The sequence below is a fragment of the Labrys sp. E2SS-1L genome (assembly GCF_057073705.1).
This window is the reverse complement of sequence record NZ_CP172712.1, coordinates 3,448,389-3,673,550: the sequence shown is the minus strand read 5'-3', so window position 1 is coordinate 3,673,550 and position 225,162 is coordinate 3,448,389. Positions and strand designations below refer to the sequence as shown.

Below are 225,162 nucleotides of genomic sequence, written 5' to 3'. Positions count from 1 at the left end.
GGGAGCAAACTAGCGAGACAAAAATGAACGGTTTCTGAAAAATGATAGTATCAGTCACGGCATGATGAGCGCTGTGGAATGATGGTTAATGGGTGCGTCGACTGCAAGCCCTAGCCCTGCCGGGCTGCATGTCAGCGATGGCCGTCACGCCAGCGAGGCTGTCATGCCACAACCCTCCCCTGCCGGCGGAGATAGACGATCTGGGCCGTCAGGCCGACGATGAGCAGGACGAGAAGGCTGCCCTGAGCCCCGAGGAGGAGTGGCGACTTCAAGTCGGTGACGAGGGGATGGCCGTCCGGCACACGGCGCAGGGTCTCGGTGACCGTCGGCACCATCAGCAGGAAGACGGTCAGGCTCAGGCAGATCGTCTCGATGAAGCGCTTGGTGCGTTCCAGCCCCGGAAGCCGCCCAACGCCATAGCCTGCGACCAGCAACATGATGGTCGCCGCACCGATGACATAGCTCACCGGCTGATGCGCAACGAGAAATGCCGTTGCGGCACCGATGACCATCGAGATGAAATAGATGATGCCGGATGTCGAGCCAGGTACAATCCGCCCGTGGCGAATAAGCATATAAAGAGCCAGCGGAATGGCGGGCAAGCTGCCGAGTGTATGCACCCAGCCGATCGGAGAGATTCCAAACATCTCAGTCTCCTATTTTTCTTCCAACTAGAAGGTAGTTGAGCAGGCAAACTCAACACACACCTTCAAAGTTGAGCCGGACCGATCGAGGGGGAGCCCTCAGCCGATTTTCCGATCTTTACGGGGATGAAAAATGCCTCATTCCGTCCGCTAAGTGAGGCACTCACTATCTACCTTCTGGTAGGGTGGCTGTCAAGTCACTCGCCTGATGGACCGGGCATCGTCCCACGGCCCCTAGGAGCGCTTGATCTGCTCGATCAGGTCGGTGCGACGCGACGGGCTGGCAAAGCCGAGAAGAAGCGTGGAAGCGCCAATCCGGAAAGCGCTATCAAGATCCTCATCTTGAAGTTCGCCCGCGATCCAGAACGAGACGCAACCCCGGAAATTGAAGGCAAGCTGGTCTGCCAGCACGGCCTGGGCAAGCGCCTTCGTCTCGACGGTCATGCCAGCGAAATCCCCCAATGCCAGCAACCAGAGTTCCCGCGAGTTCTGCCGCACCGGACCGGGCTCGGAATTGGCAACGCCGAGCGATCCCACCACCGCCTTGTGGACGTCCGGCTTCTCCAGCAGGAGCGCGACGCTGATCCGTCCCATTGCCAACACATGGTCGATCGCGTCACCGGCGGGGGCCTCGTCGCCGAATTGCGTCGCCATCCGCTGGATCAGGCGGGCCGAAAGCGCCTGCATGATCGCATTTTTGCTGCCGAAATGATTGAACGGCGTTGCGAACCCTACGCCCGCCTCGGCCGCCAGCGCCCGCATCGAGAAATCCGCTGTCTCGCCTTTTTCAAGCAAGCGCTCGGCGGCGTCGAGTACGACCTCCCGGGCAAGCTGCCTGTTCCTTTCCCTGAGGGGCTGTCGCTCCGTTCCGGCCATGACCGCTTCAACTCCCTGTTTCGAGCATCACTTGAAAAGCTATATCACGATATATAATTAAGTTCACGATATAATATGGCGAGCCAGATGGCGCGCTGCAAAAGGAGCTCCCATGAGCAACAACAAGACCTTTCTCATTACGGGTGTCAGTTCGGGGCTGGGCAAAGCCTTTGCCGAAGGCGCGCTTGCAGCCGGGCACCAGGTGATCGGCACGGTCCGCAATGCGGAGGCGGCACAGGCATTCATGGTGCTTGCACCGGGCCGTGCGCATGCCATGCTGCTCGATGTGACGAATTTTGATGCCGTTCCGAAGGCCGTTGCCCAAGCGCAGGACGAGGTTGGTCCCATCGACGTCCTCGTCAACAATGCCGGCTACGGCCATGAGGGTATCCTGGAGGAATCGTCGCTGGACGAGATGCGTCGCCAGTTCGACGCCAATGTGTTCGGCGCGGTCGCGATGATCAAGGCGGTGTTGCCGGGCATGCGGGCGCGGCGTTCCGGCCATATCGTCAACGTCACCTCCATGGGAGGCTTCATCACCATGCCGGGCATCAGCTATTACTGCGGCAGCAAGTTCGCCCTCGAAGGCATCTCCGAAGCACTCGGCAAGGAAGTGAAGCCTCTTGGCATCCATGTGACGGCGTTGGCGCCGGGCCAGTTCCGCACCGACTGGGCCGGGCGCTCGATGGTTCGCTCCGAGCGCAGTCTTGCCGCCTATGATGCGGTCATGGACCCGATCCGCGCCGCCCGGCAGGCAAAAAGCGGCAATCAGCCGGGTGATCCCGCCAAGGCCGCACAGGCGCTGCTCAAACTCGTCTCGGCCGAGAACCCGCCAGTCCGGCTCTATCTCGGGGTCGATGCGCTCAAGCTCGTCCGCGACAAGATCGATGCGATGAAGGCGGAAATGGTGGCTTGGGAAGAAGTCTCCCGTTCGACCGACTTCATCGAGTGAGCCTGATCGGAGAGGCCGTTGCTGCGCTGACGGGACGAAGATTCCTACCCGGCGCCGCTTGGCTTCCCTGTCCTGTTCGCTATCGGGGGCGGTGAAACTGCCTGGATCCGCAGGCGTCCTGTCGGTGTTCGGCGAATGCCGCTCCTTCCACTCTGATATAGGGCGCCGCCCCCTCTTGCTTCAAGATGTCGGTCATCGCGTAGAAAACGGGCCCCGACCGTGATTTCGTGAGGTGGCAGATGTATTCGTCCGGACATGACGTGGTCATCGCTGGAGGTGGCCCGACCGGGTTGATGCTGGCGGGTGAACTGGCCCTGGCGGGTGTCGACGTCGCCATCGTCGAACGGCGCTTGAATTCAGGACGTCGAGGGTTCGCGCGCAAGCGGGTTGCATCCGCGATCGATCGAGGTGCTGGACCAGCGCGGCATCGCCGATCGCTTTGTCGCACAGGGCGAAAAGCATCGGGTCGTGCCGTTTGCCGGAACGGTTCTGGACGCCAGCGACCGTGCAACCCGCCACAACTACACGCTCGCGCTGTGGCAGGCCAAGATCGAGCGCCTTCTCGCCGATTGGGTTTCCGAATTGGCGGTGCCGGTCTATCGGGGCTGTGAGGTGACGGGCTTCACGCAGGACGACACCGGTGTAAATATCGGATTGGACGATGGCCGGACGATGCGGGCGCAATATCTTGCCGGCTGCGACGGCGGTCGCAGCCTTGTCCGTAAGACGGCGGGGATCGAATTCCCCGGATGGGATCCCGACATCAGCTATCTGATTTTCGAAGCCGACATGGCGGACGAACCGCCCATCGGCATGCGCCATGGCGCAAGAGGTGTCTATGCCCTTGGCCGGTTGGAGGACGGCAAGCGCGTCCGCGGCGTCGTGACGGAGCAGCGTCTCGAACCAGGCAGCAAACCCACGGTGGACGAACTCCGCGGGACGCTTGCCGCCGCCTATGGGTCGGATTTCGGCATCAACGACGTCACTTGGCTGTCGAGGTTCACCGACGCTGCCCGACAGGCGGCTTCCTATCGGCAGGGACGCGTGCTGCTCGCCGGTGACGCCGCCCATGTGCATTCTCCGGTCGGCGGACAGGGCCTCAATGTCGGCCTGCAGGATGCCGTCAATCTGGGATGGAAGCTGGCACAGGTGGTCAAGGGCATCTCACCGGACGACCTGCTCGACACCTATCATGCCGAACGGCATCCGGTGGGAGCAGCCCTGTTGAAACACACCCTCGCGCTCACGGCTCTCAATCGCGGCGATGAACGAACGAAGGCCTTGCGCGAGATGATGGCGCCGGTGATGCAAATGGATGCTCCACGCATCTGGTATGGCGCCATGATGTCCGGCCTCGACATTCACTACGACCTCGGTGAGGGGCATCCGCTGCTCGGCCGCCGCATGCCCGATCTCGACCTGGTCGGCGCCAAAGGGCCAGTTCGAGTTTTCGATCTCCTGCGCGATGCCCGGCCCGTGCTGCTTGATCTCGGAGTGCCCGGCAGCCTCGACATTCCGGGATGGGCGGATCGCATCGCGCTGGTCGAGGCGAGATTCGAAGGGATATGCGAGCTTCCCGTGATCGGCCCGGTCTCATCGCCAATCGCCGTGTTGATCCGGCCCGACGGCCACGTCGCCTGGGTCGGGAATGGAGACGCACGGGGCCTCGAGGCTGCCCTCGGAACCTGGTTCGGGAAACCAGCGACGCGATAGGATTTGGGCGAGGCGATTGGATACGGATGATGAAATTCATTCAGCATCCATTCATATTACGTAACGGAATGTCAGTGTCGTCAAATCCGACTGGAGATTTTCAATGAAAAAGCTTCTTCTTGCTGCCCTGATTGCCGTCGGCGCGTTGTCTGCCAGCGTTGCACCGTCATCCGCCCTTGCTCCGGTTCATCTGGGCACTCCCGCCGCAACGCAGGCCGAGCAGGTCGGCTGGCATGGCTGGGGGAAGCATGGCTGGCGCCGGCACCACGACAATGGCCTGCATCGGGGCTGGAGGCGCGGTCGCCATGAAGGCTGGCGCCGGCATGGCGGACGGCACGGGCATGACGGCTGGCGCAGGCATGGTGGCCGGCATCACCGTTGGTGATCGTCTGCGCGCGGCAGCAATGTCGCCAATCAAGTCACCCGACAAAAAAGCCCGACGCTTCATGCGCCGGGCGAGTTCTATTGGGGTACTATCGTCAGCCGACCTCTCCTCATCGTCGTGGCCGTTGACTGGCGCGAGTGTGTCGACGGCCTGTGACTTCGGCGTGATTCCAGAGGTCCTCTGTTCTATCGTACCGCCCTGTAAAAGGTCGTCGCACCGAGGCTGGCGCTCCGGTCGGTGACCTCGCTCACGGCCTGTCCCTGCAGCAACCAGATCAGCCCCATCACGTCATAACGTACAAGCGGTGCCGTCGGGTGCAGACCGAAGAGGTCATCGGCGCTCCAGCCGAGTTCGGCCACTTGGTCACCCCAATCGGTCAGGAACTCGATCGCGTCATGTTTGGCCTGCTGCCAGCGTTTGGCGTCGCCAATCGGATTGGTTTTCTGGAGCTTGGCCAATTCCTCGGCAAAGGGGCCCACATAGGTTTGGGCGATGGCGAGCGCTGCAGGCATGTTCGAACTCCGTCTTGAGATAGACGGATTCACGCCCCGAACGGTGTAGATTCGGTTGCCTGATCCTTCCTGCCGAGAACCGGTGCTCGCTTTTCGACGCGATGTCTTAGCCTGGCGCGAAGCCGGGCCAATAATGCCCGTCGGGAGTCGGGCGTTTGCCGAAGATGGCCTGGCCGACGCGAACCACGTCGGCCCCCTCCTCGATCGCGGCTTCGAAATCGCCGGACATGCCCATGGAGAGCTCTGTCAAGGCCGCATTGCGTTTTACCGCTCGATCACGCAGGGCCCGCAGCAAGCGAAAGCAGGGGCGCACGCGGGCCATGTCGTCGCTGAACAGCGCCAATGTCATCAGCCCGCGGGGGCGCAAGCGCGCGAAGCCCTCGAGCCGGTCGACGAAATCGAGCATGGCATCGGGATGCAGGCCGAACTTGCTCTCCTCGCCCGAGGTATTGACCTGGACGTAGACGTCGAGGAAGCGATCCTCGATGGCGAGGCGCCTGTCCAGCATCTCGGCGACGCGCAGGCTGTCGAGGGCGTGAAACTCGCGGGCAAAACGGGCGAGATATTTCACCTTGTTGGTCTGCAGATGCCCCACGATGCTCCAGGCGATCGGCAGGTCGGCGAGGTCGTCGCGCTTGCTCTGCGCCTCCTGGATCTTGTTCTCGCCGAAGTCGCGGATACCGGCGGCGAAGGCGAGCCGCAGCACGGGAGCCGGCACGGTCTTGGTGATGGGAAGAAGGCGCACCGCGGCCGGCTGCCGGCCCGCGCGCAGGCTGGCCGCCTCGATCCTGCGTTCGACCTCGGTGAGATTGGCAGCGAAACTTGCCCTTGGATCGGGGCCGAAGCGGGCAATGTCGGTCTCGCCGAGAGCGGCCGCATCGGCGTGAAGTTCGTTCATTTCAAGCATCCAGTCTCGTATCGCGCCGCCGTATCAAAGCGGATCGAGGGGAATGAGTGAGGCGATCCGGCGATCGGCCGGATCGGGGCTGTCGGCGAGCGCGCGCGCCACGCCGTCCCGATCGGCAGCCGGCCGGTTCTGGCTCAGCTTGCGCTTGCCTTCCAGGCGACGGATTGCCAGCCGCACCCCGACGATGCCGCGCAGTTGTGCCTGGACGAATGCCGGCGGCGCATCGGCAACCTGCCAGGGCGTGGCCATCGCCCCCTCGCGCAGATTGGTGAGGCGGGTGACGGCCTCGAGCAGGCGCACGGGATCTTCGAAAAATTCCACCGGCCCATAGGCGTGGACGGCTTCGTAGTTCCAGGTCGGCACGACCTTGTGATGTTCGCGCTTGGCGGCATACCAACTGGGCGAGACATAGGCGTCGGCGCCCATGAAGATGGCCATGGCGTCGCCGATCGGCTCGGCCTGCCATTGCGGATTGGCCCGGGCAAGATGACCATAGAGCGTGCCATGCTCTCCTTCGTCCGGGTCGAAGAGCAGTGGCAGGGGCGTGCCGATCGGGCCGTTGGCGGTTGCGGTCACCAGGGTGCTCAGGCGCGTATCCCGCATCAGCCGAAGCAGGATGGCCGGATCGTCTTCGCGGAAGGCGGGCGGTATGTACATCGTAGGGGACTCGTGAAAATTCGGCTCGTGAAAACTCGACTTGGTTTCCAGTCAAGATAGGAGCAAACTGGCTTAACAAGAACGTCCAGTTCGGGTGATTTTGGCTAGACCAGTTGTCATGACGCAAGATCGACAGGTCCGGGGTCCGGGAGCCAGGCAGATCTATGACGTGCTGCGGGCTCAGATCCTGGCGGGAACCTATGGGGATGCGGGTGCCCTGCCCTCTTCGCGCGCCTTGGCATCCGAACTCGGCGTAGCCCGCGCGACCGTCACCTCGGCCTATGAGCAGTTGTCGGCAGAAGGTTTCATTCGCAGCCGCCAGGGCGCCAGGCCGAAAGTAGCCGCCCTTCTCGACCGCACACCGCCGTCATCGCCGGCGTTGACGAGCTCTGCGCCCCCGCCGCTGTCGAGCTATGGCGCGCGCCTCGCCCAGCAACCGGCCTCTCCTCCGTCAGCAGCGCGGCCTGCCGTCGATTTCCGTTATGGCGACCTTGCCGCGTCGGACTTTCCCACGCCGATCTGGCGACGCGCCATATTGGGGGCGCTGGCGCAAAGGCCGGATCGCCTTTCCTATGGCCATCCGGCCGGCTCGCTCCGATTGCGGCGGGCCCTGCAGGGTTATCTCTGGCGGGCGCGTGCGCTGCGTTGCGAGGCCGAGCAGATCATCATCGTCAACGGATCCCAGCAGGGGTTGGATCTGTGCAGCCGCCTCCTGCTCGATCCCGGTGATGGTGCGATCGTGGAAGATCCCTGCTATCGGATGGCTCGGGACATTTTCGCCGCGGCCGGTGCCAGGGTCATGCCAATTCCGGCCGATCAGGACGGACTGGACACCTCGCGGCTCGACAACGCCGCGGCACGGCTCGCCTATGTCACGCCCTCGCATCAGTTTCCGCTCGGCAGCGTGCTGTCGATCGCCAGGCGTCACCGCTTGCTCGCCTGGGCCCAGGAGCGCGACGCCTATCTGATCGAGGACGATTACGACAGCGAGTATCGCTACGACATCAATCCGGTGCCGCCGCTTCATGGCCTGGGCCACGGCCGGAACGTCCTCTATCTCGGCACGGTTTCGAAGACCATGTCCCCAACCCTGCGCATCGGCTATCTGATGGTCCCTTCCGGCCTCGCTGCCATTTTCACGCACGCCAAGCAGATCATGGATAGGCACAGCCCGGCCTTGGAGCAGGAAGCCCTCGCCACTCTCCTGGAGACCGGGGCCTATGAACGCCATATCCGGCGCATTCGCCGGCGCATGGCCGAACGCCGCGATACCCTGCTCGAAGGGCTGCGGCAGTGTTTCGGCGACAGGCTTGCCGTCGAGGGAGCCAAGGCGGGCCTTCACATCATCGCATGGTTCCGCCATATTCCGGCGGCCCTGGAGGGGGAACTGATCCGGAAAGCCGGCCAGGTCGGGCTCGGTCTCCACCCCCTGACGCCACTCTATGCCGCGGGCAGCGCGACGAGGCCGGATCAAGCCGGCCTGGTGATGGGCTATGGCAGCCTGGATGTGCGCCAGATCAGGAGGGGCGTCGAATTGCTGGCCAATTGCGTGGCAGAGGTCGAAAGCGGCAACTGAAGCCGTCCTGGCATCGCTTTCTTTTCCGACGCGCATGGAGCAGCGGCCACCTGCAAGGAATATTGAAGGAAGAGATTGGGATGGCGCAGAACATTTACGACCGTCAGGAATTTTTCGACGGATACAGCCAATTGCCTCGCTCGGTCCACGGCCTGTCGGGAGCGCCGGAATGGCCGGACATTCGAGCCCTGATCCCCGATCTCGCCGGCGAGCGCGTGGTCGATCTCGGCTGCGGATTCGGCTGGTTCAGCCGATGGGCCCTCGATCACGGGGCGGCGAGCACGCTTGGCTTCGACCTCTCCGAGAAAATGCTCGCGCGAGCCCGGGAGATGACGGCGAGTTCCAGGGCTGAATACCGGATTGCCGACCTCGAAACCCTCGAACTGCCGGCGGCCGATTTCGATTTCGCCTATAGCTCGCTGGCTTTCCACTATGTCGTGGATTTCGGCCGCCTGGCCAAAACTATCTATGACAGCTTGCGGCCAGGTTCCGGCTTCGTCTTTTCCATCGAACACCCGATCTACATGGCTCCGAGCCATCCGGGCTGGCAGCACGATGAGGAGGGCCGGAGGATCTGGCCGCTCGATCGCTATTCCGTGGAGGGCGAGCGCACCACCGACTGGCTGGCCAAGGGCGTCGTCAAATATCATCGCACCCTCGGGACGACGCTGAATACCCTGATCGACGTCGGCTTCGCGATCAGGCGCGTCGTGGAATGGAGCCCGACGGAAGAACAGGTGGCACAGCACTCCGCGCTTGCGGAAGAGCGCGATCGGCCGATGATGGTGATCATATCCGCTGGGCGCTGAGCCGGTACCGGAGAAAACATCAGCACTTTTCCGGAGCTTTCTCGACCTCTTCACGAGCGGCTCACGCCTCGATGCTATCACGCGGTTGCAAAAAGCGACGAACCGAAAGCCAAGGAGCAGGTGAGATGACCCAACAGTCCCAGTCCAGAACGACATCCGGCCGCGGCCGCCTTTTCGACAGCATCCTGGAGACGGTGGGCGACACACCCGTCATCAAGATCAACAACATCGCCCCTGATCATGCCACGATCTACGTCAAGGCGGAGTTCTTCAACCCGGCCGCTTCGGTGAAGGACAGGCTGGCGCTGAGCATCATCGAGCATGGCGAACGCACCGGCGCGCTCAAGCCGGGCATGACCGTGGTCGAGGCGACCAGCGGCAATACCGGCATCGGCCTTGCCATGGTGTGTGCGCAGAAAGGCTATCCGCTGGTCGTCACCATGGCGGACAGCTTCTCGATCGAACGCCGCAAGCTCATGCGCATGCTCGGCGCCAAGGTGGTGCTGACGCCACGTGCCCAGAAGGGCTTCGGCATGTATCGCAAGGCGGTGGAACTGGCCGAGGCCAATGGCTGGTTCCTGGCCCATCAGTTCGAGACCGAGGCCAATGCCGCCATCCATGAGGCGACCACGGCACGCGAGATCATCAACGATTTCGCCGGCAAGCGGCTCGACGTCTTCGTCACCGGCTATGGCACCGGCGGCACCGCCGTTGGCGTCGGGCGCGTGCTGCGCCGGGAACGCCCCGATACCCGTATCGTGCTGTGCGAACCCGCCAATGCCCAATTGGTCGGCAGCGGCCAGAAGCAGGAACGCGATGCCGATGGTTCGCCGACCGTTGGCCATCCTGCATTCGAGCCGCATCCGATCCAGGGCTGGACGCCGGACTTCATCCCCAAGGTGCTGCAGGAAGGGATCGACAACAAGCTCTATGACGAGCTCGTTCCGATCGCCGGTGCCGAAGGCGTGAAATGGGCCAAGGCCCTGGCCCAGAAGGAAGGCATCTTTGTCGGCATTTCCGCCGGCGCCACCTTTGCCGTCGCCCGCCAGATCGCCGAGAAGGCGCCCGCCGGCTCCGTCATCCTCTGCATGCTGCCCGATACCGGCGAGCGCTATATGACGACACCCTTGTTCGATGGCATCGAGGCGGAAATGGATGCCGAGGAGATCGCGCTTTCGAAGTCGACGCCGGGCTATCAGTTCCCGGAATGATCCCTGGGATCGCAGGCGTCTCGCCTGCATCTCCCTCCCCCACAAGTGCGACGTTTCCAGGATGCAGGCGAGACGCCTGCGGGCCAGGAAACGTCCTCCGGTTTCAGTCGTGTTCAGCCCAGCACCGACTTCACGGCCTTGGCCGCCGCCGACACCACGACGTCGGCCTCCTCGCGCGTGAGGCAGAGCGGCGGCGCAAAGCCCATGATGTCGCCCTGCGGCATGGCGCGGCCGATCACGCCGTTCTCCAGCATGGCAGCGACCACGCGGGGGCCGACCTTCTCGGACACGTCGAAGAAGACGCGGTCGTCGCGATCCCTGACCAATTCGACGGCCGCCATCAACCCCTCACCCCGGATCTCGCCGACATGGGCATGCGCGCCAAGCGCGTCGGTGAGAGCCTGCTTGAAATAGGCGCCGACGCTGCCGGCATTGGCGACCAGGTCGAGCTCGTCGACGAGTTCGAGATTGGCGACGCCCGCCGCAGCGCAGAGCGGGTGGGAAGAATAGGTCCAGCCATGGCCGATCGGGCCGAACTCGTCCGAGCCCTTTTCGAGGATGCGCCAGACTTTCTCCGAGACGATCACGCCGGAAAGAGGTGCATAGGCCGACGTCAGCCCCTTGGCGATGGTGATCAGGTCCGGCTTGATGCCGTAATGATCCGAGCCGAACATCGAGCCGAGCCGGCCGAAGCCGGTGATGACCTCGTCGGCGATCAGGAGGATGTCGTATTTGGTGAGGACGGCCTGGATCTTCTCCCAATAGGTGCGCGGTGGCGGCACGATGCCGCCGGTGCCGAGCACGGGTTCGCCGATGAAAGCGGCAATCGTATCCGGCCCCTCGGCGAGGATCAGTTCCTCGAGCTTGGCGGCGCAATGATCGGCGAATTGCTCCTCGCTCTGCGAACGGTCCTCCCGGCGGAAATAATACGGCGCTTCCGTGTGCAGGATCGGCGGCTTGGGCAGGTCGAACAGATTGTGGAAGGCGGCAAGGCCTGTCAGGCTGCCCGACATCAAACCCGAGCCGTGATAACCGCGCCAGCGCGAGATGATCTTCTTCTTCTCGGGGCGGCCCAGTACATTGTTGATGTACCAGACCAGCTTGATGTTGGTCTCGTTGGCATCCGAGCCCGACAGGCCGAAGAAGACCCGGCTCATGCCTTTGGGGGCCCGGTCGATGATCATCTTGGCCAGGGTGATCGAGGGTTGGGAGCCATGGCCGACATAGGCATGGTAATAGGGCAGTTGCGCCGCCTGCTCGGCGATCGCCTCGGCGATCTTGGTGCGGCCGTAGCCGACATTGACGCAATAAAGGCCGGCAAAGGCGTCGAGGCTGCTCTTGCCGTTGCGATCGGTGATGTAGACCCCCTCGGCACCGGTGATGATGCGGTTCGGCGTTTCGCCGCGGGCATGCTGGGCCATATGAGTCGAGGGATGGAAGAAGTGATCGCGATCCCAGGCGGTGAGTTCATTGTCGGAAACGGCGCGGTCGAGCATGTCGGCTCCTTTCAGGCGAGGTCGAGACAGGTATATTTGAGATCGGTGAAAGCTTCGAGGCCATGGCGTGAGCCTTCGCGCCCCATGCCGGACTGCTTGACGCCGCCGAAGGGGATGGGCGCACCCGTCAGTTTCACGCGGTTGACGGCCACCATGCCGTATTCCAGCACGCGGCTGAGGCGCAGGGCTCGGCCGGCATTTTCGGTAACGACATAGGCGACGAGGCCGTACTCCGTGGCATTGGCGCGCGCCACCACTTCGTCCTCGTCGTCGAAGGGCGTGATGCTGGCAACCGGCGCAAAGACCTCTTCGCGCATGATCAGGGCGTCATCGGGGACGTCGGCGAGGACGGTCGGTGACACGAAGAGTGATCCGGCCTCAATGTCGCCACCCGTCAACTTGCGAGCACCTCGCTGCAAGGCATCGGCAATGCGCTCTTTGGTGCGGGCGACGGCCCGTTCATGCATGAGCGGACCTATGTCAGTTTCCTCTTCGAGGCCATGCCCGAGCTTGAGCGCGGCGACGCGGTGGCTGAACGCCTCGCAGAAGGCCGGATAGAGCGAGCGCTGCACGAAGATGCGATTGGCCGCCAGGCAATCCTGGCCGGAGGTCGCGAATTTCGCATCGACGGCAATTTTGACTGCACGATCCAGATCGGCGTCACCGAAGACGATGAGAGGCGCATTGCCGCCGAGTTCCATCACCAGGCGCTTGACGCTGGGCGCACATTGCGCCGCGATCAGGCGCCCGATTTCGGTCGAGCCTGTGAAGCTGACCACCCGCACGCGGGTATCCTCGCATAGGCGCCTGGCGATCGGAGCTGCCTCGCCGGTGACGACGTTGAAGACGCCTGCGGGCAAGCCGGCCCGTTCGGCGAGCTCGGCGAGCGCCAGTGCGGAGAGCGGCGTATAGGAGGAGGGATGGAGCACGACCGTGCAGCCGGCCGCCAAGGCCGCCGCGGCCTTGCGCGTTACCATGGCCGAGGGAAAGTTCCAGGGCGTCATGAGGGCCGCCACGCCGAGCGGCTCGCGGGAAACCTGCATATGCGCCCCGGGAAGGTGGCTGGTCACGCTCTCGGCATTCACGCGCTTGGCTTCTTCCGCATACCATTCGACAAAGGAAGCGCCATAGTCGATCTCGCCGCGGCTTTCGGCCAGGGGCTTGCCCTGCTCCAGCGTCATCAGCAAAGCCAGGTCCTCACGGGCGGCGAGGATGAGCTGGTGCCAAGCGCGCAGGCGGGCGGCGCGTTCCTGAGGTGGCAAGGCCTTCCAGGCCGGGAAGGCTCGGGCGGCGGCATCAACAGCCCTGCCCGTCTCTTCAGGCCTCAAGCTGGCGATATGGGCAAGAATGGCACCCGACCCGGGATCCTTCAGCTCGAAGCTCGCGGCTTGCCGTCCCCCGACCCAGCGGCCGTCGATATAGGCGAGTTCCCTGAGTAGTCGTCGGTCGTTCAGCCGGCCGAGCGCAGGATGGCCGATTTGTTTCAGAGCGGTGGCGATCATCGAAGAAACTCCGGTGGCGTCATGTCTGCAAGGCTAGCCCGAGCCGCCGTGAGAATGTCTCGCTTCGCCCCCTTCCTCACCGTCAAAGCCTCGGTATTTGCTGGGCCGCACCGATAGATTATCGGCCGTTTCTTTCGACTATGGCCTTTACCCTCCCCTGGAGGGGTGGATCGACGCGAAGCGTCGGGGTGGGGTGTCCCTCTCGCAACAATTAGGGCCGCTCACATTCCAGAAGTCGGTGTATTTTCACCCCACCCCGGCCTTGCAGGCCGACCCTCCCCCTGCAGGGGAGGGTGAAGGACTGACGCCGCTCAAATTTGGGGCCTATCATCCTGAGACGCCGCTCACAGCACCGACTGCAGGAACTCGCGCGTCCGCGCCTGTTCGGGATTGGAAAAGATGCGCTCGGGCTCGCCCTGCTCGACGATGCGTCCCTTGTCGAAGAAGCAGACACGGTCGGAGACTTCGCGCGCAAAGCGCATTTCATGGGTCACCAGCAGCATGGTGAGATCGTGCTCGCTGGCCAGCGAACGGATCACGCCGAGGACCTCGCCGACGAGCTGCGGATCGAGGGCCGATGTCGGCTCGTCGAACAGCAGGACGCGGGGGCGCATGGCAAGGGCCCGGGCGATGGCCACGCGTTGCTGCTGGCCACCGGAAAGCTGGCTGGGGAAATGATCCTTCTTGTCCGCCATGCCGACCATGCCGAGCAGATCGAGGGCCCGGCACTCCGCTTCCTCCCGCTTCAGGCCGAGCACGGCGATGGGCGCTTCCACCACATTGCGCAGCACGGTCATATGCGGGAACAGGTTGAAGCTCTGGAACACCATGCCGACCTGCGTGCGGATCTGGCGCAGATGCCGCTCGCTGGCCTTGAAGGGGCCGTGGCCGCCGGGCTCGTGATAGCCGATGCCGCCGAGCTCCAGCGTGCCGTCCTGAAAGGGTTCTAGCGTCATCAGGATGCGCAGCACCGTGGTCTTGCCCGATCCCGAGGGGCCGATCAGCGAAACCTTCTCCCCCGGCGCGACGGTGAAGTCGAAATCCTGCAGAACTGTCAGCGTGCCGAAGCGCTTGCTGACATTGGAAAAGCGGATGATGTCGGATTGGGCGTTTGCGGTCATCGCATCGGTATCCCTGCTTTCGGCAAGGCCCTTTCCAGCCGATGGACGCCGGCGGAACAGACCAGGGTAAGGATGAGGAAGAGGATGCCGACCATGCTCAGCGGCACCAGATATTCGAAGGTATTCTCGCCGATCATGTTGGCGAGGCCGAGCATTTCCAGCACGGTCACCACCGAGAGCACCGGCGTTTCCTTCAGCATGGCAATCAGGTAGTTGCCCATGGTGGGCAGGATGCGCGGCACCATCTGCGGGATGATCACGTTCCGGTAGAGCTGCCAGCGCGACATGTTGAGCGCGGTGGCGGCCTCCCATTGGCCCCGCGGCACTGCTTCGATGCCGCCGCGGTAGACCTCCGAGGTATAGGCCGAATATTGCAGGCCGAGCGCTATAGCGCCCGTCAGAAAGGCCGGCAAGGCAATGCCGTAGTCGGGCAGGACGTAATAGAGGAAGAAGAGCTGCACCAGGAGGGGCGTATCGCGCAGGAACTCGACGACGAAGGCGGTCCCCCAGCTCACCACGGCAAAGCGGCTGCGCCGCATCAGGGCGAAGACGAGGCCGAGGACAAGGGCGATGGCAAAACCTGCGGCAGCGGCCTGCAGCGTCACGGTGAGGCCGATGAGCAGGATCGGCAGGATCGACTGCGCATAGGTCAGCGGCGTCGAGGGATCCCATTCGAAACCGTACATCATGAGTGCACCGCCTTCGGAAAGGCGCCGCCGCGGCGCACCAGGCGTTCCAGGAAGCGCATGGCAACCATGATCACCAGCGACATCAGGAAGTAGCCGACGAGAGTGAGGGTGTAGATCGTCGTGCTGTCCTGGGTCAGGTTGCGCAGGGTCTGGGCGCGGAAGGTCATGTCCGCGATCGAGATGAAGGACACCAGTGACGAGAGCTTCAAGGTCTCGATGGCGAGATTGCCGAAGGCCGGCATCATCTCGACGATGGCCTGGGGCAGCGTGATGTGCAGCAATTTGTGCACCGGACCGAAATTCAGGGCCCGCGCTGCCTCATGTTGCTGTTGCGGCACCGATTTGAGGCCGGCCCGCACGATTTCCGAGCCATAGGCGCCGACATGCATCGAGAGCACGAGAATGCCCGTGGACACCGGGGAGAAGGAAAAACCGACGAGAGGCAGGGCGTAATAGAACCAGAACAACTGCACCAAGAGCGAGGTGCCGCGGAACAGCTCGGTATAGCAAAGCGCGATGATGGACAGGATGCGGCCGCCCTCGACCCTGACGATCCCGGCCAGGAAGGCCAGGAAGGCGCCGATCGCCAGCGAGGCCAGGGTAATCTCGGCGGTAATCAGCGCACCCCGGCCCAGGGCAGGCAGATAGGAGATCCAGTGCATGAGGCTCCCTCGTCGGTTTTGTAGGCCCGGACTCAGGGGCCTTGCCATTGCCTCCACGGGCCAGCGTGCGCGCGAAGGCTCAGCTCTCAAGATAGAGCACGAGAATCCTTCCCCGACTTCGGGGAAGGTGGACCGGCAAAGCCGGGCCGGATGGGGGTGGGTGGTGCGGCCTTACGGGTCTATGGCCCTCTCAGTGCCACTCTCCCCCTTCCGTCGCTGCTGTGCAGCGACACCTTCCCCGAAACCGGGGAAGGATTACGCACCTCATTTGGCGATCGTTCTACGTGTATTGGCGAACTCTCGGAGATGGGCTGGACGGTTCAGTCGTCATTTACCCGCGCAGAGATCCGCGACCTTCTTCTCGGCCGCGGCCTTGATGCTGGCCTCGCTCAGCCCGTAATTGGTGAGGATCGCCTTGTATTCGTCGCTCTTGCGGAACTCCACGAGCGCGGCGTTGTAGGCCTCGCGCAGGTCCTTGTCCTCCGGGCGGAAGGCAAAGCCGCCATAGTTGCGCACCGGCTTGCCGTTGACCACCGGGTCGGTGAAGGGCTTGACCTGTTCCACCTCCGTCTGCCCCTTGGCGAGGCTGGCGACCGTCAGCTCGGTGGCCGCATAGGCATCGGCCCGGCTCTTCACGGTGGCGATGGCGTCGGCATTGGCCTGGATGAAGACGACCTGGCTGTCCTTGACCCCGACGGCACGAAGGAAGTCGATATTGTTGGCGCCCGACACCACCGCGACCTTCAGCGAGGGATCCTTGGCGATGTCGGCATAGGTGGTCAGCTTCTTGGGATTGCCGGCCTTGACCAGCAGGCCTTCGCCATAGCTGGAATTGGGTTCGGTGAAGGCGACCTGCTTGCAGCGATCGGGAGAGATGTTCTGCTCGGCCGCCACGAAATCATAGCGCCGCGCCTTGAGGCCGGGGATCAAGGTGCCGAAGGGCGCGACCGTCCAGGCGATCTCGCTGACTCCCATCTTCTTGAGAACGGCGATGGCCACTTCCGGACCGATGCCGGCCGCCGTGCCGTCTTCCTTGGTGAAACCGTAGGGAACCTCGTTGGCCGTAACGGCGCGGACGAAGCCGTTGCTCTTAACCTCCTCGAGGGTGGTAGCCTGAACGCTGGCCACGCTCATGGCGAGAGCCAATCCGGCAAGGCCGGCAAGTCGGGGCAGTTTCATCATCTCATTCTCCTGTCTGGTGTGATTGCCTGCCTGGTTGTGTCCGGCAGATCTGTTGTCGATTGTCAGGCGTGGTCCTCGATGGTTGCGATCACCGAGAGGCAGTCACCGGCCTTGATCAGGCCGGGGAAATGGCGAGCCGCGAGCAGGCCATCCAGTGCGGCCCGATGTTCATAGGGCGACGCCCCGGTGCGGCCGATTGGATATATACGGGCGATAAGTTCGTTCCTGGCGATGGGCTCGCCGAGATCCTTGAGGAACTCGACCAGTCCCTCTTCCGGGCTGAAGCCGAAACAATCCGACGAGGGCATGTCGAGCCAGCGTGTCTCGCCGATCTCGGGCTGCCCGGCCAGGATGCCGGCATGTTTGAGGAGATTGGCGACCCCGCGCTTGGCGATGCCGGCCGAGCGCGCCGTCGCGGTGCCGCCGCCGCCAAGCTCGGTGGTGACGAAGACCTTGCCTGCCGCCTCGGCAATGGTGTCGAACATGCCGACGGCGTCGATCTCGATCATGCGCATCGACCAGGGCGCCGAGAAGGCCGCCACGGCGGCAAAGCAGCGATCTTCCTGTGTCTTGTCAGGCAGTTCATGGGCCGCGGCATAGGGAAGGAAATCGAGCGTCCGCCCGCCCGAATGAAAGTCGAGCACGATGTCGGCCAGCGGCAGCAGGCCGCGCGTGACATAGTCGGCGATCTTCTCGGTGACGCTGCCGTCGGGGCGCCCGGGAAAGCTGCGGTTGAGATTGCCCTTGTCGATCGGCGAGGTGCGCCGGGCGGCCCGAAAGGCGGGATAATTCAGGGCGGGCACGATAATGACGCGCCCGCTCACCGCCTCCGCCCGCAGCGTGCGGGCGAGGTCGAACAGGGCGATCGGCCCTTCATATTCGTCGCCGTGATTGGCACCGGTCAACAGAGCCGTCGGCCCCTCGCCCTGCTTCACCACGGTGACGGGGATCATCACCGATCCCCAGGCGGAGTCATCCCGGCTCCAGGGCAGGCGCAGATGGCCGTGCTGAATGCCGTCAGCGTCGAAATCGACGCTGGCGCTGATCGGCGACGGGCGCGGGTTCGGAGCGGCGTTCATGCTTTCACGAAGAGTTGGCGCGGCACATTGGCGAGGCAGTCCACGCCGTTTTCGGTGATCAGGATGCTCTCGGTGATCTCCAGGCCCATGTTTTCAAGCCAGAGGCCTGTCATGAAATGGAAGGTCATGCCGGGACGCAATTCGGTGCGATCGCCCGGCCGCAGGCTCATGGTGCGCTCGCCCCAGTCCGGCGGATAGCTCAGGCCGATCGGATAGCCGGTGCGGTTGTCCTTGACGATGCCGTACTTCTTCAGCACGGCGAAGAAGGCGTTGGCGATGTCCTCGCAGGTGTTGCCGGGCCTGGCCGCCGCGAGGCCGGCCTCCATTCCCTCCACTGTGGCCTTCTCGGCGTCGACGAAGGCTTGGGTCGGCTTGCCGAGGAAGACGGTGCGCGACAGGGGACAATGATAGCGCCTGTAACAGCCGGCGATCTCGAAGAACGTGCCCTCCCCGGTTTTCATCGGCAGGTCGTTCCAGGTCAGATGCGGGGCGGAGGCCTCCTCGCCCGACGGCAGCAACGGCACGATGGCGGCATAGTCGCCACCAAAGCCGTCGACGCCCCGAATGGCGGCATCGTAGATCTCGGCGACGAGATCGCTCTTGCGCATGCCGGGCTCGACCTTGTCGAGGATGCGCCGGTGCATCGCCTCGACGATGCGGCCTGCCTTGCGCATATAGTCGATCTCGGTCGGGCTCTTGATCGCCCGCTGCCAGTTGACCAGCGACAGGCAGTCCTTGAAGCGGGCATTGGGCAGATGCCGGACCAGCGAGGCATAGGCCGCAGCGCTGAACCAGTAATTGTCCATCTCGACGCCGATCGTGCCCTTGGCCCAGCCGTGCTGCTCGATGATGCCCGAGAGGTAATCCATCGGATGGCGTTCGGTAGATTGCACATAGTGATCGGGGTAGCCGACGATGTTGTCGTGAGCGAGCCAGGCGGTGCGCTTGGCACCGTTGGCATCCTGTCCCCGGCCGAACCAGACCGGTTCTCCCTCGCCCGCGACGAGAACGCATTGATGGACATAGAAGGACCAGCCATCATAGCCGGTGAGCCAGTGCATGTTCGAGGGGTCGGTGACGACGAGCAGATCGATGCCCGCCTTGGCCATGGCGGCTCGCGTCTTGGCCAGGCGCTCGGCATATTCCTCGCGGCTGAAATTGAGCGTGGGCGCAATCATTGCGTCACTTTCCCTTGATTGTCTCGAAAGTCTGGCCCGCCCCGGTGGCGGCGGCCCGGCGAAAAGCGAGCGTGGCGATGGCGGTATCCTGCACGCCGGTGCCGGTCAGGTCGCAAAGGGTGATGTCGGCATCGCTCCGGCGCCCCTCGGCCTTGCCGGCGATCACCTGTCCCAGTTCGGCAAACACCGCATCGGCCGCTGCGGTTCCCGCCTTGATGGCGTGGGCGAGTTCGCCGAGCCGCCTTGTCTGGGCAAGGCTGTCGGCGACATAGACCGTCTTGCCGAACACGGCTGGATCCACTTCGTTCTTGTGCTCGGAATCCGAGCCCATTGCCGTGACATGCTGCCCGGGTGCCAGCCATTCGGCTTTGAGAACCGGGCGTTCGGCCGGCGTGGTGGTGACGATGATGTCGGCCCCGGCGCAGGCCGCCTCGACGCTGGCGGCCGGCGCGACCGGAATGCCCAGGCGTTGCGACAGGTCCTCTGCCGTCGTCACGGCCTTGGCGGCATCGCGAGCCCAGAGCCGGGCCCGGTCGATCGGGCGGACCAAGCGCAAGGCCTCGAGCTGCAGACGGGCCTGTTCGCCGCCGCCGATGATGGCAGCGATGCGTGCATCGGCCCTGGCTAGGTGGCGGGCGGCGACGGCGCCCGCTGCGGCGGTGCGGATCTGCGTGAGATAGCCATTGTCGAGCAGCAGGGCTTCGACCAGGCCCGTCCGGCTGCTCAGCAGCACCATCAGGCCGTTGAGGCTGGGCAGGCCGAGCTTGGGATTGTCGAAGAAGCCCGGGCTGATCTTGATGGCGAAGCCCTCGACACCGGGAATATAGGCGGTCTTGACGTCCACCTCGCCGCGATGCTCGGGAATGTCGAGCCGGAGGATCGGCGGCATGGCCACCGCTTCGGTTGCGAGGGCCAGGAAGGCTTGCTCGACACAATCGACGGCATCGGCGTCGAGCGCCACGCAACGGCGCAATTCGGCTTCTGTCAGCACGATCATGCCGCCACTCCCTCTTCCACGATGCGGCGATGCAGCTCCGGATCGATGTTGCGGCCGGACACCACGATCGCCGTCGGTCCCGACGGCCTGAGCTTGCCGGCCAGCAAGGCGGCGATGCCGACGCCTGCGGCGCCTTCGACGATTTCGTCCTCGGCGCTGAAGGCATGCCGGATCCCGGCCGCCACTTCCTCCTCGCTCAGCAGGATGACCTCGTCGAGGAAGTCGCGGCACAGGGCGAAGCTGTAGCGATTGGCGAGGCCGATACCGCCGCCGAGCGAATCTGCCAGCGTCGGCAATTCCTCGACCTCGACCGGCTTGCCGGCCAACAGGCTGGCATGCATGGCAGCGCCCCGGGCCATCGAGATGCCGACGACCTTGGCCTGGGGGCGGAGCGCCTTGACGGCTGCTGCGATCCCGCCTGCCAGTCCGCCGCCGGAGAGTGGCACCAGCACGAGTTCGACGTCCGGCAGGTCGGCGATGATTTCGAGCCCGATCGTTCCCTGCCCGGCGATCACGGCTGGATGGTCGAAAGGCGGGATTTCGGCAAGGCCTCCCTCGGCCACCAGCCGGTCGACCTCGTCCTGCGCGTCATCCTGGGAGCAGCCGACGATGCGCACCTCGGCGCCGAGCGCGCGGACGGCCTCGACCTTGTTTGCCGGAACCAGTTGCGACATGCAGACCACCGCCCGGATGCCACGAGCCTTGGCGGCATGGGCGACCGCGCGGCCGTGGTTCCCCGTCGAGGCGGTGACGACCCCCGCGGCGCCCCCTTGGGCCGATGCGTCCAGAGACAGAACGGCATTGGTGGCGCCGCGCAGCTTGAACGAGCCGGTGGTCTGTTGCGTCTCCAGCTTGAGATGAACCGGCGAACCATCCCGCGACAGGGAGAGCGCTGGACGCAGCGGCGTTCGGACCACGTGCCCCGCGATCCGCGCATGGGCGGCCCTGATCTCGTCGATGGTGACCGCGACCGGCATCGAACCCATCCCTCCTGGCTTGGGAGGGATGGTGTTACGATACAAAAATCATGTCAATTATTATATTGTAATGATACAGGGCGCGGTCATGCGATGAGACGGGCGTCGAACACCGGCGGCAACTGCTCGAAGGTGGCGCGCACCGATGCGAGCGTCTCCGCCAGGGCGGCATGCGACAGCCGTCCGCCGAGGCAGATGCGGATTCCCCCCGGGCGGACTTCTCCGGCTACGAAGGGATCGGAGGGCGTCACCGCGATGGCGCGCTGGGCAAGTGCGCGCACCAGCCCCTCCTCCGTCCAGCGTGGCGGCACTTTCAGCCAGGCGCAGAGCGACAGGGGATGGCTGGAGGCGACGATTTCGCCGAGCACCTGCGCGACGATGGCCTGGCGGGCGCGCGCTTCCTGGCGCTGCAGGTCGACGAGGGCCTGCGCCGTGCCGTCCTCGATCCACAGCGAGGCGATCTCCGCCGGCAGGTTGGTGGCGCTCCAGCTCGTGACCCGCATGATGCTGCCGACGCGGATCGAATAGGCCGGCGGCACCACGAGGTAGCCGACGCGCAAACCCGTCATCACCGACTTGGTCATCGAGGTGGCGAAGAATCCGAGTTCGGGCAGCATCTGGGCGATCGAAGGCAAAGGCTCGTCGAGCAGGGGTTTGTAGACCTCGTCCTCGATCACGAAGATGCCATACCGGGCAGCGATGTCGGCAATCTCCCGCCGGCGTTCGGCGCCGGCGACGTGGCTGGTCGGGTTTCCGAGCGAGGGAATGAGGACGAGCGCCTTGACGCCCCCGGCCGCACAGGCGGCTTCAAACGCTTCGGGCAGGATGCCTTGCGTGTCCGTCGGCAAGCCGCGCAGGGTAAAGCCCAGCAACGAGGCCAGGCCGATGATGCCGTGATCCGTCAGGTTCTCGGTCAACACCAGGTCGCCGGGATGGACCACCGAGGCCACGGCCAGGAAGAGGCCATGGGCTGCGCCATTGGTGATCAGGACGCGCTCGGCCTCCGCCTCAACGCCGAGCCCGCGCAGCCAGGATCTGGCGGCCGTCCGGTGCCGGTCGAGGCCGGCGATCGGGCGGCAAGGGCGCATGAAGGCGCTGTTGTCGCCGTCGCCCAGGCGCGCCATCGCCTGCCGCGAGGCGCGCTCATGCGCTTCGGTATAGACGGCGCGGATGATGGACAGGTCGGCCGTCTGGCCGGGGGAGCGGTCGAGCATGAAACGCTCGGCGCGCTCGGTCACCCGGTCGCGCACGAAGGTGCCCCGCCCGACTTCGCCGCGCAGGAACCCCCGCCTTTCCGCTTCCTTGTAGCTGATGCTGACCGTCTGCACCGAAACCTTGAGGGCGTGGGCGAGGTCGCGATGGGTCGGCATGCGCGTGCCGGGCTTCAGGATCTCGGCCTCGACATCGGCGATGATCAGGTCGGTCAGGAGCTTGTGCTTGGTCACGCCCTTGCGGCGCGGTAGGACTGGCCGCCATTCTGTCGCCGCCGCGAGAGGCGCCCGCGATTCGACAAATCGCCCGAAACGATCAGAATTGGAGAGTGGCATGTAATTGTCCTGATACAATACCGAAGCCTATCCGTATTATACCAATCCATTCGTCGGCGCCATGTTGAAACTCGACAAGATCGATTTGAAGATCCTCGCTGCCCTGCAGCGCGATGGCCGCATCACCAAGCTGAACCTCGCCACCGAGGCCGGCCTGTCGGCCGCTGCATGCTGGGAGCGGCTGCGCCGCCTGGAAAAGGCCGGTGCGATCGCCCGCTATGGCGCCGTTATCGACGCCGCCCGCTTGGGGCGCTTTGCCACGGTCCTGGTGGAGATCACCCTCAAGAGTCACCGCCAGGCGGATTTCCAGCGCTTCGAAGCCGCCATCATGCGTGAGCCGGCCATCGTTGCCTGCGACGCGGTGGGAGGCGGCATCGATTATCTGCTGCGCGTGGTGACCACCGACATCGATTCCTATCAGCGCTTGATCGACGGCCTGCTCGAGGCCGAGATCGGCATCGACCGCTATTTCACCTATATCGTCACCAAGACCATCAAGCAGACCGGGTTCCCACTCGAAATCATCGAGGCCTCCGTCTCCTGAGTTGTCGCCGACAGGATTGAAACCCCATGACCGCCCTGCCCACCTTTCTGGATTTTCCCATCCGCCTTGCCGGCGACAGTAAGCCTCGCATGGTGATCTTCGGAGCCGGTCATGGCAGCACCTATCCCGCCAAGGACAGCAGCCCCTACGCCCTGGCACCGAATGCCATCCGTGTCGCCAGCCAGGAGGATGCCGGCCTGGTCGAACATTGGGATTTCGACCTCGGCGGTCCGATCTTCGACGGCAGGCCTGCTTCCTGCATCGACATCGGCGACATCGAGACCGTCATGCGTGACAATGCCGGGAATCGGCATGGGATCGAGGCGAAGACGCGCGAGATCCTGGCGGCGGGCGCCGTCCCCCTCCTGCTCGGCGGCGATGATTCCATCCCCATTCCCTTCCTTGCCGGCTTTGCCGATCATGGCCCCGTCTGGATCCTGCAGATCGATGCCCATATCGACTGGCGCGACGAACTGCATGGCGAGCGCCAGGGCTATTCCAGCCCGATGCGCCGCGCGAGCGAAATGGCGCATGTGGCCGGCATCGTGCAGGTCGGCATGCGGGGCGTCGGTAGCGCGCGCCTGGCGGAAATCGAGGCGGCCCGAACCTATGGCAGCCATCTGGTGACTGCCCGCGAGATTCACGCCGGGGGTATCGAGGTGGCGCTTCGGCACATTCCTGCCGGAGCGCAGGTCGTCGTCACCCTCGATTGCGATGGCCTCGACCCCGGCGTCCTGCCCGGCGTGGCGGCCCGCACGCCGGGCGGCCTCAGCTATATCCAGGTGATCGACCTGATCGCGGGCCTCGGCAAGCGGGCGAGGATCGCGGGCTTCGATCTTGTCGAACTCTATCCGCCCGCCGATGAAAGCGGCCTTTCGGCGCTGACAGCCGCACGGCTTCTCGTCAATGTGATCGGTACCATCGCTCGTCAGGTTTGAAAGCTGCTTTTGTCTGGTAGCATGAGGGCCTGACCAGGTTTCATCCGCCGTCGAGAGGAAATCCCATGCGCCTCGTCCGCCTCATCCTGCCTTTGCTCGCGCTTTTCGCTGTCACGCCCGCCTTTGCCAAGATGGTGGTCAAGCCGGTCGACTGGACCTTGGACGGCACGACCTTCAAGAGCCTGCTGATCTATGACGATGCCGCCAAGGCAAAGCGCCCCGGCCTGGTCATGGTGCCCAACTGGTATGGCGTGGGCGACACCGCCGTCGAAAAGGCCAAGAAGATCGCCGGCAAGGATTACGTCATCCTGCTCACCGACATGTATGGCGAGGGTGTTCGCCCCAAGAACGACGATGAGGCCAAGGCCGCCATCGGGCCGCTCTATGGCAATCGCGCCCTGATGCGCAAGCGCATCGACAAGGCCTTCGAGCAGTTGAAGGTCAACACCGCCAACGCGCCGATCGACCAGTCCCGGCTGGCGGCGATCGGGTTCTGCTTCGGCGGCAGTGCCGTGCTCGATCTCGCGCGCAGCGGTGCCGATGCCAAGGCCGTGATCTCCTTCCATGGCGGCCTCGGCACCGACGATCCGGCCCTGGCCAAGTCGATCAAGGCACGCGTACTCGCCATCAACGGGGCCGACGATACCGCCACCATCCCGGACGTGCCCAAATTCACCGAGGAGATGCGCGGCAGTCCGGCTGATTGGCAATTCGTCGAGATCGGTCACGCCGTGCATTGCTTCACGGAAACCGAGGCCACCGGCAAGACCGGCAATTGCCGCTATGATGCCAAGGCCGCGGCGAGATCCTATGCGATGATGCGCTCCTGGCTGGCCGAGAGCTTTGCCAAGAATTGAAGTAAACCGGCGGCGGTCAGCTTTCAGGCTCGATCACTTCGGGCGTTTGGCATTGTTTGGCTGTCGTTCCTCCGCACATCGTTGAGGCGTAATTTGGCAAGATTTTAAGCGGTGCGCGCATCTTTAAGAGATAATTTTTATACCAGCATAAGAACCGGCCTTCCCGACATCGTTTCTTGCCAGCAAAGGAGCGGTGTTCAGGAGAAGACCATGACCGAGACTGAGAACAGGGCGGCCGGAAAATTCGACGCCGGCAGGGCCGCCGAATATGCGGTCCAGAGCCGTATCGCTCTGGCGGGCTATGACGCCTGCCACGAACTCGCCGCCTGCCTGCTCGCCGCCGACCTCGGCCCGGGCCGCGCCGCGCGGATTCTCGTGGCGGGAGCGGGCGGTACCGCCCAGGAAATCCTCTCGGCGGCCCGCCTCGAGCCGCTTTGGCACTTTTCCGCCGTGGATCCATCCGCCCCCATGCTCGAACTCGCCATGGCGGCGGTTGGCGAAGCAGGCCTGGCGGCACGAACGACGCCCGTGCTGGGCGAGGTTGCGGATCTGCCGGAAGAGCCGATCTACGATGCCGCGACCTTGATCGGCGTGTTGCATCACCTGCCCGGCCTCCCCGCCAAGCAGGCCGTTCTCGCGGCATTGGCAGCCCGCCTCAAGGCTGGGGCGCCGCTCATCCTGGCCGGCAACCGGCATGCCTATGCCAGCAAGCCGCTCTTTCTCGCCGCCTGGGGCGAGCGCTGGCGCATGCAGGGCGCTTCGTCCAACGAGATCGCTGCAAAGCTCGGCAAGATCCGGCAGGGCGCCGATCCGCCCGCTTCCGACCAGGAGGTCGCTCGATTGTTGACCCAGGCCGGTTTCGAGGAGCCGACCTTGTTCTTCTCGAGCCTGTTCTGGGGCGGCTGGATCACGCATCGACGCGCCTGAGGCGACGCCTGGGGAGCAAGCCCACCTTCTTCCGAAGCCGTGGCGGCGGAGCATTGTGAGGAGCATCCCGCGTGATCTTCATTCGGTCGCATTCTTCTGTAGATTCGGCGGTCAATCTGCGGAAATTGCCGGAGTCGACCATGAAGATCCTCGCCATCGCCGCAGGCGCACTGCTCCTGCTGACCGGTACCGCTTTTGCCGACGGGCTTGCTCCTCCCAAGCAGAACAAATTCGCGCCGCCGCCCCTGGATTCCAAGAAAGCATCCGGTCCCCACGACTGGACGGGGTTCTATGTCGGCGGCCACGCCGGCCTGTCCCAGGGGCAGTCGAAATGGAGCACGGACGGTGCCAGCCGGTCGTCTTCGGACCTCGGCTCCACCTTCGGGGCGCATGCGGGCTATAATTACCAGTTCAACCGCGGGGTCGTATTCGGAGGCGAAACCGACGTTTCTCGCTGAACGGCTGTTCGGAACGTAAACCGGGTCTGGTTGCCGCGACGACGATGCCGAGGCAGACCAGGCCGAGACCCGCCGCAAAGTTCCAGCCCAGCCTTTCTCCGAGAAACACCTCCCCGGCCAGGCTGGCTGTGATCGGATTGACGGCCACTGCGATCGCCACCAGCGTCGGCGTGGTATGGGTGACCGCGAAAGACCACAGGAAGAAGACCAGCGCGCTGCCGATGATGCCGAGATAGGCGGCAGCCAACCAGGCTTCCGGCGCAAGCCCGCGCACATTCGCCAATCCTCCGCCGATCGCCGCCACCGAAACGAGGCAAAGCGCCCCGATTCCCATCGCCGTCAGAGTGAAGCGAACCGGCCCTGACCGGGCGACAAAAGGCCGGGACCAGATCGTGTAGAGTGCCATCACCAGAGCCGCCCCGAGCATCAGGAGGTCTCCGCGCCAGGCGCCCGGCGGTGCCGTGGAGAGGCCCGAGAGCAGCGCCAGCGCCACACCGGTCATGGTGACCAGCACGCCCAGGACCTTGCGTCCCGTCATGGTCTCGGCGCGCAAGGCCGAGGCCGCCAGCATGGTCAGCACCGGCAGGGCCGAAAGCGCAATGGCGCCACGTGCCGCCGTGGTGAAATAGAGCGCGGCATTGAACAGGATCGGAAACAGCCCGAAGAACAGAACGCCCAGCCCAGCCACGCCCGGCCAGTCGCGGCGCGTCGGCCAGGCTTCGCGGCGCAGGCACGCCACCGGCAGCAGGAACACGAAGCCAAGGCCGAAGCGCAATGCGCCCAACGTGATCGGGTCGATCGCCTTCGAGAGCGAGCGTGTGGCGACCACGGCAGTGCCTCCGATACCGCTCGAAAGGACAGCCGCCAGAACACCCCACATCGCCCCTGCCCCATCTCGATCGTCGCCGGAACAGGCTAGCGGAGGCTGGGTTCTGGAGGGAATTGCATTTTGTTGATGAACGCTATCACGATGCGTGATGAACGATTGGCAGCAGCGGCTTGATCCAGGGTTCGATCCAAGTGAATTGGGTGAGTCAGCCGCCGCCCGCCCGTTCGACACTCAGTACCGAATGATTTCCTTCCGGCAGGCTTCCGTAAAACCATACAAGAGATCGGATTCTCGAAGAGAGTTGGCGTCGAAGTGAGAAAAGTCCACTTTTTCCGACGAATATCTCTTGACGATCAGTTGCAGGACCTCTTCGGCCCTCGCGATGACCTCATCTCCCGAAAACAGTTTCATTCGATTTTTAATGGAATAGAGCTTAACCAATTTCGCTGTGTCGGTTAAATTGCTTTCCATGGCGTCACCGTATACTTTCGATGCCTCGTCAATGAATTCTCCGAATATTCTTTCGCGCCGTGACATTTCATTGGATAGACGCTGAACCCTTTGCTGATAGCTCTGATTGAGCCAAGTGGTGGCAAAGGAGGCGAACGCTCCGATGCTCGATCCGGCAAGAGCCGCCAAAGCCGATAAATATGCTCCGTCCATGGCTTTCCTTTCCAGAAATTCAGCCGTCTCGACGAGTTTATCCCGAGTTCCGAACGAATTATCAAGGCGGCTTCCTTACCCTATGGAAGGTGGAATGAGGAAATCCCAGCTGTCAGGGGCACAAGGAGGCCTCCTCTGCTCATTGCCGTCGTGCAGGCGTAGAGGCCCGGCGGAACGGATCTTTGAGACACGACCTCCCACGCACTGCCGGCAAAAGGGGCCATGCACCTCGATAGGCAGAGGGTGCTCATAAGGAAATTGCATTTCAGCCAGGAACATCATCATGATGTGTGATGACATTGCCGATGCTCGATCCTGATCTCCTGCGAGCCTTCCTGGCCGTGGCCGATCACCGCTCCTTCACGCGCGCGGCCAATCGGCTCAATCGTACCCAGTCGGCCGTGAGCATGCAGATCAGGCGCCTGGAAATGCGGGTGGCAGCCGAGTTGTTCCGCCGCAACACCACCACGGTCGAGCTGACCCTGGCCGGCGAAAGCCTGGTCACCTATGCACGGCGTATCCTCGCCTTGAACGAGGAGGCGGTCGGCAAGCTTCGCGAGCATCGGCTGGAGGGCCGTGTGCGCCTTGGCGTGATGGATGATTACGGGAGCCACGTTCTGCCCGCCGTGCTGGCACGTTTTCTCGCGCTCTATCCCCGCATTCACGTCGAGATGGAAACCGGCCTGACCGGCCCCATGCTCAGCCGTATCGGCGAAAGCTATGAGCTTGTCATCGCCATGCATGGCGAGGGTTGCGAGAGCGGGGAATTGCTGCGGTTCGAACGACCGGTATGGGCAGGCAGTGCGGAGCACCGGGCCTGGCTGCTCGATCCTCTCCCCGTGGCGCTCTATCCGCCGGGCTGCCTTTTCCGCAAATGGGCGATCGAGGCCCTCGACGCTGCGGAGCGGCCATGGCGACTGGCCTTCGTGTCGCATAATCTGGCGACGGTGGAAGCCATTGCGACCCAGGGGCTGGCGGTCACGGTGGTGAAATCGAGTTTCCTGCCGCGCAGCTTGCGTGGCCTGTCCCCGAGGGACAGGTTGCCAGCCTTGCCCGGCGCCGAGATCCGGCTTCACGTCGCTCCGGATCCAACGCGGGCGGGCATCATGCTGGCAGATCACCTGCGTGAAGCCTTCGCTGCGATGCCGGATGAACCGGCGATCAACCTCTAGGCTCCTTGAGATTTTACGCTGCGCGGGCCGCCGAGGCACGCAGGCCCGACAGTGGCGCATCATAGTCGATGTCGGGACCGAGAGGCACGATGCGGCTCGGATTGATCCAGGGATGGCTGGCATAATAATGCCCCTTGATATGATCCATGGCGATGGTCGGCCGGATCAGCGGATGCTGATGAAGCATCCGCGTATAGTCCCAAAGCGCCGGGTAGCCGGCGATCATGCGCCGATTGCATTTGAAGTGGCCATGATAGACCGGGTCGAAGCGCAGCAATGTCGTGAACAGCCGGATGTCGGCCTCCGTCATGCGCCCGCCCAGCAGGAAGGCCTGGCCTTCGAGCCGATGCTCGAGCCAATCCAGGGTCTCGAAAACACCCCGTGCGGCCTCCTCATAGGCGGCCTGCGTGGTGGCGAAGCCTGCCTTGTAGACACCGTTGTTCAAGCTCTCATAGATGCGTTCGTTGAGGGCGTCGATCTCGGTGCGGAGCTCGCCCGGATAGAAGTCGCCCGCCCTCGCCCCGATGCCATCGAAGGCCGAATTGAACATGCGGATGATCTCGGCGGATTCGTTGGAAACGATGCGCCGGGTCTGCTTGTCCCACAGGACGGGCACGGTGACGCGCGTGGTGGCCCGGGGATCGCCCAGTGTATAGAGTTGGTGAAGCCTGGTTGCGCCGTTCACGCTGTCTGGCACCACGCCCGGTCCGGGCTCGAAGGTCCAGCCCTCTTCTCCCATCAGCCAGTTGACGATGGAGATGTCGATCAATGTCTCCAGCCCCTTCAAGCTGCGCATGATCAGGGTGCGATGCGCCCAGGGACAGGCCAGCGAGACATAGAGGTGATAGCGTCCGGCCTCGGGCTTGAAAGGCGTGTCCGCCTGGTAGGAGATCCAGTTGCGATAGACGGAGGGCGGGCGCCTCAGCCGGCCGTCGGCCGTCAGCTTTGCCGAGGTGGTACGATGCCATTGCCCGTCGATCAACTCGCCCATGATACAGCCTCGCGCTTGTCCAATCCGCCCCTGGCAATGAGCAGGCGGCGCCGGTGGAGACAATGCTGGCACGGGGCGACCCAGCTGAATAGTCGAGTTCCGTAGAACCTATCTATCGATGAAATCGATAAGAGGGATCCCGCAAGCTGGCCTGAAGCGGCATCTGGCAAACATGATCGCGGGCGATCTCGCATTACCGGCACGCCAATATCGTCGGCCTTCGCCAGTTCCGTTCGGGTTGCAGGAGGCGATCCTCGACCTCGCTTCCCAACGACCGGCGCAGCTTGTTATTCGATCCGAGAAGCGCCGCCGGGGCGCCCCTCAGGCACGGTATCGCCAAGGCGTTCCTATTTGCGTGAAACCAGTGCGGCCGTCACGCCCAGGCCGATGAAGGACAGGCCGGCGAACCAGCGCTGGAAGCGCAGGAAGCGGCGGCTGCGGCGCAGGAAATCCCCGGCGGTGCCCGCCGCCACCGCGAACATGGCATCGCTTAGCATGCCGAGCCCCATGAAGGTGAAGCCGAGCACCAGGATCTGCCAGTGCAGGGCGCCGCGCGCCGGATCGACGAATTGCGGCAGGAACGCCAGGAAGAAGATCGCCGTCTTCGGGTTGAACAGGTTGACGATGAAGCCTTCCTGAAAGAGCCGGTGCAGCGGCTTGCTCGACTTGGCCGAGATCTCCGGCGGCAGGTCCGGCGCCATCAGCGTGCGGACGCCGATCCAGATCAGATAGGCCGCGCCCAGATATTTGACCACGGAAAAGGCCAGGGTCGAGGAGACGATCAAGGCCGAAAGCCCAACCGCGGCAGCGACGATATGGACGATGGTGCCCAGATGAATGCCGAGGACGGAAACCAGGCCTGCGACCTTGCCGCGTTCGACCGAGCGCGCCACGATGAACAGCACCGCCGGTCCAGGTGTCAGCAGCAGCGTGACCGATGCGAGAACGAACAGTCCCCAGAGTGTCGGATCAGGCATGGATCGCTCCTCGTCATTTTTCGCCGCGGAGCAAGCCACAAGGCCGGGGCCAAGGCAAGAACCGTATCGAAGTTGCTCTCTCGGCGAGCGTTCTTCCCCTTGTCGAAGGCGTGTTATGCTGGAATATTGCCACCGACTCGCCAGACCTTGTCGTGCCGGCAATGCCTGACGCTGGGGCTCCCCGATGAAGCTGTCCGCCTGCACCGCTCTCCTCCTCCTGCCGCTGCTGGGCACCTCCGTCCTGGCAGAGGAATTCGCACTGCCGGATCTGACGGTGGAGCAACCCCGACACAAGAAACCGGCGCCTGTGGCCGCCAAGGCGCCCGCTTTGGGAAATCCCGCCTCACAATGGGCTCCGGATGCCCAGGACAAGGCATCCAAGGCCTTCACGGCTCGCCCGGATATTTGCGATGGCTGCGAGCTCAAGCTCAACGCGCGCCAAGTCACTCGGGAAGATCGGCTTCGACGTCCGTTTGAGACGTTCGAGTGAGAGGTATTCCAGTGAGAGGCCCCTTGCCGGTTGGCCGGAGGCGGCATGGCGCGTGAGCTCTGGCTGATCCGCCATGGCGAAAGCACGGCCAATGCCGGCGCTGCGAGCAAGGACGCCTCATCGGCTCCGCTTACCGAAACCGGCTGGCTGCAGGCCCGTGAAGTGGCGGCCAGGTTCGAACGTGCCCCGGAATTGATCGTGGTGTCACCCTATCTGCGCGCGCGCCAGACGGCCGCGCCGACGGCGGAACGTTTCGCGGCGGTGCCGATCGAAACCTGGCCTGTGCAGGAGTTCACCTATCTGTCGCCCGTTCGCTGCGCGAACACCACGATGGAGCAGCGCCGCCCGCTGGTGGACGCCTATTGGCGCCTCGCCGATCCCGAGCGGGTCGACGGCCCGGGCGCCGAATCCTTCGCCCGGATGCTGGAGCGTGTCAGGGCCACGGCCCGCCATATCGAAGCGCTCGGGCTCGATCGCATCGCCATTTTCACGCATGGCCACATCATGCAGGCCTGGCGCCTGCTGGCCGAACATCCCGACGCGAGCGACAGGACGGACATGAAACGCTATTTCAGGGCCTTCCTGGGCCTGCCCATCGAGAATGGCGAATGGATGTCCGCGGACGCCTATGCCCGCGTGGCACGGAGCTAGAAGCTCGATCCGGTTCGGTTGCTTTATCGACTGGATATGCCTGAAATTGCCAAGGCGCGCTCGTCATTGCACGGCGCGCCTTGGACAGGACGATCAGGCCGTCGCGGTGACCTGGATCTCGACCAGCAGTTCCGGCGTGGCCAGGCGGGCTTCCACAGTGGCGCGGACAGGCAGGTTGTTCATGTCGACCCACTCGTCCCAGACGGCATTCATCTGGCCGAAATGAGCGATGTCGCGCAGCCAGATGCTGGCCGTGAGCAGGTTTGCCTTGGAACTGCCGGCCTCGGCCAGCAGGGCATCGATCTGCGCCAGGATGTCGGCGGTCTGTGCCCTGGTGTCGCCGCTGGTGTCGGCAGCAGTGATGCCGGCGGTGGTGACGATGCCGTTGGCGACGACCGCCTTGCAGAAACGCGCGCCGGGATGGAGACGCTTGACCATGGGAGTGTCCTTCCTTGAAAAGTCGGGGCCCTCCTCTACAGCATCGAATCCGATTCAGGAATCGCATCCGCCGCGGAAACACTTCCCTGCGATCTTGAGGGATGAACTGGCCGAACGCCTCGCTGTTTCCTACATCTCCTGTTAAGGCCGCTTGTTGCCAAATATTGGCCTGTTCATCCGCATGAGGCGTTCACGATGTCCCTCACCCCTTCCCTCAGCCGCGCCGCCCGCGCTCTCCTGGATTTCGAAATTGCCGATCTGGTGAAACGGTCCGGTGTGCCGAAAGTCATCATCGCCGAGTTTGAAAAGGGCGGACGGGTACCGCAGAGGCAGGACCTGGCGGCCATGCGCCTTGCCTTTGAAGAAGCGGGCATCCAGTTCCTCGACGACGATGGCAGCGGGCCGGGCCTGCGCCTGCGCCGCGGGGCGCGCCAATCCGGCCTTCGGCCGGAGGAACTCACTTCCGAAAACGACGATTGAGCCATTGATCGCCAACTCGGCGCAAAGGCCGGGCTGAGACGGCAGGGCGATAGGTCTGTTCCCGAGTCACGTGCGGAACAGACGGCCATGTGGAGGCATGACAGAAGGAGAGCAAGCAAGGTCGCAGGTTCGGCGGCCGTCAGGAAATCGCTTCACCGAAATCGCCGCCCCCCGATGACTGGGACATTTCGATTGAGACACATTGCTTTGACGTCTTCCTCCTCCGCCCCGCCCGTCGATATCCGCCGCGCCGTCATGGCGATCATTGAAATGGATGGCGAGGATGCGCTGGCGCAATTGCGCCGACACTTCCCCAATGCCACGATCTTCCTGCTGACGGCCCAGCCGGGCGGTGTGGACGGCAAGCTGGTTTCGGCCGAGCAGGTGGTCTCGGCACTCGAGACCTGGGCTGGCCCGGACCAGACCCTGCACCTGAACCCGGTGCTCACCCCACGCCAGCAGGACATCCTGGACCTGATCGTCCAGGGCAAGTCGAACAAGGAGATCGCCCGGGCGCTGGCCATCTCCCCCTTCACGGTGCGCAACCATGTCTCGCTGCTGCTGCGCGTCCTCAATGTTGCCTCGCGAGAGGAGGCTGCGAGCAAGGCCGCCGAAGGTACGGCCTTGCGCCAGTGACCGCAGGAGCAAATAGCGCCTCGGTCGATGCGCTATTTGCCCTGGGGCGCTATCACTGCGGCTTGGCGGCTTCGGGCAATGGTTCCATGCCCGGCAACATATAGCCCGAGGTCACACTTCCCGTGAGTTCGCCGCCCCGGCATTCGAGGGTGGTGTCTTCATAGCTGAAAGTCGTCTCGATGACGCCCTTTTGGCGGTCGGTGACGCGGAACTGGTTGCCGACACGAGCCTGGTAGCGTGCGTTTTGCTCCCCGACACGCACGATGCCGTCGCCGTCGACCAGTTTCTGGCGCGTACGGTTTTCGCCATCGGCAACCGCTCCCTCGGCCACTCCCGCCATATCGGCCCTCTGAACGGCCTTCAAATGCTCGAGGCAGGTCTCGAAGTCAGCGAAATGCTGGGCCGGAACCGGACGCGGCGGCAATTGTCCGCTCGCAAGGACGGAAGTGGCCGACAATCCGCCTGCAAGACCCGCAAGCAGGATGGCACCGATCCGTCTGAGTTGGCAGTGAAGAGAAGCCATGGGTTCATTCTCGGGCTTTGATCGCATCGGCGGGAGTATGCCGATGGGTGGATGGAAGCAACCACTCTTGCCGCTCGTTCTTTCGCTTGGCGATTTCCCAGGAAACAACGAACTGGCCGAACTCCGCCAGACCAGAGAAAACGGGTCGCGATCGGACCATGTGCGGACAACAAGAACCTCCCAAACGAATTGGAGGTTCAAGACATGAAGTCTACACTCGAAAACAAGGTTGCGATCATCACTGGTGCCAGCTCGGGTATCGGCGAAGCGGCGGCACGCCTGTTTGCCGCCGAAGGTTCCGCCGTCATCCTGTCGGGTCGCCGTCGTGATGCTCTCGACAAGGTCGCGGCCGAAATCGCGGCTGCCGGCGGAAAAGCTGTTGCGGTGCCCGGCAACATCCAGGACGAGGACCACCAGATCGCCCTGGTCGAGGCCGCCCAGCAGCGTTTCGGCGGGCTCGACATCGCTTTCAACAACGCCGGCACCACCGGCGATATGGCACCGCTGACTGAAATCTCCCTGGAAAGCTGGCGCGATACGCTCGAGGTCAACCTGACCAGCGCCTTCCTCGCAGCCCGGCATCAGATTCCCGCCATGCTGAGGCGCGGTGGCGGTGCCCTGGTGTTCACCTCGACCTTTGTCGGCCATACCGTCGGCTTTCCCGGCATGGCCGCCTATGCCGCCAGCAAGGTCGGCCTGGTCGGCCTCACCCAGGTGATCGCCGCCGAATATAGCGCCAAGGGCATTCGGGCCAATGCGCTGTTGCCTGGCGGCACCGATACGCCAATGGGACGGAGCGTCTCCAACACGCCGGAAGCGCGCGCCTTCGTCGAAGGGTTGCACGCCCTCAAGCGCCTGGCCACCCCCGAGGAGATCGCCCGTTCCGCGCTCTATCTGGTCTCGGACCTGTCGAGTTTCGTGACGGGAACGGCCCTGCTGGCCGACGGCGGTGTCTCGATTACCAGGACGTAGCACGACGGTTGCGGTTGCAGGAGGGAGCGCAGGATATGCGGCGTATCAGCCTCTGGCCGACATTTTATCGGACTGCAAGTGCCTGGCTTTCGAGATGTCAGTCGGAGGCTGATACTCCCATCCTTCGAGAGGACGTTCTAACGCTGCAGTGACGCCAGCCCGATGTCTTGGCCAAATCACTGCCGCGGTGTCAGCCGCCTTCAATGAAAGCACGCCGCCGCACGATCTCGGCCGCGAGGAAATCGAGGAACGCCCGGATGCGCGGGGCATCGCGCAGATCGGGATGGGTAAGCAGCCAGAGGTCCGCCCCGAACTCCGGATTGACCGGTCCAATACGCCGCAGCCCCGGCCGGGTTCCGGCGATGAAACAGGGCAGATGACCAATGCCGATGCCCGCCTCGACGGCTTCCGAGAGGCCGAGCACGGAGTTGACGCGATAGACGATACGCTCCGGCGCGATGTGAGACTTGACGTAGCGCACCGCCTTGAGCGTGGCGAGATTGTCGCCGAGCGCCACCCAGCGCCGGCGATGCAGTGTCTCCAGATCCGGCAGGCCGGGCTCGGGGAAATCCTCCACCCTGCCATAGAGCGCCCAGCCGATGCGGGCGACGCGTCGGCCGACCAGTGTGTCCGGCGGTGCGTCGGAGGCACGGATGGCGATATCGGCGTCCCGCTTGGACAAATTCAACGCGGCATTCGACAGGATCATATCGAGCCGCATGCCCGGATAGGCTTCTGTGAACCGGGCGAGCAGCGGCGTCAGCAATTCGACGAGCAAGGTGTCGTTGGTGGTTATGCGCAGTTCGCCGGCAAGGTCGAGTTCGCTGCCGGCAAGCCTGCGCAGGACCGAGACGATGTCCTCGTCGACGCGGTCGGCCAGCCCCGCCACTTCCTCGCCCGCCGAAGTCAGCGTGTAGCCCGTACGGTGTTTCTCGAACAGGGTGACGCCCAGCGTCTGTTCGATCTGGCGCAATCGCCGGAAGGCCGTCGAATGGTCGATGCCGATGCGCGCGGCTGCTGCCGGCAGATTCCTCGTATCGGCGATCGCCTTCACCAGACGCAAATCGTCCCAGGCCAAATTCGGAAAACCGTCCCCCACCACAAATTCCCTGGCGACACCTTCAACCCATTTCCCAGCTATATTACGTTTCGCTTCGACAATTCAATAGCGCTGCGCCCAACCATTTCATTGCGCCAGCGCAATGGCAATTCCCACCCTATCGGACCTATCTCATTGGCGAGGGAACCGGCGTTCCCAACCGAAAGGAGTTTCGCCATGAGCGGTAAAGGCATCCATCACGTCACGGCCATTGCAGGCCCCGCCCAGCGCAATCTCGATTTCTACACCCGCATACTTGGCCTTCGCCTGGTCAAGAAGACCGTGAATTTCGACGATCCCGGCACCTATCATCTCTATTATGGCGACGAAGCCGGCCATCCGGGCAGCATCCTGACCTTCTTTCCCTGGGAGCATGTCGCGCCAGGCCGTATCGGCCTCGGCGAGACGCAGGAAACCGTGTTTCGGGTGCCGGAAGGCTCGATCGACTACTGGATGCGGCGCTTCGTCGAGAACGGCGTTGCCCATCAGCCGCTGACCCGTCGCTTTGGCGAGCCGCTGCTGTCCTTCCAGGACCCGGACGGCATGCGCCTTGCGCTCGCCGCCGTGCCCGGCATCGAGAACGAAGCTGGATGGAATGGTGCCGGCATACCCGCCGATGCCGCCATCCGCGGGTTCCACGGTGTCAACCTCCTGCTGGCGCAGGCAGCTCCGACCGGCGCCATCCTCACCGATGTCTTCGGCTTCAGCGAGGTCGGGCGCGAGGGCAGCCTGGTGCGATATCGCGTGCCAGACGGTGGAGCCGGCAGCATCGTCGATATCAATGAGGCAGGCGGTTACCTGCCCGCCCGCCTCGGTGGCGGCTCGGTGCATCACATCGCCTTTCGCGCAGCCGATGATGCCGAGGAGGCTGCAATGGTGCGCAAGCTTGCCCAGAACCACCGCATCCGCACCACGGAGCAGAAGGACCGGAACTATTTCCGCTCGGTCTATTTCCGGGAACCCGGCCATGTCCTGTTCGAGATCGCGACCGATGTCCCCGGCTTTGCCGTGGACGAGCCGGCGTCGACGCTCGGCGAAGCCCTGAAACTGCCTTCCTTCCTCGAAGCCCGTCGTTCGGCCCTGGAAGCCACCCTGCCACGCCTCGAGCCAAGCGCGACCTAAAGCACTTTTCCCGCGACGCCCTGTCTCGGTAGGGCAGGAGCGTCGCACATCCCCATCACCCTCGATCGAGGAGGCAATCGCCATGACCACGACAACCCAATTGTCGCATATCCACCGCTTCGTTCCGGGACTGGACACGAAGCGCCCGCCTCTCCTGCTGCTGCACGGCACCGGCGGCGACGAGAACGATCTCATCGGCCTGGGCGAACTGGTCGCGCCCGGCAGCGCCCTCATCTCCCCGCGCGGCAAGGTATTGGAAGCCGGCATGCCCCGGTTTTTCCGGCGCCTGAGCGAAGGCGTGTTCGATGAAGAGGATCTGCGCCGGCGGGCAGCCGAGCTGGCTGGCTTCATTGCGGAGGCGCGTGAGGCTTACGGCCTCGGGGCGCCGGTCGCATTGGGCTTTTCCAATGGTGCCAATATCGCCGCGGCGCTCTTGCTGCTGCACCCGCAGGCCCTGGCCGGGGCGGCGCTGCTCCGACCGATGACGCCCTTGCGGTCGGCTCCGCCGGCGAATTTGGCGGGCAAGCCGGTGCTGATGCTTTCCGGTGCGGCCGATCCGATCGTGCCGGCGGCCGATGCCGGCACGCTGGCCGCTCTTCTGAGGGAACGCGGTGCGGCCGTGCGCCACGAGACCCTACCCACCGGCCATGGCCTGACGCAGGCCGATGTCCAGCAGGCCAAGGCCTGGCTCGCCGGCTTGTAGTGGCTTGGTAGAGACCGTTTTCCGGAGGCGTGGTCATTCGCGCCTCCGGAAGAGCCTCTTCTGTCCGGCCGCTCAATCATGGACCGGATACGGCCCTTCCGAAAAATCCCTGTCGTGATAGCCCTTGCTGCCGACCTCGCTGGCGAGCGGGCTGCGGAAGTCCCGGCCCTCGCGCAGGCAGTCGAGCATGTGCCGGAAATCGCAGCGCGGATGCCAGCCGAGCTCCGCCCGTGCCCGGGCATTGACATAGATGCGATCCACCTGCGGAAACAGTGTCCACCCCCTGGCAGCATAGAGCTCGGCGCAATCGGGAAACAGGCGATGCACGAGCCCCGGCGCATCCGCCCGCAGCGCCGCACAATCCTCCGGCCCGAAAGGCGTCGTCGCCGAGACGATGTAGCGGCCGAAGCCCAGCGAGGGCGCCCTCTCCGCCGCCGCCAGATGGGCATCGACCACATCCTGGATGTCGCAGCGCCGGTTGAGCAATTCGTTGGCCTGGGCGTTGTCGGTGCCGTAACGCTGCCTCATCTGAGCATCGTCATCGGCTTCCGGGAAGAAGCGCGAGGTGCGCAGTACGATGACGGGCAGGCGATGACGTCGGGCAAAGAGCTCGCACAGCGTCTCCGCCGCGACCTTGCTGGCGCCATAGATGTTCTTGGGGATCGGGATAACGTCCTCGGTGATCCAGGCCGCCGGTTCGCCCGCTGCCGGCGTCAGGGCCGAGCCGAAGGTGCTGGTCGTGCTGGTGAAGACGAAGGATTCGACGCTGGCGGCTGAGGCAGCCTCGAGCAGCGCGAGCGTTCCCTGGACATTGACGCCGAGAAAATCCTGATAGGCATGGGTCGCCACATGCGGCTTGTGCAGCGTGGCCGCGTGGAGAACCGAGCGCACACCCGGCAGGAGGCGCTGAACAAAATCGCGATCGCCGATCGAACCCACGGCATCGGTGAAGGGTGAGGCCTTGATGTCGAGCCCGATGGCGGGCCGGCCCGCCATGCGCAAGGTACGCATCAGGGCCTCGCCCAGATGTCCGGCACTGCCCGTTACCAGGATCGTCATCGTGGCCACCCGCCCTTAACAATTCGGCCTTACGACTAGTGATCGCAGGCTGTCCCGGCCATGCATAAAATATGCAGGGGCGTATCAGCCGATGGTGGTGACCAGCCGTCCGGCCCTGCCATCGGCCAGCGTCACCCGCTCCCATAGCACCAGGCTCGGCTCGATCGGCAGGACGGGGTCGTGATTGGCTCCTGTCTCCAGCGTCAGCGAAGAAAGGCAGCCTTCATGCCAGCCGCGGGCCGCGAGCCCCTCCTCCGCCGCCAGGATGTCATCGGAGGCATAGCGGAGCAGCGACCTGCCGAGCAGTTCGGTCAAATCGGCGTGCCATTCGCCCTGCCGCGGCAGGGAAGCCGCCAGCAGGCGATGACTATGGTCGCAGATCAGGTGAACCTTGGCGCCGGAGGAGGCCACCAGGCGTTTCAAGGCGGCATCTTCGGCCGGCGTCGGGGATACCGCCAGCAGATCCAGGGCGGCCAGCCAGCGCTCCTGCCCCAATGGCGCGCTCCCTCTTTCCCAACGCGAAATGCTGGCCTGGTCGACACCCAGCAATTCGGCGAGGTGGCTCTGCTTGATACCCTTGAGCAGGCGAAGCCGGCGCAGGGCACGCCCCTGCTCGATCGCATTCATCGCTGCAATTTCTCCTTCAGCCCGGCAATGATGAAGCCCAGTCCCCGTTCGAAGGCCGTGTCGGGACCCTCCCGATCGAACGTTTCCATGGCCTCGGCCAGCAAAGGCGACGTCGCTGCCGGAGGAGGCAGGTTAGCGCGCTCGGTCCTGTCCGCCTGCGCCGCCTGCTGCTCCATCACCGAGCCGACCACGAAATAGCTGATGGTCATCAGCGCATAGGTGGTGTCGGCCGGGGTGAACCCGGCCTCGGTCAGGCAGCGCAACTGCGCCTCTGCGTTTGCGGTTTCCGCTCCGTTGGGCCTGGTACCCGCATGGATGCGCGCACCGTCGCGATAGGAAAGCAAGGCTTGCCTGAAACTGCGGGCGTTACCGGTGATGAAGGAACACCAATCATCTTCGGGCCGCGGCACCGCATGCGTATGCCGTTCGGCGAGCATGGCATGAGCCAGGGCATCGAGCAGCGCCCGCTTGTTCTTGAAATGCCAATAGAGCGCCGGCTGCTGCACGCCGAGATGGTCGGCCAGCCTGCGGGTGGTCAGGCCATCGACACCGACCTCGTTCAGGAGATCGAGGGCAGCTCGGATGACCTTCTCGCGCTGTAGTTTCGCCATGGCGTCCTTCCATGCACCATCTCAGGAGATTCCATCTCCCGCACGGCGATGCAGTCATGATACCTACCCCATCGGTCCCGATTCAGTAAGCCGGCGCGCAAATTCGGCCTTGACTATTTATCAATGATAAGTTTGATGGCGTCACTTATCACTGATAAATTTTAACCCGGACCGATTGTCTGTTTCCATGACAAGCAAATTCGCCTTGCCCCTCATACTGGGCGTCGGGGCCCTGGATGCCATCGGCATCGGCCTGGTCATGCCGGTCTTGCCCGAGCTCTTGCGCACTCTCGTCCATACCGATGCGGTAGCCGGACATTATGGTGTGCTGCTGGCGATCTATGCCCTGATGCAGTTCCTGTGCTCGCCCGCCCTCGGGGCCCTGTCGGACCGTTTCGGCCGCCGCCCGGTGCTGCTTGCTTCGCTGGCGGGCGCGACCATCGACTACGCCATCATGGCGACGGCACCCGTCCTGTGGGTGCTCTATGTCGGCCGCGCCGTTGCGGGCATCACCGGCGCGACGGCGGCCGTGGCTGGCGCTGCGATCGCCGACATCACGCCGGAAGATCGGCGTGCACGGCGCTTCGGCCTGATGAGCGCGTTCTTCGGCCTCGGCCTGGTGGGCGGCCCGGCTCTCGGCGGCCTGCTCGGGGGCTTTTCCCCGCATGCCCCCTTCCTGATGGCGGCCATCCTGAACGGCCTGAACGGCCTGCTTGCTCTGTTGTTTCTGCCTGAAACCCATCGAGGCGAGCGTCGGCCCCTCTCCCGGACTGCCTTCAATCCGATCGCCTCCTTCCGTTGGGTGCATGGCTTGCCGGTGGTGATGGCCCTGATGGCGGTGTTCTTCGTCATGCAACTGGTCGGCCAGGTGCCTGGGTCGATCTGGGTCCTGTTCGATGAAAGCCGCTTCCATTGGGATACGAGCACGGTGGGGCTGTCCCTGGCCGCCTTCGGCATTCTCCACGCCATCGCCCAGGGGTTCGTGACCGGCCCATTGGCCCAGCGGCTCGGCGAAAATCGCGCCGTCATTCTCGGCATGTCCGCCGACGCGCTCGGCTATGTGCTGCTGGCCTTCGCCTCGCAAAGCTGGATGGCTTTCGCCATCATGATCCCCCTGGCGGCAGGGGGCATCGGCGCCCCCGCCCTGCAGGCGATGTTGTCGCGGGAGGTTGGCGAGAACCATCAAGGCCAGTTGCAGGGATCGCTGTCTGCCCTTACCAGCCTGACGTCCATCATCGGCCCCTTGCTCTTCACCGCGATCTACGTCGCCTCCCTGGCGTCCTGGAGCGGCTGGGCCTGGCTGGTGGGTGCCCTGCTCTATCTGCTGTGTCCCCCGTTCCTGAAACGATCGACTCAGGCCAAGGCTTGAGCAATCGAGTTCGTGCGGGCGGCGCGATGCGGCCTTGCCGCGCTCTCGGAATCCTGCGGCGTTTCGCTGCCGGCGGCATATTCCGCTTGGTTCCCGCGAGGCCTGAATTCTATTGTCAGACGAACCGATTCGATCCAGGACAAGGCGTGCATCAAGGTAAGAGCATCACGCCATAACCGTTTGTTTTTAAATGTCTTTGCGATTTCCGATAGATTCGTCAAATCGCAGAGCGTTATGGCGGAGCGACCATGCATCTATCCATGTGGACCTATCCCTGGGACATCCAGGACCAGGGGCTGGCTGGCACCGTCGCGGATCTGAGGGAGCGCGCCGGGCTCAATACGATCTCGCTGGCGACATCCTATCACGCCGGCCGCTTCCTGCAGCCACGCAGCCCTGTTGGAAAAGCCTACTTCCCCGAGGACGGCACGGTCTATTTCAGGCCGGATGAACGGCTCTGGCAGGACAAGGAAATCCGGCCGCTGATGGCGCAAAACCTCGCCGAGCGCGGCGACATGCTGGCAGCCCTGGTCGAGCAGCGCGCCCTTGGCGGTCCACGCGTCTCCTGCTGGACGGTGTGCCTGCACAATACCAGGCTTGGCATGCTCCATCCCGGCCATGTCACGCGCAATGCCTTCGGCAACCCCAATTACTACAATCTCTGCCCGTCGAGTCCGGCTGCGCGCGACTATGTGGTGACCTTGGTCGAGGACGTCACGCGCAACTACAAGCCGGACATGCTGGAGCTCGAAAGCCCGAACTTCATGGGGTTTGCGCATGAATACCACCATGAGAAGGACGGCGTCGGCCTGAATGCAGAGGATGACTTCCTGCTGTCGCTGTGCTTTTGCGAGCATTGCCTGGCAAGGGCCTCTCGCGACGGCGTCGACGGGCGAGCGGCGCGCGAGATCGTGCGGCGCTTCATCGCCGACCTCTGTGAACGCGAAATCCCGGAGCGGCAATTTCCCGATTTTCCGGCTGCCGGCATCGATGCCTTCAGGGCCTGGCCCGATCTCCACGCCTTCCTGACTTGGCGCAGCGAACCGGTGACCAGCCTGATCCGCGAGATCCGGCAAAAGGCCGATCCTGCCACCAAGATCGTGCTGATCGACCTCAAGGATGGCTGGCTCGGCGGCGTGGACCATGCCGCCGTGGGCGGGATATGCGATGGCCTCATTCTGTGCTGCTACGACATGACGCCCGCCGAGATCGGCGAAGTGCTCGCCGCCGGCCGCAGGGCCCTGCCTCCCGGCAAGTTCCTGGGGGCCGGTTTCCGGGTGTTCTATCCGGAAAACCGCGGTGCCGCCGACCTGGTCGCGCGGGTTGAGGCGGCCGTAGCCGCCGGTGCAGAAGGCATCAATTTCTACAATTACGGCCTGATACCGGCGAAAAGGCTCGATTGGGTTCGCGCTGCCGTCACTGCCATCGCGTCGAAAGACGGCACGACTTAGAGCACCTTGCCCGGCCGCTCGCCCGTCTGGCGGCCCTCGGCAACCACGGTCCCCCCATTCACCCAGACATGGGAAATGCCGGTCGGCAATTGCGTCGAGTTCTCGAAGGTCGCCCGGTCGGTGATGGCGTCCTCGAACAGCACGAGATCGGCGGCGAGCCCCGGGCGGACCAGGCCGCGATCGGCGAGCTGGAAGCGCTGCGCGGCCACGGAGGTCATGCGGCGCACGGCATCCTCCAGGCTGAACCAGTCCTTGTCGCGCCGGAGCGGCCCGGCAATGCGCGGGAAGGTGCCGAAGGCGCGCGGATGCGGCTTGGAACCCGGGCGCGGCAGGCCATCGGAGCCCGCCATGTAGAGGCGATGGCAGCAGGCGGCATGCAGATCGTCTTCGTCGAGCTGGAACAGGATGATGCCGGTCTGGCCGTCGTCCTCCTCGATGAAGCGCAGCATCAGGTCGAAAGGCGTGACGCCGAGCTCACCCGCCGCTTTCTCCATGTCGAGGCCTTCCAGATGTTTGAGCTCGGCGCTGCCGACGGCGGATAGGCGGACATTGCCCCAGCCGATCAGCGATACCTTGCTCTGGCCATGAAAAGCCGGGCCGCCATGTTCGACCCATTCGCGGAGGGTGGCGAGCTTTTCGGGATCGGCGAGCCGGGCCTTGAGGCCGTCGAGCCCGCCATCCATGGCGGCGGGCGGCAGCAATTGCAGGAGCCAGGTGCTGCCGGCCGGATAGGGATACATGTCGAAGCTGATGTCGATGCCCTCGCAGCGCATGCCTTCCAGCAGTTCGATCGCCGCGGGGATCTGGCCCCAGTTCGGCCGTCCGGCCGATTGCAGATGCGACAGCAGGCCCGCCGAACCGGAATGCCTGAGAATGCCGCCGAACTCGCGGATGGCGTCCATCAGGCCAGCCTCGTAGGAACGGACATGGGCTGCGAGCACCTTGCCGCGGCTGCGCACGGTGTCCCCCAGCGCGAAGAGTTCGTCCTCTTCGGCAAAGGCGCTCGGCGGATAGACGAGACCGAGCGACAGGCCTGCGGCGCCCTGGTCGAGCTGGGTGGCGAGCAGGGCACACATCGCCTCGATCTCAGCCGGGCTTGCCGGGCGGCGCTCATGTCCCATCACTGCAAGGCGTAGCGCGGCATGGCCGACGAGCGACACCAGGTTGAGCGCGATACCCTCCCCGGTCAGTGCCCGGCGATAGCCGTCGAGGTCGGCGAAGATCTCGCTGTCCAGGGTCTCGCCGAGCAGGCCGGAGAAATGCAGCCGCAGGTTCTCGCGCGAAGCCGGCACGGCCGGGTAGAGCGAGAAGGAACAATTGCCGACCACGATGCTGGTGACGCCCTGCAGCGCCTTTTCGGGCCGGTTCCGCTCGCGCAGGAAGATGAGGTCGTCATGGCAATGGGCGTCGATGAAACCGGGTGCGAGATAGCGCTCGGCCGCATCGACGATCGTGGCGTCGTCATCAGCCTTGAGGTCCTGGCCGATGCGGGCAATGGCGCCGCCCGAAACCAGCACGTCGCCGCGATACCAGGGGGCTCCCGTGCCGTCGATGATGCGCGCGCCCCGGATGAGTGTATCGGCCATGACGCCTGGTCCTTTCTGGAGCAAGGAGCGTTGGGAAGAAACGCTACCTTGCCTATGCCCTTTGCCTCGACGTGTTTACGCCTCTTGGCGATTCCGCCAAATCGCAAAACGCTTCAATCCTCGATCGGTTCGGCCACCTGCATCAGGCAGTCACCGGCCTGGCTGTCGCAATGCAGCCGATGTGAAATCACGATGCCGCCCTCGGCGAAGCGGAGGGCTTCCTCGGGCTGTTCCAGGCGTTCGAGATCGTGATACCAGCCGGCAAGGTCGCCGGCCGCAACCCGAGCCCCGAGCTCGACGGCCGGCTCGAACCAGCCGCGGTGCGTGGCATAGATGCCCTGGCTATGGCGCGAAAGCGACAGCAGCTGCAAGCCAGGCTTGGCGGTGACATCGCCACCCAGCAAGGGACGGTCGATGATGCCGAGCGCCAGCATCAGATTGTCGATCGCTCGTGCCGTGAACGCCATGCTGGCCGGCGTCACCGTGCCGCCGCCGCCGAATTCGCCGCTGAGGCCGATGATGCCCGCCCGCATGGCGGCGCCCATGGATGTCGGCGAGCGCGAACCATTATCCGCGATGAAGGCATGGCTGGGCGCCATCGCCCTGAGCAGGGCCTTGGCGCGGGTGGAGCGCTCCTCGTCCGGCTGGCGCTCGATCAGGGCGCAGTGGAGATGCGCCATGGAGGTGCCGCCGGAATGAATGTCGAGCAGCACCTCGTGGCGCGGGAACAGTTCATGCTCGAGGAAATGGGCGAGCCGGGCGGTCGGCGTTCCCACGGGATCGCCGGGAAAGGCCCGGTTGAGATTGCCGCCGTCGAAGGGCGAGCACCGCCTGGCCGCCATCACCGCCGGAAGATTGGCCGCCGGCAGGACGGTGACGCTGCCGCGCATCGCCGCCGGATCGAGACGGCGCATGAGGCGCGCCAACTGCAGTTCGCCCTCATATTCATCGCCATGATTGCCGGCCATCAGGAGGAGGCTCGGCCCCGGCCCGTTCCGAACCCGCAGGATCGGTATCCTGATCTGGTAATAGGGCGAACGATCGACGGAATAGGGAATGCTGAGATAGCCGCTCTGGCGGCCATCGGCGTCGAAATCGAGGGGATGGGCGAGGCCGCTATGCATGGCGGAGTGCTTTCTACAGGGCCGCGATGGCCGTCATCTCGACCCGCAGGTCCGGATCGGCGAGCCGGGCCTCGACGCAGGCGCGCGCCGGCGGATTGGCCGGGTCGATCCAGGCATCATAGACGCCGTTCATGGCGTCGAAGTCGACGATGGCCGGCAGGAAGACATTGACGGCCAGAAGGCGCGAGCGGTCCGTGCCGGCTTCCTTGAGCAGGGCCTCGATCTTGGAAAGCACGTCCAGCGTCTGGGCTTCTATGCCGGCCTTGCGGTCATCTGCGACCTGGCCGGCAATATGGACGAGACCGGCATAGCTGACGGCCTGGCTCATGCGCGAGCCCTTCTGATATCGCATGATCATTTTATCATAATCCTTTGTAAGATCGTAAAAATATGAACCCTTCGAGGTTCTAGCCGAAGGAGGTGGCGAAAGCGCCGATCACCGTGCCATCGACATCGAGTCCATAGACCAGGGCATGCCGGTCGAGGCAGGTGCAGGGATGCGACAGGCCGAACTCGATGACATCGCCGATGCGCAGATCCCCACCGCCGGTCGTGACGAAGGCATGCTGGTCGTTGAGCCGGGCAACTGCCGCCGCATCGAGGGCGCCGATACGGCGTCCCTCGCGATAGAGCGCCAATGGACGAGGCAGCCCCTGGTCGATGGCGACGTCGCGCAGGCCCATGCCGCAGATCGCCAGGTCAGGCTCGGGGCGTGACAGAACCTCAGCCCATACGCGCAGAACCGGCTTGAAGCCCCTGGAAGCGCTGATGGTTTCTCCCGAGAGTTCAAAGCCGGATCGGCCATCCAGGGCGGCGAGGCCGCGCTCATAGACGCCGTGATCGTGAAAGAAGATCGCGCCGCTGCGCAGGACCAGCGTCGTGGCGGCATCTCCCTTATAGGCCAGCCCGAGGCCCGCGATGACCCGGTCGAAGAACACCGAGCCGCCGGCCGTCAGGATCAGCGGCCGTTCCGTTCCTACACGATTCCGGACGAGGTGGTGGGTCTCGACCGTCAGGGCCATCAATTCGTCGATGCGGCGGATGCTTTCCTCCGGATCCGCCGTCGCCGCGGCGCCTTCATAGGCACCGATGCCGCTCAGTCTGATGCCTGCATTCTCACCGGCGAGGATCGCATCGAGAATGGCCTGTGCGGCCTCGATCGTCCTTGCTCCGGCCCGTCCGGCACCGACCTCCAGCAGCAGGCCGAGGGGTGGCAGGTCATCCCGCGCCTGCCAGATCTCCAGCAGGCTGTCAGCCAATTCGGCCGAGTCGACGAAAACATGCATCTGCGCCTGCGGATGCCCGGCGAGCAAGGCCGCAAGCCGCCGAGCAGCGGCCTTGCCCCCAATCTCATTGGCCAGGATCAGCCGATCGAAACCGGCCTTGAGCAGGACCGAAGCCTGGCGGATATCGGCGACCGTCATACCCCAGGCTCCGGCCTCGAGCAGTTCCTTGGCGATATCAGTCGACATCGGCGTCTTGGCATGAGGGGCGATGGCGACGCCATGGTCGCGGACATAGCGCATCATCAAAGCGACATTGCCATCGAAGGCCGGGCGGTCGAGCGACATCAGCGGCAGCGACATGGTGCCGTCATAAGGCTTCCAGCCCTGCCGGCCGATTTCGGCGAGCGGCAAGGGAGCATGGCCGGCGGGAAAGCCGCGCATGCGGTCATCGATGGCATCGAGGGAAAGATGAAGGTCGGACATGGATCAGGTTTCGCTGGTAGCAGCTTTATCGAGGCCGAGGCGGTAGACCCGGTCGGCGGTGGCAAAGAAGAGATCCCGCTGTTCATCCGCGCTGAATTCGGAGGCAACGGTTCGAAAGGCCTCGTAGACCTCCGCGAAGCTGGCATGCAGCCCGGCAACCGGGAAATCGCTGGCGAACATGGCACGCCCCGGACAGAAACAGGCGATGCAGTGTTCGATCACCGGCCTCAGGCTGTCGAGGCTCCAGTCATTGTCATAGGCAACGAGATCCGAGATCTTGACGAGGACATTGTCGGCTCGCCCCAAAGCTTGCAGGCCCCGCCGCCACAGCGTCATGCCCTCCGGACTGCGGTCAGCCGGGCTGCCACAATGGTCGAGCACGAAGATCGTATCGGGAAAATCTGCAACCAGACGCAGGGCTTCCGTCATTTGCCAGGGAAACAGCATGAGGTCGAAGGACAGGCCGAGCCGCGTCGCCTGGCGCAGGCCGTCGCGCCAGCGCGGATCGCCCATCAGGTCCTTCGAACGGGCAAAGCTCTTGGCGGGTTCGGGGTGCCAGCTGACGATATCCCGGATGCCGACGACCAGGTCGTTTGCCGCTTCCGCCTCCAGCAGCACCGCAGCGTCGGGACGATCGAGTGGCACGCGAGCCACGATGCGCCGCGCCACGCCGGAACGCCTGTCGAGGCTTTCGAGCCAGCGGCTTTCCTCCAAGGGGTATTCGGAAGACCAGCCCGCTTCGACATGCACGGTGGCGACGATGTTCTGACCGGCGGCATCGGCGCGATAGTCGGCGACGCCGTAGTCGCGGCGGATCGGCGCCAGGCTGCCGAACACCATTTCCCTTTCTTCCCGTTCCGGCGGGCGCAGCCAGGGGTGGCGCCCCAGCGACAGATCCCAGAGGTGATGATGCGGGTCGATCACCGGCCCGCCATAGAGAGCGGTCATCGGCGCGCCTCACGCCCCGAGATCAGCAGCAGGGCCAGAATGAGCGAACCGAACATGATCGAGCGCCAGCCAGGCGAGGCGTTCACCACCGTGATCAGCGCCGTGGTAGTCACCAGCAGGATGGCGCCCGGGATGGTGCCGGCATAACTGCCCTTGCCGCCGAGAATGGAGGTGCCGCCGAGCACCACCGCGGCGATCGACATCAGCAGATAGGGATCGCCGATGCCGACATAGCCCTGCCGGTTCATGCCGAGGATCAGCGTGCCGGCGAGGCCTGCAAAGAAGCCGGACAGAGCATAGAGCAGCAGCGTGTTGCGGGTGACGCTCACGCCCGACAGCCGCGCCGCCACCGGATTGGCCCCAAGGGCCAGGAAACGCACGCCCATCGGCATGCGATGCAGCAGGATGAGCACCGCGACGGAGACGAGGATCCACAGGATGATGCCGGCGGGAATGCCCAGCGGCCGCGCCGAGCCCAGCCAGATCACGGCCTTGTTGGTGACGGAAACCGCGCTGCCGCCGGCGACGATCACCAGCAGGCCCTGCAGGAAGGTCGCCATCGCCAGGGTCATGATGATCGGCGGTACGCGCAGGAAGGCGGCACCGGCGCCGTTCACCAGGCCGATACCGGTGGCTATCGCCAAGGCGCCGACGATGCCGATCAGCCCGGTGGCGTCCCAGCCCGGCGAGATCAGCGGCAGCATGATCGCGGTGACGGTGATCACGGCCCCGACCGAGAGGTCGATGCCGCCCATGATGATCACCAAGGTCTGCCCCGCCGCCACGATTCCGATCACGGCGGCCAGTTCCAGGAGATAGCGCAGATGGCCATAGGCGCCGAAGCCGCGCAGGCTGAAGCTGGCGACGAGCCAGACCAGCGCCACCAGGATCAAAGTGAGCAGCGCCGGGTTCCTGAACAGCCCCCTGACGGTCGTGACGAGGCCGCTCATTTCTTCCTCCAGCGCGCGGAGAGTTCGGGAATGGCCACGGCCCCGACGATGATCAGGCCCTGGGCGACATATTGGGCGACCGGGGGGAAGCCGAGGAAGAACATCACATTGATCATCACCGAGAGCAGCAAGCTGCCGCAGATGGCGCCACGCATGGTGCCTTTGCCGCCGAGAAAGCCGACGCCGCCCAGCACCGCTCCGGCGATCGAATTCAGCGTGAAGGGATTGCCGATGACGGGGTCGCCCGATCCGGTCTGGGCTGCCACGAAGAGGCCGGCGAGGACGGCGAGGAGGCCGGAGACGGCGAAGGAAATCACCTTCACCCTTTCCACCGGCACGCCCGAGCGATAGGCGCCGACCGGATTGTCGCCGGCAGCATAGATGCCGAGGCCGGTCGGCGTGGCCAGGAACAGCTTCCAGGCCACCAGCACGATGAGGAGCAGGATGAAGGCCGTCGGTCCGTCGCCGGCCAGGAATTCGGAGAACCAGGGCGGCACGAAGCCACCGGGCCGCGGCAGGATCAGCAGGGCCACGCCGGTGATGATGAAGGAACCGGCGAGCGTGACGATGATGGCCGGCAGGCGCAGATAGGCGACGATCACGCCGATCAGGCTGCCGATCGCCAGCCCGGCCAGGGCCACCAGCAGGATGCCGCCGACCGAGCCCGCCGGCCCGCCCATGGTCGTGGCGGCGATCACGGCGCCGAGGCTCACCATCGGCCCGACCGCCAGGGTGATGCCGCCATTCAGCATCAGCAGGGCCTGCGCCATGGTGACCAAAGCGAGCGGGAACCAGTTCTGGGTGAATTTGGAAAAGCCACCGAGGCTCAGAATACCGGGAAAGAGCCAGGCATAGAGCAGCAGGAAGACGGCGACGACCACGTAGAGACCGCCGAGGCCGCGATTGCGGCGGCGCTGGACTGCCCAATAGAGCTTGGATGAGGAGACAGTGCCGCTCATGCCGCGACCTCCCGGTTGGAGACGCCCATGGCGGAGCCGACGATGGCTTCCTCGGAAATGGCATCGCCCTCGAGCGCGGACACCGCCCGCCCCTCGCTGAACACCACCACCCGGTCGCACAGATGCACGAGTTCGGGCGTATCCGAGCTCAACAGGATCACCAGCTTGCCGTCGGCGGCGAAGCCCTGGAGCATCAGATAGATCTCCCGCTTGGTCTCGATATCGACGCCGCGCGTGGGATCGTTGAGCAGCAGCACCGAAGGATCGAGCGGCAGCCATTTGGCCAGTGCCACCTTCTGCTGGTTGCCGCCGGACAGGGCCTGGACCGGGCGCTCGGTGTCGCCCTTGATGGTGAGGCGCCTGGCAAGCTCCGCGACCAGCGAGCGTTCGCGGCCGCTGTCCCGCAGCCCGCGCCGCGCCTGCAGGTCGAGCGAAGGCAGCAACAGGTTGGAGGCGATGGAATGGGGCAGGATCAGCCCCTCCTTCTTGCGGTCGGCGGGCACATAGGCAAGGCCCGCGTCGTTGGCGGCCCCCACCGTGGTGAACAGGCCCGACCTGCCGCATAGATGGGCGCTGCGAGCCGAAGCAGGCATGGCGCCATAGAGCCCAAGCAGGAAATCCTCCTGGCCCTGCCCCACCAGGCCGCCAATACCGACGATCTCGCCCGAGCGAGCGCTGAAATCGACGTCGCGCACCATGCCGGCGGAAAAGCCCTGAAGGTGGATGCGTTCCTCGCCGATGCTCCGCGGTGTCCAGGCCGGGAAGAGGTCGCCGGCATCGCGCCCCACCATCAGGCGTACCAGTCCCTCGGCGTCGACGCCGGCGAGCGGCTGGTCGGCCGTGACAACGCCGTCCTTCAGCACCGTAACATGCGAGCACAGGGCCCGCACCTCGTTGAGGCGATGCGAGATGTAGAGAAGCGCCAGCCCTTCTTCGCACAGCCTGCCGATCAATCCCGCCAGGATGCCGGCCTCATGGCCCGACAGCGAGGAAGTCGGCTCGTCCAGGATCAGCACGCGCGGGCGGCGAAACAGCGCCTTGGCAATCTCCACCATCTGGCGGCGGCCGAGCGCGAGGTCGCCGACCAGGGTGTCGGGCGCTTCCGTCAGGCCGACAAGGCCACAGACCTCCGCGACCCTCCGCTGCAGTTCCTGGTAGTCCACCAGGCCGAAACGGCGGGGATAGGCGCCGAGGCCGATATTCTCGGCGATGGAAAGCTCCGGCGTGAGGCTGAGTTCCTGCTGCACCACCGCGATCCCGGCCTTGCGGGCGAGATCGGGGCTGAAACGCGTGAGGGACTTGCCGTCGAGCACGATCTCGCCGCCGTCCGGTGCCAGGGCACCGGACAACAGGTTGATCAGGGTCGACTTGCCGGCGCCGTTCTCGCCCAGCAGGGCATGGACCCGGCCCGGGCGCAACGTGATGCTGACACCCTTCAGTACCGGATTGCCGTAGAAGCCCTTCAGGACCTGGCGGGCTTCCAGCAAAGGCGGACGATCGCTCATGAAACAAACTCTCCGTGCGAACCTCGACGTCTACTGCGCCAGCAGCTTGTCGAAGAGCGCGCGGTCATAGTCGGAGTAGATGTAGCCATCCGCCGGGAACTTGTCGGCGCGGGCGAGATAGGAGTCGATATTGCTGTCGTCGATCACCGGCAGCGGCACCTTGACCTTGGCCGGGATGGTCTTGCCCTGCAAGGCCTGGACCGCCGCATAGACCGAGAAGGCACCGAGCCAATTGGGCTGCATGGTGCCCCAGCCCTTCAGCTTCTTCTCCTTCCACAGTTCCAGGAACTGGCGGGCGTTCTCGCCGGTGGTCGGTACCTGGTCGCGGCCCTGGCGGTCGAAGGCGAGCACCGAGCCGGCCGACAGGGCGCCCCCGAGCGACAGCACCCCGTCGATCTGCGGATTGGCGAAGAGCAGGCTGGTCATCGCTTCCTGGGCCGGTGCGACATTGTATTCGGTATTGGTCTCGGTGATGATTTCAAGACCCTTATTGGCGTCGAGCACCGGCTGGGCACCCTTGCGGCGATCGTCGCTGACCGAGACGCCGGCCGGGCCGTTCATGATGATGATCTTGCCCTTGCCGCCGAGCTGCTTGACCATCCATTCGGCGGCCTGCTTGCCCCATTCGAGCGAATCCGTGTTGATCTTGGCGGTAAGATTGTCGGTGTCGACGAGGCTGTCGAAATTCATCACGGCAATGCCCTTGGCGCAGGCATCGGAGACGACGCGGTCAAGCGCCGTGGACGAACCGGCCTCGACGATGATGGCATCGAGGTTGGCGTCGATCATCGACTGGATCTGCTGGATCTGGGTCTGGGCATTGCCCTGGGCGTCGGTGATCATCAGGTCCTTGACCAGCCCCTCCTTCTTGAGCGCGTCGACTTCGCTGACGATGGTGCCTTCCGTCTGCTTCATCCAGGTCGGTACGGAGTAGATGTTGGCCCAGCCGATGCGATAAGGCGCCTTGCGATCGCCTTTGACGCAATTCGAGGCAGCCTGAGCCACGCCGGCCGTGGCCGCGAAGGCCAGTACGGCGAGCCCTACTCCCGCCATCAAGGCGCGCCGATCGGTAAGCTTCCGCAGCAAAGAAGTCTTGATCATGTCGTTCCCCTCTTGTGAGCCAGCGGGCCTTGTTCGCAGCCTTGGCTCTTGCATGATGTACAATATACTGTACATATGGTCACAATATCGGACAGCGCGAACTATAGGTGGTTTTTCGAGGCTGACAAGCAGGTGGCGAAATTTTTGAAGGCGTTGCAGCCGCCATCCGAAATATCGTTGCTGAAACGAGCGGTTTGAGGCTTGCATTGATGCGTGCCGTAACGTTCATCAGTGAAACAACGGCGGCGGGCAGCCCGCTCGAGCGGGTCAGGTAGGATAGGAAATGGATTCAATCAGCGACGAAGGTATTGCCAGGCGCACACGCGGGCTTGATCGTGCCTTCGAAATTCTCGATTTCCTGCGCATGAAGCGCGAGCCGACCAAGCCCAACGAGATCGCTGCCCGGATCGGGGCGCCGCGCTCATCGGTCTACGAACTGGTCAACCTTCTCTTGCGCAACGGTATTCTCGAATATGCCGATGGCGAGGGCCGGGTCTATCTCGGCCGCAAGCTCTATTTCCTCGGCGCGGCCTATGAGGACCATTTCGATTTCATGCGCGAATGCGACAAGGTCCTGGCCCAGATTGCGGCGGAGACGCGCGAGACCGCCCAGTTCTGCATGTTGGATGGCAACAAATATACGGTCGTCCGCATGAAGGAGGGCGTCAGGCCTTTCCGGATTTCCTCCGATGTCGGGCGTGCCGTGCCGATTCCCTGGACGGCGTCGGGGCGCCTTCTGCTGTCGCATCTGAGCGACCAGGAGATCCGGGATTTCGTTCCGCCCGGTGATTTCCGTCTGCCCAATGGCAGCCTGCTGGATCCGGGCCACTTCATCGCCGAAGTCCGCCAGGCCGCCGCCGCGGGCGAGTTTACCTTCAACAGCATTGTCGACAGCTTCACCCATTGCTTTGCCGTGCCCGTCTTCGACGGACAGGATCGCTGCACCGCCACGCTCTGCCTGGTGACCCCGCGCGAGGACGGCATCCGCAACCGCCAGCATTATCTCGATTGCCTGAAGACGGCGGCGCTTTCGCTGCATGGCAAGGCCGTCGGCCCGCGCGCAGCGGCGTAGCTGCAATCACGGTCGGTCGGCGCCCCGACAATGCGAAAACCTGCCTGTGGAGGCGATTGATAAGCAATCCGACTGGACGAAATGTCCAGTCGTTCAGCGTCTACCTACCTGCTACCCCATGGACGTGGTCGCAACGCGATTGGTTCTCATCATGGGCGCAGCAGCCGGTTTTCGCTCTTCTCTCACGCTTGTGCGCAAGGCCTGTGGAGCCTGCCGCGCGTGCGAGGTTCGGCACCAGGCCCTCTGCACGGCCATGGCCGACGAGCATCTTCACCGCCTCGAAGACATCACGAGCCCGGTGCTTCTCCAGCCCAATCAGGCGCTGCTGCGCCAGGGCGATCCCTGCCGCAAGGTCTACAGCCTGACATCCGGCATGCTGCGGCTGTTTACCGACCTGCCCGATGGCCGGCGCCAGATCACCGATTTCCTGATGCCGGGCGACTATCTCGGCCTGGTGGATGACGATTTCCATTCCCAATCGGCCGAAGCCGTCGTTGCCTCCAGCCTGTGCGCCTTTCCCATCAACCAGATGGAGCTGCTGATGGACGAGTTTCCGAGTCTGCGGGAGCGGCTCCATCGCATGACCAGGGCGGCCTTGCGCCAGGCGCATGACAGTCAGCTCATGCTGGGCAGGCTGGCACCGCTCGAAAAGCTGGCCGGCTTCCTGCTCATGCTCGATGCCCGGACCAACCATCACCCCCACCATGGGCGGCGGCTGCAACTGGCAATGTCGCGCACCGATATCGCCGACCATCTGGGCCTGACCATCGAGACCGTCAGCCGTTGTTTCACCCGGTTGAAGGCGCAGGGGCTGATCCGCCTGCCGGAAGCCCATCTGGTCGAAATTCTGCACGAGGGCCGGCTCGCCGAGATTGCCGGCATCGGCCTGTCGCCCGAACATCTTCGGCTAGCCGCCAGTTAGTTCCACGGGCATCAGGCGGCCATCGGCGAGCGCAAGCACCCTGTCGACCGCGCCTTCCGGGATCTCGGCGTGAGTAGCCAGGATGACACTGCGTCCTTGGGTGGCGGCTGCGAGATCGGCAAGGAAATCCGTCTCCATGGCGCGATCGAGACCGGTGGTCGGCTCATCGAAGACCAGGATGTCGGCCGGCGACAGCAAGACGCGGGCGAGGCAGAGCCGCCGCGCCTGCCCGACGGACAAAGTGCGGCCCGCCTCTCCGACGAAGGCATCGAGCCCTTCGGGAAGGCTCCGCACGAAATCGGCGATCCGCGCGGCTTCGAGCGCCGCCCAGAGTTCGGCGTCGTTCGCTTCTGCCCGGCCGATCGACAGATTGTCGCGCACCGAGCCGAGAAAGACGGGCGCGCTCTGGCTCAATAGGGCGAGCCGCGCGTGGAGGTCGGCCTGGCGTACGGTGCGGATATCCGTGCCGCCCATGGCGATCGAACCGGCCTGGGGATCGTGCAGCCTGAGCAGCAAGGCAAGCAGGGTCGACTTGCCGCTGCCGCTTTCGCCGATGATCGCCACGCGCTCGCCGGCCGAGATGGTCAAGCTGAGATCGCACAGCACCGGGCGCGCCGGGTCGAAGCCGAAAGTGACCTGGTTCACGCTGAGCGCGCCATTCGGCAGCATCACGGGGCGGTGTGGATCGCTGATCGCCGGCGCCATCTGCGCGATCGCCCGCACCCGCTCGGCCGATGTGACGGCAGAGCCGAATTTGGCGACGCTGCGCACCAGCATGGCCGTCGCTTCGAAACTGGCGAGCACTGCAAGCAGCAGCCCGACGAGCAGAGGACCGCCGATTTCGGCCTGCCGCAAGGCCTCGATGCCGCACCAGAGCACACCGACAAGGGCGATCCCCGCCAGGGCCTGGACGGAGGCTGCGGCCAGCAGGCCGGCGCGCGCCGAACGCCTGCGGGCACGGGCGAGGCGTTTGGCCGCCTTGTCGAATTCCTGCCCTGCCGCCGCAAGTCCCCCGAAGGCAACCAGATCGGCATGGCCGTCGATGCGATCCAGCATGGCGATACGCAAGGCGGCGGAGGCTTCCACCAGTTCCGCTCCGAGCCGATGTGAGAACAGGATCAGCACGGTGGGAACACCGGCAAGGGCGAGGATCATGGCCATGGCATAGAGCGGAGCAGCGGCCGGCAGCAGGATGAAAAGCCCGACTGTCATGCCGGTCCCGATCAGCAAGGCGGTGAGGATCGGGCCGAATGCCGTCAGGAAGACCGTGTCGAGCGTATCGACGTCGGCCGTGAGGCGACTGACGAGATCGCCATGCCTGAGATCGCGGGAGGGCAAGGGAACACGGGGAAATAGGCGGGCGAACAGCCAGCCCCTGAGGGCCGAGAGGAGACGCAAGGTGGCGTCGTGCCCGACCAGCCTTTCGCCATAGCGCGAAAGGATCCGCACCAGGGACAGCCCCCGGATCAGCGAGGACGGTCCGAACAGGTTGAAACTCGCCGCTGCTGTGGTGAGAGCCGCTGCCGTCAGGAACCAGCCCGAGACCCAGAGCAGTGCAACGCCGGCGGCCAGGGTCAGCACGGCCAACAACAGCGCCAGACCCATGCGGCCGATATGCTGGCGGAACAGCGGCCAGAAGGACAGCAAGGCTATCATGCGGTCCACCTCGGCTGTTTCTGCTGCCTGTCGACATGAGGATGCGGCATCGGCAGCAGCTTGCCGCCGGCCAGCCGCCAGGCTTCGTCCAGCCGAGCGGCCACGGCGGGCGAATGGGTCGCGATGATCATGGTGCGTCCGGCAGCAAAATCGACCAGCGCCTCGAGCACGCGGGCCTGCGTGGCGGCATCCAGATGCGCCGTCGGCTCGTCCAGGAGAATCAGGCCGGGGTCACGCAGGAACAGGCGTGCCAGGGCGACCCGATGGCCCTCCCCGCCCGACAGGCCGACGCCTCCCTCTCCGATCGGGGTATCGAGCCCCTCTGGCAGTTTCGAGGCAAAATCCAGGACGCATGCCTGTTCCGCCGCCTGCGCGATTTCCGCGGCCGAGGCGGAAGGCTTGCCCAGCCTGATATTGTCGGCGATCGAACCATGGAACAGGCGCGAGCGCTGGCTGATGAAGGCGACGCCCGCCCGCAGGCTGTCCTCGTCGATCGCAGCGAGGTCGAGCCCTGCGATGCGGATGCCGTCGCCTGGTCTCAGCCGGGCCAGCGTTTCCAGCAGGCTTGACTTACCGATGCCGCTTTCACCGAAAAGCGCCAGATGCCGGCCCGCTCCGATTTCCAGCGAGACGTCGTCGAGCAGGATGCGCTCACTGTCGGGCACCCCGATGGTCAGGTGCTCGACAGTGAGCGGCAATCCGCCGGACGCCGCAGGAAGATGCGCTGGGCGCTCCGGGCCGGTGGTGGCCTCCGGCAGTCCCGCGAAGCGTGCCTCGATCTCGGCAATCGCCGCCTTGGCGGAAGCCCTGTCGTGATAATGGGCGGCGAGCAGGCGTAAGGGCTGATAGACTTCCGGCGCCATCAGCAGACAGAACAGGCCCGCCTGCAAGGTAAGGGCGGAGCCACGCAGGTCCACAAGCCCCAGATAGGTCAGGCCCACATAAAGCGCCACGCCGGCAACACCGAGGGCGGCGAAGAATTCCAGCACGGCAGAGGACAGGAAGGCGATGCGCAGCACGCGCAGGGTCCGGCGGCGCAGATCCTCGCTCGCCCGTTCGACGTCTCTGGTCTCGAACTCGGCCCGGCCGAAAAGTTTCAGCGTGGTCATGCCGCGCAAGCGATCGGCGAAATGCCCAGACAGCCGCACAAGCGCATTGGCCTGGGCCTTGGTCGCCGCCTCCGCTCCCCAGCCGACCAGCGCCATGAACAGCGGGATGAGCGGGGCCGTGAGCAGGAACAGCAACCCGACCACCCAGTCGACCGGAAGCACCGCCGCGGCAAAGGCCAGCGGCAGCACGGCCGCCTGTATGCTCGCGGGCAGGAAGCGGGCGAAGAAGCCGTCGAGCGCCTCGACCTGGTCGACGACCGCAGCGCTCAAGGCGCCGGAAGAACGGGATGCCGACCATTCCAGCGAACCGGCCGACAATTTCGCGGCGAGCCGGCTGCGCAGATCGAATTTGATGCGCTCGGCCGCGACGATGCCTGCCTGCTCGCCCAGGGCTCCCAGTCCGAGCCTCGAGGCGATCAAAACAGCGACCAAGAGGATCGGACTGCCGAGCGCCGCAATGCTCTCTCCTCCCACCACGGCCCGATGCAGCACGGAAGCCAACAGATAGGCCTGGGCGACGAGGAGAGCCCCGGAGACCAGCGGCAGGATGGTGGCGATCGCCAGTTCTCGCCGCGCATGACCGGCGAGAGTGGCAAGGGCGGAACGATCTTCCCTGCTCGATCCTGCTGCGATCCGGGGACCGGATGTCTCGCCTGCCTGCTTCACACGAGCCTCATCTTACATTCCGAAGTAACATTGGCTGCGATGGTTCACCAATGATGCCAGTATAGCCATTGCTTTTCTTGCAGCACAAAGTGTTGCGCACTTTAGATTTTATCTTGAAAAAGCAAAATCAATCGAAGCACAATCCCACCATCTTTAGCCGCCGCGGGCTGCTTGGGGCATTGATTTCAATCAATGCCCGACTCGGGTTGCCCGTTTAGGGAAACTTGAAACTGGCGCAACGCCAGTATTGGACCGGGTTTGGCGTCTATGATTGATTTCACCATTGTCGATCTGTCACGATTGCAATTTGCAGCGACAGCCATGTATCACTTCATCTTCGTGCCCTTGACGCTGGGGCTCTCCATCCTGGTCGCCATTATGGAGAGCGTCTATGTGATGAGCGGCAATCCGGTCTGGCGCCGCATGACTTTGTTCTGGGGCACGCTGTTCGGCATCAATTTCGCGATGGGCGTCGCCACCGGCATCGTGATGGAATTCCAGTTCGGCATGAACTGGAGCTACTACAGCCACTATGTCGGCGACGTCTTCGGCGCGCCGCTCGCCATCGAAGGCCTGATGGCTTTCTTCATGGAAGCCACCTTCATCGGCCTGTTCTTCTTCGGCTGGGACCGCCTGTCGAAAGTGGCGCATCTTGCCGTCACCTGGCTGGTGGCACTGGGAGCCAATTTCTCGGCCCTGTGGATCCTGATCGCCAATGGCTGGATGCAGAATCCGGTCGGCTCGGTCTTCAATCCCGATACGATGCGCATGGAGATCACCGATTTCATCGCGGTCATCTTCAATCCGGTCGCCCAGGCCAAGTTCGTGCACACGGTCAGCGCCGGCTATGTTGCCGGATCGATGTTTGTGATGGCGGTCAGCGCCTTCTTCCTGCTGCGCGGGCGCCACCGCGAGCTTGCCCGCCGCTCCATGGTGGTGGCGGCGAGCTTCGGCCTTGCCTCGGCCCTGTCCGTCGTCGTCCTGGGTGACGAGAGCGGCTATGTCGCCACCGAGCACCAGAAGATGAAGATCGCCGCCATCGAGGCGATGTGGGAGACCGAGCCTGCGCCGGCCGGCCTCACCCTCTTTGCCCTGCCCGGCAAGGATGGCAATCGCTACGAGGTCAAGGTTCCCTGGGTGCTGGGCTTGATCACCACCCGCAGTCTGAACAAGGAATTGCCGGGTATCTGGACGCTGGTCGAGCATGCGGAGGTCCGCATCCGCAACGGCATCCAGGCCTCGGCCAGTCTCGACGCCATTCGCAAGGATCCGAACGACAAGGCCGCCCGCGAGGCCTTCGCCAAGCAATGGCCGGATCTGGGCTATGCGCTGCTGCTCAAGCGCTACCGCGCCGATATCCAGAACGCCACGCCGGAAGAGGTCCAGCGCGCGGCGCTGGATACGGTACCCGGCGTGGCGCCATTGTTCTGGAGCTTCCGCGTCATGGTGGCCCTGGGCTTCTATTTCATCGCCTTCTTCGGTCTCGCCTTCCTGATGAGCTGCCGCCATCGTCTCGGCGAGAACCGCGCCTTCCTGCGCGTGGCCTTGTGGAGCCTGCCTTTGCCATGGGTGGCGATCGAGGCCGGCTGGCTGGTCGCCGAATATGGCCGGCAACCCTGGGCGATCGAGGGCGTGCTGCCGACCTTCTATGCCGCTTCCGGCCTCACCCTCACCGATCTCGTCATCAGCCTGGGCTTCTTCCTGGCGCTCTATACGAGTCTCCTCATCGTCATGGTCTTCCTGATGGTGAAGACCATCCGCAAGGGGCCGTCCGAGCATAGCGTGCTCGATGAAGCACCGGCTGGCGCAGGCCCCCTGCCCGAGCCCGCCCTCGCCCGCACACCGCGCTGAGCCAGATCAGGATACGCACTCATGACCACGATCCCTCTCGACTATGAAACCCTGCGCCTGATCTGGTGGGCCCTGCTCGGCGTATTGCTGATCGGCTTTGCCATCATGGATGGCTACGATCTCGGCATTGGGGCATTGCTGCCCTTTGCCGCCCGCACCGACGAGGAACGCCGCATCCTCATCAACCTGATGGGGCCGACCTGGGAAGGCAACCAGGTCTGGCTGATCCTCGGCGGCGGCGCGATCTTCGCCGCCTGGCCGGCGCTCTATGCGACGTCCTTTTCCGGCTTCTACCTGGCGATGATCGCCGTGCTGCTCGCCCTGATCCTGCGTCCCGTCGGCTTCAAGTTCCGCGGCAAGCTCCAGGATCCGCGCTGGCGCAATCTGTGGGATTGCGCCCTGTTCCTCGGCGGCTTCGTGCCGGCTCTGATCTTCGGTGTTGCTGTCGGCAATGTGCTGCTGGGCGTGCCGTTCGGCCTCGATGCCACGTTGCGTCCGTCCTATAGCGGCACCTTCTTCGGCCTGCTGCGCCCCTTTGCCTTACTGGCCGGGCTGGTCAGCCTCGCCATGCTGGTCACCCATGGCGCAGCGGTGGTTTCAGCCCGCACCCGGGGCCCGATGACGGAGCGGGCGCGCTCCTATGGCCGCCTTGCCGCCCTGGCAACCCTGGTGCTGTTTGCCTTGGCCGGGGTCTGGATCGCCTATGGCATCGACGGCTATGTCGTCACCAGCCAGCAGGACCCGTTCGGCCCCTCCAATCCGCTGGGCAAGACGGTCGCACTCGAAACGGGCCGCTGGCTCGCCAACTTCCATAACCATGGCTGGATGTGGACGGCGCCGACCCTCGGCCTGCTTGGGCCGCTGGTGGCCTTTGCCGGCCTGTCGGCCCGCATGGGCAAGCTTGCGATCTTCGGCAGCAGCCTCGCCATCATCGGCATCATCGCCACCGCCGGCCTGGCGCTGTTCCCCTTCCTCCTGCCGAGTTCGCTCGATCCTCAGGTCAGCCTCACCGTCTGGGATGCGTCCTCCAGCCACATGACGCTGTTCGTCATGCTGCTGGCGACGGCGGTCTTCCTGCCGCTGATCCTGGCCTACACCACCTGGGTCTTCCGCGTGATGCGCGGTCCCGTCACCGCCGACTCGATCGGCCGCAATCCCAACGCCTACTGAGGAGATCGGTACATGTGGTATTTTTCCTGGATCCTCGGGCTCGGCCTCGCCTGCTCCTTCGCTATTCTCAACGCGATGTGGTTCGAACTGCGCGAGCAGAAAGTGCCTGTCACCAAGGTGGCGGGCAAGCCGGACCGGTCGACGGCCGGTAACTGACAGCGGTTCTCCTGCGATCGTCAACCGATCGGTTGACGATCGCTCAGGCGGTCCTGGCGGCGGCCCATCAGGCCGACGACGAGTGCCGTCAGCAGGAAGAGCAGCGAGCAGACGGCGATCACGCCCAGAAAGGCCTGCTCGAAAGCCGAGCGTGCCAGCCGGGCCAGCATGTCGGCCGATGGCCCCCGCAGCGTTTCGGCTACCAGCAGGGCTTCATCCAGGCTGTCCCGAACGGTGCCGGCAACCGGCAGATCCGGTGGCAATACCAGCATCGCCGTATAGATGGCCGACATGATGGTGCCCATCACGGCAACCCCGAGCGCGCCGCCGAGTTCGTAGGAGACCTCCTCGATCGAGGCGGCCATGCCGGCCCGCTCCTCCGGCGCATTGATCATGATCGCACTGGAAGCGGCCGACATCGACGCGCCGACGCCGAATCCCATGGCGCTCAGAGCCGTGAGCCAGAGCGCCGCCGTTCTGTCATGAGTCAGCAGGAAGACAGCAAGGCCGCCGCCGGCCAGCGCCAGCGACATCCAGAGCACATGGCGGGCCCCGAGCCGAGGCAAAGCGAGGCCCGCCAGCGGCCCCGCCACGATCGAGGCCAGGGGAATGGGCAGCAGAAGCAGCCCCGCCTGCAGCGGCGACAGGTTCCGCACCAGCTGCAGATGCTGGCTGAACACCAGTTCCACGCCGATCAGGGCCGCCGATGACACGGTGGCGACGATGACGCCCGCTGCGAATTCAGGATTGCGGAACAGGCTGAAATCGATCAGCGGCATCTCGCTCCGGCTCTGCCGCCGCCCGAAAAGAAAGAATGCCAGGGCGCCAATGAGCCCCGCCACAAGCGCAACCTCCCAACTCGGCGAACGCTTACCCAGTTCCTTGATGGCATAGGCGGTGGCGATCAGCCCGGCCATGATCTGGAGCGAGCCGACAAGATCCCAAGGGTGGCTGGCACGGCCCGGACGGTTTTCCAGGACCAGGCCGGCCGCCACCCAGGCGACAACGACTACCGGAACGTTGATCAGAAAGACCGAGCCCCACCAGAAGAACTCGAGCAGAAAGCCGCCCAATACCGGGCCAAACGCCGCGCCGCTCGATGCGACGGCTGCCCAGACCCCGATGGCAAAAGCCCTCTCCTTCTCGCTGGTGAAGGTGACGCGAATGATCGCGAGGGTCGCGGGCATCATCATGGCGGCACCGACGGCCAGCAAAGCACGGGCAGCGATCAGCACCATCGAACTGGGGGCGAAGGCAGCGAGCAGCGAGGCCGCCCCGAAGGCGATCAGGCCGGCCATGAACAGGCGCTTGGAGCCGATGCGATCGCCGAGTGTCCCGCAGCCCGGCAACAGGCCGGCGACGACGAGCGGATAGGCATTGAGGATCCAGAGCTTTTCGGAGGCGGTCGCGGCCAGGTCATGGGTCAGGCGGGGCAGTGCCGTGTAGAGCACTGTCAGGTCGACGACGATGAGGAACAGGGCGCTCGAAACGATTGCGAGAACCAGCCAGCGATTGTGATATGCCATGATCGAGTTCAGCGTTGTATGAAATTATCCGTGCAAAGCGGACCGCTTGCCCACCCCACCTGACCAATATAAATACATACGTATGGAAACAAAAGAGAGAAGCGGCCTCGGCCGTCCGCGCAGCATCGACCGCAACAAGGTTCTCGATGCGGCGGAAGCCGTGGTGGCACGTATCGGCCCCGCCGGCCTGACCATCGATGCGGTCGCCAAGGAAGCGGGCATCACCAAAGGCGGCGTGCAATATTGCTTCGGCACCAAGGATGGCCTTCTCAAGGCCATGCTGGAGCGCTGGGCCGCAGGTTTCGACACCGAAGTTGCCAGGCTCGCAGCCGAGCAGCCAGGGCCTTTCGCCATGGTCCGGGCTTATGTCGAGGCCAATCGCCATACCGACGAGAAGGATGCGTCCCGTTCGGCCGCCATGCTGGCAACCCTGATCCAGAGCCCGGATCAGCTGGCCGATACCCGCGCCTGGTACCGCCGCTATCTGACGGAGATCGATCCCTCTTCTCCCGAGGGGCGCAAGGCGCGCCTCGCCTTTCTCGCCTCCGAAGGCATCTTCTTCCTGCACAGCTTTCAATTCGTGCAGATGACCGAAGCCGAATGGCAGGAGATTTTCGAGGACATAATGCGCCTGCTGCCGGACAGTCCGGCATGACGCCCGCGACTAGATTGAAGGCTAGGCGCGCCGATCCACAGCGAGGAAGGCATGAACGAGGAAGGCATGAACGAGGAAGGCATGGCAATTTTCCAACCATCAACTTGACATATGCGGCAATTCGTTTTTCAAAGACAAGACTTTGAAAATGGATTGCGCCACCGCTGATGGTGAGCGCAGTCCGCCGATGATGGAGAAAGACCATGGCCTTCACGCTCCCCACCCTGCCCTATGCCATCAACGCCCTCGCCGCACGCGGCATGAGCCAGGAGACGCTCGAGCTCCATCACGGCAAGCACCACCAGGCCTATGTCACCGCCCTCAACGGCTTCGTGGAAAAGGATGCCGCGCTGGCGGGCAAGACGCTCGAGGAGATCATCGCCCTGGTCAAGGACCGGCCCGAGGTGGCACCGGTGTTCAACAATGCCGGGCAGCATTGGAACCACATCCACTTCTGGCAGGCGCTCAGCCCGAATGGCGGCGGTATCCCCGGCAAGCTGCAGGCCAGGATCGATGCCGATCTCGGCGGCACCGATGCCTTCAAGGAAGCCTTCAAGACGGCGGCAACCACGCAGTTCGGTTCGGGCTGGGCCTGGCTGGTCGCGGGCAAGGACGGCAAGCTCAAGGTGACCAAGACGCCGAACGGCTCCAATCCGCTCGCCACCGGCGAAGGCACGCCCCTGCTCGGCCTCGACGTCTGGGAGCACAGCTATTATGTCGATTTCCGCAATCGCCGCCCCGACTATGTCACGAACTTCCTCGACAAGCTGGCCAACTATGAGTTTGCCGAAGCCAATCTGGCCGCGCTTTGACAGCCGGGCGCAGCGTGTCGGGCGGATGGGGAGATATGCCTTTGCGTGAAATCGCCCATTCCGTCCCCGTCACGCCGATGGCACTGACATCGTCGCGCCGGCCTCCCATCCAACGATCGGAGTTCGCCGAGGCGATGTCCAACCTGGCAGCGACGGTATGCATCGTCGCCGGCCATTGGCAGGGCGAACGCCAGGGGCGCACGGCGACGGCCGTGCTCTCCCTCTCGGCCGAGCCGCCCTCCCTTCTGGTTTCGATCGACCGGACATGCCGCCTGGCCGAGCTCGTCCTTGCCTCGGGCCGCTTCTCCGTGGCGATGCTGGCGAGCGACCAGGAGAACATTGCCGATGCCTTCGCCGGCAAGCTCGGCGGCATCGACCGCTTCAGCGTCGGCGACTGGCAGAGCTGGTCGTCCGGTACGCCGCACCTGTCTTCTGCGGCGGCGTCCATCGACTGCGAACTGATCGGCAGCATGTCGATCCCCACCCATCTCGTCATCGCCGGCGCGATCGTCGGAACGCAGCTGGCGAAGACGACCGCGCCGCTGCTCTGGCACCGGCGGCAATATCATCGACCCGCCCCGCTTTCGGAGTGGCCGCCACTCTTCGCCGAGGAGCCCCAGCCATGGCCGACACCGGCGGATTGATCGCCCGCCTGGAGCAGCAGATCATCTCCGGCCGCGACAATGCCCTGGCGCGTTTCACGCTCGGCCGGGCCCGGCTGGAACAGGGCGACCCGGCGGGGGCCATCCTGCATCTCACGCAGGCCATCGCCCTGAAACCGGACTATGCCGCTGCCTACAAGCAGCTTGGCGCCGCCCATGCCAAGGCAGGTAATATATCGGCGGCGATCACCGTCTGGGACAAGGGCTGCGCCGTTGCCCAGGACAGCGGCGAGTTGCAGGCCCTGCGGGAAATGACCTCCCTGCTCGGCAAGCTGAAGCGCCTCCATTCGACCTGAGCTCCCGATCACGCCCGATTATTCGGCAGCATCGATCGCCTGCATCGCTTCCTTGGGCGTTGCGCCCAGGGTTGCCGCCCAGAAGACCAGGGTAACCGCCGCGATGGCAGCGCCGAGCAGGCTGACACCGGTCCAGCCGGCATAGGCATAGACCAGGGTCGAGGACGACGAGCCAAAGGCGCTACCGATCGAATAGAACACCATATAGGCCGCGGTCAGGCGGCTCTGCGCCTCCGGCCTGACCCGATAGATCATGCCCTGATTGGTGACATGCACGGCCTGGAGGCCGAAATCGATGACGAGGACGCCGAGGACCAGCCAGAGGATCGAGTAAGGCAACAGTCCGATCGGCAGCCAGGCAAGCAGCATCAGGCCGAGTGCGATGCCGGTCACGCGCTGCCCGTAGCCGTGATCGGTCCAGCGTCCCGCCCGGGACGCTCCGAGAGCGCCAGCCGCGCCGGCCAGGCCGAACAGGCCGATCACGCTGTGCGAGAAGGAAAAGGGCGGTGCACTCAGGGGCATCACCAGCGGTGCCAGCAGCGTGGTGATGTCGGCAAAGATCAGCATGGCGATAATGGCACGGATCCGAAGCACCGGCTCCTCGACCAACAAGGTGAAGACCGAGCCGATCAGTTGGGGATAGCTCAACCGGCTCGCCGGCCGAGGCTGTTGCGGCAACATGCGCCAGAGTGCCAGCACGATGAGGAGAGTCGCCGCGGCCGAAGCGAGATAGACCGTGCGCCAGCCTGAAAGATCGGTGAGCGTACCCGCCACCGTGCGCGCCAGCAAAATGCCGAGCACGATGCCGCTGGTGACGATGCCCACCACTTCGCCGCGCTGGGAGGGCCGCGCCAGGCTGGCGGCATAGGCGACGAAGGCCTGAGTCACCACCGCCAGCAGCCCCATCACCGCCATGGCGACGAGCAGCATGGCGCCGTTCGAGGCGAAGGCGATCGAGACCAGAGCAAGGACGGAGAGCAGCGATTGCGCGATGACCAGCTTGCGCCGCTCGATCAGGTCGCCGATCGGCACCAGCAGGACGAGGCCGATGCCATAGCCGAGCTGGGTGGCGCCGACGATCAGGCCGGCGGTTGCTCGCGACAGGCCAAGATCATCCGCCATCACGTCGAGCATGGGATGGGCAAAATAGGCATTGGCGACAGCAAGGCCGCTCGCCACGGCAAACAACAGGATCAAGGTACGCGACAAGGGGGTCGCAGATGGCCCGGCCGTGATTTCAACTTCCGCGGCACGCGGGCATCCCAGCTCCACTTCGGAAGGCATGGCAACTCCATCGCAATATAGGTTTAATAATGAAACCATTTGATTCATAGGTGATGGAGTTTTATGATGCAACCAATTTCCGACAAAGAACGACGAACAGGGTCATGGTCAAGCGCAAGAGCCTCACCGGGGACTATTGTCCGAGCGCACGTTCGCTCGACGTGATCGGCGACTGGTGGTCGCTGCTGATCGTGCGCGATGCCTTCGATGGGCTGACGCGCTTCGGCGAGTTTCAAAAGAGCCTCGGCATCGCCAAGAACATCTTGTCCGAGCGCCTGAAGACGCTGATTGCCCGGGGCATTCTCAAATCCGCGCCGGCATCGGATGGTGGTGCGCACCAGGAATATCACCTCACCGAGATGGGGCGGGATCTCTTCCCGGTGATGGTGGCCTTGCGCAAATTCGGCGAGGCCCATTTGTTTGCGCCCGGCGAGCCGCATTCCCGCCTGGTCGAACGCGAGACCGGGCAAGCCATCGAGCTCGAGATCCGCACCAGTGACGGGCGTGCCGTCGATGCCAAGGATGCCATCATCCTCAAGGTCGAGGAGAACGACGCGGCGTGATGGAGAGCCTGCGCGCTTGACCTTGCCCCTGGGGCCGCCTCGATAAGAGGATGGTCAACCATCGAGGGGTGATTCATGCCGGCATCCGCGCGTTTCCTCAGCCCGTCCGAAGCCGCCAGGCGGCTGGGCGTCTCGACCAAGGCCCTGCGGCTCTATGAGGACAGGGGCCTGCTTGACCCGCCGCGCTCCGCCGCGGGCTGGCGTGTCTACGGGCCTGGGGAGATCGACAAGGCGCGGGAGATTGCCGCGTTGCGCCGGCTCGGCTTCTCGCTTGCCGAGATTGCGCGGGTGCTGAAGGGCGATAGCCGCGAACGGGTTGCGACGCTCGCGGCGCATCAGACGGCCATCAAGGATCGCCTCAAAGGACTTGCCGCCACGGCGATGACACTGCAAGCCCTCCAAAGCGGCCACGCCAACACGCCTGCGTTAGTGGCGGGGGATCTCATGCCGCACTCTTCATCCGGCCGAGAACCAGCCATTGCCTTCGACCTGCCCTGGCCCTGGGGTGGCGAACGCTTCGCGATTCAGGACATCAAGCCGCTGACCTACATCATCGGCCCTCTCGGCAGCGGCAAGACCCGATTGGCACTGCGTCTGGCCGAAACCTTGCCGAATGCCGCCTTTCTCGGCCTGGAGCGCGTATCCGACACGGCCGCATTGCGGAAAGGTTTGGCAGCCGATCCGGCTCTTCGCGATCGCGTCGAGCCGATCCTCGCGCAACTCGCCCACCACGGCGCCGGGATGTCCGATGCTCTCACCGCTCTGGCAATCGGCCTGGCAGAGGAAGGCCCCGCCTTTCTTGTCATCGACATGATCGAGCAGGGATTGGACGAGCCGACCCAGCACGCAGTAAGTGCCTATCTGCGAGCGCGCCCTCCCGGCACCAGCCCGCTCTTCGTACTGACCCGGTCTCATGCCATTCTGGACCTGGCGACCACCGGCGAGGAGGAGGCCATCATCCTGTGCCCCGCCAATCACAGCCCTCCTTGTCTGGTCGTTCCCTTTCCGGGGTTCCCCGGTTACGAGGCGGTTGCGTCATGCCTCGCTTCGCCGACGGTGCGGGCGCGCACGGAGGGTGTCATCGCCTGGAGACCTGGTGCGAGCGCTCCTTCACCGGCCTGAACCGATCCAGGAAGTGGAAGGCGGCGATGTCGGAAAGTCGCCGCTCTTTCCCTGCTCGAGCCCACGGATATGCGACTGCAGCAGGGTGGCCGCGCGCCCGGCATCCCGCTGTCGCAGGGCATCGAGAATCTGCCGGTGGGCGTGGCTGGTGCCGGGGCGCCATCCCGCCGTCCGCGTCGCCGCGAAAATGATGCGCGAATTGGCGAGTTGCAGCCCATCCAGCATGGCAAGCAGCCGAGGCATGCGGCAGGGTGCCACGATCTCGCGATGGAAGGCCCGGTTAGCGAGTTCCCAATCCTCGATGGTCTCAGCCCGGTCACCGGCCTGAAGGGCCTGCTCCATCCGTTCGAAACTCGTCGCATTCAGCCAGGGAATGGCATGGCTGACCGCCAGCACTTCCAGGTTCGCCCGAATCTCGACGACTTCCTGCGCTGCTTTGCCATCGAGCGGCGCCACCCGCATGCCGCGCCGCGGCTCGTTGACCGCCAGGCCCTGGGCGCGCAGCAGCTGGAAGGCCTCGCGGGCGGGTACATGGCTCGCCTCGAACTCCGCCGCGATCCTGTCCTGCCGGAGCGGCGTTCCCGGCGCCAATTCCCCGCGCACGATGCGCTCGGCCAGGGTACGCGCTATGCGCTCGGCAACGGTTTCGGCCACGGCAGCTCCATAGATTATCTATGATAAAACCAGATGCATCCTCGCTTCGCAACTTTATGATGATTCCAGATAGATAGATTCAAGATTTTATCTATAATTTTGAGGCGCTGGACATTTGGCTGCCTCTCCTTCCCACGCTCGCGCCCTTCCTGAAGGGATCCGCGACCGGTCATGCGAGGAGACGAAATGCACGATCACCTGTCGACGAGTCAGAACCAGGAGCGCGCGCCCGGTATCCACGGTTCGAGCACGGACCGCGCCGCCGCCCTGCCCTGGAACCATGCCGAGGCGCGCGCGATCTATGACCTGCCGTTCAACGAGCTGCTGTTCCGCGCCCAGACCGTTCATCGCCGGCATTTCGATCCAAACCGCATCCAGCTCAGCAAGCTGCTCAGCATCAAGACGGGCGGCTGCCCCGAAGATTGCGGCTATTGCAGCCAGTCGGCCCATCATGACAGCGGCCTGAAGGCTTCCAAGCTCCTGGAGGTCCAGCGGGTGATCGAGGAGGCGCGCCAGGCCAAGGCAGGTGGCGCCACGCGCTATTGCATGGGCGCGGCCTGGCGCAGCCCCAAGCAGCGCGACATGGCCATGCTCGTCGCCATGGTCGAAGGCGTGAAATCGCTCGGCATGGAGACCTGCATGACGCTCGGCATGCTGTCGCCCCAGCAGGCCGGCACGCTCGCCGAGGCTGGCCTCGACTATTACAACCACAACATCGATACCTCGGAGCGTTACTACCCCGAGGTGATCACCACCCGCAGCTTCGCCGAGCGGCTGGATACTTTGGCCAATGTGCGCGAGGCCGGCATCAAGGTGTGCTCCGGCGGCATTCTCGGCCTCGGCGAAGCGGTCGATGACCGCATCGCCATGCTGGTGACGCTCGCCAACCTGCCGGAAGTGCCGGAAAGCGTGCCGATCAACATGCTCATCCCTGTGCCCGGCACCCGGCTGGCGGATGCCCCGCCGGTCGATCCGATCGAGTTCATCCGCATCATCGCGCTCGCCCGCATCCTGATGCCGGCCTCGCATGTACGCCTCACCGCGGGACGCACGGCGATGAGCGACGAGACCCAGGCCCTGTGCTTTTTCGCGGGTGCCAATTCCATCTTCGTCGGCGAAACGCTGCTCACTGCCGCCAATCCGGGCGACGACAAGGACAGCAGCCTGATGCGCCGTCTCGGCCTGACGGCCGCGCCGATGGAGGAGACGCCGTGAGCGACGCATCGCCGGGCGAGCGGCCCCGGCTGGCGCGCTACGCGGCAAGGCTCGGCCAGTTCGAACGCAAGGGGCGTCGCCGGGTCCTGGCACCGCTGAGCGGCATCGATTTCAGCTCCAACGACTATCTGGGGCTGGCGTCGTCATCCCGTTTGCATAAAGCCCTCATCGCCGCCGTCGATCGTCGCGTGCCCGCCGGCGCCGGCGGCTCGCGCCTGCTGTGTGGCAACCATCCCGAGCACGAGGCACTGGAGGCCGAAGCCGCCACGTTCTTCGGCTCACCGCGCATGCTCTATTTCAACGGCGGCTACACCGCCAATCTCGCCGCGCTCTCAACCTTGCCCCAGCGCGGCGATCTCATCGTCCACGATGCCCTCGTCCATGCCAGCGCCCATGCCGGCATCGCGGCCGGCCGCGCTGCGGCCGTGGCCGTACCGCACAACGACATTGCCGCCTTCGAACAGGCGATCCGCGCCTGGCGGACGGCCGGCGGCAGGGGCCATCCCTGGATCGTGGTCGAAAGCCTCTACTCCATGGATGGCGATATTGCGCCCCTGGCCGAGCTGATGGCACTGGCCGATGCGCATGACGGCTTCCTCTATGTCGACGAGGCCCATGCCACCGGCGTTCACGGCCTGGGCGGACGCGGCTTTGCCGCCGCCTTGGAAGGGCGCGACAATGTCGTGGTGCTTCACACTTGCGGCAAGGCGCTGGGCTCCTCGGGCGCGCTCATCGGCGCCGGCGCCGTGCTCTGTGACGTCCTGGTCAACCATGCCGCCCCCTTCATCTATGCCACTGCGCCCTCTCCTCTCCAGGCTGCATTGGTGCGCGAAGCCCTGCGCGTGCTGGCGGACGAGCCGGAGCGGTGTGGGCGCGAACTGTCGCTCGTCGCTTTTGCCAACCGCCTCGTGGCCGAACGGCTCGGCATCGCGACCAGCGGCTCGCAGATCCTGCCTGTCGTCATCGGCGACAATGAGCGCTGCCTCGCCATCGCCGAGCGGATGCAGGGGGCCGGTTTCGATATCCGGGCCATCCGCCCGCCGACGGTTCCGGCCGGCACGGCGCGCCTGCGTATTTCCATCACGCCCAATGTCGACGAGGAAGTCATCACGCAAATGGTCGAACGGCTCGCTATGGTAATGGCGGAGGAGGATCGATGAAACGAAGGTCCTGGGACCGCGGACGTCCTCGTCCACTCTTGGAAACGCAGCGCCTTGGAGAGAGGAAGAGGCGGACGGGACGTCCGCGGTCCCAGGGGCTGCATCATGATTAGGGAGGCCCATCCACGTATCGTGGTCACCGGCACGGATACCGGCATCGGCAAGACGGTGTTCTCGGCGGCCCTCGCCCATGCCCTCGAGGCGAGCTACTGGAAACCGGTGCAATCGGGCCTCGACGAGGAAACCGACAGCGAGACGGTACGACGCCTGGGCAGGTTGCCACAGGACCGCATCCTGCCCGAAGCCTACCGCCTCGCCACGCCGGCCTCGCCGCATTTTTCGGCAGCCATCGACGGGGTGGAACTCGATCCCGACACGCTGGAGCCGCCGTCGGTCTCCGGACCTCTCGTCATCGAGGGGGCTGGCGGACTGCTGGTTCCCCTGACGCGCCGGACCGTGTTCGCCGACGTATTCGCGCGCTGGCGCTATCCGACGATCCTGTGTGCCCGTACGGGCCTGGGCACCATCAACCACACGCTGCTCTCGCTCGAAGCCATGCGCCGCCGGGGCATTCCCATCCTCGGAATCGTCTTCATCGGCGACGAGCAGGCGGACACTCAGGCCGTCATCACCGAACTCGGCGATGTCAGGAGCCTCGGCCGGCTGCCGAAGCTCGATCCCCTGATCGCCGACGATTTGCATGCCGGCTTCCGGAACTGGATCGACCTATCCATTATCAAGCAAGGGCTTGCCTCATGCTGAAACCCCTGCCGTCGCCGGTCTGGCACCCCTTTACCCAGCATCAGCTCGATCCGGTGACGCGCCGGATCGCCCGCACGGAAGGTGCCTTCCTCTATGAGGAGGACGGACGAGCCGTGCTCGATGCGATTTCCTCCTGGTGGGTGATCACCCATGGCCACCGGCATCCCGCCATCATGCAGGCGATCCGGGATGCCAGCGAACGCTTCGACCAGATCATCTTCGCCGACTACACGCATGAGCCAGCCGAGACGCTCGCCAGGGGTCTGGTCGAGATCGCACCATCGGGTCTCGCCCATGTCTTCTATTCCGACAGCGGCTCGACCGCGGTCGAGGTCGCCCTGAAGATGGCGCTCGGCTTCTTCCACAATCGCGGTGTGCCACGCTCGCGCATCGTGGTGATGGAGCACAGCTATCACGGCGACACCATCGGCACGATGTCGGCCGGGGAACGCGGCGTCTTCAACGCGGCCTATGGCCCTCTGCTGTTCTCGGTCGACAGCCTGCCCTTTCCCGCCGCCGGGCAGGAACAGCGCACGCTCGATGCCTTCGAACGCCTCTGCCGGCAAGGCGATATCGCCGCCCTGCTGATCGAGCCCCTGGTACTGGGCGCCGGCGGCATGCGCATCTATGCCCCCTGGATTCTCACCGAATTGAAGCGGATCGCCGAGGCCCATGGCGTCCTCCTGATCGCCGACGAGGTGATGACCGGTTGGGGCCGCACCGGCTCGCTCTTCGCCTGTCAGCAAGCCGGTATCACGCCCGACATAATGTGCCTGTCCAAGGGACTCACCGGCGGCGCCGTGCCGCTCGCGGCAACCCTGTGCACGGCGGAGATCTTCGAGGCGCATCTGTCGGATGACCGCAGCCGCACCTTCTTCCACTCCAGTTCCTACACCGCCAATCCCATCGCCTGCGCGGCAGCTTGCGCCAATCTCGAGATCTGGCGGATGGAGCCGGTCACCGAGCGTATCGCGGCGCTGGCCGCCGGACACAGCCGTCGCCTGGACCGTTTCCGCAGCGATCCCCGCTTCGCCGATATCCGCCAATGCGGCACCATCGCGGTGATGGAGATCGCCGTGCCCTCCGGCGGTTATCTTTCCGATGCGGGGCCGCGGCTGCGCACCTTCTTCAAGGCCCGCGGCCTGCTCATCCGCCCGCTCGGCAATGTGATCTATCTGATGACGCCCTATTGCGTCACGCCGGATGATCTCGACCGCGCCTATGCGACCATCGACGAGGCGGTGGACCTGGTCGCCGGCGCCGGCCGATGACCCGCTGCCGTTCGAGCCGCGTGCTCGGCTTCGGCCATTGCGTGCCGGAACGCCGGGTCGGCAATGCCGAGATCGAGGCGAGACTGGGTCTCGAAGACGGCTGGATCGAGCGGCGGACCGGTATCCGCCATCGCCATTGGGCCGGCGCCGGGGACACGCTGAGCGGGCTTGCGGCCGAAGCGGGAGCCGCAGCCCTGGCGGATGCCGATATTGCGCTGGACCAGGTGGGACTTGTCCTGCTCGCAACCTCGACCCCCGACCATTTGTTGCCCCCCTCGGCGCCCTTGCTTGCGCATCGACTGGGGCTCCCGAAAGCAGGCGCGGTCGATCTCGCCGGCGCTTGTTCGGGTTTCCTCTATGCCCTCACCCTCGCCGACGGCTTCGTGCGCACCCAGGAGAAGGCGGTACTGGTGGTTGCCGCCAACATCCTCAGCCGCCGCATCAACCCCCGGGAGCGCGCCAGCGCCGTGGTGTTCGCCGACGCAGCCGGCGCCCTCCTGCTCGGCCCCTCACACGACGAGGAGAGTGGCCTCATCGGCGTCGACCTTGCCTCCGATGGTAGCCAATACGACCTGATTTCCATTCCGGCCGGCGGCAGCAACCGCCCCTTCGCGCCTGATATCGCCGCCCAGGATTTCCTGATGACCATGCGCGACGGCAAGGCGGTGTTCTCGCAGGCCGTGCGCATGATGAGCGATTGCGCCGGGAAGGCCATGACCCAGGCTGGGTTGACAGCCGCAGACATAGACCGTTTCGTGCCCCATCAGGCCAATGCACGCATCTTCGATACGGTCTCGGCCGAACTCGGGCTAGGCACGGCCAGAACCGTGCGTAGCATCGAGGACTACGGCAACTCTTCGGCCGCCACGATTGCGCTGTCGCTCTCGCTTGCGAACCAAGCAGAGCCCTTCAGAGCGGGCGAAAAGCTGCTGCTCTCCGCCGCGGGCGCCGGCATGACGGGGGGCGCGATAGTGCTGGGCATGGGGTGATGTCTGCTGAGGAAGCCTGACCTCCTGGGACCGCCGGCTTCCAGCCGGCTCCTGGAAGCGCATCGCTGGTTGGCAAGGAAGAGCCGGCTGGAAGCCGGCGGTCCCAGGGGCGTCAACTCTTGCCGATCTGGCGGGGCACCTGCACGAAATCCTCGAGGTTGAGCCCCTTTTCCGCCAGCAGGGCTTCCAGCACAGGCTGCAGGCGTCCCAGGCTCTCCTGGACGGCGTCGCGTACGGTATCAACAACCACCTGGGTGTCGCGCTCGATCTCGATATTGAGCCGATCGCCGGCACGCTTGTCCTCGAACACGGTCATGCGCCGGGTTTCAGGGATGAGCCAGACTTCGAACCAGCCTTCCTTCTTGTCGACCTCGGACACGGTCAGGCTGGCGCCGTTGATGGCGATATAACCCTTGGCGAAGACGTAGCGCGCGAAATCCGGCGGGATGGCGATACGGATGACCTTGTTGCCTTCCGAGGTGCCGACGGAGTCGATGGCGGTGGAGAAATCGACATGGCCCGAAATCGGATGGCCGCCGATCTCGGCGCCATCCTTGGCGGCCCGCTCGACATTCACGCGATCGCCGGCGGCATAGTCGGCCAAGGTGGTTATCTTCAGGCTTTGCAGCATCACATCGAAGGTGGCCGTCTGCGCCGAGAGCAACTCGGTTACCGTCAGGCAGACACCGTCCACCGAGACGCTGGCGCCGATGGCGAGCCCTTCGCTGAAGCCCTCGGGAAAACGCAGCGTGAAGGTGCGCAAGCCGTCATGATCCTTGACGGCGTCGATATCGGCGACGCCCTGAATGATGCCTGTGAACAAAGGAGAAGTCCTGTCAATGAAGCCGGAGGCCGAGTGATGTATTGCCGCTTGGCGGGCGGCTTTTCGTCATTGCGAGTGCAGCGAAGCAATCCAGAAGCCACAAACCACAGAGCCGGATTGCTTCGCTGCGTTCGCAACGATGAGCTTAAATCATAGATAGGCATGGTTGGGAAAGCCGCCAAGCGCCGGCGCCTTGCGAAGATGTCTCCTATTCCCTCAGCGTATCGCCAGCTGGCTTGCCGGATCGAAGAAATGCAGGCTGTCGACCTGGATCCCGATTTTGACGGTATCGCCGGCCTTGCGCCTCGCACTGACAGGCGCGCTGATGCGCATGCGGGTGGAGATTGCAGCCGGGGCGCTTTCGTCCAATTCGTCCAGCCCTGCCCGCTTCTGCTGGGCATTCGCCGCGGGATCGACAAGGTCGACATGGACAAGCAGGCTCGCGCCCAGATCCTCCTGAAAGGCGACGCGGGCGGAAAGCGCTTCGGCATCGCCTTCGGTGAGGAACAGGTTCTCGGGGCGAATGCCGACGATCACCTCGCGGTCGCCCTGCGCCCCGAGGGCGGGTCTTTCCTGCACGAAAGCGGCCGGCAATGGCAAAACGAGGCCCGGCAGGGCGACTTCCATCCCCTGCCCGCCCCGGCGCAGCCTACCGGGCAGCAAATTGATCGGCGGCGCCCCGATGAAAGTGGCGACGAACAGGTTGACGGGCCGGTCGTAGAGTTCACGGGGGGGCGCCAATTGCTGCAGCACGCCGCCATTCATCACGGCCACGCGATCGCCCATGGTCATCGCCTCGACCTGGTCATGCGTCACATAGACCGTGGTCACCCCGCTCGCCCGCTGCAGGCGGGCGATCTCGGCACGCATCTGGCCGCGCAGGCGGGCATCGAGGTTGGACAGCGGTTCGTCCATCAGGAAGGCGGCTGGCTCACGCACGATCGCCCGCCCCATGGCGACGCGCTGGCGCTGGCCGCCGGACAGTTGCCCGGGACGGCGGGTGAGCAGCTTGTCCAGCTCGAGCATCTCGGCGGCAGCCTTGACCTTCTCCTCGATCACCTCGCGTTTCTCGCCGCGCACCTTGAGGGCAAAGCCGACATTGTCGGCGACGGAAAGATGCGGATAGAGCGCATAGCTCTGGAAGATCATCGCCACATTGCGTTCGCGCGGCGACAGGTCGTTGGCAACCTCCGCGCCGATCGAAAGCGTGCCGCTGGTAATGGTCTCCAAGCCCGCGATCATGCGCAGGGCCGTGGACTTGCCGCAGCCGGAGGGGCCGACCAGCACCAGGAACTCGCCATCGGCGATGTCGAGATCGAGTTTGTTCACGGCCAGGTGCCCATCGGCATAGGCTTTGCTGACCTTTGAAAAGCTGATCGCGGCCATGATGGAACCTTTAATGGGCCGACTTGGTCAGGCCCTGCACGAAATAGCGATTGAGCAGGATCATCATCAAGACGATGGGAAGGGTGGAGAAGTGCGCTAGCGCGCCGAGCGTGCCCCAGGAAATGTCCTTGGTGCCATAGGCCGAGAGCAGCGCCACCGAGATCGGCTTGCTGTCGGCCCGCGTCAGGAACATCGAATAGAGGAAGTCGTTCCAGGAGAACATGATGCAGAAGATAGCGCTGGCGATAATGCCGGGCACCACGGACGGCAGGGCCGTGAACAGGAAGGTGTTCCAGTCATTGCTGCCGTCGGTCAGGGCGGCCTCCTCGATCGACACCGGCGAGGCGCGGAAATAGGAGAACATCATCCACACCACGAAGGCGCTGTTCAGGGCTGTGTTGAGCAGGATCACCGCCCACCAGGTGCCGAGCAGGCCGATGTCGCGCATCATCAGATAGAAGGGGATCAGCGTCGCCACCGGCGGCACGGTGCGGATGGCCAGGAAGAAATAGGCGAGCCACACGGCCTTCGGATTCTTGGAGCGGGCAAGGGCGTAACCGGCGGGAACGCCGAGGAGCAGCGACAGCAGCGTCGAGCCGATCGAGATGATCAGGCTCGATTTCACCAGGGACCACAGGTCGAAAAGCCGGAATACATTCTCGAAATTCGCGAAGGTCGGCTCGAAGAAGAGCTGCGGCGGCGTGGTGAAGATGTCCCTCGCCGGCTTGTAGGCCGTCGAAAACAGCCACAGGATTGGAAAAAGAGCGATGACGAGGATGACGATCAGGGCTGCGCGCCGTGCCCACAATCCCCTGTCGGCGGCGGTTCTAAGCATTGCGGTTCCTCGCCGGCCTGACCACGAAGATGAAAAGCGCCGCCATCACGCCGATGCAGATGGTGATCAGATTGCTCACGGCCGATGCCCGGCCGATATTGAAGAACTCCAGCCCCTGCTTGACCCCGTGGATCATCAGCGTGGTGGTGGCATCGCCCGGCCCGCCGCTGGTGCTGACATAGATGATGTCGAAGACGCGGAAGGCATCCATCATCCTCAGCACCAGGGCCAGGAAGGCCGCCGGCAACAGGAGCGGCAGGATGATCAGGGCGAAGCGCTGCGCGCTGGTAGCGCCGTCGACCTGCGCCGCCTCGAGAATATCGGTCGGCAGGGATTTGAGCCCGGCCAGCAGGATCAGCGCCATCAGCGGCGTCCATTCCCAGACATCGACGGCGATCAGGGTCGGCAAGGCGAGCAGTGGATCGGCGAGCAGGCCTCGTGGCCCTGAAATGCCGGCTTCGGCCAGGAAATAGCCGAGCACGCCATAGTCGGCATTGAGCATGGCCTTGAAGATCAGCCCGACGACCAGGGGCGTCACCGTGGCCGGGATCAGCAACAGGCCGAGGGCGATGCGATTGAACAAGTCGTCGCGCCAGAGCAGCAAGGCGATGCCGAGGCCGAAGACGAACTCGATGGAGACGGCGCCGATGGTGAAGATGAAGGTGTTGATCAGCGCCTGGCGGGCGGTCTTGTCGCTCCACAGGGCGACGTAATTGTCGAGCCCGACGAAATGGCGGCCCGCCGGGCGGACCAGGCTGTATTCCTCGAAGGAGTAGAAGATCCCCTGAGCCATCGGCCAGACGGCGATTGCCAGCACATAGAGTATGGCGGGAGCCGCCAGCAGGATCAGGAAGAGCTGGCGCTTGCGCGCATAGGACAGGCGTCGGGGCCGCGCCTTGGCCACGACGGCGCTTCCGGCGAGGCGCGATGAGTGACTTTCCAAGTTCGAACTCTCCGGAATCGGCGGCGAATGGATAGGCCGGCATGGTCGCGCAGCCACAAGGGCCGCGCAACTATGCTTGCATCGGGCCAGCAGAAGGTTTTCCTGGGATCGCAGACGTCCTCGCCTGCTCTTTGCGCCGCGGCGCTCGCAGGATGGGAAGATGCAGGCGAGGACGCCTGCGATCCCAGGACTCCTGCGCCCCCAGGACGCCTCGCCTCTCTCAGAACAGCTTTTCAGCCTGGGCCTGCGCCTCGTCCAGCGCCGCCTTGGGATCGGCATTGCCGACCAGCACACCGTTGACGGCGGAGCCGATCAGATCCTGCAATTCCGGATATTGTGGAATGCGCGGCCTGAAATCGACATTGCCATGCTCGAAGGAGGTCGCCAGCACGGGTAGGAACGGGAACTTCGCCAGGAGATCCTTGTCCGTCATCTCGCTCTTGCGCAGATAGCTACCGGCACCGCGCAGATTGAACTCCTTGTGCACCGCCGGGCTGGTGATCCATTTGATGAAGGCCCAGGCCGCCTCCTGCTTGCGCTTGTCGATATCGGCGTTGATGCCGAGCCCCCAGCCACCGATGCCGTATTCCGGTTGCTTGCCGGCCCGGGCCGGGGTCAGCATGATGCCGACCTTGCCGACGACCTTGGAAATTTCCGGATTGTCGTAGCCGGCAGCGCCGATCGACCAGGTCTGCATGTTGGCGGCCATGCCCTGGCGGAAGCTCTCCTCGCGCGCGCCCCAGTCATAGTCGGCCGCACCGGGAGGAGCTGCCTTGTCGAACAGCTTCTTGTAGTCGACCACGCTCTGGACGTTCGCCGCCGAATTGAGCGTCGGCTTGCCATCAGCACCGAGGATCGAACCGCCGAGCTGGAAATTATATTGCATCCAGTCCTGCGCCACCGCCGGTCCCTTCTGGCCATTGGCCACGAAACCATAGGTCTTCTTGGCCGGGTCTGTCAGCTTGATGGCATCGGCGATGTAGTCTTCCATGGTCGCGGGCGGCTTCAGGCCGGCGGCCTCGTAGAGGTCCTTGCGATAGGCCAGCACATTGGCATAGCCCGCGAAGGGAAAGGCGACCTGCTTGCCCTTGTAGCCGCCCAGTCCCTGCATCAGGCTGGGATAGATGTCGTCCACCTTGATCTCGGCGGCATCGCGCTTGATCCAGTCGGTCAGGTCGACGGTGTAGCCGGCTTCCGCGAACTGTCCCGACCAGACGATATCGGTGGTGGCGATGTCGTAGCCCTTGGTATGGCCGACATAGTCGGCCGTGATCTTGGTCAAGAGTTCGGGATAGCTCAGGATCTCGACATTGACCTTGGCGCCGGTCGCCTTCTCGAAATCCGGCGCCATCGCGGCCAAGATCACCGCGAACTGGTCGTTCTGCGATGCCAGGCTGAGCGTGACGCCGTCGAAACGCTCCTGGGCCTGCGCCGCTCCCGCAAACACCAGGAATCCTGCCAGCATGAGTGAGCGGCATTTTGCCGTCATGTTCATCGTGGGTCCCCTCCGTTACACCCTCGCAACCGGGAGGCTATCATTGCATTTTTTACGCGCAATCAGAATGTGAGAAATTCGAGCACACTCAAACATTTTTTTGCAACTTAACAAAAGGCAAGCCCTAAATCCTCGCAATATCGAACAAATTATTACATAATTTTGTTTGGTTTGTTGCGGGTGGCCCTTTTCTGCCCCGCACGGACGGAGTAGTTTCACCACTGTGGCCGGAAGGAACGAAGAGCTTCGCCGCGCCAGCAAACCAGGACCGGATGGGGAGGGTTCGATGTCGGCACCACGAGAAGCGGGCAGCAAGGGCGATGCGCTCGCACGCTCCATCGGCTGGTCACAGCAATGGAGTGCCGAATTCCCCTATATGCTCGCCAACCACCTGCCGATGATCCTGGTCGCCATGCAGCGCATGGGCGCTGACGACCGGAGGCTGGAAGAGTTCTGCGAAATCTACCGTCTCCAGAACGGCCTCGTTCCCGTGCCGGAGCCCAAGGGCGCGATCAGCCGCGAGAACTGGCGCGACTTTCTCGGTGACCGCGAACGGGAAGGCGATTACCGCACCTTCTTCCAGGCGGAAGTCGGGCGGCTCGGCGCCACGCCGACCGCAAGGCTCTATCTGCCGCTCCTGTTCGACGGCTTCGCCGCCAGCGCCATGCATGCCTTCATGCGCATGGCCTATGCGACCTGGACGGACAATGACGAGGAAACCGCCATTGCGCTCGCCTATTGGGCGGCGACCTATCTCGATCTTGGTACCGGCCAAGGCGCGGCAGCTTCGACAGACGATCCGCTCGGCGTGCTGGCCTATATGTATGGGCCTGCCTCCTTCCGCCATATCGTCACCGAATGCGACCTGCTCTGGCACAATATGCGCGCGGTCGCGGCCAAGCCGGAATTCGCGCCCATCCACGACATGCTGGCCATCGGCCCCGATACCATGGACCGTTTCGCCCGCCTGTCGCTGGCGCTCTTTGCCGCGACGGGAGACTTTTCCCTCCTGCATGCCCTCACCGGCTCCCATTGGCTGCGCATGATGGCGCCGCGTTCGCCCGATCCGGCCGTGCCGATGCGGCGCTTCTGGCAGGCCATCGCCTCGCTCATTCCCAAGATCGGCTTTCCCGACATTCCGGCGGCCGAGCAGGTGGAAGAATGGCGTCGGCAGAAAGTGCCGGATTGGCCGGAGATCTTTGCCGAGGCCGTCAGGCATGACGACGAGCACGATCTCAGCCTCACCTTCTCGGCCTCCGAGGAATTCAAGCTTTATCGCGATCCGCTCTACAACTACGTTGCCGCCAAACGTCTCGGACTCATCTGATGCTGCTTGCCAATGCCACCCTGCCCGACGGACGCCGGGCGGATGTCCATATCGTCGACGGCCTGATTGCCTCGATCACCGCGCCCGGGCTTCCGGCCGCCGATCTGGATCGGCGCGATCTTGCCGGCGCCCTGCTGCTTCCGGCCTTCATCGACGGCCATATCCACCTCGACAAGACCCATATGGGCGCACCGCTGGTGCCGCATGTGCCGGGGGAAAGCGTGCGCGAGCGCATCGCCGCCGAGCGTGTCGCCCGCCATGCCGTGCCCCTGCCCGTCGAGGCCCGCGCCACCAATCTCCTGCGCCGCCTCGTCGCCAACGGTACCACTCGGGTGCGCAGCCATGTCGATATCGACAATGACGTGAAGCTCACCAATCTGGAGGCCCTGCTCGCCGTTCGGGAACGCTGGAGGCCTTGGGTCGACATCGAGATCGTCGCCTTTCCCCAGAGCGGCGTCGTGAGCGAGCCCGGCGCAGCCGAGCTGCTCGATGCTGCCCTCGCCGCCGGTGCGGACCTGATCGGTGGGCTCGATCCCGAGGGTTTCGACCATGACATCCCGGGCCAGCTCGACATCGTCTTCGCCCTCGCCGAAAAACACGGCAAGGGTATCGACATCCACCTGCACGATGGCGGCGAAACCGGCGGCGCCGAGTTGCGCGACATCGCCAGCCGCACCGAAGCCCTCGGCCTGCAGGGGCGCGTTGTGGTGAGCCACGCTTTTTCCCTTGGCGACCAGTCTCCCGAGAGCTTCGCCAGCACGGCAGACGCCCTGGCCCGAGCCGGCGTGGCGATCATGACATCGAGCCCGGCCGCCGTGCCGGTGCCGCCGGTAAAGGCGCTGCGCCGCCATGGTGTCACCCTCTTCGCCGCGTCCGACAATATTCGCGACTGCTGGTCGCCCTTCGGCAATGGCGACATGCTCGATCGTGCCGCCATCGTCGCTTCCAGGCAGGAATTCTATGCCAATGACGATTTGCGCCTGGCACTCGATCTTGCCACCGTCGAACCAGCCAGGGCGCTCGGCATCACTGGCTATGGCCTGGTGCCCGGCGCGCCGGCCGATCTCGTCGTCATCGACACGCCGAGTATCGAGGAAGCCGTGATCAATCGCCCGCCCCGCAAGCTCGTGCTGCGAGGCGGCGTGGTGGCTGCCGAAAATGGCGTCGTCGCCGAGGCACTACCCGCTTGAGTTCGCATCGGGCCGCCTTCTTTCCGTCCAGGGAATCGGGCCAGAGTGACAAGAGCCGGCTTGCCGGCGCCTGATGGAACCTGGACGATACCGTCAATGAAATCAGCGCTGAACCTGCCCGCCGACTGGCGCCGCGATCTGGCAGGCTATGGTTGGAAGGCCCAGTCGATCGGAGCCTCCGGTGCAGGCGTCTTTCGCCTCGAAGCGCCGGACAGACCGGATCTGTTCGTCAAGACCGAGGAACTGTCACCGCTCGCTGAATTGCCGGATGAAGGACCGCGCCTGGACTGGCTGGGCGCCCGCGGCATCCCATGCCCGAAACGCCTGGCGGAGACCCGGCATGACGGACGACACTGGCTGCTGATGAGTGCCATTTCAGGCACGACCCTGTCGTCCCAGGCCGGTCTTGCCCCGGAACGGGTGGTCGACATCGCCGCCGACGCCCTGCGGCATCTGCATGCTCTCGACAGGACCGGTTGTCCGTTCGACCACCGCGCCGACAGCCGCATCGCCTTGGCCGAAGCGCGGCTCAAGGCTGGCCTCGTCGACGAGGAGGATTTCGATGAGGAGCGCGCCGGCCAGACCGCAGCCGATGTCTTCGCCGAACTGTCGCCCCTGCGACCGCGCCAGGAAGACCTTGTCGTCACGCATGGCGATGCGACGCTGGAGAACCTGCTGGCGGACAAGGACGTCTTTTCCGGCTTCATCGATTGTGCCCGGGCTGGGCTCGCCGATCGCCACCAGGACCTGGCGCTCGCGACGCGCAGCATCGGCGATCACTTCGGGCCAACCCAGGTCGAGCGTTTTCTCGCCCGCTACGGCATCGTGCCGGATCCGGAGCGCATGGCCTTCTATCTTCTGCTGGACGAGTTCTTCTGAACCGCGGCGGTGTACGCAGGGCGCTGCCGCCTCATTTCCTCGACTGCGGATAGATCGTCTCGCCGCGCTTGAGCATGGCGACGAAGGCCACGATCTTCTTCTTCCGCCCTGCCTCGGTCTTGGTGTTGTGCATGCGAAAGGCCAATGCGAAGCGGTTCTGTGCGCTGAGCATTGCCAGCATCTGCAGCGCCTCCGGCTCGGCCTCGATCGCAGCCTGGAGATCGTCCGGAATCTTCAGGTTCTTGCCGCTCTCATAGGCCCGATCCCAGCGGCCGTCCGCCTTGGCCGCCTCCACCTGCTTCAACCCGTGTTCGGTCATGCGCCCTTCGGCGACCAGCCGGGCAACATTGTCGACATTGATCCGGCTCCAGATACTCTTGCGCCCGCGCGGCGTGTAGCGTTGCAGGAAGCTGCGCTCATCGAAGCTCTTGCGCACCGCATCGATCCAGCCCCAGCAGAGCACGACGTCGATCGCCTGCTTGGGCGTGATCGAGGCGAGGCCCGAACCCGCCTTGTGGATCTTGATCCAGACTTCGCTTTGGCTGTCGTGATGGTCGCGGAGCCAGGTGTAGAAGCTCTCGGCATCGGCGAATTCACGGACCTTGGCGGGATCGACAATGACGGGCGGCATCAGGGTTCCTTGGGTTAATGCAGCAGCGGCTTGGGTTCGCTCAGGGGCCAGCGCTTGATGATCCGGTATTCCGTCTTGCCCAACCTGCTGTGAACCAGGCAAAAACCTTCGATCTGAAGGGGGATTGGGTCGATCCGCTGTTCCGATATTGGCCTCTCGCCATAGGACAAGGTCAGATGGGGCGTGAAATCCGGTAAGGCACGTATACCGAACTTGGTCATGGCTGCGCCTAATGTCTCATGGAGCTCTAACAGGCCCGCGCCCTCGCCGAGTAGGACAAGGGGGTAGCGTAGCGCCCTGCCCGGCTTCGGGAACGCACCAAAACTCTTGATGGCATGCAGTGTTATCTCGAAAGCAGGCAATTGCACGAGATCGCCGGCCAATTCCGCCGCATAGGTACGCGGTGACTTGAGGCGCTTGAAGTCGCCGACATGGTGGAGTGAGACGTGGAAGCGGTCCGGCCGCAACATGCTGCCGCCGAGAGGGTTCGCCTTGAGAAAATCCTGTCTGAACCGTTCGATCCGAAGCGCATCCTCCACGCCGGGAAACACCGCGAAGAACAGTCTTTCGCTTCGTAAAGGCCCGCGCGGAAGCTCGCCATAGAAGTCAAACGCCAACTGCATGATGACCTCGCGTTCTCGACCGGCACTACCCGTAACTAGAACAAAAAGAGAACTATGGTCAACCGCATTGTATTCGGTCGTCAGGCGGCTAATGGCCGCCACCCTGGCGCTAGGCGGCCAGTTTCCTCACCGCGGCGGCATTTTCTCGAATTTCGGCAAATCTGGATCGAGGTGGTCCCAGGCATGCCCCCCGCTGGCATAGGTCACCGCCTGTGGCTTGTAGCGGCCCGGCTCGTCGAGGCTCGTGGCACGGACGGCGAAAAATTGCGGCATGGACGAGAAGGTCAGATAGACCGGCGATCCGCAGGTGGGACAGAAATAGCGGGTCTTCCTGACGCCGCTGTCGGCGACCATCTCCCAGGGCCGCCCTTCCCCCGTAAGAGCCACATTCTGCCGCGGGAAGGTCAGGTGGGACTGATGCCCCGTGCCACTTTCGCGCTGGCAGTCGCGGCACTGGCAATCATTGCTGAACACCGGCTCGGCAGTGATCTCGTAGCGGATCGCACCGCAGGCGCATCCGCCGGTATAGGCCTTGCTCATCTCGTCCTCCTCGCCTCAGTCCTTGCTGCCGGCCACGACGTTGCCGAGGTTGCGCAGGACCTTCTTCCAACCCTCGCCCATATTCCTGAAAGCCGTCTCGTTCCTGGGCATCACGAAGCCGGCATGGACGAGGCGAACCCGCGTCCCGCCTTTGGCGGCCTCCAGCGTCCAGGTCACCACCGTATCGAGACGCGATCCATAGCCCGCATTGCTCTCGTCGCCGCCCTGCCAGGCATAGGCGAGACGCTCGTTTGGCTTCACGTCCAGCACCCTGCAATGGATGACGCCGTCCCAGGCGCCGGCGGGCGTGGTGCGAAAGGTGAAACGCTGTCCTTCCACCGCAGCGAAATCGGCAGGCGCCATCATCCAGCGGGCGATGAGATCGCCCGAGGTCAGCGCTTTCCAGATGATCTCCGGAGCATGCGGGAAGATCTCGTCGACCACGATTGCCTGCGTATCCGGCTTCAAGGCTGAATCATTCACGGATCGATCTCCTTCAAGAGGGTTCTGAGATTGGCGAAGCGCTGGCGCCAGAACAGGCTGTAATGGCTCATCCAGTCGGCCAGCGGCTCGAGGCCGCCGGGTTCGGCCCGGTAATAGACCTTCCGCCCCTCCGGACGCTCGGCGACGAGCCCCGCCTGTTTCAACGCCTTGAGATGCTGAGAAACCGCGCCCTGCGTGACGCCGCTTCCCTGCGTCAGTTCGGCCACGGTGATCTCGTCGCATCCGACGATCCGCTCGAACACGGCGCGCCTCGTGGGATCTGCCAGGGCGCGCATGACGGTATCGATGGCGGCTGTCTCTGTCATGAAAATCAATTAGCAAACGCTAATTGATTAGTCAATGCTAATGTTTTTGAACTTATAGGAAGCGGCATGCCGACGTCGTGGGATGCGGCCTGCCCCTTCAACGGCCCGGAGCGTCGCCCCACATACAGGCAACATCGAGAAGGCAGGCGCTCGTCGTGTTCCCGCCCAAAGCCCGGGGCGAAACCCGGTCAGTCCGCTTGCGACAAAGCTACGGCATCCGCCCCAGCAGGGAAACGGAGCCGGCCGGAGGTGTCGTGGACAGCGGCCCACACAGCCTGGGCAACGTCGCTCTCCCGCGTTGTCATGGCCGGCTTCGCGAAGGCCTCGAGAATTGGCCGCGCAAACTCGGTATAGTCCCCCGGGAGCAAATCCTCGACCGGCACGATGGCATTGGTGCCGAACCGGGTGGTCGGAGCATAGCCGGGCTCGACGAGCTTGACCCGCACCCCGAAATGACCGAGCTCATGAGCGAGCGAGCCCGAGAACCCTTCGACTGCCTGCTTGGACGCGGTGTAGGCGGCAGCGAGCGGAAACTCGCCGAGCGTTACGCTCGATGTCACGTTGACGATGGTACCCGCACGACGTGCACGCATTTGCGGGATGAGTGCCCGGCACATGGCCATGACACCGATCGTGTTGGTCTCGATGAACTGGCGGATCAGCGACATCGGCATGGCTTCGAACGCGCCCACACCGCCCACGCCGGCATTGTTCACGAGTACATCGATCGGGCCCGCAGCGTCCACCAGCGCAGCGATGCTCCGTTCATCGGTGACATCCAGCGGCAATACGCGCAGCCGCTCGGATTGACCGCCAAGAAGGGTCGGGTCGGGGCGTCTCATCGCAGCGATGACATGCCAGCCATTCTGCAGGAAATGCTCGGCAGTCGCCTTGCCGTAGCCCGAGGAGGTGCCGGTGATGAGGATCGTCTTGTCCATAGTGCCTATCTCCTTGCATTTGACGTCCCAAGATAGACAAGCCGATTTGGACGATATATAATTAAATATCCAAAAATATTTATCAATCGTCCAGAATGGATCCGCTCAGCGACATCATAGGCCTGCTCCGGCCGACTGCCGCCATCTCCAAGCCGATCACTGCGCGCGGCCGCTGGGGCGTGAGCTATCGGGCTCATGACGCGCCCGGGTTCACAATCCTATTGGAAGGGCAGGCCTGGTTGAGATTCGATGGCGAAGAGCCGCTCCGGCTTGCACAGGGCGATTTCGTACTCCTTCCGACGACGCCTGCATTCTCCTTGTCCAGCGAACCGGATATCGACTGCATTCCGGTGGAGCCGCGAAACGAAGCGATCCGGCATGGCGAACCGGAAGGCGCACCCGACCTTGTTGCCCTGGGCGGCACCTTCGCATTCGAGCGCGTGAATGCACCGCTCCTGCTGGCATTGTTGCCCGGCCTCATTCACATCCCGGCTTCGGAGGGACGGACGACACGGCTCGGCCGTCTCATCGACCTGCTCGCCGAGGAATGTGCGACCGATTATCCGGGCAAGGAGCTGATTGTCCATCGCATGCTCGAAGCGCTGCTGGTCGAGGCCCTTCGCTGGCGCAGCATCGGCAATCGGGCGATGCCTCCAGGTCTCCTCAGCGGCATGCGGGACCCAGCTCTCGCCCGAGTGCTGCAAGCGATCCATGCTGACGTTCGTGCGAGTTGGACCGTTGCCGATCTCGCAAGGATGGCCGGCATGTCACGGTCGGGTTTCGCCGCACGGTTCGGGGAGGTCTTGGGATGTGCGCCAATCGAATATTTGGCACGTTGGCGCATGGCGATCGCAAAGGACGCGCTCATGCGTGGTGTAAAATCCCTGGATCGGATCGCCGATGAAATTGGCTATGAATCCGCCAGCGCCTTCAGCACTGCTTTTCGCAAACGCCTCGGTTGCCCGCCGGGTAAGTTCGCGCGTGAAGTCGCCTGACTGAACGCACCGGTTTCAAAGCGGTCCGCCCCTTCCGCTCGCAGGATGGGGACAGGTGACTATCCGTGAGCGGCGAAGTTTCCACGGCGATTAGCGTGTGACGACCTCGTCAATGACCGCGATCGCGTCGACTTCTATGAGGTAACCCGGAGACATGATCGCCACCCCGACAACCACATTCGCCGGTTTGTGATCTCCGAACAACGAAATCTGCGCTTGTTCGATGATCGGAACGTGTTCATCGCGGTTATAATCGACAATGTAGATCGTGATCTTGCAGACGTGCCCGGGCCGTGCCCCGGCGGCACGGAGTGCCCGGCCGAGATTGGCGAAGGCCAGGCGCGCCTGCGCCGCAAAATCGCCATGCCCGACCAGCTTGCCGTGGATATCCTCGGGCTGCTGGCCTGAGATGAAGACCAGCCGGGATCCTGTCGCAACGACAACCTGGGTGTACATCTCGGGAACCGGCAGATCATCCGGGTTGATGAGTTCGAGCGCCATTGGACAATCTCCTGCTTGGCTCGACTGAAATCGGCAGTGGTGATCACCGCGCCGCTGGCGCATGAGCCGATGGCAAAGCGTCGCCGAAATCGGGTCTGATGTCGAACGCCTTGCGCAAACCTCGCCGGCGAGCCCTCGCGTCAGTCGCGCGATAGGGACAGACCGGCGAGAAGCGAAGAATATGCAGCAAGCCTGCTGGAGACGAACTCCGTGAAGAGCCGCACGCGCTTGGTCTTGCGCGTCTCCCCCTGTGTGAGAAGCCAGAGCGTTCCGTACATGTGCAGGTCGGTACCCGGCACCCTCACCAGCATGGGGTCTGCATCTCCGACGAAGCACGGCAGCGTCGTCATCCCGAGCCCCTGCCGCACCGCGGCGATCTGCGCCCCGGCATCCGTGACCCTGAACGGAACCTCGGCGGCGCGCACCTCCCCCTCGCGGACCCAGTCCGGGATGCCATGCATGCTGATGACGATCCAGCGGACGGGATCAGGCACGCCCGCACGCCACGCTGCTAGTCGATCGCGGGACATGTAGATGGCTCCGAAGACATCCGGCCCCTTCAGGCCGTGAAGATTGAGCGGAAGGGTTTTGCGGTCGTAGACGACACGGATCGCGACATCGGCCTCTCGGTTGGTCAGATTTGCCAGCTCGCCGGACGACAAGATTTCCATCTCGATGTCCGGATACAGGCACGCGAAATCCGAGAAATCCGGCATGAGCAGGTGTGTCGCAAGCGTCGGCGCCAACGTCACCCGCAGAAGCCCGCGCACACTTTGGTCGCGGCCAAAGACGCGCGTCTCCAACTGGTGCGACGACGCTTCCATCTGACCAGCGAGTTCGAGGACCTCCTCCCCCGCAACCGTCAGGCGGTAACCTGAAGGCAGCTTCTCGAACATCTGCGCCCCCAGCCGTTCCTCCAGTTGGGCGACGCGTCGCAGCACGGTCGAGTGGTTCACCCCGAGATGCTCAGCGGCAGCCCGCACCGAGCCTCTGCGCGCAACGGCAAGAAAATAGCGAATGTCGTCCCAGTCGATCATGGTGCAATCCAGCACCACCGGGGTGCGCCTTCCAAAGCCGTACCGAACACATCAAACATCAATATGGGCGGTCATTATAGCCCGTATCAGCGAACGCAGCTCAATTTCGACCGGCAGATAGTGATCGCCGCAGCTGGTGTCAGCCGTCCAGCCGGATCGTTTTCGCACCACCGATGTGCGCGCTTCCCCACTCAACGCTCAGCTCCAACAGACCCATGTTGAGGTTCTCGGGGGCTCCCCACACGACCAAAGACGGAGCCTGAGAAGGAGAAGTCATGGGAAAGTTGGACGGTAAGATTGCAGTCATCACGGGTGGATCGAGCGGCATGGCGTTGGCGAGCGCAAGGCGCTTCGTCGAAGAAGGCGCGTATGTCTTCATCACGGGCCGGAGGCAGGAGGCACTCGACGAGGCCGTTAGGCTGATTGGCCGGAACGTAACCGGCGTGCGCGGCGACGCGGCCGATCTGGACGACCTCGACCGCCTGTTCGACACAGTCAGGCGGGAAAAGGGCAGGATCGACGTCCTGTACGCAAGCGCTGGTACAGGCGAAGCCGTTCCGCTGGGCGAGATCACCGAGCAGCATTTCGATGCGGCCTTCGGCCTGAACACACGCGGTACGCTGTTTACGGTCCAGAAGGCGCTCCCGCTGTTCAACGATGACGGGTCGATCTTCATGACCGGGTCAGTCGCCTCGGTGAAAGGTTTTCCCGGCTACGGCGTATATGCGGCGAGCAAGGCGGCGTTGCGTTCCTTCGCACGCACCTGGCTCAACGAATTGAAGGGCAGGAATATCCGGGTGAACGTGCTGAGCCCGGGGCCGATCGCCACGCCGATGCAGGACCAAGTTCTCACCGAAGAAGCAAAGCGGATGTTCGAAACCCTGATCCCGCGGGGAAAGATGGGGCGTCCCGAGGAAATTGCGGCGGTCGCGGTGTTTCTTGCTTCTGACGATTCCAGCTTCGTGAACGGGGTGGAGCTGTCCGTCGACGGCGGGTTCTCGGCCATCTGACAGCGCGCCGGATCACGGGAAGCGACTGATCGGCGGACACTGGCATGTCCATGTCGGAATGACTTCCACGCTGACAGTCAGTCTGGTCGCGCAAGCATTCGCGGCGGGACACCGACACATCAATTGGGATCGGAGAAGTATCATGAGCTATGCGATTATAGGATTCGGTAAGGTGGGCCAGGCCCTCGCCCGGGCCTTCGCCCGCAAAAACATCGAGGTGACCGTCGCGAGCCGGCGGGCCCCCGAGGCGTTGGAGCCACAGGCTCGGGCGATTGGACCCACAGTCGTCGCCAAGCCGCTGCGGGATGCCCTCGAGGCCGACACGATCATCCTGGCGGTCCCGTTCGGGGAGCATCGCGAGGTTGCGAAGGCACTGCCGAATTGGAAAGGCAAGACGATCATCGACGCAATGAACGCGTTGGTTTCCCTCGAGGAGCTGGACGGTTTCCCGTCCTCCGCCTTCGTGGCGAAGGCGTTCACCGGCGCCAGGCTCGTGAAGGGTTTCAATCACCTGGTTGCGGCCACTCTGGCTGCCGATCCGGTCGTCGAGGGCGGCCACCGGGTCGTCTTTCTGTCGAGCGACGATGAGGACGCGACCGCTTCCGTGGCGTCCTTGGCCAGACAACTCGGGTTCGCACCCGTCAAGCTGGGAAAGCTCGACGAGGGCGGCGCGCTGGTGCATGCACGCGACCGCATTTGGGGCCAGCTCATCTTCCAGGATTTGTTCAAGAAGGAGCCGTAGTCGAAGGCGTGCGGCCGCTGTTCGGAAAGCGGGACACGCCCGGCGGAACGGCAGATCTACGGGGCGCCGTCTAGCGATCTCCTGCCATCCGCTACTACGCCGCCGTTTCCCCTATTCCCACTCAATTGTTTTCAGCCCAGTTAGGTCATTGATCTAACTGGGTTTTTTCTTATCCGCAGCATCGAAAGCCGACCCTCGGGCCGTCAAGATCCTACGGTTTTGATTTTAAAGGTAAATTCCCTTGAAAATTTTTTGCGTGGTTTCGGCATCTATCGCTGCCGATTGGGTTCCCAAGGATCGCCGCAGGCCAAGCCGTGCTCCACTCGCAACCTTCAGAAAGTACCGTCACTCCAATAGCAGAGTCTTCTCTCATACGCGAGCATGACGCCCCGGTCCGCGGCGGCGTCAACGAGGTCTGTCTAATCGGAACTCTTCAGCCGGAACATCCACACGCCATGCTGAGCTCGGATGGGCGATACAGTCGTGGTCGTAGTGGTCCAAGCAGCAATAGATTTCGCTGACCGAGATGGTGGTGACGTAAACCGCACAATCGGCGAGATCGTAGTACGAGGCGTGATGAGCGGCATACCAGATCGCCTTATCGAGAGAGGAGGTCCACGACATTCCCAGTGTGTGGACGGGCCCTGCGCATCCTCGAAACAGCGTCGCGCGGTCGCCTGTGATCTGCGTTAGAGGCTTGAGCGTGCGCAGCCGCTGCCGATCACAAACATCGAAGATCGCCTTGATCGTCTCGATCCCATAGGCGCTGAAGTGCGACGAGTGGACATAGCAATCGAGCCATGCCGGCTCCAAAACCTGCAACCGGCCGAGCGCGCGATAATTGCGTACGATGAAATCGAGCGCGTCCGAAGGAATGTAGCCTTGGAAGTTGTCGCCGCGCTGGATCGCGGCTCGAACATGCTGAGCGTCAGCCTCCTCAATGCCGGCAAAATCGAGCAGGTCCAGGCTCATGCCGGCACTGCCGCCGGGTCGGCCGGCAAGGCGACAATGTTGTCGGCCCCGAACCAAGCCGTGAGCCGCGCCATCGCATTTGCACTGAGCACCTGCGTAAACAAGATCGCTAGGCGGACTTTGGGCCGGGAGCATGCCACGTAGAACAGATTGCGGTTGTTCTCGAAGAACTCGATCTTGTCGGCGGGCGGACCAGGCTCGATCCATTCGAGCATCTGGCCGAAATTATATTTGTTCCACCCACGACCGACGATCACCAACACGTTCTCGAACTCCGCGCCCTTCACGCCGTGCTTGGTGGCAAAGGGTGTGTGTCCGTCGATGAATTGATCGAGGGCGATCAGCTCAGTATAGGGGACCGCACGCAACTTCCGAAGCTGGGTGACGCGGCGGGACTCCCCTTCCATCGGCTCGGCGCCGGCGTCGGCCAGTCGTCGTTCCGCTTCTTCCACAGGCTCGGGTAGCCGCATGCGCGGCTGAGCGGCGATGAAATCGACAACCTCGCCGATCGTCCCCGACGTTCGCAGCGCGATCAGTGCAGTCATAGCATCCGACCACGCCACCTTGTCCGCTTGCTTCTGGATTTTAGGCGTTCCGGTTCCGAAGCATCCGAACATTTCGCCATAGCACTTCGCCTCGAAGGCGGCGCAGGCCGGCTCCAACTGATCAGCTAGAAACTTGATGTGGGGATCGTCCTTTTTCAGCCAGGGATCGTTGAACTGGCCGTAGATCGGCGGGATGCTCGCATAGCCCTGCTCGCGCGCAAGGACGCTGTGGCTGAGCATGAGAATCTTGGTTTTCCCGACCCCGAGGTCCCAGCCCTCGGCCGCAAGTCGATGCTTGATGTGCGCGAAATACGCCTTGGCCGCCTCGGGGCTTGTATCGCCGGTCCAGTGCCCGCCGCCTTGTCCGGTTCGCCTGACGCCAGGCCAGAGATTGGTGTGAAACACGCGCGCTTCGCCCGGCATGGCAGGATCACGCACCATTTGCGGCAGCGCCGGCCGCATTCGATTGAGAACCTGGACGATTGGGTCCGTGGATCGGAAATTCGCGTTCTTGTCGATCACTTCCAGCACCGCGTGCTCGACCAGGCCGCAGCCCTCGCCATAGATTTTTTGCCAGTGATCGCCGAACAGGCCGAGCTGCGGACCTTGGCCCGTGTCCAGAAACCAGGCCTTGATCGCATCGACGAAACCGGCGTCAGTGTCCTGGTATTCGTCGATGAGCAGGATGGGATAACGCGCCGTCAGGACCGATCGGAATTTCGGATAGGCAAGCGTCTGCATCATCAGCGCCAGAACGTCGTCATGCCGAAGTGTCACCTGATGGTCGCCGACGCTGGGATATCCCAGTTCGTAGTGGACACGGCGCGCTCCAATGCCGCCAACAGGTTCGAGACGCTCCGCCCACCCCTCAAGAGCGGGCACAAGCGCGCGGAGCGTCGATTGGAAGTCCTGCAGAATGGACCAGCAAAAGCCATGGATCGTTTCAGGGCGCACCGCCGGATGAGCTTGGATGCGGGAGATGATCTCGTCCTTGGCAACGTTGGTGTAGGTGATGCAGCCGACTTGCTGACCCCGGCGAAGAAGCTCCGAGCCCCGGCGATCGATCAGGCGACGAAGCGCCTTGTCGAGCGAATAGGTTTTTCCAGCACCAGCGCCTGCCTCCAGACGGAAGCTGCGCCCCTCATCGAGACAAGCGAACATCCGCTCAAGGGCGACACGCCCGGCGGCGTCTGCGGGATTTTCCGCTTCCTCAGCCATTGTCGCCAACCTCGGCCACGTTCACCGCGACGCCTGCGGCGTCAGCAACGATCTCGACCGCGACCGGCGGGACCGGCTCCGCGGGGGCGGGATTACCTTCCGCCAGCCAGCGCAGTCCCTCGGCAATATATCGGGGAACATTCCATTCGGTCTGCTCGATCGCGTGCTCCAGCGCGAAGGTCGACTTCTTCTGGTCACTAGCCAGCGCATAGGCCGCAAGCGCGCGGTCGCCGTCGTCAAGGGGAAAGCGTGCAGGATTGGCCAGGATGAAGGCGTCCTCGAAGCTCCGGCCACACGGTCCGCCCTGGGCTTCCGGTATCTGAAAGGCGATGCGCCGAATGCCAGTTGTCTTCTCAGCCGCAGTCTTTCCCAGCAGAACCTCCGGCGAAACGTCGTCGCCGAACAAGGCTTTCAAGCACCCGTTGCTGGTGAACACGCCCTCCGCCACAGGCACGGCGACACGCTTTCCGCCGTCGTTCGGCTTCACTGCATCGATGTCGGTGATGATGAGGGTACGCAGTTCTAGGAACGATAGGAGATCGAAGAAGCGGTGCGCATAGGCGCCGCCGACCTCCATCACCGTGAGATACTGGCTTCCGAGCTGCGGTTGACCAGCGGCGGCGCTGTCGGTCTTGCGGATCATTGCGGGGAGCAGAATCCGCTCCGCCGTGCCCTCGATCAGGACCGCCTTGTCGGCGAAGAACAGATCACATCGCGTCAGGGTCAAATACTGATGCAGAAATTCGCGATCGGGCTCGGTCGCGCCACCCATGCCCTTACGCAAGTCCTTCACGACCGAACGGCGCATGCCTTCCCCATCCGGTACAGAGAGGAAATAGCGCATGGCCTCGAAGCGCGCTTCGTTCGCCATATGTGGAGAGTGGGTGGTTACGACGAACTGGACCGGCCAGGGCCTGTTCTCATTGAGCTGAGCGACGAAGGCGCTAGTGATCTGATCGAGCTGCCGGATGAAGACCTCCTGCATCTGAGGATGCAGGTGTGCTTCCGGTTCCTCGATAAAGATCAAATGCACACCAGCGGCCGTCGGTGTGGCCTGATACTCGCGGAAGAACCGCAGTAGCTGGAGCAGCATGTAGACCAAATTGCGCACGCCGAGCCCATTGTAGGTTTCGGGCAGAGTCATGCCGTTGACGCCGACGTAGCGAACCTTGGTATGATCGTTCAGCAGCTTGTCGACATCGAAGCTGGTCTCGGTAACGAGGCCGGGATCGGAGAGCCCGGGATAGCCGAACAGGTCGAACGTCGGCAGAAGCGAGGTGAGCTTCGCGTTGAAGCCGGCGTGCAGATCACCCTGAATTTGTTCAACGGCCGCCTTGAGCTGCTCGGCCGTCGTCCGCTTCTCGGGATCGACGGGATCGGTGAGAGCCGACTGAAAGAGCACCTCAACGACTTTTCCGAGCACATCCCGCTCGCGGTGCGTGTCGTCGTCGAGGCCGCGCTGCGCATTGATGAAGCCGCCCCGAACCAGCGCCGTGAGCGTTTTTGGCTCCAGCGACTTTCGATTGGTCGGGTCATTGGGATCGACCGCCTCCAACGACGCCGCGTAGGCACTTTGCACGCGACTGCCCAGTGCCCGAAACAAGGCTAGACGGTTGGCCGCAACATCCTCACCGACCGCTAGGTCAGCGAAAAGCGTTGCCGGCGCGGTTGGCCGAGGGCCATAGGTGAGGACGAGCCTTGCCTCGCTACAGTTCGGATCGAGATCGACGATGCAGTCGCTCAGCGGGCCGAGATCTGGAGCGTTGATATCATAGCTGATGTCGATCGTGACCTTGATCGATGGGAGCAGTACAATGACGTCGGGCGCAGAGGCTCCCGCTTGAAAGACTTCGAACGCCGTCCAGAAGCGCTCGTGGCAACCCAGGGAAAAATCCTCCACCCTGAATGAGGGTGACTTATCGCCGAGAAGTCGTCGGAACAGCTCTGCTATCGAGGTCTTCCCGCTATTGTTTCGTCCTACGATCAGCGTAGTGCGATCTTCCAAGCCCACTGCGACATCTCGCAGAAGTCGGAAGTTCTCGATTTCGACCCCTTTGATCCGCATCAACCTCCCCCCTCTATGTTTGCCGCTCCGTTCGCACTTGCAGCTATCTCGGCGCAGCGCGCCATGAGCACATCGAACGGTTCGGCTTCCTCGAGGAGGAGCCCATCGTCGACCATCTGCGCATAGTCTTCTGCGAGGGCGCTCGCCCCGTCGCCAGCCGGGACGAGCTGCAAGCCGCCGTTCACGGCTGCGGCATAGTCGATCTGAGAGCGGTCTGCGGCCTTCTCGGCGAAGAACATCGCCTTGTGGCGGGCAACGGCGTTGGCCAGCTCGCGATCCGCGAAGGCAGCGGTCGCAAATCCGGCTTCGTTGAGACGCACCACGTCATGCCAGTGACGCGCGAAACGATCACCGCGCAGCCGTTCCTGAAGGCAGAAGACATGGATCGCGGTCGCCTTCTCCCAGAAGGTCCGCTCCGCATGCATGACCCTCGGCCGAGCCGTTGGGAAGTCGACACCATCGATCAGGCCGGCCGCATCGCAGGTGACATCTCTCAGGCTCGCGGGCTCGCCCGTCGAGCGGGCGCCGAATTCGAGCATGACACTCGGGGCCACATAACCCGAGCCTGCCGTCGTCGCCTCATAATCGATGAAGAGCTTCTCACCATCGACCCGGATCGCCGCGGTCAGGGGACCGGTTGCCAGCGCCGAAGCGATGACCGGCTGAACGGCTTCCGCCACCCATTGCGGCAAGCGTTCGCGCACGGCGCTCGTCCAACGCTTTTCCTCGCTTCGCGTCTTCGGCAGCGCCTCGCCGTTGTCTCCGACGAGGTCGGGGGCGAGCGCACGAATGTCGTATGTCAGATCGACGTCCTCGGAAAACCGCCGGATGACACCGTAGGCCTTCGACAGCGAAGTGCCGCCCTTGAAGACCAGGTGTTCGCCCAGCGGCGAGCCGTAGAGCGTCGAGAGCGCCCACACCACCCACGCATCCTTCTCCAGCAGATGCGCCGGTCGGCCCGAGCGGTCGGCGGCGACGCTCAAGGCTTCCCGGCGATCCTCGGCCGGAAGGAGGAGGAAGGCGTCAGCCATGCGCGACCTTCCCCACGCTGCGCGCGAGCCAGGTCGGAAGCTGAGGCGCGGCCGCCACCAACTCACTGAAGGCGGCGGGTGGAAGCTTGCGCTTCAGGGTCTGGAGGGCCGACTCGGCCCTTTCCGGGCCGAGCCAGGCCAATGCTCGCACCGCCTGTCCCGCTGGCCGATGCGCCATGGCGAGCTGCCAGCGGGGAGCGTGGCGAAGCTCTACGATCTGCTTGCCGAGGCTCATCTTCCGGGTCCGTCCCGACGTCAGATAGACAGATCGGACCGGCACCTGCGTCGTAAGGCCGAGGCTGTTGGCGGCGGCCGCACCGCTTGAGACGATGACCTCTCCGCGCTGGGCGGCCAGCGCCTCGACCGCCTGTTCTACAGACGGCGCCCGGGTGCCGAACCGGCTCGTGACCGGCAGCAGATACACGCCGCGTCCGGCTCGAATCAGTTGCCCCCGCTCAGCAAGGCGCGACAAGGCCTGATCCACCGCGGCACGATTGCCAAGGTGGAGCAAGCTCTTAGCCGCGACGGGCGTGCCTTCCGGCAGCCGCTGCGCGTGCTCAAGGATCTGTTCGGTCAAGCGCTGCATCGCGATTCTCCTGTCAGAAATATACGCAGTTTTCTGACAGTTTTCAACCGGGGCTGGTGATGCCGGCTAGAGGAGAGGCGCACCCTTATCGAGCAGGCCGTCGAGAAAGTCCTCGCGCGAGGAGATAGGCCCGGCCTGGGTGGTGAGGATCAGCGCTTCCACCACCTGCCGAGCCAGCGACCGGGCCATGACCCGTTCCTTGGTCGAAATGGCCGTCATCGCCCGTCCGTGCAGGAACGCGCTGCGCAGGTCGAACAGCCGCTCGTACTGGTCGGCGTAGCTACGACCGCCCAGCAGACCGGCGACACGGCCTCGCATCTTATCGGTGGCGCGCAATCTCTTGTGCCTGTCGGGCGCCACTCGGAAGCTCTTCTGATAGTCGGCGCGCAGGCCCAGCGCCGCTTCAACCGTCGTGATATGCGCCAGGAATTCGTCGACGCCTTCCGCCAGGAACGCGCGGACCAGGAAGTGCGGGATCGGCGTTTCGAACAGAATCGATTGCTTCGCCTGCTCGACGATCGCCCAGCGGCTCTGGTCCCAGACCGGCAATTCGTTTGCGACGTCGTCGTCGAGGCGCAGCTCGACCGGTCGTTCCTCCTCATAAGTCCCGCCGTAGCCGTCGTCGTAGATCCGATCCTCCCAGCTCAGCGTATCGGGCGACGGGGGCGTGTTAGGGCGAACGAAGATGTCGCTGTCGACGGTGTAGACCCACGGGACCCGGAAGCCGCGCCAGTCGACCTCCGCCATGGTCGACCAGCTTTCCCACGGCGCCAGCAGCAGGAAGAACAGCGCCTCTTCGACCGCGCCAGGAAATCGTCCCTTATGGGGTTCGATCTGCCCCAGGTCCCGGCTGAGGTCCATGAACAGTACCGGGACAGCGCGTGCCTCGGGTTCGTGCTCGAGCGCTACCGCCTCCTCGACAACCAGCCAGTGGAACTCAGAAAAACGCGCGGCGTCGAAGTCCTGCCGCGGATAGAGCCGCTTCAGCCTGGTCTCATCGACCAGGGTCCGCAGTTCGTCCGCGGTCAGCCGGCCCAACCTCGCCGAGCCGAACGCAATCGACGGCAGGTCAGCAGCCAAGTCGAGCGGCACGAGGTGGATGCGCTTGGCATGGGTCGCCCTCATCGCCGCATCGAGGTCCTTTGCCGCCTCCTCTACCGGCAAGGAAAGATGGAGCGTCTCCTTCTGCAGCCCACAGGGAAGACCCAGAGCCCGCAAGGCGGTCGAGAGTGCGAAAGCCGGTCCCTTCTTGCCGGCGTTTGGATAGCCGTCTCGACAGGCTTCGCGCAGTCGCTCGAAGGCTGGATATGCGAGGATGTTATCGGGCCCCGGCGGACGCAGCCGCCAGAGGTCCGATATCGCGGAGATCATCGCCTTACTAGGGCCGGTCGCCGCCTCACTCATCAGCCGATCCGAAGCCGTCGCAGGAGCTTGGCCAGCACGGCTTCATACTCCTCGGGCTTTGAGAAGTCGGCGTAGAGCTTGCCCTTCAGGAACTCCGGTAGCTCGCACTCCTCATAAAGCAGCGGCAACACCACGACCTCACCGCTCGCGATCTCGCGGTTCATCGCCACATCGAGTTCCTTCTTCACCCAAGGCGCGCCGATCGACTTCTTGGAAAGAACGACGGCGATGTAGCGGCTCAGCTTCATGCCCTCTTCGATCTTGGCGATCAGCGAATCCCCGATGTCAATTTCCGCCTCGTCCAGCCACACGCGCTCCACGCCATGCGCGAGCAGATCCTTGCGCAGTTGACGCACGAAAGGCTTGTCGACGCCGGTGTGGCTCAGGAAGATGCCGTGGTACTTCTCATGCGCAGGGTCGGCCTTCTCCAGCGCCAGGCTGTCGCGAACGAGCTGGTTCTCGGCGTCTTGCGATGTCGGCGGCGTCAGCAGCCAGCCCGTCGTGGTCCCGAGCGTGACTTGACCGCCCAGGCTATAGCCCTCGGGCGTCGCGGCGATCGAGGCGTAGCCTTCGCCAGGATCGGACAGGCACAGCGTCCAGCCGCCGGTGCGTGACAGCACCTCGAAATAGCGAGCAAAGGGGCTGTCCGGATCAACCGGACCCATCCTGCGCCCCTTCTTCACGAGAAGCTCCGAGCGCTTCACGAAGCTCGCCACCTTCGACGCCACATACCCGAGATGGGTCTCGCGATAGCCGAAAAAGTTCACCCGCTTCGGCTCGGACAGGCACCAGATGACGGTCGCGCCATCGGCGATCGCCGCCTCCATCTCCTTGCGCCGGTCCTCGCCATCGAAGGCAGAGTCGAGGTCGTAACTGTCGTTCTGCCCCTTCAGCTTGCCCAGCTCGTAAAGCTCGTTCGAAAACTCTCCGGCCTTGCCGAACAGGAAATGCGTGTAACTCTCCGGGTTGATGATGATCGTGTCATACTCGTAGAGAGGATAAGCGGCCCGCGCACGATCCACTTCCGGCCGGCAAAGGCCGAGGTTCTCGATCTCCACTCCTTCGATCGCATCGCCCGTGTAGGTCAGCCCGACCGTCAATACCCTTCTCATCCGTCGACCCTTTCCGCCGTCAGTCCGGCGATCTCCGCCGGTTTCACGTCCATGACCTCGCCGCGGCTGCCGACAAGCGCGATCTCAATCCCCGCCAATGCGCAGCGCGACGCCAGTCGCTCGGCCAGGCGCAAGGTGCTGTCGGTCAGCGGCGCCACGGCGATCTGACGACCCCGCGATGGCGTCGCCATCAGCAACCCGACCGTCTCGCAAAGGCCGCGGTAGAGCCGTGAGACCTGGCCCGGGTGCCGCGTGTTGATGATGCCGCCCTTGCACTCAGCCGAAATGATCTGATTGCCAACCTCGGCGACGACGTCGCCGAGCCCCGACTTGGGATGGACGGTGATCGTCTGACCAGCAGGGTTTCGATAGACCCCACCGTAGGTCGTGCTGCCAAGGCTGGAGATCTTCGTAAAGTCGCGCCGCCCGAGCCAGGCCGCGAAGTCGAACTGCTTTCCGTGTTCGCCGTCGGGATGGATGCGGACGTCGCGCGCGCCCTGTGCGCGGAGCAGATGCATCGCGTAGGCGACCATGACGGCGCCCTCGTAGAGATGGTGTTCGTCAGGCCCGTCCGATTTTCCGACCCGGTTCGGCGGTGGCGCGAGGGCCGTCACGAGATCTTCGAAATCCAACCCATCCTCCCCCTATGGAACCGGCGTCGCTCGCCATTGACAGCTGCTTATAACCGGCCATATTTGCCCGGTAAAGGAGGCCCTGTCATGTTTGCCTATAACCCCGAGAAATTTGCGTCGCTCTACGCGACCGAGCTTGGCCAGCGCATTTGGGCCTCCCTCATCCGGCCGGAGAACGTCGCCCGGCTGGAAACGGCGTCCGAACTGGGCAAGCCCGCCGTCGAAGGCATCGAGGAGCAGCTCCTGGCGGAATTCCGCGAAGAGGTCTTGGCCGACCGCGTGAAGCAGATGGTCGGCCATATGGTGCGCCAGATTCTGGAGCAGCGCGATTGGGTGCTCGACCAGACCGATGTGAAAGTCCAGTCGGTGCCCTTCAGCAAGGCGGCGCGCTATCGCCGGCCCGACTGGTTCACCTTTCACGCCTTCCGCAACAGCAGCGATCCGCGCGACGTCGTCATCACCGACCGCCGGCAAAATCCCACGCTACCTGCCGGCTCGCGCTGGACCTTCTACGCCACCTTCGCCAGCCCGCTGAAAGCGGCGGTGGCGTTCGGCGTCAACGACATCAGGCAGCTCCGCCAGCAAGTCCATTCGCACGGTTTCCACCGTGTTCGCGTGGAGCGGATGCTGCGCCGGGCATGAGACGAGCAGACGATGAGTGATCTATTCGACGTCAACGGCGCCAATCTCGAACGCGGGTTTGAAAACCTGAAAGCCGCCGAGCTTCCGATCGAGCAGCAGCTTCACGCCATGCTGCAAGAGATGTGGGCGCGGTACGAGCCCTATGCCGACCCCGACTTTCGGCAGGGTTTCGCACGCGATGTCGATGGCCGCTTTTGGGAGATGTATCTGGGCTGCACTCTGCTCGATGCGGGCCGCACCCTGCTTCCCGTCGTCGAGCGCCAGCGCGAAGGCGGTCAGCCGGATCTCTGTGTCCTGGAAGATGGCCACCGCATCTGGATCGAGGCCATCACCCCAGAAGAAGGCGCACCGGGTCCTGACCAGGTCGCGCGTCCCGTTCCCCTCAACGAGGGCGGCGGCCTCTTCGCCGCACCGATCCGTCAGGCGCAGTTGCGCACGTCCGGGGCGTTCTGGACCAAGGCGCAGAGGATCGCGCGCTATCTTGAACAGGGTGTGATCGGCCCGGACGACACGAGGATCATCGCGATCAGTGCGAGCCGCTTCGGCGTCTATGTCGCCGAGCAGCCGTTGCCGCTGATCATGACCACGTTATTTCCGATCGGAGATGCCTACATCACCATCGATCGCGAAACGGGCGACGTCGTTGAAGAAGGATTTCATCCAGCTCCCTTCATCAACCGCGAACGCAATCCGATCCCGCGCACGGCATTTCTTGACGATCGCTTTGCCGACATCTCAGGCGTGATCTGGTCGCGCGTCGGCCTCGGCAACTTGTCGCGCCGGACCCGCCCGCTGACCTATGTCCATAATCCGCTGGCGCAGGTTCCGCTGGCGACAAACTGGGGTGTCTGGGATCGCGAGTTCGTCATCACCCCGCGCGGCGACGAATGGGAGGCCAACGACATCTTGGCGCCAGCCGCAGCGGAGGCATCATGACGATGCGCCCGAGTGCCCGCGCCCAGGGCCTTTCGCCCCATGAGGTTGACCATGGCCGTCGGCGATGAGCAGCGACTGATCACGCCGATCAGCCAGCGGCAGTTCGAGCTCTATGCGCTGTCGCTCGAACGTGGGCCCAATTTCGATCCCGCGCAGATCTTCGGGAGCTACCAGGCCGGGCGTGGCAGCGTGAGCGGCTGTATCCTCCTCGATCCAGAGCGCGGGATCTTCACCACCCTGTCACTGCGCAGGCGTGTCGATCATCGCTGGGTCCACGTCGATGAAGGCGGCCCCTATCCCACTCCCGAAGCCGCGCTGGACCACCTCAGCATCAGCATGCGCGCCGGCGTGCCGCCCGAGCCTTTGCCGCCGGGCGCGCGGCGGCGACCGCTTCTGCTGAAGACCGGAGCGCGAGGGACATCGCCGGAGTTCGACCTGCTGACGAGCACGATCAGCCATTTCCCGGCGCTGATGGCGGTCGGCGAATGCTATCTCGCGCTTCCAAATCCGGACGCCAACTTCGTCACCGATCTGCAAACCAACAATTTCGCGTCCCGCCTCTTCGAGCTCTACCTTCTTGCCTGCTTCCGCGAGCAAGGTCTGATCGTCCGGCAGGAGCATGTTTCACCAGACTTCCTGATCGAGAACGAAGGCGCCGCCTGCTGGATCGAGGCCGTGACCGCCAATTCCGAGACGCCCCGCTCCGGCGGGATCGGGGACTGGGTGCATGCTCCCGTCGATCGGAATGAGCGCCTGACTGGCGCGCCAGCCGAGCGCTTCGCCAAGACGCTGCGCGGCAAGCTTCAGCGCAACTATCATGAGCTGGATCATGTGAAGGGAATGCCCTTCGCTCTGGCGATCGCCGACTTCCATGAATCCGGCTCGATGGTTTGGAGCCGCGAGGCTTTGCCGACCTATCTCTACGGCCTGCGGGCAGATGTCGAAGGCGAAGGCGCCGGGCGACGTGCGATCGGCACCCCGATCAACAATCTTACGGGCAAGCACGGCATTCCGGCCGGGTTGTTCCGCGATCCCGACTTCGCTCACCTGTCCGCCGTCATCTTCAGCAATGCAGGGACGTTGACGAAATTCAACCGCATGGGCTTTCTCGCCGGATGGCGGCCGCCGGGACTGACGATGATCCGCCGCGGCATTCTCTACGATCGAACGCCCGGCGCTCTTGAGCCGATCGACTTCAACCTTTCCATCGACAGCGACGAATATCAGGCGCTCTGGCCTTGGGGAGAAGCCTGGTGTCAGGAGCTGGAAGTCTTTCATAACCCGCAGGCAACCCACCCCATTCCCTTCGGTCTCATCCCCGGCGCGACGCACTGGTTCGATCGCGACGGCGATGTTGAATGCAGCACCATTTGGGCGAACTCGGTTATTTCATCGATCACCCACGTTCGCATGACCGGCAAATCAGACGGCGCGAGCAAGGCGCAAAGCGAAAGCGAACCGTCATGACCAGCGCGCCGGCCAGGCCCCACACCCCGCTGCCGAATACAGGAGAGACGCCTGCCATGGCGACCGAACCATCCGACCGGGCCATCGTTCTCCACCTCCTGCGCGGGGCCGTTCCCGAGCGTGCTGACGACATCAGCAGCCTTTGGAGCCAGTACGGCCATGGTGTGGAGGTTGCGCCGAGCACCAAGGGCGTGACGATGAACGCCGATGACAAGCGCATCCAATTCGACACCAAGACGATCGATTTTTTCTGGCTGCTCGGCTTCAGCGCATGGCGTGCCATCGAAGTGTATTCGCCGGCCCTGGTGGTGGCGACATGGACCGGAATGCCGCTTGACCAGGCCCTCAAGATCGATGCGGAACGGGGGCAATACGAGTTCGATTACAAGCAGCGCATCAGCACCGCTCAATCACTCATCGCGGCCGAACAGACCGCACAAATTTCCTGGCCTGCGGATATCCCCCAGCCGACCGCTGACCGCGACAGCTTGGGGGATGTCCAGCACAAGACGATGTTCGACCTCGTCGCGCTCGCCCTGGCCTTTGCGCTGCTGCACGAATTCCGGCACGTCATGTATGGCGCCGACAAGAGCGCGCCATCGACGCTGCCCGAAGAGGAAATCGGCTGCGATAACTGGGCCCGCGAGTACATGACGAGCGGTCTCGCCGCCTATGCGAAGGACCATGGGCACAATTACGCCCAAGTACAGCAGAAGCGCGCGATGGGAATAGCGCTCGCCGCCGTGATCATCCACGCGATGACGCCCACCCACGCGCATTGGGGCAACCGTCAGTATCCGCCGATCGCCGAGCGGCTGACAGCGATGGTCAGCGGCTACAATCTGCCTGCCGGGTCTCCCTTCTGGCTCTTCACGGCCTGCCTCCTGATTGCACTTATGCGGCAGGAAAACCGGCCGCTCGACATCGTCGCGCATTCGAACCAGGAGATGGTCGAGATACTGCTCGACCGTCTCCGATAACGGCTCAGGGAGCGCGACGTGCCGGTTTATTTCATTGGCGAGGATGAAAACGGATGTTCCCCGGTCAAGATCGGGGTCGCGAAGAACATCGAGTCGCGCAAGCGTAACCTGCAGACCGGCAACCCTCTGGAACTGCGGCTGCTCGGGTGGATCGAGACGGCCGACGCGTTTGAGCTTGAGCGGCACCTCCACCAGCATTTTGGCGCGACCCACGTCCGCGGCGAGTGGTTCGCCATAGAGCCTGCCGACATCCTGCCCATTCTCCAGCGCGCCGGTCGCGATGGGTTTGTCGCCAAGAACGCCGACGCCTTTCAGATTGTTGGATATGACCGCGACGCTATCCCCGAATATCTCGGTGTGTGGGAATGGGCGGATCTAGAAATCGATGAATGTTGCCCGTTCTGCGGCTGCCTCTGCGGCATGCATTTCCAAGAAGCTTCGCAGATGTACTATTGCATCGGCTGCGACACGCTCACCGACTTTTCGGAGCACGATCCGCGCGACGAACCGCCAGACGAATGACGGCCTGAAAGGCGGAAAGACGCCCATCCTGAAAAACTGAAAATCGGCTTTACGCTTTTGAGGGGGAACGCCTTCCCCTGCGGCCGAGCCTTGCGTCTCGGCCGACCCCTTCTGCGGGGGGACCCCGCAACGCCCCCTTTAGAGTGAGAGTGCGGACCGGCATTGCCGTGACGGGTTCAGGGCTGGGAGAGAGGCTTCCGGCGCCCGTCGCGGAGATCCGCGATGTCCAGAAAGACCGCATCCGCTCGCCTAGGCCAGGACCGGGCGAGCCTCTATGACGAAATCACCGACAAGATCATCGCCGAGCTGGAAGCCGGGCGCGTGCCCTGGGTCCAGCCCTGGGGAACGGCGGCGGCAAAGGCGCCGCTCGCTATGCCAAGGAACGCCGCCACCGGCCGGCATTATTCCGGGATCAATGTGCTGATCCTTTGGGGCGCCGTGGTCGAACACGGTTTTCCCGGCCAGAGCTGGCTCACCTTCCGGCAAGCGCTGGCGGTCGGCGGGAATGTCCGCAAGGGCGAGCGCGGCACGACCGTCGTCTATGCTGACCGTTTCGTGCCCGACGACGAAAAGCGACGCGCTCGCGAGACCGGCGAAGAAGCCCAGGCGATCCCGTTCCTCAAGCGCTTCACCGTCTTCAACGCCGCACAGTGTGAGAACCTGCCGGATGACATCGCGGTCGTCGCGCCGCCACCTCCGCCGGGCCTGATCGAGCCCAGGGTCGAAGCACTGGTCCGCGCGACGGGCATCGACTTTCGCATCGGCGGCAGCCGCGCCTTCTATGTCCCGGCGCTCGACTACGTGCAGGTTCCGCCGCCCCAGGCCTATTTCGAGCCGATCAATTGGCACCGCACGGCGCTGCACGAGCTCGGCCACGCCACGGGCCATCCGTCGCGTCTCGGCCGGGACATGGCCGGCAGCTTCGGCTCCAAGAAATACGCGTTCGAGGAGCTGGTGGCCGAGATGAACGCTGCTTTCTGCTGTGCCTCGCTCTGCATCGTGCCGACAGTGCGACATGCCGACTACATCGGTTCGTGGCTTGAGGTGCTTCGGGAAGATAACCGCGCCATCGTCCGCGCAGCCTCGCAGGCGAGCAAGGCGGCCGACTGGCTGCTCGGCTTTTTGCCGGGAGAGACGGAGGTCGCCCGCCCAGATCGCGAGGCGGCCTGACACGGCTCAGGCCTTGATCGGTGCGCCGGGCGACTTATCTGTTTTGGTGCTTCGCATGATGGCGCTTCGCCGTCAGCCCCGATTCCGATCAGGGCCTCGTCCTCCCAAATGTGGAGGTTAACCGGCGCAGCCCCGCGGAGGGGCGCGTCGTGTGCGGCAGTTTTCTCCGAGGGCCATTTCAACCTTTGGAGAACATCATGCGACGTAAGTCAGCCCCCTATACCGATGCAGAAATTGCGCTTGCGAAGCGCCTCTTTGCGCAAGCGCAGGCCAGTGGGACGTTAAAGCCCCCGCGCGGCCTCATCGCGATCGCACTGAGTAACGGCTATCGTCAATCGGTCTCGCAGGCCGTGACCTATCGAGACTACCTGCGTGACGCGCGGCAGAGGCTTTCGCTTCGTGTGGGCGTCCGTGGTGGGCGTCGCCGGAAGTAGAGGAAGAGAGCGGTCGGGATTTCGTGACGGGTTGGAGGTCGAGAGAGAGGCTCTCGGCCGCCCGTCGCGGAGTACATCCCGATGGCTACTGCAGCTCAAAAGATCGTCCTGTCGTCCTCGCGCGACATCCCCTTCAACAAGCTTGTGCTCAGCCAGTCAAACGTCCGGCGCGTGAAGGCCGGCGTCTCGATCGAGGACCTGGCGTCCTCGATCGCCCGGCGCGGCCTGATCCAGAGCCTCAGCGTCATGCCCGTCGTCGACGCCGAGGGCGCCGAGACCGGCATGTTCGAGGTGCCCGCCGGCGGCCGCCGCTTTCGGGCGCTGGAAATGCTGGTCAAGCAGAAGCGCCTCGCTAAGGTCGCACCCGTTCCCTGCATCGTGCGGGGACGTGACGGAGCGGTCCTCGCCGAGGAAGTCTCGCTCGCCGAGAACATCGAACGCGCGCCACTCCATCCTCTCGACCAGTTCCGCGCCTTCCAGGACATGCGCGATAAGGGCATGACCGAAGAGGAGATCGCGGCGGCCTTCTTCGTTCAGGTCCAAGTCGTGAAGCAGCGCCTGCGTCTTGCGTCCGTATCGCCCGCGCTGCTCGACGTCTATGCCGAGGACGGCATGACGCTTGACCAGCTCATGGCGTTCACCGTGTCGAACGACCACGCCCGCCAGGAACAGGTCTGGGAAGCGGTCAAGGGCGCCTGGTCGAAGGAGCCGTACCAGATCCGGCGCATGCTCACCGAGACCACGGTGCGCGCATCGGACAAGCGGGCCGTGTTCGTTGGCATTGAGGCCTACGAGGCGGCTGGCGGCGTCACCATGCGCGATCTCTTCCAGTCCGACGATGGCGGCTGGCTGCAGGACCCGGGGCTACTCGATCGCCTGGTCGCCGAGAAGCTTAAGGCCACGGCCGAGGCGGTCGCCGCCGAAGGCTGGAAGTGGATCGAGGTCGCCGTCAGCTTCCCCTATGACGCCACGCGCGGCCTGCGCGAGCTGCAGGGCGAGTCGCTCGACCTCTCGGCTGAAGAGCAGGCGACGATCGACGCGCTCAACGCCGAGTACCAGAAGCTTGAAGCCGAATATGAAGGCGCCGACGAGCTGCCCGACGAGGTCGACCAGCGGCTCGGCGAGATCGAGACGGCGCTCGCCGCCTTCGAGACCCGGCCGGTGCGCTTCGAGGCGGACGACATCGCCCGCGCGGGCGTGTTCATCACCATCGGCCATGACGGTAGCCTCGACATCGATCGCGGCTACGTCCGGGCCGAGGACGAAGCGCCGATCGGGGCCGAGGGCGAGACTGGCGTGGAAGCCGGCGGCGATCCGGCCGAACCCGTGGTGCAGCGGGCGGTCATCACTATCGGCGGCCAGCCGGCCGAGCCGGAGGACGACGAGGACGACGGGGTCATCAAGCCGCTGCCGGAGCGCCTGGTCATCGAGCTGACGGCCTATCGCACGCTCGCGCTGCGAAACGCCGTCGCGGAGAACCCGCACGTCGCCATGACCGCGCTTCTTCACAAGCTCATCTCGGACACCTTCATCACCCGCATGTACACGGGCGCCATGGAAGCCGGAGTGAAGCACATCTTCTTCCCGGCTCAGGACGAGGCGCTGAAGGATAGTCCGTCCGCGCGCGCGGTGCAGGACCGCCACGCCGCCTGGGCCGGCGACATCCCGAAGGACGATGATGCTCTGTGGGACTGGCTCGCGGGCCTGGACGACGCCAGCCGCATGGCGCTGCTGGCGCATTGCGTCAGCTACGGCGTGAATGCGCTCTATGAGCGACCGAATCCGCACAGCGCCGGCGGCGTATCCCAGCACACGCTCGATATGCGGCTCGCCCAGGCCGACCGCCTGACAAGGGCGACCGGGCTCGATCTCGTCGAGGCCGGCTGGCGTCCGACCTTCGGCAACTATCTCAACCGCGTCACCAAGCCCCGTATCCTCCAGGCGGTCCGCGAGGGCGCCGGTGAACAGGCCGCGCAGCTCATCGACCATCTGAAGAAGGGCGACATGGCCAAGGAGGCCGAGCGTCTTCTGGCCGACACCGGCTGGCTGCCGGAGCCGCTGCGCCTGGTCACCGAGACCGAGGTGTCCGCGCCGGAGACCCAGACGGGCGGCGAGGATGACGGCGCTGCGCTGCCCGACTTCCTCGCAGGCGATGACGAGGAGCCCGCCGCCGAAGACGAGGAACGCCACCTCGTCGCGGCCGAATGAGCACCACGCGGAGCGGCTTCGGCCGCTCCGCCATTCCTCCAACGCAAGGAGCTTCGCCAGGTCGCAATCCAGCCCGGCGCCCGTCCCATCGCCGCCGCCGGAAGCCGGAGCGATGGAACGCGCGCCGACCGCGCCAGAGTGAGAGGTCGGCCGGGACGGGTTTGAGCCCGTCCGGTCGAGAGAGAGCGCCGGGCCGGCTCGTCCGTCTTCAGCTCTTTCGAGGTATCCACCATGCTTCACACCACGATCCCAGGAGCCGCTCCGGCGGCCTCGCTTCCGCTCGCGCCCGACGCGCCTCCGGCCGCCGCCATCCTCGCCGCCGCTGGCCATCTCCTTCCTCATCTCGAACAAGGCCGCCCCGTCGATGCCGCGGTCCTGCGCTCGGCCATGGAACAGGCCTTCGGTGCGTCCGACGCCAGCGGCGCCTGGGACTGGAAGACCGCCTACGACGCCTGCGAAGCGGCGACCGTCCTGTTCCTGCGCAAATACGGAAAGCCGCTTTTCCGTAAAGCCGCGTCTCCGGCTGCACGGCTCACCGCGCTCACCAAAATCGCCGGCCTGCTGCCGACACATACGCGCCGGTCCGAGGAAGCCCAGACCTTCCAGCAGTTCTCGACGCCGATCCCGCTCGGCCTGGCGGCATTGACTGCCGCATCGCTTACACCCGCCGACCGGGTGCTGGAGCCCTCTGCCGGCACGGGCTTGCTTGCGATCCTCGCGGAGGTCGCCGGCTCCAGTCTCATCCTCAACGAGTTGGCCGAGACCCGCGCCGATTTGCTCGCATCTCTCTTTCCGGCCATGCCTGTCACGCGCTTCGACGCCGCGCAGATCGACGATCATCTCGAACGCGGCGCCATTCCCAGCGTCGTCATCATGAACCCGCCCTTCTCGGTCATGGCGAACGTCGCCGGCCGCGTGGCGGACGCCGCCTATCGCCACATCGCCTCGGCGCTGGCACGGCTGGCTCCGGGCGGCCGGCTGGTCGCGATCACCGGCGCGAACTTCTCACCCGAGCTACCCGCCTGGCGCGACAGCTTCGTCCGGCTGCAGGAGCGCGGCCGTGTCGTGTTCACCGCGGCCATCGCCGGCTCGGTCTATGCCAAGCACGGCACGACCATCGAGACACGCCTGACCGTCATCGACAAGGCGCCGGCCGAGGATGCGGCTCGCTTCCCAGAATCCGCCGGTATCGCGCCGGACGTGGCGACGCTGCTTGCCTGGATCGAGCGGGACCTTCCGCCACGGATGCCTCTCACGCTGCCGACCGCCCCGACTGAACCCGCACCGCGCACGGTTCGCGGTTATCTCGCCCGGGCCGCGTCCATCGCGCCGGTGCGCAGGATCGCCGAGATCGAGGGCGTACCGGTCGACTATGCGACGATCGACTGGACCCCGCCCGAGGGCGGCCGCCTGTCGGAGTCGATCTACGAGCCCTATGTGCTCCAGTCGATCCGCATCCCGGGCGCACAGCCCCATCCCACCAAGCTCGTGCAATCGGCCGCCATGGCGTCGGTCGCGCCGCCGAAGCCGAGCTATCGGCCAACGCTTCCCGCCGCGATCGTCACCGACGGGGTCCTGTCCGATGCCCAGCTCGAAACGGTCATCTATGCCGGCGAGGCTCATGGCGAATTTCTCGCAGGCGCCTGGACCGTGGACGAGACCGGCGACCTGGTCACCGCTGCGCCGGACGATACCCCGACCGCCATCCGCTTCCGCCGGGGCTTCATGCTCGGTGACGGTACAGGCGCCGGCAAGGGTCGTCAGTCGGCTGGCATCATCCTCGACAATTGGCTCCGAGGCCGGCGCAAGGCCGTCTGGATCTCGAAGTCCGACAAGCTGCTCGAAGACGCGCAACGGGACTGGTCGGCGCTGGGCATGGAGCGCCTGCTGGTCACGCCATTGTCGCGTTTCCCCCAGGGGACGCCCATCCGACTGAACGAAGGCGTCCTATTCACCACCTACGCTACGCTACGGTCCGACGACCGCGGCGAGAAGCTTTCGCGCGTCAAACAGATCGTTGAATGGTTGGGCTCCGACTTCGATGGAGTGATCATTTTCGACGAGTCACACGCGATGCAGAACGCCGGCGGCGGCAAGGGAGAACGGGGCGATGTGGCCCCTTCGCAGCAAGGCCGTGCTGGACTCAGGCTTCAGCACGCGCTCCCGAACGCCCGCGTCGTCTACGTCTCGGCGACTGGCGCGACCACCGTCCACAATCTCGCCTATGCCCAGCGGCTCGGCCTGTGGGGTGGCGATGATTTTCCCTTCACCAATCGCGCTGAGTTCGTCGAAGCCGTGGAGAATGGCGGCGTCGCGGCCATGGAGGTGCTCGCCCGCGACCTGCGTGCGCTCGGCCTCTACACGGCCCGGTCGCTCTCCTATGACGGTGTCGAATACGAGCTGGTCGAGCATGAGCTCACGCCCGAGCAGACGCGCATCTACGACGCCTATGCCGGCGCCTTCGCCATTATCCACAATCATCTCGACGCGGCGATGCAGGCCGCCAACATCACCGGCGACAGCGGCACGCTGAACCGACAGGCGAAGTCGGCCGCGCGCTCGGCCTTCGAGAGCGCCAAGCAGCGCTTCTTCGGTCATCTGCTGACCAGCATGAAGACGCCGACGCTGATCCGCTCGATCGAGCAGGATCTGGCCGATGGGAATACCGCCGTCATCCAGATCGTCTCGACCGGCGAAGCGCTGATGGAACGCCGCCTGGCCGAAATCCCGACCGAGGAATGGAACGACGTGCGCGTCGACATCACGCCGCGCGAGTACGTCCTCGATTATCTCGCCCATTCCTTCCCGGTGCAGCTCTACGAGCCGTTCTCCGACAGCGAGGGCAATCTGTCGTCGCGACCCGTCTACCGGAACGGCCAGCCTGTCGAGAGCCGGGAAGCCGTCGCCCGCCGCGACGAGTTGATCGAGCGGCTCGCATCGCTTGAGCCCGTTCCCGGCGCACTCGACCAGATCGTCCAGCGCTTCGGCACGGATGTCGTCGCCGAGGTCACCGGCCGTTCGCGGCGCGTGGTGCGCAAGGGCGAGCGCCTCGCCGTCGAGAATCGAGCGGCCTCGGCCAATCTCGCCGAGGCGGCCGCTTTCATGGATGACCAGAAGCGTGTTCTCGTCTTCTCCGACGCCGGCGGCACGGGGCGTAGCTATCACGCCGACCTGGCCGCCAGGAACCAGCGCCTGCGCATCCACTATCTCTTGGAACCGGGCTGGAAAGCCGACGCGGCGATCCAGGGGCTTGGCCGCACCAACCGGACCAATCAGGCGCAGCCGCCGCTCTTCCGGCCGATCGCCAGCGACGTGAAGGCCGAGAAGCGCTTCCTCTCGACGATCGCGCGCCGGCTCGACACGCTCGGCGCCATCACGCGCGGGCAGCGCCAGACCGGCGGCCAAGGCCTGTTCCGGCCCGAAGACAATCTCGAAAGCGCCTATGCCCGCGATGCACTGCGCCAGCTCTACCTGCTGCTCGTCCGCGGTAAGGTCGAAGGCTGCTCACTCGACCGCTTCGAGTCTGCCACCGGCCTCAAGCTCTCGGATGAGAACGGCATCAAGGACGAGCTGCCGCCGATCACCACCTTCCTCAACCGGCTGCTGGCGCTCACCATCGACCTGCAAGGCGTGCTGTTCACAGCGTTCGAGCAACTCCTGACTGCCAAGGTCGAGGGCGCGATCCGCAGCGGCGTCTACGACATCGGGCTCGAGACGCTGCAGGCCGAGAGCTTCGTCGCCGCCGCCAGTCAGGTGATCCACACGCACCCGGGCACCGGCGCGGAAACGCGGCTTCTCACCATCACCCGCCGGGAACGCAATCGGCCGACGACGCTCGCCGATGCGCTCGACCATCTTTCCGATTCACGCACGCGGCTCCTGGTCAACGGCCGCTCCGGCCGCGCCGCCGTGCAAATTCCCGCACCGTCGATGATGCTCGACGATGGCGAGATCGAGCGTCGCGTCTGCCTGATCCGCCCGATGGAGCAGCACTATGCGCCGCTGCGCATGATGGACGAGAGCCATTGGGAGGAAGCCGATCGCGCTACCTTCGCCGCCGCGTGGTGGGCGGAGCTGAACGACGTGCCGGAGTTCTCCGACAGCACGATCCATATCGTCGCCGGCCTACTGTTGCCGATCTGGAAGCGCTTGCCGAACGAGTCGACCCGCGTCTACCGGCTCCAGACCGATGCCGGCGAGCGCATCATCGGCCGCCGCGTCTCGCCGGCCTGGGCGGCGAACGCCGTCACCACGGGCGCCGCGTCGCTGGCACCCGAGCAGGCCTTCACCGCGCTGATGGACGGCACGACGATCCTCGATCTCGCCGACGGCCTTCAGCTCCGGCGCGCGCGCGTCATGAGCGCCCACCGGCTGGAGCTGACCGGCTTCACCGAGGCGATGCGGGATCGGCTGCGGGCATACGGCCTGTTCAGCGAGATCATCTCGTGGAAGCTCCGCTTCTTCGTGCCGATCGACGCCACCGGGCCGGCGGTGCTCGCCAGGCTGCTCGGCACCTTCCCGGTGGCGCGCATCTCCGAGCGGGAGGCCGCGTGATGGCACGTCAGGATGCTTCCGATGTTGCGCATCGTCTCGGCCGGCAGGCCGAGGCGGTGTGCCGGCATTATCTCTCCAGCGGCCGCCGCGAGGGCGGTTACTGGCTGGTCGGCGACGTGCGCAACACGCCCGGCCGCTCGATGTATGTGCGGCTCAAGGACACACCGAAAGGCCCAGCCGGGAAATGGACCGACGCGGCGACCGGCGAGCATGGCGATCTGCTCGACGTCGTCCGCGAAAGCTGCGGCCTTGTGGACTTCAAAGACGTTGCCGACGAGGCCCGGACCTTCCTCAGCATGCCGCCGCCGGAGCCGGAGGCCCGTGAGCACCAGCGGCAGAGCCCGGCGCCGCACGGCTCGCCCGAAGCGGCGCGTCGGCTGGTTCGCATGTCGCAGCCAATCCACGGCACGCTCGTACAGGCGTATTTACGGGAACGCGGCATTACGGATTTACGCGGAACCGGAAGCCTGCATTTCCACCCGCGCTGCTACTACCGCCCCGACGAGCATTCGCCAACCGAGACCTGGCCCGCGATGATCGCTGAAGTCACCGACCTCGACGGCAAGATCACCGGGGCGCATCGCACCTGGCTCGATCCCCGCCGCCGCGACAAGGCGCCGATCGACACGCCGAGGCGGGCGATGGGCGATCTTCTCGGCAACGCTGTCCGCTTCGGCATCGGTGGCGAGGTGATGGCGGCCGGCGAAGGCATCGAGACAGTCCTGTCGCTCCGGCAGGTCCTTCCCGACATGCCGATGCTGGCGGCGCTCTCGGCGGCCCATCTCGCCGCCATCCTTTTCCCCGACACGCTGCGGCGGCTCTACATCGTCCGCGACAATGATCCGGCCGGCGACGGGGCGCGCGACACCGTGATCGAACGGGCCAACGCGGCCGGGATCGAGGCGATCGTGATCTCGCCAGAGCTGGGGGACTTCAACGAGGATCTGCGCACCCTCGGCCTGGACGCACTGCGCATGGAAGCCCGGTTGCAGGTCGCGCCGCAGGACGTGGCCCGCTACATGGCGTTGGCGGCATAGCCAGCAGGAGGATGCGGGTGCGGGATGCCGCCGTGCTCAGCGGATGCTTCAATCCGTCGGAGGGGACCGCGCCTCAGCCTTCGAGAGGGCGATCGGCCCACAAGCCGGCCAGTCGGGCAATGGCGGCGGCCGACTATTTTCCGGCGCGGCCTCAAGGCCGCTTTCCATCGCGAGGCAAAATAGCCGGCCTTAGCCATCGAGCCCTCCGCTCGCGCTCCGGGTGCCCAGCCATCCGGCCCGTGGGCTTCGTCGCCATGAAGGCCGCGACGGTCGCGGTCCAACCGACGGAGCATCCCATGCGCGATCTCGACGATTACGAACCGCACCACGAATCCTCACCCACTGACCATGTCCTCAACGAACTCCAGCTTCACGGCTACCGACCCTTCACCGACGAGCCCGACCAGCGGCTTCTGCCTGACGGCAACCAGGTCGCGGGCGCCGTCGCCGACATCTTCGACGCCCTGATCGGCACACTGGAGGACACGCGCCTCGAACCCGACCTCGACGATCTCCTCTGGTCGACCGTCAACGTCTTCCACCGCGCCACCGATCGGATCGGCCGGGAGCTGGACGACAACGAGCAGGCCCAGAAGCGGGCGCAGCGCGAACAGGACGGCAGTGAGGTGAAGTCGGTCGAACTGGAGCGCCTGATCGCCGAGGGCATGACGCTCATCGAGCGCCAAAACGCCTTCGAGTTGATGCGCGACCAGGCCGCCGAACACTACGAACGCCATGTCGGCAAGCCGTGGCTCCCGCGCAGCGGATCGAAGGTCAACCATCGCAACCTGACCTCGGCGATGATCGACAGCCGCGATTTCCTGATGGCGATGAAGCGCGCCGACCAGGAAGTGCTCCTGCCGCCGGGCCCGAAGATCGTCGTCACCGGCGGGCTCGACTACGACGACCACCGGCTGATCTGGGCCAAGCTCGACCAGGTCCACGGGAAGCATCCGGATATGGTGCTGATCCACGGCAAGTCGCCGAAGGGCGCCGAGAAGATCGCTTCGCTCTGGGCCAAGAACCGCAATATCCCACAGATCGGCTTCGCCCCCGACTGGACGAAACACGGCCGGGCAGCGCCGTTCAAACGCAACGACGAGATCCTGGGTATCCTGCCCAAGGGCGTGATGCACTTTCCGGGCACCGGCATCCACGACAATCTCGCCGATAAGGCCAAGAAGCTCGGCATCCCGGTGTGGAAGTTCGGCGGCGCGTAAGCGCCGCACGACTTCAACAGACAATGCGCGATCTGGTATTGTCGACAAAAACACTAAGTTCTCGCCGACAGGAGGCGCATCTGGACCTTGACCACATTCAACTCGCCGCACGCGATGCGCCGCTGATCATCGCATGGCCATCGCCCGGACTCCCCGGCGGAATGATCCAGTTCAACGAGCCCGACGAATGGCGACGGTTCATCGTCGGCCTCGGCATCGACGAGCGCATACCCGACATCGTCCAGTTCAAGTTCAGGCGTGCGCAGGCGCTCTATCTTCTCGGTTGGATCGATCTCGACGTGCTGAAGGCTGGCGAGCTCGCCGCGCTCATTGCCCTGGAGCTGACGGTCATGGACCGATATGGCGACCAGATTCCGAAAAAGAAGCGATCCTTCGCCGCGCTGTTGAAGCATATGGCCAATGTCGACGGCCTCGACGACGCACACATCCCGATGATCGTCCGCACCGGCGGCACCGCGATCGGCTTCGTCACCGGCGCATCCGAGCCCAGCCTAAGCCAGCGCCGCAATGGCATGGCCCATGGAGATCCCTTCGATGGGCTACCGGTCGGCGGGCTGCTCGAGTTGGTCCGCGACCTCATCAACTACGCCTATCGGGATTTCATCGCCAACGCTCCACCTGGGTTCCGATCAGCTTATCTTGGCTGACCGGGAACACGAACGGCTCTCGTCGCAGAGCACCACCCCCGCTTATCTGCGCTGATCCTTGGTCAGACTGATCGCTTGACGCCATCAACCCGTGAAGGGTCGGCTATGCGAGCATGCCGCCGCTGCGGCTTCGCCTGCGCGGTGATTGCAGCGCTCAGTCCGACACATCGGGCGCCTGTCAGCGGGGGATGGTCCTCCGCTCGAACCAGGAGCCGGATCGATGTCCCTCAACGACGCCCACGCCTTCGCCTTCAGCCTCGCCACCACGCTGATGGCGGCCATCATCATCTTCCAGGCCGGCGATGGCACGCTGTCGGTCACGCCCGCCAGCGAATATGACGGCGACATCGCGGCCATCGTCCATGAGATCGATCCTTTCGCCCCCTGACCGGGCGACCTAGTCGCAGGTGCGGAAATCGACGACGATTTCAGCACCCGGCGCGCACGCCCTTACGCTATACTTCAGCCGCGCCGTGGTGGTGGTGGAGGGCGCAACCGTCAGACCTTGTCCTTACGGAGGCCACCACCATGATCATCATCGCAATACTTGCATCCGTCGCAGCCATCGGCCTGCTTTGCTGGCTGCTGTTCACGCTGGCCATCTTCGCGCTGCCTGCGTTTGTCGGCGTGGCCGCGGGCGCCTGGGCGCACGGCACGGGCGCCGGCATTCCCGGCGCCATCCTCGTCGGCACCGTCGCGGCGGCGATCACGCTCGCCGCCGGCCATCTGCTCATCACCTTTGTTCGCTCCATGTGGCTGAGGCTGATTGTGGCCACAGCCTTCGTCGCGCCGGCGGCGATCGCCGGCTTTCATGCGACCCATGGCATTGTGAAGCACCTCATGCCCTCCGACGCGTGGCAGATCACGTTCTCCGTCGTCGGCGCGGTTGCGGTCGGCATCACCGCCTTCGTGCGGGTCGCGGGGATGGCGGCGGCACCGGCCCCGTCCAGCCGGGATCTTGCGCGGGCCTGATCGTCGTCATCGCCGTCAGGCGGATCAGGCAGCAGTGGGCGTGGTCGCCCCCGTCGTCTCATGTCGGAGCGATGGGCGTGTGCGGCGCGGATCAATGCTGGGCCCCAAGAAGCGGTCCTCGCTGGGGCGCTTTGGGGGCAGAGCCATGTCTTGACGGGCACCGGACATTCGGGGCGGCGATCTCTTTGGCGGCGGCGGAAGGCCAGGATGGTACAGCGCCGGCCTGCCGAAAGGAAACGAAGCCGGTGAGCATATGGTAACGCCGGTTTGCCGATGCGGGACGGCCGCCATCTTCTCCGCTATCTGACCGTACCTCGACCGCTCCAAACGGCCTCTTCAATGGCCTGATCTGGCCGAAGGCCGGCTGTGCCTCGATCGCCTATGACGCAACAGCCGCGTCAAACTTTCTTCCCCTGCCGGCTGCGCCGTCATTCCTCGCGAAACAAGAAAGTCCTCCTTAGCTGTCAGGCCCCTTCGGGGTGCGCCGTCGATCGCCTCCGGCCTGCCGATCGCCATCGAGGCCGCAATGGTGCGGGCTCGGAAACGGAAAACGGAGACTTACAATGGCGACCATCGGCACCTTCAAGAAGACCGGCTCGAACGATTTCACTGGCGAAATCGTCACCCTCAGCGTCCAGGCCAAGAACGTGCGTATCGTCCCCGACCAGCGCGCCACCGGCGAGAACACCCCCAGCCACCGGGTCCTGGTCGGCCGCGCTGAGATCGGCGCCGCCTGGACAAAGCGCTCGGGCGAAGGTCGCGACTATCTGGGCCTCAAGCTCGACGATCCGAGCTTCAACGCCCCGATCTACGCCAACCTCTTCGACGACGAGGACGGCGACACCTTCTCGCTGATCTGGTCCCGTCCCAACGGGCGGCGCGGCGACTGAGGCCCCGCGCAATGCCCCGGCCGAAAGGCCGGGGCGTTCGACGTCCAGGGCGACCGAATCAGTTCGCGCCGCATGGATGCAAGTCACGACCGCCGAGGCTCTTAAAGCTGGCCATGGCGCCCTGGAACGACTATTATAGTCGTAGTTCTGGCGTGCGCGTAGGTCCAAGTGGGAGGTGATCATGCATGATCACCGCCCGACAATCGCGGGCCGCACGCGCGTTGCTGGGTTGGACACAGGAGACGCTCGCTGACCGGGCCCGGGTATCTTTGACCGCGCTGAAGCGCCTCGAGTCCGAAAGCGACCTCGAGGTCTATGAGAGCACGCGCGATCAAGTCCGGCGCGCATTCGAGGGTGGCGGGATCGTCTTCCTGAACTCCGACCAGGGTGTGGGAGTGATGCTTGTCAACAGGAAGAGAAACGATTGACGCGTCGGCGGGCAATCGCCCCGCTCCGCCGCCGTGTACGCGGTCTGGCGATGGCCTCTGTTCTCAAAACAGCGTTAACAATCCCCTTCAAAATGGATACATCTACGGACGGGGGATACCGTGACCAAAGAAGACTTTCTGGACCAGCCGCCTGACGGCCCAGCGCTCACCACCTATGACCAGGCGCATCTGAAGCTTTACCTGCGCCTTCTCGATGCTGACGCTGACGGAGCAGACTGGAAAGAGGTTGTCGAAAGCCTCTTCGGAATCTGTGCCAAAACCGATCCAGAGCGCGCCGCGCGCGTCCACACCGCCCACCTCTCCCGCGCCAGATGGATGACCCAAAGCGGCTACAGCGAGCTCCTTGGGCCCCGCCTCCATTGAGGTGATGCAGAACTTGCATCACGTTGCTCCGACTTCGTTCTTCCCAGCAATGACTCAACTTGGAATCGTCATCGCTTCACAACTCGCGTTGCGTAACATTTGCGCGGAGGCGGCGGAGGATGTCCGAGGAAGAAAGTTGGCGGTCTGAGACCGCCTATGACTATATCGATCAGCTCACGACAAGCGAACTTGCCTGGGAATTCCTACGGCGAAACCCGGATTACAAGAGGTCCTTTCAGGGATTATTGTCCTCCGGGCGATTGACCGACGAAACAGCGACGGCGTTTGCTCAGCAATGGGGGTTATGTTTTCGCAGCAGACCCACGCATCACGGGGCTCGCGCAGCCGATCTTCTGGACCCCGCAAACCGATCCGGCGGCGATCATCCTCCAAAGCGGTCCCGCCCTGTCCGAAGGTTCTCATCTCACCGTTGACGATCTCCGGGCTCACGCTGTCCGAGACCGCGAAGCAGCGCTTCTCCGGCTGAACCTTCACGGCGAGCGTTTCGATGTCAGCCTTTCCGGTTCGATGTCAGGCGACACGCTCGCCGCGGTGATCCCGCTCGACGAGATGACACCGGACCGCCTGACGGCGTTGGCCAGGTTCTGGTCGGCCGCGACAGGCCGAGCGGTGCCGGCGGACCCGCGAATCACGCCCCAGCGGCTTCAACGGGCGCGACAGATGCTCCGCGCAGTCGATGCCCGCGAGACCGGCGCCACCTACCGGGCCATCGCCCAGTTTCTTTTCCCCCAACATGAGAACGACGCGGCGTCGTGGGTTGGCAGCGCCATCCGTGAAACCACCATTCGTCTCGCCCGCGACGGCATGAAGCTCGTTCGCGGCGGATACCGGGCGCTGCTGCGCCGTCCCCGACGCGAACGCTGACGCCCGCCAGGGTGTCGAATTTAGCTTCCTTACTTCGACATCGTCCGAGGCGCCGTCTTCGCGCCACCGTGCTCGCAACCCGCCGCTCGTTCGCAGCGGCCTCCCGCGAGACCACGGAGGTCCGATCATGGCCGAAAAAGCCGCCAATCTACCGCTACGATACCTGAGAACGCAGGAGGCGGCCCGCTTCCTCGGTCTCTCCGAACGCACGCTCGAAAAACATCGCACCTACGGCACGGGACCGACCTATCGGAAGCTCGGCGGCCGCGTCGTCTATTCGGTCGACGACCTCCAGGCATGGGCAGATCGCGGTCTCGTCACCTCGACCTCCGATCCGCGCGGCGGGACAGTTCTTCCGGCAAAGCGACAGACGGCCTCCCCTGCCGCTGCTGGCCGCTTCCCGCGCTGAGTTCCTCACGATGTCGGCGCGCCATCACCACAGCGAGCGCGAGCAGCTCGACCTCTTCCGGGCGCTGCCGGGCGATCTCGCACCGCGCGACGCTCAAGATCTCATGGCGTATCCGTTCTTCGCACTCGGCAAGTCGAAGCGTCTGGCCCCGATCGACTTTAGAACCGGCTCCATCGTCATCCGCGTCGAAGCCGTCCCCGAGCACGGGATGGCCACCATCTGGGACGCCGACGTGCTGATCTGGGCCGCCTCCCAAATCGTCGAAGCGCGCGATCATGGCCTGCGGCCTTCGCGCCTGATGGCGACGACGCCCTACGAAATTCTACAGTTCATTGGCCGCGGCGTGTCCTTGCGCGACTACGACCGATTAAAGGCCGCGCTCGACCGTCTCCAGTCCACGACGGTGGCGACATCGATCCGCCAGCCGACCGAGCGGCGGCTGCACCGCTTCTCCTGGATCAACGAATGGAAAGAACGCGCCGATGCACGCGGCCGGCCACTCGGCCTCGAGCTGATCGTGCCCGATTGGTTCTATGGGGCCGTCCTCGACGACGCGCTCGTCCTGACGATCGACCGCAATTACTTCGGCCTGACAGGCGGCCTTGAGCGCTGGCTTTACCGCTTGGTGCGCAAGCACGGCGGCAAACAGGAGTTCGGCTGGAGCTTCGATTTCCCGCATCTCCACGCCAAATCGGGCTCGCTCTCGCCGCTCAAGCACTTTGCCTATGACCTGCGCGATATCGTCCGCCGGCAGCCGCTGCCGGGGTATCGCCTGACCATCGAGCAGTGCCTCGGTGGCCCCGAAATCCTCTCCTTCAAACCCATCGCCCCGCACGCGCTCGGCATACCCCGCCAGCGCCGCCGCTCGATCACGCGCCCTGGGGATAAGCTGTGAATCATCTCGTGCTATCAGGGACCGCACCCATCGTGCCATCGAGGACCCGATCCTCGTGCTATCAGGGACCGGAATCGCCGAATCCACTCGCCAAATCAGCAACTTGCGAGCTCCGTAACTTCTCTAACCAGAATTACTACGTAATTCTTCTAACGCAGACCGCGATTTCCGCCTCGGTGGACGAGTCCCCGATCGCCGGGAGACCGTCATGATCGTCGCGCTGCTCAACCAGAAGGGCGGCGTCGGCAAGACGACGATCGCGCTTCATCTCGCCGGTGAATGGGCTCGGCGGGGCAATCGCGTCACCCTGATCGACGCGGACCCGCAGGGGTCGGCGCTCGACTGGTCGCAGCAGAGAGCGCGCGAGAGTCTGCCACGGCTCTTCGGCGTCGTCGGCCTGGCGCGCGACACATTGCATCGCGAGGCGCCGGAGATCGCCCGCGACGTCGACCACGTCGTCATCGACGGGCCGCCACGTGTCGCCGGGCTGATGCGCTCGGCGCTGCTTGCCGCCGATCTGGTGCTGATCCCGGTGCAGCCATCGCCCTTCGATGGCTGGGCCTCGGCCGAGATGCTGTCGCTGCTCGGCGAAGCCCGCATCTATCGGCCCCAGCTCGTGGCGCGCTTCGTCCTCAATCGCTGCGCCGCGCGCACCGTCATTGCCCGCGAGACCGCCGAGACGCTCGCCGACCACGATCCGCCGCTGCTGGCGGCCAGGATCGGCCAGCGTGTCGTCTTCGCCGATACCGCGCAGACCGGCCGGTTGGTCGGCGAACTCGACAGCGAAAGCGTCGCCGCCCGCGAGATCGCCGCTCTCGTCACCGAGATCGGGAGGATCGCGCCATGAGCGCGACGCCTCCGAAGCGCGGCTTCGCCACCCGACCGGGCGACGCAGAAACCTGGATCAGGGCCGCCGACACGCCTGCGCCCCGTGCGCCCGATGCCCCAATCTACAGCGCTCGGCTGACGATCGACGTCACGCCGGACCAGCGCGCCCGGATCAAGATCGCCGCCTTTCAGCGCGGCGCCACCGTGGCCGACATGCTGCGCGAACTGCTCGCGCGCGAATTCCCTGAAAGCACTGGAGACGCGACATGACCGGCGGCGCCACCATCCATGCGCGCGGCGAGCCGAGACCGGCCGCGCCGCCGCCCCACGACCTGACCGAAGTCGAACTCACCTGGATCGAGAAGCGCATCGAGAACTGGATCAAGTTCGGCCGCGAGGTCGGCGAACAGATCCTCGACCGCCGTCGTCGCGTGCTGCGCTTCGCGCCGGACAGCGTCTTCGGCTTCGTGCGCTGGGCGGCCAACGACTACGGGACCATCGCCTCGCATCTCGATGTGCTGCGCACCGTCCGCGCCGCCGAGCCGCAACAGACCGTGCCCTTCGTGCGGCCTGGCTGCGACATCCTGCTGAAGGTCGAAGGCTGGCCGAAGGTCGAGCGCGTGCTGCAGATGATCGATGCGATCGAGGCGATCGGCATCGATCCGTGCGACGTCTCGCCCGACCATTGGCGACACGTCCACAATCGGATGACGGCAGGCGAGCAGCCTCGATCCTACACGACCGAACACCACAAGGCCTTCCTCCTGCGTCGGAGGGTCGGATCATGAGTCGCTTCGGTTACGTCATGGTCACCTATTTCGTGACCCTGGGAATGGTGATTGCCGCGTTCGTGCATTTCCCGACAAAGCTCATCTGGAATGCCTCAGCGAGCACGCCGATCGGGTTTTACAGCATCGCGCCGGCCGCGCAGTTCGAGGTCACCGACCTGGTCGCCGTGCGCGCACCTGAACCGCTCGCCGCGTTCATGGTCGAGCGCGGCTATATCGGCCGCGGCGTGCCTCTGATGAAGCGGGTCGCCGGCATTCCCGGCCAACAAGTCTGCCGCCGCGATCACGCCATCACCGTCGACGGCGCGCCGATGGGCGATGCGCTCGACCGCGATCATCTCGGACGCTCTCTGCCCGTATGGCAGGGCTGCCGCCGCATCGCCGAGGGCGAGCTTTTCCTGATGAACTGGTCGGTCCGCGACAGCCTCGACGGCCGCTATTTCGGGCCGCTGCCGACCAGCGCCGTGATCGGCCGGGCGACACCGCTCTGGACCGATGAGCGCGGCGACGGCCGCTACGTCTGGCGCGCGCCGACCCGCTGAACTGCCGCTTCCACCTCGCAACCGAAGGAGACGACCATGACCCAGATCGGCCAATTCACCCGCACCAAGTCCGGCTATTCCGGCCGGCTCACCGCACTCGGCATCGACGCCGAACTCGCCGTCGTTCCGGCCGAGCCGTCGGAGGCCGAGAACGCGCCGGACTACCGTGTCCTGCTCGGCGGCGACGACGGCATCGAGATCGGCGCCGGCTGGAAGCATGTCGGCGAGCGTGCCGGCGACTACGTATCCGTGCAGATCGACAGCCCGCTGTTCCCGCGTCCGCTGCGCGCCAATCTCTTCCGATCGGGCGACGACAATTCTGCCTGGGGCCTGCACTGGTCGCGGCCCGCCAAGCCGCGCAAGGAGGATTGATCGGTGCGGGCCTCGCATCGATCGCAGCATCGTCGGGGCGACACGCGGAAGTCCCGTGCCGCCCACCGGCTGCTCCTCCTTCTCCTTTCCGGCCTTCCGCTTGTCGCCGTGCCGATGTCGCCGGTACAGGCTCAGACCGTGCCGCCGGTTCCGGTCGAGGCGAGCGCGCCATTCGCCGTCTTCGTGGCGGAGGCCTCGCAGCGCTTCGGCATTCCGGTCGCCTGGATTCGCGCCCTCATGCGCGTCGAGAGCGCCAACGATATACGCGCCGTCTCGCCCAAGGGCGCGATGGGCCTGATGCAGCTCATGCCCAATACCTGGGCCTATCTGCGCGCGCGCTATCGGCTCGGCAGCGACCCGTTCGATCCCCGCGACAACATCATCGCCGGCACGGCGTACATGCGCGACCTCTACGACCGCTACGGCGCGCCGGGCTTTCTCTCGGCCTACAATGCGGGGCCTGGGCGGTACGACGAATACCTCGCGAACGGCCGCCCGTTGCCGGCCGAGACGCGCGCCTATGTCGCCCAGCTCGCGCCCCTTGTCGGCGGCGAAGCGACTCCGGCCGTCGTCGCCGTTGCTGCCGCCGACCCGCTGGACTGGACGCGAGCGCCGCTCTTCATCGGCGCTGCCGAACGCAGCCCGGGCGCAGGTCCGGCGCAGCCAGATGCGCAGCCACGTGACGGTGACACTGCGGCTCCACCGCGCGATGCGGCGGCCGATGCGAACCCGACCGGCGGCCTGTTCGTCTCCCGCCGGGAGCCTGCAGGCCCGCGATGACCGTCTCACCCGTCCATCGCAGCATGGCGAACCCCAGCGCAGATTGGAGGGCGTTGGGAGGGAGAACCGCAAGCACAACCGCACGATGGCAGGATAAAGGGGCGCGATGTGCGCCTTGGTTCGGTTGTGCTTTTTCAAGGGGTTATGGCGCGATTTCGCGAGGTGCGCCTGATCGGCACAGCCTACGCCTCAGCGGATTTCTCAAAGATTTCATCGCGTTGGCGCGATGTGCGGGGGCTTTGTCATGACCGACGAGCGCGACTTCCGCATCCGGCCAGGCCGCATTCGCTCGACCAACACGCAGCGGGCGCGGCCCTTCATCGCCCAGGCGCTGGCGGCCGCACAGCGCGCTGGCGGCAGCGTCTCCCGGCAAGGGAAGATCGGGTCGGGCGCGCGGTCCCGGTTCGGGCGCGGCCAGCGCGCCTCGATCCAGGCGAACCGCCTCATCACCGCGCGTTCGCGCGGCGCGGTGATCAAGGCGCGCGTCGTGCGTCATGGCGGGCGGTCAGCGCCGCTCTCGACGCATCTCGACTATCTGCGCCGTGACGGCGTCACCCGCGACGGGGAAAAGGCCCGTCTGTTCGGACCGGGCGGAGACGATGTCGACGCCAAGGATTTCGCGGAGCGGTCCCAGGACGACCGCCACCATTTCCGTTTCATCGTCTCGCCGGACGACGCGCTGGAAATGTCCGACCTCAAGGGCTTCACCCGCGAGCTGGTCGACCAGATGGAGAAGGATCTTGGTACGCGACTCGAATGGGTCGCGGTTGATCACTGGAACACCGAGCATCCGCATGTACATCTGATCGTGCGCGGCGTGCGCGATGACGGCGAGAACCTGGTCATCTCGCGCGATTATATAAAGGAGGGCATGCGCGATCGGGCGCGCGACCTGATCACCCAGGAGCTGGGGCCGCGCACCGATCAGGAGATCCGGCAGACGCTAGAGCGCCAGATCGACGCCGATCGCTGGACCAACCTCGATCGCCAGCTCGCCCGCGACGCCTATCACACCGGCGTCGTCGATCTCGCGCCGCATGCCGATCGCCAGCCCAACGAATTCCATGCCTTGAAGGTCGGGCGGCTGCGCAAGCTCGAAGGGCTCGGGCTGGCCGACGAGATCAGTCCTGGCCAGTGGACGGTATCGGACAAGGCGGAGGCGACGCTGCGCGAACTCGGCGAACGCGGCGACATCATCAAGCGTATCCATCATGGCCTGACCGAACGCGGCATCGAGCGCGGCGCGTCGAGCTATGTGCTGGCCTCGGAGAACCTCAACGATCCGGTCATCGGGCGCTTGGTCGCCCGCGGCCTCGATGACGAGCTGAAAGGTACGGCGTTCGCCGTCGTCGACGGGGTCGACGGTCGCACCCACCACATCAAGCTGCCCGACCTCGACGCGGCTGGCGACAGTGCACCGGGCTCGATAGTCGAGCTTCGGAAGTTTGATGACGCCCGTGGTCAGCGCCGCGTCGCGATTGCGGTGCGCTCCGATCTCGACATCGAACGCCAGGTGACAGCGACCGGCGCCACCTGGCTCGACCGGCAGAACATCGCCCGCGAGCCAGTCGCGCTTGGCGGCGGCTTCGGTTCCGAGGTACGCGAGGCCTTGGACCGGCGCGCTGAGCACCTCGTCGGCCAGGGTCTCGCCGAACGTCAGCAGCGCGGCGTCAGCTTCCAGCCCGGCCTGGTCGACACGCTGCGGCGTCGCGAACTGGATGCCGTCGCCGAGCGGATCGCGGCCGAGACCGGACGCTCCCAGGTTAAGCCTGCTTCCGGCGAATACGTCACCGGCACCTACCAGCGGCGCCTGACACTCGCGACCGGACGGTTCGCCATGTTGGACGACGGGCTCGGCTTCAGCCTCGTGCCCTGGACCCCATCCCTCGAAAAACAGCTTGGCAAGCACGTCTCTGGCGTCGCGCGCGGCGATGGCGGCATCGACTGGAGCTTCAGCCGCCAGCGGGGGCTCGGCCTGTGATCATCATCCCAAACGAAAGGACCCCGCCATGTCCGCCACCAAGATCCTTTGGGGACAAATCCTCACCGTCTTCGCCATCGTCCTTCTGACGACATGGGCCGCCACGCAATGGACGGCCTACAAGCTCGGCTTTCAAACCCAGCTCGGTCCCCCATGGTTCATGATCGGCCACTGGCCGATCTACTATCCGTGGTCCTTCTTTCCCTGGTGGTACTTTTATGACGCCTATGCACCGCCGATTTTCGTGGAGGGCGCCTATATCGCGGCGTCCGGCGGCTTCATATCGATCGCCGTCGCTATCGGCATGTCGGTATGGCGGGCACGGGAGGCGAAAAACGCCGAGACCTTCGGCTCTGCGCGCTGGGCTCGTCATGACGAGGTGCGCGGCGCCGGCCTGCTCGGCGAGGACGGCGTCGTGCTCGGCAAGTTCGACCAAGCCTATCTCCGCCACGATGGCCCCGAGCATGTGCTGTGCTTCGCGCCGACCCGCTCCGGCAAAGGCGTCGGCCTAGTCGTACCGTCGCTGCTGACCTGGCCGGGCTCGGCGATCGTCCATGACATCAAGGGCGAGAACTGGACACTGACCGCCGGCTTCCGCGCCCGCCACGGCCGGGTGCTGCTCTTCGATCCGACCAACGCGAAGTCGGCCGCCTACAATCCGCTTCTCGAGGTGCGCCGCGGCGAGTGGGAGGTCCGCGACGTGCAGAACATCGCCGACATCCTTGTCGACCCGGAAGGCAGCCTCGAAAAGCGAAACCACTGGGAGAAAACCAGCCACGCGCTCCTGGTCGGCGCGATCCTCCATGTCCTCTACGCCGAGGAGGATAAAACGCTCGCTGGCGTCGCAGCCTTCCTCTCCGATCCGAAGCGGCCGATCGAAACCACCTTGGCGGCGATGATGAAGACCGCCCATCTCGGGAAGAGCGGACCGCACCCGGTAATCGCGTCGGCCGCGCGCGAGCTGCTCAACAAATCCGACAACGAGCGCTCCGGCGTGCTCTCGACCGCCATGTCGTTCCTCGGCCTCTATCGCGACCCCGTCGTCGCCGAGGTGACGCGCCGCTGCGACTGGCGCATCGCCGACATCGTCGGCGCCCGGCAACCGACTAGCCTCTACCTTGTCGTGCCCCCGTCGGACATCGCCCGGACCAAGCCGCTCATCCGGCTTATCCTCAACCAGATCGGCCGACGACTGACCGAGGATCTAAAGGCGAAGGGCAACCGGCATCGGCTTCTGCTGATGCTCGACGAGTTCCCGGCGCTCGGCCGCCTCGACTTCTTCGAGTCCGCACTCGCCTTCATGGCAGGCTACGGCCTGAAGGCTTTCCTCATCGCGCAGTCGCTGAACCAGATCGAGAAGGCCTATGGGCCGAACAACTCAATCCTCGACAACTGCCACGTCCGCGTCAGCTTCGCGACCAACGACGAGCGGACGGCCAAGCGGGTATCTGATGCGCTCGGGACCGCGACCGAGATGCGCGCGATGCGCAACTATGCCGGCCATCGTCTCTCGCCCTGGCTCGGCCACCTGATGGTGTCGCGCTCGGAAACCGCGAGGCCGCTGCTCACGCCGGGCGAGATCATGCAACTCCCGCCCGCCGACGAGATCGTTATGGTGGCAGGCACGCCGCCGATCCGCGGAAAGAAGGCCCGCTACTACGAGGATCGCCGATTCAAAGATCGGATTGTAGCGCCGCCGGTACTCACCAGGCCGACGCAGCCTGGCGCGGACGACTGGAGCCGGCTACCGCTTCCGGCCCGGCCGGCGAGCGTGGTGTCCGCCGGCGCGGCCATCGTCGAGGACGCCGGAGACGAAGATCCGACCGGATCGGAACGGCGTCACCAGCCCGAGCTGGAACGCGCCGCGCCGGTCGAGAAGAAGGCACCGATCGAGAACGAGTTCGACGGCGGCTTCGACGACGAGGCCGATGACGACACGGCCCGGATCAGCCGCGCGAACCAGATCATGCAGGGCGTGGCCCGCCAAGTTTCGCTCGATCCGAACGACGGCATGGATCTGTGAGGCGCTCATGGCCAATCCCTTGAAGAAACAGCGCCTGTCGGTATATCTCGAACCCGAGGTGATGAAGGCGCTCGCCGCCCATGCGTCGCGGCGCGATCAGTCTCGCTCGCTCATCGCCGAGGCCGCGATCGCATCCTTCCTGTCGCCGGACGCCGCCGAGCGCCAGGAGGCCGCGACCACCAAACGCCTCGACCAGCTCGACCGGCGCATGACGCGCATGGAGCGCGACATTGGCATCTCGGTCGAGATGCTCGCAGTCTTCGTGCGCTTCTGGCTGACCACCAATCCGCCGTTGCCCGAGCCGGCGCAGGCCGCGGCGAGAGCCCAGGCCGGCGAGCGCTACGACGCCTTCGTCGCCGCACTCGGCCGGCGGCTCGCCAAAGGCCCCAAGCTGCGGCAGGAGATTTCGGAGGACATCCCATCGGATGGCGGCCACAAAGTACCATCGGATGGGACGCCGTGACGTCATGCAAACTGCCCGCTGGTCGCGGCGCGCTTATTGTGCAGCCAGGACCCGCGCAATCACCGCTCGATACGGCGTTGTCGGTCTCCCGATGAGCCTGCTCAACTCGTGGCCCCCATCATTCATCGCGCCTTGTGCCGCTCCAGCATCGGAGCTCGATAGAAGGCCAGCCAGGTCATCGGGTAGCCCTATTTTGAGGAGCATGGCCATGTAGGCGTCTTCCGGAAGGTCCTGATACACGACGTTGCGACCGCTCTCACTGGCAATTGCTTCCGCAAATTCGGTGAGCGTGTAGCTTTCGTCGCCAGCTAGCTCGTAGATTTGCCTCGCCGGCTGATCGGTGGTCAGGACGACTGCTGCGGCCTCGGCATAATCCGCTCTCGCGGCAGATGCGATCCGCCCGTTTCCCGCGCTTCCGAGAAAAACACCGTGTTCCAGCGCAGGCCCGATCGAGGCCGCATAGTTCTCCGTGTACCAGTTATTGCGCAGCAGCACATAAGGCAGAGGAGCTGTCTTCAACGCCGCCTCTGTTTCCCGATGATCCACCGCGATCGGCAGCGGCGACGTGTCGGCACGAAGGAGGCTGGTATAGGCGATCATGCCGACCCCAGCCTTCACGGCCGCATCGATGACGTTGCGATGTTCCTCAACCCTGTCGCCGCTGTCGCTCGAAGAGATCAATAGCAGACGATCGACCCCCTCGAATGCTGCGAGCAGGGTTTCAGACTTGGTGTAGTCCGCGTGGCGCACCTCAACGCCGCGAGCGCGAAATTCGTCGCCTATCGCAGTTTCGGGAGAACGCATGCCGGCGATGATAGTATGGGACGGCACCCGGGTTAGCAGCGCCTCGATGACGAGCCTGCCCAGTTGTCCGGAGGCCCCCGTCACGAATACTTTCGAAAAAGAATCTGTCGCCATTGTCGTTCCTTTACGGCTATTTCGGTTACAAGGTAACTAGATGAGACTACGGCAAGCGTGAAGGAGGCAGTTTTTTGAAACAAGGTGATGCCAAGGTAACCCGATTGAGTGCGGCCGCTGAACTTGCCCAAGCGTTCGCGGAATGGCAGACGGAAGGACTGGCTGCTGCACAGTGCCCTGTCCGCGACGTCCTCGACCACGTGGGGGACAAATGGACGATGCTGGTACTGATCGCTCTTGCCAGAGCTCCCCTACGTTTCAGTGAGTTGCAGCGCGCAGTTCCAGACATTTCAAAACGAATGCTGGCACAAACGCTGCGCCGCCTTGAGCGGGACGGGTTGATCGCACGGCAGGTCTACGCAACGAAACCGCCCAGCGTGGACTATCGGCTAACAGCGCTCGGAGAGACATTGTTCGAGCCGTTGGCGGCTCTCGTTCGTTGGGCCGAATCTAGCCACGTCAGCATCAAGGCTGCCCGGGCGAGATATGCCAAGGCGTAATGTCTTTGGCAGCGATCCCGACGGACTTCGGCATCTGGCTGGCGAGCGCGCTCTCTGATCACTATTGCCTTCGCGCTAGAAGCGATTTTATCCACCTGATAGAGGACGGCGCTGTCAGGAGATGAAGGACGGCCCGGCCGCGTCCATATTCCCGCTTTCTTGTTGAGAAAGATTCGTGCCGGAATCACTGACGACGATGCGTGTATCGCCGTTTGCCTGTCTTTGTACGCCACAGTACGACCGCCACATTAAGGTGGTTGAAACGCCCTGAATTCTGCCTCTTCTACTTATCCCCGATCCAGGAACCGCCTGACGCGGTTTTGCAAGAGAACGGGGACGGCGTGGCTTCTTCTTCCGAAAAATCTGAGGCGATACTTCGCGGAGCCCGCATGCTGCGGACCGCACTCGGCCCCGCCATCGCCGGTTTCCTCGGAGACACCAGCGTCGTCGAGGTGATGCTCAACCCCGACGGTCGTCTCTGGATCGACCGGCTTTCGGAAGGTTTGTCCGACACGGGCGAGCGTCTCTCAGCCGCCGACGGCGAGCGCATCGTGCGCCTGGTCGCGCACCATGTCGGCGCTGAGGTCCATTCCGGCAACCCGCGCGTCTCCGCCGAACTGCCGGAAACGGGAGAGCGGTTCGAGGGCCTGCTGCCTCCCGTGGTGGCGGCGCCGGCCTTCGCGATCCGCAAGCCCGCGGTCGCCGTCTTCACGCTGCAGGACTACGTCGCCGCCGGCATCATGACGGCCGAGCAGGCCGACTTCCTGCGTCAGGCAGTCGCCGATCGCCGAAACATCCTCGTCGCCGGCGGCACCTCAACCGGCAAGACCACGCTCACCAACGCGCTGCTCGCCGAGGTGGCGAAAACCTCCGACCGCGTCGTCCTCATCGAGGACACTCGCGAGCTGCAATGCGCCGCGCCGAACCTAGTCGCCATGCGGACCAAGGACGGCGTCGCCACGCTCTCCGACCTTGTCCGCTCCTCGTTGCGCCTTCGGCCCGATCGCATTCCAATCGGCGAGGTGCGCGGCGCCGAAGCGCTCGACCTCCTCAAGGCCTGGGGCACCGGCCATCCCGGCGGGATCGGCACGATCCACGCCGGCAGCGCTCTCGGCGCGCTGCGACGCCTCGATCAGCTCATCCAGGAAGCCGTCATCACCGTCCCGCGCGCGCTGATCGCCGAGACGGTCGACGTCGTCGCGGTCCTCTCGGGCCGCGGATCAACCCGACGCCTGGCCGAGCTTGGTCGCGTCGAGGAGCTCGGCCCCGACGGCGACTACCGCGTCCGCCCCGCAACCCAGTCCCCCGAAGGAGAATCTGTATGATTCGTCGTGCCCTGCATTTCCGTCACCATGTGGCGACAGCCGCATCCGTCCTCTTCGCCAGCATCATGCTGGCTCCGGCCGCACACGCTTCCGGCTCCTCGATGCCGTGGGAAGCGCCGCTGCAATCGATCCTCGAATCCATCGAGGGGCCTGTCGCCAAGATCATCGCGGTGATCATCATCATCGTCACCGGCCTGACGCTCGCCTTCGGCGACACTTCGGGCGGATTCCGCCGCCTGATCCAGATCGTCTTCGGCCTGTCGATCGCCTTCGCCGCGTCGAGCTTCTTCCTGTCGTTCTTCTCGTTCGGTGGCGGAGCGCTCGTCTGATGGCCGGCCTGATCGAGAGCGGCGGCGACGTGCCTGGCTACACCGTCCCGGTTCACCGGGCCTTGACCGAGCACATCCTGCTCGGCGGCGCGCCTAGGGCCATCGCGATCCTCAACGGCACGCTCGCCGCCGCTCTCGGTCTCGGCCTTCGCCTCTGGCTGGTTGGCCTCGGTCTCTGGGCCATCGGCCATTTCGCCGCGGTCTGGGCGGCTAAGCGCGACCCGCAATTTGTCGATGTCGGCCGCCGGCACCTTCGCATCCCCGGTCACCTGAACGTCTGAGGCGCGTCATGATAAATCTCGCCGAATATCGCCGCACCTCGACCCGGCTCGCCGATTTCCTACCCTGGGCAGCACTGGTCGCTCCCGGCGTCGTCCTGAACAAGGACGGTTCCTTCCAGCGCAGCGCGCGCTTTCGCGGGCCCGATCTCGATTCCGCCGTCCAGGCCGAGCTGATCGCCGTGGCGGGCCGGCTCAACAGCGCCTTCCGTCGTCTCGGCAGCGGTTGGGCTATCTTCGTCGAGGCGCAACGGCACGCCGTCGGTGCCTATCCGGCAAGCCGGTTTCCCGACGCGGCCTCCGCCATGGTGGATGCCGAGCGCAAAGCCGACTTCGAGGAGGACGCCGTCCATTTCGAGTCGAGCTACTTCCTCACCTTCACCTTCCTGCCACCAGCGGAAGACGCCGCGCGCGCCGAGAGCTGGCTCTACGAGGGAAAGGCCGAACGCGGCGTCGATCCGTGGGAGGCGTTGCGCGGCTTCGTCGACCGCACCGACCGCATCCTTCAACTCGTCGAGGCTTTCATGCCCGAGTGCGCCTGGCTCGATGACGTCCAGACGCTGACCTATCTGCACTCGACCGTCTCGACGAAGCGCTACCGCGTGCGGGTTCCCGAGACGCCGATGTACCTCGACGCGCTGGTCGCCGATCAGCCGCTCACCGGCGGGCTGGAGCCACGCCTCGGTGATGCACATCTTCGCATCCTGACCGTAGTCGGTTTCCCGACCGCGACGACGCCCGGCATCCTTGACGATCTGAACCGGCTCGCCTTTCCTTATCGCTGGTCAACGCGGGCGATCCTGCTCGACAAGACCGACGCAACCAAGCTGCTGACCAAGATCCGCCGTCAGTGGTTCTCCAAGCGCAAGTCGATTGCCGCGATCCTCAAGGAGGTGATGACCAACGAGGCGAGCGCCCTGGTCGACACCGATGCCGCCAACAAGGCCGCAGACGCCGATCTGGCTTTGCAGGAACTCGGCGCCGATTATGCCGGTCAGGCCTACGTCACCGCCACGATCGCCGTCTGGGACAACGATCCCCGGATTGCGTCGGAGAAGCTCCGTCTCGTCGAGAAGGTCATCCAGGGCCGCGATTTCACCGCGATGCCAGAGACGATCAACGCGGCCGATGCATGGCTCGGTTCGCTGCCGGGCCATGTCTACGCCAACGTGCGTCAGCCGCCGATCTCGACGCTCAACCTCGCCCACATGATCCCCCTTAGTGCCGTGTGGGCGGGGCCGGAACGGGATGAGCACTTTGGTGCACCCCCCTTGCTGTACGGCAAGACCGAAGGTTCCACCCCGTTCCGGTTCTCCATTCACGTCGGCGACGTCGGCCATACTCTGGTGGTCGGCCCGACCGGCGCGGGCAAGTCGGTGCTGCTGGCTCTGATGGCGCTGCAGTTCCGCCGCTATGCCGGAGCGCAGGTCTTCGCCTTCGACTTCGGCGGCTCGATCCGCGCCGCCTCCCTGGCCATGGGCGGTGACTGGCATGACCTTGGCGGCGGCCTGACCGAGGGCTCGGCCGACAGCGTCGCGCTTCAGCCGCTGTCGCGGATCGACGAGGCGGCCGAACGCGCTTGGGCCGCCGACTGGATCGGCGCGATCCTGATGCGCGAGAGCATCCAAGTGACGCCCGAGATCAAGGAACTGATCTGGACGGCGCTATCGTCGCTCGCCAGCGCGCCGACGGCCGAGCGCACCATGACCGGACTGTCGGTGCTGCTCCAGTCGAATGACCTGAAGCAGGCGCTGCGGCCCTATTGCGTCGGCGGCCCCTATGGCCGGCTCCTCGACGCCGAGAACGAACATCTCGGCGTCGCGACCGTCCAGGCCTTCGAGACGGAAGGCTTGATCGGGACCGCAGCGGCGCCGGCGGTGCTCTCCTATCTCTTCCACCGCATCGAGGACCGGCTCAACGGCGAGCCGACCCTGATCATCGTCGATGAAGGCTGGCTTGCTCTCGACGACGAAGGCTTCGCCGGCCAGCTCCGCGAATGGTTGAAGACGCTGCGCAAGAAGAACGCCAGCGTCGTCTTCGCCACACAGTCGCTCTCCGACATCGACCGCTCGGCGATCGCGCCCGCCATCATCGAGAGCTGCCAGACGCGCCTCATGCTGCCGAACGAACGAGCGATCGAGCCACAGATCACCGCGATCTACCGGCGCTTCGGGCTCAACGACAGGCAGATCGAGATCCTCGCCAGGGCCATGCCCAAGCGCGATTATTACTGCCAGAGCCGCCGCGGCAACCGGCTGTTCGAGCTGGGCCTCGCCGACGTCGCCCTCGCGCTGTGCGCAGCGTCGGCCAAGACCGACCAGGCCGTCATCGACCGCATCGTCACGCAGCACGGCCGTGAGGGCTTCCTCGCGGAATGGCTGCGCCATCGCGGCGTCGATTGGGCGGCCGACCTCATCCCCAGCCTCACCAATCTGGAGAGCCAGCCATGAAACTGCGTGTCCCGCGCGCGGCGCTCGCCGCCGCCATCCTCGCCGCACCTCTGTCCGTGTCGTCGGTGCTGATCGCGCCGGCCTCGGCACAGTGGATCGTCTACGATCCCACCAACTATGCCCAGAACCTGCTGTCGGCGACGCGCGCGCTGCAGCAGATCAACAACCAGATTACCTCGCTGCAGAACCAGGCGCAGTCCCTGATCAATCAGGCGCGCAACCTCGCGAGCCTGCCGTACTCGTCGCTTCAGCAGCTTCAGCAGTCCGTACAACGGACCCAGCAGCTCCTGCAGCAGGCTCAGGGCATCGCCTACAACGTCCAGAACATCGACCAAGCGTTCCGGACCACCTATGGGACCGGAAGCGCCTCGATGAGCGCTTCCGATCAACAGCTCGTCGCCCAGGCGAAGGAGCGCTGGAACAATACGGTCTCCGGTCTGCAGGACGCGATGCGCGTCCAGGCTGGCGTCGTCGGCAACATCGACACTAACCGCACCCAGATGTCAGCGCTGGTCGGTCAAAGCCAGGGCGCGACCGGCGCCTTGCAGGCAACGCAAGCGGGCAACCAGCTTCTCGCGCTGCAGGCGCAGCAGCTCGCCGATCTCACCGCCGTCGTCTCAGCCAACGGTCGCGCGCAGGCGTTGGCCGAAGCCGAGCGGTCCGCCGCCGCCGAACAGGGCCGCGAGCAGCGCCGTCGCTTTCTGACGCCGGGAACCGGCTATCAGCCGGGCAATGCGCGGATGTTCCCGTCGAGCGGTAACTGAGGGCGCGGCGATGGATGGTAAGTTACTCGCGCGTATCGGCGCCATCGGCTTCGTGACCTTCGCGATCACGGCGACAGCGATCGAACTCTCCCGCAAGGATGAACCGCCACTCTATCGCAGCGTCGCCGCGGCGACCGAGACTGGCGTCGATCCGCTCAAGACCGAGCTGCGGCGCTGCCAGCAGCTCGGCGAAGCCGGCACCCGCGATCCGGCCTGCCTTCAGGCTTGGGCTGACAACCGCGACCGCTTCCTGAAACCCTCACAGGCCTTGCAGCCGCAGCCGGCTCCGCAAGCGCCAGGTCCGCAGGGCCAGCAGCAGAACCCTCCGGCCGCGCGCGACCCCGCGGTCGACGAAACCGCGCCGGCGATCGACTCCCATACGAACGAGGCGCGTTGAGACCATGGGCGGCACCGGCGTCATCGACCATTTCCTGGAGGTCTTCACTCGCTACATCGACAGCGGCTTCGGCCTGCTCAGCGGCGAAGTGGCCTTCATCGCCACCACGCTGATCGTGATCGACGTGACGCTCGCCGCGTTGTTCTGGAGCTGGGGCGCCGACGACGACATCATGGCGCGCCTGGTCAAGAAGACCCTGTTCGTCGGCGTGTTCGCCTACCTGATCGGCAACTGGAACAACCTGGCGCGGATCATCTTCGAGAGCTTCGCCGGGCTCGGGCTGAAGGCGTCCGGCACCGGCTTCACGGTCGCCGACATGATGCGTCCCGGCCGCGTCGCCCAGACGGGTCTCGATGCCGGCCGGCCGCTGCTCGATTCCATATCCGATCTCATGGGGTACTGGAGCTTCTTCGAGAACTTCATCCAGATCGCGGTGATGCTGCTCGCCTGGGCGCTGGTGCTGCTCGCCTTCTTCATCCTCGCCATCCAGCTTTTCGTCACCCTGATCGAATTCAAGCTGACGACGCTCGCAGGCTTCGTCCTCATCCCCTTCGGTCTCTTCGGCAAGAGCGCCTTCATGGCCGAGCGCGTGCTCGGCAACGTGATCTCGTCCGGCATCAAGGTGCTGGTCCTCGGCGTCATCATCGGCATCGGATCGAGCCTCTTCTCCGAATTCACCGCCGGCTTCGGCGGCCGCACGCCGACGATCGACGAAGCGATGGCGATCGTGCTCGCGGCGCTGACCCTGCTCGGTCTCGGCATCTTCGGTCCTGGCATCGCCAACGGCCTCGTGTCCGGCGGCCCCCAGCTTGGCGCAGGCGCCGCAGTCGGCACCGGGCTTGCCTCAGGCGGCATGGTAGCAGCGGGAGCCGCCACAGTCGGCGCCGTCGCCTCCGGCGGCGCGGCATTGGCGGGCGGCGCAGCCGCCGCAGCCCGCGGCAGTGCGGCGCTGGCGGGCGGCGCATCCACCGCATACAGCCTGGGCGCCGCAGGGCAGACGGGCGCCTCGCGCGTGGCCGGCGGCCTGGGCGGAGTCGCCCAGGCCGCTGGTTCCGCCGCCACATCGCCGCTCCGCCGCGCCGCCGAGCGCGCGTCGTCCAGCATGCGCTCCAGCTTCGCCGACGGAGCCCGATCCGCCTTCGAGGCGACCTGGGGCTCCTCGACCATGGGCACTGTCGGCGAAGCCGCCAACGACGCGGCGCCAGGTCCTACCGGCGGCGGCGATCAACCGCCGGCCTGGGCCCGCCGCATGAAGCGCTCTCAACAGATGAGCCACGCCGTCTCGACCACGGTCCATGCGGTGCGCAGCGGCGACAGCCACGGCGGCGGCTCCTCCATCAATCTCTCCGAAGGTGACCGCTGATGTTTCGACGACCCTCGACCCACTATGGAAAAGCTCCCGAACCCGAAACGCCGTATCAGCGCGCCGCCCAGGTCTGGGATGACCGCATCGGCTCAGCCCGGGTCCAGGCGCGCAACTGGCGCTACATGGCGTTCGGCTCGCTTCTCCTGTCGGCGGGGTTCGCGGCGGCGCTGGTCTGGCAGTCGACGCGCGGCACCGTCGTGCCGTGGGTCGTGCAGACGGACCGGCTCGGCCAGGCGCAGGCGATCGCCCCGGCGACCCCCGATTATCAGCCGACTGACCCCCAGATCGCGTTCCACCTCGCGCGCTTCATCGAGCAGGTCCGTTCGATCCCGGCGGACGCGATCATCGTCCGCCAGAACTGGCTGCGCGCCTATGACTTCACGACGGACCGGGGAGCCGCGGCGCTCAACGATTACGCGCGCTCCAACGATCCCTTCACCAAGGTCGGCCGCCAGCAGATCGCCGTCGACGTCTCGAGCGTGATCCGCGCGTCTCCCGACAGTTTCCGGGTCGCATGGACTGAGCGCCGCTACGAGAACGGCCAGCTCGCCGAAACGACCCGATGGACGGCGATCCTCACCATCGTGGTCCAGATACCGCGCAATGCCGACCGGCTGCGCGCCAATCCGCTGGGAATCTACGTCAACGCAATTTCATGGTCACGGGAGCTGGGGCAATGACGATGCCGATTTTCCGTAAAGCCGGAGAACCGGCTTTCCGTACTCACACATTGGCGGCTTTACTGTTTTGCGCCACGGCGCTCGCCGGCTGCGCGACAACGCAGAGGCCGCCCGAGATCAGCTACGACGACGCGCCCGCCGCCGTGCAGACGGTCGATCCGCCGGCGCCGGTCCGGGTGGTCGAGCTGCCGAGGCCGCTTCCGCTGCCCGGTCAGATGAAGCCGGTCGAGGAATCGCGGCGAGCGCCCGAGCCGACCGATCCCACGGCGCGCGTCAACCAGGCCAATGCCGCCGCCCGCATCCAGCCGGTGCGCGACGGCTTTATCAACTCCATGCAGGTCTATCCCTTCACGCAGGGCGCGCTTTACCAGGTCTATACCGCCGTCGGGCAGATCACCGACATCGCGCTCCAGCCCGGCGAGCAGCTGGTCGGCTCCGGCCCGGTGGCCGCCGGCGATACCGTGCGCTGGACTATCGGCGACACCCAGAGCGGCTCGGGGGCGACCCTGCAGGTCCACATCCTGGTGAAACCCACACGCGCCGAGCTGATGACCAATCTCGTCATCAACACCAATCTGCGCACCTATCACATGGAACTGCGCTCGACCGAGCGCACCTATATGGCCTCGGTCTCCTGGCAGTATCCGCAGGACCAGCTCATCGCGCTCCGCCGCCAAAACGCCGAAGCGCAAGCGACCCAGCCGGTTGCGACCGGCGTCGATCTCTCGCGCATCAACTTCCGCTACGAGGTGACCGGCGACCGAGCAGCATGGCGTCCGCTGCGCGCCTATGACGACGGCCGGCAGGTCTTCATCGAGTTTCCGAGGGGCATCGGCCAGGGCGAGATGCCGCCGCTCTTCGTCGTCGGCGCCGAAGGCACCACCTCCGAACTCGTCAACTACCGGGTCCGTAACAACTACATGATTGTCGACCGGCTATTCGCGGCCGCCGAGCTGCGCTTCGGCTCCGGCGACACCCAGAAGCGCGTCCGGATCACCCGCACCGACGGGAGGCCCGCGTCGTGAGCGATGACCGGAACGAGGGAGAGGACGCGGCCGCGCCGCTGACGGGATCGGCGCCGGAAGCGGCCGCGCCGATGCGGCTACGCGCGGACGCGCCGCGCGTCACGCGGCTGTCGCGCAAGGTGCTCGCCGGGCTCGGCCTGGTGGCGAGCCTCGGCCTCGGCGGCGCGCTGATCTATGCGCTCCAGACCCGCAACAGCGGCCGGGCGCCGGAGGAGCTTTATTCCACCGACAACCGCTCGACGGCGGACGGCCTTCAGGGCCTGCCGCGCGACTATACCGGCGTGCCTCAGCTCGGGCCGCCGCTGCCCGGCGATCTCGGCCGGCCGATCCTCAGCGCGCAGAACCGGGGTCAGCCGGTGCCCACGCCTGGCGTCGCGCCGCCGCAACCGGGCATCAGCGCCGAGGAGCAGCGCCGCCTGCAAGAGATCGAGACTGCGCGCACCAGTCGGTTGTTTGCGGCGTCGGAAGCCCGCAACGCCGCACCAGCCGCGACCAATACGCCGACCCTCGTGCAGCCCGACCTCACGAGCCTGGGCCTCGCGCCGGCGGCGGCGACGCCCACGGCGCAGGAACGGCAGCAGGCCTTCCTCAACGCGCCGGTTGACCGGCGCACCGTTGCGGCCGACCGGGTCGCGGCGCCGGCGTCGCCGAACACCTTGCAGGCTGGCGCGGTCATATCGGCGGCGCTGATCACTGGCATCCGGTCCGACCTGCCGGGTCAGATCACGGCCCAGGTCACGGAGAACATCTACGACAGCCCGACGGGCCGCATCCTGCTCGTGCCCCAGGGAACGCGCGTCGTCGGTCAGTACGACAACAACGTCCAGTTCGGGCAAAGTCGCGTCCTCCTAGTGTGGAACCGCCTAATCTTCCCCAACGGCCGCAGCATCGTGCTGGAGCGGCAGCCTGGCGCAGACGCCGAGGGCTATGCCGGTCTTCAGGACGGCGTGGACTACCACTGGTGGGATCTGGCCAAGGCGGCCGGGCTCTCGACGCTGCTCAGCGTAGGCGCCGAGCTGGCCACCAATGACGACGATCGGCTGATCCAGGCGATCCGCAACGGCGGTCAAGACGCGATCAACGATGCCGGCCAGCAGATCATCCGCCGCCAGCTCAATATCGCTCCGACGCTGACAATCCGTCCGGGCTTCCCCGTGCGCGTGATCGTCACACGCGATCTCGTACTTGAACCCTATGGAGGCTCCTAATGACGAAGCTGAAGCTTGGTCCGATCGTCGATGACAAGCCGCTCAAGGTAACACTTGAATTGCCTGCGTCGCTGCATCGCGATCTGGTAGCTTACGCCGAAGCACTTTCTCGTCAGAGCGGGCAACCTGTTGGTGAACCGACTCGGCTCATCGTCCCGATGTTGCAACGCTTCATCGCCACCGATCGAGCCTTCTCAAAGGCGCGACGGACGGGGGCCAATCCTCCGGGCTAGATGGCCAAAATGCCCTGCGGCCAGTTCAACAGACAAATGAGAGAAATTTTCAACTTCCAGGCTTCGATCTGGCTAGATCAACAAAATGCCGCACCAACGGGCTTTGTTTACCGGCCATCCAAACAGCATGGATTCCAATCGTCTCCGATCCTTCAGGCAAACGAAGGAAGGCGAGATCGGATCTGGTCAAACAAACGGCCGACGCCAGGGTCGGGAATACACCGAATCCCTGCGCTGCCATGTTGAGCAAGTTCTCCCGGCTAACCGTGTGTTCCGATATCTTCAAGTCAAGCTGCCGTGACGCAAAGCGGTTCACTAAGAAGCGCTCAACATCAGCCCCCTCGACGTCGGCGGAGATCAGGAAGATTTCATCGCGCAGTTCTTCCCATGTAACTGTGACCGAAGAGGCGAGCGGATGATTGCTAGGAGCGGCGATGATTACGTCCTCGTCCCATAGAGCCAAGGAATCACACCCAGTAACCTGCTCCCCCTTAGCGAGTATAGCGATGTCGAGGTGCCCGCTGATAACCCGCGCGCCTGCGGTTTGCCAACCCGACTCCTCCAACTTCAGTTCGACACTCGGCCATGCCTCACGATATTTGCTGATAATCTTGGGCAGAAGGCTGTTTGCGAGCGATGTTGTAATGCCAATCCTCAGCTCTCCGCCTTCACCATGATGAATCATCTTCATCTGGACCATTGCCCTGCGGAGGTGATTGACCGCAATCGACGCATCCCGAATGAAATGCTCCCCGGCAGGGGTTAGGCGCGCCCCAGATCGATCTCGGTCGAATATGGGTAGCCCGAGCCGCCTTTCCAAAAGCGAGATGCGGCGGCTGACTGTCGAGGACGACAGGTCCAGAATCTCCGCCACGCGGCGGAAGCTTCCGTGCTCGGCCACAAGCAAAGCGTAACGAACATAACGGAGGTCAAACGCCAAATCGGGCATGCTACTCAAGTCACTCTTGGTGAAAAAGCAGCCTGAGGTCGAGCCTTGGGGCAGCAAATTGTCGACCGAAGACAGAGTTTATAGACCAGGAGATCTCATCCACTTCCGCTCAATGAGCCGTAAACCACCATCCATGGCGAGCGTATGCCCGATGACAAAGGTCGAACTCGAGCTGCAATGCCAAAGTACTTCGTCGGCACTTTCCGTCGCACGCTCCTTGGTCAGAGAACGCCTGTTTCTTCCAATATTCATAGCGCCTTGTTTTTCTGATGATTAGCGGCTTTCGATAGCATGGTTCTGTGAAACAAACTCATGAATGGTGTTTGAATATCGTCAAGCTTGGACGGTCTTCCCAGCAGTTGCGTTGAGACGTTCCCAATTCCCATGTGCGAAGGCCCCCTTTTCGTTCTGGTCGAGCGGAAGGGTCTCAACGAAGCTCCGGGCATCTCTGCCGGGCCGGTACTGATAGGGGAAGTCCGTCGAGAACAGGATGCGCTCGACACCGACGGCATCGACGGCCTGTTGAAGATAGCGCGTGCTGAACATGCCGCTGGCGGTCAGGTAGAGATTGTTGCGAACATACTCCATGAACGGTTTTTCAAGGCCCGACACGCGATCGAGCATGACGAGGCGCTCGAGATAAAAGATCACCAGTTCGCCCCAGTGCCCAAGGATGACCTGAAGGTCGGGATAACGATCGAAGACGCCCGACAGCACGATGCGTACAAACTGGATGCCGGCCTCGAAATGCCAGCCAAGACCAAAGGTCGACAGCGCAAGATCGACCGGCGCACCGAATCCGCCATAATAGGCATCGCGCACATTCATCTGCGGTATTTGGGGATGGATCAGTAGCGGCACGCCAAGCTCCGCGGCGCAGGCAAATGTGGGCTCGAAGAGGGCATCGTCGAGGTTCTTGTCGCCGACCCGCCCGTAGAGGATCGCGCCCTTCGCGCCCAGTTCCTTGACCGCCCGCTCCAACTCACGGGCTGAGGCTGCGGGATCGGCTGAAGGCACGGCCGCAAGAAACTGAAACCGCGAAGGATTGGCGGCGACGGTTGCGGCGAGGAGATCGTTCGTGCGGCGGGCCAGCTCCACCCCATGGCCACCCAGATTGTTGAGGCCTGGCGTCGTCAGAGAAAGAACCTGCACATCGACGCCGGTCTCATCCATCAGCGCGAGACGGGCTTCACCGAGATCAGCAAGCCGTTCGCCGATGATGCCAGGGTTGAGTCCAAGCGTCCCATCGTCGGCACCGGGGATCGTGCTCCAGGCCTCTTTGACGGCATCGGGAAGGACATGCTCCTCGATCGCGATAATCTTCATGCTCTGCTCCTGCCGTAATGCGGTTTCGTCCCGTCGACTAGAAAGTGGGACGGCCCGCTCTAGCGGAACCGCCCCACCCCTGCGACCCTCTGGGGGGGCTGGTGAGGGCCGATCAGGCCTTGACGAGTTGCGCGACGACAGCCTCGCCGACACCATGTGCCGAAGCCGGGTTCTGGCCAGTGACAAGCCGACCATCGGTCACGACGTTCTCGGACCAGTTGGCCGCAGGCTGATGCAATGCGCCATGCTTCTTGAGCGTCGTGGCGAGCAGATAGGGCACGACCTTGGTGTAGTTGACCTCGGCCTCTTCCTCGTCGGTGAATGCGGCGAGCTTTTTGCCGTCGACGAGATAGCTGCCGTCAGACAGTTTGGCGTTCACCAGGGCGGCCGGGCCGTGGCAGACCGCCGAGACGATACCGCCAGCTTCCCAAATCTCGCGAATGACCTTCTGCACGGCCTCGTTGTCGGCAAAATCCCACATCGTGCCGTGACCACCGGCAAAGAACACCGCCGAATAGGAGGAAGGATCGAGATCCTTCAGCAGCGGCGTATCCGCGAGCTCCGCGCGGAAGTCCTTGTCCTTCCAGTAATGGGCGTTGGCCGCATCGGACAGGTCGAAGAAGTCAATCGGCGGATGGCCACCACGGATCGAGGCGATCTCATAGGGGATGCCCGCCTTGTCGAAGACTTCGAGCGGATGGGTCAGCTCGACCATGGCAAAGCCGGTCGGCTCGCCGCTGTCGCCGCGGATCGGATGGCTGGTGACCACGCACAGGATAGGCTTGATGGTGTCGGTCATGGGCTTCACGCTCCTTGCTCTTCTTCAAGTGAGGCCATGTCGATGACGAAGCGATACTTCACGTCGCTCTTCAACATGCGCTCATAGGCTTCGTTGATATTCTGAATGGGGATGATCTCGATGTCCGAGACGATGCCGTGCTCGCCGCAAAAATCGAGCATCTCCTGGGTTTCCGGCACGCCGCCGATAAAGGATCCGGAGATCGCCCGGCGGCCATGCACGACGCCTCCGGCGTTCACCGGCGTGCCAAGCGGCCCCATGAAGCCGACGAGCACGAGCACGCCCTCGAGCGCCAGCGTGGGCATGTACGGGTTGACGTCATGATCATAGGGGACCGTGTCGATGATCACATCGAAACGCCCTGCGACCGCCTTCATCTGCGCCGGATCACTGGAGAGCACGACATGGTCGGCGCCAAGGCGGAAGGCATCCTCCTCCTTGCCGGCCGAACGCGTGAACAGCGTCACGTCGGCGCCGAGCGCCTTGGCGAGCTTCAGCGCCATATGTCCGAGGCCACCCAGACCGATCACCGCGACCTTGCTGTCCTTGCCCACCTTCCAGCGATGCAGCGGTGACCAGGTCGTGATACCGGCGCACAGCAGCGGGGCCGCGCCCGCCGGGTCCAGGCCGTCAGGCAGGGACAGGACGAACTTGTCATGCACGACGATCGAATCCGAATAGCCGCCATAGGTGACGCTGCCGTCCTGACGATCACGGCTCGCATAGGTAAAGGTCGGCCCCTCGACGCAATCCTGCTCCCAGCCCTTGAGGCAGGGCTTGCAGTGCTGGCAGGAGTCGACCATGCAGCCGACGCCGACCATGTCGCCCGCCTTGAAGCGGGAGACAGCGCTGCCGACCTCGCGGACCCGGCCGATGATTTCGTGGCCCGGCACGATCGGGTAGGTCGTGAAGCCGAAATGGTTGCGGGCCAGATGGACGTCTGTATGACAGACGCCGCAATAAAGAATATCGATCGCCACGTCGTCCGGGCGCGGAGCGCGCCGTTCGAAAGCGAAGCGTTCGAGTGGAGCCGTGGCTGATTGCGCTGCAAAGCCCAATGCGTTCATGATCGTCTGTTCCTTTTTTCCTTTGGCAGGGGCGCGTTCGGCCTTCAGTCTGGCCGCTGCGTCCCGCCGTTCACAATTGTCCGAAGAACGTCGCCAGCTTTTCGACCGCCTGGTCCACATATTGGGGCACGTCGTAGAGAGCGATGTGCGTCGCTCCATCGACGACAAACAGCTCCTTTGGCCCCGGCGCCAGATCATAGGCCTGATCGCTGTAGATCTTCGTATCCGCTTCGCTCCCGGCGACAAGCAGCAAGGGCTGTGTCAGCAGGGTCGGGATCAGCGGGAAGGTCGAAAATGCCAGCATCTTGTCCATGCTGGTCATGAGGAAACGGCCCTTGGAGTTGGGGTGCTGGCCGCGAGGCGTCCGATAATAGTCGTACCCTTCCAGCAGCATCGTCGGTGTCTTGTCGTCGATGTCTTCGAGCTTTTCGGGCACGAAGGGGATGTAGACGGCTGGTGCACCATTGGCCTCTGCCGTTCTTTGCGCCGCTGCGGCCTCCAGCGATTTGATCTGGTCTTCGGGCGATATCGGCATGCCGAAGAAGCTTCGGGCCGCCTCGCCCATCGGCGTGGCGCTTACACCCGCCACAGCCTTGAACCGGCGTTCGGTCTGCGCCACGGCCAGCGCATATCCGCCCCCGGCACAGACGCCGAATACGCCCATGCGCTCGGTGTCGACAAAAGGCTGGGTCGTCAGAAAATCGGCTGCACAACGGGCGTCTTCCACGCGCGTCGTCGGATCTTCCAGCAACCGGGGCTCGCCTCCGCTCGCGCCCTGGAAGGAGGAGTCGTAGACCACCACCACAAAGCCGAGGGCTGCGAGCCTCTGCGCGTAGAGGCCGATGGTCTGTTCCTTGACGCCACCCGCCGGATGAACCCCGACGAGAGCCGGATATTTCCGATCTTCGCTAAAGCCGTCGGGAAGGTGGAGATGCCCGGCAATCCGCACACCTCTGTTGTCGAAAGTGATGTCCTTGATCATCGAAGGTCCTTTGCGATTCAGATCAGAGCGCCAATTTAGTTTGTCGGCGCAAAGCTCTGGATCGCGAAGACAGAGAGTGCGCGGATCACATGCTGTTCACATCAGCCTTGCGGCCTTGATCACAGGTTGTTCGGGGCGAACAGCGATTCCCAATTGGTGAAGGGACCGAGCGGGATGACGTCCCAGTCGATAAGACCCGCCTTGGCGAGAGGGAATTCAGCCAAAGCCGCCTTGGCGGCCTCGACGGACTCAGCTTCAGCGATCACCGCGACGCCTGGTCGGTCCTGACGGAAGTAGATGTCGCGGATGATGCCGCCCTTGTACATCTTCCAGGCATGACGCGCTTCGTCCTGCATGTGGGGTGCGTATTTTTCCATGGTCGCGCCGGGCTGCGGGATGTCGAGGCAAAGCAGTTTCATGATCAGGCTCCTTTTTTGGGTTGCGCTTGAGGAAGTCAGGCCGGCTTGAAGCGGTCGGTGGTCAGTGCGACGCGCTTGCCGAGATACGACGCGGTATCCAGATCGCTGCGGATCGGCGTCACATCGGCGCCCTGGTCATTGTTGGATTGCGTCATCACGCCGAGCCAGCTGCCATGCCGGTTGAGATCGTCGGTGCTACCGGTGCTGCTGCTGTTGCCCGGCATCATGTCCAGACCGACCCAGATCATACCGTGTTGGGCTGCAAACAGCGCCATCGACACCAGCGAGTTCAGCTTGTCGCCGTGCTGCGCGCCAGAATTGGTGAAGCCGGCCGCAATCTTGTTGCGCCACTTCTGCTCGAACCACGCCGTCTTCGTGGAGTCTTCAAAGAACTGCTTGAAACGAGCACTGATCATGCCGTTGTAAGTCGGCGAGCCGAAGATGATCGCGTCGCTCTTCTCCAGGAGAGCCCAGTCCACCGGGCCATCGGCAACAGCGATGAGCCTTACATCTGCGCCCTCGACTTCCCGGACTCCTTCGGCAACAGCCTCGGCTACCCGAGCGGTATGGCCGTAGCCGCTGTCATATACGATCGATATCAGCAATTGAGCGCCCTTCCTTGATGGCAACGACCGGACAATAGTTCACCCTGAGCCGGGTGATCGGCTCCTGCCCATCGTCGCCGAAAATCCTTTGCTAGCTGACGCTTATATCGTAGAATGCAGAATGACATCAGAGCTAGTATTTCTACATTATGCTTCCTCCGATTCTACAATCGTTCCACGAGTGGTGAGGTTCCCAGGACGTGCGTGACAGATTCGATGGCGTGCAGGTGTTCGTCGAGGCCGTTGAAGCCGGTGGCTTCGCGAAAGCAGCCGAGCGGCTGTCGCTGACCCGATCAGCAGTGGGAAAGGCCGTCGCGCGCCTTGAGGAGCGCCTCGGCGTGCGGCTGTTCCAGCGGACCACCAGAACGCAATGCCTGACGGAAGACGGCCAGCAATATTATGAGCGCTGCCTCCGCGCGATCGAGGAGTTGCGCGCCGGCGAGGCCCTGCTGGAGTCCGGCCGCCGCGAAGTCGCCGGACGATTGCGCGTGTCGCTACCCGTCCTCTTCGGCCGGCATTGCGTTGCGCCGATCCTCAGAAATTATGCCCGCCAGCATCCCAGGCTGGAACTCGAATTGAATTTCAGCGATCGCCAGATCGACCTGATCGCGGACGGCTTCGATCTTGCCGTGCGAAACGGATCCCTGGGGAACAGCTCGACCCTGCGCGCGCGCCGTCTGGTCAGCCAACGCAAGGTCCTCTGCGCTGCCCCGCAATATCTGTCCGCCCGGGGAGAGCCTCGCTCGCTTGGTGACCTCGCCGATCACGACCTCCTGGCCTATTGGCGCAACGACCATGGCCTTGCCTGGCAGCTTCCCGATGCAACCGGTGCGCTGATCGACATGGCCGTTACCTCGAGGTTGCGTTTCGACGACCTCGAGGTGATTGCAGACGCGGCCGTCGATGGCATGGGTTTGGCCTGGCTGCCCTATTGGCTTGTCCGGGACCACATACGCCAGGGAGGGCTCGTCGAACTCTGGTCAGATCGTCCCAGCGCCTCGATGGAATGCTATGCGGTGTGGCCGGCCACCCAGTATCTGCCGCTTCGCTCCCGCCTCGCAATCGATGTGCTGGCCGCCGAGCTTCCCTCCTGCCTCGAAGGTTGAGCGTCTTCCACGACCAGAGTCCTCAGTTCGGCAAACCTTCAACGATGTAGGCGTTCGTCTTACCGGATCTCTGCCGGAACGGCCTGATCGCGGCATATTCCGGCGAATTGTACCAGGCACGAGCCTGCTCGATGCTGTCGAACTCGATGATGACAAGGCGATGGCTTGGCGGATTGCCTTCGAGCCCCTCGAGTTGAGCGGCACGCACAATGTACCGTCCACCATAGCGCTGGAACGTCGCATCCACCTGATCCCGATATGGTTTGATACCCTCGGGGTCGGTCAGTTCGAAATCCGCGACATAATAGGCCGGCACACTCCCCTTGGGCGCGGTGCTCTGTGCCACGGCAAACGTCATGCCGCCGACAAGCAGCCCAACGCCGGCGATGGTGGAGACTAGGAGGTGTCTTGGCTTCATGTGCTCTGTGTTCCCTGTCTGGTGGCTGAAGGCGGTGAGAGTGCCGAATAGACCGCCGTCAACGCGGCTTGGCGCTGAGCTGTACCGGCGTGGTCTCGATGAGCTTGCGCGACAGGATCATCGGCTGTGTGATCGCCACATATTTTTTGAAGTGCGGCGACTCGATATGCGACCGATAAGCCTCTTCGCTGGCATAGATCTCGAAGAAGCGGAGGCTGTTTGGTTTGTCTTTCTCTGCAACGGAATAGATGGCCAGCACCCCAGGCTCGAGCCGGATCGCGTCCTCCATCTCCTCTTTCACGGCGGCCGTGTAAGCATCGAGCTGGCTTGGGTCGATGACAAGTTCAGCGATACGCACGACCCTTGTATCCAACGCCTGCGCATGGAGGCTGCCGGCCCCGAGGCCGGCCACAAGCATCCCGGCGAGCACTACGGATCTTCGATTTCTGTCTTTCAGCATTTGAGTTCTGCCTATTGATGCGCAGGCTGCCGCTGCGCTGGTTTCCGTTCTTCCACCACGACGATCGCAAACATCGCCCACGATGAACGCTTGCCAGGTGCAAGATCTCACGCGTCTGGACTACGATACACCCGATTTCGATGCTGCATTGCCCTTTGGCGGAGCTACAGCGCGATCGGGACCCGTCGATGCCCTAGCTCTGACGGTTGGCGGTCATATCGATGACGACGCGGTAACGCACATCTTTGCCGACGACCCGGTCATACGCCTGGGCGATCTGATCCGGGCGGACGAGTTAGACATCCGCCTTGATGCCGCGTGCCGCGCAGTAATCGACGACCTCCTGGGTTTCAGCGACCTCTCCGATCAGCGATTCGGTAAAATTTTCCGACCGCGGATCAACGACGCCCCGGGCACTCCCTGTAGGGGATCAAAAGGCGCCTAGGTTCACCAGTGTGCCATCCCGCCGCAGAAGATTAATAAAAAGCTGCATCGGATACTCGGGAGGAAAAGTTCATTCGGTCGCAATGTCGGCTGATGCGCTCGGGCGCCGGTCCTCCGACCTGATCAGATAGGCTTGCTGGCTTTCGGATGCCGACGGCTCTATACGCGCCGTCGTCTGCTTCTGATCGTCAGGCACGGCGGCCTGCACATTGTGGTAATTAATTCCGCCATCGCTGCCGATACCGACAGTCCAAGTACGGCAGAAGTCACGATTGCAACTTTCATGCCTGTCTCCAGTCGAGTTGATCAATGTTGCACTTGTCTTGGAGCGGTAACATGAACCGGAATGCATAATTAGCCTGCACGATTTTCAAGAGCTTATGATTCTTGCTCATGAATGGCACTTACGGCCCTTGCCTCACCTGCGCTCCGCGCGGGTTGAGCCGTTTGATATAGCGCCCATCAAATATTGAATCGAAAGCGACGTTACGTCGTGAAGCGTAACGCGTTGACGAGCAGGGAAAAGGCGGGCGACGATTGCCGCCGGCTTGGATAGTAGAGATGAAAGCCCTCCCAAGGTGGGGAGAAATCCTCCAGGAAACGATGCAGCCGTCCACTCCTGAGATATGGAAGAGCGATGTCTTCAGGAACATAGGCAAAGCCGAAGCCGTCAGCCGCAGCCTCCACCACATTGTAAATGGTGTTGAAGGTCACTTGTCCGTCGACGCGGATCTTGATCTCCCGTCCATTCTCTTCGAACTCCCAGGCATAGAGGCCGCCGTGGGTCGGAAACCGAAGATTGATGCACTTGTGCTGCGTCAGGTCCTTGGGATGCTTCGGAATCTCGCGTGAAGTGAAATAGGATTCCGCGGCCACTACAGCGAAGCGAACGTCCGGTCCGATCCGAACCGAGATCATGTCCTTGGCGATCTGCTCGCCGAAGCGGACGCCCGCGTCGTAGCGGTCACTGACGATATCCTGAAGCCCGTAATTGACATCTAGCTCCACCTTGATGTCGGGATATTCGTGCAGGAAGGTTCTGAGCTTCGGCCAGATGTAGTGCTGGATCTGATAGTCTCCGGCCGTAAGGCGAATGGTTCCTGCCGGCCGGTCGCGCAGCGCGTTCAGATCGTCGATAGCCAGACCGATCTCGTCGAAGAGTGGAGCGATGGATTGCAACATCCGCTCGCCGGCTTCAGTCGGCGAAACGCTGCGGGTGGTCCTGGTCAGCAACCGCACCCCAAGACGCGCCTCGAGCTGGCGAATGGTATGGCTGAGCGCTGATTGCGAGACGCCGAACTTGGCCGCTGCCTTCGTGAAGCTTTGCTCGCGCGCCACCGCGAGAAACACCATCAGATCGTTGATGTTCTGCCGCTCCAATCGTGATTCCCTCTCATAGTCGAGCATCCTTTATAAACTCTCGCACATGAAAGGGTAGGACTCAGAGAACGACGGCCGATCACGCATGATCACCTTTTTGTCGGCGTCGCACGATCAAGCGTGATCTCGCCCCCTTATTTGGGGCGATTGCGCAACACCTCGCCAACGACTGCAGATGCCGAAAAGACATTCGGCCATCCCGCGTAGAACGCCGAGTGCGCGACGAGTTCACCGGCCTGCTCGGCTGTCAGGCCGTTGTTCATCGCCCGGTTGAGGTGATAGGTGACCTGAGCGCTCTGGCCCGAGGCAATCAGCGAGCTGACGGTCACGAGGCTACGGTCGCGCGGCGCCAGGCCCGGACGCTGCCACAAGTCGAGGAACAAGGGGTCGGTGGTGAACTTGACCAGGCCCGGCGAGATCGATCCGACATTCGTTTCAACGCCGGTGGCGCGCTGCCGCTCCGCCTCTTCGTTCAGAGGCAGCAACTGCGGAGATGTTGCCGGAAGCTGGTCGGCCGTGATCCCACGCTCGGCGAACACGTCCTTCGTCACCGCGATCGCCGCCATTGCATTCGACCAGCCGGAATAGAAGGCGAGATGGGTAATGATCTCGGAAATCTCCGTCGGGGTGACGCCATTGTCGAGCGCCACGTTCACATAGTGCTTGAGGTCGAAGCCCTGGTTGCGCGCAATCAGGATCGACACCGTGACAATGCTGCGATCACGCGGCGACAGTTGCGGACGGCGCCATAGATCGCCAAGCACATCCTCCTGGGCATAACGGCCGAGAGCGGGCGATACCGACTGGATGTCGGCGACCGACAGCGACGAAGCGCTTTGCGGCACCTGCACACCTCTTGGCTCGTCCTGCGCCATCACGGGTTCACCCATGGCGAGCGTTAGCGCCGTGGCCGCCAGAATGCGTTTCATGGAGCGTATCCTTCTCTCTCTCTGCCACCTGTTTCTCTCCTGCGAACCCGAACCGCATGCGCCGCATCAGCCAAGATATTGCGCGTCGTTCACATGCTCCATCCAGCCGCCCGGGACGGCCGGGTCATCCGGGAAAGTGACGGAGATGTGGCGCATGGCCGTAGTTGCGGTCGCCCCGTGCCAGTGCTTGACACCCGGTGCGATCCAGACGGTGTCGCCAGCCTTGATCTCGCGCTTGGCGCGCCCGTCCTCCTGGATCCAGCCCAGTCCGTCCGTAACGATAAGGATCTGGCCGGTCGAATGGGCATGCCAGGCTGTGCGCGCGCCAGGGGAGAAGGTAACATGGCCGCCGATGGCTTGCTTGTTCTGATCGAGGGCGAAGAGCGGTTCGACCACGACATGCCCGGTGAAGTTCTGGGCCGCACCAACCATGTAAGGCCGCGACCCGTTCTGCGAAATTTCCACGCCCTCGGCGAGGGCCGGCTCGGCGCCGCCAAGCGCTAACGGCAATGCCGCCGCCAATATTGCCTTGTTCATCTCTTTTCCTTTCTCGTGCTGTTCGATGGTCGTTCTTGCCTGGAAAGTATCGTCGAGGTCATCGGTATGTTTTGTTCATTCATGAGCTTCATGCGGCCGATGCTTACCTGCCCGAAAAGCGCAGGACGGCCTCCGGGTAGCGGGCACCCTGAATGACAATGTTGGCCCTCGCGATCTCATCGAGATCGGCCTGGTCGAGCGTCACGTCGAGAGCGCCGATGTTCTCGTCGAACCGCTCCAGCTTGCGCGTGCCGAACAGGGGTACGATCCATGGCTTCTGCGCCAGTAGCCATGCAAGCGCCACCTGGGCAGGCGTGGCGCCGTGCTTCTGCCCGATGCCGCGAATGAGATCGACCAGCTTCTGGTTCGCGATGCGCGCTTCCTCTGCGAAGCGCGGCGTCTGCGCGCGGATGTCGGAGCTGTCGAAGGCCGTATCGACGTCGATCTTGCCGGTCAGGAACCCCTTGCCGAGCGGGCTGTACGGAACCAGCCCGATGCCCAGTTCCTCAAGTGTCGGGATGACCTCGGCTTCGGGCTCTCGGGTCCATAGGGAATATTCGCTCTGGAGTGCTGCGAGCGGCTGCACGGCATGGCCCCGACGGATCGACTGTGGGCTAGCTTCCGACATGCCGAACCAGCGCACCTTGCCCTCGGCGATCAGGTCCTTGACCGTGCCGGCGACGTCTTCCATCGGCACATCGGGATCGACCCGGTGCTGATAGTAAAGATCGATATGATCGGTCCGCAGCCGCTTCAGGCTGCCGTCGATCGAACGACGGATCTGCGCCGGCTTGCTGTTGACGCCGCCGCGATGCTCGCCGGTCTCCTGGTCGATGTCCCAGCCGAACTTGGTGGCGATCTTGACCTTGTCGCGAACCGGGGCGAGCGCCTCGCCCACCATTTCCTCATTGGTCCAGGGGCCGTACACCTCGGCGGTATCGAAGAAATCCATGCCGCGCTCGACGGCGGTCCGGATGAGCGCGATCATCTCCGCCCGATCGGGAAGCTCCCGCGCCTTGCCATAGCCCATTGCACCCAGCGACAGTGCCGAGACCTCGAGCCCCTGGCCTAGTTTGCGCTTGATCATCATGTGCTTCCTTTCCAGTTTTTTTGGGCGACCAGTCGGCGTTAAGGACGCTGCCTTAAGCGATACGCTTACGCGATCGCGCCCATCCTGTTTCTTGGTCGGCGTCAGGCCGCAGCGGTCAGCGGAGCAATCCTGACGGTCGCCGCGCGAGCCCGCGGGCTGATCATCGGCGCGAGATACTGGCTTTTGCCGTATTTGGCCCGGTAGGCCTCGTCGATGCGGTCGTTGATGGCGTCCTCGACAGGCTCGAAACCAACGTCGCGCGTCATGCCCGCCGCGATGACACGGCCCGCCTTCTGGCGGATGGCTGCCTGATACCAACGCGATTTCTGGCCATTATAGCCGCGCACATAGAGGGCACCGTCGACGACGACCTCCCAGATCCACGTCGGCGTTCCATAGGTGACACCATCCTCGCGAAACGGTGCGATTTTCAGATCGTCCGCCTGATCGATCCTTGTCAGTTCTTCCTGCGACCAGCGCATTCTCGTTCTCCGTTAATTATTCACACGTTCAATCCGCACCCGCATCGGACCTCGCCGGGCGAACAGATCTGCATTCCGATCCAGGACACCGAGCCTGATCAGGCCCGGAGAGTTGCGGAATGGCCGATGGAAGATCGCCAGGTTGCCCCAGGGCGCGTAATAGGTGATGTCGCCCGCGACCGGATCGATCGCAGCGGGGGCGCCCGCCTCGCTGAGCTTGCGCGGCAGGTCGCTGATCTTCTCGGTCGAGGCATAGTCCGTGAGGGTCAGCGCCAACGGCAGCAGGGAAGCAAAATCGTGAGCCGTCGGATTGTCGTCGAGCGTCGCCGTCACGGTCCTGTCGTCGAGAATGATCCTGATCCGCATAACCTGTTTCTCGGCATCCAGCGCTGATCCCACCTGCTGAGCAACCGCTCTGACAGAGCCAGCAAAGAGCGGCGAGAGAACGAAAGCCACACAGAAGCCGCGCCGGGTTGCACCGGCTGAAACGTCCTTCAAATGCCTTGCTTCTCGATCCGCCATGGCTTCATTCTGCGGTGCCTACCGCCCTCGATTTATTGGGCGCGGGCCCGCAAACTCTGACTAGACGCGTCACGCGTTTCATATCAGGCTGCCGCCGCAGCATCGGCTAGATGCCAGCCGCCGCGACTACGCTCTGCCGGGCTCCGCGCTCTCCAGCGCCATCACCTATTTACCGCTTTTGACGGCGCCGGATTAGATAGCGCAATCTGCATGGACTTGTGAGGCGATCTCATCAATCAAGGTTTGACCTGCGCCTGACGAGCATTCATGCCTATCCTGCCTGCATCTCTACCAGTGACATTTTGCCAGCAGGCTACGACGACGAGATCGGGCTGAAGTACAGAACCGCGCACATCTTGCCATGAACAGCAACCGGCCGGACGATTGCAGCCTTGGGCGGATGCTGATAAAAGTCGCTCGTCGAAAGAGTGCTGACCGGATGGTAGCCCGGTCGTCGTCCATATCAGGCGGCAACTCTTCCCTTCGGGGGTATCCGCGACACCTGAGCCGGCTTGCCGGCGAAAAAGGTGTGTCCGCTGATAACCCCGTGTCGTCGTCGGCGCACCTTCCCAGTTTATCGAGAAGGAAGCACGACGTTGAAACTCTCAGGCAACACTATCCTCATCACCGGCGGTGCGACAGGCATCGGCCTGGAACTCGCCCGACGCCTTTCCAAAGACAATCAGGTGATTATCTGCGGTCGCAGCGAGGCGTCTCTGCAGAACGCCAAGGCCGAAGTGCCCACCCTGATCACGCGGGTCTGCGATGTAACCGATCCCAACAGCCGCCGCGCCATGGTCGAATGGCTGCGCGCCGAGCATCCTGCGCTCAACATCCTGATCAACAATGCCGGCGTGCAGGCGCGCCGCGATTTCACCGGCGATCCCGGTATCGACAGTCTCGACCAGGAAGTGGCGATCAACCTCACCGCCCCGATCCATCTGATCGCGGACCTGCTGCCGGCGCTGCGCCAACGCCGGGACGCCTGCATCGTCAATGTGACCTCGGGCCTGGCCTTCTCGCCGATGGCCGATGTGCCGGTTTATTGCGCTACCAAGGCGGCCCTCCATTCCTTCACCCTCAGCCTGCGACATCAGTTGAAGGCGACCGGCGTGCGCGTGATCGAGCTTGCCCCGCCGATCGTCGATACCGCCCTTGGCGGTGGCACCCGCAGCGACGGCGCAGCGAGCCGGATGATGGTCACGCCGGAGGATTTTGCGACCGAGGCGCTGGCGCAGCTTGCCGAAGGCAAGGACGAAGTCCTGATCGGCATTGCCGCCCAGACGCGCCAGATGGGCGAAGCGCTGTTTGAGCGCATGAACAGCCATGGCTGACCCGAAAGGACTAAAGCTCATGAAAATTCTCGTTATAGGCGCCGTCGGTGAAACCGCCGGTCTTGTCGTTCCGGCCCTTCTCGAGCGCGGAGCCGTCGTGCGCGCGCTTGTCCGCAAGCCCGAGCAGATCAAGCTCTCGAAGGATCGCGGCGCTGCCGAAGTGGCCATTGGCGACCTCGCCGATCCCGAGAGCCTCGACGCTGCCCTCGTCGGCGTCGATGGCGTCTTCCACATCGGCCCGGTGTTCGAGCCGAACGAAGTGCAGCTCGGGCTCAACATCGTCGCGGCCGCCGAGCGTGCAGGAGTCCGCAAGTTCGTGTTCTCGTCGGTGATCCATCCGATCCTCGACCTGCCCAATCATGCGGCCAAGGCGCCGGTCGAACGGGCTCTCGTCTGCTCGACGCTGGACTACACCATCCTGCATCCGACCATGCTGTTTCAGAACTACGCCCTGTCCTGGAATGACATCGTGAAGACCGGCATCTTGGCCGAGCCCTTTGCCCCGGAAACCCGGTTCAGCCGCGTCGACTACCGGGATGTCGCCGAGGTGGCGGCAATCGCATTCACCGAAGACCGTCTCGCCTACGGCACCTTCGAGCTGTGCGCACCGGGCATCCACGCCCGCGCGAATCTTGCCGCGATGCTCGGCGAGGTTCTCGGACGCGAGATCGGGGTCAGCACGATCGATCGCGCGACCATGACGCATGCGCCGCGCGACATGATCACCATGTTCGCCCATTACGATCACGCCGGTCTGCTCGGCAGCCCGCTTGCGCTGCGCGCCATCCTCGGCCGCGAGCCCCGCACGTTGCGGGCCTATTTCGAGGAACTGGCCGGAAACGGTGGATAGCCGGCACCCGATCGCTGAAATCTTGGAATAACGACACGCCACTATCGCAATCGATTTTCGGCAAACCTACATCAGGTTGCTTCGCCGGCCTGAGAGAGCACCGCTCGCAGCCGCGACGTCTCACCGTTCAGCCCAAGATTTTGAAGTCGAAGCGCGTATATCGATAAGGACCACGTTCATGAATACCAAAACAACCTGGCTGATCACCGGCGCCTCCAAGGGCCTTGGCCTGATCCTGGCCAAGCAGCTTCTGGAGGCAGGCTTCAACGTCGCGGCCACCACGCGGGACAAGGCGGCCCTCGAGAAGGAGATCGGCCCTGCGTCCGACACCTTCCTCCCCCTCGCCATGGATCTGGGTGACGAGGCCAGCGTCAAGGCAGCAGTCGCCGACACGCTGGCGCACTTCAAGACACTCGACGTCGTCGTCAACAATGCCGGCTTCGGTCAGATCGGGACGCTGGAGGAGCTGAGCGACGCGGAAGCGCGCAAGAGCTTCGACGTCAACGTCTTCGGCATGCTCAACGTCATTCGCGCCGTGATGCCGCATCTTCGCGCCCAGAAGAGCGGCCGCATCATGAACATCTCCTCGATGGCCGGTATTCAGGGCTACATCCCGGGCTGGGGCGTCTATTGTGCGGCGAAGTTCGCGGTGGCCGGCCTCACCGAAGCGCTGGCCGCCGAAGCCAGGGAATTCGGCATCAAGGTGACGCTGGTCTATCCAGGCCATATGCGCACCAGCTTCCTGTCCCAGGGTTCGATCATGTCGCCGCACAATCCGATCGCCGACTATGTCTCGGTGCGCAAGAACGAGGAAATGGCGAAGCAGCAGATGGACGGACACCAGATGGGCGATCCGGAAAAGGCGGCGGCACGGCTCATCAAGATCAGTGAGCTGGATACGCCGCCGCTGCATTTCTTCGTGGGCGAAGATGTCTTCCAGGCGGCCCATGCGAAGATCGCGACACTGACCGAAGCCCTCGACACCTGGAAGCAAGACAGCCTGTCAATCGGCTTCTGAGATTGCAGCCGCGATATCCCGTTAGCCTGTCCATCATCGCCCCGCTCCCGCGCGAGGCTGACCGGCTGAAGCAGGATATCGCGGCCCATTCTTTCCCAAGCACGCCGCCGCGATGGGCAATGATTCCGCCGGGAAGGCCGTCTTGCTGCGAACAATGGTGCCAGAAACTGTCACCACGGCTGTGTAAGGTGAGCGCCGAAAAGGGAGGAGCTTCGCCCCCCTTCCCATCGGCCCCTCGAAGAAAGACAGCGACACATGCCCAGATTCGAACCGCTCGACCCCGACTATCCGGTTGCCCTCCAGACGGAGACCGACGCCGGCCCCATCGTGATGATCAATCTCCTGACCATGGCGCCCGCCGACGAAGCGGCGTTCCTCGCGGCGTGGACTGCGGACTCGCTGTTCATGAAGCGCCAACCTGGCTTCATCTCGACGCAATTGCATCGTGCGGTCGGCGAGAACCCGACGTACCTCAACTACGCCGTCTTCGACAGCGTCGCGGCGTGGCGCGAAGCATTCAGAAAACCCGAGTTTCAGGAGAAACTGAAGGCGCACCCCGCCTCGGTTGTGGCCCGGCCGCATCTCTTCACCAAGGTCGCCGTTCCCGACCTCTGCACGGCTTGAGGCTGAAAGGCGCCTGCGATGAAACGCATTCAATACAGCAGCTATGGTGGCCCGGAGCGCATGCGGGTCGAGGATTTCGAATTGCCAGCACCCGGCAAGGGTGAGGTGGCGGTGCGGGTCAAGTTCGCGGCCATCAATCCGATCGACTGGAAGCTGCGCGCCGGCCAGATGAGGATCGTCACCGGCAGGCGCTTTCCCCGCGCGATGGGCATGGACTTTTCCGGCGTCGTGACCGCGGTTGGACCCGGCGTCACACGGTTCAAGGTGGGCGACGATGTCTTCGGGCTCGCCCGCTTCAAGGAGTGCGGCGCCCTCGGCCAGGCCGTGGTCACCAAGGAGACGTTCCTCGCCAGCAAGCCCGAGGGCATTTCGTTCGAGGATGCGGCCTGCCTCGGCACGCCCGGCGTCACCGCCTGGAACGGCCTTATCGACAAGGCGAAGCTGCAGCGGGGCCAGCACGTCTTCATCAACGGCTGTGCCGGCGCGGTCGGCGAAGGCGCCGTGCAGATTGCCCGGCTGTTCGGTGCCCGCGTCTCGGGCAGCTGCAGCGCCCGCGACATCGAGCGCGCAAGGGCGCTGGGCGTCGAAACCGTCTATGACTATCGCACCACCGATCTTGCCGCGATCTCCACCCGCTTCGACGTCGTCTACGACACCGCAGCAACGATGACCGTCCCGGCTGGCATCGCCTTGCTCGCCCCCGGTGGCGTGTATCTCGATCTCAATCCTGCTCCGGCCAAGTTTCTGCGTGCCATGTTCGAACGGCGCCTGAAGCTGATCATCGGTTCGCCGCGTGCCGAGATCCTGGAAAAGGTCGCAGAGGCAGCCCGTGAAGGCAGGTTCCGCATTCCGATCGGGGAGATTGTCCCCTTGAGCGGCGCGGTTCGGCTGATCACCGAGCTTGAACAGGGCCGCAAGCTCGGCGGCAAGGGCGTCGTGGCGATGGAGTGAGCATGGCGAGAAGTCACCGACTGTTCGATCTGATGCAAGTGCTTCGCCGACACCGCAGGACGGTGTCCGGCGAGGCGCTTGCGCGTGAGCTGGGCGTCTCGCTGCGCACGATCCGCCGTGATGTCGCGACGCTGCAGGACATGGGTGCGGATATCGATGGCGAGGCCGGCGTCGGCTATATCCTGCAGCCCGGCTTCCTGCTGCCGCCGCTGTCCTTTACCGACGAGGAAATCCAGGCGCTGGTGATCGGCGCCCAATGGGTCAGTCGACAGACCGACGATACGCTTGCCCTCGCCGTCAGGAATGCGCTCGCCAAGATCAATGCCGTGCTGCCGCCCGACATGCGCGCTGCCCTCGAGGACGACACTGTCTATGTCGGGCACCGGCTGAGGGCCTCGTCGCCGCTCGACCTCAGCGACATCCGCCGGGCGTTGCGCGAACAGCGCAAGCTGCGCATAACGCTATCGATCGACCATGCCCCCAAAGATGAACAGGTCGTCTGGCCGATCATGCTCGGCCTCGTCGACGGCGGCCGGTTCATTGCAGCCTGGTGTGAGCTGGACGACCAGTTCCGCGTCATCGCCATGGACGACATTGCGAGCGCCGAGGTTCTGGTCGAGCGTTACCCCGGCGCGCGCCGCCAGCTCGTCAAACAATGGCGGATTAAGGACGTCCGACCGTGTAACGTCCAGGGCGATATTTGCTGATGCAGAGGCGGGATGCTCGCCGCTTCCCGCCTCCACAAGCTCAGAAATGCGCGTCGATGTCGACCACGTCGATCAGCTTGTGATTGACGAACTCCTTGAGGCCAAGTCCGATCAGTTCGCGCCCATATCCAGAGCGCCGGATGCCGCCGAAGGGGAGGTCCGCCTCGACTTTGGTCGGATGGTTGACGAAGACCATGCCAGTGGAGATGCGTTCGGCCACCTTCGCTCCATGTGCCGGGTTGGAGGTGAACACCGACCCACCCAGGCCGAAGGGGGAATCGTTGGCAATGCGCACCGCGTCGTCCTCATCCTTGGCTCGGAACAGCATCGAGACAGGACCGAAGAATTCCCAGTAGCGCGCCGGGTTGTCCTCACCGACGTCGGTCAGGATGGTCGGCTGGACAAACGCGCCCTGGTTCGGCACCGGTGGGCCGACCTCCTCAGCCTTGGCGCCGAGCTTGACGGCCTCCCGGATCTTGTCCTTCACCTCGTCGGCCGCCCCCCTTGACGACAGCGGCGCGAGCGTGGTTGCGGGATCGAAGGGATCACCGGCGACCAGCCCGGCCACGCCCTTGCGATAGCGCTCCAGAAAGGCGTCGTAGACGGGATCGACAATGATCATCCGCTTGGAGGACACGCAGACTTGACCGCCGTTCCAGTGGCGGCCGAACACCGCCCATTTGCTGGTCTTCTCCAGATCGGCGTCCGCCAGCACGACGAAGGCATCCGCCCCGCCGAGTTCCATGGTCGATTTCTTGAGCGCCTTGCCCGCTTGCGCGGCCACGATCGAGCCAGCCGCTTCCGAACCGGTCAGCGCCACACCATGCACGCGGTCGTCGTTGAGGATCAGCTCGATCTGGGAGCGTGTCGCATAGAGGTTGCGAAAGGCCCCCTTGGGCAGACCTGCCTCGGCCATCAGTCTCTCGAAGGCGGCTGCGCTCTGGGGGACGTTCGAGGCGTGCTTAAGCAGCAGCGTGTTACCGGCCGAAAGCTGCGGGGCGAGAATGCGGGCGATCTGATAGTAAGGGAAGTTCCAGGGTTCGATCGCCAGCAACACGCCCAGCGGCTCATGCACGACCATGGCGTCGCCTTCGGCCGGATCGAGCACGGGCAGCTTTTCCGGCGCGAGCAGCGCCTCGGCATTGCGCACATAATATTCAAAGATCTTCGCCGACAACTCGACCTCGGCCTTCGCCTCGGCAAATAGCTTGCCCATCTCCAGCGTCAGAAGCTTCGCATAGGCGTCGCTGTCGCGGCGCAGCAAATCGGCCGCCTTCTGTAGGACGGCCGCGCGCTGGGCAAAGGATGTACCCCGCCAACCCAGAAACGCTTCATGCGCGCCGCTGAGTGCGGCGCGGACTTCATCATCCGTTGCGTCCACGAAGCTGGCGAGCGTTTCGCCCGTATAAGGATTAATCGTCTGATATGCCATTTGCCATTCTCCTATCGATATGCGCCCCCAAGCGGTCGGCAAGGAAGTCCACAAAAGCTCTCACCTTTGGGGACACGATTTTCTTTGGCGGATAGACCGCCCAGATCGCTCGCTCAGGCCCCGGCGCGATCAACCATTCCCACTCGGTAAGCAAAGGCATCAGCCGTCCTCCCACGACGTCCCCGGTCACGAGCCAGTCGGGCAAGAGCGCCACGCCGAGACCGCACAACACCAGGTCCAGCAATGCCTCGGAATCGTTGGCGCACAGGTACGGCTCGACGGCTATCGGCACGGGCGGCATGTCTGCGTGGGCGAGAGGCCTCCAGTACCATGCGTCAGCGGGCTGGAGTGCGAAGGCCAGACACCGATGCCCGGAAAGGTCATCCGGTCGGGCCAAGGGGGCGGCGGATGCAAGATAGTCCGGACTGGCGACAAGGCACCGGTGCTGACCCGCGAGGCGCCTCGCAATCAGGCTGGAGTCCGCCAACGCTCCAATACGGATCGCGACGTCGCTGCCCGCCTCGATCAGATCGACCGTCTGGTCAGTCAGCGTCGCGTCGATGCGAATGTCAGGATAGGCCGCGAGGAAATCCTTCAGGTGCGGCATGACATGCCGCCGGCCGAATGCGCCGGGAATGTTGATCTTGAGCACACCTTGCGGCCGTCCGTTGAGGACCCGTGTTGCGCTTCGTGCCCCCTCGACATCAATGAGGATTCCCACCGCGCGGTCATAAAAGGCCTTGCCCGCTTCTGTGAGGTGCAGGCGGCGCGTGGAGCGGTTGAACAGGGCCGCGCCCAGATCCTTCTCCAGGTAGCTGACGTAGCGCGACACGGTCGACACCTTCACGCCGGCTTTGGCGGCAGCCTTGGAAAAGCTCCCCAGCTCCACCGAGCGGACGAATGCGCTCATCGCGGCGAAATAGTCCATGTCTTCAGCCTGTCCCTCTGCGCAACAATCATTTGCCGTCAAAGTCATTCTGCATGGCGGCACAGCAGCGTATTTTACCTTCAAATATCCAACAAAGCTCGGTGAATACATATGAACTCTTCGACCGCATCGCCCAGCGGATTGGGCCAGACCCATCCAAACATCGCCCCATCTTTGCTGAACGGGGAAGATCACGCCGAGACGGGGAACCCGGTCATCGGCGTTGTCGGCCTGGGCCGCATGGGCGAAGCCGTCGCCCTCAATCTGGTCGAAGATGGCCGTCGCGTTCTGGCTTTCGATCGAAATCCCTCTCGCGCGCAAGCCATCCTGTCCTCCGGTCTGGAATGCTCCACTTCTCTCGCTTCGCTTGAAGCCTGCGACCTCGTCATCACCTTCCTGCCGGACGACGACGCCCTGACCGCCGTCACGCGGGGCGAAGGCGGTTTGCTGGACAGCCTCGCCGCCGGCACCGCCCACATCGCCATGGGCACGATCAGCCCCGGCCTCTCCCGCGAGCTTGCCGCCGACCATGCCCGGCGCGGGCAGCACTATGTCGCAGCGCCGGTCCTCGGCAATCCCGACCTTGCCCGAGGACGAAAGCTGTTCGTCCTCGCTGCTGGATCCGATAAAGGAATGACGCTTGCCCGTCCGACCCTGGAACGGCTTGGTCAGCGTCTCTTCACCATCGGTGAGGATGCGGGCGCCGCCAACCTGATGAAGCTTGCAGGCAACGTGCTGACGGCGCTGACGCTGCAGAGCATGGGCGAGGTTCTGGCCCTCCTGCGCAAGCATGGTGTCGAACAGCGATCGGCCTTCGATGTGCTCACCAACACGCTCTTCGACTCCAAGGTCCATCGTACCTATGGCGGAAAAATCGTCGAGGAGCGCTACAGCCCGCCCGGCATGACCGTGCCATTGGCGGTGAAGGATCTTCGCCTCGCTCTGGCGGAGGCCGAGCAAGCAGCCGTCCCGATGCCCGCGGCGAGCCTCGTGCATGATCGCCTGGTGGCCCTGGTCGCCGCCGGTCATGCCGACCTCGACTGGTCGGCCCTCGGCCTTCTTGCTGCACTCGATGCCGGCCTTGCCGCGACCGACGGCACGGCCCCCGCCCAGCCCTGAGAGGTCGCCATGGCTACCGCATTCCTGATCCTGATCGCCTGCCAGCTTGCCGGGGAGGCGCTTCGCACCGCTCTCGCACTGCCGATCCCGGGACCGGTCATTGCCATGCTGCTCCTGGCGCTGATCCTCATCGCAGCGGACAGCAGGCAACCCGCCGTGCCCGGCACCGCGCGCCTTGCACTTGAGAAGACCTCCGAAGGGCTGATTTCGCATATGGGACTGCTCTTCGTGCCCGCCGGCGTCGGCATCATCGCCCAGATCGGCCTGGTCGAGCAGGAATGGCTGCAGATCGTCGCAGCGCTGGTCGGTTCGACGCTGCTCAGCGTCGCGGCGACCGGCTTCACCATGCATTGGCTCCTGCGCGGCGAACGATCGAACCTGGATGCTGACGCTGTTTTGCAGGAGACATCGGAGTGACCCAGACTTTCTCCGATCTCTGGGTTCCGCTCTCCGGCTCGCCACTGCTCTGGCTCGGCGTCACCCTGTTCGCCTACTGGCTGGGCTGCACCATCCAGAAGGCGTTCGGCGGGTCGCTTTTTGCAAGTCCCGTGCTGATCAGCATCGTTTTGATCAGCGCGCTGTTGCTCGGGACGCGCACGCCCTACGCGACCTATTTCGCCGGCGCTCAGTTCATCCATTTTCTGCTTGGCCCGGCCACCGTGGCGCTCGCCATTCCGCTGGCGCGCAATCTGGCGCATGTCAGCCGCAGCCTGCTCGCCGTGATGCTCTCTCTGCTCGTAGGCTCGATCACTTCGGTTGTGAGCGGGGTCGCCATCGTCTGGGCGCTTGGAGGCTCGCGGGCGCTCGCGCTCTCGATTGCGCCCAAGGCGGTGACTACGCCTATTGCAATCGCCGTCTCCACCGAGATCGGGGGCATTCCCGCACTGACGGCATCCTTTGCGATCCTCGGCGGTGTGCTGGCCGCAGTGACAGGCTACGCACTGCTCAAAAGGCTCCGCATCCATGACTGGCGCGCGCATGGCCTGGCCGCCGGCGTTGCGGGGAGCGGTGTCGCTGCGGCCCAGGTCGCTTCGCGCAGCGAACTCGCAGCAGCCTTCGCTGCCGTCGGCATCGCTCTCAACGGCGTCCTGACGTCTATGCTCCTGCCACTTCTCTTCATGGTCTGGCGCTGAACGTCGACGCTCGGGCACCTGCTTCAGGCCGCCTGCAAAGCAGGTTGAACCCTGCGCGCCGTCAGCACCGTCAACAGCGCTGCGATGAGCAGAAGGACCGCACTGACGCCGAAAGTCGCGATGTAGCCGCTGCTATCGAACAGGATCCCTCCGACCACCGCGCCGAGCGTGATCGCGAGCTGAATCACGGCGACGATCAGGCCACCGCCGGCCTCGGCATCGTCCGGCATCGTCCGCGCGACCCAGGTCCACCAACCAACCGGAGCCGAGGTCGCGAACAGCCCCCACAAGCCCAGCAACACGGCGATGACCGCAACGCTGCCACCCAACAAGATGAGCGCCGTGGCAATAACCGCCATCAGCACGGGGATGATGATCAATGTTCTGTAGAGACCCTGATGGAGGAATCGACCGATCAGCGACGTGCCGATAAAGCCGGTTACGCCCATCGTCAGCAGCAGCAATGACAGGATGGAAGCATCGACATGCGCGACCATTTCCAGGAAGGGCCGCAAATAGGTGAAGAGCGCGAACTGACCCATGAAGAAGAGGCCGGCCGTCGCCATGCCTAGAGCCACCACCGGCCGCTTCAGCACCATGAACACCCCTGCGACGCTGGTTCGCGATGTCGCTTTCATCGACGGCAGGCTGATCAGCTGCCAAATGAAGACGATCGCGGCGACCGGGACAACGAAGAAAAACGCCCCGCGCCAGCCGATCAACCCGCCAAGGAAACTGCCGAGCGGGGCCGCGACCACCGTCGCCAGCGCATTGCCGCCATTGAGGATCGCGAGCGCCTTGGGGACCTGATGGGTCGCGACCAGACGCATGGTCGTTGCTGCCGCCATCGACCAGAAGCCGCCAATGACGACCCCGATCAGGGCGCGGCCGAGCATAAAGATCTCGTAATTCGGCGCCACTGCCACGATCGTACCGGAAACGATCATCACGCCGGTCAAGGCCAGCAGCAGCCGTTTGCGGTCCAGACCACCAGCAAGGCCGGAAATGAAGAGGCTGGTGAGAACCGCGAAGGCGCCGGACACGGAGATGGCCTGACCGGCCTGCCCCTCGGTGATCTGCAGCTCTGTGGCGATGGGCGTCAGCAGGCTGACCGGCATGAACTCGGATGCGATCAGGGCAAACGCGCCGAGCGACAGGGCATAGACACCGCCCCAGGACGGCTCCGGGTGTGACTTGATAGGGTGTGTCGTCGAGGCGTCCGAGGTCATAGAGCTTCCCAGTTACACGCAGGCCATGAGCCGCCGTTCGTCGCCGCCACGGCGCACCGGCAGCGTTGACCTACGGCGCAGAAGGCAAGATTCGGCTGTTTGGATGCGAGTGGCCGCAGCCCATCGGTCGCGAGGTCGCGACTTCGGGAATCTGCGGTCATTCGACATTGATGTGAGCGAAATTATACCGTGCGGCGGAGCGGAAACTAGCGCCGCTGATGTTGATGTCCTTATGAGCGATGCTCATGAATCAACCGGATAGATGCGGCCCGGAGTCTTTCAGCAACGCCGCCGCCGATGGCCCGGCATCATGGGCTTAGAGGCCGAGCGGCCTCATGTCCCGAACAAGTTCGATCAGCAGACGCAGTCCCGTCGGCACCTGCCGCCGACTGGAATAGTAAATGTGGAAACCCTCGCCGAACGACGCCCATTGGGGTAGCACGATGCGTAGCTGTCCATCCCGCAGGTAAGGCTCGACCAGTGGCTCGGGGAAGTACATCAGCCCCGCACCGCCCAGCACCGCGATCAGGCCGGTCTGCGCCTGATCCACGGTGACGGAGACCGGAACGCTGACTTGCATCGCATCGCCGCCATTCTCCAACTCCCAGCGATAGATACGGTCATCCCCAAGCCGATTGCTGATACAGCGATGGTGCAGGAGATCATCGGGATGCTCCGGCGATCCGAACCGATCGAGATAGGCGGGTGCGCCGACCACGACCCATCGGATATCCGCCGACAAGCGCTGCGCCACCATGTCTTCGGGCACCGTTCCGCCATAGCGGATCCCGGCGTCGAAACCTGCGTCCGTGACATCGACCAGACGATTGCTGGCGACGATGTCGATCTCGACATCCGGATAGCGCTCCATGAATGCCGGCAGGACCGGCGCCAGAAGGAGGTTCGCCGCTTCGACCGCCACATTGATCCGGATGCGGCCGGCGGGCGCGTCGCGAAAGCGATTGAGCGTCTCCAGCGCCGTGTCGATCACTTCGAAGGGCTGGCCGATCGTCTGCGCCAGCGCCTCGCCGGCCGTCGTCAGGGTGACGCTCTTAGTGGTGCGATTGAGCAGGCGAACGCCTAGACGGTTTTCGAGCCCTTTCAGGGCATGGCTGACCGCCGACGCGCTCACGCCGATCTCTACCGCCGCGCGGCTGAAGCTGCGATGCCGCGCAATCGCCAGGAAGTAGATGAGATCGGCTACATCGGCGCGACTTGTCTGCATGTCTTGAACAAACCTTGGCGTTGGCGGGGACAAACCCCGCTTCATCTTCAGTCAGCATTGGCGCGATCTCTCGGCCCTGCCTATCTGGGTACTATAGACCCGGGAACGCTTAGCGTCACCAGTTCCTGAATGCCGCTCACAAGTCCATCCAACGCGCCCCGCTAACTCACGGCTGCCTGCCTCGCTATGTTGGAATGAGCACGCGGCCAGATCCCGGTGAGAATTCCGGGCGTCGCCATCAAGCAATGAGAAAGCGCTATGGACTATACGCATCTGGGCCGATCGGGCCTCAAGGTCAGCCGCCTGTGCCTGGGTACTATGAACTTCGGCGACGTCACCGACGAGGCGACGAGCTTTCGCATCATGGACGAGGCGCTCGAGGCCGGCATCAATTTCATCGACACGGCCGACGTCTACGGCACGGCGCAGTCACCCGACATCAAGCAGGGTACGGGCCTCTCCGAAGAGATCATCGGCCGCTGGCTCGATCAGGGTGGAAGGCGCGAGCAGATCGTGCTTGCCACCAAGCTTTACCAGCCGATGGGGCCGGGCCCGAATGACCGGCGGCTTTCGGCCTACCATATCCGCAAGGCCTGTGAGGACAGCCTGCGCCGGCTCAGGACCGACCATATCGACGTCTATCAAATGCACCATGTCGATCGCCACACGCCATGGGAGGAGATCTGGCAGGCGTTCGAGATCCTGGTCCAGCAGGGTAAGGTTCTCTATGTCGGCAGCAGCAATTTCGCCGGATGGGACATCGCGACAGCGCAGGCTGAGGCCAGGGCCCGGCATTTCCTTGGCCTCGTGTCCGAGCAGAGTCTCTACAATCTGGCCGCCCGGACGCTCGAACTCGAGGTGATCCCTGCCTGCCGGTATCACGGCCTCGGCCTTATTCCCTGGAGCCCACTGGCCGGTGGTTTGTTGGGCGGCGTTTTGAAGAAGGCATCAGAGGGGCGGCGCGCCAGGCCCGCCCTTGCCCAAAGGATCGAACAGCTTCGTCCCCAGCTCGAAGCCTATGAAGCGTTGTGCGACGACCTCTCCGAAGCGCCGGGCGATGTCGCGCTGGCATGGCTTCTCCAGAACCCGACCGTCACCGCGCCGCTGGTCGGTCCCCGGACCGTCGATCAACTCCGGCAAACCCTTCGGGCAATCGAGATCTCGCTGTCGGACGATACCGTGCGTTGTCTCGAAGAGATCTGGCCGGGCCCCGGCGGCGAGGCGCCGCAGGCCTACGCCTGGTAACTGCGGGCACGAGTAAACTCGAACTTCAAGATTGGAGCGTCAGCCATGACCATTTCTCACCACCATGACACGGCGGAAAACCCTCCGATCGCGACGGACCGCCGCGCATTCTTGAGCGCAGGCGCAGGGCTGATGTTGGCGGCCGCTACGATTGGAAAGCCCGAAAGCGCATCGGCGCAATCGGCAAACACGGGAGCCGGCGACGGGTCTGCTGTCCCCCAAAAGGAGCATTCGATGAACAGCCGCAAGCTGGGTTCCCTGGAGGTTTCCGCGCTCGGCCTCGGCTGCCTGCCGATGGTCGGCTATTACGGTGGCGGTCCGCGCGACCGCAAGGCGATGGTCGCGCTCATCCGTACCGCCTTCGAGCGGGGCGTCACCTTCTTCGACACCGCCGAGGTCTATGGCCCCCATCTCAGCGAGGAATTTGTCGGCGAAGCGCTCGCGCCCGTCCGCGATCAGGTCGTGATCGCCACCAAGTTCGGGTTCGGCGTCGAGGAAGGGCAATTCGCGGCGCTCAACAGCCGGCCCGATCATATCCGTCGCGCCGTCGATGGCTCGCTCAGGCGCCTGAAGACGGATCACATCGATCTGCTCTACCAGCATCGCCCCGATCCCAATGTGCCGATCGAGGATGTGGCGGGCACCATCAAGGATCTGATCCAGGCCGGCAAGGTCAAGCACTGGGGACTGTCGGAGGCGAGCGCCAACACGATCCGCCGCGCCCATGCGGTGCAGCCGGTCACGGCCGTCCAGAGCGAATATGCGATGTGGTGGCGTGAGCCGGAAACGCGGATCTTCCCGACGCTGGAGGAGCTCGGCATCGGCTTCGTGCCCTATTGCCCGACCGCCCGCAGCTTCCTGGCTGGCGCGGTCAATCCAAGCCATCGCTTCGACGCGACGGATCGCCGCCATAACCTGCCACGCTTCCAGCCCGACGCGCTGCCCACCAACATGGCGTTGCTGGAATTCGCGCGGGACTGGGCACGACGCAAGAACACGACCTCGGTACAGTTCGCGCTTGCCTGGGTTCTGGCACAGCGTCCGTGGATCGTGCCGATCCCGGGCACGACGCAGTATCCGCATCTCATCGAGAATATCGGTGCGCCGACGGTCATGCTTTCTGCCGGGGAATTGCGCGAGATCGATGCGGGCCTCGCCAGGATCACCCTGCGCGGCGGTCGAGCCGATCCCTTTACCGAGAGCCAGTTCGACTACAGCTGAGGCGGGCTTCGACCGCCGAACGGCTGCGATCATCTATCCTTCAACCGTGCCCCGCGGACCTGGTGATCAAACACCTCGCCGCAGTTATCGCAGGAGTTTTTCCATGACCGCAACCACTGGCCAGGCCCAGCAGCCAAACATCGAAGGCCGTCGCTTCTCGCCCGATCAGGTGCGTTCGGTAGCGCCGGCCCTCGAACACTACACGCAGCATCGCATCTATGGCGACGTCTGGAACAGGGCCGGCTTGAACCGGCGCGATCGCAGTCTGGTCACTGTCGCCGCGCTGATCGCGCGCGGGGAAGCGCCAGCGCTGGCCTATTACGCCGATCAGGCGATCGGAAACGGTGTGAAGCCCGCTGAGATCTCCGAGACCATCACGCATCTCGCCTATTACTCGGGCTGGGGCAAGGCCATGGCAGCGATCGGGCCGGTCGGCGACGTCTTCGCCAAGCGCGGCGTCCAGACAGATCAGCTCCCGGCCGTCGATCCCGCGCCCTTGCCGCTGGACGAACAGGCTGAAGCGCAACGCGCCACCCGCGTAGGCGAGCAGTTCGACAGCGTGGCGCCGGGCCTGGTCCAATACACCACCGACTATCTGTTCCGGGATCTGTGGCTGCGTCCGGAGCTTGCCCCGCGTGACCGCAGCCTCATCACCGTCGCAGCACTGATCTCGACCGGTCAGGTCGAGCAGATCACCTATCATCTCACCCGCGCGATGGACAATGGCCTCACCGAAGAGCAGGCCGCCGAAGTCATCACCCATCTCGCCTTCTATGCGGGCTGGCCGAACGCGATGTCGGCGCTGCCCGTAGCCAAGGGCATTTTCGAGAAGCGGCGGAGCTGAGGGGTCTGTCATGGCGGCCAGCGATAGGGAATGCGACCATGAGCGAGAGCCTGCCATCCTCATCGGGCAGGAGGTCGATCCTTATCGTCGGCACAGCGCTCGCCGGACTGATGCTGGTCCGATCCACCGTCGCCAACGCGCAGGAGGCTCGTGACATGCCGGGGCTTCACCATGATGCGCTCACCCGTAGCGCCGTGCCCATCCCACCGTCCGAGCGTGCGCTGCAGACCGTCGAGGCCGAGCCTTATTTCAAAGTCTCGGATCAATCAGTCGTGCTCGAAGGGGCCGTGTTCGACAGGAACGACAATCTCCTGTTCGTCGACGCAGCGACCGGCCGCGTGTTCCGGCTGACGCCCGACCGCCAGCTTGCGGTCGTCGTGCCCGAAAACAGGCTCGGCGCAGCCGGGCTTGCCGTTCACAAGGATGGCCGCATCTTCATCGCCTCGGTCGGTGACATGCACCAGGGCTCCATCCGTTCCGTCGACCCCGATGGCTCGGGCGAACGGATGATCGTCGTCCCGGGTGCCGGCCACCTCGCGAATGACCTCGTCTTCGATGACAAGGGCGGCTTCTACTTCACCGACAGCCGCGGCACGTCCGCCCGGACCAGTGGTGGGGTGTTCTACGTCAGCCCCGATTTCAAGACCGTGACGCCCGTTCTACCGGGCCTTGCCGTCGGTAATGGCATCGCGCTCAGCCCGGACGGCTCGCAGTTGTGGGCCACCGAGCACGGGAAGAACACCCTCCATCGCGTCAGGCTCCAGGACCCCACCCGCATCGCGCCATTTGGCTCGGTCGTCGCCTACCAGTTCACCGGGCCGGCTCCGGACGGCGCGCGCGTCGATAGCGAGGGCAATGTCTATGTGGCGATCTCGGGCCAAGGCCGGGTGATCGTGTTCAACAGCAACGGCCTGCCGATCGGGCAGATCCTGCTCCCTGATCGCGATAGCGGCCGCAACCTGAAATCCACGAGCCTGGCGATCCGGCCGGGAAGCGACGAACTGCTGATCGTCGCCAACAGCGGCGCCGAGCCGGGCGGCGCGATGATCTTTCGCTCGCGCGCGTTCGCACTTGCCCCACGTCCCTATTCGCACACGTAAAATGAGAGCGAAGATGACTTCGCTGTAGAGGAAACCGATATGCCCCACATCATCGTGAAAATCACCAGCCGGCCGACGAGCGATCAGAAGGCTCGGCTTGCACAAGCCCTGACGCAAGCGCTGGTCGGCGTCATGGGCTGCGAGGAGGCGGCGGTCTCGGTCGGCATCGAGGATGTCGATGCCGAAGCCTGGTTCAGCCAGGTCTACGGGCCGGACATTCAGGACAAGCAGGAGACGATCTACAAGAAACCGGGCTACGATCCGGCCTGATCGCCAACCCTGCTGCCAAGAACAGAGCTTACGGGGCCGCCCAGGTGAAGGGCTTCGCCCCCAGGAAGGCCGGGTTCGTTTCAATGACCCGCCGCGAGACGACCTTGCCCTGGATCTCGCTCACGAAGCGGGTGAAGTGCGGTGTCTTAATATGCGCCTCGTAGGCCGCTTGGTCGCGATACACTTCGACGACATAGAGCTTCGTGGGATCGGTCTTGTCGGTGACGCAATACATCGAGATCACCCCGGGCTCGTCTCGCACCGATGCCTCAAGATTCTGCCGTCCCGCCTCCATGAACGCGGCGATCTGGTCGGGGGCGATTACGAACTCGAAGATCCGCATGATCGGCTGGCCGGTTTCCGCGGCCATCGCGCTATGGCTAACCCCCATCGTCATCACCATGGCCAGCAACGCAAACAATAACTTTCGCATTCAGGTTTCCTTCTGTTTTCGGTATCGTCGGCATCCTCGTCGATCCCCACCAATGCAGTGGTTCACCATATCGGCACCTGTCAGGATCTGGGAGCCGGCCTGAAAAATACTCGACGAATGACCGGCTGCCCCGATTTAAATCTTGCGCGCGGCCGCTCTCACGCCTGCAGCGGCGTAAGAGCCGGCGGGTCCGACGGCAAAGGCGGTATGACGCCATCCACCGGGTGCGGCAGATAGGGGGCCTCCAGTTCGGCGATTTCGGCCTCGCTCAACGAGAAGTTCAACGCGCCGATCGCCATCGACAGATGATCCGGCTTCGTCGCGCCGATAATGGGAGCCGTGATCACCGGCTTCGACAACAGCCAGGCGAGCGCGACATGCGCACGCGGAACGCCGTGCTGCTCAGCGAGGCGAGCCACCACGTCGACGATCGGCTTATCGAGTTCAGCCGCGTTCTGGTACATCTTCATCGCAAAGGCGTCGTTCTCGCTGCGTCGGGTCGCCTCGCTCCAGTCACGCGTCAGCCTGCCACGCGCCATCGGGCTCCAGGGAATGACGCCCACGCCCTGATCAAGGCATTGCGGTAGCATCTCGCGTTCCTCCTCGCGGTAGAGAAGGTTGTATTGCGGCTGCATCGACACGAAGCGCGTCCAGCCGTGCCGCTCGGCGACGTTCTGCATCTTGGCGAACCGCCATGCCTCCATCGATGACGCACCGATGTAGCGGGCCTTGCCGGCCTTCACGATGTCATGCAGGGCCTCCATCGTCTCCTCGACAGGCGTGCCATGGTCGAAGCGATGGATCTGATAGAGATCGACATAGTCCATACCGAGACGAACAAGGCTGTCGTCGATCGCCTGGAGCAGAGACTTGCGCGACAGAAATCCGACGTTCGGCGCGTTGCGCAGCGGGAAGAACGCCTTGGTGGCGATCACCACCTCGTCGCGCCGTGCCATATCCCGGATGGCACGGCCGACAATCTCCTCCGAGCTGCCACCCGAATAGATGTCCGCCGTGTCGAAGAAATTAATGCCGGCTTCCAGCGCCTGTCTGAGCAACGGCCGGGACTCTTCCTCGCCAAGCGACCAGGGCTGCGGCAGACGCTCGGGCTCGCCGTAGCTCATGCAGCCCAGGCAAAGCCGCGACACTTTCAGGCCCGTGCGGCCCAGATTGACATAGTCCATAAACACTCCGTATCGGCTTCGGCACACCCGAAGCTCAAATTAAATCGACAAGACTGAACATCGCCGGACATGCCTTTGATGTGGTCGCAGGGACTCAATCCCTGCGCGGCGGTTCTCGCAGCCTGGCGGCCAACGCATCCTGATATCCGCGGATCGTGGCGGCATTCGCGCCCAGGACACCGAGAAAGGCCAGCGGCGGGGAAAAGGTCATGCCGGTGTATCGGGCGCTGGCGCGCAGCGGCGTCAGAACCTCCTCGATGCTGAAACCGAGACGGCCTTCACGGCTATAGGCATCGGCATCCGCACCCGCCGTCGTCACCACCAGCAATTCCTTGCTCCGCAGTTCCGGCGGAGCGCCCGCGCCCCAGACCTCATTCAGATAGGCCTTCATCATCGGCGTCAGATTGAACCAGTGGATCGGAAACATCAGGACGAGCCTGTCCATTCCTGCATAAAGATTTCGCTCCGCGGCTCGATCAAACCCTCTCAAATTGTCCCCGTAGGTGGACTCGAGATTCTTGTACGACGCGTCGATCGCTTGCTCGGCGACGCTCCACAGCGCCTTGTTGACGACAGAGCGATCGGGATAGGGGTGCGACGCGATGATAACGGTCTTGGCGCGCGCAGCACTCTGCGCATGCGCGTCTTGTGCCCCAATGAGTGAGGGGATCGCGGCGCCCGCGACAAGTCCCGTTCCGGCCATGATCACGCCACGCCGGCTGAGATTGCTTGCATCCTTGCCGTCGCCATTAACAAGGCTATCGTTCTTCCCGTCGGGCATGTCTCGTCCTTTCGCCGCTGGCTGACGTGGGTATGAGGGTCTAGGCGGCCGCCATATCGATCACGAAGCGGTAGCGAACCGCCTTGCCGATGACGCGATCATAAGCTTCGGCTATCTGGTCCGGCCTGATGATCTCGACATCGGCAGCTATGCTGCGCGCGGCGCAATAGTCGATCACTTCCTGGGTTTCGGCGATCCCGCCGATCATCGAACCTGCGAAGCTCTTGCGCCCGAAGCCGTTGAGCATGCCGTTCAGACCGCTGATGTCCTCCAGCGCACCGATATTGACCAGCGTCGCGTCGAGCTTCAACAAATCCATGAAACGCTGCACCGGGAACGCTTGTGGCACCGTCGCGATCATCAGGTCGAAATGGCCACGCAGCCGCTGCATCGCCGCCATATCTTCCCATAGCACCGCTTCGCGGGCGCCCAGACGCTTTGCGTCTTCGATCTTGCCCGGTGTGGTGGTGAACACCGTCACCTCGGCGCCGCGCGCGACGCCCAATTTCACCGCCATGTGCCCAAGGCCGCCGAGCCCGATCACGCCGACGCGCTGGCCGCGCTCGAGTCGCCAATGCTGCATCGGGGAAAAAGTGGTGATGCCCGCGCAGAGAACCGGCGTCATCGCCGCGAGATTGACACCCGGTGGAATGCGGATGGCGAACCGTTCGGTGACCACCACAGCGGTCGAATAGCCGCCATAGGTGACGCCGCCCGAGACCTTGTCGTCGGAGTCGTACGTAAAGGTCGTGCCGTTCAGGCAGTTCTGCTCACGATCGGCCAAGCAGTTCTCACAGGTGCCGCAGGAATCGACCATGCAGCCCACCCCCGCTATGTCGCCCACCTTGAACTTCGTTACACCGCTGCCGACAACACTCACTCGCCCGATGATCTCATGGCCGGGGACGATCGGATATCGGGCTGGTCCCCATTCGCTGCGAACGGCATGGATGTCGGAATGGCATATGCCGGCATAGAGGATCTCGACCCGCACATCCTTCGGGCCGACTGCCCGGCGATTGATCTCGATGGGGACAAAGGGTGACGTGGCGCTGGAGGCCGCCCACGCCCTGGCCTTGAACGGTGCAGTCGGAGCGACTTGCATTACGTCCTGAGCCTGCGCTGCATCTACTATCCCTGCGATCAACGGAGCGGCGGCAAGCCCGGCACCCGCGAGCAGCGCCCGGCGCCGACCGGGGTCGCGCAATTCATCGGTGTGATTAAGGTTGCCGCAGTGATCGCACATGAATCTGTCTCGCGCTTGAGCTGACGGCGGCGCTGCACGACAAATTTTGAAGAGCTCAAACGACGCGGCAGCCGCCTCAGGTGTGAAGTTACTCCGAAGAATCTGCGATCAGTCCTTGCGGTGCTCGATCGACGCTTCTGTCCGGTGACCTAAGATCGCGGGGAGAATAGACGATTACCGTCGGCGGGATTAGATCGGGAGAGGTTCAAGCGCTTATGAGCAGCACTCATCAATATCGCTACGGCATTGATTGCTTGACACCACTCTAAGCCGGTTTTGTCACCGTCTCCACCGGCGATCATGGAGTGGGTTACGGAAATTGGGGATGCGGCTACTGCCGACCTCCAATGAAAGGCTTCAAAGAGGTCCGGTGCGTGCAGTCGGATTCGAACCGACATTGATTGCTCCGGCAGATTTTGAGGGAGGTGCGTCTGCCATGCGCCTCCGCCTTGTCGCGGTCCTCACTCCTTCCAGCGCCTACTCATTCCTATGCTGCACCTGACAGCTCTATCGAGACCCGCCGATGTGCGCGCCATAGCCCGATATTACCGCACGGCATTTCAAGAAGGCTTCCACTCTCAACATCTATCGTTCTCAATCGGCATAGCAACGAAGGAGATTGAGCGTGACACGGACCGAAACTATGCAAATTCGGAGAACAATCCGGCGGCACCAGCTACGCGAGATGGTGCCGATGGCCGACAGCACCATTTACGAAATGGAGCAGCGTGGCGATTTTCCTCGCCGGTTCGCCCTATCTCCGCGCTGCATCGTCTGGGACCTGGCAGAAGTTGAGGCGTGGCTGATGGCGCGGCGGGCCTCTCCAATCCGCCGCGCACAGCACCCCGACGTATCCAAGCGAAAGTCCCGTCCTATCAAAGAGCGGGATCAAGCTCGACCAGAGGCATAGCGGGCGGAAGCAGAGTTGGAATATGCTTCCGACCATCGATCCACGCGTCGACGATGTCTGCCCACTCCTGCATCATGTGCCGACGCTGAACCTCATATTCTGCCTTGTTGTACACACCGCGCGATGACCGGCCGTCTTCGTGGGCCAAGCACTTCTCGATCCAATCCCGATTGAAGCCCAGCTCATTTAGCAATGTCGAGCCGGTCCGCCGTAGATCGTGCACCGTGAAAGGTTCGAGCGGCAGTCCATCTTGCTTCGCCTGCTCCACCACTGAGTAGGTGACACGATTGAAGGTCGCTCGGGACATTGGAGCGTCAGCGTCGTAACGAGACGGAAGGAGATACCGCGAGTTGCCGGCGCAAGTCTTGAGGGCGATCATGATGTCGAGGGTTTGGCGGCACAGATAGACATTGTGCGCTTTCGACCGCTTCATCCGCTCCTTCGGAATCGTCCAGACGGCGTTTTCAAAGTCGACCTCATCCCATACCGCGTCCTGCAATTCGCTCTTACGCACCATTGTCAGCAGGAAGAGCCGCATCCCCAAACGGATCGTCGGCAGTGTAGAGACCCTTTCCAACTCCTTCAGCATCACCCGAATTTCGGCTGGCGATAGGGCGCGATCCTTCGGTGTGAACGTCGCGATCGATGCAGGTCCGACGTCATCGGCGGGATTGGCGACCTTCTCACCATGCAAGATCGCAAACGCGTAGATCTGCTTCAGGATGTCCCGGACGTGGATCGCCGTCGCCGGCGCGCCGCGCTCGACAATCTTTCCGCAATGGGCGCGAAGGTCGTCGGGCGTGATCTCGGTAAGCAGGCGGTTGCGCCAAACCGGCAATAGCTCACGTTCAAAGATAGAACGACGCATAGCTCGGGTGCTGTCGGCCATCGGCGCGTTCGCCAGCCACTTTTCGCCGAACTCGCCGAAGCTCTTCGCCTCCTTGATACGACGTTTCTCGCGCTGCTTCTCGATGGCCGGTGACCGGCCTTCGCTGATCGCTCGCCTCGCGTCCAAGCACAGCTCTCGAGCTCGCGCTAACGAGATTCCATCTCGCCCGTACTTGCCCAGGTAAACCGTCTCGCGCCGACCATTGAGCCGGTAGTCCAGCCTGAATGAAAGGGCGCCCGATGGCGCGACACGCACATACATGCCGTCGCGATCAGTTACTTTGTAGATTTTATCTTTTGGTTTCAGCGCTTTGATCGCTGCGTCCGTCAACATGGTATGCCGCCTCCAAGAAAGTACCGTCACGCGGTTTTGGGGGGCTCTTGTCGGAAAAGTCTGCGTATTGTCAGCAGCTTAGCGTCAAAAAAGTACCGTCATGAGCCTCAACTGCCCTGACGGTACTTCTGAATTGCCTAGCGATCAATATGGGCATGGTCCGTCACTCGGGCCGACGGACGCGATCTCTACCCACCGATAGGTATCGATAGGTGCTGAGCATATTATTTATTTTTTTCAGTGGGTTAGATCGTACCGTGGCGTATTTTTGGATACGCCCGGAGAGGTAAAAATCATTCCCACTCGATTGTCCCGGGTGGCTTCGACGTCACGTCGTAGACCACCCGGTTGATGCCCTTCACCTCGTTGATGATCCGGGTCGCGGCCCGGCCGAGAAAATTCATGTCGAAGGGGAAGAAATCGGCGGTCATACCGTCGACCGAGGTCACGGCGCGCAGGCCGCAGACGCTGTCATAGGTGCGCCCGTCGCCCATCACGCCCACGGTGCGCACGGGCAGCAGCACCGCGAAGGCCTGCCAGATCTTGTCGTAGAGGCCGGCCTTGCGGATCTCGTCGAGATAGATGGCGTCGGCCGCGCGCAGCGTGTCGAGCTTTTCCCGGGTGATCTCGCCGGGAATGCGGATGGCGAGGCCCGGGCCCGGGAAGGGATGGCGAGCGACGAAGGCTTCGGTCAGGCCGAGTTCGCGGCCGAGCGCCCTGACCTCGTCCTTGAAGAGTTCGCGCAGCGGCTCCACCAGCTTCATGTTCATGCGCTCGGGCAGGCCGCCGACATTGTGGTGCGACTTGATCGTCACCGAAGGGCCGCCGGAGAAGGAGACGCTCTCGATCACGTCGGGATAGAGCGTGCCCTGGGCCAGGAATTCGGCCCCCCCGATCTTGCGGGCCTCTTCCTCGAAGACCTCGATGAACAGGCGGCCGATGGTCTTGCGCTTCACTTCCGGATCGGTGACGCCGGCGAGCTCGCCGAGGAAGCGCTCGGACGCATCCACATGCACCAAGGGGATGTTGTAGTGCTCGCGGAAGAGGCCGACGACCTGGTCGGCTTCACCGGCCCGCATCAGGCCGTGATCGACGAAGACGCAGGTGAGCTGGTCGCCGATCGCCTCATGGATCAGCACGGCGGCCACGGAGGAGTCGACGCCGCCGGACAGGCCGCAAAGCACCCTGCCCTTGCCGACCTGCTTGCGGATCTTCTCGATCATCTCGGCCCGATAGGCCGCCATGGTCCAGTCCGACTCGATGCCGGCAATCTTCTGCACGAAGTTCTTCAGGAGCTTGCCGCCATCGGGCGTGTGCACCACCTCGGGATGGAACATGGTGGTGTAGTAGCGCCGTTCCTCGTTCACCGCGATGGCGAAGGGCGCATTCTCCGAGGTGCCGACCACCTTGAAGCCGGCGGGCAGCTCTGTGACGCGGTCGCCATGGCTCATCCACACCGGATAGCGCTTGCCCGGCTCCCAGAAGCCTTCGAACAGCGGGCTCGCCTCGAGGATCTCGACATCGGCACGGCCGAACTCGGCGGCGTGCCCGCCCTCGACCTTGCCACCGAGCTGGGTCGCCAGCGTCTGCTGGCCATAGCAGATCGCCAGGATCGGCACGCCGGCATCGAACACCGCCTGCGGTGCACGGGGGCTGCCGGCCGTCGTCACCGAGGCCGGGCCGCCGGAAAAGATCACGCCCTTCGGCTTCAGCCTCTCGAAGGCCTCGGCGGCGCTCTGGAAGGGATGGATCTCGCAATAGACGCCGACTTCGCGCACGCGGCGTGCGATCAGCTGGGTGACTTGCGAACCGAAATCGATGATGAGGATGGCGTTGTGTGTCATGGCAGGGAGGTAGTCGACCGGGGCTTTCGATGCAACCGAGGGAGGATCAATTTATTGCAAATACGCACGAATGGAGAGACGAAATCGGCTCCATCTTTGTGATTTTGCGCAGAACCGATCCATCGGCCACGAAAATCATACGTTCCTTCATTCTGCCGTACAGGCCTGGGTTTGCGAAGCCTTCTCTATCCAGGATTTATAGGCCGTGGGATCGAGAATGATAAGTTCCATGGCCTTGCGGGTCGTCTTGCCGGCCTTTTCGATAGTTGCCTGCGCGACGAGGCGCCCGGCCTTGGCCGGTTTCACGACCCTTTCGTTCAGGCGCCCCGGTATGGCGTCGATCGTCACATCGAGTTCGGGAATGCTCAACGTGTGAATGACATCCTCGGAGGTGACCCGCAGTGCTACATCCGCACCCGCCGCCAGGATGATCGGCTTGCTCTCGGCGCAGATCGCGATCTCCTTGCCGCCGTTGCTGCTCGCCGTGAAGCGGTACTCGATGCGCCAACCTTCTTCACGTGCTGTCAGGAGAACCGTACGCACCGGCAGTCTGACATCGCTGCGAAACAACAGGTCGAAGGCGGATGGCGCACCGTCGGACGCCCAAGCCGTGGCGATTGCGCACAAGCCGGCAAGGTAGGTCGCGGCGACGTTAACAAGTCTCCGTGACCACTTCATCCCTGCCCTCCGAACATCTCGTCTTCGGGAGGGATATATCATCGCTCAATGCGAGGACAAATCGACGCCGATCAAGCCCGGTGCAGCAGGGCGATGAAAAAGCCGTCGGTGCCGGAGCGGTGGGGCGAAAGCTGCAGGCCGGTGCCGCCCGACGAGCCGAACCGCGCGAAAGCCGAGAGCCCCGCGCCCTTGGCCAGCTCCGACAGGGGCGCAGCGGTGAAATCGGCATGGTCGGCCAGGAAAGCCTTCACCGAGGCATCGTTTTCTTCCGGCAGCACCGAACAGGTGACGAAGACCAGCCGCCCGCCTGGTTTCACCGCCCTGGCCCCGGCCTTCAGCACGGTGGCCTGGTCCTTCTGGCGGTCGGCCAGGCTGGACGGGCGCATGCGCCATTTGGTGTCCGGGCTGCGGCGCCAGGTGCCGCTTCCCGAGCAGGGCGCATCCACCAGCACCAGATCCATGCGGCCGTCGAGGTCGTCGATCGGCAAACTTCCCCGTGGCGTGCGGACCTGGACGTTGCGCACCCCTGCCCTGGCAAGCCGGTCATGGATCGGCGCCAGGCGGCGCTTGTCGCTGTCGGTGGCGAAAACCTGCCCCTTGTTCTCCATGGCGGCCGCGAATTCCAGCGTCTTGCCGCCGCCACCGGCACAGAGGTCGAGCACCTGCTCGCCGGGCCGGGCTGCCGCCACGAGGCCAGCCAATTGCGAGCCTTCATCCTGGACCTCGAACCAGCCCTTCTGGAAGCTCTCCTCGGATTGGATGGCCGGGCTGCGGCCGTCAGGGCCGAGCGGCACGCGCACGCCCCAGCGCGACAGCGGCGTCGCGCTGGCGTGGAGCGGCCCGAGTTCGGCGAGGAGCTTGTCCCGCGAAGCCTTCAACGTATTGACGCGCAGATCCACCGGCGCGCGCTCGGCCAAAGCCCGCCCCTCGGCAATGGCGTCCTCGCCGAAGGCCGCCTCGAAGGAAGACCACAGCCAGTTCGGAACATCCGCCTGAATATCGGGCGCCGCCTGCTCGAGCTTGCGCTCGGCCAGCGCCTTGCGCTCGTCCTCCGTCAGGGGTTCGGGCGCGAAGCGTTCGCCGCTGAACAGGGCGTCGAGCGTTTCGATCGTCTCGCCACGCTGCAGGGCCAGCATGCCGATCAGCGCGGCGCGCGGCGCCTCGCTGTCCATCAGCCAACGCGCCGAGGCTCGGCGGCGCAGCGTGTCGTAGACCAGCCCGGCCAGCGCCGCCCGGTCGCCGGAGCCGGCGAAGCGATGGGAGAGACCCCAATCCTTGAGCGCATCGGCGGCGGGACGGCGGCGGGCTTCGATATCGCCCAGGATCTCGATGGCGGCGGACAGACGAGCGGAGGGGGTCAAGGATCACCTGGGAGCACGAAGGCTTGGGAGCGCGGACATCCTGTCCGCTCTTGGAAACACGACAGTTGCAAATAAGGAATAAGAGCGGACATCGCGACATTTCTACATGTCGCTGCGATGTCCGCGCTCCATCAATTCCGTCCAGGATAGTTCGGGCTCTCGCGGGTGATGGTCACATCATGCACGTGGCTTTCGCGCAGGCCTGCATTGGAGATGCGCACGAACCGCGCCCGCTCCTGGAAATCCGTGATCGTCTCGGCGCCGACATAGCCCATCGAGGCGCGCAGGCCGCCGGCGAGTTGGTGCAGCACCGCCGAGACCGGGCCCTTATAGGCCACCTGGCCTTCGATGCCCTCCGGCACCAGCTTCATCGAATCCTTGATGTCGGCCTGGAAGTAACGGTCAGCCGAGCCGGCGGACATGGCACCGATCGAGCCCATGCCGCGATAGGATTTGTAGGAGCGGCCCTGGTAGAGATAGACCTCGCCGGGCGTCTCGTCGGTGCCGGCCAGCATCGAGCCGACCATGGCAACCGAAGCACCGGCCGCGATCGCCTTGGCGAAATCACCCGAAGTCTTGATACCGCCATCGGCGATGACAGGCACGTCATGCTCGCGCGCGGCATTGGCCGAGTCGATGATGGCGGTGAGCTGCGGCACGCCGACACCGGCCACGATGCGGGTGGTGCAGATCGAGCCCGGGCCAATGCCGACCTTGATGGAATCGGCGCCCGCACCGATCAGGGCGCGCGTCGCCTCGCCGGTGGCGACATTGCCGGCCACCACCTGCACGGAATTGGACTGGCGCTTGATGCGCGACACCGCATCCAGCACCTTCTGCGAATGGCCATGGGCCGTGTCGACCACGATCATGTCGACGCCGGCATCGATCAGCATTTCGGAACGGGCATGGCCGCCATCGCCGACGGTGGAAGCCGCCGCGACGCGCAGGCGCCCCTGCTCGTCCTTGCAGGCATTGGGATGCAGCGTGGCCTTCTCGATGTCCTTGACGGTCATCAGGCCGACGCAGCGATAGGCCTCGTCGACCACCACCAGCTTCTCGATGCGGAACTGATGCAGCAGGCGCTTGGCCTCTTCCTGCGCCACACCGGTCTTGACGGTGACCAGGCGTTCCTTGGTCATCAACTCGGCCACGGGCTGGTCGAGCTTGTCGGCAAAGCGCACGTCGCGATTGGTGAGGATGCCGACCAGGATGCCGGGCACGCCGGGCGCGGCGCCAGTGACGACAGGAATGCCGGAAATGCGATGGCGCTTCATCAGGGCCAGCGCGTCTGCCAGCGTGGCCTCCGGCGGAATGGTGATCGGGTTCACCACCATGCCGCTCTCGAAACGCTTGACCTGCCGGACCTGCTCGGCCTGCTCTTCGGGGGTAAGGTTGCGGTGGATCACGCCGATGCCGCCATTCTGCGCCATGGCGATCGCCATGTTCGCCTCGGTGACGGTATCCATCGCCGAAGCCAGCAGCGGCAGGTTGACGGAGATGGAACGGGTGACGCGCGAACGGATGTCAGCCTGGGCCGGGAGCACCTCGGAGTGCCCGGGCGTCAGCAGCACATCGTCAAAGGTGAGCGCTTCAGGGAAAAGCGATGAATCAACGATGCGTGTCATTGCCAACTCTCAATCAGTAAAAGCGGAATCGAACCGGCTTCGGGCGGCTGGAATCCGTGCCGCCGGAGCTGGGTTGGCGCGATCGTTTACCATTTGAAATCGACAAGGGAAAGACAGGCAGTCGTCTTTTTACTGCCTGTCAGCCATGCATTTTTGGTCGTAACGAAAAATTCGGTGTGCCGGCCTTCTCAACTCCATCGCGAGGGGGCCGAGAAGGCACGCCGGATCACGCCGACTTCGTCAGCGGCAATACGTTGTGCAGGGTCTGGTCTGCACCATCCATAAACTTGCGGATGTTGCGCGCCGCCTGGCGGATGCGCTGCTCGTTCTCGACGAAGGCGATGCGCACGAAATCGTCGCCATGCTCGCCGAAGCCGATGCCGGGCGCCACCGCGACCGAGGCTTTCTCGATCAGGAGCTTGGAGAACTCCACCGAGCCCAGCTCCTTGAACTTGGGCGGGATCGGTGCCCAGGCGAACATCGAGGCTGGCGGAATCGGCACGTCCCACCCGGCACGGGCAAAACTCTCCACCAGGGCATCGCGGCGCTTGCGATAGGTCTCGCGCATTTCGGCGATGCAGTCTTCCGGCCCGTTCAGCGCGGCAGCAGCAGCAACCTGGATCGGCGTATAGGCACCATAATCGAGATAGGACTTCACGCGGGCAAGCGCGGCGCACAGCCGCTCATTGCCGACCGCAAAGCCCATGCGCCAGCCCGCCATCGAGAAGGTCTTGGACAGGGTGGTGAACTCGACGGCGACATCCATCGCTCCCGGGATCTGCAGCACGGACGGCGTCGGCTCACTGCCGAAATAGATTTCCGAATAGGCCAGGTCCGACAGCACGAACAGGTCGTTCGCCTTGGCGAAGGCGATCAGGTCCCGGTAGAAATCGAGGCTGGCGACGCAGGCCGTCGGATTGGCGGGATAGGAGACGATCACCGCGATCGGCTTGGGGATCGAATGCTTCACCGCGCGCTCGGCGGAACGGAAGAAGTCCTCGTTCGGTTCGGCCGGGACGGAACGGATGACGCCCCCTGCCATGAGGAAGCCGAAGGCATGGATCGGGTAGGACGGATTGGGACACAGCACCACGTCGCCGGGCGCGGTGATGGCGGTCGCCATATTGGCGAAGCCTTCCTTGGATCCCAGCGTGGCGACGACCTGGGTGTCCGGATTGAGCTTCACGCCGAAGCGGCGGGCGTAATAATTGGCCTGGGCCTTGCGCAGGCCCGGAATGCCCTTGGACGCCGAATAGCGATTGGTCCGCGGCTTCTGGGCCGTCTCGATCAGCTTGTCGGTGATGAATTTCGGCGTGGGCAGGTCCGGATTGCCCATGCCCAGGTCGATGATGTCGGCCCCCTGCCCGCGCGCTGCCGCCTTCACCCGGTTGACCTGCTCGAAGACATAGGGCGGCAAACGGCGGGTTGAGTAAAAGTCGGACATGACGGTGCTTTCGCGCGATAGCGCATTCAGGGTTACGGGGAGCGAACCTCTAAATCATTTCGAAGAATGATGGCAAAAGAAATGCCAAAAATCTGCGCCGGTCGTGAAAAATCGATCCACGACAATGCGATATCGATCATTGCGGCGGGAAGAAGCCGACATGCTTGCGCTGGGACGGGGGAACGCGCTTCTGGGCTACCTTGCGGTTGGCCTGCGCCCGGGCCTTGAGTTCCTCGGGGCTCGGCTGCCGGCCCGGCGTCGCCAATAGGCTGGCCTCCAGCGCCTTACGCTCGCTCATGGACAGAATCTGGTCGCTGCGCGGCGGCGGCAAGGCGCCGATCCGCGGATAGACGTTGGGTTGGCTCGTGCGGGACTGCGTCACGAAGGGTTGAGGCGTCGGTAACGGACCCGAGGTCAGCCCGAGGCGCTTGCTGGTCTGGCCGGAGCCGCCGGCACAGCTGGCAAGCCCGATGCCAGCCACTGCGGCGACGACGAGGAAGGAATGGATCCGCATGACGTTCTCGCAATTTCTCCCCTCTCTTATAGAGCGCTGGCCGATCGGCAAACAGGGAAAATCGATGAAATCACCGTCATGGTTCACAAAGCGATGCGAAGAAGCATTCACAGGAAGGAAAAACATGTTCTAATGAAGGGCCGTAAAGAGCCAAGATGGGGCGCGATGAAGAACGAGAAAAACTCCAATCCCCCTCCCTCGGCCGAGTCGCTGGCCTCCTTTGGACCGGTCGACATCGAAACGCTTGCCCGCAATATGGGGCGTGCGGTGGAGGAAGGCGGCAAGGCTCTGGCGGCCTATCTGCGCCCACGGGAGGACGGCAGGGTCAAGAGCGACATCACGGAGGAGGTCGCCGACGCAGTCAATTCCATCGGTCATCTGGCGCAATATTGGCTGTCCGACCCGCAGCGCGCCCTGCAGGCCCAGACCAGCCTCGCCAGTGGTTTCATGTCCCTGTGGACCTCCTCGCTGCAGCGTATGGCCGGCGAGGAAGCCAAGCCTGCCGCGGAGCCCGACCCCAAGGACGCTCGCTTTCGCGACCCCGAATGGAGCCAGAACCAGTATTTCGACCTGCTCAAGCAGGCCTATCTGATTACCAGCCGCTGGGCGGAAAAGCTGGTGCATGAAGCCGACGGCCTGGAGCCGCGCCTGCGCCACAAGGCCGATTTCTATGTGCGGCAGGTCTCGGCCGCGATCTCGCCGAGCAATTTCATCGCCACCAATCCTTCGCTCATTCGCGACACGCTGGCCGAGAACGGCGAAAACCTGGTGCGCGGCCTGGAAATGCTGAAAGAGGATATCGATGCCGGCGATGGCGATCTGAAGATCCGCCAGTCCGACACCTCGAAATTCGAGGTAGGCGTCAATCTCGCCACCACGCCGGGCAAGGTGGTTTTCCGCAACGCCACCATGGAGCTGCTGCAATATACGCCGACGACGGCCAGCGTCCTGAAGCGGCCCATCCTGATCTGCCCGCCCTGGATCAACAAATTCTACGTGCTCGACCTGACTCCCGAAAAGAGCTTCATCAAATGGTGCGTCGACCAGGGCCTGACCGTCTTCGTGATCTCCTGGGTGAACCCGGACGAGAAGCAGCGCAACAAGGGCTTCCTGGAATATATGAAGGAAGGGCCGGTCGCCGCCCTCGACGAAATCGGCAAGATCACCGGCGAGAAGGAAGTCTCCGCCATCGGCTATTGCGTCGGCGGCACCCTGCTCTCGGTGACGCTGGCCTGGCTGGCTGCCAAGGGCGATACCCGCATAACCTCGGCCACCTTGTTCGCCACCCAGGTCGATTTCGACAAGGCCGGCGATCTCAAGGTCTTCGCCGACGAGGACCACATTCAGTGGATCGAGAAGACCATGGCCGAGCACGGCTATTTTCCCGGTTCCAAGATGGCCGCCGCCTTCAACATGCTGCGCAGCCAGGAATTGATCTGGCCCTATCTCGTCAACAATTACATGCGCGGCAAGCAGCCCACGCCCTTCGACCTGCTCTATTGGAATGCGGATGCCACCCGCATGCCCGAGAAGAACCACTCCTTCTATCTGCGCAACTGCTATCTGGAGAACAATCTCACGCGCGGGCGCATGGTGGTGGGTGACGAGACACTCGATCTCAAGAAGGTGAAGATCCCGATCTATGAGCTGGCGACCCGCGAGGATCACATCGCCCCGCCCAATTCCGTCTTCATCGGTGCCCAGGCCTTTGGCGGGCCGGTGCGCTACGTCCTGTCCGGCTCCGGTCACATTGCCGGCGTGGTGAACCCGCCCGCCCGCAAGAAGTACCAGTACTGGCTCGGTGGCGCCGTCGCCGGCAGCTATGAGGACTGGCTGGAGGGAGCCACCGAACACCCCGGTTCCTGGTGGCCGGACTGGTTGACCTGGCTGAGGAAGCAGGCCCCCGAGGAGGTGCCTGCCGACAAGCGCAAGCCGGGTGGACGCCGCAAGCCTCTCGGGGACGCGCCGGGAAGCTATGTGCGCGTGAAATCCTAAATCCGGATTGGACGGCTCAGGTGGCCCTGCAATGCGCAGGGCCACATCTGGTTACCTGCCTTGATTTTACGGTCAAATCAGCAGAACTTCCGCATGGCATACCCCAACGATAAAAGTCGTAATCGGGAAGCCATCACATGTGGAACCAGATTTATAACCCTCTCGACAACGAAGTACTGTCCACCATCGCAGCCGCCATCCCTGCGGTAACCTTGCTAGTTCTGATCGCCAGCGGCAAGGTCAAGGCGCACATCGCGGCGGTGATCGCTCTCGTCGTCGCCAATCTCATCACGATATTCATCTTTACCATGCCCGCGGGCCTGTCGATCCGGGCCTCCCTGCTCGGCGTCGTCACCGGCTTCTTCCCGATCGGCTGGATCGTTCTCAACGTGATCTATCTCTACCGCATCACGGTCGAGAGCGGCCGCTTCGAATTGCTGCAGCGGGCCATCGGCGGCGTCACCGAAGACAGGCGCTTGCAATTGCTGCTGATCGCCTTCTCCTTCGGCGCCTTTTTCGAAGGGGCTTCCGGCTTCGGCACGCCTGTCGCCATCACCGGCGCAATCCTTATCGGCCTCGGCTTCTCGCCCCTGGCGGCTTCCGGCCTCTCCCTGATCGCCAACACCGCGCCGGTTGCCTATGGCGCCCTGGGTACGCCGATCCAGGGCCTGGCATCGGTAACCGGGCTCGATCCCTATGTGCTCGGAGCCATGGTCGGCCGGCAATTGCCGCTATTCTCCCTGATCGTGCCCTTCTGGGTGATCGGCGCCTTCGCCGGCTGGCGGGGCATGATCGGGGTGTGGCCGGCCATCCTGGTCACGGGCATCTCCTTCGCCGTGCCGCAATTCCTGATCTCCAACTACATCAACCCCTGGATCGTCGACATCGGTGCCTCGCTGATTTCGATGGCCTGCCTGATCCTCTTCCTGAAGGTCTGGCAGCCCAAGGAGCTCTGGCTCTCGCCCGCCCTGCGCACCAACGATCCGTCAGCGGATCTGGCAAGGCCTCGCACGGATGCCGATCGCAAGCCCTTGACGCAAGCCCAGCTCTGGGGGGCGCTGCTTCCCTGGATCCTGGTCTGCATCTTCATGCTGGTCTGGGGCACCGGCGCCTTCAAGACCTGGGCCAATGCCATCTTCTCCTGGAACTATCAGGTGCCGGACCTGCACAACCAGATCAACAAGGTGGCGCCCGTGGTGGCCAAACCCACGCCCGAAACCGCAGTGTTCGCCTTTACCTATCTCTCCTTCACCGGCACGGGCATGCTTCTGGCCGCCATCGTGTCGGGCCTGCTGATGGGGTTCTCGCCGGCCAGGCTGATCGCCGAATATGGCCGCACCATCAAGGTGTGCTCGATCTCGCTGATCACCATCTCGGCCATGCTCGCCATCGGCACACTGACGCGCCTGTCGGGCGTCGACGCCACCCTTGGCCTCGCCTTCGCGGCGACGGGCGTGTTCTATCCCTTCTTCGGAACGCTGCTCGGCTGGCTCGGCGTCGCGCTGACGGGCTCCGACACCTCCTCCAACGTGCTGTTCGGCAATCTGCAGAAGATCACCTCGCAGCAATTGGGCCTGTCACCGGTGTTGATGGCGGCAGCCAACTCCTCCGGCGGCGTGATGGGCAAGATGATCGACGCACAGTCGATCGTCGTCGCCTCCACCGCGACCAACTGGTACGGTCATGAAGGCACGATCCTGCGCTACGTGTTCATACACTCGATCGTCCTGGCCTGCCTGGTCGGCCTCTTCGTGACACTGCAGGCCTATGTCTATCCCTTCACCGCCATGGTGCTCGGGTGACATTGTCTCCAGGCCAGGGTGACAGCCGACCTGGATCTCGGTTCAGCCGAGCAATTTCTGGAGAGCCGGATAGATGGCCGGCCCTCCAGCCATGATGGCATTGCCCTTCACCAAGCCGTCATCAGCCAGGAAGTCGTTGGTCCGGCCGCCGGCGGCGCGGATAATGGCAATCGCGCCAAGGCAATCCCAGGAATTGATGTGGGATTCGACGTAACCGAGCAGGCGCCCGCAGGCGACATAGCACAGGCACAGCGCACCCGAACCGTTGCGCTGGTACATGCCGCCCGCCTCGAGCAGCCGCGCCAGAACCGCCAGAACCTCGCTCGGTTTGATGCGATTGTTGTAGCCGACGCTGACCACGCCGTCGCTGAGCGCGCCCCCCTTGTGAGGGGCGATCGGCCGGCCGTTGAGGGTGGCCGGCGCGATCAGTCCGCCGGCGAAGAGCTCGTCGTCCTTCGGCGCGTAGACGAGCCCGAATTGCAGCTCGCCATCACGGACGAACGCGATCGACACACACCAGGAGGACAGGCCGCTCAGGAAGGGTTGGGTGCCGTCGATGGGATCGACGACCCAGATGCCGCGCTTGTCGCCGATGCCGCTCGGCCCTGTTTCCTCGCCAAAGAAACCGTCGTCGGGATAGGATTCGGCAATGCGTTTCTTGATCAGCAGCTCGGTCTGCAGATCGGCTTCGCTGACGACGTCCTGCAAGCCCTTGCTCTTCACCGTCAGGCTGTCCAGCTCGTTGAAATAGCCGAGCGCCAGGGCACCGGCCTCCTTGATCAGGCCGTGGGCAAAGGAATAGCGCTGATAGATCGGATCGGAGCTCATTGGCAACATACTCATTTCAAAAGAAAAAGCCGGGGCCAGCCCCGGCTTCTCACTAGTCGATGTCTTCGACCGCATCCGGCCCGCCGCCATAGACGCGCTGGGCCAGGGCGGACTTCATGAAGTCGTCGAGGTCACCGTCCAGCACATCGCCGGGCGTACCCGAGGTGTAACCGGTGCGGGTATCCTTCACCATCTGATAGGGCTGCAGGACATAGGAGCGGATCTGGTGGCCCCAACCGATGTCGGTCTTGCCGGCATGGGTCGCCATCGCCGCTTCCTCGCGCTTCTTGAGTTCGGCCTCGTAGAGGCGCGCCTTCAGCATGGCCCAGGCCGTGGCCCGGTTCTTGTGCTGCGAGCGATCCTGCTGACAGGCGACCACGATGCCCGAGGGCATGTGGGTGATGCGCACCGCCGAATCCGTCCGGTTGACGTGCTGGCCGCCGGCACCGGACGCGCGATAGGTATCGATGCGGCAATCGGATTCGTTGATCTCGATGTTGATCGAGTCGTCGATCACCGGATAGACCCAGACGCTGGCAAAAGAGGTGTGCCGGCGCGCGTTGGAATCATAAGGTGAAATGCGCACGAGGCGGTGCACGCCCGATTCCACCTTGGCCCAGCCATAGGCCTTGTTGCCCTTGAGCAGGATGGTTGCTGATTTGATGCCCGCGGTTTCGCCGTCCGTGAAATCGATCAACTCGACCTTGAAACGGTGCCGCTCGCCCCAGCGCGTATACATGCGCAGCAGCATATTGGCCCAGTCCTGGCTCTCGGTGCCACCAGCCCCGGAGTTGATTTCGATGTAGGTGTCGTTGTTGTCGGCTTCGCCGGAGAACAGGGCCTCGAACTGGCGCTCGACCACCTCGTCCTTGAGCCGGGCCAAGGCGCCCTGCGCCTCGTCGACGATCGACTCATCGCCATCCGCCTCACCGAGCTCGGCGAGTTCGAGGGTTTCGTCCAGATCCTTCTCGATGCGCACGAGGGCTGACAGCCGATCATCGAGATCGGTGCGCTCGCGCATCAGCTTCTGCGCCTTCTCGGCGTCGTTCCAGAAGTCGGACTGTTCGGAAAGATGGTTCAGTTCTTGCAGGCGGGCGTAGGATGTATCCCAGTCAAAGATGCCTCCTCAGCAGTCCAGCAGACTGCTTGATTTCGTCCGCCAAGGACAGGATTTCAGCGCGCATGAAAGAATCGCCCGTTCGAGATTGGCAAAAGCACTTTCGAGAAAAGTCGACAGACTTTTCGGTTCAGAAAATGCGTCGAAACAAAGAGTTGGAGAAAAAGTACGATTCGGAGAACTCGCACTTTACCCTCGCCGGGCTTCATATAGGCAAGCTGTCCGGCGAGGGAAAGGACAATCAGTAGAGATCGCCCGTCCCCATCGAGACGGGCCCGCCACCGCCGCCCTCCGAGCCACCGCTGCCGGACCCGATGACGGTATAGTTGTCGGGCGGTGCCGTGCCGGGCTTGAAGGCTTCCAGGATGGCACCGCTGCCATCCGAACGCATGCCGGTCTTGCGGTCGATACGGATCAGCTTGATGCCGGGCGGCACGCGGAAGGGCACAGGTGCCTTGTCGGCCAGGGCCGTCTTCATGAAGGTGCCGAAGATCGGAGCCGCCAGGCTGCCGCCCGTGACCTTGTTGCCGATGTGGCGCGGCGTGTCGTAGCCGACATAGAGCCCGCAGACGAGATCGGGCGAGTAGCCGATGAACCAGGCATCCTTCTCGTCGCTGGTGGTGCCGGTCTTGCCGGCAATCGGGCGGTTGAGCGAACGCAGCGTCTGGGCCGAACCGTGCTGGATCACGCCTTCCAGCATGGAGGTGACCTGATAGGCCGTCATCGGATCGAGCACCTGCTCGCGCGGGTCAAGCAGCTTGGGTTCGTCCTGATCGCTCCAGTCGTCGGCATTGCAGCCCTGGCAGATGCGCTCGTCATGCTTGTAGATGGTCTTGCCCCAGCGGTCCTGGATACGGTCGATCAAGGTCGGCTTGATCAGGCGCCCGCCATTCTCGAGCATGCCGTAACCGGCAACCATGCGCATCACGGTGGTGGTGCCGGCGCCGAGCGCGCCCGACAGATAGGACGGCAGGTCGTCATAGACGCCGAAGCGGCGAGCATATTCGGCGATCAGCGGCATGCCGACATCCTGGGCGAGCCGCACCGTCATGACGTTACGCGAATATTCGATGCCGAAACGCAAAGTCTGCGGGCCGTAGAACTTGTTGGAATAGTTGGATGGCCGCCAGGTCTCGCCATTGCCCTGGTTGATTTCGATCGGCGCGTCCATGACCACGGAGGCCGGCGTATAGCCGTTGTCGATGGCGGTGGCATAGACGAAGGGCTTGAAGGAGGAACCGGGCTGGCGCTGCGCCTGGGTGGCACGGTTGAACTCGCTCTGGTCGAACGAGAAGCCCCCCACCATGGCGAGCACGCGGCCGGTATAGGGATCCATCACCACCATAGCGCCGGAGATTTCGGGGATCTGGCGCAGGCGGAAGGTGCCGTCGGTCTTGGGCTCGACATAGATGATGTCGCCGACCTTCAGGATCTGGCTGACCTTGCCGACCCGGCTACGTGCCCATTTCACGCCATCCAGATTGATGGTGCCGGTCGGGCGTTCGGTGGAGATCGAGCCGAAACGGTCCAGCGGTGGCTGCAGGCCGATGCGGGCGGAGTTGTCACCGCTATCGAGCACGATGGCGAGTTGCCAGGGCTTGATGTCGCTCAGGCGCTTTTCCGCCCCCAGGGTCACGCCCCAGTCCTCGCCGAGGTCGACATTCTTGACGGGGCCGCGGAAGCCGCCGCGCTCGTCGAAGCGCACCAGTCCGGCCACCATGGCATCCCGTGCCAGGCGCTGGAGCTTCGGATCGAGCGTGGTGCGTACCGACAAGCCCCCTTCATAGAGCTTGTCCTCGCCATAGCGCTCTGCGATCTCGCGGCGGACTTCCTCGGTGAAATAATTGGCGGCGTAGCTCTGGGCGCCTTCGAAGGAACGCGGCGTTACGGCCAGGGGCTCAGCCTGCGCTTTCCGTCCCTCTTCCTTGGAGATGTAGCCATTGGAAACCATCTGGTCGATCACCCAATTGCGTCGACCGACGGCTGCATCGTGATTGCGGATCGGATTGTAGTTGTTCGGCCCCTTCGGCAGGGCAGCGAGATAGGCGACCTGGGCGACGCCGAGTTCGTCGACCGATTTACCGAAATAATTGAGAGCGGCGGCGGCTACGCCGTAATTGCCCATGCCCAGATAGATTTCGTTCAGATAAAGCTCGAGGATCTTGTCCTTGGAATAGGTCTGCTCCATCCGCAGGGCCAGGATGGCTTCCTTGATCTTGCGCACGATGTTCTGGTCGGGCGCGAGGAAGAAGTTCTTGGCAACCTGCTGCGTGATGGTCGACGCCCCCTGCTGGCGACGGCCCTTATGCGTGACATTGGCGATCAGCGCGCGCAGCACGCCCTTGGGGTCGATGCCGACGTGATTGTAGAAATCATTGTCCTCCGCCGACATGAAGGCGTGGATCAGGAGCGGCGGCATCACTTCGATCGGCAGATAGAGGCGGCGCTGGCGGGCATATTCGGCCAGGAGCGCGCCATCGCCCGCATGCACGCGCGTCATCACCGGCGGTTCGTAATCCTTGAGCGCAGCGGTATCGGGCAGGTCACGCGTGTTGGCCCAGACATAGAGGGCCACGAACGATCCCCCGACAAGGAACAACATCGATGCCGTTGTGAACAAAAATCCAAGGAACCGAACGAAAAGTCTCATCACAACGCTTTCATCGGCAATATCTTCCCTGCCCTGCCGGGTTTGGGCCAAAGCCGTTCGTTTTCATACCGGCAGCCCCGGCATATTCGGTTGACATCTAACATGCCAGGCCGGCCGAACCCAAGGGCGGCAACTGCACCTCAACGCTTTTGCAGGGCTTTTGTGGAGAAACTGCGGCTCCCGGGCAACATGCCTGTGCAAGACCCGCAGTGACGCCGGCGTGAAGCGCTTCAGGGCGTTGCCGGAGCGGAGCCGCTGGAGGCGGCCGGCTGGTTGGCGCGGCGCTGCTGGAAGAAACCATCGATGGCCGTTACCACGGCATCGGCGGCACGGCTGCGCCAATCGTCCGAGGTCAGCAGCTTCACGTCATCCCGGCTCGACAAATAGCCGAGCTCCAACAGCACCGAGGGAATGTCGGGTGCGGTCAGCACCTTGAAGCCGGCCGAGCGGTGCGGGTTCTTGTTCAGCGTGGCTGCAGCCTGGAACTGGTCGATGAGGACCTTGGCAAAGCCGTTGGAGAAGGACTTGGTCTCGCGCCGCGTGAGATCGATGAGGATATCGGCCACATCGCCGGGCTCCGACGCCAGGTCCACGCCCGCAATCGCATCCGCCTTGTTCTCCTGCTCGGCATAGCGAGCCGATTCGGCGTCGGAGGCCCGATCCGAGAGCGTGTAGATCGTCGCCCCCCGAACCCCGAACGGGTCGTGCAGGGTGTCCGCATGCACCGAGATGAACAGCGAGGCGCGGTTGGCCCGCGCGAACTGTACGCGGCCGGCCAACGAGATGAAGGTGTCGCCGTCGCGAGTGAGCACGGCCCGATAGCGCCCCGTCCCATTGATCTTGTCGGCAAGCCGCTTGGCGAATTCGAGCACAATGGTCTTTTCCTGCTCGCCGGATTTGGACGTCGCGCCCATGTCGATGCCGCCATGGCCGGGGTCGACCACGACAACGGGCAGACCAGGCTGGCTCTCCGGCAACAAAGGTGGCGAGGGTGGCTGCGGATGCGCCGTCATGTCCGAACTCCTCTGGCTCGCCGCCGTGCGTAGGAAAGCGGCCCGATCCGTTTTGACCAGATCGATCACCAGCCGCGCCGGCTGATCGTCGAGCGCATCGAGGAGAAAGGATTTGTCCACCGCCGCCGGCTCGGTTAGATCCAGCACGATGCGGGACTTTCCGGGCGCGATCAGGCCAAATCGATAGGCGCTGACCACGCCGCGCCCATGCTTGCCGGTGTCCGGTGGCATGCCGAATTCGATCTGCGGCAGATCGACCACCACGCGATAGGGATCGGGCAGCACGAAGACGCGGAAATTCAGGTCGCTCACGGAACCGTGAAGATCGACGATCAGGCGCGTGCGCTTGTCGTCACCCGCGAGGCGCGCATCACTGGCCGTCAGGGCGGATGGCGACGCTGTCGCGGGTGGCTGCGTCGGCGCGGGTTCGGCCGTGACCGGAGGGGCAACGGGCCCTTGGGCGGCACGGGCCATCTGGACCTGTCCCACCCCCAACAAGACCAGTATGCCTATCGCGGCGAGCCTCATTCCGCCCATCATCTCCAATTGTCCCGCCGAACACGGCCGTCGCGCATGCGGCTCCCGTTGCGGCAACGCAGGGCCCAGCGCAAAATTCGGCCTTGCCAATATCCGCTCGGAAGTGGCGAAACAATGATGAAGACCCCGAACGGTGTCCCGGACGTTAACGCAGACCCGACGTTTTGCGTGTCCTTCCTGCAACACCCAACGGAAATCCTTGCCAAATCGAACAAGAACTCGATAAAACAAATCTGCTCTCGAATGGTTCTCCGACCATGCCGAATTCGAGCATCAGAATGGTCCCTGCAGACCGGTTGCGCCGTGAAAGCGTGACGATCGTATGCGGTGCCGGCCAAGCCGAGGTTATCCGGCTGCTGATGTGTCCTTAGAGGATAAGGAGAATCACGGGTGGCGTGCGGATCGCCCAGCGATCCGGATCGGCGCGAGCGCCGGTCGGATATCCCGTCCCGCCCATCGACCGAGAGCGCCGTCTCGGGAGCAGTCCCGAGACCCGAACCCGGTGATGGAGCGATGCAAACAACAGCATCCCCCGGACGTCGAGAAGTGATGCAGCGTGCACTCCCCGAGTGGTTTGCACGAACACTGCCGCTTTCGCCTTCGGGACATACCATTCGCCCCTCATCGAGCCTTGTCCCAGCCAACAGAGCAAGCGCCTGCCGCATCGGCAGGGCTGTATCGGTGTTCGTCGCCAGCAGCCCCGCGCATGACCCCGGCCGTGCTTGCCAGAGAGAAAATAATAATGGCCAACAAAATGTTGATCGATGCCGCCCACCCGGAGGAAACCCGGGTCGTGGTGGTCCGCGGCAATCGCGTCGAGGAGTTTGACTTCGAGGCAGCCAATCGCAAGCAGCTGCGCGGCAATATCTATCTCGCCAAGGTCACCCGCGTCGAACCGTCCCTGCAGGCGGCCTTCGTGGAATATGGCGGCAACCGCCATGGCTTCCTCGCCTTTTCGGAAATCCATCCCGATTACTACCAGATCCCCGTTGCCGATCGCCTGGCCTTGCTGGCCGAGGAACAGCGCTCGCATCGCGACGAGGAAGACGACGAGGAAAACGGCAACGCCAATGGTGCGGGCGAAGGCCGCCGGAGCGGTTCGCGCCGCCGCCGCGGCCGTGGCCAGAACCGCACCGAGGCTGCGGAAGCCGAGACGGCCGCCGTCGTCGCTTCGGCCCCCGAGCCTGAAGCCTCCGACGACAGCGCGGGTGAGGATGGTGGCTCGGGCGGCATCGTCGAGGTCGGCTCCGGCTCCGACGAGGAGCATGTCGAAGCCCTCGGCGGCGGTGATGTTGCCGACGACATCCCCGAGCGTGTCTCCCGTCCCCGCAAGCAGTACAAGATCCAGGAAGTGATCAAGCGCCGCCAGGTGCTGCTGGTCCAGGTCGTCAAGGAAGAGCGTGGCAACAAGGGCGCGGCCCTCACCACCTATCTCTCGCTGGCCGGCCGCTATTCGGTGCTGATGCCCAACACCGCCCGTGGTGGCGGCATCTCCCGCAAGATCACCAATGCCGTCGACCGCAAGCGCCTGAAGGCCGTGGCCGGCGAACTCGACGTGCCTGACGGCATGGGCGTGATCCTGCGCACGGCCGGTGCCTCGCGCACCAAGGTCGAGATCAAGCGCGACTTCGAATATCTGCTGCGCCTGTGGGAGAACGTCCGCGATCTCACGCTGAAATCCGCCGCACCGACCTTGGTCTATGAAGAAGGCTCGCTGATCAAGCGCTCGATCCGCGACCTCTACAACAAGGACATCGACGAGGTGATCGTCGCCGGCGACGACGGCTATCGCGAAGCCAAGGACTTCATGCGCATGCTCATGCCGAGCCATGCCAAGAACGTGCAGGCCTATCGCGAGGCGGCACCGCTGTTCCAGCGCTTCGGCGTGGAGGCCCAGCTCGATGCGATGTTCTCGCCCTCCGTCAGCCTGAAATCAGGCGGCTACATCGTCATCAACCAGACCGAGGCGCTGGTTTCGATCGACGTCAACTCGGGCCGCGCTACGCGCGAGCACAATATCGAGGACACCGCCCTCAAGACCAATCTCGAAGCGGCGGAGGAAATCTCCCGCCAGCTGCGCCTGCGCGACCTCGCCGGCCTGATCGTCATCGATTTCATCGACATGGACGAGAGCCGCAACAACCGCTCGGTCGAGCGCAAGCTCAAGGATTGCCTGAAGAACGACAGGGCGCGCATCCAGGTCGGCCGCATCTCGCATTTCGGCCTGATGGAGATGTCGCGCCAGCGCATCCGCACCGGCGTGCTGGAATCCTCCACCGAAGTATGCGCCCATTGCGGCGGCAGCGGCCATGTCCGCTCCGTCACCTCGGTGGCGCTGCACATCCTGCGCGCCCTCGAAGACCAGCTTCTCAAGAGCGCCACACATAATCTGGTGCTGCGTACCCGGACGGCCACCGCGCTCTATGTGCTCAACCATAAGCGTGGCCATCTCTATGCACTGGAAGCCCGTTTCGGCGTCTCGATCACCGTCAGCGCCGATGAGACAATCGTGGGCAACCAGAACTACCTGATCGAGCGCGGCGATATCGCCACGCCGCAGGAACCCCGTCCGGTGGCGACCACGGTCCAGGTCGATTCCTTCCCGCCGGCCGAAGAAGTGGTCGAAGTCGAGATCGAAGTCGAAGCCGACGAGGAGGAGGAGAAGGAGACCGAGGGTGGCCGCAAGCCGCGCCACCAGGCCGCGGATGGCGAAGCCGATGCCGGCGACGGCGGTCGCAAGCGCCGCCGCCGCCGCCGCCGCCGCCGGGGCAATGGCGCCGGCGGCGAGGCAGATGCACCGAACGCCGCAGCCAATGAAAACGAGGGTGAAAGCGAAGGTGAAGGCGAGGATGCCGCGCCGGCTGCCGAGCAGGTCGCCGTCGAGTCTCCCGACGCCGAGGAGGTAACGCCACCTCCGGCCGCCGAAGCTACCGCGCCGAGCGAAGATGAGGGTGCCGATGCCGGCAAGCGCCGGCGCCGCGGGCGTCGTGGCGGTCGCCGCGAGGCCGAAGTGGAGACGCCGGCGGTTGGCGAAGCCGAAGCGCCCGCAGCCGAGGCTTCCGCCCCCGAAGTCGCGACCATTGAAACCGTTGCAGCGGAAGCCGTCGAAGCCCCCACCATCGCCGAGGCTGCGCCCGAGGCGGTCGTCGAGGAAAAGCCGAAGCCCAAGCGCCGGGGTCGCAAGCAGGTGGCGATCAAGACGGAAGCGGAGAGCGCGCCTGCGCCGGTCCCTGCCCCGGAGGCCGAGCCCGTTCAGGCCGAACAGCCCCCGGCACCGGCTCCCGTCGCCGAGCCGGAACCGGAGCCGGTTCAGGAAGCTGTGGCATCTGCCGCGGTACGGGAAGTCGTGGTGTCCAACCCTTCAGCCTATGTCTATGTCGACGCCGTCGATCCGGCCAAGCCGAAAAAGGCCGGATGGTGGTCGAAGAAATGAGGTGAGCGACCTGAGCAGAGGGCGTTCATGACCGACCGCTCCTTTGCTCGGCCCTTTCGTATCCAGACCAGTCCGACGACAGGCCAGAGCAACCTTGCGATTCGCGGCGCTTGCGTCGGATGGCGGGGCGCTTGGTGATCCTAGAAGGCGCCGCACTGATGGTCAGTGCGGCGTTTTCTTATGCCGTGGCCATGGGCTGGGAAGCGTTCCTGCAACTCTGGGCGTTTGCGCCCGACGGCAAGACGCTTTGAGCATTGGCAGCCGGCATTTTTTCGCGATAGGCTGGCGGCGGGCATGCGTCGCCTGCCTTACCCATCGACCCGGGCTCGCCCTGGTCCAGCGAACATTCCCATTGCGATTTCATTCGTGACCAGCAAACATCATTTCGAGAAGATCGCCTTCGTGGCCACTGCGACCGCTTCGGCGCGCAAGGCGCTCAAGTCGCTCACGGCCCGCTATGGCAACGTCCCGATCGAGGAGGCGGAGGTTGTCGTCGCTCTTGGCGGCGATGGCCTCATGTTGCAGACATTGCACAGGTTGATGGGCCGCAAGCTTCCGATTTACGGCATGAATCGTGGCTCCGTCGGCTTCCTGATGAACGAGTTCCGCGAAAACGACCTGCATGACCGCTTGGCCAAGGCCCGGCGCAGCGTGGTGCATCCGCTTGCGATGTGCGCGGTCGATACGCGTGGCCACACGTCGAAATCCTATGCCATCAACGAAGTCTCACTGCTGCGCGCCCGTTTCCAGGCAGCCAAGCTCAGAATTTCGATCGACGAGCATGTCCGGCTGGAGAGCCTGATCTGCGATGGCCTGATCGTGGCGACGCCTGCCGGATCGACCGCCTATAATCTGTCGGCCAACGGTCCGATCCTGCCCCTGGAGGCGCCCCTGCTGGCGCTCACCCCGATCTCGGCGTTTCGCCCTCGCCGCTGGCGTGGTGCCATCCTGCCGCAGCGGGCACGCGTCACCATAGACGTGCTGGAGCCGGCCAAGCGGCCGGTCAATGCGGTCGGCGACAATGTCGAGGTCAAAGACGTGCAGCGTGTCGAGATAGCCATGGATTCGTCGCAAGACCTCGTCATGCTGCATGATCCTGGGCACTCGCTCGACGAACGTATCCTGCGCGAGCAATTCGATTGGTAGCCAACATGCACGCTTCCACCATCAGGCAATTCGCCCGCCGCCTATGTCTTGCTTCCGGCTTGGCCCTATCGGCCTGTTTCCTGGCCAGCACTGCCGGTGCGAGCGATGATCAGGTCAAGCTGACTGCAGCGATGGTGGAGAAGTTCATTGCCGCGCGCGCCGAGTTGACGGTGCTTGCGACCGACCTCACCAAGAAATACGGCGACCGTTCCGACACGCCGGGCGATGATCCGGTGGCCTCCCTGCCGGCATTCCAGGACATTGCCGACGCCAAGACGCGCACCGATGCGATTCTGAGCAAGTATGATTTCAAGGATCTGGACGCGCTCGATATCGTCACCAATTCGGTGATGCTGGCCTATCAGGCAGATGTCCCCGACAATAACGGTGCTGCCGACAGCGGCCAGAACGATCCCGAGGCAGACAAGGCCAAGGCGCGGGCCGAGATCGAGGCGGACCAGAGCCTCACCCCCGAAAAGAAGAAGGAGGCGCTGCAGCAACTCGACGAGCAGTTTGCCTCCCTGCAAGCCTTGACACCCCTGCCCGGCAATGCCGAGGTGGTGAAACCCTTCCTCGACAAGCTCAAACCGATAGCCGAAGCCAACTGATTGACCGATCGACGACCGGCGGATGTGTGAATGAACCACGACAGCTATTCTGACGACTATATCGGCGACATCCTGCGCAAGGTTCACACCATCGCCATGGTCGGCGCTTCGGCCAATGAGGTCCGGCCGAGTTATTTCGTGCTGAAATATCTCAAGCTGCGTGGCTATCAGATGTTCCCGATCAATCCGGGCCTCGCCGGCAAGACCATCCTGGATCTGCCGGTTTATGCCAGCCTGGCAGCTCTGCCCGGCCCCGTCGACATGGTCGATATCTTCCGCAATTCCGAGGCGGCCGGTGCGGTGGTCGACGAGATCCTGGCCCTGCCTATCCTACCCAAGGTGATCTGGATGCAGTTGACGGTGCGCAATGATGCCGCGGCTGCGAAAGCCGAAGCCGCCGGCATCGAGGTGGTGATGAACCGCTGCCCCAAGATCGAATATGGCCGGCTGTCCGGCGAGATCGGCTGGGCCGGTGTCAATTCCGGCGCGATTTCTTCCAAACGCGCCACCCGCGATACCCGCGGCTTCCAACGCCTCGGCTTGCGCCAATAGGCTGCCGGTACTGTCTGTCATCGCGAGCGCAGCGAAGCAATCCAGCGTCCTCCTACAAAAACTGGATTGCTTCGCTGCGCTCGCAATGACACCAATTCACCAACGCCGTGTCATTGCGGCCAAGCATTCTACAAGACCATCCAAGGAGGATCATGATGTCGGCTGGGCAACAACCAGGGTTTTCAACGCTTGCCGTTCACGCGGGGGCACAGCCGGACCCAACCACCGGCGCGCGCGCCACCCCGATCTACCAGACGACGTCCTTCGTCTTCGACGATGTCGACCATGCCGCTTCGCTGTTCGGGCTGCAGGCCTTCGGCAATATCTATTCGCGCATCACCAACCCCACCAATGCGGTGCTGGAAGAACGCGTCGCCGCGCTGGAAGGCGGTACCGCCGCCCTGGCCGTGGCCTCCGGGCACGCCGCGCAGATGCTGGTGTTCCACACCCTGTTGCAGCCGGGTGATGAATTCATCGCCTCCAACAAGCTCTATGGCGGCTCGATCAACCAGTTCAACCATTCCTTCCGCTCGTTCGACTGGAACGTGCGCTGGGCCGATGCCAATGATCCCTCCAGTTTTGCCGCGGCGGTGACGCCGAAGACCAAGGCGATCTTCATCGAATCCATCGCCAATCCCGGCGGCATCATCACCGACATCGCCGCCATTGCCGCCATCGCCAAGAAGGCCGGCGTGCCGCTGATCGTCGACAACACCCTCGCCTCGCCCTATCTCACCCGCCCGATCGACTTCGGCGCCGACATCGTGGTGCATTCGGCCACCAAGTTCCTGGGCGGGCATGGCAACTCGATCGGCGGCGTCATCGTCGACGGCGGCAAGTTCGACTGGCTCTCCTCGGGCCGCTATCCCTTCCTGTCGGCGCCGCGCCCGGAATATAACGGCATCGTCATCGGCGAGACCTTCGGCAATTTCGCCTTCGCCATCGCCGCGCGCGTGCTCGGCCTGCGCGACCTCGGCCCGGCGCTGTCGCCCTTCAATGCCTTCCTGATCCTGACGGGCATCGAGACGCTGCCGCTGCGCATGCAGAAGCATTCGGACAATGCCCTGGCGGTCGCCCAGTATCTGGCCGAGCATCCCGGCGTGGCCTGGGTGTCCTATCCCGGCCTCGATGCCGACCGATACAACGCCCTCGCCCGCAAATACTGCCCCAAGGGCGCCGGCGCGGTGTTCACCTTCGGCCTGAAGGGCGGCAACGAGGCCGGCATCCAGCTGGTATCGAACGTCAAATTGTTCTCGCATCTCGCCAATGTCGGCGACACCCGCTCGCTGATCATTCACCCGGCCTCGACCACCCATCGGCAATTGTCGGATGAACAGAAGAAGGCAGCGGGCGCGGGTCCCGACGTGGTGCGCATCTCGGTCGGCATCGAGGATGTCAAGGACATCATTGCCGACCTCGATCAGGCCCTCGCCGGGAGCTGAGGCGCCGGCCCTGCAACCAGCCGCTGCGCGTGTACCGTCGCAGCGGTGAGCAGCAGGACGCCGCCGAGCTGGTGCAGGATGCCCGCCCAGAGCGGCACGACCAGCACGAGCGTGATGATGCCGATCGCCGCCTGGCCCAGCGCGACGGCCGCCACCAGCAAGGCCCGGCCGCGCGCCGGGCCATTACCCCCACGCATGGCCAGCCAGGCCTGCAGCAGGGCCAGCGCCACGATGAGATAGGCCACCATGCGGTGCTGGAACTGCACGGTCAGCGCGTTCTCGAAATGGTTCACCCAGGTCGGCGCCATGATGTAGAGATTGTTCAGCGCCGGGATGAAATGGCCATCCATCAGCGGCCAGGTATTGTAGGCCATGCCGGCCCTCAGGCCGGCCACCAGGCCGCCCATGAAGATCTGCACCAGGATGAGAGGTACCAGGAGATAGGCGATCGCCCGCGCTGTTGCCGGCACAGAGCCGCTGGCGCGTTCTTCCTTAAGCGAGGACGCGACCCAGACGATGGCGGTGAGGATGAGACAGGCCAGGGTCAGATGCATGGCCAGGCGATATTCGGAGACCTCGGTCCGATCGGCCAGGCCCGATTTCACCATCCACCAGCCCAGCAATCCCTGGCTGCCGCCGAGCGCCAGCAGGCCGACCAGCTTCACGGTGAGCTTGGGCGTCAACCAGCCGCGCAGCCAGAAGATCAGGAAAGGCACGGCGAAGACGATGCCGATCAGGCGGCCGAGCAGGCGGTGGCTCCACTCCCACCAATAGATGAACTTGAACTCCTCGAGCGACATGCCGAGGTTCAGCTTCACATATTGCGGAATCTGCTTGTATTTCTCGAACTCGGCCGTCCACTCGGCAGCGGAGAGCGGCGGAATGGTGCCCTTGATCGGCTGCCATTCGGTGATCGACAAGCCGGACTCGGTCAGGCGCGTGGCGCCGCCCACCACCACCATGGCAATCACCAGCACCGCTACGACGACGAGCCAGGCGCGGACAGCAGCAAGATGGCCGCGGCTCATGCCGATAAGAGTGGGATTGTCTGCAATGGCGGCCACACGCATGCCTTTCCTGATCGACTGGCTTGGACAGCGCTTTGCGCTCTGACGGGATCGCCGAGACGGGCAACGACGCTCAAGCCAATCCATTGGATTGACTTGGAAACAGAGAGTTGGAGCAAATAAGCGTTCACACTTGAACGCGCTTTGCTCTAGAAGGCGCACAGATATAGAAATCGCTGGCCAGGAGCAACGCGCGCTCGCGTCGCACTCCAGCGGCATGTCGGCCTGCGCCTTTCCGGCTGGCGGAGACGACGCTGAACCATGGAGTTCGAGATCATGGCCCAGGACTACAAGGCACCGTCCCTCCGCAAACTGGTCGGTTCGCTGGCGATGCTGGTGTTGGTCGTGGTCTATGCCCTCCTCGCCATGGCGCTGGCGGAAGGCCGCATCACCGATGCCCCCGCCTGGCTGCAACCCATCCTCTATGCCATTCTAGGCCTTGCCTGGGTCTTTCCGGCCATGCTCATCATCAAATGGATGGAAAAGCCCGGGAACAAGCCGAAGGGATAAGGACTGCCCCTCACCCCAACCAGGCCCCTATCGCCTGCGCCAGGACGTCGACGACAGGGTCGAGCGAGCGAAGATGCGGCGAGCGCTGCATCTGAACGTCGAGAACCAGGCCGAGATCATCGGCCTCTTGGATCGCGGCAATGCCCGGAATGGCGGCTCGTTCCAGGACACGGCGGGGCAACAGGCTGAGGCCGAGCCCCTCCCGCACCAGGGCCAGTTGCAGGCCCGAATCCTGAACTTCGGCGGCGACATGCAAGGCCTGTCCCCGCCGCACCATGGCCGAAGCCAGGAGCCGGCGGGCCTCGCATGGCTCGGGACTGAGAATCCAGCCGGCCTCGGCGATCGAGCCACTCGCCTTCCCGGCAGCGTCGGCACTGGCGGTGATGATCGACAGATGCTCCTGTCCCAGGATGCTGAGCCGGTCGGCGACGACCTCGGCCGAAAGCAGCACGGCGGCATCGAGATGACCACGGCCAAGCTGCTCGGACAGCGGTTGGCTCCAGCCCGTGGTCAAGCGCAGCATCACGTTCGGAAATCGCTGCCGCAGGTCACGAATGATCGGCACCAGGGCACTGCCGGCAATGCCATGGGCGACACCCACCCTGAGCATGCCTTCGGGGTCACGCTGGCTTGCCATCTGCGTAAACTCGTCATAGGCGGCCAGCACCTTTCGGCAACGTGCGAGTGCCTCGACACCCAAGGGCGCCAAGGCCGATGGCTTCTGGCGACGGTCGAGCAGTTCGAAGCCGAGAAGCTGTTCGAGCCGCTGGATCTGGCGGGTGACCGCCGGCTGCGTCAGAGGCAGACGCTCGGCGACCTTCTGGATCGAACCTTCTTCGGCGAACAGAACGAAAGTGCGCATCTCGCTCAGCATCATACATTCTCTGCATATTAATTCTAATTATTATGAATTTGAACATTATGCGCTGCGCTCGCATCCTTGCCAAGCCAAACGGACAAGGAGACGAGAATGAAGGCCATCATCATCGACGGCGAGCCTGGCATCGACAATCTGCGGCTGGTCGAACGGCCGATGCCGACGCCGCGACGCCAGGAAGTGATCGTGCGCATCAGGGCCACGGCCCTCAACTACCGCGATCTTGAGATCATCCGCGGCAGCTATCACACCCGCTTCCCCTTGCCGCTGATCCCGGTTTCGGACGGCGTCGGCGAAGTGGTCGCGATAGGCGAAGGCGTCAGCCGCGTGGCGGTCGGTGACAGGGTCTGCAGCACGTTCTGGCAACGCTGGGTCGGCGGCAGTTTCGACATGGCCGAGCCAAGCCATCAGCGCGGCGGCCCGCTTGACGGGCTGCTGGCCGAATATGCCGCCCTCGACGAACAGGCTGTCGTACCCGCGCCCGCCCACCTCACCGACCTCGAAGCAGCCACCCTGCCCTGCGCCGGCGTGACGGCGTGGCACAGCCTGGTCACGCAAGGACACCTCAAGGCCGGCGACACCATCCTCGTGCTCGGCACGGGCGGCGTTTCGATCTTCGCCCTGCAATTTGCCGTCAATGCCGGCGCTCGTGTCATCGTCACCTCAAGCAGCGACGAGAAGATCGAGCGCGCCAGGGCCCTGGGGGCCGCGGCCGGCGTGAACTATCGCAAGCATCCGCAATGGGCGGACGCCGTGATCGAGCTGACCTGCGGGCGAGGCGTCGATCATGTCCTGGAAGTGGGCGGTCCCGACAGTTTCGCACAGTCCCTGCGTGCCGTACGCCGCGGCGGTCAAATCAGCGTGATCGGCTATCTCGGCGGTACTGAGGGAACCATCAATCCGCTCGACATCTTCCGGCGCCAGGTGACGGTGCGGGGCATTCCAGTCGGCTCACGCGCCTCCTTCGAGGCAATGGTACGGGCCATCGACGGCGGCAGGATTCGACCGGTGATCGATCGCTGCTATCCCTGGACGGATATCGGCGAAGCCCTGCGCCATCTCGCAGGCGGCAGGCATTTCGGCAAGATCGTGCTGCAGCATTGATGTGCCGCGGGCAGCAGGCTCAGCCTCGGCTTTCCGCAGCAGCCAGCAGGGCCGCATGCAGCCCCCTGAGGTCGCGGCGGCCATCGTGACGGGTGCCATTGATGAACAGGGTCGGCGTCGCATTCACGCCGCTGGCGATGCCGCTCTCGAAATCGAGCTCGATCCTGGCGGCATAGCGCCCGCCCAGGGCCGCCTCGACGGCGTCCTGACCGAGACCGAGCCGGCGCCCGTAACTGCGCAGCGCCCTGTCATCGAGCGCATGCTGGTTGTCGTAGAGGATGCGATGCGCTTCCCAAAACCGTCCGACTTCACTGGCGGCTTCCGCGAGGCCGGCGGCATGCAGGGCGAAAGGATGCGGCTCGACCAGGGGAAAATGCCGGAAGACATAGCGCAGCCTGTCACCCATCAGACGCTGAACGCCGTCGATCACGCCGACGGTCTCGCCGCAATAGGGGCATTCGAAATCGCCATATTCGACCAGGGTGACCGGCGCATCGGCCAGCCCCTTCACATGGTCCTGCGCACCGACGTCGCGTGAGAGCACGGCCATTATTGCTTCAGGTCCGGCACGATGTCGAAGATCTGGTGTGGCATCCAATGTTTCGACACGACGAGATAGACGCAGGTGAAGATCGCCGCGGCAATCACCGTGGTGATGCCCGCCTTCTTCAGAAGCATCGGCCTTTGCGGCGCGCCGGCCTCGGTGCCCGGCACCACCTCGCCGCCCTCGAACTGGCTCTTCACGCCCAGCGGCAGCACGGCGAACAGCGTCATCCACCAGATGACGAAGAACAGGGCGATCGAAAGCACGATGGACATGGCGACGGTCCGATATCGAGGATACGAGAACACTCACAAAGGCTGCGACGCGCTCTTCCTGGAACGTTTTGCTTTAGACGCCTGCTTCGGCGCACGCAAGGAAACCGTGAGGCCGAGCCGAGCCCATTTCAACGCTTCATCGGGATCGTCCAGCGCCCGGTCAGGCAGGCTCCAATACGGCAGTTGCACCTCACGGTTCTTGCCCCGGTAGCGGAAGGGGCGCGAACCTGCCTGCTCGAACAGAGGCTGGCTCTCGGCATCCGCCTTGATCCAGATCTCATCGAAAGCACCGAGTGCGAAGACCACGCCATCGGAATAAAGGCCAACCCCGCCGAACAAGCGGCGGATGGATAGACGGGGCATGCCGGCGAAGAGGTCGCGCAGATGCTCGTGATCCATCCGGCGGCAGCCTCAGGCCGTCGCTTCCAGGGCGCCACTCGCAGCCGGCGTAATCGCTACCGACTCGCCACAGCCGCAGGCCGAGGTCTGATTGGGATTGTTGAACACGAACTGGGCCGAAAGCTTGTCGGTCTTGTAGTCCATCTCGGTGCCGAGCAGGAACAGCACGGCCTTGGGATCGATCAGGACCTTGACGCCCTTGTCCTCGACCACCTCGTCGAGCGGGTTTGCCGTTTCGGCATATTCCATCGTGTAGGACATGCCGGCGCAGCCGCCATTCTTGACGCCGACGCGTACGCCTTCATAGGGCCGCTCGGCATTGGCCATGATGGCCTTGATCTTGTCGGCCGCGGCATCGGTCAGCGAAACGACCTTGAACTTCGGACGGATCTTGCTCACTGGAACACTCCAACAACACCGGGTTCAAGGCCCGGCGCTCGGTTTACCCCACGAATATAAGCGCGACTCGGCGCGAATGCGAGAGGGAGAGGATTGGATCCCTCACCACATATCCAGCGCGACGCGCGCCTCGTCGGACATGCGCGACTGATCCCACGGCGGATCGAAAACCATCTTCACCTGCACCTCGGAGACACCGGGCACGCTTGCAACGGCATTCTCCACCCAGCCGGGCATCTCGCCCGCCACCGGGCAGCCCGGCGCCGTGAGCGTCATGTCGATGCTCACCTTGCGATCGTCGGCGATCTCGACACGGTAGATCAGGCCGAGCTCGTAGATGTCGGCCGGGATTTCCGGATCGTAGACGGTCTTGAGGGCGGCCACGATCGCGTCGGTCAGCCGATCGATCTCTTCCGGCGGCAAGGCCGTCGCCCCTGCGACAGCCGGTTCATTGGGCCGGGTCTCGGCCAGATTTCCGTCGGCCATCACTGCCTCCGTCATGCGAAAAAGCTCTGCGCCTTGATCAGCGCCTCGACCAGTGCATCTACCTCGTCGAGCGTATTGTAAAGCCCGAAGGATGCGCGGCAGGTCGAAGTTACGCCATATCGCGCCAAAAGCGGTTGAGCGCAATGTGTTCCTGCCCGCACCGCGATACCGTAGCGATCCAGCACGGTCGCTACGTCATGGGCATGGGCATTCTTCAGCTCGAAGGAGACGATACCACCCTTGCCCGGCGCCTCACCAAAAATCCGGATCGAATTGAGCTTGGAGAGGCGCTCCTGGGCATAATGCAGGAGCTTCTCCTCGTGAGCCCGGATATTGTCGCGGCCGAGCGCCATCATGTAGTCCACTGCCGCACCCAGCCCGATCGCCTGCACGATCGGCGGCGTGCCGGCTTCGAAGCGATGGGGCGGCGTGGCATAGGTGATGTTGTCCTCGGTCACCTCGCCGATCATCTCGCCTCCGCCATTGAAGGGCGGCATGCGCTCCAGCCACTCCTTCTTGCCGTAGAGCACGCCGATGCCGGTGGGCCCATAGACCTTGTGGCCGGTGAAGGCGTAGAAATCGACGTCGAGATCCTGGACGTCGACATCGAGATGCACAGCGCCCTGGCTGCCGTCGGCCAATACCGGAATGCCGCGGGCATGGGCCAGGGCGACGATTTCCTTGAGTGGCGTCACCGTGCCCAGCACGTTCGACATATGGGTGATCGCGACCATCTTGGTGCGCGGCCCCAGGAGCTTTTCGAAAGCCTCGATATCGAAGGAGCCGTCTTCGCGGATCGGCGCCCATTTCAGCACGGCACCGGCGCGTTCACGATGGAAGTGCCAGGGTACGATGTTGGAATGGTGCTCCATAATCGAGAGCACGATCTCGTCGCCCTCGCCGATCTCGAGCAGCCGCCCCATGGAGGCGGCGACGAGGTTGAGGGATTCAGTTGCCGACCGCGAAAAGATGATCTGCTCGATCGAGGGGGCGTTGAGGAATTTGCGCACGCTCTCGCGGCCGGCCTCATACGCTTCCGTCGCCGCATTCGCAAGATAATGCAAGCCCCTGTGAACATTCGCATATTCATGCGTGTAGGCATGCATCATGCGATCGAGCACCGCCTGGGGCTTCTGGGCCGATGCGCCATTGTCGAGATAGACCAGCGGCTTGCCGTGGACCTGCAGGGACAGGGCCGGAAAGTCGGCACGGACCTTAGCCAGATCATAAGGAAGTGCGGCGACGGGCTTGTTCACGTTCCTGTTCCTTCACTCGGAGTGGCGGTCCCGCCACCCCATCAATCGCAACCCTGGAATGGCGGCCCGTGGCCGCCACTCCTTCAGACCCGCTTGTCGAGCCAGGCCTCAGTGAGGGCGTTGAGGCGCTCACGCAGTTCCTCGTTCTCTACCGTCTCGATGGCCTCGCCGACGAAAGCCTGCACCAGGATCGCCTCGGCCTCCTTCTGCGGGATGCCGCGGGCCTTGCAGTAGAACAACAAATCCTCGTCCAGGGCGCCGCAGGTCGCGCCATGGGCGCAGACGACGTCATCGGCGAAGATCTCGAGTTCCGGCTTGGCATTGGCCTCGGCCGTCTCCGACAGCAGCAGCGAACGGCTCATCATGCGCCCGTCCGTTTTCTGTGCACCGGGACGAACCACGATCTTGCCCTGGAACACCGAGCGGGCCTCGTCGTCGATGACCGCGTGGAAAAGCTCGCGGCTCTCACCGCCCAGTGCCGTATGATCCACCACCAAAGTGGTGTCGGCATGGCGCTTGCCGGCCAGCAGCGTCGCGCCCGACAACACGATCTTGGCATCGTCACCCTTATAGGTGACGAAGAGCTGGTTGCGCGCCACGGCTGCGCCAGCCTCCAGGGCGAAGCTCTGCAACAGAGCTTCCTTGCCGAGCGAGGCCAGCACGGTGGAGATGTGCTGGGCCTCCAGGCCCTGGACCTGGAAGCTGATGCGCTGCAGTTCGGCACCGTCGCCGACCTTGACGGCGAGCGCCGCATTGGTCTGATGGGCAACGCCCTCCGGCCCCTCATAGCTGTCGATCAGCGTCAGCTTGGCGCCGGCGCCCAGGACAACGAGCGACCGCGTGAAGGTTGCCTGCGCCACCGTACCGGTGTGGCGGGTCTCGATGGCAACCGGCAGGCCGATTTCGACGCCCGCATCGACGCTCACAACCACGCCGTCGCTCATGAAGGCGGTGTTGAGATCGAGCACGGAATTGTCAGGCGCTCCGGCGCTGAGATCGGCGATGAGCGCATCGTCCGTCGAGGCGAGCGCCTCGGCGAGCGACGTCACCTTCAACCCCGCCGGCAATGTGGCAAGATTCGACAGCGCCGGAGAATAGGCGCCGTCGACGATCACCAGGCGGATATGCTCGAGCCCGGCGAGAAACTCCTCCGCCTTGCCCGCCGCACCGGGTGTTCCCCGCGGGCTGGTAGCAACGGGATTGGCATCGCGCATCAGGTTGCGCAGGTCGGTATATTTCCACTCCTCGACCCGGCGATGCGGCAGGCCGCTTGCGCGGAAGCGGGCAATCGCCCCCTCGCGCAGGCCGCGCACGGTCGCCGCACCGGGCAGCGTCTCGCGCAGGCCGCCGAACGCCTCATCCAGCGCCGTCTCGGCCGAAGTCTTTACAGCAACGATATTGGCCATGGTTACGCAGCTTCCTCGTAGTCGCGATAGCCGTTGGCTTCGAGCTCGAGCGCCAGTTCCTTGCCACCCGACTTCACGATGCGGCCCTTGGAGAGGACATGCACGCTATCGGGGACGATATGGTTGAGCAGGCGCTGATAATGGGTGATGACGATGAAGGAGCGCTTGGGCGAGCGCAGCGCGTTCACGCCGTCCGCCACGATGCGCAGCGCGTCGATATCGAGGCCGGAATCGGTCTCGTCGAGCACGGCGAGGCTCGGCTGCAGCAGAGCCATCTGCAGGATTTCCATACGCTTCTTCTCACCGCCGGAGAAGCCGACATTGAAGGCGCGGCGCAGCATTTCCTTCGAGATCTTAAGCTCATCGGCAGCACTGTTGACACGCTTGATGAAGTCCGGCGTGGAGAGCTCGGCCTCGCCACGCGCCTTGCGCTGGGCATTCAAGGCCGCCTTCAGGAAGGTCATGGTGGCGACGCCGGGAATTTCCAGCGGGTATTGGAAGGCCAGGAAGACGCCGCGTGCCGCGCGCTCCTCGACCGGAATCTCCAGGATGTTCTCGCCGTCGAGCAGGATCTCGCCCTGCGTGACCTCATAATCCTCCTTGCCGGCCAGGATATAGGAAAGGGTCGACTTGCCGGAGCCGTTCGGGCCCATGATCGCCGCGACTTCGCCGTCCTTCACCGTGAGGCTCAGCCCCTGGATGATCGGCTTGCCGTCGATTTCGGCATGGAGGTTCTTGATTTCGAGCATCGTAGAGTTCCTAGAAATAGTGACGCCGGAGCGTGAAAGAGGTGACGCGCCGCCTTAGCCGACGCTGCCTTCGAGGCTGATGGAGATGAGCTTCTGCGCCTCGACCGCGAATTCCATCGGCAAATGCTGCAGCACGTCCTTGACGAAGCCGTTGACGATCAGCGCCGTCGCCTCCTCGGCCGACAGGCCGCGCTGGAGGCAATAGAACAGCTGGTCGTCCGAGATCTTCGAGGTGGTGGCCTCATGCTCGAACACCGCCGTCGAATTCTTCGATTCGATATAGGGCACGGTGTGCGCCCCGCAGTGCTCGCCGATCAGCAGCGAGTCGCAATTGGTGAAGTTGCGGGCACCGGTGGCCTTGCGATGGGCAGAGACCAGGCCGCGATAGGTGTTGTTGGAATGGCCGGCCGAGATGCCCTTGGATATGATCCGGCTCTTGGTATTCTTGCCGAGATGGATCATCTTGGTGCCGCTGTCGACCTGCTGGCGGCCATTCGACACGGCGATCGAATAGAACTCGCCCTGGGAGCCCTCGCCGCGCAGGATGCAGGACGGGTACTTCCAGGTGATGGCCGAACCGGTCTCGACCTGCGTCCAGGAAATCTTCGAGCGCGCGCCGCGGCAATCGCCGCGCTTGGTGACGAAATTGTAGATACCGCCCTTGCCCTCGGAATCGCCCGGATACCAGTTTTGCACGGTGGAATATTTGATCTCGGCGTCTTCCAGCGCGATCAACTCGACCACGGCGGCGTGGAGTTGGTTCTCGTCGCGGCGCGGTGCCGTGCAGCCTTCGAGATAGGAGACATAGGCGCCCTTGTCGGCGATGATCAAAGTGCGCTCGAACTGCCCGGTCTTTTCCTCGTTGATGCGGAAATAGGTCGACAGCTCCATCGGGCAGCGCACGCCCGGCGGCACATAGACGAAGGACCCGTCCGAGAACACGGCCGAGTTCAGCGTCGCATAGAAATTGTCGGTGGTCGGCACCACGGTGCCGAGATACTTCTTCACCAGGTCCGGATGCTCGCGCAGCGCCTCGGAGATGGAGCAGAAGATCACGCCAGCCTTCTTCAATTCCTCCTTGAAGGTGGTGACGACGGAGACCGAGTCGAACACCGCATCGACGGCGATGCGGTTGGCCGGCGCCACGCCTTCGAGGATTTCGACCTCGCGCAGAGGAATGCCGAGCTTCTCATAGGTTTTGAGAATGGCCGGATCGATCTCGTCGAGCGATTTCGGCGCGGCATTCTGCTTGGGCGCCGCATAATAATAGAGATCCTGGAAATCGATCGGCGGATATTCCACGCGAGCCCAGGTCGGCTCCTGCATGGTGATCCAGCGCCTGTAGGCATCGAGGCGCCATTCGGTCATCCAGTCAGGCTCGCCTTTCTTGGCCGAGATGTAGCGCACGATCTCTTCGGACAGGCCTTTGGGTGCAAGCTCCATCTCGATGTCCGTGACGAAGCCATATTTATATTGGTCGACGTCGATCGCCCGGACCTGTTCGACGGTTTCCTGGACTGCAGGCATGTTGGTCTCCTGGTGCCACCCGAAAGCAGCAAATTTTACAGATCGGACAGGGATTTATGCTGCCCGATGCCTTCTGTCATGTAAGTTCTTGCGCAGCCTTTTCCAGGCCGCGACGAAAAACTCGATCTCTTGGACTGTGGTTTCCCGTCCCAGCGATACGCGCAAGGCGCTACCGGCCAGCGCCGGCGCCACGCCCATCGCTGTCAGCACATGGCTGACCTTCACCTTGCCCGACGAGCAGGCAGATCCCGAGGAGACGGAAATACCCTCAAGATCCAGCGCAATCAATGTCGTTTCCGCCGCCATCCCCGGTTCGGCGAAATTCAGCGTGTTGGGCAGGCGCCGGACGCCCTCGCCGAACAGCACAATGTCCGGCGACGCGTCCCGCAACGCCGCCTCCAGCTTCGAACGCAAGGCAAGGCTCTCCTGCCCGTAAGCCGCGAGCTCCCGCGCGGCGGCGCGTGCTGCCGCGCCAAAGCCGGCCAGAGCCGGTACGTTCTCGGTACCGGCCCGCAATCCCTTCTCCTGGCCGCCGCCGCGGATGAGAGCATTGGGCTGATGCAGGCTATCGCTGGCCAATACCAACGCGCCGGCGCCAAGCGGTCCGCCAAGCTTGTGGCTCGAAATCGTTAGAAGATCGGCCCCGATTTCGTTGATCAAACAGGAGATTTTTCCTGCCGCCTGTGCGGCGTCGCAATGAAACAGGCTGCCGGCCTCACGCACACGAGCGGCAATCTCGGCCACCGGCTGCACCACTCCGGTCTCGTTGTTGGCCAGCATCACCGACACGAGGCCCGTCTCTCCGCGTTCGTGCCAAGCGCTCAGCCGCCCCTCGAGTGCCTTGAGGTCGAGCACCCCATTCCCATCCACCGGCAACAGGTCGAGTTCCGTGCCCTGCGGACGCACGCCATTCAATACGCTGGCATGCTCCACGCTGGACACAGCCATGCGCCGGAGGGGCGGCTTGCCGGGGCGTTGCCAGTCAAGATTGAGGGCGAGATTGTTGGCTTCCGTAGCGGAGGCGCAGAAAACCACGTTCTTGGCGAGCGCGCCGACGAGATTGGCGACATCATGGCGCGCCGCCTCCACCAGCTTGCGCACCACACGGCCATCCGCATGCACCGAAGATGGCGCACCACACAGATCCAGCGCGGACAGCATGGCGGCGCGAGCCTCCTGCCGCAACGGCGTGGTTGCATTGTGGTCCAGATAGGTGCGCGACCTGGTCAAACCTCAAAAATCCATTGTTCTGCCGCTCTACCGATGCGGAAAAGCTTGCAAAACGCCCTGCTCTTCGTGTTAAGAAGCGCTACCCGAACGCGGGCTGGGTGCAATGCGTCCTCATCGGCGCATGGATCAGAGCGCATCGCATCCGAGCGGTGAGCTTCTTTAGAATGGTTCTAAGCCATTAGAATTATTCTAAAGTCATACTCCTGCCTCCCTCAGCCGTCAAGGCCAGTCATCGGAGCCGGAGCGCGCGTCCCAAGCGGGAATTCGCGGTCCGCCCTAAGGAGGGCCCGGATATCCTGCAAGGTTTCGAAGTTCTCGCGGAACTCGGCTGATCGGGAACCGTTCGGATCAACCGAGCACTGCTCTGGCACACGAAAAAGGCAACTCAATATATGCCCGAAGTTACGTTCACCGGCCCGGCAGGCCGCATCGAAGGCCGCTTCCAGCCGTCCAAGCAGCGTGGGGCCCCCATTGCGATTGTCCTGCATCCGCATCCGCAATTCGGCGGGACGATGAACAACAAGATCGTCTACGATCTGTTCTATGCCTTCGTGCAGCGCGGTTTTTCGGCCTTGCGCTTCAATTTCCGCGGCGTCGGCCGCAGCCAGGGCTCCTTCGACCACGGCGCCGGTGAGCTCTCCGATGCCGCCTCGGCGCTCGACTGGGTCCAGGCGGTGACGCCCGACGCCAAGTCCTGCTGGATCGCCGGCGTCTCGTTCGGGGCCTGGATCGGCATGCAGCTCCTGATGCGCCGCCCGGAGATCGAGGGTTTCATCTCGGTTGCCCCACCCGCCAATCGCTTCGACTTCTCCTTCCTCGCCCCCTGCCCGTCCTCCGGCCTGATCGTCCACGGCGATGCCGATCGCGTCGCACCGCTCAAGGACGTCGAGACACTGGTGTCGAAGTTGAAGACGCAGAAGGGTATCGTCATCGAGCAATCGGTCATTGCCGGTGCCAACCACTTCTTCGACAACAAGACGGACGAACTGATCGCGTCCTGTTCGTCCTATCTCGACAAGCGCCTCGGCCTGAACGATATCGACGCGGCCTGAGTTACTGTTGAAATCACGGTTTCAGGCTACACAGTCAGCCCGCCCTCAAGGCGGGCTTTTTGTTGGAGCACGATAATGTCCCTGACCATCCGCCGCGCCGAACCGGCCGATACCGCAACCGTGTTGGATTTGATCCGAGGCCTGGCGCTCTACGAGAAGCTGGAGCAGGAGGCGGTTGCCACCGAAGCCGACATCCGGGCCAGCCTGTTCGCCACCAATCCGCGCGTCTTCTGTGAGATCGCGGAATGGCAGGGCGAGACGGCCGGCTTTGCGTTGTGGTTCTACAGCTACTCGACCTTCCTCGGCCGCCACGGCATCTATCTGGAGGATCTGTTCGTCCGGGACGCCTATCGCGGCCACGGCATCGGCCAGGCCCTGCTGGGCCATCTTGCCAAGCGCTGTGTCACGGAAAAGCTGGGACGCCTCGAATGGTCCGTGCTCGACTGGAACGAACCTGCCATCGGCTTCTACCAGAGACAGGGGGCCGTGCTGCGCAAGGAATGGATCGGCTGCCGCCTGACCGGCGAGGCGCTGGAGAAGCTGGCTAGAGGCGGTTGAGGGTTTCCTGGGACCGCCGGCTTCCAGCCGGCTCTTGGAAGCACTGCCCCCGCCGATGAGGAAGAGCCGGCTGGAAGCCGGCGAGCCCAGGAAGAACGTGCCGGTCCCACTCCATCTCTCGATGGAGTTGAGAAGACCGGCACGCCGGGCTCAATCGAAATCCGGAACCTGGCGCACGGCACCCTTGGCGGCGCTGGTGGCCATGGCGGCATAGGCGCGCAGGGCCGTGGTGACCTTGCGCTTGCGCGGCGCGGCCGGGCGCCAGGGCGCGGCTCCCTTGACGGAGCGACGGCGCTCAAGCTCGGCTTCCGGCACGGCCAGCACGATGGTGCGGTTGGGAATGTCGATCTCGATGCGATCGCCGGGCTCGACCAGGCCGATGGTGCCGCCCTCTTCCGCTTCCGGCGAGGCGTGGCCGATCGACAGGCCCGAAGTGCCGCCGGAGAAGCGGCCATCGGTGATCAGGGCGCAGGCCTTGCCCAGTCCCTTCGACTTCAGATAGCTGGTCGGATACAGCATTTCCTGCATGCCCGGCCCGCCGCGCGGTCCTTCGTAGCGGATGACGACGACGTCGCCGGCCTTGACCTTACCGTTGAGGATGCCGTCCACGGCCGCATCCTGGCTCTCGAACACCACGGCCGGGCCGGCGAATTTCAGGATGGACTCGTCGACGCCGGCCGTCTTCACGATACAGCCGTCGAGCGCCAGATTGCCCTTCAGCACGGCGAGGCCGCCATCCTTGGAATAGGCATGCTCAGCCGAGCGTATCACGCCCTTCTCGCGGTCGAGATCGACATCGTCCCAGCGCCGGTCCTGGCTGAAGGCGACCTGGGTCGGCACGCCGCCCGGCGCGGCCTTGAAGAACTCGCGCACGCTCTCGCTCTTGGTACGCACGACGTCCCACCGATCGAGGGCTTCCGCCATGCTGGCCGAATGCACGGTCGGCAGGTCGCGATTGATCAGGCCGGCGCGGTCGAGCTCGCCGAGAATGCCCATGATGCCGCCGGCGCGATGGACGTCCTCCATATGGACGTGGCTGACGGCCGGGGCGACCTTGCAGAGCACCGGCACATGGCGGGACAGCCGGTCGATATCGTCCATGGTGAAGGCGATCTCGCCCTCATGGGCGGCAGCCAGGATATGCAGCACCGTATTGGTCGAGCCGCCCATGGCGATATCGAGCGTCATGGCATTCTCGAAAGCCCCGAAACTGGCGATCTTGCGCGGCAGCACGCTCTCATCGTTCTGCTCGTAATAGCGGCGCGCCAGATCGACGACGAGATGGCCGGCCTCGACGAAGAGGCGCTTGCGGTCGGCATGGGTGGCGAGCGTCGAGCCATTGCCCGGCAGCGACAGGCCGAGGGCCTCGGTGAGGCAGTTCATCGAGTTGGCGGTGAACATGCCCGAGCAGGAGCCGCAGGTCGGGCAAGCCGAGCGCTCGATCACCTTGACGTCTTCGTCCGAGACCTTGTCGTCGGCGGCCGCGACCATGGCGTCGACGAGATCGAGCGCCTTCTTCTGGCCGCCGAGGACGACCTTGCCGGCCTCCATCGGCCCGCCGGACACGAACACCGTGGGAATGTTGAGGCGCAGCGAGGCCATCAGCATGCCGGGGGTGATCTTGTCGCAGTTCGAAATGCAAACCATCGCATCGGCGCAATGGGCGTTGACCATATATTCCACGCTGTCGGCGATGAGTTCGCGCGAAGGCAGCGAATAGAGCATGCCGTCATGGCCCATGGCGATGCCGTCATCCACCGCGATGGTGTTGAACTCCTTGGCGACGCCGCCGGCCTGTTCGATCTCGCGGGCCACCAGCTGTCCCAAATCCTTGAGATGGACATGGCCGGGCACGAACTGGGTGAAGGAGTTGACGACAGCGATGATCGGCTTGCCGAAATCCCCGTCCTTCATGCCGGTGGCGCGCCAGAGGCCACGGGCACCGGCCATGTTGCGGCCATGGGTGGTGGTACGGGAACGATAGGCAGGCATCGGCGTCTCTGTGCGTTCGTTAAATCAGGCGGGAAAGCGATCGTATATGAGCCGCCAAGCCGACAATGGCAAGCATGTTTCCGCCTGAGACGGCAGGCGTCTCGCCTGCATCTTCCTTTCCGGCAAATTCGATGTTTCCAAGGGCAGACGAGACGCCCGCGATCCCAGGGGCGCTAGCTTCCGCCGAAATCGTAGCTGGCGAAGGCCTCCACATTGCGGGGCTTGCGAAAGATCTCCGGATGGCCGAGGGCATGGCGGGCATCCTCGTAGCCTGAAGCCCAATGCTCCTCCATCATCAGGCGGGAGAAATCATAATCCTTGCTGGCCCCTTCATATTTGCGGGCCCTGTAGATCAGCTGCACGATATTACAGGCCTTGCGCTCGACTGCCTTGCTGAGCAGTTCGACATCGTCCTCCAGGCCGAAATCCGCCGGCAATTCCGCCAGGATGCGCTTGAGTGCGCCACGAAGGCGCTGGCGTTCACGAGCGCGGGTGGTCGCCGCCCGCGTGCGGCTGGAATATTGGATCTCCTTCTGCCGGACCTCGACCTCGGCCATGTCCTTGGGGATGTCGCCGCGGGCATTCCACAGATCGACCTGGAAGGCGATCGTATCGAGATCCTGCTGCTCCAGGATCCATTGCAGGGGCGTGTTCGAGACCAGGCCGCCATCCCAATAGAATTGCCCGTCGATCTCGATCGGCGGGAAACCGGGCGGCAGAGCGCCACTTGCCATGATATGTTCCGGCGTGATGCGCGCCGTGCCGTTGCCATTGTCGAAATAAGCGAAATTGCCGCTGGCGATATTGACCGCTCCAACCGCAAAGCGGGTCTCGCCGCTGTTGAGCCGATCGAAATCGACCAGCTGCAGCAGAGTCTGCTTGAGGGGTGCGGTATCATAGAAACTGGTGGCGCCGATGGAACCGGCCGGCATGAAATAGGGCGGCGGAAAGCGCGGCTCGAAAAATTTCGGCGCTCCTTTCAGCAGAACCTGACCGGCCAGGACCTGGTTCACCAGCTTGTGCTGGCGGTCGCCCTCCCGGGCGAACAGGCGGACCCATTCGAGAGCCGGTTCGAAGGGCGGGTCGCTCACCATCTCCCAGAAGCGCCGAAGCTTGGCGACACGTTCGCCGGGGGCATTGCCGGCGATCAGAGCCGCGTTGATGGCACCGATGGAAATACCGGCGATCCAGTTGGGCTGGACGCCTCCCTCTTCAAGCGCCTGATAGGCACCGGCCTGATAGGCACCGAGCGCGCCCCCGCCCTGCAACAGCAGGGCGATGCGCTGAAAACCGTTACGCTCTTCCTCGGCATCGACGGATTTACGGCGGGTGCGGGTGCTGGCTCGATCTGCAACTGTCATGGCGCGATTCCATCCTGCAAACCCAGGCCGGCTATCAGACCACCAGCACGATCACATGACAAACAGGCTTCTTGCCCCACACTGCGTTCACAGCCGAGCGCACGGCGCGCTCCACCGCCAGTTCGACCGCGTCGGGATCGCGTCGCTTGGGCTTGGGCAGACTGTCGATCACCAGCAGGGCGGCATCGGCGATGACGTCGTCCATCAGGCGACCATCACCGACACGCACTGGCAGGCCGGAGAATTTCACATCCGGCTCGTTGACGATCTCGCCCTTCTCGGACAGAGCGAGCGCAACCGAGACAGCACCGGACCAGGACAGGCGCCGACGTTGGGGGATAGTCTCCTCGGATGCGTTGATCAGCACGTCACCATCGAGGCAGATACGCCCGGTCGGCGCCTCGTCCACCACCTTGGTATCACCTTCGCGCAACGCGATGATCTGGCCGTCACCGGCCGCGACGACTTCAGGCACGCCGAGCGAACGGGCGAGTTCGGCATGTTCGGCCAAGTGCCAGGCTTCGCCATGCACGGGAATGGCGATCTTCGGCCGCGTCCAGTGATACATGTCGGTGAGTTCGCCGCGCCGCGGATGGCCGGAGACATGCACGAGCTGGTTGCGATCGGTGACGATCTCCGCCCCCTGCCGCACCAGGCCGTTGATGATGTTGCCGACGGCCTTCTCATTGCCCGGAATGGTGCGCGAGGAGAAGATCACCGTATCGCCCTTGGCCAGCGTGACCTCAGGGTGCTCGCCCCGGGCGATGCGCGCCAGCGCAGCGCGGGGCTCGCCCTGGCTGCCGGTGAGCACGGCGACCACCTTCTCCCGCGGCAGGAAGCCGTAGCTTTCCGGGCTCAGGAAATCGGGAATGCCGTCGAGCAGGCCGCATTCGCGTGCGACCTGGCAAACCCGCTCCATGGCCCGGCCGACGATCACCACGCTGCGGTCGTTCGCCATGGCGGCTTCGGCGATCGAACGAATGCGCCCGACATTGGAAGCGAAGGTGGTGACGGCCACCCTGCCCTTCCTCGCGCCGATGATCTCCGCCAGATTCTTGGCGACGTCGCGCTCGGAGGGAGAACGCCCGTCGCGGATTGCATTGGTGGAATCGCAGACCAGGGCCAGCACGCCTTCATCCCCCAATGCCTTGAGCCGTGCGGCATCGGTCGTGGGCGGGATCACCGGCGTCTCGTCGATCTTCCAGTCACCGGTGTGGACGACCATGCCCGCAGGGGTGCGGATCGCCAGCGCATTCGACTCTGGAATGGAATGGGCGACATTGATCAATTCGATGTCGAACGGCCCCAGCGTGAATCGCGCCTGGGAGGGGATGATGCGCAGATCGATCTTGGGCGCATCGGGATCGTGCAGGCGCTTGGCCTCCAGCAGGGCCGCGGTGAACTTGGTGGCATAGACCGGCACCTGCAGTTTCGGCCAAAGATGGATGAGTGCGCCGAAATGGTCCTCATGCGCATGGGTGATCACGATGCCCGTCAAATTCTTGCGCTGCGCCTCGATGAAGCGGGTATCGGGCATGACGAGGTCGACGCCCGGCAGGTTGTCGTCGGCAAACGACACGCCGCAATCGACCATCAGCCATTGACGCTTATTCGCCGGGCCATAGCCGTAAAGCGCCATGTTCATGCCGATCTCGCCAATGCCGCCGAGGGCGCAGAAGACGAGGTCGGAGGTATCGCGTGCCATGTTTGGTTCCTTACGGGCGCGTTGGCCCCATTATTCGCATCAGGCTGCAACGAAGGCAGCCAAACTCTTCATGAATCGGATGAATTAAAGCGTTTTGCGATCCGGCGGAATCACCAAGAATCGCAAAGACGTGTCGTACGAAAGAGTTCGAGCAAAAGAGCGTTTCCCCCAAACGCGCTTTGCTCAAGGGACCAGGCCCGGAAAGAAGATCTCGCCCGCCGAAATTTCACGTCGCGCTCCGGCATCGTCGCGCAGGATCAGTACGCCTTCGGCGTCGAGAGCCTCGAACACGCCATCGATGTCGCCCGAGGGCAGGCGCACGACGATGCGGCGTCCGAGCCCGGCAGCGCGCTGCAGCCAGGCCTCGCGGATGGCGGCAAAGCCGGCACCGCGCTGCCATTGCTCCAGACGCCGGGCAAAGCCGTCCGTCAGCGCCACGAAAAAGCTCTCGACATTGATGGCGGCGTCGCTCGCCGCAAGATGCGTGGCCGGATAGGGCGTGCCTTCGGGATGGCTGGCGATGTTGACCCCGCAGCCTATCACCGCCGAAAAACCACCGCCGGCATGGGCGCCTTCGACCAGGATACCGGCGAGCTTGGCGCCGCCGATCAAGACGTCATTGGGCCATTTCAGGGCCAGCGCCGCGGCGGCACGCGGCGCGGTGGCGAGCACCGCATCGCTGAGCGCCAGGGCGGCAACGAAACAAAGATCGGCCGCCCGCCGCGGTTCGGCGGGATCGACCAGCAGCAGCGAGGCATAGAGATTGCCCTGCGGAGAGCTCCAGGGGCGGCCGCGCCGCCCCTTGCCGGAGACCTGCTCGCCGGCCGTCACCCACAGGCGGTCCTGTCCGCGCTGCAGGGCTTCGACATTGGTCGAACCAATCGAGTCGAAGTGTAGATGACGGAAGCCTGCCGCCTGTGCCTGAACTCCAAGTTTCATCGGCCGCGTTTCATTGCCCCTGCTTGCATCAGCCCGAGGGCAGGAGCGAGGCGGCCGCAGCCGCGGCCGGACCGGTCACCAGAGTCGGCCAGACAATGAAGAACACCGTCACGATGGTAGCGATGGCAAGCACCCCGGCGAGCGAAGCCGACATCGGCTCGAACTCCTCGGCGGGCTCGTCGAAGAACATCACCTTGATGATGCGCAGGTAATAGAAGGCCCCCACCACGCTGGAGAGCACGCCGAGGATTGCCAGCGGCCACAGGCCCTGATGCACGGCGGCGACGAACACATACCACTTGGCCCAGAAACCGGAGAGCGGAGGAATGCCCGCCAGCGAGAACATCAGCGCGGCGAGCGCATAGGCCATGATCGGCTGCTTGCTCGACAGGCCGGCGAGATCGCTGACACTCTCGACATAGGCGCCCCTGCGCTTCATCGACAGGATCACGGCAAAGGTGCCGATGGTCATGGCCAGATAGAGCGCCAGATAGATCAGCACGCCCTGCACGCCCTCCGAGGTCCCTGCAGCCAAGCCGACCAGGGCAAAGCCCATATGGCCGATGGACGAATAGGCCATCAGGCGCTTGATGTTGCTCTGGCCGATCGCCGCGAAGGAACCAAGGGCCATCGAGGCGATGGCGATGAACACCACGATCTGCTGCCACTGGGCAAGCGCTGCCGGGAAGGAGGTGATGATCACGCGGACCAGCAGCCCCATGGCGGCAATCTTCGGCGCACCGGCAAACAGGGTGGTCACCGGCGTGGGCGCGCCCTCATAGACGTCGGGCGTCCACATATGGAAGGGCACGGCCGAGATCTTGAAGGCCAGGCCGGCCAGCAGGAAGACAATGCCGAAGACGAGGCCGAGGCCGACATGCCCCTGCACCGCAGCAGCGATGCCGGTGAACGACACGGTGCCGGCGAAACCGTAGATCAGCGATGCGCCATAGAGCAGCATGCCCGAGGAGAGCGCGCCGAGGACGAAATATTTGAGGCCCGCCTCGGTGGACTTCAGGTCGTCGCGATGGATGGAAGCGATGACGTAGAGGGCCAGCGACTGCAATTCCAGCCCGATATAGAGGGCGATGAGGTCGTTGGCCGACAGCATCATCATCATGCCGGTGGTGGCCAGCAGGATCATCACCGGATATTCGAACTTCTCGATGCCGCGCGAGCGCAGGAAGTCGCTCGACATCACGATCGCCGTTCCAGAGCCGATCAGGACCAGGATCTTGGTGAAGCGGGCGAAGGCATCGACGCTGAAGGAACCGTTGAAGGCCTTGCCATCGGTGCTCATGGCCACCAGCACCGCGACCACGGCCAGCAACACCACCGAAAGGGTGGTGACCATGCCGTAGCCGCGCGGCGCCGAGAAGACACCGATCATCAGCAGAGCGATGGCGCCGAGGACCAGAACGATTTCCGGAAGCGCCGTTGCAATTTCAGAAGCAGACATGGCTCGCCTTCGGATCAGTTAAGCGCAACGCTGGCAGCTTTCGCCGCCTGGATGAGATGGGTGACGGCGGCTTCGCTCATGTTCAGGATCGGCTTGGGATAGACGCCGAAATAGATCGTGAGCAGCACCAGCGGGGCCAGGATGATGAACTCCCGGCCGGTGAGATCGGCGATACCGGCCAGGCTCGGCTTTTCCAACGCGCCGTAGACGACGCGGCGATAGAGCCAGAGCGCATAGGCCGCCGACAGGATCACGCCGAACGTGGCGAAGAAGGCCACCCAGGTGTTGGTCGAGAAGGCACCCACCAGCGTGAGGAACTCGCCGACGAAGCCGGACGTGCCGGGCAGGCCGACATTGGCCATGGTGAAGACCATCAGCGCCAGCGCATACCAGGGCATGCGGTTGACCAGGCCGCCATAAGCCGCGATCTCGCGGGTATGCATGCGGTCATAGACCACGCCGACGCACAGGAACAGCGCACCCGAGACGATGCCATGGGAGATCATCTGGAAGATCGCGCCCTGCACGCCCTGCTCGTTCATCGAGAACAGGCCCATGGTGACGAAGCCCATATGGGCGACCGACGAGTAGGCGATCAGCTTCTTGATGTCCTCCTGCATCAGCGCCACCAGCGAGGTGTAGACGATGGCGATGACCGAGAGCGTGAACACCAGCGGCGCGAAATATTCGGACGCCGCAGGGAACATCGGCAGCGAGAAGCGGATGAAGCCGTAGCCGCCCATCTTCAGCAGGATGCCGGCCAGGATGACCGAACCCGCCGTCGGCGCCTCGACATGGGCGTCGGGCAGCCAGGTGTGCACCGGCCACATCGGCATCTTCACGGCGAAGGACGCGAAGAAGGCCAGCCACAGATAGGTCTGCATCTGCACCGGGAACGGGTGCTTGAGCAGCACGGCGATGTCCGAAGAGCCGGCATTCCAATACATCGCCATGATGGCGATCAGCATCAGCACCGAGCCGAGCAGCGTGTAGAGGAAGAACTTGAAGCTGGCATAGATGCGCCGCTGTCCGCCCCAGATGCCGATGATCAGGAACATCGGGATCAGGCCGCCTTCGAAGAACAGGTAGAACAGCACGATGTCCTGCGCGCAGAACACGCCGATCATCAGCGTCTCCAGCACGAGGAAGGCGATCATGTATTCGCGCACGCGGTTCTGGATCGAGCGCCAGGAGGCGAGGATGCAGAACGGCATCAGGAAGGTGGTCAGGATGACGAAGGGCAGCGAAATGCCGTCGACGCCCATGCGATAGTTGATCGCCCCGCCCGTGGTGCCGCCGAGCCAGTTGGTGTTCTCCACGAACTGGAAGCTGGTGTTTGCCGGATCGAAGGCAAACAACGGGAAGAGCGAGACGACGAAGGTCGCGATGGTGGTCCACAGCGAGATGATGCGCGAATTGCGCTTCACGCTTTCGGAGTCACCCCGAAGCACGAGCATCAGCACCACGCCCACCAGGGGCAGGAAGGTCGTGACGGAAAGAACCGGCCAGGACATCAGTGCGTGCCTCCGAGCATGGACCAGGTGAACAAGGCCGCGATGCCGATCAGCATGGCGAAGGCATAGTGATAGAGATAGCCGGTCTGCAGCTTGACGACGCCGCGGGTGACGTCGACGACGCGGGCCGAGACACCATCCGGGCCAAGGCCGTCGATGACGGCGCCATCCCCCTTCTTCCACAGGAAGCGGCCGAGCCACTTGGCCGGGCGGACGAAGGCCCAGTCATACAGCTCGTCGAAATACCACTTGTTGAGCAGGAAGTTGTAGAGCAGCGGATTGCGGGCAGCGATGGCCGCCGGCACCGAAGGCTTGACGATGTACATGTAATAGGCCGTGGCCCAGCCGATGGCCATCATCGCGAAAGGTGCCAGATGAACGAGCCATGGAACATGCTCCATGCCCTCGAGGATCTTGGTCCCCTCGCCCAGTGACACGGCCTCGCGCCAGAAATGCTCCAGCCCTTCCTCGGTGGCGAAGGAATGGTGGAACACCATGCCCGCGATCACCGCGCCGACCGACAGCACTGCCAGCGGGATCATCATCGGCATCGGCGATTCATGCGCATGGTCATAGGTATGCGCATCGGCCCGGGTCTGCCCATGGAAGGTCATGTAGATCAGGCGCCAGGAGTAGAAGGAGGTCATCAGGGCCGCGATCACCGTCATGCAGAAGGCATAAAGCGGGATCAGGTGGCCGCCTTCGG

At 64.0% G+C, this 225,162-nt stretch carries 226 protein-coding genes and 1 pseudogene (1 of these 227 cut by a window edge); 112 read left to right on the top strand and 115 right to left on the bottom strand.

What is annotated here, in order from left to right:
• Positions 1-161: 161 nt before the first annotated feature.
• Entirely contained in the window at positions 162-647 is a 486-nt protein-coding gene (locus ACIGJE_RS17045; RefSeq protein WP_068282915.1) for a hypothetical protein, read from the bottom strand.
• Positions 648-878: 231 nt separating this feature from the next.
• The gene (locus ACIGJE_RS17040) at positions 879-1,520 is read right to left on the bottom strand and encodes a TetR/AcrR family transcriptional regulator (protein WP_415084866.1); all 642 of its coding nucleotides are present in this window, start codon (positions 1,518-1,520) and stop codon (positions 879-881) included.
• 112 nt (positions 1,521-1,632) lie between these two features.
• On the opposite strand from ACIGJE_RS17040, the gene ACIGJE_RS17035 reads away from it, so the two are divergent.
• The 3 genes and pseudogenes from ACIGJE_RS17035 to ACIGJE_RS17025 all read left to right on the top strand — a co-directional run bounded on the left by ACIGJE_RS17035 (position 1,633) and on the right by ACIGJE_RS17025 (position 4,570).
• A complete protein-coding gene (locus ACIGJE_RS17035) occupies positions 1,633-2,472 on the top strand; it encodes an oxidoreductase (RefSeq protein ID WP_415084864.1) in 840 nt (279 codons plus the stop codon).
• A gap of 239 nt (positions 2,473-2,711) precedes the next feature.
• Positions 2,712-4,185: pseudogene (locus ACIGJE_RS17030) on the top strand (FAD-dependent monooxygenase).
• A 103-nt stretch (positions 4,186-4,288) separates the two neighbouring features.
• Complete coding sequence (locus tag ACIGJE_RS17025; protein ID WP_311938362.1) at positions 4,289-4,570, top strand: hypothetical protein; 282 nt, start codon at positions 4,289-4,291, stop codon at positions 4,568-4,570.
• 185 nt (positions 4,571-4,755) lie between these two features.
• Here the strand turns inward: ACIGJE_RS17025 and ACIGJE_RS17020 are convergent, their stop codons facing one another.
• The 3 genes from ACIGJE_RS17020 to ACIGJE_RS17010 all read right to left on the bottom strand — a co-directional run bounded on the left by ACIGJE_RS17020 (position 4,756) and on the right by ACIGJE_RS17010 (position 6,646).
• Entirely contained in the window at positions 4,756-5,082 is a 327-nt protein-coding gene (locus tag ACIGJE_RS17020) for a hypothetical protein (RefSeq protein ID WP_415084862.1), read from the bottom strand.
• Between the two features lie 106 nt (positions 5,083-5,188).
• A complete protein-coding gene (locus ACIGJE_RS17015) occupies positions 5,189-5,980 on the bottom strand; it encodes a YggS family pyridoxal phosphate-dependent enzyme (RefSeq protein ID WP_415084860.1) in 792 nt (263 codons plus the stop codon).
• Between the two features lie 33 nt (positions 5,981-6,013).
• A complete protein-coding gene (locus ACIGJE_RS17010) occupies positions 6,014-6,646 on the bottom strand; it encodes an FMN-binding negative transcriptional regulator (protein ID WP_415084858.1) in 633 nt (210 codons plus the stop codon).
• Positions 6,647-6,764: 118 nt separating this feature from the next.
• On the opposite strand from ACIGJE_RS17010, the gene pdxR reads away from it, so the two are divergent.
• The 3 genes from pdxR to ACIGJE_RS16995 all read left to right on the top strand — a co-directional run bounded on the left by pdxR (position 6,765) and on the right by ACIGJE_RS16995 (position 10,242).
• Positions 6,765-8,222 carry a MocR-like pyridoxine biosynthesis transcription factor PdxR gene (pdxR, locus tag ACIGJE_RS17005; RefSeq protein ID WP_483678146.1) on the top strand — a complete coding sequence of 486 codons (1,458 nt, stop codon included), beginning with the start codon at positions 6,765-6,767 and terminating at the stop codon, positions 8,220-8,222.
• A gap of 80 nt (positions 8,223-8,302) precedes the next feature.
• On the top strand, positions 8,303-9,031 hold the full coding sequence (locus tag ACIGJE_RS17000) for a class I SAM-dependent methyltransferase (protein ID WP_415084854.1): 729 nt from the start codon (positions 8,303-8,305) through the stop codon (positions 9,029-9,031).
• A gap of 125 nt (positions 9,032-9,156) precedes the next feature.
• Entirely contained in the window at positions 9,157-10,242 is a 1,086-nt protein-coding gene (locus ACIGJE_RS16995) for a PLP-dependent cysteine synthase family protein (RefSeq protein ID WP_311938354.1), read from the top strand.
• 113 nt (positions 10,243-10,355) lie between these two features.
• Here the strand turns inward: ACIGJE_RS16995 and ACIGJE_RS16990 are convergent, their stop codons facing one another.
• The 11 genes from ACIGJE_RS16990 to ehuR form a co-directional block, all read right to left on the bottom strand.
• Entirely contained in the window at positions 10,356-11,738 is a 1,383-nt protein-coding gene (locus ACIGJE_RS16990) for an aspartate aminotransferase family protein (protein ID WP_311938353.1), read from the bottom strand.
• 11 nt (positions 11,739-11,749) lie between these two features.
• The gene (locus ACIGJE_RS16985; RefSeq protein WP_415084850.1) at positions 11,750-13,240 is read right to left on the bottom strand and encodes an NAD-dependent succinate-semialdehyde dehydrogenase; all 1,491 of its coding nucleotides are present in this window, start codon (positions 13,238-13,240) and stop codon (positions 11,750-11,752) included.
• A 344-nt stretch (positions 13,241-13,584) separates the two neighbouring features.
• On the bottom strand, positions 13,585-14,361 hold the full coding sequence (ehuA, locus tag ACIGJE_RS16980; RefSeq protein WP_149255168.1) for an ectoine/hydroxyectoine ABC transporter ATP-binding protein EhuA: 777 nt from the start codon (positions 14,359-14,361) through the stop codon (positions 13,585-13,587).
• Positions 14,358-15,050 carry an ectoine/hydroxyectoine ABC transporter permease subunit EhuD gene (gene ehuD, locus ACIGJE_RS16975; protein ID WP_311938350.1) on the bottom strand — a complete coding sequence of 231 codons (693 nt, stop codon included), beginning with the start codon at positions 15,048-15,050 and terminating at the stop codon, positions 14,358-14,360. Before ehuD ends, ehuA begins: the two co-directional genes overlap by 4 nt.
• Positions 15,047-15,712: an ectoine/hydroxyectoine ABC transporter permease subunit EhuC gene (ehuC, locus tag ACIGJE_RS16970; protein WP_311938349.1), complete on the bottom strand. Its 666-nt coding sequence runs from the start codon at positions 15,710-15,712 to the stop codon at positions 15,047-15,049. The genes ehuD and ehuC overlap by 4 nt, the downstream gene beginning before the upstream one ends.
• A 327-nt stretch (positions 15,713-16,039) precedes the next feature.
• Positions 16,040-16,891, bottom strand: coding sequence for an ectoine/hydroxyectoine ABC transporter substrate-binding protein EhuB (gene ehuB / locus ACIGJE_RS16965; RefSeq protein WP_367623420.1), 852 nt, complete (start codon positions 16,889-16,891; stop codon positions 16,040-16,042).
• Between the two features lie 65 nt (positions 16,892-16,956).
• Positions 16,957-17,973, bottom strand: coding sequence for a N(2)-acetyl-L-2,4-diaminobutanoate deacetylase DoeB (doeB, locus tag ACIGJE_RS16960; RefSeq protein WP_483678144.1), 1,017 nt, complete (start codon positions 17,971-17,973; stop codon positions 16,957-16,959).
• Positions 17,970-19,148, bottom strand: a complete 1,179-nt coding sequence (gene doeA, locus ACIGJE_RS16955) for an ectoine hydrolase DoeA (RefSeq protein WP_483680282.1) — start codon at positions 19,146-19,148, stop codon at positions 17,970-17,972. Before doeA ends, doeB begins: the two co-directional genes overlap by 4 nt.
• Positions 19,149-19,155: 7 nt before the next feature.
• On the bottom strand, positions 19,156-20,148 hold the full coding sequence (gene eutC / locus ACIGJE_RS16950) for an ectoine utilization protein EutC (protein ID WP_367622688.1): 993 nt from the start codon (positions 20,146-20,148) through the stop codon (positions 19,156-19,158).
• A complete protein-coding gene (gene eutB, locus ACIGJE_RS16945; protein ID WP_483678142.1) occupies positions 20,145-21,125 on the bottom strand; it encodes a hydroxyectoine utilization dehydratase EutB in 981 nt (326 codons plus the stop codon). The genes eutC and eutB overlap by 4 nt, the downstream gene beginning before the upstream one ends.
• A gap of 86 nt (positions 21,126-21,211) precedes the next feature.
• Positions 21,212-22,672, bottom strand: a complete 1,461-nt coding sequence (ehuR, locus tag ACIGJE_RS16940) for a MocR-like ectoine utilization transcription factor EhuR (RefSeq protein ID WP_483678141.1) — start codon at positions 22,670-22,672, stop codon at positions 21,212-21,214.
• 64 nt (positions 22,673-22,736) lie between these two features.
• Here ehuR and ACIGJE_RS16935 point away from each other — a divergent pair, with 64 nt between their 5' ends.
• The 5 genes from ACIGJE_RS16935 (at position 22,737) to ACIGJE_RS16915 (ending at position 26,396) form a co-directional block, all read left to right on the top strand.
• Positions 22,737-23,216 (top strand): Lrp/AsnC family transcriptional regulator, encoded by a 480-nt coding sequence (locus ACIGJE_RS16935; protein WP_483680280.1) that lies wholly within the window; start codon positions 22,737-22,739, stop codon positions 23,214-23,216.
• A 26-nt stretch (positions 23,217-23,242) separates the two neighbouring features.
• On the top strand, positions 23,243-24,154 hold the full coding sequence (locus ACIGJE_RS16930) for an agmatinase (protein WP_483678140.1): 912 nt from the start codon (positions 23,243-23,245) through the stop codon (positions 24,152-24,154).
• A 65-nt stretch (positions 24,155-24,219) separates the two neighbouring features.
• Entirely contained in the window at positions 24,220-25,011 is a 792-nt protein-coding gene (locus tag ACIGJE_RS16925; RefSeq protein WP_483678138.1) for a dienelactone hydrolase family protein, read from the top strand.
• Positions 25,012-25,221: 210 nt separating this feature from the next.
• Complete coding sequence (locus ACIGJE_RS16920; RefSeq protein WP_311938342.1) at positions 25,222-25,938, top strand: class I SAM-dependent methyltransferase; 717 nt, start codon at positions 25,222-25,224, stop codon at positions 25,936-25,938.
• A 140-nt stretch (positions 25,939-26,078) separates the two neighbouring features.
• Entirely contained in the window at positions 26,079-26,396 is a 318-nt protein-coding gene (locus tag ACIGJE_RS16915) for a hypothetical protein (protein WP_311938341.1), read from the top strand.
• Here the strand turns inward: ACIGJE_RS16915 and ACIGJE_RS16910 are convergent.
• Together ACIGJE_RS16910 and ACIGJE_RS16905 are read right to left on the bottom strand one after the other, a co-directional pair.
• On the bottom strand, positions 26,350-27,276 hold the full coding sequence (locus tag ACIGJE_RS16910; protein ID WP_483678136.1) for a DMT family transporter: 927 nt from the start codon (positions 27,274-27,276) through the stop codon (positions 26,350-26,352). The two genes, ACIGJE_RS16915 and ACIGJE_RS16910, sit on opposite strands and share 47 nt — an antisense overlap.
• 180 nt (positions 27,277-27,456) lie before the next feature.
• A complete protein-coding gene (locus ACIGJE_RS16905) occupies positions 27,457-27,888 on the bottom strand; it encodes a hypothetical protein (protein WP_311938339.1) in 432 nt (143 codons plus the stop codon).
• A gap of 293 nt (positions 27,889-28,181) precedes the next feature.
• On the opposite strand from ACIGJE_RS16905, the gene ACIGJE_RS16900 reads away from it, so the two are divergent.
• Positions 28,182-29,060, top strand: a complete 879-nt coding sequence (locus ACIGJE_RS16900) for a LysR family transcriptional regulator (RefSeq protein WP_311938338.1) — start codon at positions 28,182-28,184, stop codon at positions 29,058-29,060.
• A gap of 13 nt (positions 29,061-29,073) precedes the next feature.
• Here ACIGJE_RS16900 and ACIGJE_RS16895 read toward each other — a convergent pair whose 3' ends face one another.
• On the bottom strand, positions 29,074-30,051 hold the full coding sequence (locus ACIGJE_RS16895) for a glutathione S-transferase family protein (RefSeq protein ID WP_483678133.1): 978 nt from the start codon (positions 30,049-30,051) through the stop codon (positions 29,074-29,076).
• A gap of 347 nt (positions 30,052-30,398) precedes the next feature.
• Complete coding sequence (locus ACIGJE_RS16890; protein ID WP_311938335.1) at positions 30,399-31,028, bottom strand: LysE family translocator; 630 nt, start codon at positions 31,026-31,028, stop codon at positions 30,399-30,401.
• 184 nt (positions 31,029-31,212) lie between these two features.
• Between ACIGJE_RS16890 and ACIGJE_RS16885 the strand changes: the two genes are divergently transcribed.
• A complete protein-coding gene (locus ACIGJE_RS16885; RefSeq protein ID WP_311938334.1) occupies positions 31,213-31,518 on the top strand; it encodes a hypothetical protein in 306 nt (101 codons plus the stop codon).
• Positions 31,519-31,563: 45 nt separating this feature from the next.
• Entirely contained in the window at positions 31,564-32,169 is a 606-nt protein-coding gene (locus ACIGJE_RS16880; protein WP_394309060.1) for a histidine phosphatase family protein, read from the top strand.
• A gap of 93 nt (positions 32,170-32,262) precedes the next feature.
• Here the strand turns inward: ACIGJE_RS16880 and ACIGJE_RS16875 are convergent, their stop codons facing one another.
• Positions 32,263-32,607, bottom strand: coding sequence for a RidA family protein (locus ACIGJE_RS16875; protein ID WP_483678131.1), 345 nt, complete (start codon positions 32,605-32,607; stop codon positions 32,263-32,265).
• Between the two features lie 195 nt (positions 32,608-32,802).
• Between ACIGJE_RS16875 and ACIGJE_RS16870 the strand changes: the two genes are divergently transcribed.
• The gene (locus tag ACIGJE_RS16870; RefSeq protein WP_311938331.1) at positions 32,803-33,087 is read left to right on the top strand and encodes a transcriptional regulator; all 285 of its coding nucleotides are present in this window, start codon (positions 32,803-32,805) and stop codon (positions 33,085-33,087) included.
• 207 nt (positions 33,088-33,294) lie between these two features.
• Positions 33,295-33,723, top strand: a complete 429-nt coding sequence (locus ACIGJE_RS16865) for a response regulator transcription factor (protein WP_311938330.1) — start codon at positions 33,295-33,297, stop codon at positions 33,721-33,723.
• Between the two features lie 52 nt (positions 33,724-33,775).
• On the opposite strand, the gene ACIGJE_RS16860 is transcribed toward ACIGJE_RS16865, so the two are convergent.
• Positions 33,776-34,246 carry a hypothetical protein gene (locus tag ACIGJE_RS16860; RefSeq protein ID WP_483678129.1) on the bottom strand — a complete coding sequence of 157 codons (471 nt, stop codon included), beginning with the start codon at positions 34,244-34,246 and terminating at the stop codon, positions 33,776-33,778.
• Between the two features lie 204 nt (positions 34,247-34,450).
• Between ACIGJE_RS16860 and ACIGJE_RS16855 the strand changes: the two genes are divergently transcribed.
• Positions 34,451-35,218, top strand: a complete 768-nt coding sequence (locus ACIGJE_RS16855) for an SDR family oxidoreductase (RefSeq protein WP_483678128.1) — start codon at positions 34,451-34,453, stop codon at positions 35,216-35,218.
• Positions 35,219-35,408: 190 nt separating this feature from the next.
• Here ACIGJE_RS16855 and ACIGJE_RS16850 read toward each other — a convergent pair whose 3' ends face one another.
• The gene (locus ACIGJE_RS16850) at positions 35,409-36,317 is read right to left on the bottom strand and encodes a LysR family transcriptional regulator (RefSeq protein ID WP_483678127.1); all 909 of its coding nucleotides are present in this window, start codon (positions 36,315-36,317) and stop codon (positions 35,409-35,411) included.
• A 177-nt stretch (positions 36,318-36,494) separates the two neighbouring features.
• Between ACIGJE_RS16850 and ACIGJE_RS16845 the strand changes: the two genes are divergently transcribed.
• On the top strand, positions 36,495-37,439 hold the full coding sequence (locus tag ACIGJE_RS16845; protein ID WP_483678125.1) for a ring-cleaving dioxygenase: 945 nt from the start codon (positions 36,495-36,497) through the stop codon (positions 37,437-37,439).
• A gap of 82 nt (positions 37,440-37,521) precedes the next feature.
• Positions 37,522-38,142: an alpha/beta hydrolase gene (locus ACIGJE_RS16840; protein ID WP_311938325.1), complete on the top strand. Its 621-nt coding sequence runs from the start codon at positions 37,522-37,524 to the stop codon at positions 38,140-38,142.
• 72 nt (positions 38,143-38,214) lie between these two features.
• Here ACIGJE_RS16840 and ACIGJE_RS16835 read toward each other — a convergent pair whose 3' ends face one another.
• The 3 genes from ACIGJE_RS16835 to tetR form a co-directional block, all read right to left on the bottom strand.
• On the bottom strand, positions 38,215-39,201 hold the full coding sequence (locus ACIGJE_RS16835) for an NAD-dependent epimerase/dehydratase family protein (RefSeq protein WP_483678124.1): 987 nt from the start codon (positions 39,199-39,201) through the stop codon (positions 38,215-38,217).
• A gap of 84 nt (positions 39,202-39,285) precedes the next feature.
• Positions 39,286-39,828: a helix-turn-helix domain-containing protein gene (locus ACIGJE_RS16830; protein WP_415084816.1), complete on the bottom strand. Its 543-nt coding sequence runs from the start codon at positions 39,826-39,828 to the stop codon at positions 39,286-39,288.
• Positions 39,825-40,439: a tetracycline resistance transcriptional repressor TetR gene (gene tetR / locus ACIGJE_RS16825; protein WP_483678122.1), complete on the bottom strand. Its 615-nt coding sequence runs from the start codon at positions 40,437-40,439 to the stop codon at positions 39,825-39,827. Before tetR ends, ACIGJE_RS16830 begins: the two co-directional genes overlap by 4 nt.
• A 187-nt stretch (positions 40,440-40,626) precedes the next feature.
• Here tetR and tet point away from each other — a divergent pair, with 187 nt between their 5' ends.
• Positions 40,627-41,808, top strand: a complete 1,182-nt coding sequence (gene tet, locus ACIGJE_RS16820; protein WP_483678120.1) for a Tet(A)/Tet(B)/Tet(C) family tetracycline efflux MFS transporter — start codon at positions 40,627-40,629, stop codon at positions 41,806-41,808.
• A 248-nt stretch (positions 41,809-42,056) separates the two neighbouring features.
• A complete protein-coding gene (locus ACIGJE_RS16815) occupies positions 42,057-43,259 on the top strand; it encodes a glycoside hydrolase family protein (protein WP_415084810.1) in 1,203 nt (400 codons plus the stop codon).
• Here the strand turns inward: ACIGJE_RS16815 and ACIGJE_RS16810 are convergent.
• The 9 genes from ACIGJE_RS16810 to ACIGJE_RS16770 all read right to left on the bottom strand — a co-directional run bounded on the left by ACIGJE_RS16810 (position 43,256) and on the right by ACIGJE_RS16770 (position 53,141).
• Positions 43,256-44,845, bottom strand: coding sequence for an N-acyl-D-amino-acid deacylase family protein (locus ACIGJE_RS16810; RefSeq protein ID WP_415084808.1), 1,590 nt, complete (start codon positions 44,843-44,845; stop codon positions 43,256-43,258). The genes ACIGJE_RS16815 and ACIGJE_RS16810 overlap by 4 nt on opposite strands.
• 113 nt (positions 44,846-44,958) lie before the next feature.
• Positions 44,959-45,969, bottom strand: coding sequence for a succinylglutamate desuccinylase/aspartoacylase family protein (locus ACIGJE_RS16805; RefSeq protein WP_415084806.1), 1,011 nt, complete (start codon positions 45,967-45,969; stop codon positions 44,959-44,961).
• A 13-nt stretch (positions 45,970-45,982) separates the two neighbouring features.
• On the bottom strand, positions 45,983-46,327 hold the full coding sequence (locus ACIGJE_RS16800) for a RidA family protein (RefSeq protein ID WP_311938314.1): 345 nt from the start codon (positions 46,325-46,327) through the stop codon (positions 45,983-45,985).
• 49 nt (positions 46,328-46,376) lie between these two features.
• The gene (locus ACIGJE_RS16795) at positions 46,377-47,678 is read right to left on the bottom strand and encodes an alanine racemase (RefSeq protein WP_415084802.1); all 1,302 of its coding nucleotides are present in this window, start codon (positions 47,676-47,678) and stop codon (positions 46,377-46,379) included.
• A 3-nt stretch (positions 47,679-47,681) separates the two neighbouring features.
• Positions 47,682-48,626, bottom strand: a complete 945-nt coding sequence (locus ACIGJE_RS16790; RefSeq protein ID WP_415084800.1) for an amidohydrolase family protein — start codon at positions 48,624-48,626, stop codon at positions 47,682-47,684.
• Entirely contained in the window at positions 48,623-49,576 is a 954-nt protein-coding gene (locus ACIGJE_RS16785) for an ABC transporter permease (RefSeq protein WP_415084798.1), read from the bottom strand. The genes ACIGJE_RS16790 and ACIGJE_RS16785 overlap by 4 nt, the downstream gene beginning before the upstream one ends.
• Positions 49,573-50,535 (bottom strand): ABC transporter permease, encoded by a 963-nt coding sequence (locus ACIGJE_RS16780; protein ID WP_415084796.1) that lies wholly within the window; start codon positions 50,533-50,535, stop codon positions 49,573-49,575. Before ACIGJE_RS16780 ends, ACIGJE_RS16785 begins: the two co-directional genes overlap by 4 nt.
• The gene (locus tag ACIGJE_RS16775; protein ID WP_415084794.1) at positions 50,532-52,040 is read right to left on the bottom strand and encodes a sugar ABC transporter ATP-binding protein; all 1,509 of its coding nucleotides are present in this window, start codon (positions 52,038-52,040) and stop codon (positions 50,532-50,534) included. Before ACIGJE_RS16775 ends, ACIGJE_RS16780 begins: the two co-directional genes overlap by 4 nt.
• A gap of 30 nt (positions 52,041-52,070) precedes the next feature.
• Entirely contained in the window at positions 52,071-53,141 is a 1,071-nt protein-coding gene (locus tag ACIGJE_RS16770) for an ABC transporter substrate-binding protein (protein ID WP_367622662.1), read from the bottom strand.
• A gap of 283 nt (positions 53,142-53,424) precedes the next feature.
• On the opposite strand from ACIGJE_RS16770, the gene ACIGJE_RS16765 reads away from it, so the two are divergent.
• Positions 53,425-54,213 carry an IclR family transcriptional regulator gene (locus tag ACIGJE_RS16765; RefSeq protein ID WP_311938302.1) on the top strand — a complete coding sequence of 263 codons (789 nt, stop codon included), beginning with the start codon at positions 53,425-53,427 and terminating at the stop codon, positions 54,211-54,213.
• Positions 54,214-54,364: 151 nt separating this feature from the next.
• Positions 54,365-55,135 (top strand): helix-turn-helix domain-containing protein, encoded by a 771-nt coding sequence (locus ACIGJE_RS16760; RefSeq protein WP_311938301.1) that lies wholly within the window; start codon positions 54,365-54,367, stop codon positions 55,133-55,135.
• On the opposite strand, the gene cydC is transcribed toward ACIGJE_RS16760, so the two are convergent.
• Together cydC and cydD are read right to left on the bottom strand one after the other, a co-directional pair.
• Complete coding sequence (cydC, locus tag ACIGJE_RS16755) at positions 55,121-56,791, bottom strand: thiol reductant ABC exporter subunit CydC (RefSeq protein WP_483678117.1); 1,671 nt, start codon at positions 56,789-56,791, stop codon at positions 55,121-55,123. The two genes, ACIGJE_RS16760 and cydC, sit on opposite strands and share 15 nt — an antisense overlap.
• Positions 56,788-58,566 carry a thiol reductant ABC exporter subunit CydD gene (gene cydD / locus ACIGJE_RS16750; RefSeq protein WP_415084788.1) on the bottom strand — a complete coding sequence of 593 codons (1,779 nt, stop codon included), beginning with the start codon at positions 58,564-58,566 and terminating at the stop codon, positions 56,788-56,790. Before cydD ends, cydC begins: the two co-directional genes overlap by 4 nt.
• 267 nt (positions 58,567-58,833) lie before the next feature.
• Here cydD and ACIGJE_RS16745 point away from each other — a divergent pair, with 267 nt between their 5' ends.
• The 3 genes from ACIGJE_RS16745 to cydX are packed head-to-tail and all read left to right on the top strand — an operon-like array spanning position 58,834 to position 61,743.
• Complete coding sequence (locus ACIGJE_RS16745) at positions 58,834-60,417, top strand: cytochrome ubiquinol oxidase subunit I (protein WP_483678115.1); 1,584 nt, start codon at positions 58,834-58,836, stop codon at positions 60,415-60,417.
• A 21-nt stretch (positions 60,418-60,438) separates the two neighbouring features.
• Complete coding sequence (cydB, locus tag ACIGJE_RS16740; RefSeq protein ID WP_415087263.1) at positions 60,439-61,587, top strand: cytochrome d ubiquinol oxidase subunit II; 1,149 nt, start codon at positions 60,439-60,441, stop codon at positions 61,585-61,587.
• Between the two features lie 12 nt (positions 61,588-61,599).
• Positions 61,600-61,743 (top strand): cytochrome bd-I oxidase subunit CydX, encoded by a 144-nt coding sequence (cydX, locus tag ACIGJE_RS16735; protein WP_311938295.1) that lies wholly within the window; start codon positions 61,600-61,602, stop codon positions 61,741-61,743.
• 20 nt (positions 61,744-61,763) lie between these two features.
• On the opposite strand, the gene ACIGJE_RS16730 is transcribed toward cydX, so the two are convergent.
• Positions 61,764-63,269: an MFS transporter gene (locus ACIGJE_RS16730; RefSeq protein ID WP_483678113.1), complete on the bottom strand. Its 1,506-nt coding sequence runs from the start codon at positions 63,267-63,269 to the stop codon at positions 61,764-61,766.
• Between the two features lie 82 nt (positions 63,270-63,351).
• Here ACIGJE_RS16730 and ACIGJE_RS16725 point away from each other — a divergent pair, with 82 nt between their 5' ends.
• The 4 genes from ACIGJE_RS16725 (at position 63,352) to ACIGJE_RS16710 (ending at position 65,694) form a co-directional block, all read left to right on the top strand.
• On the top strand, positions 63,352-63,924 hold the full coding sequence (locus tag ACIGJE_RS16725; RefSeq protein ID WP_394309108.1) for a TetR/AcrR family transcriptional regulator: 573 nt from the start codon (positions 63,352-63,354) through the stop codon (positions 63,922-63,924).
• A gap of 203 nt (positions 63,925-64,127) precedes the next feature.
• A complete protein-coding gene (locus tag ACIGJE_RS16720) occupies positions 64,128-64,736 on the top strand; it encodes a superoxide dismutase (RefSeq protein ID WP_367622651.1) in 609 nt (202 codons plus the stop codon).
• Positions 64,737-64,771: 35 nt separating this feature from the next.
• Positions 64,772-65,380, top strand: a complete 609-nt coding sequence (locus ACIGJE_RS16715; RefSeq protein WP_311938290.1) for a flavin reductase family protein — start codon at positions 64,772-64,774, stop codon at positions 65,378-65,380.
• Positions 65,359-65,694, top strand: coding sequence for a tetratricopeptide repeat protein (locus tag ACIGJE_RS16710; protein WP_415087261.1), 336 nt, complete (start codon positions 65,359-65,361; stop codon positions 65,692-65,694). Before ACIGJE_RS16715 ends, ACIGJE_RS16710 begins: the two co-directional genes overlap by 22 nt.
• Positions 65,695-65,712: 18 nt before the next feature.
• Here the strand turns inward: ACIGJE_RS16710 and ACIGJE_RS16705 are convergent, their stop codons facing one another.
• Positions 65,713-66,978, bottom strand: coding sequence for an MFS transporter (locus ACIGJE_RS16705; protein ID WP_483678110.1), 1,266 nt, complete (start codon positions 66,976-66,978; stop codon positions 65,713-65,715).
• A 104-nt stretch (positions 66,979-67,082) separates the two neighbouring features.
• Between ACIGJE_RS16705 and ACIGJE_RS16700 the strand changes: the two genes are divergently transcribed.
• Both ACIGJE_RS16700 and ACIGJE_RS16695 read left to right on the top strand, forming a co-directional pair.
• Positions 67,083-67,541, top strand: a complete 459-nt coding sequence (locus ACIGJE_RS16700) for a winged helix-turn-helix transcriptional regulator (protein ID WP_483678108.1) — start codon at positions 67,083-67,085, stop codon at positions 67,539-67,541.
• 75 nt (positions 67,542-67,616) lie between these two features.
• Entirely contained in the window at positions 67,617-68,663 is a 1,047-nt protein-coding gene (locus ACIGJE_RS16695) for a MerR family transcriptional regulator (RefSeq protein WP_483678107.1), read from the top strand.
• On the opposite strand, the gene ACIGJE_RS16690 is transcribed toward ACIGJE_RS16695, so the two are convergent.
• Entirely contained in the window at positions 68,652-69,317 is a 666-nt protein-coding gene (locus ACIGJE_RS16690) for a GntR family transcriptional regulator (RefSeq protein ID WP_311938283.1), read from the bottom strand. The two genes, ACIGJE_RS16695 and ACIGJE_RS16690, sit on opposite strands and share 12 nt — an antisense overlap.
• A 234-nt stretch (positions 69,318-69,551) precedes the next feature.
• On the opposite strand from ACIGJE_RS16690, the gene bioB reads away from it, so the two are divergent.
• The 5 genes from bioB to ACIGJE_RS16665 all read left to right on the top strand — a co-directional run bounded on the left by bioB (position 69,552) and on the right by ACIGJE_RS16665 (position 74,714).
• The gene (bioB, locus tag ACIGJE_RS16685) at positions 69,552-70,532 is read left to right on the top strand and encodes a biotin synthase BioB (protein ID WP_483680278.1); all 981 of its coding nucleotides are present in this window, start codon (positions 69,552-69,554) and stop codon (positions 70,530-70,532) included.
• On the top strand, positions 70,529-71,692 hold the full coding sequence (locus ACIGJE_RS16680) for an 8-amino-7-oxononanoate synthase (RefSeq protein ID WP_483678105.1): 1,164 nt from the start codon (positions 70,529-70,531) through the stop codon (positions 71,690-71,692). Before bioB ends, ACIGJE_RS16680 begins: the two co-directional genes overlap by 4 nt.
• A gap of 105 nt (positions 71,693-71,797) precedes the next feature.
• The gene (bioD, locus tag ACIGJE_RS16675) at positions 71,798-72,454 is read left to right on the top strand and encodes a dethiobiotin synthase (RefSeq protein WP_483678103.1); all 657 of its coding nucleotides are present in this window, start codon (positions 71,798-71,800) and stop codon (positions 72,452-72,454) included.
• Positions 72,451-73,725: an adenosylmethionine--8-amino-7-oxononanoate transaminase gene (locus ACIGJE_RS16670; protein ID WP_483680276.1), complete on the top strand. Its 1,275-nt coding sequence runs from the start codon at positions 72,451-72,453 to the stop codon at positions 73,723-73,725. Before bioD ends, ACIGJE_RS16670 begins: the two co-directional genes overlap by 4 nt.
• Positions 73,722-74,714, top strand: coding sequence for a beta-ketoacyl-ACP synthase III (locus tag ACIGJE_RS16665; protein ID WP_483678101.1), 993 nt, complete (start codon positions 73,722-73,724; stop codon positions 74,712-74,714). Before ACIGJE_RS16670 ends, ACIGJE_RS16665 begins: the two co-directional genes overlap by 4 nt.
• Positions 74,715-74,826: 112 nt before the next feature.
• Here the strand turns inward: ACIGJE_RS16665 and ACIGJE_RS16660 are convergent, their stop codons facing one another.
• From ACIGJE_RS16660 to ACIGJE_RS16640, 5 genes are all read right to left on the bottom strand, one after another.
• Complete coding sequence (locus tag ACIGJE_RS16660; RefSeq protein WP_415087257.1) at positions 74,827-75,537, bottom strand: riboflavin synthase subunit alpha; 711 nt, start codon at positions 75,535-75,537, stop codon at positions 74,827-74,829.
• 216 nt (positions 75,538-75,753) lie between these two features.
• Positions 75,754-76,923 (bottom strand): ABC transporter ATP-binding protein, encoded by a 1,170-nt coding sequence (locus tag ACIGJE_RS16655; RefSeq protein WP_483678099.1) that lies wholly within the window; start codon positions 76,921-76,923, stop codon positions 75,754-75,756.
• A gap of 10 nt (positions 76,924-76,933) precedes the next feature.
• Positions 76,934-77,758 (bottom strand): carbohydrate ABC transporter permease, encoded by an 825-nt coding sequence (locus ACIGJE_RS16650; protein WP_149255099.1) that lies wholly within the window; start codon positions 77,756-77,758, stop codon positions 76,934-76,936.
• Positions 77,751-78,662 carry a carbohydrate ABC transporter permease gene (locus ACIGJE_RS16645; RefSeq protein WP_483680274.1) on the bottom strand — a complete coding sequence of 304 codons (912 nt, stop codon included), beginning with the start codon at positions 78,660-78,662 and terminating at the stop codon, positions 77,751-77,753. Before ACIGJE_RS16645 ends, ACIGJE_RS16650 begins: the two co-directional genes overlap by 8 nt.
• 259 nt (positions 78,663-78,921) lie before the next feature.
• A complete protein-coding gene (locus ACIGJE_RS16640; RefSeq protein ID WP_440724716.1) occupies positions 78,922-80,196 on the bottom strand; it encodes an ABC transporter substrate-binding protein in 1,275 nt (424 codons plus the stop codon).
• 286 nt (positions 80,197-80,482) lie between these two features.
• Here ACIGJE_RS16640 and ACIGJE_RS16635 point away from each other — a divergent pair, with 286 nt between their 5' ends.
• From ACIGJE_RS16635 to ACIGJE_RS16625, 3 genes are all read left to right on the top strand, one after another.
• Positions 80,483-81,523: a questin oxidase family protein gene (locus ACIGJE_RS16635; protein WP_483678097.1), complete on the top strand. Its 1,041-nt coding sequence runs from the start codon at positions 80,483-80,485 to the stop codon at positions 81,521-81,523.
• Positions 81,523-82,713, top strand: coding sequence for an amidohydrolase (locus ACIGJE_RS16630; RefSeq protein ID WP_483678095.1), 1,191 nt, complete (start codon positions 81,523-81,525; stop codon positions 82,711-82,713). The genes ACIGJE_RS16635 and ACIGJE_RS16630 overlap by 1 nt, the downstream gene beginning before the upstream one ends.
• 96 nt (positions 82,714-82,809) lie before the next feature.
• On the top strand, positions 82,810-83,592 hold the full coding sequence (locus tag ACIGJE_RS16625) for an APH(3') family aminoglycoside O-phosphotransferase (RefSeq protein WP_483678093.1): 783 nt from the start codon (positions 82,810-82,812) through the stop codon (positions 83,590-83,592).
• Positions 83,593-83,623: 31 nt separating this feature from the next.
• Here the strand turns inward: ACIGJE_RS16625 and ACIGJE_RS16620 are convergent, their stop codons facing one another.
• From ACIGJE_RS16620 to ACIGJE_RS16595, 6 genes are all read right to left on the bottom strand, one after another.
• The gene (locus tag ACIGJE_RS16620; protein WP_483678092.1) at positions 83,624-84,223 is read right to left on the bottom strand and encodes a YdeI/OmpD-associated family protein; all 600 of its coding nucleotides are present in this window, start codon (positions 84,221-84,223) and stop codon (positions 83,624-83,626) included.
• Between the two features lie 14 nt (positions 84,224-84,237).
• The gene (locus ACIGJE_RS16615; protein WP_367622638.1) at positions 84,238-84,846 is read right to left on the bottom strand and encodes a 2'-5' RNA ligase family protein; all 609 of its coding nucleotides are present in this window, start codon (positions 84,844-84,846) and stop codon (positions 84,238-84,240) included.
• A 126-nt stretch (positions 84,847-84,972) separates the two neighbouring features.
• Entirely contained in the window at positions 84,973-85,386 is a 414-nt protein-coding gene (locus tag ACIGJE_RS16610; RefSeq protein WP_483678089.1) for a GFA family protein, read from the bottom strand.
• Between the two features lie 15 nt (positions 85,387-85,401).
• Positions 85,402-85,869 (bottom strand): SRPBCC family protein, encoded by a 468-nt coding sequence (locus tag ACIGJE_RS16605; protein WP_367622637.1) that lies wholly within the window; start codon positions 85,867-85,869, stop codon positions 85,402-85,404.
• Positions 85,866-86,195, bottom strand: coding sequence for an ArsR/SmtB family transcription factor (locus ACIGJE_RS16600; RefSeq protein WP_149255089.1), 330 nt, complete (start codon positions 86,193-86,195; stop codon positions 85,866-85,868). Before ACIGJE_RS16600 ends, ACIGJE_RS16605 begins: the two co-directional genes overlap by 4 nt.
• Positions 86,196-86,383: 188 nt before the next feature.
• Positions 86,384-87,133, bottom strand: coding sequence for an SDR family oxidoreductase (locus ACIGJE_RS16595; protein WP_483678087.1), 750 nt, complete (start codon positions 87,131-87,133; stop codon positions 86,384-86,386).
• A 95-nt stretch (positions 87,134-87,228) separates the two neighbouring features.
• Here ACIGJE_RS16595 and ACIGJE_RS16590 point away from each other — a divergent pair, with 95 nt between their 5' ends.
• Entirely contained in the window at positions 87,229-88,128 is a 900-nt protein-coding gene (locus ACIGJE_RS16590; protein WP_483678085.1) for an AraC family transcriptional regulator, read from the top strand.
• A 90-nt stretch (positions 88,129-88,218) separates the two neighbouring features.
• Here the strand turns inward: ACIGJE_RS16590 and ACIGJE_RS16585 are convergent, their stop codons facing one another.
• Both ACIGJE_RS16585 and ACIGJE_RS16580 read right to left on the bottom strand, forming a co-directional pair.
• On the bottom strand, positions 88,219-88,629 hold the full coding sequence (locus tag ACIGJE_RS16585; RefSeq protein WP_440724726.1) for a RidA family protein: 411 nt from the start codon (positions 88,627-88,629) through the stop codon (positions 88,219-88,221).
• Positions 88,630-88,769: 140 nt separating this feature from the next.
• Complete coding sequence (locus ACIGJE_RS16580) at positions 88,770-89,666, bottom strand: LysR family transcriptional regulator (protein WP_483678083.1); 897 nt, start codon at positions 89,664-89,666, stop codon at positions 88,770-88,772.
• Positions 89,667-89,941: 275 nt separating this feature from the next.
• Between ACIGJE_RS16580 and ACIGJE_RS16575 the strand changes: the two genes are divergently transcribed.
• Together ACIGJE_RS16575 and ACIGJE_RS16570 are read left to right on the top strand one after the other, a co-directional pair.
• The gene (locus ACIGJE_RS16575) at positions 89,942-90,676 is read left to right on the top strand and encodes an SDR family NAD(P)-dependent oxidoreductase (protein WP_483678081.1); all 735 of its coding nucleotides are present in this window, start codon (positions 89,942-89,944) and stop codon (positions 90,674-90,676) included.
• A gap of 142 nt (positions 90,677-90,818) precedes the next feature.
• Positions 90,819-91,418 (top strand): NADPH-dependent F420 reductase, encoded by a 600-nt coding sequence (locus ACIGJE_RS16570; RefSeq protein ID WP_483678079.1) that lies wholly within the window; start codon positions 90,819-90,821, stop codon positions 91,416-91,418.
• 405 nt (positions 91,419-91,823) lie between these two features.
• On the opposite strand, the gene ACIGJE_RS16565 is transcribed toward ACIGJE_RS16570, so the two are convergent.
• The 8 genes from ACIGJE_RS16565 to ACIGJE_RS16530 all read right to left on the bottom strand — a co-directional run bounded on the left by ACIGJE_RS16565 (position 91,824) and on the right by ACIGJE_RS16530 (position 100,983).
• Positions 91,824-92,390 (bottom strand): hypothetical protein, encoded by a 567-nt coding sequence (locus ACIGJE_RS16565; RefSeq protein ID WP_483678077.1) that lies wholly within the window; start codon positions 92,388-92,390, stop codon positions 91,824-91,826.
• A complete protein-coding gene (locus ACIGJE_RS16560; protein ID WP_483678075.1) occupies positions 92,387-94,153 on the bottom strand; it encodes a UvrD-helicase domain-containing protein in 1,767 nt (588 codons plus the stop codon). The genes ACIGJE_RS16565 and ACIGJE_RS16560 overlap by 4 nt, the downstream gene beginning before the upstream one ends.
• Entirely contained in the window at positions 94,146-96,218 is a 2,073-nt protein-coding gene (locus tag ACIGJE_RS16555) for an ATP-dependent nuclease (RefSeq protein WP_483678074.1), read from the bottom strand. Before ACIGJE_RS16555 ends, ACIGJE_RS16560 begins: the two co-directional genes overlap by 8 nt.
• Complete coding sequence (locus ACIGJE_RS16550; RefSeq protein ID WP_483678072.1) at positions 96,218-97,249, bottom strand: nucleotidyl transferase AbiEii/AbiGii toxin family protein; 1,032 nt, start codon at positions 97,247-97,249, stop codon at positions 96,218-96,220. Before ACIGJE_RS16550 ends, ACIGJE_RS16555 begins: the two co-directional genes overlap by 1 nt.
• The gene (locus ACIGJE_RS16545; RefSeq protein ID WP_483678070.1) at positions 97,242-97,835 is read right to left on the bottom strand and encodes a DUF6088 family protein; all 594 of its coding nucleotides are present in this window, start codon (positions 97,833-97,835) and stop codon (positions 97,242-97,244) included. Before ACIGJE_RS16545 ends, ACIGJE_RS16550 begins: the two co-directional genes overlap by 8 nt.
• Positions 97,836-97,901: 66 nt before the next feature.
• On the bottom strand, positions 97,902-99,239 hold the full coding sequence (locus ACIGJE_RS16540; protein ID WP_483678068.1) for a hypothetical protein: 1,338 nt from the start codon (positions 99,237-99,239) through the stop codon (positions 97,902-97,904).
• The gene (locus ACIGJE_RS16535) at positions 99,239-100,339 is read right to left on the bottom strand and encodes a toll/interleukin-1 receptor domain-containing protein (RefSeq protein WP_483678066.1); all 1,101 of its coding nucleotides are present in this window, start codon (positions 100,337-100,339) and stop codon (positions 99,239-99,241) included. The genes ACIGJE_RS16540 and ACIGJE_RS16535 overlap by 1 nt, the downstream gene beginning before the upstream one ends.
• Positions 100,340-100,347: 8 nt before the next feature.
• Positions 100,348-100,983, bottom strand: coding sequence for a hypothetical protein (locus ACIGJE_RS16530; protein WP_483678064.1), 636 nt, complete (start codon positions 100,981-100,983; stop codon positions 100,348-100,350).
• 87 nt (positions 100,984-101,070) lie between these two features.
• Here ACIGJE_RS16530 and ACIGJE_RS16525 point away from each other — a divergent pair, with 87 nt between their 5' ends.
• The 29 genes from ACIGJE_RS16525 (at position 101,071) to ACIGJE_RS16385 (ending at position 129,461) form a co-directional block, all read left to right on the top strand.
• Positions 101,071-101,625, top strand: coding sequence for a hypothetical protein (locus ACIGJE_RS16525; RefSeq protein WP_483678062.1), 555 nt, complete (start codon positions 101,071-101,073; stop codon positions 101,623-101,625).
• A gap of 12 nt (positions 101,626-101,637) precedes the next feature.
• Positions 101,638-102,561, top strand: coding sequence for a hypothetical protein (locus ACIGJE_RS16520; RefSeq protein WP_483678060.1), 924 nt, complete (start codon positions 101,638-101,640; stop codon positions 102,559-102,561).
• Between the two features lie 51 nt (positions 102,562-102,612).
• The gene (locus tag ACIGJE_RS16515; RefSeq protein WP_483678058.1) at positions 102,613-104,028 is read left to right on the top strand and encodes a hypothetical protein; all 1,416 of its coding nucleotides are present in this window, start codon (positions 102,613-102,615) and stop codon (positions 104,026-104,028) included.
• A gap of 56 nt (positions 104,029-104,084) precedes the next feature.
• Positions 104,085-105,008 carry a phage exclusion protein Lit family protein gene (locus ACIGJE_RS16510; protein WP_483678056.1) on the top strand — a complete coding sequence of 308 codons (924 nt, stop codon included), beginning with the start codon at positions 104,085-104,087 and terminating at the stop codon, positions 105,006-105,008.
• An 18-nt stretch (positions 105,009-105,026) separates the two neighbouring features.
• A complete protein-coding gene (locus tag ACIGJE_RS16505) occupies positions 105,027-105,530 on the top strand; it encodes a GIY-YIG nuclease family protein (RefSeq protein WP_483678054.1) in 504 nt (167 codons plus the stop codon).
• A gap of 222 nt (positions 105,531-105,752) precedes the next feature.
• Positions 105,753-106,700, top strand: coding sequence for an ArdC family protein (locus ACIGJE_RS16500; protein ID WP_483678052.1), 948 nt, complete (start codon positions 105,753-105,755; stop codon positions 106,698-106,700).
• A gap of 515 nt (positions 106,701-107,215) precedes the next feature.
• Complete coding sequence (locus ACIGJE_RS16495; RefSeq protein WP_483678050.1) at positions 107,216-109,342, top strand: ParB/RepB/Spo0J family partition protein; 2,127 nt, start codon at positions 107,216-107,218, stop codon at positions 109,340-109,342.
• Between the two features lie 231 nt (positions 109,343-109,573).
• Positions 109,574-113,896 carry a strawberry notch-like NTP hydrolase domain-containing protein gene (locus tag ACIGJE_RS16490; protein WP_483678048.1) on the top strand — a complete coding sequence of 1,441 codons (4,323 nt, stop codon included), beginning with the start codon at positions 109,574-109,576 and terminating at the stop codon, positions 113,894-113,896.
• Positions 113,896-114,933: a DUF7146 domain-containing protein gene (locus ACIGJE_RS16485; protein ID WP_483678046.1), complete on the top strand. Its 1,038-nt coding sequence runs from the start codon at positions 113,896-113,898 to the stop codon at positions 114,931-114,933. Before ACIGJE_RS16490 ends, ACIGJE_RS16485 begins: the two co-directional genes overlap by 1 nt.
• Positions 114,934-115,229: 296 nt before the next feature.
• The gene (locus ACIGJE_RS16480; RefSeq protein ID WP_483678044.1) at positions 115,230-116,153 is read left to right on the top strand and encodes a DUF2493 domain-containing protein; all 924 of its coding nucleotides are present in this window, start codon (positions 115,230-115,232) and stop codon (positions 116,151-116,153) included.
• Between the two features lie 23 nt (positions 116,154-116,176).
• Entirely contained in the window at positions 116,177-116,821 is a 645-nt protein-coding gene (locus tag ACIGJE_RS16475) for a hypothetical protein (protein ID WP_483678042.1), read from the top strand.
• 220 nt (positions 116,822-117,041) lie between these two features.
• Entirely contained in the window at positions 117,042-117,209 is a 168-nt protein-coding gene (locus ACIGJE_RS16470; RefSeq protein WP_167713022.1) for a hypothetical protein, read from the top strand.
• A gap of 140 nt (positions 117,210-117,349) precedes the next feature.
• Positions 117,350-117,793 carry a hypothetical protein gene (locus tag ACIGJE_RS16465; protein WP_483678041.1) on the top strand — a complete coding sequence of 148 codons (444 nt, stop codon included), beginning with the start codon at positions 117,350-117,352 and terminating at the stop codon, positions 117,791-117,793.
• Positions 117,794-118,356: 563 nt separating this feature from the next.
• A complete protein-coding gene (locus ACIGJE_RS16460; protein WP_483678040.1) occupies positions 118,357-118,683 on the top strand; it encodes a DUF736 domain-containing protein in 327 nt (108 codons plus the stop codon).
• A gap of 185 nt (positions 118,684-118,868) precedes the next feature.
• Positions 118,869-119,111: a helix-turn-helix domain-containing protein gene (locus tag ACIGJE_RS16455; RefSeq protein WP_483678039.1), complete on the top strand. Its 243-nt coding sequence runs from the start codon at positions 118,869-118,871 to the stop codon at positions 119,109-119,111.
• A gap of 120 nt (positions 119,112-119,231) precedes the next feature.
• Complete coding sequence (locus ACIGJE_RS16450) at positions 119,232-119,495, top strand: DNA -binding domain-containing protein (RefSeq protein WP_483678038.1); 264 nt, start codon at positions 119,232-119,234, stop codon at positions 119,493-119,495.
• Positions 119,496-119,614: 119 nt separating this feature from the next.
• A complete protein-coding gene (locus ACIGJE_RS16445; protein ID WP_483678037.1) occupies positions 119,615-119,929 on the top strand; it encodes a transcriptional regulator domain-containing protein in 315 nt (104 codons plus the stop codon).
• Positions 119,823-120,380 (top strand): DUF2285 domain-containing protein, encoded by a 558-nt coding sequence (locus ACIGJE_RS16440; RefSeq protein ID WP_483680273.1) that lies wholly within the window; start codon positions 119,823-119,825, stop codon positions 120,378-120,380. The genes ACIGJE_RS16445 and ACIGJE_RS16440 overlap by 107 nt, the downstream gene beginning before the upstream one ends.
• Before the next feature lie 127 nt (positions 120,381-120,507).
• Positions 120,508-120,789, top strand: coding sequence for a helix-turn-helix transcriptional regulator (locus ACIGJE_RS16435; protein WP_483678036.1), 282 nt, complete (start codon positions 120,508-120,510; stop codon positions 120,787-120,789).
• A 10-nt stretch (positions 120,790-120,799) separates the two neighbouring features.
• Positions 120,800-121,684 carry a replication initiator protein A gene (locus ACIGJE_RS16430; RefSeq protein ID WP_483678034.1) on the top strand — a complete coding sequence of 295 codons (885 nt, stop codon included), beginning with the start codon at positions 120,800-120,802 and terminating at the stop codon, positions 121,682-121,684.
• Between the two features lie 208 nt (positions 121,685-121,892).
• A complete protein-coding gene (gene parA / locus ACIGJE_RS16425; protein ID WP_483678032.1) occupies positions 121,893-122,531 on the top strand; it encodes a ParA family partition ATPase in 639 nt (212 codons plus the stop codon).
• The gene (locus ACIGJE_RS16420) at positions 122,528-122,782 is read left to right on the top strand and encodes a ribbon-helix-helix protein (RefSeq protein ID WP_483678030.1); all 255 of its coding nucleotides are present in this window, start codon (positions 122,528-122,530) and stop codon (positions 122,780-122,782) included. The genes parA and ACIGJE_RS16420 overlap by 4 nt, the downstream gene beginning before the upstream one ends.
• The gene (locus tag ACIGJE_RS16415; protein WP_483678028.1) at positions 122,779-123,300 is read left to right on the top strand and encodes a DUF2840 domain-containing protein; all 522 of its coding nucleotides are present in this window, start codon (positions 122,779-122,781) and stop codon (positions 123,298-123,300) included. The genes ACIGJE_RS16420 and ACIGJE_RS16415 overlap by 4 nt, the downstream gene beginning before the upstream one ends.
• Complete coding sequence (locus ACIGJE_RS16410; RefSeq protein ID WP_483678026.1) at positions 123,297-123,842, top strand: S26 family signal peptidase; 546 nt, start codon at positions 123,297-123,299, stop codon at positions 123,840-123,842. Before ACIGJE_RS16415 ends, ACIGJE_RS16410 begins: the two co-directional genes overlap by 4 nt.
• A gap of 36 nt (positions 123,843-123,878) precedes the next feature.
• Complete coding sequence (locus tag ACIGJE_RS16405; protein ID WP_483678024.1) at positions 123,879-124,214, top strand: DUF736 domain-containing protein; 336 nt, start codon at positions 123,879-123,881, stop codon at positions 124,212-124,214.
• 3 nt (positions 124,215-124,217) lie between these two features.
• A complete protein-coding gene (locus tag ACIGJE_RS16400) occupies positions 124,218-124,994 on the top strand; it encodes a lytic transglycosylase domain-containing protein (protein ID WP_483678022.1) in 777 nt (258 codons plus the stop codon).
• Between the two features lie 244 nt (positions 124,995-125,238).
• Complete coding sequence (locus ACIGJE_RS16395) at positions 125,239-126,975, top strand: relaxase/mobilization nuclease domain-containing protein (RefSeq protein WP_483678020.1); 1,737 nt, start codon at positions 125,239-125,241, stop codon at positions 126,973-126,975.
• A gap of 28 nt (positions 126,976-127,003) precedes the next feature.
• Complete coding sequence (locus ACIGJE_RS16390) at positions 127,004-128,998, top strand: conjugal transfer protein TraG (protein ID WP_483678018.1); 1,995 nt, start codon at positions 127,004-127,006, stop codon at positions 128,996-128,998.
• 7 nt (positions 128,999-129,005) lie between these two features.
• Positions 129,006-129,461, top strand: a complete 456-nt coding sequence (locus tag ACIGJE_RS16385) for a CopG family transcriptional regulator (protein ID WP_483678016.1) — start codon at positions 129,006-129,008, stop codon at positions 129,459-129,461.
• A 33-nt stretch (positions 129,462-129,494) separates the two neighbouring features.
• On the opposite strand, the gene ACIGJE_RS16380 is transcribed toward ACIGJE_RS16385, so the two are convergent.
• Positions 129,495-130,379 carry an SDR family oxidoreductase gene (locus tag ACIGJE_RS16380; RefSeq protein ID WP_483678014.1) on the bottom strand — a complete coding sequence of 295 codons (885 nt, stop codon included), beginning with the start codon at positions 130,377-130,379 and terminating at the stop codon, positions 129,495-129,497.
• Between the two features lie 74 nt (positions 130,380-130,453).
• Between ACIGJE_RS16380 and ACIGJE_RS16375 the strand changes: the two genes are divergently transcribed.
• The 12 genes from ACIGJE_RS16375 (at position 130,454) to ACIGJE_RS16320 (ending at position 140,934) form a co-directional block, all read left to right on the top strand.
• Positions 130,454-130,879 carry a winged helix-turn-helix transcriptional regulator gene (locus ACIGJE_RS16375; RefSeq protein WP_483678012.1) on the top strand — a complete coding sequence of 142 codons (426 nt, stop codon included), beginning with the start codon at positions 130,454-130,456 and terminating at the stop codon, positions 130,877-130,879.
• A gap of 389 nt (positions 130,880-131,268) precedes the next feature.
• The gene (gene trbB / locus ACIGJE_RS16370; protein ID WP_483678010.1) at positions 131,269-132,204 is read left to right on the top strand and encodes a P-type conjugative transfer ATPase TrbB; all 936 of its coding nucleotides are present in this window, start codon (positions 131,269-131,271) and stop codon (positions 132,202-132,204) included.
• Positions 132,201-132,533 (top strand): TrbC/VirB2 family type IV secretion system protein, encoded by a 333-nt coding sequence (locus ACIGJE_RS16365; protein WP_483678008.1) that lies wholly within the window; start codon positions 132,201-132,203, stop codon positions 132,531-132,533. Before trbB ends, ACIGJE_RS16365 begins: the two co-directional genes overlap by 4 nt.
• Entirely contained in the window at positions 132,533-132,814 is a 282-nt protein-coding gene (locus tag ACIGJE_RS16360; RefSeq protein ID WP_008125099.1) for a VirB3 family type IV secretion system protein, read from the top strand. The genes ACIGJE_RS16365 and ACIGJE_RS16360 overlap by 1 nt, the downstream gene beginning before the upstream one ends.
• A gap of 8 nt (positions 132,815-132,822) precedes the next feature.
• Positions 132,823-135,261 carry a conjugal transfer protein TrbE gene (gene trbE, locus ACIGJE_RS16355; protein ID WP_483678006.1) on the top strand — a complete coding sequence of 813 codons (2,439 nt, stop codon included), beginning with the start codon at positions 132,823-132,825 and terminating at the stop codon, positions 135,259-135,261.
• Positions 135,258-136,025: a P-type conjugative transfer protein TrbJ gene (gene trbJ, locus ACIGJE_RS16350; RefSeq protein WP_483678004.1), complete on the top strand. Its 768-nt coding sequence runs from the start codon at positions 135,258-135,260 to the stop codon at positions 136,023-136,025. Before trbE ends, trbJ begins: the two co-directional genes overlap by 4 nt.
• A 10-nt stretch (positions 136,026-136,035) precedes the next feature.
• Positions 136,036-136,422, top strand: a complete 387-nt coding sequence (gene trbK-alt / locus ACIGJE_RS16345; RefSeq protein WP_483678002.1) for a putative entry exclusion protein TrbK-alt — start codon at positions 136,036-136,038, stop codon at positions 136,420-136,422.
• A 4-nt stretch (positions 136,423-136,426) separates the two neighbouring features.
• Positions 136,427-137,785, top strand: a complete 1,359-nt coding sequence (gene trbL / locus ACIGJE_RS16340) for a P-type conjugative transfer protein TrbL (RefSeq protein WP_483678000.1) — start codon at positions 136,427-136,429, stop codon at positions 137,783-137,785.
• The gene (gene trbF, locus ACIGJE_RS16335) at positions 137,785-138,468 is read left to right on the top strand and encodes a conjugal transfer protein TrbF (protein WP_483677998.1); all 684 of its coding nucleotides are present in this window, start codon (positions 137,785-137,787) and stop codon (positions 138,466-138,468) included. Before trbL ends, trbF begins: the two co-directional genes overlap by 1 nt.
• Positions 138,465-139,493 (top strand): P-type conjugative transfer protein TrbG, encoded by a 1,029-nt coding sequence (gene trbG, locus ACIGJE_RS16330; protein ID WP_483677997.1) that lies wholly within the window; start codon positions 138,465-138,467, stop codon positions 139,491-139,493. Before trbF ends, trbG begins: the two co-directional genes overlap by 4 nt.
• A 71-nt stretch (positions 139,494-139,564) precedes the next feature.
• Entirely contained in the window at positions 139,565-140,701 is a 1,137-nt protein-coding gene (locus ACIGJE_RS16325) for a TraB/TrbI/VirB10 family type IV secretion system protein (protein ID WP_483680271.1), read from the top strand.
• Positions 140,701-140,934, top strand: a complete 234-nt coding sequence (locus tag ACIGJE_RS16320) for a DUF2274 domain-containing protein (RefSeq protein WP_483677996.1) — start codon at positions 140,701-140,703, stop codon at positions 140,932-140,934. Before ACIGJE_RS16325 ends, ACIGJE_RS16320 begins: the two co-directional genes overlap by 1 nt.
• A gap of 49 nt (positions 140,935-140,983) precedes the next feature.
• Here the strand turns inward: ACIGJE_RS16320 and ACIGJE_RS16315 are convergent, their stop codons facing one another.
• From ACIGJE_RS16315 to ACIGJE_RS16285, 7 genes are all read right to left on the bottom strand, one after another.
• Positions 140,984-141,883, bottom strand: a complete 900-nt coding sequence (locus ACIGJE_RS16315; RefSeq protein WP_483677994.1) for a LysR family transcriptional regulator — start codon at positions 141,881-141,883, stop codon at positions 140,984-140,986.
• A 333-nt stretch (positions 141,884-142,216) separates the two neighbouring features.
• Positions 142,217-143,209, bottom strand: a complete 993-nt coding sequence (locus tag ACIGJE_RS16310; RefSeq protein WP_483677993.1) for an amidohydrolase family protein — start codon at positions 143,207-143,209, stop codon at positions 142,217-142,219.
• A 112-nt stretch (positions 143,210-143,321) separates the two neighbouring features.
• Complete coding sequence (locus tag ACIGJE_RS16305) at positions 143,322-144,008, bottom strand: type 1 glutamine amidotransferase domain-containing protein (RefSeq protein ID WP_483677991.1); 687 nt, start codon at positions 144,006-144,008, stop codon at positions 143,322-143,324.
• A 5-nt stretch (positions 144,009-144,013) separates the two neighbouring features.
• Complete coding sequence (locus ACIGJE_RS16300) at positions 144,014-145,075, bottom strand: NAD(P)-dependent alcohol dehydrogenase (protein ID WP_483677989.1); 1,062 nt, start codon at positions 145,073-145,075, stop codon at positions 144,014-144,016.
• 70 nt (positions 145,076-145,145) lie between these two features.
• Positions 145,146-146,057, bottom strand: coding sequence for an alpha/beta hydrolase (locus ACIGJE_RS16295; RefSeq protein ID WP_483677988.1), 912 nt, complete (start codon positions 146,055-146,057; stop codon positions 145,146-145,148).
• Between the two features lie 119 nt (positions 146,058-146,176).
• On the bottom strand, positions 146,177-146,476 hold the full coding sequence (locus ACIGJE_RS16290) for a YciI family protein (RefSeq protein ID WP_483677986.1): 300 nt from the start codon (positions 146,474-146,476) through the stop codon (positions 146,177-146,179).
• A gap of 35 nt (positions 146,477-146,511) precedes the next feature.
• Entirely contained in the window at positions 146,512-147,081 is a 570-nt protein-coding gene (locus ACIGJE_RS16285; protein WP_483677984.1) for a flavodoxin family protein, read from the bottom strand.
• 200 nt (positions 147,082-147,281) lie between these two features.
• Here ACIGJE_RS16285 and ACIGJE_RS16280 point away from each other — a divergent pair, with 200 nt between their 5' ends.
• Complete coding sequence (locus ACIGJE_RS16280) at positions 147,282-148,187, top strand: LysR family transcriptional regulator (protein ID WP_483677982.1); 906 nt, start codon at positions 147,282-147,284, stop codon at positions 148,185-148,187.
• 22 nt (positions 148,188-148,209) lie between these two features.
• Here ACIGJE_RS16280 and ACIGJE_RS16275 read toward each other — a convergent pair whose 3' ends face one another.
• Together ACIGJE_RS16275 and ACIGJE_RS16270 are read right to left on the bottom strand one after the other, a co-directional pair.
• On the bottom strand, positions 148,210-148,605 hold the full coding sequence (locus tag ACIGJE_RS16275; RefSeq protein WP_483677981.1) for a DUF1330 domain-containing protein: 396 nt from the start codon (positions 148,603-148,605) through the stop codon (positions 148,210-148,212).
• A 58-nt stretch (positions 148,606-148,663) separates the two neighbouring features.
• Positions 148,664-149,065 carry a putative quinol monooxygenase gene (locus ACIGJE_RS16270; protein ID WP_483677980.1) on the bottom strand — a complete coding sequence of 134 codons (402 nt, stop codon included), beginning with the start codon at positions 149,063-149,065 and terminating at the stop codon, positions 148,664-148,666.
• 97 nt (positions 149,066-149,162) lie between these two features.
• Here ACIGJE_RS16270 and ACIGJE_RS16265 point away from each other — a divergent pair, with 97 nt between their 5' ends.
• Complete coding sequence (locus ACIGJE_RS16265; protein ID WP_483677978.1) at positions 149,163-149,510, top strand: hypothetical protein; 348 nt, start codon at positions 149,163-149,165, stop codon at positions 149,508-149,510.
• Between the two features lie 485 nt (positions 149,511-149,995).
• On the opposite strand, the gene ACIGJE_RS16260 is transcribed toward ACIGJE_RS16265, so the two are convergent.
• The 6 genes from ACIGJE_RS16260 to ACIGJE_RS16235 all read right to left on the bottom strand — a co-directional run bounded on the left by ACIGJE_RS16260 (position 149,996) and on the right by ACIGJE_RS16235 (position 154,449).
• Positions 149,996-150,889, bottom strand: a complete 894-nt coding sequence (locus tag ACIGJE_RS16260; RefSeq protein ID WP_483680269.1) for a LysR family transcriptional regulator — start codon at positions 150,887-150,889, stop codon at positions 149,996-149,998.
• 134 nt (positions 150,890-151,023) lie between these two features.
• Entirely contained in the window at positions 151,024-151,818 is a 795-nt protein-coding gene (locus tag ACIGJE_RS16255; protein WP_483677976.1) for a carboxymuconolactone decarboxylase family protein, read from the bottom strand.
• 66 nt (positions 151,819-151,884) lie between these two features.
• Positions 151,885-152,355 (bottom strand): (R)-mandelonitrile lyase, encoded by a 471-nt coding sequence (locus tag ACIGJE_RS16250; RefSeq protein WP_483677975.1) that lies wholly within the window; start codon positions 152,353-152,355, stop codon positions 151,885-151,887.
• Positions 152,356-152,458: 103 nt separating this feature from the next.
• On the bottom strand, positions 152,459-153,442 hold the full coding sequence (locus ACIGJE_RS16245) for an aldo/keto reductase (protein ID WP_483680267.1): 984 nt from the start codon (positions 153,440-153,442) through the stop codon (positions 152,459-152,461).
• Between the two features lie 104 nt (positions 153,443-153,546).
• Positions 153,547-153,927, bottom strand: coding sequence for a DUF2255 family protein (locus tag ACIGJE_RS16240; RefSeq protein ID WP_483677973.1), 381 nt, complete (start codon positions 153,925-153,927; stop codon positions 153,547-153,549).
• 12 nt (positions 153,928-153,939) lie between these two features.
• Positions 153,940-154,449, bottom strand: a complete 510-nt coding sequence (locus ACIGJE_RS16235) for a cyclophilin-like fold protein (protein ID WP_483677972.1) — start codon at positions 154,447-154,449, stop codon at positions 153,940-153,942.
• 596 nt (positions 154,450-155,045) lie between these two features.
• Here ACIGJE_RS16235 and ACIGJE_RS16230 point away from each other — a divergent pair.
• The 6 genes from ACIGJE_RS16230 (at position 155,046) to ACIGJE_RS16205 (ending at position 159,933) form a co-directional block, all read left to right on the top strand.
• Positions 155,046-155,783 (top strand): SDR family oxidoreductase, encoded by a 738-nt coding sequence (locus ACIGJE_RS16230; RefSeq protein ID WP_483677971.1) that lies wholly within the window; start codon positions 155,046-155,048, stop codon positions 155,781-155,783.
• A 19-nt stretch (positions 155,784-155,802) separates the two neighbouring features.
• Entirely contained in the window at positions 155,803-156,633 is an 831-nt protein-coding gene (locus ACIGJE_RS16225; protein ID WP_483677969.1) for an NmrA family NAD(P)-binding protein, read from the top strand.
• A 178-nt stretch (positions 156,634-156,811) separates the two neighbouring features.
• Positions 156,812-157,651: an SDR family oxidoreductase gene (locus tag ACIGJE_RS16220; protein WP_483677968.1), complete on the top strand. Its 840-nt coding sequence runs from the start codon at positions 156,812-156,814 to the stop codon at positions 157,649-157,651.
• Between the two features lie 255 nt (positions 157,652-157,906).
• On the top strand, positions 157,907-158,275 hold the full coding sequence (locus ACIGJE_RS16215) for an antibiotic biosynthesis monooxygenase family protein (RefSeq protein WP_483677966.1): 369 nt from the start codon (positions 157,907-157,909) through the stop codon (positions 158,273-158,275).
• An 18-nt stretch (positions 158,276-158,293) separates the two neighbouring features.
• Positions 158,294-159,226, top strand: a complete 933-nt coding sequence (locus tag ACIGJE_RS16210; RefSeq protein WP_483677964.1) for an NAD(P)-dependent alcohol dehydrogenase — start codon at positions 158,294-158,296, stop codon at positions 159,224-159,226.
• Between the two features lie 2 nt (positions 159,227-159,228).
• Complete coding sequence (locus ACIGJE_RS16205; protein ID WP_483677962.1) at positions 159,229-159,933, top strand: helix-turn-helix transcriptional regulator; 705 nt, start codon at positions 159,229-159,231, stop codon at positions 159,931-159,933.
• 40 nt (positions 159,934-159,973) lie between these two features.
• On the opposite strand, the gene ACIGJE_RS16200 is transcribed toward ACIGJE_RS16205, so the two are convergent.
• Together ACIGJE_RS16200 and ACIGJE_RS16195 are read right to left on the bottom strand one after the other, a co-directional pair.
• A complete protein-coding gene (locus tag ACIGJE_RS16200; protein ID WP_483677960.1) occupies positions 159,974-161,365 on the bottom strand; it encodes an NAD-dependent succinate-semialdehyde dehydrogenase in 1,392 nt (463 codons plus the stop codon).
• The gene (locus tag ACIGJE_RS16195) at positions 161,346-162,293 is read right to left on the bottom strand and encodes a LysR family transcriptional regulator (protein WP_483677958.1); all 948 of its coding nucleotides are present in this window, start codon (positions 162,291-162,293) and stop codon (positions 161,346-161,348) included. The genes ACIGJE_RS16200 and ACIGJE_RS16195 overlap by 20 nt, the downstream gene beginning before the upstream one ends.
• A gap of 111 nt (positions 162,294-162,404) precedes the next feature.
• On the opposite strand from ACIGJE_RS16195, the gene ACIGJE_RS16190 reads away from it, so the two are divergent.
• Genes ACIGJE_RS16190 through ACIGJE_RS16180 form a run of 3 tightly spaced genes read left to right on the top strand, consistent with a single transcriptional unit; the run spans position 162,405 to position 164,545 of the window.
• The gene (locus ACIGJE_RS16190; RefSeq protein ID WP_483677956.1) at positions 162,405-163,412 is read left to right on the top strand and encodes an NAD(P)-dependent oxidoreductase; all 1,008 of its coding nucleotides are present in this window, start codon (positions 162,405-162,407) and stop codon (positions 163,410-163,412) included.
• 9 nt (positions 163,413-163,421) lie between these two features.
• Complete coding sequence (locus ACIGJE_RS16185; RefSeq protein ID WP_483677954.1) at positions 163,422-163,829, top strand: CidA/LrgA family protein; 408 nt, start codon at positions 163,422-163,424, stop codon at positions 163,827-163,829.
• On the top strand, positions 163,826-164,545 hold the full coding sequence (locus ACIGJE_RS16180) for an LrgB family protein (RefSeq protein WP_483677952.1): 720 nt from the start codon (positions 163,826-163,828) through the stop codon (positions 164,543-164,545). The genes ACIGJE_RS16185 and ACIGJE_RS16180 overlap by 4 nt, the downstream gene beginning before the upstream one ends.
• 23 nt (positions 164,546-164,568) lie before the next feature.
• On the opposite strand, the gene ACIGJE_RS16175 is transcribed toward ACIGJE_RS16180, so the two are convergent.
• Together ACIGJE_RS16175 and ACIGJE_RS16170 are read right to left on the bottom strand one after the other, a co-directional pair.
• Positions 164,569-165,774, bottom strand: coding sequence for an MFS transporter (locus ACIGJE_RS16175; protein ID WP_483677950.1), 1,206 nt, complete (start codon positions 165,772-165,774; stop codon positions 164,569-164,571).
• A gap of 316 nt (positions 165,775-166,090) precedes the next feature.
• Complete coding sequence (locus tag ACIGJE_RS16170; protein WP_483677948.1) at positions 166,091-167,032, bottom strand: LysR family transcriptional regulator; 942 nt, start codon at positions 167,030-167,032, stop codon at positions 166,091-166,093.
• 225 nt (positions 167,033-167,257) lie between these two features.
• Here ACIGJE_RS16170 and ACIGJE_RS16165 point away from each other — a divergent pair, with 225 nt between their 5' ends.
• From ACIGJE_RS16165 to ACIGJE_RS16145, 5 genes are all read left to right on the top strand, one after another.
• Positions 167,258-168,244, top strand: coding sequence for an aldo/keto reductase (locus tag ACIGJE_RS16165; protein ID WP_483677946.1), 987 nt, complete (start codon positions 167,258-167,260; stop codon positions 168,242-168,244).
• 234 nt (positions 168,245-168,478) lie between these two features.
• Positions 168,479-169,465 (top strand): aldo/keto reductase, encoded by a 987-nt coding sequence (locus tag ACIGJE_RS16160; RefSeq protein WP_483677944.1) that lies wholly within the window; start codon positions 168,479-168,481, stop codon positions 169,463-169,465.
• A gap of 103 nt (positions 169,466-169,568) precedes the next feature.
• On the top strand, positions 169,569-170,309 hold the full coding sequence (locus ACIGJE_RS16155) for a carboxymuconolactone decarboxylase family protein (RefSeq protein WP_483677942.1): 741 nt from the start codon (positions 169,569-169,571) through the stop codon (positions 170,307-170,309).
• Positions 170,310-170,347: 38 nt separating this feature from the next.
• Entirely contained in the window at positions 170,348-171,409 is a 1,062-nt protein-coding gene (locus tag ACIGJE_RS16150; RefSeq protein ID WP_483677940.1) for an SMP-30/gluconolactonase/LRE family protein, read from the top strand.
• A gap of 39 nt (positions 171,410-171,448) precedes the next feature.
• A complete protein-coding gene (locus ACIGJE_RS16145) occupies positions 171,449-171,679 on the top strand; it encodes a tautomerase family protein (RefSeq protein WP_483677938.1) in 231 nt (76 codons plus the stop codon).
• Positions 171,680-171,707: 28 nt separating this feature from the next.
• On the opposite strand, the gene ACIGJE_RS16140 is transcribed toward ACIGJE_RS16145, so the two are convergent.
• From ACIGJE_RS16140 to ACIGJE_RS16125, 4 genes are all read right to left on the bottom strand, one after another.
• Positions 171,708-172,112: a putative quinol monooxygenase gene (locus tag ACIGJE_RS16140; RefSeq protein ID WP_483677936.1), complete on the bottom strand. Its 405-nt coding sequence runs from the start codon at positions 172,110-172,112 to the stop codon at positions 171,708-171,710.
• 158 nt (positions 172,113-172,270) lie between these two features.
• Positions 172,271-173,296: an aldo/keto reductase gene (locus tag ACIGJE_RS16135; protein ID WP_483677934.1), complete on the bottom strand. Its 1,026-nt coding sequence runs from the start codon at positions 173,294-173,296 to the stop codon at positions 172,271-172,273.
• 94 nt (positions 173,297-173,390) lie between these two features.
• On the bottom strand, positions 173,391-174,077 hold the full coding sequence (locus ACIGJE_RS16130; protein WP_483677932.1) for an NAD(P)H-dependent oxidoreductase: 687 nt from the start codon (positions 174,075-174,077) through the stop codon (positions 173,391-173,393).
• A 40-nt stretch (positions 174,078-174,117) separates the two neighbouring features.
• Positions 174,118-175,182, bottom strand: coding sequence for an NAD(P)-dependent alcohol dehydrogenase (locus ACIGJE_RS16125; protein WP_483680266.1), 1,065 nt, complete (start codon positions 175,180-175,182; stop codon positions 174,118-174,120).
• A 784-nt stretch (positions 175,183-175,966) separates the two neighbouring features.
• On the opposite strand from ACIGJE_RS16125, the gene ACIGJE_RS16120 reads away from it, so the two are divergent.
• On the top strand, positions 175,967-176,233 hold the full coding sequence (locus ACIGJE_RS16120; RefSeq protein WP_483680264.1) for a helix-turn-helix transcriptional regulator: 267 nt from the start codon (positions 175,967-175,969) through the stop codon (positions 176,231-176,233).
• Here ACIGJE_RS16120 and ACIGJE_RS16115 read toward each other — a convergent pair.
• From ACIGJE_RS16115 to ACIGJE_RS16085, 7 genes are all read right to left on the bottom strand, one after another.
• Positions 176,199-177,455, bottom strand: coding sequence for a tyrosine-type recombinase/integrase (locus ACIGJE_RS16115; protein ID WP_483677930.1), 1,257 nt, complete (start codon positions 177,453-177,455; stop codon positions 176,199-176,201). The genes ACIGJE_RS16120 and ACIGJE_RS16115 overlap by 35 nt on opposite strands.
• A 293-nt stretch (positions 177,456-177,748) precedes the next feature.
• Positions 177,749-179,299 carry a glutamine-hydrolyzing GMP synthase gene (gene guaA / locus ACIGJE_RS16110; RefSeq protein WP_415086874.1) on the bottom strand — a complete coding sequence of 517 codons (1,551 nt, stop codon included), beginning with the start codon at positions 179,297-179,299 and terminating at the stop codon, positions 177,749-177,751.
• Between the two features lie 147 nt (positions 179,300-179,446).
• On the bottom strand, positions 179,447-179,977 hold the full coding sequence (locus ACIGJE_RS16105; protein ID WP_415086876.1) for a hypothetical protein: 531 nt from the start codon (positions 179,975-179,977) through the stop codon (positions 179,447-179,449).
• Positions 179,978-180,048: 71 nt separating this feature from the next.
• On the bottom strand, positions 180,049-181,338 hold the full coding sequence (locus ACIGJE_RS16100) for an RsmB/NOP family class I SAM-dependent RNA methyltransferase (protein ID WP_415086878.1): 1,290 nt from the start codon (positions 181,336-181,338) through the stop codon (positions 180,049-180,051).
• A 131-nt stretch (positions 181,339-181,469) separates the two neighbouring features.
• Complete coding sequence (gene guaB / locus ACIGJE_RS16095; protein ID WP_367622627.1) at positions 181,470-182,966, bottom strand: IMP dehydrogenase; 1,497 nt, start codon at positions 182,964-182,966, stop codon at positions 181,470-181,472.
• A 226-nt stretch (positions 182,967-183,192) separates the two neighbouring features.
• On the bottom strand, positions 183,193-184,410 hold the full coding sequence (locus tag ACIGJE_RS16090) for an LL-diaminopimelate aminotransferase (protein ID WP_105862988.1): 1,218 nt from the start codon (positions 184,408-184,410) through the stop codon (positions 183,193-183,195).
• A gap of 136 nt (positions 184,411-184,546) precedes the next feature.
• Complete coding sequence (locus ACIGJE_RS16085) at positions 184,547-184,924, bottom strand: hypothetical protein (protein ID WP_311938248.1); 378 nt, start codon at positions 184,922-184,924, stop codon at positions 184,547-184,549.
• A 165-nt stretch (positions 184,925-185,089) separates the two neighbouring features.
• On the opposite strand from ACIGJE_RS16085, the gene ACIGJE_RS16080 reads away from it, so the two are divergent.
• Together ACIGJE_RS16080 and ACIGJE_RS16075 are read left to right on the top strand one after the other, a co-directional pair.
• On the top strand, positions 185,090-186,919 hold the full coding sequence (locus ACIGJE_RS16080) for a PHA/PHB synthase family protein (protein ID WP_394309163.1): 1,830 nt from the start codon (positions 185,090-185,092) through the stop codon (positions 186,917-186,919).
• Positions 186,920-187,056: 137 nt separating this feature from the next.
• Positions 187,057-188,721: an L-lactate permease gene (locus tag ACIGJE_RS16075; RefSeq protein ID WP_415086881.1), complete on the top strand. Its 1,665-nt coding sequence runs from the start codon at positions 187,057-187,059 to the stop codon at positions 188,719-188,721.
• Between the two features lie 42 nt (positions 188,722-188,763).
• Here ACIGJE_RS16075 and ACIGJE_RS16070 read toward each other — a convergent pair whose 3' ends face one another.
• The 4 genes from ACIGJE_RS16070 to ACIGJE_RS16055 all read right to left on the bottom strand — a co-directional run bounded on the left by ACIGJE_RS16070 (position 188,764) and on the right by ACIGJE_RS16055 (position 194,803).
• Positions 188,764-189,549, bottom strand: coding sequence for an inositol monophosphatase family protein (locus tag ACIGJE_RS16070; RefSeq protein ID WP_415086883.1), 786 nt, complete (start codon positions 189,547-189,549; stop codon positions 188,764-188,766).
• A gap of 52 nt (positions 189,550-189,601) precedes the next feature.
• A protein-coding gene (gene prfB, locus ACIGJE_RS16065) for a peptide chain release factor 2 (RefSeq protein ID WP_311938243.1) occupies positions 189,602-190,733 on the bottom strand; the annotation gives its coding sequence in 2 pieces (ribosomal slippage) (positions 189,602-190,663 and positions 190,665-190,733; 1,131 coding nt in all).
• 174 nt (positions 190,734-190,907) lie between these two features.
• Positions 190,908-193,316 (bottom strand): penicillin-binding protein 1A, encoded by a 2,409-nt coding sequence (locus ACIGJE_RS16060; RefSeq protein ID WP_311938242.1) that lies wholly within the window; start codon positions 193,314-193,316, stop codon positions 190,908-190,910.
• A gap of 230 nt (positions 193,317-193,546) precedes the next feature.
• Positions 193,547-194,803 (bottom strand): N-acetylmuramoyl-L-alanine amidase, encoded by a 1,257-nt coding sequence (locus ACIGJE_RS16055; RefSeq protein ID WP_483677925.1) that lies wholly within the window; start codon positions 194,801-194,803, stop codon positions 193,547-193,549.
• Between the two features lie 805 nt (positions 194,804-195,608).
• On the opposite strand from ACIGJE_RS16055, the gene ACIGJE_RS16050 reads away from it, so the two are divergent.
• From ACIGJE_RS16050 to ACIGJE_RS16030, 5 genes are all read left to right on the top strand, one after another.
• Positions 195,609-198,299: an Rne/Rng family ribonuclease gene (locus tag ACIGJE_RS16050; protein ID WP_311938240.1), complete on the top strand. Its 2,691-nt coding sequence runs from the start codon at positions 195,609-195,611 to the stop codon at positions 198,297-198,299.
• Between the two features lie 366 nt (positions 198,300-198,665).
• Positions 198,666-199,445, top strand: coding sequence for an NAD kinase (locus tag ACIGJE_RS16045; protein ID WP_311938239.1), 780 nt, complete (start codon positions 198,666-198,668; stop codon positions 199,443-199,445).
• A 5-nt stretch (positions 199,446-199,450) separates the two neighbouring features.
• The gene (locus tag ACIGJE_RS16040; RefSeq protein WP_415086888.1) at positions 199,451-200,053 is read left to right on the top strand and encodes a hypothetical protein; all 603 of its coding nucleotides are present in this window, start codon (positions 199,451-199,453) and stop codon (positions 200,051-200,053) included.
• 30 nt (positions 200,054-200,083) lie between these two features.
• Positions 200,084-200,605 (top strand): CoA-binding protein, encoded by a 522-nt coding sequence (locus tag ACIGJE_RS16035; protein WP_394309178.1) that lies wholly within the window; start codon positions 200,084-200,086, stop codon positions 200,603-200,605.
• Positions 200,606-200,760: 155 nt separating this feature from the next.
• Positions 200,761-202,047 carry an O-acetylhomoserine aminocarboxypropyltransferase gene (locus ACIGJE_RS16030; protein ID WP_311938234.1) on the top strand — a complete coding sequence of 429 codons (1,287 nt, stop codon included), beginning with the start codon at positions 200,761-200,763 and terminating at the stop codon, positions 202,045-202,047.
• On the opposite strand, the gene ACIGJE_RS16025 is transcribed toward ACIGJE_RS16030, so the two are convergent.
• A complete protein-coding gene (locus ACIGJE_RS16025) occupies positions 202,026-203,117 on the bottom strand; it encodes a COX15/CtaA family protein (protein ID WP_415086891.1) in 1,092 nt (363 codons plus the stop codon). The genes ACIGJE_RS16030 and ACIGJE_RS16025 overlap by 22 nt on opposite strands.
• Before the next feature lie 258 nt (positions 203,118-203,375).
• Between ACIGJE_RS16025 and ACIGJE_RS16020 the strand changes: the two genes are divergently transcribed.
• Positions 203,376-203,624 (top strand): DUF2842 domain-containing protein, encoded by a 249-nt coding sequence (locus ACIGJE_RS16020; protein ID WP_311938231.1) that lies wholly within the window; start codon positions 203,376-203,378, stop codon positions 203,622-203,624.
• Between the two features lie 10 nt (positions 203,625-203,634).
• Here the strand turns inward: ACIGJE_RS16020 and ACIGJE_RS16015 are convergent, their stop codons facing one another.
• On the bottom strand, positions 203,635-204,486 hold the full coding sequence (locus ACIGJE_RS16015) for a LysR family transcriptional regulator (RefSeq protein WP_311938229.1): 852 nt from the start codon (positions 204,484-204,486) through the stop codon (positions 203,635-203,637).
• A gap of 108 nt (positions 204,487-204,594) precedes the next feature.
• On the opposite strand from ACIGJE_RS16015, the gene ACIGJE_RS16010 reads away from it, so the two are divergent.
• Positions 204,595-205,605 carry a zinc-dependent alcohol dehydrogenase family protein gene (locus ACIGJE_RS16010; protein ID WP_415086894.1) on the top strand — a complete coding sequence of 337 codons (1,011 nt, stop codon included), beginning with the start codon at positions 204,595-204,597 and terminating at the stop codon, positions 205,603-205,605.
• Positions 205,606-205,624: 19 nt separating this feature from the next.
• Here the strand turns inward: ACIGJE_RS16010 and ACIGJE_RS16005 are convergent, their stop codons facing one another.
• The 10 genes from ACIGJE_RS16005 to ACIGJE_RS15960 form a co-directional block, all read right to left on the bottom strand.
• Positions 205,625-206,155 carry a DsbA family protein gene (locus ACIGJE_RS16005; RefSeq protein WP_311938226.1) on the bottom strand — a complete coding sequence of 177 codons (531 nt, stop codon included), beginning with the start codon at positions 206,153-206,155 and terminating at the stop codon, positions 205,625-205,627.
• Positions 206,155-206,424, bottom strand: coding sequence for a DUF1467 family protein (locus ACIGJE_RS16000; RefSeq protein WP_311938224.1), 270 nt, complete (start codon positions 206,422-206,424; stop codon positions 206,155-206,157). Before ACIGJE_RS16000 ends, ACIGJE_RS16005 begins: the two co-directional genes overlap by 1 nt.
• Positions 206,425-206,457: 33 nt before the next feature.
• Positions 206,458-206,823 (bottom strand): TfoX/Sxy family protein, encoded by a 366-nt coding sequence (locus ACIGJE_RS15995; protein ID WP_311938223.1) that lies wholly within the window; start codon positions 206,821-206,823, stop codon positions 206,458-206,460.
• 12 nt (positions 206,824-206,835) lie between these two features.
• Positions 206,836-207,213, bottom strand: a complete 378-nt coding sequence (locus tag ACIGJE_RS15990) for a HesB/IscA family protein (RefSeq protein WP_068283007.1) — start codon at positions 207,211-207,213, stop codon at positions 206,836-206,838.
• A 111-nt stretch (positions 207,214-207,324) separates the two neighbouring features.
• A complete protein-coding gene (locus ACIGJE_RS15985; protein ID WP_068282576.1) occupies positions 207,325-207,708 on the bottom strand; it encodes an SUF system Fe-S cluster assembly protein in 384 nt (127 codons plus the stop codon).
• Between the two features lie 11 nt (positions 207,709-207,719).
• The gene (locus ACIGJE_RS15980; protein ID WP_367622617.1) at positions 207,720-208,964 is read right to left on the bottom strand and encodes a cysteine desulfurase; all 1,245 of its coding nucleotides are present in this window, start codon (positions 208,962-208,964) and stop codon (positions 207,720-207,722) included.
• A gap of 83 nt (positions 208,965-209,047) precedes the next feature.
• Positions 209,048-210,370 carry a Fe-S cluster assembly protein SufD gene (gene sufD, locus ACIGJE_RS15975; protein ID WP_415086897.1) on the bottom strand — a complete coding sequence of 441 codons (1,323 nt, stop codon included), beginning with the start codon at positions 210,368-210,370 and terminating at the stop codon, positions 209,048-209,050.
• Positions 210,371-210,372: 2 nt separating this feature from the next.
• Entirely contained in the window at positions 210,373-211,119 is a 747-nt protein-coding gene (gene sufC / locus ACIGJE_RS15970) for a Fe-S cluster assembly ATPase SufC (RefSeq protein WP_068282568.1), read from the bottom strand.
• A 54-nt stretch (positions 211,120-211,173) separates the two neighbouring features.
• Positions 211,174-212,646, bottom strand: a complete 1,473-nt coding sequence (gene sufB, locus ACIGJE_RS15965; protein WP_367622614.1) for a Fe-S cluster assembly protein SufB — start codon at positions 212,644-212,646, stop codon at positions 211,174-211,176.
• Between the two features lie 54 nt (positions 212,647-212,700).
• Entirely contained in the window at positions 212,701-213,876 is a 1,176-nt protein-coding gene (locus ACIGJE_RS15960) for a cysteine desulfurase family protein (RefSeq protein ID WP_483677921.1), read from the bottom strand.
• Between the two features lie 392 nt (positions 213,877-214,268).
• Between ACIGJE_RS15960 and ACIGJE_RS15955 the strand changes: the two genes are divergently transcribed.
• Positions 214,269-214,928, top strand: coding sequence for an alpha/beta hydrolase (locus ACIGJE_RS15955; protein WP_105862965.1), 660 nt, complete (start codon positions 214,269-214,271; stop codon positions 214,926-214,928).
• Positions 214,929-215,003: 75 nt separating this feature from the next.
• Entirely contained in the window at positions 215,004-215,486 is a 483-nt protein-coding gene (locus tag ACIGJE_RS15950; RefSeq protein WP_311938212.1) for a GNAT family N-acetyltransferase, read from the top strand.
• Between the two features lie 150 nt (positions 215,487-215,636).
• On the opposite strand, the gene ilvD is transcribed toward ACIGJE_RS15950, so the two are convergent.
• The 7 genes from ilvD to nuoL all read right to left on the bottom strand — a co-directional run.
• Positions 215,637-217,478, bottom strand: a complete 1,842-nt coding sequence (gene ilvD, locus ACIGJE_RS15945; RefSeq protein ID WP_311938210.1) for a dihydroxy-acid dehydratase — start codon at positions 217,476-217,478, stop codon at positions 215,637-215,639.
• Between the two features lie 173 nt (positions 217,479-217,651).
• Positions 217,652-218,839: a patatin-like phospholipase family protein gene (locus ACIGJE_RS15940; RefSeq protein WP_415087374.1), complete on the bottom strand. Its 1,188-nt coding sequence runs from the start codon at positions 218,837-218,839 to the stop codon at positions 217,652-217,654.
• Positions 218,840-218,873: 34 nt separating this feature from the next.
• Positions 218,874-220,544, bottom strand: a complete 1,671-nt coding sequence (locus ACIGJE_RS15935; RefSeq protein ID WP_311938206.1) for a ribonuclease J — start codon at positions 220,542-220,544, stop codon at positions 218,874-218,876.
• A gap of 183 nt (positions 220,545-220,727) precedes the next feature.
• Positions 220,728-221,483 carry a biotin--[acetyl-CoA-carboxylase] ligase gene (locus ACIGJE_RS15930; RefSeq protein WP_311938204.1) on the bottom strand — a complete coding sequence of 252 codons (756 nt, stop codon included), beginning with the start codon at positions 221,481-221,483 and terminating at the stop codon, positions 220,728-220,730.
• A 28-nt stretch (positions 221,484-221,511) separates the two neighbouring features.
• Positions 221,512-222,942 carry an NADH-quinone oxidoreductase subunit NuoN gene (gene nuoN / locus ACIGJE_RS15925; RefSeq protein ID WP_311938202.1) on the bottom strand — a complete coding sequence of 477 codons (1,431 nt, stop codon included), beginning with the start codon at positions 222,940-222,942 and terminating at the stop codon, positions 221,512-221,514.
• Between the two features lie 14 nt (positions 222,943-222,956).
• The gene (locus ACIGJE_RS15920; protein WP_311938201.1) at positions 222,957-224,456 is read right to left on the bottom strand and encodes an NADH-quinone oxidoreductase subunit M; all 1,500 of its coding nucleotides are present in this window, start codon (positions 224,454-224,456) and stop codon (positions 222,957-222,959) included.
• On the bottom strand, positions 224,456-225,162 hold the final stretch of the coding sequence (gene nuoL, locus ACIGJE_RS15915; RefSeq protein ID WP_483677917.1) for an NADH-quinone oxidoreductase subunit L. 1,423 nt of this gene lie beyond the right edge of the window; 707 of the gene's 2,130 nt are visible here — the last part of the coding sequence; its start codon lies off the right edge, out of view — the gene reads right to left on this strand; the stop codon is at positions 224,456-224,458. The genes ACIGJE_RS15920 and nuoL overlap by 1 nt, the downstream gene beginning before the upstream one ends.

Coding starts and splice junctions, on each gene's coding strand:
- ACIGJE_RS17045 (WP_068282915.1), bottom strand. CDS start 647: ATGTTTGGAATCTCTCCGATCGGCTGGGTGCATACACTCGGCAGCTTG.
- ACIGJE_RS17040 (WP_415084866.1), bottom strand. CDS start 1,520: ATGGCCGGAACGGAGCGACAGCCCCTCAGGGAAAGGAACAGGCAGCTT.
- ACIGJE_RS17035 (WP_415084864.1), top strand. CDS start 1,633: ATGAGCAACAACAAGACCTTTCTCATTACGGGTGTCAGTTCGGGGCTG.
- ACIGJE_RS17025 (WP_311938362.1), top strand. CDS start 4,289: ATGAAAAAGCTTCTTCTTGCTGCCCTGATTGCCGTCGGCGCGTTGTCT.
- ACIGJE_RS17020 (WP_415084862.1), bottom strand. CDS start 5,082: ATGCCTGCAGCGCTCGCCATCGCCCAAACCTATGTGGGCCCCTTTGCC.
- ACIGJE_RS17015 (WP_415084860.1), bottom strand. CDS start 5,980: ATGAACGAACTTCACGCCGATGCGGCCGCTCTCGGCGAGACCGACATT.
- ACIGJE_RS17010 (WP_415084858.1), bottom strand. CDS start 6,646: ATGTACATACCGCCCGCCTTCCGCGAAGACGATCCGGCCATCCTGCTT.
- pdxR (WP_483678146.1), top strand. CDS start 6,765: ATGACGCAAGATCGACAGGTCCGGGGTCCGGGAGCCAGGCAGATCTAT.
- ACIGJE_RS17000 (WP_415084854.1), top strand. CDS start 8,303: ATGGCGCAGAACATTTACGACCGTCAGGAATTTTTCGACGGATACAGC.
- ACIGJE_RS16995 (WP_311938354.1), top strand. CDS start 9,157: ATGACCCAACAGTCCCAGTCCAGAACGACATCCGGCCGCGGCCGCCTT.
- ACIGJE_RS16990 (WP_311938353.1), bottom strand. CDS start 11,738: ATGCTCGACCGCGCCGTTTCCGACAATGAACTCACCGCCTGGGATCGC.
- ACIGJE_RS16985 (WP_415084850.1), bottom strand. CDS start 13,240: ATGATCGCCACCGCTCTGAAACAAATCGGCCATCCTGCGCTCGGCCGG.
- ehuA (WP_149255168.1), bottom strand. CDS start 14,361: ATGACCGCAAACGCCCAATCCGACATCATCCGCTTTTCCAATGTCAGC.
- ehuD (WP_311938350.1), bottom strand. CDS start 15,050: ATGATGTACGGTTTCGAATGGGATCCCTCGACGCCGCTGACCTATGCG.
- ehuC (WP_311938349.1), bottom strand. CDS start 15,712: ATGCACTGGATCTCCTATCTGCCTGCCCTGGGCCGGGGTGCGCTGATT.
- ehuB (WP_367623420.1), bottom strand. CDS start 16,891: ATGAAACTGCCCCGACTTGCCGGCCTTGCCGGATTGGCTCTCGCCATG.
- doeB (WP_483678144.1), bottom strand. CDS start 17,973: ATGAACGCCGCTCCGAACCCGCGCCCGTCGCCGATCAGCGCCAGCGTC.
- eutC (WP_367622688.1), bottom strand. CDS start 20,148: ATGATCGTGCTGACAGAAGCCGAATTGCGCCGTTGCGTGGCGCTCGAC.
- eutB (WP_483678142.1), bottom strand. CDS start 21,125: ATGCCGGTCGCGGTCACCATCGACGAGATCAGGGCCGCCCATGCGCGG.
- ehuR (WP_483678141.1), bottom strand. CDS start 22,672: ATGCCACTCTCCAATTCTGATCGTTTCGGGCGATTTGTCGAATCGCGG.
- ACIGJE_RS16930 (WP_483678140.1), top strand. CDS start 23,243: ATGACCGCCCTGCCCACCTTTCTGGATTTTCCCATCCGCCTTGCCGGC.
- ACIGJE_RS16925 (WP_483678138.1), top strand. CDS start 24,220: ATGCGCCTCGTCCGCCTCATCCTGCCTTTGCTCGCGCTTTTCGCTGTC.
- ACIGJE_RS16920 (WP_311938342.1), top strand. CDS start 25,222: ATGACCGAGACTGAGAACAGGGCGGCCGGAAAATTCGACGCCGGCAGG.
- ACIGJE_RS16915 (WP_311938341.1), top strand. CDS start 26,079: ATGAAGATCCTCGCCATCGCCGCAGGCGCACTGCTCCTGCTGACCGGT.
- ACIGJE_RS16910 (WP_483678136.1), bottom strand. CDS start 27,276: ATGTGGGGTGTTCTGGCGGCTGTCCTTTCGAGCGGTATCGGAGGCACT.
- ACIGJE_RS16905 (WP_311938339.1), bottom strand. CDS start 27,888: ATGGACGGAGCATATTTATCGGCTTTGGCGGCTCTTGCCGGATCGAGC.
- ACIGJE_RS16900 (WP_311938338.1), top strand. CDS start 28,182: ATGACATTGCCGATGCTCGATCCTGATCTCCTGCGAGCCTTCCTGGCC.
- ACIGJE_RS16895 (WP_483678133.1), bottom strand. CDS start 30,051: ATGGGCGAGTTGATCGACGGGCAATGGCATCGTACCACCTCGGCAAAG.
- ACIGJE_RS16890 (WP_311938335.1), bottom strand. CDS start 31,028: ATGCCTGATCCGACACTCTGGGGACTGTTCGTTCTCGCATCGGTCACG.
- ACIGJE_RS16885 (WP_311938334.1), top strand. CDS start 31,213: ATGAAGCTGTCCGCCTGCACCGCTCTCCTCCTCCTGCCGCTGCTGGGC.
- ACIGJE_RS16880 (WP_394309060.1), top strand. CDS start 31,564: ATGGCGCGTGAGCTCTGGCTGATCCGCCATGGCGAAAGCACGGCCAAT.
- ACIGJE_RS16875 (WP_483678131.1), bottom strand. CDS start 32,607: ATGGTCAAGCGTCTCCATCCCGGCGCGCGTTTCTGCAAGGCGGTCGTC.
- ACIGJE_RS16870 (WP_311938331.1), top strand. CDS start 32,803: ATGTCCCTCACCCCTTCCCTCAGCCGCGCCGCCCGCGCTCTCCTGGAT.
- ACIGJE_RS16860 (WP_483678129.1), bottom strand. CDS start 34,246: ATGGCTTCTCTTCACTGCCAACTCAGACGGATCGGTGCCATCCTGCTT.
- ACIGJE_RS16855 (WP_483678128.1), top strand. CDS start 34,451: ATGAAGTCTACACTCGAAAACAAGGTTGCGATCATCACTGGTGCCAGC.
- ACIGJE_RS16845 (WP_483678125.1), top strand. CDS start 36,495: ATGAGCGGTAAAGGCATCCATCACGTCACGGCCATTGCAGGCCCCGCC.
- ACIGJE_RS16840 (WP_311938325.1), top strand. CDS start 37,522: ATGACCACGACAACCCAATTGTCGCATATCCACCGCTTCGTTCCGGGA.
- ACIGJE_RS16835 (WP_483678124.1), bottom strand. CDS start 39,201: ATGACGATCCTGGTAACGGGCAGTGCCGGACATCTGGGCGAGGCCCTG.
- ACIGJE_RS16830 (WP_415084816.1), bottom strand. CDS start 39,828: ATGAATGCGATCGAGCAGGGGCGTGCCCTGCGCCGGCTTCGCCTGCTC.
- tetR (WP_483678122.1), bottom strand. CDS start 40,439: ATGGCGAAACTACAGCGCGAGAAGGTCATCCGAGCTGCCCTCGATCTC.
- tet (WP_483678120.1), top strand. CDS start 40,627: ATGACAAGCAAATTCGCCTTGCCCCTCATACTGGGCGTCGGGGCCCTG.
- ACIGJE_RS16815 (WP_415084810.1), top strand. CDS start 42,057: ATGCATCTATCCATGTGGACCTATCCCTGGGACATCCAGGACCAGGGG.
- ACIGJE_RS16810 (WP_415084808.1), bottom strand. CDS start 44,845: ATGGCCGATACACTCATCCGGGGCGCGCGCATCATCGACGGCACGGGA.
- ACIGJE_RS16805 (WP_415084806.1), bottom strand. CDS start 45,969: ATGCATAGCGGCCTCGCCCATCCCCTCGATTTCGACGCCGATGGCCGC.
- ACIGJE_RS16800 (WP_311938314.1), bottom strand. CDS start 46,327: ATGATCATGCGATATCAGAAGGGCTCGCGCATGAGCCAGGCCGTCAGC.
- ACIGJE_RS16795 (WP_415084802.1), bottom strand. CDS start 47,678: ATGTCCGACCTTCATCTTTCCCTCGATGCCATCGATGACCGCATGCGC.
- ACIGJE_RS16790 (WP_415084800.1), bottom strand. CDS start 48,626: ATGACCGCTCTCTATGGCGGGCCGGTGATCGACCCGCATCATCACCTC.
- ACIGJE_RS16785 (WP_415084798.1), bottom strand. CDS start 49,576: ATGAGCGGCCTCGTCACGACCGTCAGGGGGCTGTTCAGGAACCCGGCG.
- ACIGJE_RS16780 (WP_415084796.1), bottom strand. CDS start 50,535: ATGAGCGGCACTGTCTCCTCATCCAAGCTCTATTGGGCAGTCCAGCGC.
- ACIGJE_RS16775 (WP_415084794.1), bottom strand. CDS start 52,040: ATGAGCGATCGTCCGCCTTTGCTGGAAGCCCGCCAGGTCCTGAAGGGC.
- ACIGJE_RS16770 (WP_367622662.1), bottom strand. CDS start 53,141: ATGATCAAGACTTCTTTGCTGCGGAAGCTTACCGATCGGCGCGCCTTG.
- ACIGJE_RS16765 (WP_311938302.1), top strand. CDS start 53,425: ATGGATTCAATCAGCGACGAAGGTATTGCCAGGCGCACACGCGGGCTT.
- ACIGJE_RS16760 (WP_311938301.1), top strand. CDS start 54,365: ATGGGCGCAGCAGCCGGTTTTCGCTCTTCTCTCACGCTTGTGCGCAAG.
- cydC (WP_483678117.1), bottom strand. CDS start 56,791: ATGATAGCCTTGCTGTCCTTCTGGCCGCTGTTCCGCCAGCATATCGGC.
- ACIGJE_RS16745 (WP_483678115.1), top strand. CDS start 58,834: ATGATTGATTTCACCATTGTCGATCTGTCACGATTGCAATTTGCAGCG.
- cydB (WP_415087263.1), top strand. CDS start 60,439: ATGACCACGATCCCTCTCGACTATGAAACCCTGCGCCTGATCTGGTGG.
- cydX (WP_311938295.1), top strand. CDS start 61,600: ATGTGGTATTTTTCCTGGATCCTCGGGCTCGGCCTCGCCTGCTCCTTC.
- ACIGJE_RS16730 (WP_483678113.1), bottom strand. CDS start 63,269: ATGGCATATCACAATCGCTGGCTGGTTCTCGCAATCGTTTCGAGCGCC.
- ACIGJE_RS16725 (WP_394309108.1), top strand. CDS start 63,352: ATGGAAACAAAAGAGAGAAGCGGCCTCGGCCGTCCGCGCAGCATCGAC.
- ACIGJE_RS16720 (WP_367622651.1), top strand. CDS start 64,128: ATGGCCTTCACGCTCCCCACCCTGCCCTATGCCATCAACGCCCTCGCC.
- ACIGJE_RS16715 (WP_311938290.1), top strand. CDS start 64,772: ATGCCTTTGCGTGAAATCGCCCATTCCGTCCCCGTCACGCCGATGGCA.
- ACIGJE_RS16710 (WP_415087261.1), top strand. CDS start 65,359: ATGGCCGACACCGGCGGATTGATCGCCCGCCTGGAGCAGCAGATCATC.
- ACIGJE_RS16705 (WP_483678110.1), bottom strand. CDS start 66,978: ATGCCTTCCGAAGTGGAGCTGGGATGCCCGCGTGCCGCGGAAGTTGAA.
- ACIGJE_RS16700 (WP_483678108.1), top strand. CDS start 67,083: ATGGTCAAGCGCAAGAGCCTCACCGGGGACTATTGTCCGAGCGCACGT.
- ACIGJE_RS16695 (WP_483678107.1), top strand. CDS start 67,617: ATGCCGGCATCCGCGCGTTTCCTCAGCCCGTCCGAAGCCGCCAGGCGG.
- bioD (WP_483678103.1), top strand. CDS start 71,798: ATGATTAGGGAGGCCCATCCACGTATCGTGGTCACCGGCACGGATACC.
- ACIGJE_RS16665 (WP_483678101.1), top strand. CDS start 73,722: ATGACCCGCTGCCGTTCGAGCCGCGTGCTCGGCTTCGGCCATTGCGTG.
- ACIGJE_RS16655 (WP_483678099.1), bottom strand. CDS start 76,923: ATGGCCGCGATCAGCTTTTCAAAGGTCAGCAAAGCCTATGCCGATGGG.
- ACIGJE_RS16650 (WP_149255099.1), bottom strand. CDS start 77,758: ATGCTTAGAACCGCCGCCGACAGGGGATTGTGGGCACGGCGCGCAGCC.
- ACIGJE_RS16640 (WP_440724716.1), bottom strand. CDS start 80,196: ATGAACATGACGGCAAAATGCCGCTCACTCATGCTGGCAGGATTCCTG.
- ACIGJE_RS16635 (WP_483678097.1), top strand. CDS start 80,483: ATGTCGGCACCACGAGAAGCGGGCAGCAAGGGCGATGCGCTCGCACGC.
- ACIGJE_RS16630 (WP_483678095.1), top strand. CDS start 81,523: ATGCTGCTTGCCAATGCCACCCTGCCCGACGGACGCCGGGCGGATGTC.
- ACIGJE_RS16625 (WP_483678093.1), top strand. CDS start 82,810: ATGAAATCAGCGCTGAACCTGCCCGCCGACTGGCGCCGCGATCTGGCA.
- ACIGJE_RS16620 (WP_483678092.1), bottom strand. CDS start 84,223: ATGCCGCCCGTCATTGTCGATCCCGCCAAGGTCCGTGAATTCGCCGAT.
- ACIGJE_RS16615 (WP_367622638.1), bottom strand. CDS start 84,846: ATGCAGTTGGCGTTTGACTTCTATGGCGAGCTTCCGCGCGGGCCTTTA.
- ACIGJE_RS16610 (WP_483678089.1), bottom strand. CDS start 85,386: ATGAGCAAGGCCTATACCGGCGGATGCGCCTGCGGTGCGATCCGCTAC.
- ACIGJE_RS16600 (WP_149255089.1), bottom strand. CDS start 86,195: ATGACAGAGACAGCCGCCATCGATACCGTCATGCGCGCCCTGGCAGAT.
- ACIGJE_RS16595 (WP_483678087.1), bottom strand. CDS start 87,133: ATGGACAAGACGATCCTCATCACCGGCACCTCCTCGGGCTACGGCAAG.
- ACIGJE_RS16590 (WP_483678085.1), top strand. CDS start 87,229: ATGGATCCGCTCAGCGACATCATAGGCCTGCTCCGGCCGACTGCCGCC.
- ACIGJE_RS16585 (WP_440724726.1), bottom strand. CDS start 88,629: ATGGCGCTCGAACTCATCAACCCGGATGATCTGCCGGTTCCCGAGATG.
- ACIGJE_RS16580 (WP_483678083.1), bottom strand. CDS start 89,666: ATGATCGACTGGGACGACATTCGCTATTTTCTTGCCGTTGCGCGCAGA.
- ACIGJE_RS16575 (WP_483678081.1), top strand. CDS start 89,942: ATGGGAAAGTTGGACGGTAAGATTGCAGTCATCACGGGTGGATCGAGC.
- ACIGJE_RS16570 (WP_483678079.1), top strand. CDS start 90,819: ATGAGCTATGCGATTATAGGATTCGGTAAGGTGGGCCAGGCCCTCGCC.
- ACIGJE_RS16565 (WP_483678077.1), bottom strand. CDS start 92,390: ATGAGCCTGGACCTGCTCGATTTTGCCGGCATTGAGGAGGCTGACGCT.
- ACIGJE_RS16560 (WP_483678075.1), bottom strand. CDS start 94,153: ATGGCTGAGGAAGCGGAAAATCCCGCAGACGCCGCCGGGCGTGTCGCC.
- ACIGJE_RS16555 (WP_483678074.1), bottom strand. CDS start 96,218: ATGCGGATCAAAGGGGTCGAAATCGAGAACTTCCGACTTCTGCGAGAT.
- ACIGJE_RS16550 (WP_483678072.1), bottom strand. CDS start 97,249: ATGGCTGACGCCTTCCTCCTCCTTCCGGCCGAGGATCGCCGGGAAGCC.
- ACIGJE_RS16545 (WP_483678070.1), bottom strand. CDS start 97,835: ATGCAGCGCTTGACCGAACAGATCCTTGAGCACGCGCAGCGGCTGCCG.
- ACIGJE_RS16540 (WP_483678068.1), bottom strand. CDS start 99,239: ATGAGTGAGGCGGCGACCGGCCCTAGTAAGGCGATGATCTCCGCGATA.
- ACIGJE_RS16525 (WP_483678062.1), top strand. CDS start 101,071: ATGTTTGCCTATAACCCCGAGAAATTTGCGTCGCTCTACGCGACCGAG.
- ACIGJE_RS16520 (WP_483678060.1), top strand. CDS start 101,638: ATGAGTGATCTATTCGACGTCAACGGCGCCAATCTCGAACGCGGGTTT.
- ACIGJE_RS16515 (WP_483678058.1), top strand. CDS start 102,613: ATGGCCGTCGGCGATGAGCAGCGACTGATCACGCCGATCAGCCAGCGG.
- ACIGJE_RS16510 (WP_483678056.1), top strand. CDS start 104,085: ATGGCGACCGAACCATCCGACCGGGCCATCGTTCTCCACCTCCTGCGC.
- ACIGJE_RS16500 (WP_483678052.1), top strand. CDS start 105,753: ATGTCCAGAAAGACCGCATCCGCTCGCCTAGGCCAGGACCGGGCGAGC.
- ACIGJE_RS16495 (WP_483678050.1), top strand. CDS start 107,216: ATGGCTACTGCAGCTCAAAAGATCGTCCTGTCGTCCTCGCGCGACATC.
- ACIGJE_RS16490 (WP_483678048.1), top strand. CDS start 109,574: ATGCTTCACACCACGATCCCAGGAGCCGCTCCGGCGGCCTCGCTTCCG.
- ACIGJE_RS16485 (WP_483678046.1), top strand. CDS start 113,896: ATGGCACGTCAGGATGCTTCCGATGTTGCGCATCGTCTCGGCCGGCAG.
- ACIGJE_RS16480 (WP_483678044.1), top strand. CDS start 115,230: ATGCGCGATCTCGACGATTACGAACCGCACCACGAATCCTCACCCACT.
- ACIGJE_RS16475 (WP_483678042.1), top strand. CDS start 116,177: ATGCGCGATCTGGTATTGTCGACAAAAACACTAAGTTCTCGCCGACAG.
- ACIGJE_RS16470 (WP_167713022.1), top strand. CDS start 117,042: ATGTCCCTCAACGACGCCCACGCCTTCGCCTTCAGCCTCGCCACCACG.
- ACIGJE_RS16465 (WP_483678041.1), top strand. CDS start 117,350: ATGATCATCATCGCAATACTTGCATCCGTCGCAGCCATCGGCCTGCTT.
- ACIGJE_RS16460 (WP_483678040.1), top strand. CDS start 118,357: ATGGCGACCATCGGCACCTTCAAGAAGACCGGCTCGAACGATTTCACT.
- ACIGJE_RS16455 (WP_483678039.1), top strand. CDS start 118,869: ATGATCACCGCCCGACAATCGCGGGCCGCACGCGCGTTGCTGGGTTGG.
- ACIGJE_RS16445 (WP_483678037.1), top strand. CDS start 119,615: ATGTCCGAGGAAGAAAGTTGGCGGTCTGAGACCGCCTATGACTATATC.
- ACIGJE_RS16435 (WP_483678036.1), top strand. CDS start 120,508: ATGGCCGAAAAAGCCGCCAATCTACCGCTACGATACCTGAGAACGCAG.
- ACIGJE_RS16430 (WP_483678034.1), top strand. CDS start 120,800: ATGTCGGCGCGCCATCACCACAGCGAGCGCGAGCAGCTCGACCTCTTC.
- parA (WP_483678032.1), top strand. CDS start 121,893: ATGATCGTCGCGCTGCTCAACCAGAAGGGCGGCGTCGGCAAGACGACG.
- ACIGJE_RS16420 (WP_483678030.1), top strand. CDS start 122,528: ATGAGCGCGACGCCTCCGAAGCGCGGCTTCGCCACCCGACCGGGCGAC.
- ACIGJE_RS16415 (WP_483678028.1), top strand. CDS start 122,779: ATGACCGGCGGCGCCACCATCCATGCGCGCGGCGAGCCGAGACCGGCC.
- ACIGJE_RS16410 (WP_483678026.1), top strand. CDS start 123,297: ATGAGTCGCTTCGGTTACGTCATGGTCACCTATTTCGTGACCCTGGGA.
- ACIGJE_RS16405 (WP_483678024.1), top strand. CDS start 123,879: ATGACCCAGATCGGCCAATTCACCCGCACCAAGTCCGGCTATTCCGGC.
- ACIGJE_RS16395 (WP_483678020.1), top strand. CDS start 125,239: ATGACCGACGAGCGCGACTTCCGCATCCGGCCAGGCCGCATTCGCTCG.
- ACIGJE_RS16390 (WP_483678018.1), top strand. CDS start 127,004: ATGTCCGCCACCAAGATCCTTTGGGGACAAATCCTCACCGTCTTCGCC.
- ACIGJE_RS16385 (WP_483678016.1), top strand. CDS start 129,006: ATGGCCAATCCCTTGAAGAAACAGCGCCTGTCGGTATATCTCGAACCC.
- ACIGJE_RS16380 (WP_483678014.1), bottom strand. CDS start 130,379: ATGGCGACAGATTCTTTTTCGAAAGTATTCGTGACGGGGGCCTCCGGA.
- trbB (WP_483678010.1), top strand. CDS start 131,269: ATGCTGCGGACCGCACTCGGCCCCGCCATCGCCGGTTTCCTCGGAGAC.
- ACIGJE_RS16365 (WP_483678008.1), top strand. CDS start 132,201: ATGATTCGTCGTGCCCTGCATTTCCGTCACCATGTGGCGACAGCCGCA.
- ACIGJE_RS16360 (WP_008125099.1), top strand. CDS start 132,533: ATGGCCGGCCTGATCGAGAGCGGCGGCGACGTGCCTGGCTACACCGTC.
- trbE (WP_483678006.1), top strand. CDS start 132,823: ATGATAAATCTCGCCGAATATCGCCGCACCTCGACCCGGCTCGCCGAT.
- trbJ (WP_483678004.1), top strand. CDS start 135,258: ATGAAACTGCGTGTCCCGCGCGCGGCGCTCGCCGCCGCCATCCTCGCC.
- trbK-alt (WP_483678002.1), top strand. CDS start 136,036: ATGGATGGTAAGTTACTCGCGCGTATCGGCGCCATCGGCTTCGTGACC.
- trbL (WP_483678000.1), top strand. CDS start 136,427: ATGGGCGGCACCGGCGTCATCGACCATTTCCTGGAGGTCTTCACTCGC.
- trbF (WP_483677998.1), top strand. CDS start 137,785: ATGTTTCGACGACCCTCGACCCACTATGGAAAAGCTCCCGAACCCGAA.
- trbG (WP_483677997.1), top strand. CDS start 138,465: ATGACGATGCCGATTTTCCGTAAAGCCGGAGAACCGGCTTTCCGTACT.
- ACIGJE_RS16325 (WP_483680271.1), top strand. CDS start 139,565: ATGCGGCTACGCGCGGACGCGCCGCGCGTCACGCGGCTGTCGCGCAAG.
- ACIGJE_RS16320 (WP_483677996.1), top strand. CDS start 140,701: ATGACGAAGCTGAAGCTTGGTCCGATCGTCGATGACAAGCCGCTCAAG.
- ACIGJE_RS16315 (WP_483677994.1), bottom strand. CDS start 141,883: ATGCCCGATTTGGCGTTTGACCTCCGTTATGTTCGTTACGCTTTGCTT.
- ACIGJE_RS16310 (WP_483677993.1), bottom strand. CDS start 143,209: ATGAAGATTATCGCGATCGAGGAGCATGTCCTTCCCGATGCCGTCAAA.
- ACIGJE_RS16305 (WP_483677991.1), bottom strand. CDS start 144,008: ATGACCGACACCATCAAGCCTATCCTGTGCGTGGTCACCAGCCATCCG.
- ACIGJE_RS16300 (WP_483677989.1), bottom strand. CDS start 145,075: ATGAACGCATTGGGCTTTGCAGCGCAATCAGCCACGGCTCCACTCGAA.
- ACIGJE_RS16295 (WP_483677988.1), bottom strand. CDS start 146,057: ATGATCAAGGACATCACTTTCGACAACAGAGGTGTGCGGATTGCCGGG.
- ACIGJE_RS16290 (WP_483677986.1), bottom strand. CDS start 146,476: ATGAAACTGCTTTGCCTCGACATCCCGCAGCCCGGCGCGACCATGGAA.
- ACIGJE_RS16275 (WP_483677981.1), bottom strand. CDS start 148,605: ATGAAGCCAAGACACCTCCTAGTCTCCACCATCGCCGGCGTTGGGCTG.
- ACIGJE_RS16270 (WP_483677980.1), bottom strand. CDS start 149,065: ATGCTGAAAGACAGAAATCGAAGATCCGTAGTGCTCGCCGGGATGCTT.
- ACIGJE_RS16255 (WP_483677976.1), bottom strand. CDS start 151,818: ATGAAACGCATTCTGGCGGCCACGGCGCTAACGCTCGCCATGGGTGAA.
- ACIGJE_RS16250 (WP_483677975.1), bottom strand. CDS start 152,355: ATGAACAAGGCAATATTGGCGGCGGCATTGCCGTTAGCGCTTGGCGGC.
- ACIGJE_RS16245 (WP_483680267.1), bottom strand. CDS start 153,442: ATGATCAAGCGCAAACTAGGCCAGGGGCTCGAGGTCTCGGCACTGTCG.
- ACIGJE_RS16240 (WP_483677973.1), bottom strand. CDS start 153,927: ATGCGCTGGTCGCAGGAAGAACTGACAAGGATCGATCAGGCGGACGAT.
- ACIGJE_RS16235 (WP_483677972.1), bottom strand. CDS start 154,449: ATGGCGGATCGAGAAGCAAGGCATTTGAAGGACGTTTCAGCCGGTGCA.
- ACIGJE_RS16225 (WP_483677969.1), top strand. CDS start 155,803: ATGAAAATTCTCGTTATAGGCGCCGTCGGTGAAACCGCCGGTCTTGTC.
- ACIGJE_RS16220 (WP_483677968.1), top strand. CDS start 156,812: ATGAATACCAAAACAACCTGGCTGATCACCGGCGCCTCCAAGGGCCTT.
- ACIGJE_RS16215 (WP_483677966.1), top strand. CDS start 157,907: ATGCCCAGATTCGAACCGCTCGACCCCGACTATCCGGTTGCCCTCCAG.
- ACIGJE_RS16210 (WP_483677964.1), top strand. CDS start 158,294: ATGAAACGCATTCAATACAGCAGCTATGGTGGCCCGGAGCGCATGCGG.
- ACIGJE_RS16205 (WP_483677962.1), top strand. CDS start 159,229: ATGGCGAGAAGTCACCGACTGTTCGATCTGATGCAAGTGCTTCGCCGA.
- ACIGJE_RS16200 (WP_483677960.1), bottom strand. CDS start 161,365: ATGGCATATCAGACGATTAATCCTTATACGGGCGAAACGCTCGCCAGC.
- ACIGJE_RS16195 (WP_483677958.1), bottom strand. CDS start 162,293: ATGGACTATTTCGCCGCGATGAGCGCATTCGTCCGCTCGGTGGAGCTG.
- ACIGJE_RS16190 (WP_483677956.1), top strand. CDS start 162,405: ATGAACTCTTCGACCGCATCGCCCAGCGGATTGGGCCAGACCCATCCA.
- ACIGJE_RS16185 (WP_483677954.1), top strand. CDS start 163,422: ATGGCTACCGCATTCCTGATCCTGATCGCCTGCCAGCTTGCCGGGGAG.
- ACIGJE_RS16175 (WP_483677950.1), bottom strand. CDS start 165,774: ATGACCTCGGACGCCTCGACGACACACCCTATCAAGTCACACCCGGAG.
- ACIGJE_RS16165 (WP_483677946.1), top strand. CDS start 167,258: ATGGACTATACGCATCTGGGCCGATCGGGCCTCAAGGTCAGCCGCCTG.
- ACIGJE_RS16160 (WP_483677944.1), top strand. CDS start 168,479: ATGAACAGCCGCAAGCTGGGTTCCCTGGAGGTTTCCGCGCTCGGCCTC.
- ACIGJE_RS16155 (WP_483677942.1), top strand. CDS start 169,569: ATGACCGCAACCACTGGCCAGGCCCAGCAGCCAAACATCGAAGGCCGT.
- ACIGJE_RS16150 (WP_483677940.1), top strand. CDS start 170,348: ATGAGCGAGAGCCTGCCATCCTCATCGGGCAGGAGGTCGATCCTTATC.
- ACIGJE_RS16145 (WP_483677938.1), top strand. CDS start 171,449: ATGCCCCACATCATCGTGAAAATCACCAGCCGGCCGACGAGCGATCAG.
- ACIGJE_RS16140 (WP_483677936.1), bottom strand. CDS start 172,112: ATGCGAAAGTTATTGTTTGCGTTGCTGGCCATGGTGATGACGATGGGG.
- ACIGJE_RS16135 (WP_483677934.1), bottom strand. CDS start 173,296: ATGGACTATGTCAATCTGGGCCGCACGGGCCTGAAAGTGTCGCGGCTT.
- ACIGJE_RS16130 (WP_483677932.1), bottom strand. CDS start 174,077: ATGCCCGACGGGAAGAACGATAGCCTTGTTAATGGCGACGGCAAGGAT.
- ACIGJE_RS16125 (WP_483680266.1), bottom strand. CDS start 175,182: ATGCAAGTCGCTCCGACTGCACCGTTCAAGGCCAGGGCGTGGGCGGCC.
- ACIGJE_RS16120 (WP_483680264.1), top strand. CDS start 175,967: ATGCAAATTCGGAGAACAATCCGGCGGCACCAGCTACGCGAGATGGTG.
- ACIGJE_RS16115 (WP_483677930.1), bottom strand. CDS start 177,455: ATGTTGACGGACGCAGCGATCAAAGCGCTGAAACCAAAAGATAAAATC.
- guaA (WP_415086874.1), bottom strand. CDS start 179,299: ATGACACACAACGCCATCCTCATCATCGATTTCGGTTCGCAAGTCACC.
- ACIGJE_RS16105 (WP_415086876.1), bottom strand. CDS start 179,977: ATGAAGTGGTCACGGAGACTTGTTAACGTCGCCGCGACCTACCTTGCC.
- guaB (WP_367622627.1), bottom strand. CDS start 182,966: ATGACACGCATCGTTGATTCATCGCTTTTCCCTGAAGCGCTCACCTTT.
- ACIGJE_RS16090 (WP_105862988.1), bottom strand. CDS start 184,410: ATGTCCGACTTTTACTCAACCCGCCGTTTGCCGCCCTATGTCTTCGAG.
- ACIGJE_RS16085 (WP_311938248.1), bottom strand. CDS start 184,924: ATGCGGATCCATTCCTTCCTCGTCGTCGCCGCAGTGGCTGGCATCGGG.
- ACIGJE_RS16080 (WP_394309163.1), top strand. CDS start 185,090: ATGAAGAACGAGAAAAACTCCAATCCCCCTCCCTCGGCCGAGTCGCTG.
- ACIGJE_RS16075 (WP_415086881.1), top strand. CDS start 187,057: ATGTGGAACCAGATTTATAACCCTCTCGACAACGAAGTACTGTCCACC.
- ACIGJE_RS16070 (WP_415086883.1), bottom strand. CDS start 189,549: ATGAGCTCCGATCCGATCTATCAGCGCTATTCCTTTGCCCACGGCCTG.
- ACIGJE_RS16060 (WP_311938242.1), bottom strand. CDS start 193,316: ATGAGACTTTTCGTTCGGTTCCTTGGATTTTTGTTCACAACGGCATCG.
- ACIGJE_RS16055 (WP_483677925.1), bottom strand. CDS start 194,803: ATGGCCCGTGCCGCCCAAGGGCCCGTTGCCCCTCCGGTCACGGCCGAA.
- ACIGJE_RS16050 (WP_311938240.1), top strand. CDS start 195,609: ATGGCCAACAAAATGTTGATCGATGCCGCCCACCCGGAGGAAACCCGG.
- ACIGJE_RS16040 (WP_415086888.1), top strand. CDS start 199,451: ATGCACGCTTCCACCATCAGGCAATTCGCCCGCCGCCTATGTCTTGCT.
- ACIGJE_RS16035 (WP_394309178.1), top strand. CDS start 200,084: ATGAACCACGACAGCTATTCTGACGACTATATCGGCGACATCCTGCGC.
- ACIGJE_RS16030 (WP_311938234.1), top strand. CDS start 200,761: ATGTCGGCTGGGCAACAACCAGGGTTTTCAACGCTTGCCGTTCACGCG.
- ACIGJE_RS16025 (WP_415086891.1), bottom strand. CDS start 203,117: ATGCGTGTGGCCGCCATTGCAGACAATCCCACTCTTATCGGCATGAGC.
- ACIGJE_RS16020 (WP_311938231.1), top strand. CDS start 203,376: ATGGAGTTCGAGATCATGGCCCAGGACTACAAGGCACCGTCCCTCCGC.
- ACIGJE_RS16015 (WP_311938229.1), bottom strand. CDS start 204,486: ATGCGCACTTTCGTTCTGTTCGCCGAAGAAGGTTCGATCCAGAAGGTC.
- ACIGJE_RS16010 (WP_415086894.1), top strand. CDS start 204,595: ATGAAGGCCATCATCATCGACGGCGAGCCTGGCATCGACAATCTGCGG.
- ACIGJE_RS16005 (WP_311938226.1), bottom strand. CDS start 206,155: ATGGCCGTGCTCTCACGCGACGTCGGTGCGCAGGACCATGTGAAGGGG.
- ACIGJE_RS16000 (WP_311938224.1), bottom strand. CDS start 206,424: ATGTCCATCGTGCTTTCGATCGCCCTGTTCTTCGTCATCTGGTGGATG.
- ACIGJE_RS15995 (WP_311938223.1), bottom strand. CDS start 206,823: ATGGATCACGAGCATCTGCGCGACCTCTTCGCCGGCATGCCCCGTCTA.
- ACIGJE_RS15985 (WP_068282576.1), bottom strand. CDS start 207,708: ATGGCCGACGGAAATCTGGCCGAGACCCGGCCCAATGAACCGGCTGTC.
- sufD (WP_415086897.1), bottom strand. CDS start 210,370: ATGGCCAATATCGTTGCTGTAAAGACTTCGGCCGAGACGGCGCTGGAT.
- sufC (WP_068282568.1), bottom strand. CDS start 211,119: ATGCTCGAAATCAAGAACCTCCATGCCGAAATCGACGGCAAGCCGATC.
- sufB (WP_367622614.1), bottom strand. CDS start 212,646: ATGCCTGCAGTCCAGGAAACCGTCGAACAGGTCCGGGCGATCGACGTC.
- ACIGJE_RS15955 (WP_105862965.1), top strand. CDS start 214,269: ATGCCCGAAGTTACGTTCACCGGCCCGGCAGGCCGCATCGAAGGCCGC.
- ACIGJE_RS15950 (WP_311938212.1), top strand. CDS start 215,004: ATGTCCCTGACCATCCGCCGCGCCGAACCGGCCGATACCGCAACCGTG.
- ilvD (WP_311938210.1), bottom strand. CDS start 217,478: ATGCCTGCCTATCGTTCCCGTACCACCACCCATGGCCGCAACATGGCC.
- ACIGJE_RS15940 (WP_415087374.1), bottom strand. CDS start 218,839: ATGACAGTTGCAGATCGAGCCAGCACCCGCACCCGCCGTAAATCCGTC.
- ACIGJE_RS15935 (WP_311938206.1), bottom strand. CDS start 220,544: ATGGCACGCGATACCTCCGACCTCGTCTTCTGCGCCCTCGGCGGCATT.
- ACIGJE_RS15930 (WP_311938204.1), bottom strand. CDS start 221,483: ATGAAACTTGGAGTTCAGGCACAGGCGGCAGGCTTCCGTCATCTACAC.
- nuoN (WP_311938202.1), bottom strand. CDS start 222,942: ATGTCTGCTTCTGAAATTGCAACGGCGCTTCCGGAAATCGTTCTGGTC.
- ACIGJE_RS15920 (WP_311938201.1), bottom strand. CDS start 224,456: ATGTCCTGGCCGGTTCTTTCCGTCACGACCTTCCTGCCCCTGGTGGGC.